Below are 230,686 nucleotides of genomic sequence, written 5' to 3' on the forward strand. Positions count from 1 at the left end.
CCGAAAGCGGACACGCCCGGCAGCGGTGCCGTGCCGTGCGACTCGGCCGACCCGTAGGGCGGCTGTGCCGCGCCGTACGGCTGCTCGGCGCTGTGGGAGGGCGCGGCGCCGTACGGCTGCTCGGGAGCGTGGGGCGGCACCGGGCCGTAGGGATGGCCGCCGCCGGACTGTGCTTGGCCGGAGGCCGGTGCCGGGCCGGCGGGCTGGGCGGGGCCGGGGTACGGCGCCTGCTGCCCCGGATACGGTGCGCCGGCCGCGGGCCCCTGGTCCGCAGGCGCCGGGCCCTGGCCCGGGAACCTCGCCTCGGCGGGATGATCCGCGCTGCCCGGTCCGGGGTCGGCGGGCTGGTCAGCAGGTCGCTGCTGGGGATCGTCGGTCATGGTGTCTGTCTCCTCACGCTTGCTGTCCAGCTTCGTGACGGGTACTGAGAGGCGGCTGAGATCGCCCCGTCAGTTCGCCGAGACTCCGCGGCCGATCACACCGAGCCGGGCTCGGCTTCGTCCGGGATCGCGGGGGCCTCACCGGGCAACACGATCCGGACCAGGGCGCCGCCGCGGTCGGAGGTGTCGATCGCGATCGTGCCACCGTGCTTGGTGACCACCTGCTTGACGATCGCCAGGCCCAGCCCGGATCCCGGCATCGAGCGCGAGGCCGTGGTCCGGTAGAAGCGCTCGAACACCAGCTCGCGTTCGCCGCTGGGGATGCCGGGACCGGCGTCGGCGACGGCCAGTTCGAGCAGCCCGGGTCCGGCCGGGCGCATGGTGATCCTGACCTCGGCGTCGCCGGGACTCCACTTGGCCGCGTTGTCGAGCACGTTGAGCACGGCGCGTTCCAGGCCCGCCTCGTGCCCGTAGACGAACCACGGGCGCAGTTCGGCGGTGAAGGTGATGCCGGTGCGCCTGCGCCGCGCACGCTCGAGCGCGCGCTCGGCCACCTCGCCGAGATCCACCCGCTCGTAGACGGTTTCGGGCGCGTCCTCGCGGGCCAGGTCGACCAGGTCGCCGACCAGCGTCGAGAGCTCCTCGATCTGGGCGACCACGTCCGCGCGCAGCTCGGCCATGTCCTCGTCGGGCAGCCGGGGCGCGCCCGGCCTGCCCGAGGCGATGAGCAGCTCCATATTGGTGCGCAGCGAGGTGAGCGGAGTGCGCAATTCGTGGCCGGCGTCGGCGACGAGCCTGCGCTGACGATCCCGGGATTCGGCCAGCGCCCGCAGCATCGTGTTGAAACTCTCGGTGAGCCTGGCCAGTTCGTCGTCACCGGTGACCGGGATCGGGGTGAGGTCGTCGGTGCGGGCGACCCGCTCGGTCGCGGCGGTCAGCCGGGCGATCGGGCGCAGGCCGGTGCGGCCCACCGCGGTGCCCGCCGCGGCGGCGAGCACGACGCCGCAGGCGCCGACGACGAACAGCAGCCACGCCAGCCGGTCGAGCACCTCCCGGGTGCGGTAGAGCTTCTGGGAGATGATCAGCGTCGCGCCGCTGTGCGTGCGCGCGGCGAGTACGCGCTGGTCACCGACGGTGCGCAGCGACGAGTTGATCTTGCCGTCGGCGACCGCGAGCTCCTGCGCGCCGACCGGCGGGATCGTCTGCTGCGGCGGCATGTACGGCTTGTGGTCGGCGTAGATCAGCGCGACGCCGACGTCATTGGAGAACAACCCGGCCAGCACGATCGACTGGAAGCCCAGCGTCTCGAAGTTGTTGTTGATCATCGTGGCCGCGCGGGCCTCGAGCTGGGCGTCGACGTCGGCGTAGAGCGCGCGCGCCACCATCGCGTAGGCCGCGATGGAGGTGACCGCGACGGCGATCAGCACCACCGAGGCGGCCAGCAGCGTCACCCGCCAGCGCAGCGACACCGAGCGGGTGAGCGGCATGGGTGGGCGCATCTCCCCCGCGTCCGGCGGGAGTCGCAGGACGGCGACAGCGGGTTCCTTGGGTGCCATGGCGGCCGCCTACGGAGGGGTCTCGCGCAGCACGTACCCGACGCCGCGCACCGTGTGGATCAAGCGTTCCTCGCCGTCGGCCTCGGTCTTGCGCCGCAAATAGCCGATGTAGACCTCCAGCGCATTTCCCGAGGTGGGAAAGTCGTAGCCCCAGACCTCTTCGAGGATGCGGCCGCGGGTGAGCACGCGACGGGGATTGGCCATCAACATCTCGAGCAAGGAGAACTCGGTGCGGGTGAGGCTGATGGCGCGTTCGCCGCGCGAGACCTCTCTGGTCACCGGATCCAGCGACAGATCAGCGAACACCATCGCTTCCGATGCCTCGCCCGGGTCGGGTGCGCGCCTGCGCAGCAACGCGCGTAAACGCGCCAGCAATTCCTCCAACGCGAAAGGCTTCGGCAAATAATCGTCGGCGCCCGCGTCGAGGCCCGCCACCCGTTCGGAGACCGAATCGCGGGCGGTCAATACCAGAATCGGCAGATCGTCGCCGGTGCTGCGCAGCCGGCGGCACACTTCGAGCCCGTCCAGTCTGGGCATCATCACATCGAGAACCAGGGCATCGGGCCTGGCCGCGGTGACTTTCTCCAACGCGTCCATGCCGTCCACCGCCAGGTCGACGGTGTAGCCGTTGAAGCTCAGCGACCGACGCAGTGATTCCCGCACGGCGCGATCGTCGTCGACTACCAGAATGCGCATGTGCTCAGTTTGCCGTGATCGACTGAGAACGTACTGAGAGGGGCACGCCCCCGCGTGGCGGTCGCGATGTGCCAGCGCATATTCGGCGAATTGCAGACCGTGTGGTCCGGATTGCCGTTGACCACCCAGCCGGGTATCTTTCCTGCGGTAAAAGAAGACCTCCAGTTGGTTCTGCGCTCGCATCGCTCCGCGACCTCCCCGCGCGGGCCGGGGTCTCACGTGGAAGCAGAGGCAACGCACGCGGATGGAACCTGCATCGCGCTCCTGGCAATTCAGCCTGTCGAACTGGTCGGTTACGCGCAAGGTCGGTGTGGTGCTGGTGCTGCCGGTGATGCTGGCGACCACGTTCGCCGTGCTCCGGATCAACAACGAGCTGCAAATGATGACGCAGCTCAGTGCCGCCACCGAACAAGCCACCGTCATCCGCCCCGTCGTCAAATTCGCCACCGCCACCGAACAACTCGCGGTCGCGGCGACGGCCAACTGGGGTGCGATCGCCGACCCACAGACCGACGCGGCGCTCACCACCTACGACCAGGCGCTGGCCGAGGTACAGAGCGCCATGCGCTCGGCCCGGCTCTCGCCGACCATTCAGACCGAGCTCACCGCGGCCACCGCGACCGGCGCCACCCTGCGCAACACCGTGCGCGGCGGCTCCCCGGCGATGGTCGGTGAGCAGTCCGACGAGATCGCCGAGCGAATCGCCAACGCGCTCGCCCAGACCCCCAACGTCGAGGACTTCGTCGTCCAGCGCTACTTCCTGCAGCTGACCGCGCTGCACCAGGCGCGCCGGATCCTCACCCACCAGCGCCTGCTGGTCGTCTCCCCCGACGCGGGCCGCAGCCAGAGCGCCCGGGCGCGGATGCTGGTCGAGCTCGGCTCCGAGATGACCACGATCATGACCTACGCCATGATCATGCCGGAGAAGGCGGGCAGCAGGGCCGCGATGATGGACGCCGTCCAGACCAGGATGAGCGTGCTCAGCCAGAACAGCGGCGACCCGACCAGCAACGCCGCGGTCCTCAACACCCTGCAGGTCAGCGCCGACACCTACGCGTCGAGCCTGGCCACCCTGCTCGACAACATCGATCACACACTCGAGACGAACACCGCCAACGCCCAGACCGGCGCGCTGCGCGAGACCACCCTGGTGCTCGGCATGCTGCTGGCCGGCCTGGCGCTGGCCCTCGCGGTGGCCCGCACGCTGGTCGTCCCGGTGCGCAGGCTGCGGCGGGACGCGCTCGAGGTCGCGCACGTGAAGCTGCCCGACGAGCTCGCGGTCGTCCGCAGCGGTGGCGCGACCCCGGAGATCGCGCCGGTGGGCGTGCATTCCACCGACGAGATCGGCCAGCTCGCACGCGCCGTCGACGAGATCCACGAGCAGGCGCTGAATCTGGCCGCCGATCAGGCCCGGCTGCGGCTGCAGATCGGCAACATGTTCGAGACGCTGTCGCGGCGCAGCCAGTCGCTGGTCGAGCAGCAGCTCGCGCTCATCGAGGAACTCGAGCACGACGAGGACAACCCCTCGCGCCTGCAGACGCTGTTCCGGCTCGACCACCTCGCCACCCGCATGCGCCGCAACGGCGACAACCTGCTCGTGCTCGCCGGTACCGTGCTGCGCCGCGGTCACCTGCCGCCGGTGCCGCTGTCGGACATGCTCTGGAGCGCGGTCTCCCAGGTGGAGGACTACCAGCGGGTCGAGATCGGCAACGTGCCCGACGGTGTCGTCGCCGGTGAGTCCGCGGTCGACATCGAGCATCTGCTCGCCGAGCTCATCGACAACGCGCTGCGCTACTCCCCGCCGAGTACGTCGGTGGCGGTCATCGTCGGCCGCGCGGTCGACGGCGGCTACCTGATCGAGATCACCGACCGTGGTCTCGGCATGTCCGCCGACGACCTGCAGACGACCAACGACCGGCTCGCCTCCGGTGGTGAGGTCACCATCGAGACCGCCCGCCGGATGGGTCTTTTCGTCGTCGGCAGGCTCGCCAAGCGGCACACCATCACCGTCAGCCTGCGGCGCACCTCCACCCAGGCGCCGCAGCCGGGCATCACCGCGAGCGTGCACCTGCCCAGCGCGCTGGTCTCGCCGCCGCCCGCGGTGTCGGGTCCGCCGACCGGCCCCAACCCGATCGTGTCGACCGGCTCGCACGCCCTGGCACCCTCGGCCATCGGCCCGCACGCGCTGACCCCCGCCGACATCACCGGCCCCAACCCGATCCTGTCGCCGACCGGCCCGCAGCCGCTCGTGGTGCCGGTGCCGGCCGGCCCGAATCCGCTGGTGCCGACCGGCCCGAATCCGCTCGTGCCGACCGGCTTCGGTCCCGGCGCGGACGCCGAGCCGCCGTCGGTGCCGCTGACCGGTGCCGGACTGCCGCAGCGTCGTCCGCTCAACGGCCAGCCGCCCGAACCCGTCGAGCCCGAGCCCCAGGAGCCGACCGGGCTGTGGGCCGAGCACGAGCACGACACCGACGATCTGCCGGTCCCGGCGCCCGCCCCGGCGAGCGACTCGGCGACCAGGGCGATCGGACTACCGCAACGTGTTCCCGCCTCCGCGCTCAGCGAACTCACCGAGACGCGGCAGGTGCCCCGTCTGCCCGAGCCGGAACGAACGCCCGAGCCCGCGCCCGCGCCGGTCGCCGAGGCGGACCCGATGCCGACCACGAGTACCCGGCTGCAGCCGGTGCCCGGTGAGGCTCCGACCCCCATCTATCAGCGGATGGTCTCGGAATGGCTCGTCGAACCCGCTTCCGCCACTGCCGAATCCGGCGGCAACGGCGCATCATGGAGTTCCCCCGGAGACGCGGGCTGGTCGGCAGCGGCCAGCGCGGGCAATCCACCGACATCGTCGCGCACCGTCGGTGGCCTGCCGATCCGTAAACCGGGCGCTCAGTTGGTCCCCGGCGGTCTCGCCCCCGCCGAGGAGGCGGGTGCTCGCGATCCCGAGGAGATCCGCAACAACTTGACCAGACATCTCAGCGGCGTCCGCAGTGGCCGTGCCGAGATCCAGTACAACGACGGAGGCCTCGAATGAGCAACGCGCACCCCACGGACGAGAATCTGAATTGGCTGGTCGCCCGCTTCACCCGGGATGTGCCCGGCGTCTCGCACGCGGTGCTGGTGTCGGCGGACGGCCTGCTGCAGGCGACCAGCCCGCACCTGCCGTCGGATCGGGCCGAGCAGCTGGCCGCCGTGACGGCGGGGTTGGCGAGTCTATCGATGGGTGCGGCGCATCTGTTCGACGGCGGCAAGGTGATGCAATCGATCGTCGAGATGCAGCGCGGGTACCTGCTGGTGATGAGTGTCGGAAACGGCTCGCACCTGGCGGTTCTGGCCAACAAGAGCCACGACATCGGCCGCATCGGCTACGAGATGGCGTTGCTCGTCGACCGGGTGGGCTCGGCGGTCACCGCCACCGCCCGCTCCGCCGGCTGAGGTGAGATGTCGAGCCCGTACGGATCAGAAAACCGGCCGACGACCCGGGTCAGGCCCTACGCTCTGACCTCAGGCCGGACCGAGCCCGCGATCTCGCTGCCGCTGGAGGCAGTGGTGGAAACGGTCTCCTACACCGCACATATGGAATGGCCCGCAGGGGATCTGCGCACCGAAATCATGCGACTGGGCACACATCGGCTCTCGGTCGCGGAAATAGCTGCATACCTCGGACGCCCACTGGGTATGGTCCGGGTGATGATCGGCGATCTCGTAGTCGGCGGGATTCTTCGAGTGCATTCGACGCTGACCGAGCAGGCGAGCTATGACGAACGCCGATCACTGATGGAGAGGACTTTGCGTGGACTCCGTGGCCTCTGAGGGCATGCGCCCCCCGAACCCCGATCAGCGGGTCGCGTCGACCAAGATCGTCGTGGCCGGTGGATTCGGGGCGGGTAAGACGACTTTCGTCGGTGCGGTATCGGAGATCGTTCCGCTGCGCACCGAGGCGATGGTGACCCACTTCTCCGACGGGATCGACGATCTCGCCGAGACGCCGGAGAAGGAGACGACCACCGTCGCCATGGACTTCGGCCGCATCGTGCTGCCGGGCAACCTGGTGCTGTACCTGTTCGGCACCCCGGGCCAGAAGCGGTTCTGGTTCATGTGGGACGACCTGATCCGCGGCGCCATCGGCGCGGTGGTGCTGATCGACACCCGCAGGCTGGAGGACAGTTTCGCCGCGGTCGACTTCTTCGAGGCGCGCGGCCTGCCGTTCCTGATCGCGGTGAACCGCTTCCCGAATGCCCCGCGCTTCCCGATCGCCGAACTGCGCGAAGCGCTCTCGGTGCGCGAGGGCATCCCGATCGTCGACATCGACGCGCGCAACGCGGTCGAGGTCAGGCAGGCGCTGGCCGCGGTCACCGAGTACGCCATCGCGCAGCTCGAGCCGCAGCAGTTCGAGGAGGCCGGCCGGCGTGGTTGAGGTGCTCGCCGCGACCGGTGCGGAAACGTTCGGCCGCGGCACCGGCATCGCCTGGCTCGCGTTCGATCTGTCGATCCTGGGCGCGCTGGTGGCGTTCGCCTGTGTGCGGCACGCGAAGTACTCCCTGCGGTTCCGCCTGCTCTGGCTGACGATGGCGGCGGTCTCGCTCGGCGGAGTCGGACTGTGGCTGGCCAATTCGGTGGCGCTGCTCGGCATCACGGTGCACGACACCACGTTGCGGTACAACGCCGCGCTCGGCGCGGCGGCGGCGGCCACCGCGGTCGTCGGCGTGCTGGCCGGTCTGCTGATCGCGGGCCGGACCCCGCAGTTGCCGCGGCTGATCGTCGGCGGGCTGACGATGGGCCTCAGTGTCGGCCTGTCGACCTACCTGACCCTGGACGCGCTCGCGGTGCAGGGCACCGTGGACGAGTCGCTGGGCCTGATCGGCGTCGCCGTGCTGGCGTCGATGGCGCTGTGCATCGCGACCCTGTGGGCCTTCCAGGTCGTGCGGCTGGTCCTGGTGCGGGTCGCGGCCTCGACACTGTTCGCGCTCGGGGTCGCCGCGGTGTACTACACCGCGGTCGCCGCACTGGAGTTCACGATCGATCCGGGCAGCCGGACGCCGGGCGGCCTCACGCCGTTCGACCTGGTGTTCCCGATGTTCGTGCTCGGCGCGCTCGGTCTGACGGTGCCCATCACCGCGGTGCTGATCGCGCCGGATCGGCGAGACGCGGCCGAACGTCAGCGCGAGGCGCGCACCGTCACCGCACGGTGACCAGCTAACGTCCGGTTTGTCGGAAAATTTGTGGACCGGCGCCCCGCTCGCGAAATCCCTCGCGGCGAGCCACATCCGGCCCGAAAACCGCCCCTGAAGTGGCGATGAGCGGGTTCTCCTTAACCGGAGAACCCGCCCTCCCGCACGAGAGTACATACCCGCCAAGGACTCCGCATCAGTCGCTGGGGAATTTTCCTGTGCCACAAAACAAACCAAGAGTCGGTTATGTGCCTGTCAGCAATCGCCGGGCAAGCCGTTAGCCCTGCTCACGCCAAGTGGCATGCGTCACATCATTAACCGAGCGATTGCCCCGAACCCGCCCATAGGGCGCTGAACAGGCATAACGACCTCGCGGAAAGCCCCCTGGACAGCACCGGTCGAAGAACCGGTCGCGGACGGCGCGTTCGGCCCCCACCAGCGCCTTCAGCGGGTTATCGTCGGCCAGGGCGCATTCGTCTCGCCCAGCACATCCAAGGTTCGTTCGAAGGAGTTCGCATGGCCGTCAACGTGGTGCTCGACAAAGTTCTCGACAAGGCATACGAGAACAAGACGCTGAAGGAAATCCTCGCCGCGCCGCCGTCGGCCCTGGCCGGCCTGACCGAGGCGCACGACAAGCAGCTGCTCGAGGCCCTGAAGATCAAGACCATCGCCGATCTCGGCAGCAACAAGTTCTTCCAGCTCGCCGCGGCCCTGGCCGAACTGGCCGAGCGCGAGGGCTGAATCCTCGGCGGCCGACAACGGCCTGTCGGGATATTTCCCGGCAGGCCGTTGCTGTTGTCCGATCCCCGATCCGGGTTGTCCCCTCCGAACCAGCTCTCGAACTCCCCGTGCGGGCGGATCTAGATCCGCGACGGGTCGATCAGACCCTTCCGCACCGCCCCTACGATACGACGCGGCACCCGGTACTCGACACCCCCGACGGTGACCGGAACCAGCTGCGGAACGGCGGCTTTCCACTGCGAACGCCTGCTGCGGGTGTTGGACCGCGACATCCTGCGCTTCGGTACGGCCACGGCTCAGCCCTCCTTGCCCGCGCGCGAGCGCTTTCCGTACTTGCGCTCGAATTTCTCCACCCGGCCCTGGGTGTCGAGGTTGCGATGGGTGCCGGTCCAGAACGGATGCGAATCCGAGGTGACGTCGACCATCAGCAGCGGATAGGTGTTGCCGTCGGTCCACTCGACGGTGCGATCGCTGGTCGAGGTCGACCGGGTCAGGAACCGCTTGCCGGTGCTCGAATCCTCGAAGACCACCGGGTGGTAGTCGGGGTGGATACCCGCTTTCATGACGTTTCTCCTCTCTCGGTGCGCTCGCCCGCCGTGGCCGCGGCCTCGGACGGATCGGCGCAGGGGTCTTCGTGCCAGTCGCCGAAGGGGTCCTCCCACAACGCGACTCGTTCCGGCGCCCGGTCGACCAGCAGCAGCTCGTCGTCCTCGACCAGCGCCCAGTGCAGCGCGTGCCGGATCTCGGCCGGGTCGGCGTCGTGGGCCAGGATCACCAGCGACACATCGCGATCGCCGAACCGCTCGTCCCAGCGCAGCGCGGCCATCGCCCGGCGGTCGGGGTCGGCCGCGGCCTGTTCCTCGGCGTCCATCGCCGCGAGCCAGCGACCGGCGCCGCCCACGCGCAGACCACCACCCGCCGATTCCAGCCACACCACCTGGTCGGGCTGGGTGGCCAGCCAGACCCGGCCGCGCGCGGTGACCACGCCGTCGAACAGCACGTCCAGCGCGTCGTGCAGGCGGCCCGGATGGAACGGCCTGCGCGCGGCGAACTCGATGAGCGAGACGCCGCAGTCGGTGGTCAGCGGCGGCTGACCGCGCAGCAGCGGCGCGTGAGCGTCGAAGATCCGGCCGCGGCGCGCGTCGGCCGGGATTCGGGTCAGCAGCGCGCCGATCTCGACCGCGTCGAAGGCCGGGAGTTCGTCGAGCCAGGCGACCGGCGCGGCGGGCGCCAGCCTGCCGAGGACGGCGCCGAGCCGTTCGCGCTCGAGCGCGTCGACCTCGGTGGCCAGCACCACCAGCGCGTCGGCGAAGTCGACCTGACCGACGGCCACCTGCGCGACGGTGCGCTCGTCGTCGGCCGCGGCGAGCCCGCGGTCGGCCAGCACCTCGTCGCCGGTGGCGTCGGCGAGCCACTGCTGTCCGTCCAGGCAGGTCAGGGTGGCCTCGATCCGCACGTTGCGGCTCGCGGGACCGTCGACCCGGTCCGCCACTCCGGTCACCTCGACCGTGTCGATCGCGTGGCACAGCGCCTCGGCCTCGATGGCCGGGTCGAGCGCGAGCACGATGCGACGCACGTGCGCGCGGGCGGCGAGCGTGCACAGCATCGGCAGCAGATCGGCGCGCAGCGTGCACGAGACGCAGCCGTGCGCGAGTTCCAGCACGGTGGTCGTGACGGTGCCCGCGGTGCGCACCGTGCGCCGCACGACGCCTTCGCGCAGCTCGGCGAGGTCGTGGTGCACCACCACGGTGCCCGCGTCCGCGCTCAGTGTCGCCGCGATGTGCTCGACGCCGGTCATGGCAGGTCCGGAGAAGCCGGCCAACAGCACGACGGGCGTTCTCCGGTCGGACTGGTCCAGCACCCGATACCCCTTTCGATAATGATTTTCATTTACGTTACCCCAACGGTACAGTGCGGAATAACTGTTGTCGAAAATGGTTGTCATCTCCATGGAGGGAGGTCGCATGTCGGCCCACTGCCAGGTCACCGGACGCAAGCCCGGCTTCGGAAAAGCCGTCTCGCATTCACACCGGCGCACCAACCGGCGCTGGAACCCCAACATCCAGCGCAAGACCTACTACCTGCCCAGCGAGGGCCGCCGCATCACGCTGACGGTCTCCGCCAAGGGCATCAAGACCATCGACCGGGACGGGATCGAGGCCGTGGTGGCCCGCATCCGTGCCCGGGGCGACAAGATCTAGGAGCACCCATGGCCTCGAAGTCGACCGATATCCGGCCCATCGTCAAACTCAAGTCCACCGCGGGTACCGGCTTCACCTACGTCACCCGCAAGAACCGCCGCAACGACCCCGACCGGCTGGTCCTGCGCAAATACGACCCCGTCGTGCGCAAGCACGTCGACTTCCGCGAGGAGCGCTGACGCTCCCCTGAGCTCAGGGGCCGGAAGCGGCAGCGCAGCGTAACCAGGTAGGCCCAGGGAAGGGAGCCGATAGATATGGCGAAGAAGTCCAAGATCGCCCGCAACGAGCAGCGCCGCGCGATCGTCGAGCGCTACGCCGCCCGGCGCGCCGAGCTCAAGGAGCTCATCCGCAAGCCGGGAACCGGCGACGCCGAGCGCGCCGCCGCGCAGGCCGAACTGCGCAACCAGCCCCGCGATGCCAGTCCGGTACGATTGCGCAATCGGGATGCAGCCGATGGCCGGCCACGCGGCCATCTCCGGAAGTTCGGCCTCTCCCGTGTTCGTGTGCGCGAGATGGCCCACCGGGGCGAGCTCCCTGGGGTCCACAAATCGAGCTGGTAGACACCCACTGATCTCGTGAGAAGGAACATCGCATGGCAGTGAAGCGAGCACCGTCCAAGAAGGCACGCGCCGAGCAGGGCCGTAAGCCGAAGAAGAACCCGTTGATCGCCGCGGGCATCGAAGTCGTCGACTACAAAGACGTCAACCTGCTGCGCACCTTCATCTCCGATCGCGGCAAGATCCGCAGCCGCCGGGTGACCGGCCTGACCCCGCAGCAGCAGCGTCAGGTCGCCGTCGCGGTGAAGAACGCGCGCGAGATGGCGCTGCTGCCCTTCACCACCACCAAGTAGGTCCACGCGCGAGAGTGGCCCCGAAGCTGTTGCCTCGGGGCCACTGTCGTTGTGCGGGGCGAAGAACGCCGCGACTAGATCATCACGGGATGGTGAGGACCTGGCCCGCGTTGATCAGATCCGGGTTGTCGATGCCGGAGGCGGCGGCGATCTCCTGGTAGCGGTTGCCGTCACCGTAGAAGCGCTCGGAGATGGCCCACAGGGTGTCGCCCGGCTCGACCGTGTAGGTCTGCGCGGCCGGCGGCGGCGGGACCTCTTCGGCGATCGGGGCGGCGGCGACCGGCTCGGGAGCCGGGGCGGGCAGCGGGTTGTCGGTGTTGGTGGCGGTGGCCCACGCGACCGAGTCGTCGGTGCCGTAGAGCACGACGTTGCGGTCGGGCTGCACGACCAGACGCTCGACGTTCTTGCCACTGGTGTCGGTGGCCCAGACGCGCGAGCCGTCACCCTTGTAGATGACGAAATCGCCGTCGTGCTGCAGGGCCGCGCGCTGCACGTCCTGCCCATGAGTCTGTGCGGCCCACACGACGTTGCCGTCGGGCTCGGTCAGCACGAGGTTGCCGTCCGGCTGCAGGGCCAGGGTGTACGCACCGCCGGTCAGGGACTGTCCCAGTCCCAGTTCTTCGCCTACGCGCAGCGTGTCGCCCACGTTCGTCCTTTCGAAGATCCAGTTGCAGAGCATCCAACAGAAGATGCTCGCCGTATGCCACGGCGTCGCATCGCAAGCGAATGTAGTCCCCACCGAGCCGAAATGGGTGAGTTACGCGCAGGGTTCGCGGAAAGTTCACTGTGAGGAGTACCGCATCTAGAATGCCGCACCGACCCGCTCGAGCCCGCGCGCCACGCCGACTAGGCTCGCGTCATGCGAACGACCTCGCGTTTCACCGCCGCCGCGGCCGCCCTGGCCGTGCTGCTGAGCCCGCTCACCGCCTGCTCGGACTCCGATGACGCTGCGCCCCAATCTCATTCGACGACCACGAGCGTCCGGCCGGAGGACGGCAACGCGAGCCTCGGCCATCGCTTCACCCCCGACCCCACCATCGTCAACCCCCACCCGCTGCCCTTCACCTCGTGGACGCGCCTGAGCGACAACACGATCGGCGTCAACTTCCAGACCGGCAACCCCGAGTGCTACGGCGTCGACGTCACCGTCACCGAGTCGGCCACCGCCGTGACGGTCGCCCTGCGCGCGGGAACCCGCGCCGACGCGGTCGGCAAGATGTGCACCATGAACGCCGTCTTCGGCACCGTGGAGATCGTCCTGGCCGCGCCGCTGGGCAGCCGCCAGGTGGTCGACGCCGGATAGCGAAAACGGGTGCCGCACCGAGGGATTCGGTACGGCACCCGTTCGGGTCCGGCGGTGACTCAGTGCGCGAAGTGGCGCGCTCCGGTCAGGTACAGGGTCACACCGGCTTCCTTGCAGAGCTCGACGGTGTCCTTGTCGCGGATCGAACCACCCGGGTGCACGATCGCGCGCACGCCCGCGGCCACCAGGATCTGCGGGCCGTCGGAGAACGGGAAGAACGCGTCGGAGGCGGCGACCGAACCCTTGGCCCGCTCACCGGCCCGCTCGACGGCCAGTTTGCACGAGTCGACCCGGTTGACCTGCCCCATGCCGACACCGACGGCGGCACCGTCGTCGGCCAGCAGGATCGCGTTCGACTTCACGGCCCGGCAAGCGCGCCAAGCGAATTCGAGGTCGGCCAGGGTGGTGGCGTCGGCCGGGTCGCCCGCGGCCAGGGTCCAGTTGGCCGGGTCGTCGCCCGCGGCGTCGAGAATGTCGCGGTCCTGCAGCAGGGCGCCGCCGCTGATCGGACGCAGCTCCACGCCCTTGCGCCGCGGCGGCTCGGCCACCAGCACGCGCACGTTCTTCTTGCGCTGCAGCACCTCGACCGCGCCGGGCGCGTAACCGGGGGCCACGATCACCTCGGTGAAGATCTCGGCGACCTGCTCGGCCATCTCCACGCTGACCTCGCGGTTGGCCGCGATCACGCCGCCGTAGGCGCTGACCGGGTCGGTGGCGTGGGCCTTGCGGTGCGCCTCGGCGATGTCGGCGCCCACGGCGATGCCGCACGGGTTGGCGTGCTTGATCACCGCGACGGCGGGCTCGTCGAAGTCGTAGGCGGCGCGCCAGGCGGCGTCACCGTCGGTGTAGTTGTTGTACGACATCTCCTTGCCGTGCAGCTGCTCGGCCTGGGCGATGCCGACCGTGCCGTCGTTGCTGGTGTACAGCGCGGCGGCCTGGTGCGGGTTCTCGCCGTAGCGCAGCACCGCGGCGCGCTCCCACGAGCCGGCGACCCAGCCCGGGAACTGCTCGGTCTCGGGCTGCACGGCGGGCACGGCGACCGAGCCCATCCAGCTCGCGACGGCCACGTCGTAGCTCGCGGTGTGCTGGAAGGCCTTGGCGGCCAGTCCGGTCCGCTCGGCGAGGGTGAAGCCGCCCGACTTCACGGCGGCGAGCACGTCGTCGTAGTCGTTGACGTCGACGACCACGCCGACCGACGGGTGGTTCTTGGCGGCGGCACGCACCATCGACGGCCCGCCGATGTCGATCTGCTCGACGCACTCGTCGATGCTCGCGCCGCTGGCCACGGTCTGGGTGAACGGGTAGAGGTTCACCACCACCAGCTGGAAGGCCTCCACGCCCAGCTCGGCGAGCTGGTCGACGTGCTCCGCGCGGCGGGTGTCGGCCAGGATGCCCGCGTGCACCCGGGGGTGCAGCGTCTTGACCCGGCCGTCGAGGGTCTCCGGGAAACCGGTCAGGTCCTCGACCTTGGTGACCGGAATGCCCGCCTCGGCGATCTTGCCCGCGGTCGAACCGGTCGACACCAGCTCCACGCCCGCGGCGTGCAGTCCGGTGGCCAGCTCGATGAGCCCGGTCTTGTCGTAGACGCTCACCAGCGCCCTGCGGATCGCCTTACGTTCACTCACCGGCGTGCTCGCTCATCTGGAATTTCTGCCTTTCGTCCGTCGGAGACAATGCCTCGGGTCGCGACAGCGGCGATGACCTCCGCCAGCAACCGTCGCTCGACAACCTTGATGCGCTCGTGCAGGGCGGCCTCGTCGTCGCCGGGCAGCACGTCGACCGCCTCCTGCGCGAGGATCGGGCCGGTGTCGACGCCACCGTCGACCAGGTGCACCGTGCAGCCGGTGACCTTGGCGCCGTAGGCGAGCGCGTCACGCACCCCGTGCGCGCCGGGGAACGACGGCAGCAGCGCGGGGTGGGTGTTGATGAACCGGCCGCCGAAACGTTCGAGGAACGCGGGACCGACGATCTTCATGAAGCCGGCGGAGACGACCAGGTCGGGCTGGAAGGCGTCGACGGCGTCGGTCAGCGCGCGATCCCAGGCGGCCCGGTCGTCGAAATCCCGCACCGCGACCCGGAAGTGCTCGATCCCCGCGGTCTCGGCGTGTTCGGTGGCCTGGCACACCCGGTCGACGCCGACCGCGACGATCTCGGCGGGATAGCCGGGCTCGCGCGCGGCGGCCAGCAGCGCGTTGAGCAGCGAGCCGGTGCCCGAGGCGAGGACGACGACGGTGGCCGGTGTCCCTGCGGGCTTCCACTGGGCAAACGAGGACGTCAGCGCTCTACTCCTGCGTGTGTCGGGTGGCGGCGATCGGCGATACCGCCGGGTCGAGCTTAACGACCGGTGCTCTTGTCACCTTCCGGCAGGTCCGACTCGACGACCTCCGCGTCGACGATGTCGTCGGTCGGCGCGGCCGTCGAGCCGGGCGCGGCGATGCTCACCTCGACGTCGTCGTCGAAGTCGGTGACCAGTTCGGCGTCGACCTCGACGGCGGAATCGTCGTCGTCGTAGTCGTCCTCGTGGTCGTCGTCGTCCTCGTCGTCGTAGTAGTAGTCGTCCTCGTCGTCGTAATCATCGTCGTAGTCGTCGTGCTCGTCGAAGTCGTCGTGGTCGTCGTCGTAGTCGTGGACCGGGGCGGCGGGGGCGAGGAAGCGGCGGGCGAAGAACATGCCGACGAAACCGCCGAAGCCGAACCAGGTGACCATCAGCACGACCAGCATCAGCAGGTCGAGCCCGACCCGGCCGACGGCGCCGAGCTGTCCGCCGCCCAGGATCGCGAGCATCAGGAAGGTCAGCGTGGACAGCGCGGCGGAGGTGAGCGTCGCCCAGGGCGCGCCCGGCCGGTCGTCGCTGGTGCGGCCGAGCTCGATGCCGCCCAGCACACCCACCGCGATCGGCACCAGCAGCAGCACCGGCCACCAGCCCGCCGACGGCCCCTCCGGCAGCGGGATCAGCGCGGGCAGCACGGGCACCCGCCCGGCGGTGACGTCGAACAGCCCGACCGACCCGGCACCGAACTGGACCGCGGCCCCGCACAGCATCCCGGCCGCGGCGATCACCACATTCGGCAGGTAGAGCAGCGACAACAGCGTCATGCCGAGCACGTCGGTGACGTTGTGCGCCTGGTCGTACGCGCCGTCGAGCCGGTCCAGATGCAGGAAGAACGACACCGCGGTGGCCAGTGCGGCGCAGCCGAGCATGCGCAGCACGGTGCGCCGCGCGGCGCGGGCGCCGAGCACGGCCCACTCCGGGATCTCCACCGGCAGCAGCGCGTACACCGACGGCCACGCGCGACTCACGATGCCGCCGGCGGCCGCGCCGAGGTAGAGCACGAGGACCCAGCCGAACGCGGTCACCGGGCCCGGCGGTTCGAGCGGGGTGACCCCCGCGGCGTCCCCGGTGACGGCCAGGCAGACCGCGGTCATCAGCAGCGGGCCCGCGAGCACGGCGCCGGTGAGCCAGCCGAGTTCGATGGGGGTGGGGCGGCGGGGAACCGCACGCGCGCATTCGCGGGCGGCCACCCAGACCAGGACCGCGGTCGGGACGAGCGGCAACACGCCCAGCGTCGTCCGGCCGACGGTCAGCGGAACCTGATGGGCGGCCAGCCAGGTCGCCGCGACCGCGCCGGGCGCGCTGGTCAGATCGGTGCCGGTGGTCACCATGACCACCAGGACGAGCAGGACCGTCGCCGCCAGCCCGCAGATCGTCGGCCGGGCGGCGACCAGCAGCAGGGTGCGCGCCCGCTCGGGCGACAGCGACCACCAGGGCGGCTCGTGACCGTGCCCGGACGGCGGTGCGGTGGCCTCCCCGTCACCGCGTGACCCGGAGGTCCGGCGCACGAGGGCGTTACGGGAGCTCATGACAATTCAGCGTGGCAGCTTCCCCGGCGGGCGCGGGTCAGGCGCGCCGCGAGCCCACAGGCGCACCTGTGGGCTCGCGACCGAACCTGTGCCACGCGCGGCGGCCGTCGGTTACTTGTTGTCCTCGTTCGGGCGGAACGCCGTGGTCGCGTCGGCCGCCGGATCGGCGGTCTGCTCACCACCGAACGGCTGACCCTGCTGCGGCGCGGCCGCGCCGGGCTGCTGCCCGCCACCGTAGGTCGGCGCGCCGAAGGGCTGACCCTGGCCGGGCTGCTGCCCGCCGAAGTGCTGGGTCGCGCTCTCGTCCGGACGCGGCTGCGCCTGCGGCGCGGCACCGTAGGGCGACTGCTGCTGCGGCGCACCGTACTGCTGGCCGTACGGCGACTGCTGCGGCTGCCCGTAGGACGGCTGCTGGGCCTGCTGACCCGGCTGACCATAGGTCGGCTGCGGCACCGACGGCTGGCTCTGCTGGCCGTACGGCGACTGGGTCGGGTACTGGCCGCCGGTCTGGCCCTGGCCGTAACCGGCCTGACCGTAGGGCTGCTGGCCGGTGCCCTGGCCGTAGCCCTGCTGGCCGTAGCCCTGCTGCTGGCCGTACTGGCCGTACTGACCCGGCTGCTGCTGCGGCTGGGCGGGCTTGGGCGCGGGCGGCTTGATGATGCCCAGTTCGAACAGCACGGCGACGATCGCGGCGGCCGCGGTGAGCAGCGCGAACACGATCACGATGTAGGCACCGAACTCCAGCTCGGCGCCCTCGGGCACCGAGAAGGTCAGCGCGAGCACGCCGAACAGGCCCGCGACCGCGGCCGCGGCCGCGGCGCCGAGCAGCTTCTGCTTGGGCAGCAGCGACACACCGGCCAGCAGACCGGCCAGCAGCACGATGGACAGCGTGGCCGAGCCGCCGAAGTAGGCGAAGAAGCTGTCGGTCTCGTCGCTGCTCACGGTGGTGCCACCGATGGTCACCGGCTTGGTGCCGACGAACGGCAGGAAGCCGAGCAGGAAGGTCAGCACACCGAGACCGGCGGTCGCGGCGGTCAGAATGAACGGCAGCCCTTTGCCTTCCGAACCGTCCGCGGTCGATGGCGCAGCCGCGGCGGCTCCGGTGCTCGGGCCCTGGCTGGGCGCGGCGGGTGTCGCGGGTGCGTTGTACCCGGAGCCCCCGGTCGGGTATGACATGTCGTCGTCTCCTTGTCGAGTCGTGCGCATCGGTCGCGTCGAACTGACTGGTGCTGATCCGGTTACTGACGCTACTGCACGTCCCGTCCCCGGTCACCACCTACCGATCGGGCTGTGGACAACCACGGCCCTGTGGAGAATCGACGAAGGCCGCCTCCGTCAAACCTGGAGGCGGCCTTCGTCGGTGTTGCGAGGGATCAGGCGGAGGCGATCGACGCCTTCTCCAGGATCTCGCGCGCGAGGGCGGCGGTCGCGGACGGCGTCTTGCCGACCTTGACGCCCGCGGCCTCGAGCGCTTCCTGCTTGGCCTGCGCGGTACCGCCGCCGCTGGAGACGATGGCGCCGGCGTGGCCCATGGTCTTGCCCTCGGGCGCGGTGAAGCCGGCGACGTAGCCGACGACCGGCTTGGTCACGTTGGCCTTGATGTAGGCCGCGGCGCGCTCTTCGGCGTCGCCACCGATCTCGCCGATCATGACGATGATCTTGGTCTCGGGGTCCTTCTCGAACGCCTCGATGGCGTCGATGTGGGTGGTGCCGATGACCGGGTCGCCGCCGATGCCGATCGCGGTGGAGAAACCGAAATCGCGCAGCTCGTACATCATCTGGTAGGTCAGGGTGCCCGACTTCGACACCAGGCCGATCGGGCCCTTGCCGGTGATGTTGTTCGGGGTGATGCCGACCAGCGCCTCGCCGGGGGTGATGATGCCGGGGCAGTTCGGGCCGATGATGCGGGTCTTCTCGCCCTTCTCCACGTTGTAGGCCCACGCGTAGGCGGAGTCCTGCACCGGGATGCCCTCGGTGATGACCACGAGCAGCGGGATCTCCGCGTCGATGGCCTCGATGATGGCGTCCTTGGAGAAGGCCGGCGGCACGAACGCGATGGAGGTGTCGGCGCCGGTCTTCTCGATCGCCTCGGCGACGGAGGCGAACACGGGCAGCTCGATCTCGTATGCCGTCTTTGTCGGTGTGGGTGACCGTGGTGCCGGCCTTGCGCGCGTTCACGCCGCCGACGACGTTGGTGCCCGCCTTCAGCATCAGCGCGGTGTGCTTGGTGCCCTCGCCGCCGGTGATGCCCTGGACGATGACCTTGTTGTCCTTGTTCAGGAAGATGGACATGTTCGTGTTCCTTACTTGGCTGCGGCCAGTTCGGCAGCCTTGTCGGCGCCTTCGTCCATGGTCTGGGCCAGCGTCACCAGCGGGTGGTTGGCCTCGGCGAGGATCTTGCGGCCCTCGTCGACGTTGTTGCCGTCGAGACGGACGACCAGCGGCTTGGTGGCCGCGTCGCCGAGGATCTCCAGCGCCTTCACGATGCCGTTGGCGACCGCGTCGCACGCGGTGATGCCACCGAAGACGTTGACGAACACGCTCTTGACCTGCGAGTCGCCCAGGATGACGTCCAGGCCGGCGGCCATCACGGAAGCCGAAGCGCCACCGCCGATGTCGAGGAAGTTGGCCGGCTTCACGCCGCCGTGGTTCTCGCCGGCGTAGGCGACGACGTCCAGGGTCGACATGACCAGGCCGGCGCCGTTGCCGATGATGCCGACCTCGCCGTCGAGCTTGACGTAGTTGAGGTCGTTCTCCTTGGCCTTGAGCTCGAGCGGGTCGGTCGCGTCGACGTCGGCGAACTCGAGGTGGCCGGGCTGACGGAACTCGGCGTTCTCGTCCAGGGTGACCTTGCCGTCCAGGGCGAGGATCTCGTCGCCGGGAGTACGCACCAGCGGGTTGACCTCGACCAGGGTGGTGTCTTCCTTGGTGAAGACCTCCCACAACTTCTGGATGGTCACGGCCGCGGCGTCGAGCACCTCGGCGGGCAGGTGGCCCTTCTCGGCGATCTCACGGGCGAAGGCCAGGTCGACACCCTTGACGGCGTCCACCGGGATCTTGGCCAGGCGCTCGGGGGTCTTCTCGGCGACCTCTTCGATCTCCATGCCGCCCTCGACCGAACACATGGCCAGGTAGGTGCGGTTGGAACGATCGAGCAGGAAGGAGATGTAGTACTCCTCCGCGATGTCCTTGGCTTCGGCGACAAGGAGCTTCTTGACGATGTGGCCCTTGATGTCCAGGCCGAGAATGTTCTGCGCGTGCGTGAACGCGTCCTCCGGGGTGGCGGCGTACTTGACGCCACCCGCCTTACCACGGCCGCCCACCTTGACCTGCGCCTTGACCATCACCGGCTTGCCGATTTCCTCGGCAATCGCGCGAGCTTCTTCGGCCGTGTCGCAAACACGACCCTCGGACGAAGGCACTCCGTGCTTAACGAAGAGCTCCTTCGCCTGATATTCGAAGAGATCCATGTACTCACCGTCTCGTCTGCGTTGCTATGACAACGTCTTTGTTGGCGGCCCGACGTCGGTAGCGGGTCGGGTCGGACTCTAACCAGTCACATGGAGGGCCAAACGGCCACATTCATCCTAAGTGGCGCAGGTCACGACGTGTTACGGGAGGTCGGCAAAACCGCTGGCCAAGGCTACTGGCGAGTAGTTTTTCGGGTTTTTCCGGCACCGTGGCAGGTCGGGACACGTAAAGCCGCGACCCCTCACGATCTACTACGTTATGTCGTCGACGAACCTCACCCGAGACGCCGGAAAACAGTGAGATATTCCGCCGCGTTACGGTGACGAATCTCACACACTACGCTAGGTTTTCGACCAGCGCTTGCCACTCTGCAATCGCTTCGTTACCGTCAATGCGGTCGAAGTCACAACCAGGTCACGACAACCAGGTCACGACTGGCAAGTCAGGACTGAGGAGGACGACAAGCTTGAGGCACGTCAGCACTCGCTTGGAACAGCCGTCGGCGATTCGGCGCAGCCGATGAACCACCGCTCCACCTTCACAGTCGAAAATCGCACCAACTCCGGTCATCGTTACCGGTACACCGACGAGTACACCTCGCATCCGCAGGGCCGTCGCGCGCCCGCCGCTGCGCCCGAAACCGCCTGGCCGCAGCAGAACACCTGGCAGGACCAGAACGCCTGGAACGCCGACAGCGCGTGGACGCCCGCCGAGGACGAGTGGACCGCGGACGAGTCCGACACCTATGACTCCGGCGCCTACGCCGCCTCGTGGGAACCCACCCGCGCCGCCGAGACCGCGGAGCCCGCACCGCGCCGCGCCGAACGTCGTGGTGGCGCGCACCGCGTGCCCGCCCCCCCCGCCGCGCTGAAGGGCCGCGCCGCGGTCATCGCCGTCGCCGCCGGTGCTGTCGTCGCCGCCGGGCAGGCCGCGATGGCCGATCCGGGCCAGCCCGCGCACGGCGTCGACTACGAGGCCGCGGGCCAGATCCACGAGATCGCCGCCCAGTCGATGAGCACCGCCGACATCGACGAGAACAGCACCGGCGCTTCGGTACTCGAAGCCTCCGCCATCGCCGACAAGAGCCACTTCGACGACATCCTCGCCAAGGGCCAGAAGTTCGCCGAAGACCTCGCCGCGCAGGAATCGGCCAAGCTGCGTCCGCTGTTCGCGAAGTTCACCTCGGGCAACTACACCTCCGGTTTCGGCGCCCGCTGGGGTGTGCAGCACCTCGGCATCGACGTCGCCGGTCCGATCGGCACCCCGATCTACTCGGTCGCCGACGGCACCGTCATCGAAGCGGGTCCGGCCTCCGGCTTCGGCATGTGGGTGCGCGTTCTGCACGACGACGGCACCGTCACCATCTACGGCCACATCGACACCGCGACCGTCTCCCAGGGCCAGCGCGTCCTCGCCGGCGACCAGATCGCCACCATGGGCAATCGCGGCTTCTCCACCGGCCCGCACTGCCATTTCGAGGTGTGGCTCAACGGCACCGACAAGATCGACCCGGTTCCGTGGCTGGCCACCCGCGGCATCAGCCTGGGCGCCCAGCGCGACTGAGGTGAGGTGACCAGCGGCACCCTTCCCAGTGCCGCTGCACCCGATTAGCGTGCCAGTCATGGCTGGTACGACGAAGTACACGCAGTTCCTCGCCCTCCCACCGGAATCCGTGTGGAGTGTTCTGGGGGATCCCGAGCAGTGGCCGGAGTGGAATCCGGGCGTGCGGTCGGTGCGGATGCACGGGCCGGTCGCCGTCGGCGCCACCGGTGACTACCTGCCCAACAGCCAGACCGCCGCGCGCGTACACGGGCGATTCGGCGGCCCGTTCACCGTCACCGCCGTGGTACCGAATCGCGAACTGACCATCGAGCAGCCCGAGCCCGCCGGGACCATGCATCTCACCTGGCGGCTCACCCCGCGCGACGGCGGCACCGAGATCACCCAGGAACTGCGGTTCACCGGGCCGTCCGCCGCGGCGGCCCGCGCGGTGGTGCGGCCCTTCATCGAAACCGATGCGCGCGTGAACTTCTCGCGGCTGGCCCGGCTGGCCGGGCTCGTGCCCGCCGCCGACGCGCTCACCGTGGTCATCGCGGGTGGCACCGGGGCGCTCGGCACCCAGGTCGCCGCCGACCTCACCTGTCGCGGTCAGCGCGTCACCCTGCTGACCCGCAAGCGCAACCCGGCCCTGCCGTTCCGGCAGACCGAATGGGACGGCCGCTCGATCGGCGCCTGGGCGGCCGAACTGCGCGAGCCGGGCAAGCTCGCGGTGATCAATCTGGCGGGCAAGCTGGTCGACTGCCGGCCCACCGAACGCAATATCGCCGAACTGCGCACCAGCCGAGTCGATTCCACCGCGGCCCTGGTCGCCGCCGCCGGCCTGCGAGAGACGCCCGTCGACTACTGGGTGCAGGCCAGCACCACCGCGATCTGGTCGGACGCGGGCGAAACCCGGTGCACCGAGACCACTCCCCTGCCCGTCGGCCTGCCGCAGATGACCGGCGTGGCCCAGCCGTGGGAGGAGGCGTTCGATCCGGCCCGCGCCGCGCACTGGACGATCCTGCGCACCTCCATCGTGCTCGACCCCGACGCCCCCGCGCTCAAACGCCTCACCCAGCTCACCAAAGCCGGGCTCGGTGGCCGCGTCGGCCCCGGTGACCAGTGGTTCAGCTGGATCCATATCGAGGACTGGCTGGCCGTGGTCCGCGCCGGCCTCGGCCTCGATCCCGACCTCACCCTCCCCGACGGCATCCTCGTCGCCGCCACCGAATTCCCGGTCCGCAACGCCGAACTCATGGCGACGCTGCGCCGCCTGCTGCACCGCCCACCGTCACCCCCGACCCCGGCGGCGATCCTGAAGGTCGGCGCGGTCGTGCTGCGCACCGACCCGGCGCTGGGCCTCACCGGCCGCCACGCCACCTCGGAAGTCCTGCGCAAGGCAGGCTTCCAGTTCCGCTACCCCACCCTCGACGAGGCCCTGACCGACCTACTCCCGCACTGAGCCCCGCCCACGCCCGACCCCTGGGGAGCGCACGCCGGCACACAAGAACCCGCCGACACGAGCGCACCAGCGCTCCAACAAACCCAGCCACCACGCCCGACCCCTAGGGAGGGCAGGCCGACACAGTCGGCCGTCGGCGGCCGTCCCGCCGGTCAGGCGCCGTGGCGCAAGCGACGAAGGAGCAAGCCACGGTGCCTGACCGGCGGGACCCAAGGGGCCGCCGACCTCGAGCGCGCCAGCGCTCCAACAAACCCAGCCACCACGCCCGACCCCTAGGGAGGACAGGCCGACACAGTCGGCCGTCAGCGGCCGTCCCGCCGGTCAGGCGCCGTGGCATACGCGACGAAGGAGCAAGCCACGGCGCCTGACCCGCGGCACGCAAGAAGCCGCCGACACGAGCGCACCAGCGCTCCAACAAACCCAGCCACCCACGCCCGACCCCTAGGGAGGGCAGGCCGACACAGTCGGCCGTCGGCGGCCGTCCCGCCGGTCAGGCGCTGTGGCGTACGCGACGAAGGAGCAAGCCACGGTGCCTGACCGGCGGGACCTAAGGGGCCGCCGACCTCGAGCGCGCCAGCGCTCCAAATACACAGCTAGAGCTTCACGATGGTCCGGCTGAACTGAGGGATCAGCCGGATCTTCCCGGCCGTGCCGAAGTCGATGGTGACCGTCGCCAGCGGGCCGACGCCGTCGGCGGCGACCACGCGGCCCAGGCCGTACTTGTCGTCGCTGACCCGATCACCCACGGCGAGTACGAGATCGGTGTTGTTCCGCTTGACCGCGCCACCACCGGGGGCGGGCCTGCGCTGGCCGGTTCCGCCGCGCACACCCGGACGCTGATCCCAGCCGTCGCCCCTGGTCCAGTCGCGTTCGAAGCCGCCCTCCTCGCGCCTGCGGCCGCGCTGCACCGGCGAAACCACCGGCTCCAGCCGACGCCAGTCCAGCAGGTGCTGCGGGATCTCCTGCAGGAAGCGCGATTCCGGGTTCGACACCGGCTGGCCCCAGCCCGAGCGCACGACGGCGCGGGACAAGTACAGGCGCTGCCGTGCCCTGGTGATGCCGACGTAGGCGAGCCTGCGCTCCTCGGCCAGCTCGGTCGGGTCGCCCAGCGCGCGCATGTGCGGGAACTGGCCGTCCTCCCAGCCGGTCACGAAGACCACCGGGAACTCCAGGCCCTTCGCGGTGTGCAGCGTCATCATGGTGACCACGCCGGACCCCTCGTCGGGGATCTGGTCGGTGTCGGCCACCAGCGACACGCGCTCGAGGAACGCCGCCAGCGAGCCGGGTTCGGGTTCGCCGTCGCCCACCTCCGGCAACAGCCCTTCCTCGCGCGCGGCCTCGGCGTTGTTGAACGCCTCGGAACTGAATTCGCGGGCCACGCTGACCAGTTCGTTGAGGTTGTCCAGGCGCGCGCCGTCCTGCGGATCGTCGGAGGCTTCCAGTTCGGCCCGGTAGCCGGTGCGGTCGAGCACCGCGTCGACGACATTGCCCACGTCGGGATACTCGCTGTCGGCGCGCTTTCCGGCGGCGCGGATCTCGTCGAGCAGGTCGAGGAAGCCGGCGATGGCCCGCACCGCCCTGGTGTTCAGCAGCGCGACCTTGCCGTCGGCGGCGTCGCGCAGCGCGGCGGCGAAGCCGATGTCGCGCTGTTCGGCGTGCACCGCCACGCACGCCTCGGCGCGATCGCCGATGCCGCGGCGCGGGGTGTTGAGGATGCGGCGCAGGCTCACCGCGTCATCGGGGTTCTCCAGGACACGCAGGTAGGCCACGACATCGCGGACTTCCTTGCGCTCGTAGAACCGGACGCCGCCGACCACCTTGTACGGCAGGCCCATCCGGATGAAGATCTCCTCCAGCGCCCGCGAATTGTTGTTGGTGCGGTAGAAGACCGCGACGTCGCCGTAGTTCGCCTCGCCCGCGTCGACCAGCTTGTCGATCTCCTTGGCGACGAACGCCGCCTCGTCGTGCTCGTTGTCGGCGACGTAGCCGGTGATCAGCTCGCCCTCGCCGGAGTCGGTCCACAGCTTCTTCTCGCGCCTGCCCTCGTTACGCGAGATCACCGCGTTGGCGGCGGAGAGGATGTGCTGGGTGGAGCGGTAGTTCTGTTCCAGCAGAATGGTTTCCGCGTCCGGGAAATCGCGCTCGAATTCCTCGATGTTGCGGATCGTCGCGCCGCGGAAGGCGTAGATGGACTGGTCGGCGTCGCCCACCACGCACAACTCGCTCGGCTCGACGCCCGCTTCCTCGTCGGTCTGCGGGCTGTGGTGGCCGACGAGTTCGCGCACCAGCACGTATTGCGCGTGGTTGGTGTCCTGGTACTCGTCGACGAGGACGTGCCGGAAGCGGCGCCGGTAGTACTCGGCGACCTGCGGGTGGTTCTGCAGCAGCGCGACCGTCTCGCCGATCAGGTCGTCGAAGTCCATGGCGTTGGCCGCGCGCAGCCGCTTCTGGTACTCGGCATAGACCCGGGCGACCAGCGCGGGCAGCTCGGTCTCGTCGGCCTCGGCGTCGGCGGCGGCCTGCTCGGGGCCGATCAGTTCGTTCTTCAAGTTGGAAATTGCGGTCGCCAGCAACCGCGCCGAATACTTCTTCGTGTCGATGTCGAAATCGCGGCTGATCATCGTCAGCAAACGGCGTGAATCGTCGGCGTCGTAGATGGAGAAATTCGAATTCAGACCCGGCAGCAGGGCCGCCTGCATCCGCAGAATCCGCACACAGCTGGAATGGAACGTCGAGACCCACATGCTGGCCGCGCGCGGGCCGACCAGCCCGGCGACCCGCTCGCGCATCTCGGCGGCGGCCTTGTTGGTGAAGGTGATCGCCAGGATCTGCCCGGTGTGCACGCCACGCGCGGCCAGCAGGTAGGCGATGCGCCGGGTGAGCACCGCGGTCTTGCCCGAGCCGGCGCCCGCGACGATCAGCAGCGGTGAGCCCGCGTGCACCACGGCCGCGCGCTGCTGCGGATTCAGTCCGTCGAGCAGGCGTTCGGTCTCCTCGACCCGGCGCTGCTCGCGTTCCCTGCGGCGCTGTTCCTGCTCGGCGCTGTGCCGCGCCGCCGCCTCGGCCAGCCCGCCACCGGACGCGCCGGAACCACCACCGTCCCGGCGCGATAGCTCCGCGGGCGCGGAAGCGGGTTCACTGGGATCGGCGGCTGAGGCGTGGGGAGCGACCGTGATATCCATCGTCTGTCCACGCTACCGGCGGGCACCGACAGGCGGCGAACCGCAGGCTTCTCAGCAGATTCACAAACACAACTGTTTTGCATGACTGGGGGCCCGTGGCACACTGGGCCTCATGGCCAGTGCTTCTCCGCATGCCCGGATCGGCAAACGATCCGATATCGTGGCGGTGAGTGTGGCTTTTTGCGCACTCCCGGGGGGATCACGTACCGCCCATCGGGAAAGTTTCAGGGTGAAGGAACAGATCGGGTAACAGGCCGCGCGGCCAGTCCGATCCAAGTTCTGACACGAGGAGATGAATGATGAGCACCCCTGCTACGACCACCGGGTCCGATTCGGCTCTGCCGCAATCCGAGGCGGAGATCGAGAAGCTCCGCCTCGAGATCGACCAGCTCGACGCCACGATCCTCGCCGCGATCAAACGTCGGAGCGAGATCTCGCGGATCATCGGCCGCACCCGGATGGCCTCCGGGGGTCCGCGCCTGGTCCACAGCCGTGAGATGAAGGTGCTCGAGCGCTTCAGCGAGCTCGGTCAGGAGGGGCACACCCTCGCCATGCTCCTGCTCCGCCTCGGCCGAGGGCGCCTCGGCCGCTAGGCCCCACACAGCCACGCGGCGGACCACCAGTTCGCCGCTTCCACAAAGCCGCCCCGGGTGCGACACCATCCCCGGGGCGGTTTCGTGTCTCAGGTCAGGGCGATGTACTTCGTGTTCAGGTATTCCTCGATGCCCTCGATGCCGCCCTCGCGCCCGAAGCCCGATTCCTTGACGCCGCCGAACGGGGCGGCCGGGTCGGAGATGACGCCGCGATTGACGCCGACCATGCCCGTCTCCAGCGCCTCCGAGACGCGCAGCGCCCGGTCCAGGTCCCGCGTGTACACGTAGCTGACCAGGCCGTATTCGGTGTCGTTGGCGGCGGCGACGCCCTCGTCCTCGGTATCGAACGCGACGATCGGAGCGACCGGCCCGAACACCTCCTCGCGCAGGATGCGCGCCGTCGCGGGCACCTCACCCAGGACGGTGGCCGGGTAGAACCAGCCCGCCCCGCCGGGGGCCTTGCCACCCAGCAGCAACTGCGCGCCCTGGTCGACGGCGTCGTCGACCAGCTCCGCGACGATCTCGCGCTGCTCCTCGCTGACCAGCGGACCGAGGGTGCTGGCCGGATCGGTGCCTGGCCCGAGCACCACGGTGTCGGTCATCGCCGCGACCAGTTTCTCGGTGAACTCGGCGACTACCCCGCGCTGGACGTGGAAGCGGTTGGCCGCGGTGCACGCCTCGCCGCCGTTGCGCAGTTTCGCCTGCATCGCGCCGGCCACCGCGGCGTCGATGTCGGCGTCGTCGAACACGACGAACGGCGCGTTGCCGCCCAGTTCCATCGAGGTGCGCAGCAGGCGGTTCGCCGACGCCGAGACGAGCTTCTTACCGACTTCGGTCGACCCGGTGAAGGTGAGCTTGCGCAGCCGCGGATCGTCGATCAGCGGGCCGGTGACGGCCCCGGAACGCTGGGTCGTGACCACCGACAGCACCCCGTCGGGCAGCCCGGCCTCGCTGCACAGCTTGGCCAGCGCCAGCATGGTCAGCGGCGTCGCCGAGGCGGGCTTGACGATCATCGTGCAGCCGGCGGCCAGGGCGGGCCCGATCTTGCGGGTGCCCATGGCGAGCGGGAAGTTCCACGGCGTGATCGCCAGACACGGACCGACCGGTTGCTTGGCCACCATGATCCGCCCGGTCCCCGACGGCGCGTGCAGGTAGCGGCCGTGCACCCGCACTGCCTCCTCGCTGAACCAGCGGAAGAACTCGGCGCCGTAGCGCACCTCGTTGCGGCTCTCGGCCAGGGCCTTGCCCATCTCGAGCGTCATCAGCAGCGCGAACTCCTCGGCCCGCGCCGTCAGCTGCTCGAACACCGCGCGCAGGATCTCGCCCCGCTCGCGCGACGGGGTCGCCGCCCACGCCTGCGACGCCGCGACAGCGGCGTCCAGCGCGCGCATCGCGTCGTCCGGGGTGGCATCGGCGACCTGCGCGATCACCGAGCCGTCGGCGGGATTGCGCACCGCGAAGGTGCCACCGCCCGTCGCCTCGACCGGCCCGGAGCCGATCCACAAACCCTTCGGTACGAATTCGAGTACGTCACGTTCGGACACCATGGGAGCCAGCGTAGGCGGCGGGCCCTCGGCGCACATCGAACTGCGGCGCCGGACTTCATCGAACGCTGTAATGTCGGCTGACGTGAGCAGCGACATCACCGCGTCGGCGGCTTGGCAGGCACTGTCGGACAACCACCGCAGCGTCGCACCCCTACACCTGCGCAAACTGTTCGCCGACGATCCGGCGCGCGGCAAAGACCTGACCGTGCAGGTGGCCGACCTGCACATCGACTACAGCAAGCATCGCGTGACGCGCGAAACTCTCTCCCTTCTGGTCGATCTCGCCCGCACCGCGGGCGTGCCCGAGCGGCGCGACGCGATGTATTCCGGCGCCCACATCAACACCTCGGAGGACCGTGCGGTCGGGCACATCGCTCTGCGTCTGCCCGCCGGCGATCAGCTCGATATCGACGGCACCGACGCCGACGCCGAGGTGCACGACGTGCTGCGCCGGATGGGCGAATTCGCCGATTCGGTGCGTTCGGGCGACTGGCGCGGCGCGACCGGCGAGCGGATCACCGCGGTGGTGAACATCGGCATCGGCGGCTCGGATCTCGGACCCGACATGGTCCATCGCGCGCTGCGCCACTACACCGATCCCGGCATCGAGGCCAGGTTCGTCTCGAATGTCGACCCGTGCGATCTGGTGGCCAAGCTCACCGGACTCGACCCGGCGACCACCCTGTTCATCGTCGCCTCCAAGACCTTCTCCACGCTCGAGACCCTGACCAACGCGACCGCCGCCCGGCGCTGGCTCGTCGGCGCGCTCGGCGAGGACGCCGTCGCCAAGCACTTCGTCGCGGTGTCGACCAACGCGGAGCGGGTGGCCGCCTTCGGCATCGACCCCGCGCACATGTTCGGCTTCTGGGACTGGGTCGGCGGCCGCTATTCGGTCGACTCCGCCATCGGCCTGTCGGTGATGGTGACCATCGGCAAGGAGCAGTTCGCCGAGTTCCTGAGCGGAATGCACGCCGTGGACCGGCATTTCGCGACGGCGCCGCTGGAGCAGAACGGGCCGGTCCTGCTGGCCATGCTCGGGGTCTGGTACACGAACTTCTTCGGCGCGGAATCGCGGGCGGTCCTGCCGTATTCGAACGATCTGGCCCGCTTCCCGGCGTATCTGCAACAGCTGACGATGGAGTCCAACGGCAAGTCGGTGCGCGCCGACGGCACCCCGGTGACCACCTCGACCGGCGAGATCTTCTGGGGCGAGCCGGGAACCAACGGCCAGCACGCCTTCTACCAGCTGCTGCACCAGGGCACCCGGCTGATCCCGGCCGACTTCCTCGGCTTCGCGCGGTCCACCGACGACCTGCCGACCCGCGACGGCACCGGCAGCATGCACGACATCCTGATGAGCAACCTGTTCGCGCAGAGCAAGGTGCTGGCCTTCGGCAAGACCGCCGAGGAGATCGCCGCCGAGGGCACCGATCCGAAGCTGGTGCCGCACAAGGTGATGCCGGGCAATCGGCCGAGCACCACGATCCTGGCGCCGGAGCTCACGCCGTCGACGGTGGGTCAGCTGATCGCGCTCTACGAGCATCAGGTGTTCGTCGAGGGCACGATCTGGGGCATCGACAGTTTCGACCAGTGGGGCGTCGAGCTGGGCAAGCAGCAGGCGCTGGAGCTGATGCCGCTGCTCAGCGAGCCGGCGCAGCCGGTGACACAGGGCGATTCGTCGACCGACGAGCTCATCGGGTGGTATCGGGCCCATCGTCGCTGACCTCGGTGACCGCCGGGGGTGGCGGGCGGAACGCGGCGAGGCGGCGGGTGACACTGCTCGTCACGATGGTCGCCAGGGTGCCGATCACCACCAGGTCGAACGCGATCTGCACCATCGCCGCGATCCGGGCGACCTGGCCGACGGCGTGGACGTCGCCGTAGCCGACGGTGCCGAGGGTGGACATCGTGTAGTACAGCGCGTCGGTGCGGGTGACCAGGCCGTCGAACTGATCCGGTTGGCGTTGTTGCAGCCGGTAGTAGAACAGCGAGAACACCACGCACACGATGCACACGACGAGCAGCACCCCGTCGACGCGCCCGCCCGCCGAGTCCGGCGCGTTCAGGAAGTGCTGGATCCGCCGCCAGACCAGCCAGGCCAGTCCGATGACACCGGCGATGAAGCTGATGATCCCGAACACCTCGCCCGGCCAGGCGTCGAGCTCGAACGGGCCGCTCAACGGCACGCTGTAGTAGAGCAACAGCGCGCACACCGCCGCGGCCCCGTTGCGCAACGCATGCCCGGGCACACCGACTCGCAGACCTCGCGTCATCGCTCCATGATTGCCCGCCGATCGCCGGTTCGGCGGCGCACGCGCCGACGCGGACCGAGAACAGCCGCCCCTGTCGAGTGAACTAGCCGATCCGATAGCCGTCGCCGCACGCCGACAACACCGTGTCGGCCCGCTGCTTGCTCGCGGCGACGAGGTCGGCGTTGCGCAGATCGCTGTCGGTGACCTTCGCGCTCGCCTCGGCCGCTGTTCGGCCGCCGAGGGTGTGGCGTCGCAGGAGTCGCTCGGTGAGGACAGCGCGGGGCGCGTCGAGATACCAGCAGGTGTCGAGCAGCCCGCGGACCGGCGCCCAGCCGGGCGCCTCGGCATCGGTGAGCAGCAGGTAGTTGCCCTCGACGACGACGATGCGCTCATCGCGCACGATCAGCCCGCCCTCGGTGGGTTCGTCGATCGCCCGGTCGAACAGCGGCCACGGCACCGGCTCCCCGATCGCGGCCGCCCGCAGCGAGCGCAGGTCGGCGACGAAGCCCGCCGCGTCGAAGGTGTCGGGTTCGCCCTTGCGGGCCACCGCGCCGCGGGCCCGCAGCACCTCGTTGCGCAGGTGGTAGCCGTCCATCGGCGCGACCACCGCTGGTCGCCCCGACCCGGCGAGCTCGGCGCACAGCCGCTGGGCCAGCGTCGATTTGCCCGCACCGGGCGGCCCGGCGATTCCGAGCAGGAAACGCCCACCGGTCGCGCCCGCCGGAATCCGCCGAGCCAGCTCACTCACCGACAGCATGCGCTCGTCCAGGTCACCGCCTCACCCTAGCGACGGTGCGCCGGAGTGGGCGGCGTCGAGCGGTTCGCGGCGAGGCCGTTGGCCGCGGGCCGGTGCCCGGGGCGACCGCCCGGTCGTCACCGCACGTCGACGAAGGCCCGTTCGATGATCGCGCCCGTGTCCACCCCGACCGGCAGCGTGCCGAAGGCGATGCCCCAGTCGTCGCCGAGCCGGGTCGCGCAGAAGGCGTCGGCGACGGCCGGGTGACCGTGGCGCACCAGCTGCGCGCCCTGCAGGACCAGCGCCATCAGTTCCACGACCCGGCGGGCCCGGTACTCGATGTCGGACAGGTCGCCGAGTTCCTTGCCGACGCGGTCGATCGCGTCGTCCAGGCGCGGGTCGGCGCCGCGGGCGAGGCCGACCTCGGCGAAGTACGCCTCGACGGTCTCGGGCTGACGGCCCATGGCGCGCAACGCGTCCAGCGCGGCCACATTGCCCGACCCCTCCCAGATCGACATGAGCGGCGCCTCCCGGTACAGCCGCGGCATGCCGGATTCCTCGGCATAGCCGTTGCCGCCCAGGCATTCCAGCGCCTCGGCCGCGTGCGCGGGCGCCCGCTTGCACACCCAGTACTTGGTGATGGCCAGCGCGATCCGGCGCAGCGCGGCCTCGGCCGGGTCGCTGCCCGCGCGGTCGGTGGCACCGGCCAGGCGCATCATCACCGTGGTCGCGGCATCGGACTCGATCACCAGATCGGCCAGCACATTGCGCATGGCGGGCTGGTCGATCAGCTTGGCGCCGAACGCTTCCCGGTGCCTGGCGTGCTGCACGGCGGCGACGGCGCCCATCCGCATCCCGGTGGCCGAGCCGATCACGCAGTCGAGCCGGGTCATGTTGACCATCTCGATGATCGTCTTCACGCCCGCGCCCTCGGCGCCGACGAGCCAGCCGGTGGCGTTCTCGTACTCGATCTCGGAAGACGCGTTGGACTTGTTGCCCAGCTTGTCCTTGAGCCGCTGGATGCGGATCGGGTTGCGGGTGCCGTCGGGCAGCACCCGCGGCAGCAGGAAGCACGACAGCCCGCCCGGCGCCTGGGCCAGCGTCAGGAACATGTCCGACATCGGCGCGGAGGTGAACCACTTGTGCCCGACGATCCGGTAGGCACCGTCCGGCTGCGGGGTGGCGGTGGTGGTGTTGGCCCGCACGTCCGAGCCGCCCTGCTTCTCCGTCATCGACATACCCGCGATGAGCCCGGCCTTGGTCGACGGCTCGCGCAGGCCGAAATCGTAGGTGCGCGAACCGAGCAGCGGCTCGTACTTCGCGGCCAGCTCGGGATTGTGGCGCAGCGCGGGCACCACGGCGTAGGTCATCGAGATCGGACACATGTGCCCGGCGTCGGCGATGCCCCAGGTGTAGAACTTGGCGGCGCGGGCGGTGTGCGCGCCGGGACGCTCGTCGAGCCACGGCGAACCGTGCAGGCCGTGCGAGACGGCGACGGCCATCAGGTCGTGCCAGTGCGGGTGGAACTCCACCTCGTCGACGCGATGGCCCCAGCGGTCGTGCGTGTGCAGCACCGGCGGATACTCGTTGGCGAGCCTGCCCCAGTCCTGTGCGGCGACATCGCCGGCGAGCCTGCCGAGTTCGCGCACCTCGGCCTCGGCCCAGCCCGCGCCCTCCCGGTGCAGGCCCTCGATCAGCGCGGGGTTGCGCGCGGCGTCGAAGGGGACCAGCGGGGGTACCTGGTTGAACACTTCATGGGTCGGCATGGCCGGAACTCCTTCGACTACGACATTTCCGGGCGCGCACCCAGGGCGCGCACGGCGAAAGCAACCAATTCGGGGATGACGGTCTCGGCGTGCGGCGCGGCGGCCAGCGGACCGACCAGCACCTCGCCGATCGCGCCGACGAGCGCCGCCGCGCCGAGGGCGGTGTCCTGGGCGGGCAGGCGGCCCTCGGCGACGCCGTGCGCGATCGCGGCCTCGAACGAGGCGGCGAACGCGCGCCGGAACTCCAGCCGCTGCGCGTCGACGGCCGCGTCGACCGGCTCGGCCAGCAGCACGTAGGCCAGCTTCGGGTTCTTGAGCGCGCGCCCGGCGAAGGTCTCCACCGCCGCGCTCACCCGCTGCAGGACATCGCCCTGGGCGACCGCGGCGCGCACGGCCTCGACCTCGCGGGCGACCACGGTCTCGAACACCGCGGCGACCAGTTCGGCCTTGTTCTCGAACTGCTTGTAGACCGTGCCGGTGGCGATGCCCGCCTCCGCGGCGACCGCGGCCATCGACAGTCCGGCGAACCCGTCGCGCGAGAGCACGCGCGTGGCGCCCTGCACGATCAGCGCCCGTTGCGCGTCGAGCCGGGCCTGCACGGCCGGGGTCCTGCGGTACACCATACGAAGAAGTGAACCACTGATTCACCTCTTCACACAAGGGGTGATCCGCCGTATGGTCGAACGATGTCAGTACGTGTCGAACACGCGGGACCGGTCACCACCGTGATCCTGGACCGACCGCAGGCCCGCAACGCCGTCGACGGCCCGACCGCCCGCGCCCTGGCCGATGCCTTCCGGGCGTTCGACGCCGACCCGAATGCCTCGGTGGCGGTGCTGTGGGGCGAGCACGGCACCTTCTGCGCGGGCGCCGACCTCAAGTCGCTGGGCACCGAGAACAGCAACCAGGCCACCGTCGAGGGCGACGGCCCGATGGGCCCGACCCGGATGCGCCTGTCCAAGCCGGTGATCGCGGCGGTCTCCGGCTACGCCGTGGCGGGCGGACTGGAACTGGCGCTGTGGTGCGATCTGCGGATCGCCGAGCAGGACGCCACCTTCGGCGTCTTCTGCCGACGCTGGGGTGTGCCGCTCATCGACGGCGGCACCGTGCGATTGCCCCGGATCATCGGCGAGGGCCGGGCGCTGGACCTGATCCTCACCGGCCGACCCGTGAGCGCGCCCGAGGCACTACAGATGGGCCTGGTCACCCGCGTCGTCCCGACCGGCGACGCCCGCCGGGTCGCCGAGGAACTGGCCGCTCAACTGGCCGCCCTTCCGCAGACCTGTCTGCGCTCGGATCGCGCCGCGCTCTACGAGCAGCACGGCCACCCCGAGGACGAGGCGCTGCGGATCGAGTTCCAGCACGGCCTGACCGCGCTCACCGACGGCGCGCTCGACGGCGCCGCCCGCTTCGCCGCGGGCGCGGGCCGCCACGGTAGCGCCGACCAGCGGTAGTGGACCGGCTCACGGTCGTCGACGAGATCTTCCTGCGCACCCATCGCGGGATGGGCACACCCATCGCGTTGCAGGGCCTGTGGCGTATTCCGGAGGCGATGGAACCCACCCTGCTGCGGGCGATCCACGATCGACTGCGGGTCGGCGACCTCGGCCGCCGGGTGGTCCGCGCGCGCGTGCCCGGCGCACGGCGCGGCTGGCGGCCGAACACTCGATCGCATCCGCTCGACCACACCGCCGGCCCGCTGTCCGAGGACGCCGTCCTGCCCTGGGCCGACACCCTCGGTACCGGCCTCGACCCAGAATTCGGCCCCGGCTGGCGGCTGTCCAGCGCGGCGCTGCACGACACCGGAACCGTTGTCGCCCTGACCTGTTCCCACGCCTTGGCAGACGCCCGCGGTCTCATCCACGCTGTCGCCACCGCCCTCGGCGACCTCGGTGTCGACGACCGACCCGAGGCCCACGTCGACGCCCTGCACACACCGGCTCGGACCGGGACCAGCGCCCCTTCCGTCCTGCGCCGGGGTACGGCGGTATCGGACTGGGGCGATGCCCGAGCGCAGTGGTCCACCATCGTCAACGGCACGACACGCGCCCTGCGTCGGGGAATCCCCACGCCTCCCGCCACCGTCGCCGCCGAATCATCGCTCGGCCGGACGGTCCACAGCACGCTGCTGACCTTCGACGCCGCCGAGTGGGACACCACCGCCGCCGCGACCGGCGCGACCCCCAACAGCCTGTTCATCCACCTGGTGGCGAACATCCTGTGGGAGACCGGCTTCCAGCACCCGCGGATCGCGGCGAGCCTGCCCGTCGACACCCGCGACGAACCCCGCGTCGACAACGACCTCGCCATGACCGAGATCGCGATCGATCGCGCCGACACCCCCGCCACCGTCCGCGACAAGGCCCGCACCGCCTACCTGCGCCGCATGTCCAGCCCGGCGGGCCTGCCCGAGCAGATCCTCCAGGTCCTCCCCGACCGCTGGGCCTACGCACTCAGCAGGGGCGCCGGGGAGCGAGACATCCTGTGCTCCAACATCGGAACGCTGCCCGATGTCCTGCGCACCGTCGGCGGGCACCACTGCGACCGGGTGGCGGCCCGGGCGATCCACCCCGGCCTGACCGAGTTCCCCCGCACCCGGCTCTCGGGTTACTTCTCCCGGCTCGGCGACACCTACACGCTGGCCCTGGTCAGCCTGGCCTGCGACCGCGAAACCCTCGATGCCGCGATAGCGCGCGCCTGCGCCACAGCGGGACTCGACGCCGCGCCGTGGTGATCCGTATGCCCCTACCGGGCACTCAGGCCGCCGTCATCCCGGTGAGCAACGCCCGCAGTCCCCACACGAACTGATCCACCGAGTTCCAGGCGGCGATCTCGTCGAGGTGCGCCGCGGTGCGCGGCCACCGGGTGGCGTCGACCTCGTCCAGCGCGGCCCTGCGCTGCGCGATGCGCTCGGATTCCGGTGGCAGCGGCGGCTTTCCGTCGGTTTCGGCGACCTCGAGCGCGACCGCGCCGAGTACCTGCACGATCACCGCGTACACCCCGTGCGCCCGCGTCTGGGCGGGCAGACCGCCGCGCGCCAGGCAACCGAACATCGCCTCGCCGACATCACGGGCCGCGACGCCGTCCATCGGGCCGGACATCATCAGCGTGGCCACCGCCGGATGGGCGAGCAGTTGGTCGCGCAGGCCGAGGGCGAACTGGATCACCGCGGCGGTCCACTCCACGCCGGGATCCGACAGCGGACCGAGCGGCACCGCGGCGAGCACCCGTTCGATCACCGCGCGCTCGAGGTCCGCGCGACTGGCGACGTAGGTATAGACCGCGTTCGGGTTGACGCCGAGCCGCCCGGCCACGGCCCGGATCGACAGGGCGCTCGGCCCTCCGTCATCGAGCAGGTCGAGCGCGGTGTCGACGACCTGCTCCTCGGTGAACGACCGCCGCGTCGGCCGCGGCGCACCGGTCGCGGCGCGCCGACCTGTTGACTTCTCCTCCGACATGCGATGGACTGTACCCCGTACAGCTACCTGTACTCCGTACAGCCAGAATGGACATCTCATGCGCACCAGGCCGTGGCCCGCCATCACGCTGCTGATCGCGGCGCCGATCCTCATGAACCTGGCCTTCACCGGTTTGGGTGTGTCGTTCGACTACCCCGACGTCCTGACCCGGCCCGCCACCGAGGCGCTCGCGCAGTTCCGCGCCGAGCGGCGCACCGTCGTCGCGCTGTTCACCCTGCTCGCCGCCACCGCCTGCGCCTTCGGTCCGCTGGCTGTCCTGGTCGGCAGGCTCGACGAGTCGTCGATCATGCGGTGGGCCGTGCGCGCCGGCGTCGCCGCCGCGATCGTGCAGACCGTCGGCCTGCTGCGCTGGCCGCTGCTCGTGCCCGGCCTCGCCGACCGCGTCGCCACCGAGGGCCCCGACTCCCCCGCGATCCACACCTTCGAGACCGCCGATACCGTCCTGGGCACGGTCATCGGCGAGACCGCGGGCTACGCCCTCACCGCGCTGTGGACAGCCTTGGTCGTGTCCGCGCTGCGCGACCGCGTCCCCCGCTGGTTCGCCGTGCTCGGCTACGCCGGTGCCGCCGCCGTCGCGACCGGCGTCCTGGTTCCGCTCGGCGTCGAGGCCGCCGGGCTGACCAATTTCCTCGGCTACCTGCTGTGGAGCTGCTGGCTGCTCGCCTTCGCCGCGCTGCTGGCCGGTTACCCGGTGATGCCGAGCCGGTTTGCCAGCCAAGGGAGTTGATCGCGTAGCCCGGCGGACCACAGCGCGAAGCTGTGACCGCCGGGCAGCACCCGCAAGTGGACATCCATCCCGGCGTCTTCGGCCGCCTGATACATCCGCTCCACCTGCGGGCGATAGATCTCGTCGTCGGCGCCGACCACGAACGCGCCTGCGGAGTCCGGGTAGGTCCGGCCGCGCAGCAGGTCGAGCGGGTTGACCCGCAGCAGCGCGGCGGTATCGCCGCCGAAGGCCGCCTCGACCGTGCGCTGCCGGTCGCCGAGCGTCGGCTCGTCCTCCCCGGACAGGTCCAGGAACGTGGGATAGACCTGCGGATAGTTGGTCGCCAGTTGCAGCGCGCACGTCCCGCCGTAGGACAGACCACCCACCGCCCACGCGCGCGGATCCGGATCGACCTGGAGGTTCGCCCGCACCCAGGCGGGCACGTCGACGGCCAGATACGTGGCGACCTTGCCCAGCCGCGAGTCCAGGCACAGCGGGTTCGCCAGCTGACTACCGGTGCCGTCGGCGACCACCACGATCGGCGCCAGACCATGGTGGGCGCGGGCGAAGGCGTCCATCGTCTCGACCATTCGCCCGCCGACGATCCAGTCGTCGGGCGCGCCCGGCTGTCCGGCGAGCAGCACCAGCACCGGCAGCAGCGGGCGCGGGTCGGCGAAATAGGCAGGCGGCAGGTAGATCTCGGCGGCGCGGGCGGTGAACCCGGATTCGGTCGGCGGCACCGTCGCGGTCAGCACCTTGCCGCCGTGCGGCAGTCCGGCGGGCTCGGTCCACACCGACTCCAGCGGCCGCCCGCCGACCACCCGCGCGCTGCGGGTCAGCTCGCTCGCGCCGACCCGCTGGATCTCGTCGATACCCAGCGCCGAGCCGACGGTCGGATACGCGGCGTAGACCAGATTGATCCGGACGCCGACCGCCGCCAGCACCGCGAGCGCGGCGAGCAGGGTGACGATCGCGCTCCGCACCCTCCGGCGCACCAGGATTCGCGGCACGATCAGCAGGACCGCCGCCACCGCGACCCCCACCAGCACGTAGACCGACACCGCGATCGGGTCGGGGAACGGCCGCCAGACCTCCTCGACGAACAGATACAGCGCGACGGTCAGCACGGTCGCGGCCAGCAGCACGATCGGCATCGTCGTGGTGACATAGCGCCGAGATCGCGCGAACAGCAACCACACCGCACCCAGCACGCCGAGCAGGGTCAGCACCACCGGGAGCCCACCGGCGAGCAACGACAGATCGGTGATCCTCGACATCGCTGACCTCCACAGATGCCACCTCGACGCGCGGAGCCGGGTCCGCGCGCGGCCACGATGACATACGGTACACAGACGACTTCACCGCGTCCGCGTGGCGCACTCGCAGCAAAGGGTGGATCGATGGACGACAACGCAGCTGCCACCGCGCCGGCTCCATCGGGCGCCCTCGTCACCGCGGGCGTCGTGATCCGGCGGGTGCCGTTCACGATCGGTTTCCTCGCCCTGGTGCTCGTCCTCGGTCTCGCCGGCGGTGGCCTCTGGCGGCGGCTCGACGCCAGGGCCTGGTTCCCCGACATCGCCTACGGTTGGCCGCCGCTCACGGAGGGCAAGTGGTGGACTCCGCTGTCCGGCTGGGTCTTCGGGCTCACGCCGTTCCAGTACGCCGTCATGACAGTGCTTTTCGCGCTGGCGGTGGGCTGGGCCGAGTGGCGGCTCGGTACCGCGCGCACCGCGCTGGTCTGCCTCAGCGCGCAGCTGATCGGCGTGCTCGTCGCGTCGGTCCTCGTCGGGTTGCTCCAGCACACCCATCTCGGCTGGGCCGACCGGCTGGCCGAGGTTCGCGACGTCGGGTTCACCACCTCGGCCCTCGCCGCGATCGCCGCGGCCTCGGCGACGCTGCGCTCGCCCTGGCGGCTGCGGGTGCGCGCCGTACTGGCGGCGCACGTGTCGATCACGTTCCTGTTCGAGTCGACCTTCGCCGATCTCATGCACCTGATCGCGGTCGCGGTGTGGTTCCCGCTGGGCGAGAAGCTGTTCAGCACCACCGAGCACGGCTTCTGGCCGCGTACCCGGCGCGAGGTTCGGATGCTCGCCTACCTCGGGCTGCTGCTGATCGCCGCGGTCTCGGTGCTGGTGTACTTCTTCCCGACCGACAGCCTGCTCGGGCCGACCGGGGAGGAACGCGGCTCACCGGGGAGCACGATCCTGACCGTCGCGGTGATCGCGGTGATCGCCGACCAGCTACGCAAGGGCAGGCGCTGGGCCTGGTGGATCGCCGTCGGCTACGGCACCGTGCACGTGGTGCTCACCCTGGTGCTGCTCGGCGTGGCGATCGGCACCGACTACGCCACGACCGGCGCGGTGACCGTCGGCACCGCGCTGCTGTGGGCGGGCGAGGTGGCGCTGCTCTACGGCGGCCGCGGCGCGTTCCGGGTGGCCAACCGGCGCAGGATCACCGGCGGCGCGCTGTCGGGCACCGACCCGGGCACCGCGGTGCGGGCGCTGCTCGCCCGCTACGGCGGCAGCACCATGTCGTGGATGATCACCTGGCCGGAGAACAAGTACTGGTTCGCCGACGACGGCGAACGCTGCGTCGCCTATCAGCGGCACGCGGGCACCGTCATCGTGCTGACCGACCCGGTCGGCCCGCCGGACCTGTTGCCCGACACCCTCGCCCGCTTCACCGACCGATGCGAGGCCGACGGCCTGGTGCCGTGCCTGTTCTCCACCACGGGCGCCGTCGCCGAGCTGGCGGGCGAACTCGGTTGGCGCAGTGCGCAGATCGCCGAGGACACCATCGTCGACCTGCCGCAGCTCGAGTTCAAGGGCAAGCCGTGGCAGGACATCCGGTCGGCGATCAACAAGGCGAACAAGGAGGGCATCGCGTTCCGGATGGTCCATCTCGCCGAAGAACCGTTCGCGGTGCTGGCGCAGGTGCGCGCGATCTCCGAGGAATGGGTCGGCGAGAAGGGGCTGCCGGAAATGGGATTCACGCTCGGCGGGGTCGAGGAGGCGCTCGATCCCGAGGTGCGGGTCGGCCTGGCGATCGACGCCGACGGCAGCGTGCACGGCGTCACCTCGTGGCTGCCGGTGTACGCCCCCGGCGGGGAGATCCGCGGCTGGACCCTCGATGTCATGCGCAGGCGGCCCGACGGCTTCCGGCCGGTGGTGGAGTTCCTCATCGCCTCGGCCTGTCAGCTGTTCAAAGAGGAAGGCGCCGAGATCGTTTCACTATCCGGCGCCCCACTGGCCCGCAGCGCCGGGACCGACGACGCCGAGCCGATCGATCGACTGCTCGAAGGGCTCGGCGCCGCCATGGAGCCGTACTACGGATTCCGGTCGCTGCACTCGTTCAAGGCGAAGTTCCAGCCCCGCCACGAACCGGTGTACCTGTGCTATCGCGACGAAGCCGACCTGCCGCGGATCGGCATCGCGCTGACGAAGGCGTACCTGCCGGAGGTGTCGGCCAAGGACCTGATGGCCCTGGGCACGGCGCCGCGCTAGACCGCCTCAGCCGACGGTCACCGAGCCCGGCGTCACCCGGGCCGCGACATCGGCGGGCACGTCGACGCCGGGTTCCAGGTCGGCGGCGTCGATCGGCTCGCCCCAGACCTGCCGCAGCGGCAGCACTCCCGCCCAGACGCCGCCGGTCTCGATGTCGGCCGCGTCGTCGTTCGGGCCGCCGGTGCGGACCTTCACCGAGGCTTCGGTGAGATCGAGCGCGAGCACCATGGTGGCCGCCATCTCCCTGCGGTTGGGCGGGCGCACCCGATCCCAGGCGCCCGGCGCGGCGTGTTCGACGATCACCCGCAGCGCGTTGGCGCGCTCGGCCTCGTCGGTGACCAGCACCGCGCGACCACGGATCACCGCGGAGCGGTAGTTCATCGAGAAGTGCATGGCCGAGCGGGAGTACACCAGGCCGTCGACGTGGGTCACCGCGACCGAGATGTCGGTCCCGACGGCGGCGCGCATATTGCCGGCGCCGGTGGAACCGTGCAGGTAGAGCGTGTCGCCCGCGCGGCCGTAGACGGTCGGCAGCACCACCGGGGAGCCGCCGAGCAGCACGCCGAGGTGGCAGACCAGGCCGGCGTCGAGCACCGCGTCGAGGTCGGCGCGGTCCGCGCGGCCCCGTTCCTTGGACCGCGTCAGGGTGGTGCGCGGGGTCGGTGACAAGGGGGCGCGGGTGGTGTCGTGCGTGGTCATAAGATGAGCTTCGCCGAGAAAATGGACCGAAAACAGGTCCACTTCGGGCGAAGATCTACAGGCCAATTCGAGGTGAGCGATGCTCGACGATCTGCCGATTCCGCTCGACCGCACCGCGCCCGAACCGCTGTCGGTGCAGGTAGCCGATGCCCTGCGCGCCGCGGCGACCGGCGGCGTGCTGCGCGTCGGTGAGCGGCTGCCCGCCTCGCGCGCCCTCGCCCAGCGCCTCGGGGTGAGCCGGGCCGTGGTGTCGACCGCCTACGACCAGCTGCACGCGGAGGGCTGGATCGCCGGTCGCCAGGGGTCGGGCACCTACCTGCGCACCGCCCCCGCCGCCGCGCCGCCGACCACCGACCCCGGTGCCGACGCCGATCCCGACGCGCGCCTGCTGGATCTGGGCCCCGGAGCGCCGTGCGCGGAGGCCGTCGACCCGGCCGCCTGGCGACGCGCCTGGCGCGCGGCGGGCGATCACCCCGCCGACACCCGCAAGGACCGCGCTGGTGAGCCCGCCTTCCGAGCCGCCGTCGCCGAACACCTGCTGCGGCACCGCGGTCTGGCCGCGGGAGCCGCCTCGGTGGTGCTCGCCACGGCCGGGACCAGCGCCGGGGTCGGCGAATTGGCGTCGGCGCTGCTGCGGCCGGGCGACACCGTCGCGATCGAGGACCCCGGCTACCAGCGAGCCGTCGGCGCGTTGCGGGCCGCGGGCATCCGGGTGCTGCCCGTCCCGATCGACGCCGACGGACTGCGGGTCGAGCTGATCCCGCCCGGGGTGCGCGCGGTCTATTGCACACCGGCGCACCAGTTTCCGCTCGGCGCGCGCATGCAGGCCGCCCGCCGGGTCGAGCTGATCGAATTCGCCAGGGCGAACGGCGTCTTCGTCATCGAGGACGACTACGACGGCGAATTGCGCTACGACACCGCGCCGCTGCCCCTGCTGGCCGCGATGGCACCCGATGTCGTCGTGCATCTCGGCACCACCAGCAAGATCATCGCCACCACGCTCGGCGTCGGCTGGCTGGTCGCCAGGCCCGACATCGCCGACGCGGTGCTGGCCTGGCGCGCCGAGACCGGCACCGCGCCGAGCCCGGCGGGTCAGCGGGTGCTCAGCGAGTTCGCCCGGCACGGCGACCTGGCCCGCCACCTGCGTCGGCTGCGCCGGGTGGTGCCACCGCGACGTGCCCTGGTGGTCGACGCGCTCGCCCGCCGCGGCCTGCCGGTGGTCGGTGACGACGCGGGCTCCCACGTCGTCGTCGAGCTCCCCGACGCGGCCGCCGAACAGCGCGCGATCGCCGCCGCGCGCGACCGTGGCGTCCTGCTCGACGGCCTCGCGCGGCATCATCTGGCCGCGGCGTACCGGTTCGGCGTCGCCATCGGCTACACCGCCCCGAGCACGGCCGACCTGGTCGCCGCGGTGCCGATCGCGGCCGACTGCCTCGCCGCCGCGCGCCACGATCTCCCCCGGTAGCGCGCCTGATCGCCGCGCCCCCGCCCGGCACGGTCGTAGCATGGACCCCGACCCCGTGCGGGTCGCTGTTCGGGCACTACCCCTCCGACCATCGAAGTGGTGAGCACATGAACGATCAGGACATCCTGGCGCGGATCAAGCAACTGGTCGACGACGAGCACGCGCTGCGCGCCAAGGCCACCGCGGGCGAGATCGACCCGGTCGCCGAACGCCAGCAGCTGGCCCAGCTGGAGGTGATGCTCGATCAGGCGTGGGATCTGTTGCGGCAGCGCCGCGCCCGCTCCGGCGCCGCCGAATCCCCCGACGACACCGGGATGCGTTCCCCGCGTGAGGTCGAGGGCTATCTGCAGTGACCGACGCCGAATACGACGTCATCGTCCTCGGCGCGGGCCCGGCCGGTGAGAACGCCGCCGCCTACGCCATCGCAGGCAGCGACCGCACCGCCGCGCTGGTCGAACGGGAACTGTTCGGCGGCGAGTGCAGCTACTGGGCGTGCATTCCGAGCAAGGCGCTGCTGCGCTCCGGTGCCGTCCTCGGCCTGGGCCGGGCGATGCCGGGGGTGACCGCGAGCGGGCCACAGGTGGCCGACGTGCTCGCCCGGCGCGACTCCTTCACCCACGATCGCGACGACACCTCCCAGGTCGACTGGGCGAAGTCGGCCCGCATCGACCCGGTGCGCGGCTCCGGCAGGCTGGTGGGCGAACGCCTCGTCGAGGTGGTCACCGACGACGGCGTCCGCGTCCTGCGCGCCCGGCACGCGGTCGTGCTCGCCACCGGCACCACCGCCACCATTCCCCGTATTCCCGGCCTCGCCGAGGCCCTGCCGTGGATCTCCCGCGACGTCACCAATCTGACGGTGGTGCCGCGCCGGGTCGCCGTCATCGGCGGCGGTGTCGTCGCCTGCGAGGCGGCGACCTGGCTGGCCGAGCTCGGCGCCGAGGAGGTGACGCTGCTGGTCCGCGGTGACCGCTTGCTGCCGCGCGCCGAACCGTTCGCCGCGGAGCTGGTGCTGCGCGGCCTGCGCGAGACCGGCGTCGTCACGGTGCGGCTGCACACCGAACCGTCGCTGATCTCCCGGCGCGACCCCGCCGACACCGGCGTCGGCCGCATCCACGGCGGACCGGTCACCCTCGTTCTCGACGACGGGGAACTCGAGGTCGACGAACTCGTCGTCGCCACCGGCCGCACCCCCGCCACCGACGGGCTCGGGCTCGACGCCGTCGGCCTGCCCGCCGGCTACGTCGAGGTCGACGACCAGCTGACCGTGCGCGGTGTCCCCGGCGACTGGCTCTACGCCGTCGGCGACGTGAATCATCGTGCGGCGCTGACGCATATGGGCAAGTACCAGGCCAGGGTGTGTGGTGACGTCATCGCCGCCCGCGCCGAGGGCAGGCCGCTGGACCGGCCCCGGTTCACCGCGAGCGCCGACCACCAGCAGGTGCCCCAGGTCGTCTACACCGCACCGGAACTCGCCTCCGTCGGCCTCACCGAACACGAGGCGCGGAAGGCCGGGCACGCCGTCGACACCGTCGAGATCGATATCGCCGTGGCCGGTTCGTCGCTGTCGCGCGACGATTTCCGTGGCCGCGCGAAGCTCGTCGTCGACACCGCGTCCGACCGGCTGCTCGGCGCGACCTTCGTCGGCCCCGACATGGGCGAGCAACTGCACGCGGCCACCATCGCCGTGGTCGGCCGGGTTCCGCTGGAGACGCTGTGGCACGCGGTGCCGGCATTCCCCGCCGTCAGCGAGTTCTGGCTGCGCCTGCTGGAGGCGTGGCGCGACCGCTGAGCCTTACTTGAGCAGCCGCGACATCCGCCGGTCGGCGAGCACCTTGCCGCCGGTCTGGCAGGTGGCGCAGTACTGGAACGAACGCTCCGCGTAGGACACCTCGCGCACGGTGTCACCGCAGACCGGGCACTTCAGCCCGGTGCGCGCGTGCACCCGCATGCCCGAACGCTTCTCGCCCTTCAACCTGGCCGCGTCCTGCCCGACCGAGCGCCGCACCGCGTCGAGCAGCACCTCGCGCATGGCGGTGTAGAGCTGCGACACCTTGTCGGCCGGGATCGTCTTCGTGTTCGCGAACGGGGAGATCTTGGCGGTATGCAGGATCTCGTCGGAGTAGGCGTTGCCGATCCCCGCGATCAGCGTCTGATCGACCAGGGCGGTCTTGATCCGCTGCGAGGTTCCCTTCAGCAGCGCCGCGAACTCGTCCTCGGTGACCGCCAGGGCGTCCGGACCGAGCCGCGCGATGCCGGGCACCGCCTTCGGATCGTCGACCACATAGACCGCCAGCCGCTTCTTCGTCCCCGCCTCGGTCAGGTCGATCGACGGTGTCGCGCCCGCCGGCGTGAAGAAATGCACCCGCAGGGCCAGCGGCGACTTGCCGCCCGGCTTGGGCGGCAACGGATTCGGTTCGTCCACCCAGCGCAGCCAGCCACCGCGCGAGAGATGGGTGATCAGCCACAGCCCGCCGCAGTCCATTCCGAGGAACTTGCCCCAGCGCCCCGCCCCGGTGACATCCCGTCCGGACAGCGCCGTCACCGGCGGGTCGAACGTCTTCACCGCGCTCAACGCGGCCACGTCGACTCGCCCCACCACCGCGCCGACCGCATGATCCCGCAGGAACTGCGCCAGCGCCTCCACCTCGGGTAGCTCGGGCACAGCGCCAGTTTAGCGGCTGGTGCGGCGCGTTCGCGGCCGTCCCGCCTCGGGGTCGGGGTGCGTGGCCGCGTCGGGACTCAACGTCCCCGCAGGAGGTACACGTCCATGATCCAGCCCTTGGCGGCGCGCAGCTCCGCGCGGCGGGCCACGATCCGCTGCTCGACCTCGCGCAGCGGTCCCTCGATCAGGGTCTCGTCGGGCATGCCGAGGTAGGCGCCCCACCAGATGTGCACGTCGTCGCCGGGGATCTCGGTGAACGAGCAGTCGCCGTCGAGCATCACCACGGTGGACCCGGCGCCGAGACCCTCCTCGCGGAGCCTGCGACCGGTGGTGACGTGGACCGGTTCGCCGATGCGGTGCAGGACCGTGCGGTGGCGGGCGGCCAGCGCGGCCACGCTGGTGACGCCGGGGATCACCTCGTAGTCGAACGTCGCGCGGCCGCCGGCCAGCACGTGTTCGACCATGCGCAGGGTGCTGTCGTAGAGGGCCGGGTCGCCCCACACCAGGATCGCGCCGACCCCGTCGACCTCGGCGAAGGCGGCCGCGAGCAGTTCGGCGCGGCGTTCGTGCCAGTCCCGCACGACGCCTGCGTAGTCGTCGGGGGTGCGGTCGCGGGGTGGATCGGTGATCTCGATGATCCGGTGCGGACCCTCGACGTGCTCGGCCAGGATCGCGGTGCGCACGTCGACGAGCTCCTGCTTCTCGGCGCCCTTGCCGATGACGAAGAAGGCGTCGGCGTGTCGCATGGCCTTGACCGCCTGCATCGTCACCTGGTCGGGGTCACCGGCACCGATGCCGATCACGTAGAGCTTGCGCATACGCGGAGAGCTTGCCAGGTGCCGTGCACCGTAGAATCGCCAGGCGTGGCCACTCCTGATACGCAGTACGAGGATCTGCTCCGGCACGTGCTGGCGGACGGCACCCCCAAAGCCGATCGCACCGGCACCGGAACTCGCAGCATCTTCGGTCATCAGCTGCGCTACGACCTGGCCGAGAGCTTCCCGCTGATCACCACCAAGCGGGTGCACCTCAAGTCGATCGCCTACGAACTGCTGTGGTTCCTGCGCGGCGACTCCAACGTGTCCTGGCTGCGGGAGCACGGCGTGACCATCTGGGACGAGTGGGCCGACGACAAGGGCGAGCTCGGCCCGGTCTACGGCGTGCAGTGGCGCTCCTGGCCCACGCCCGACGGCACCCACATCGACCAGATCGCCCAGGTGCTGCACACCCTGCGCACCGACCCGGACTCGCGCCGGATGATCGTCTCGGCCTGGAACGTCGCCGACCTGGACAAGATGGCCCTGGCGCCGTGCCACGCCTTCTTCCAGTTCTACGTCGCCGACGGCAAGCTGTCGTGCCAGCTGTACCAGCGCAGCGCCGACCTGTTCCTCGGCGTGCCGTTCAATATCGCCAGCTACGCACTGCTGACCCTGATGGTGGCCCAGCAGACCGAGCTCGAGCCGGGCGAGTTCATCTGGACCGGCGGCGACGTGCACATCTACGACAACCACGTCGACCAGGCGCGCGAGCAGCTCAGCCGCGAGCCCTACCCGTTCCCGACCCTGCACCTGCGCCCGGCGACCAGCCTGTTCGACTACACCTACGACGACATCGAGCTCACCGGCTACCAGCACCACCCGGCCATCAAGGCGCCGGTGGCGGTGTGAGCGGTCAGATCGGCCTCATCTGGGCGCAGGCCGCCGACGGCGTGATCGGGGTGGACAACACCATCCCGTGGCGCCTCCCCGAGGACATGGCCAATTTCCGGGACACCACCATGGGCCATCCGGTCATCATGGGCAGGCGTACCTGGGACTCGCTGCCCGAGGCCTACCGCCCGCTGGCGGGCCGTCGCAACATCGTGGTCACCCGGCAGACCGATTGGGCGGGCGAAGGCGCCGAACGCGCCGCCTCGCTGCCCGACGCGCTGGCCCTGGCCGGACCGGGCGATGTCTGGGTGGCCGGCGGCGGCGAGATCTATCGCGCCGCGCTCCCGCTGGCGACGACGCTGCTGGTCACCGAGGTCGACACGCGAGTGACCGGCGACGCGTTCGCCCCGGTCATCGGCCCCGAGTGGCAGGCGCCGGAAACGCCGTGGCAGGAGTCGAAAACCGGTCTCCGCTACCGCATTCGCCGCTACACCCGGCGCTGACAACACCTGGCTAACGGTCTGGCAAAACGCCCGACCGCGGGCGCGGTCTCGGGCATACTCCCAGATACCAAGCCCCGCGAGAGCCTGCGAAAGGCGCTATGCCATGGACAAGAAATCGCTGACCGCGGTGGCCCGCCAACAGCTGAAGCTGGCGGCCACCTCGACGAGTGGCCGAAGTTCGCAAACCGTCATCGGCGGCCACACCCATGTGCTGCGCCAGACCGTCGTCGCCCTGACCGAGGGCCAGAGCCTGGCCGAGCACGACAACGCGGGCGACGCCACCATCCAGGTCCTCAGCGGCACGCTCGTGCTGATCGCGGGCACCGACGAGTGGAAGGGTTCGGCGGGCGATCTCATCGTCGTCCCGCGCGCCCGGCACAGCGTCAAAGCCATCGATAACGTGGCGTTTCTGCTGACCGTCGCCAAATAAGGGTTGCCTGCGGGTCGCTGACACGCGAGGGCGTGCCGCCAACCTGTCCGCGCCGCGCTCTACTCTGGACGGCATGGGTGAGCCACAGCCGATCCTCGAACCGCTCACGCCGGCCGCCATCTTCCTCGTCGCCACCATCGACGAGGGCGGCGAGTCGGCGGTCCGCGACCTCTTGTCGAACATCACCGGTTTGCGCCGTTCGGTCGGTTTCCGGGTGCCCGGCGAGGGCCTGACCTGCGTCACCTCGATCGGCTCCACGGCCTGGGACCGCCTGTTCGCCGGCCCCAAACCCGTTGAGCTGCACGAATTCCCCGGCTACAACGGGCCGATCCACAGCGCGCCGACCACCCCGGGCGACCTGCTGTTCCATATCAGGGGCGAGACCCAGGGCGCGTGCTTCGAACTGGCCATGGCGATCGGCGAGCGCCTGCGCGGCGCGGCCACGATCGTCGACGAGACCGTCGGTTTCCGCTACTTCGAACAGCGTGACCTGCTCGGCTTCGTCGACGGCACCGAGAACCCCGAGGGCAGCGCCGCGTACTCGGCGGCCCTGATCGGCGACGAGGACCCGGATTTCGCCGGCGGTAGCTACGTCATCGTGCAGAAATACACCCACCCGCTCGACCAGTGGAACGCGCTGTCGATCGAGGAGCAGGAGCGGGTGATCGGGCGGACCAAGCTCGGCGACTACGAACTGCCCGACGACATCAAGCCCGCCGACTCCCATGTCGCGGTGAACACCCTGGTCGACCCCGACGGCACCGAACGCCAGATCGTGCGCGCCAACATGCCGTTCGGCACGATCGGCCAGGGCGAGTTCGGCACCTACTACATCGCCTACGCCGCCACCCCGAGCGTCACCGAGCGCATGCTGGAGCGGATGTTCCTCGGCACCGAGGAGGCGGCCTACGACCGCATCCTCGACTTCTCGTTCGCGGTCACCGGCACGCTGTTCTTCACACCCACCGTCGATTTCCTCGACGATCCGCCAGACGCCCCCGAGTCCGTTGCCACCGAAGAAATTTCCGATTCGCTGCCCGTGTTCACCCCGGTGGAACGGGCCGACGCCGTCGCTTCCGATTCGGACGGCTCGCTCGCCATCGGCTCGATGAAAAGGAGTATCTGAATGAACAACCTGCATCGCGAACTCGCGCCGATCACCGCCGAGGCCTGGGCACAGATCGAGGAGGAAGCCACCCGCACGTTCAAGCGCAATATCGCCGGACGCCGGGTCGTCGACGTCTCGGGTCCGCACGGCGTGGCCTACTCGGCGCGCAACCGGGGCAGGTTGACCGCGATCTCCTCGCCCGACGACGGTGTCGTCGCCCACCAGCGCGTGGTGCAGCCGCTGGTGGAACTCCGGGTGCCGTTCACCCTGAAGCGCGGCGAACTCGACGACATCGAGCGTGGCGCGGGTGACGCCGACTTCGACAATCTCAAGACCGCCGCCCAGAAGATCGCCTTCGCCGAGGACCGCGCGATCTTCGAGAGCTACGCCGCGGCGGGCATCACCGGCATCCGCGACGCCGCCTCCAACGCCGCGGTGGCGCTGCCGAGCAATGTCGTCGACATTCCCGACGCGATCTCGCGCGCGCTGACCGGGCTGCGGCTGGCCGGTGTGCAGGGGCCGTACTCGGTCGTCCTCAGCGCCGAGCTGTACACGCAGGTCAGCGAGACCTCCGATCACGGTCACCCGATCCGCACCCACATCGAGCGGCTGATCGACGGCGAGATCATCTGGGCGCCCGCGATCACCGGCGGTTTCGCGCTCACCACCCGCGGCGGCGACTTCGAGCTGGCGCTGGGCCAGGATCTGTCGATCGGCTACCTCAGCCACGACGCCGAGACCGTGCAGCTGTACTTCCAGGAGACGTTCACCTTCCTCGTGGAGACCTCCGAAGCGGCGGTATCGCTCGGGTCGTGAGCCCGGCGCGGCCCACCCGCTAGGGTGGGCCGCGAGTTCGTGAGAGGGAGGTCTCGCATGGCGGTCGTGCGTGCCGGTGTCGTGCCCGCGGGGCGGAGCCTGCTCTACTGCCTGATCGGGGTGCTGGTCACCACCGGCGTCGTCGGGCTGTTCGTGGCGATGTTCGGGGTCAACCGAGTGATCACCGGCCTGCTCGTCGGCGCGATCGCCGGAGTGGCGGCGGGCGTGGCGCTGTTCGTGCGCGATGTCGTCGAGCTCACCGAGCACGCCATCTACGCCAGGACTCCGTTCCGCTCGTCGACCGTGCCGTGGGATCGCGTCGTCGCGGGCCGCTTCACCCTCGACGAGCGATCCCGCTGGGCACTGGCCCTTGACCTCAATGGCGGAACCAGCGACGAACTGGTCCTGCTGTCTATCCCGCCGGTGGTGCGCCCGGTCGCGGGCGCCTACGACATGCGCAAACGCGAGCAGGTCACCGAGATCCGGGAGATACTGCGCGCCAAGCGAATTCCGGTCACCGTCCTCCCCGAGATCGCGGGCGCGCTCAACCAGCACTGGCAGATCGCCCCGCCCACCTCCCGCTGAGGCCCTACGCGCTGAGCCCGGACTCGAATCCGCGTCGGTAGTCCGAGGGCGACACCCCGAGCCGCGCGACGAAGGTGCGGCGCAACGCCTCGGCACTGGTGAATCCCGCCTCGGACGCCGCCCGGCTCACCGAGCTACCCGCCTCGAGCCGGGCCCTGGCGAGATCGAATCGCACGTTCGCCGCGTACTCGGCCGGGCTGAGCCCGGTCTCCTCGGTGAAGAGCCGGGTGAGGTGGCGGGGGCTCACATTCACGTGCCGGGCGAGGTCACGCACGCTGTGGCGCCTGGTCGGATCGCGGGCGATGAGATCGGTCACCGCGCGCACCGGCCCCGGCGGCAGCGCCGCGGCGCGCAGCGGCGTCGAGAACTGGGTCTGTCCGCCGGACCGCTGCAGATAGACCAGCAGACCCCGCGCGACCTGACGCGCGATCGAGCTGCCCAGATCCTCGGCGACCAAGGCCAGCGCCAGGTCGATGCCTGCGGCGACCCCGGCCGAGGTCGCGATGTCGTCATCGCGCACGAAGATTCGATCCGCCCGCACGTCGATCCGCGGGTACCGGCGGGCGAGTTCGGCGGCGAACTTCCAGTGCGTGGTGGCGCCGCGACCGTTGAGCAGCCCCAGTTCGGCGAGCACGAAGGCACCGCTGCAGATCGAGACGACCCGGCGGCTGCGCGCCGCGAGAACGCGCGCCGCCTCGACGAGTTCGGGGCCGACGAACTCGACGGGACGGACCTCACTGCCCGGCACCACGAGCGTGTCCAGGGCGGGCGCGTCGGCCGCGGCCGCCGTCACCGCAACCCCGCCGCCGACCGAACTGCGCACCGGCTCGCCGGTGGGTGAGAACAACATCACCTCATAGGCATCGGCGAACTGATTCGCCTCGATGAAGACCTCGGCCGGACCGACGTAGTCGAGCGATTTCACCCCGTCGAACAGCAGAAATCCGACGCGCCGCGGCCCGGTCGGCACAGTGAAGCGAGCACGTTCCGGGGCGACAGACATGCCGATGAATCTACTGCCTGTCCGAAAGTGCGGGATCCGCGGCCGTTCCGGCAGGCGACAGCGGCGGCCCGCCCGACAACGATGGGCAACCTAGTCATCCACCTCTCCGACGGGAGCGCAATGCCCTACTTCACCACGTCCGACGGCACCGAGATCTACTTCTCCGACTGGGGCACCGGACGACCCGTCGTCTTCAGCCACGGCTGGCCGCTGAGCTCCGACGCGTGGGCGCTGGAACGCAAGACCCTGGCCGACGCGGGCTACCGCGTCATCGCGCACGACCGTCGCGGACACGGCCGCTCGTCGCAGCCGTGGCAGGGCAACGACATGGACACCTACGCGCGTGACCTCGCCGAGCTCGTCGAATTCCTCGACCTGCGCGATGTCGTCGTCATCGGGCATTCGACCGGTGGTGGCGAGGTCGTGCGCTACGCGGCCCAGCACGGGCGCGACCGCGTCGCCAAGGTGGTCACCATCGGCGCGGTGCCGCCGATCATGGTCGCGACCGAGGCCTATCCCGACGGTCTGCCGATGGAGGTGTTCGACGGCATCCGCGCCGGCGTGCTCGCCGACCGCTCCACCTTCTATCAGGAGCTCGCGCCCTCGTTCTTCGGCTTCAACCGCGAGGGGGCGACGGTGTCGAAGGGCGCGCAGGACGACTTCTGGCGCCAGGGCATGCTGGCAGGCATCCAGGCCGCCTACGAGTGTGTCGCGGCGTTCTCGGCGACCGATTTCACCGAGGATCTGCGGGCGCTCGAGGTGCCGATCTTCATCGCCCACGGCGACGACGACCAGATCGTGCCGATCGCCGGTGCCGCGCTGAAGTCGATCGAGCTCGTGAAGAACGGCACGCTGAAGGTGTATCCGGGTGCGCCGCACGGCATCTTCGGCGCCTACCAGCAGGAACTGATCGCCGATATCCTCGCGTTCATCGCCGACTGATCGCGGGCTTCGGCACCGCTCAGGCCGACTCGACGGCCTGAGCGGCCAGCCGGGCGAGCAGCGCTTCGGCGGCCGTGCGCACGGGTGCGGTGTCGGCGGTGTGGCCGACGATGCGCAAGATCGCGTCCGGGATCACCCGCTCGGTGTCCTCGCTCGCCGCCCCGGCGTCGGAGCGGATGCCGATCACCGTTTCGACCAACCGGAACGGCAGGATGCGCGCGTCGTCGGGTTGCCCGGTCGCCGCGGCGGATTCGGCCGCGAGCCGTTCGTAGTGCTCGCGCAGTTCGTCGCGGCGGCGCCGGAACGTGGCGAAGCGTTCGGTGCGCAGCTCCGGCAGCAGATATAACGCGCCGAGATTCCAGCGCGCGGTGCGTAATTGGCGCACGTCGAACAGGGCGAGCGCGTAGAGCTGGGTCGCGGCGTCGGCGGGTTCGGCGGCCATCCGCTGTGCCAGCTCGACCGGGCCCGCGACGGTTTCGGCGAGCAGCGCGTCGAGGATGTCGTCCTTGGCGGCGAAGTGGTGATACAGCGAGGCCTGCCTGATCCCGACCGCGTCGGCTACCGCCCGGGTGGAGGTGTTGGCGTAGCCCTTGGTGGTGAACAGCTCCGCCGCCGCGTCGAGGATCTCCGCGCGCGGCGTCGTCCCCTGCCTACGCCGCTGTTCCAGCCGGGGACGCCCGGGACCGAGGTTTGCCACGTCCAAGATTCTGTCATCGGGCGCCGACCTGGGCGGCAGCGGGCACCTCACCAGCGAGGATGCCGGTCGGTCGAATTCCTGTCACTCGATAGAAACGTGGGCAACGCAGAAGTTACCGCGGGCCCCACAGCCGATACACGCACGACACCGTTCGAGCGATCGCGCGCGCAAAACTATCGACTGATAGATATTTGGCCGCACCGCCGAAGGACACCGACATGGCCACGACTCTCGATACCGCCGCTGTTCCCCCCGATACCGGCCGCGACAGCGCCGACCTCGCCACATTCGGCTACGAACCGGTCCTGCACCGCAAGCTCGGGCGCTACGCGTCCTTCGCGGCAGGGTTCTCGTTCGTCTCCATCCTCACCACGATCTTCCAGTTCTTCGGCTTCGGCTATTCGTTCGGCGGCGCCGCGTTCTTCTGGACCTGGCCGCTGGTCTTCGCCGGCCAGTTCCTGGTGGCGCTGAACTTCGCCGAGCTGGCCGCCCGGTACCCGATCTCCGGTTGCATCTATCAGTGGTCGCGCCGCCTCGCGGGCGGGCTGATCGGCTGGTTCGCCGGCTGGATGATGGTGATCGCACAGGTCGTCACGGCCGCCGCGGCCGCCATCGCCCTGCAGGTGGTACTGCCGACGATCTGGAGCGGCTTCCAGTTCATCGGCACCGACACCGCGCTGACCTCCCGCGACGGCGCGATGAACGCGGTTCTGCTCGGCAGCGTGCTGCTGGTGGTCACCACCACGATCAATGTCATCGGCATCGACCTGATGTCGAGGATCAACTCGATCGGCGTCACCGTCGAGATCGTCGGCGTGCTGGCGATCATCGCGCTGTTCTTCACCGGCACCGAGCGCGGTCCCGGCGTCGTCCTGCAGACCGACCAGGCCGCGCCCGGCCCGTACTGGGCGGCGTTCCTGGTCTCCGGCCTGATGGCCGCCTACGTGATGGTCGGCTTCGACTCCGCCGGGGAACTGTCCGAGGAGACCAAGAACCCGCGCCGGGTCGCCCCGCGCACGATTCTGCTGGCCCTGTCGGTGTCGGCACTGGGCGGCGGGCTCATGCTGCTCGGCGCGCTGATGGCCGCGCCCAGCCTGTCCGACGGCGAATTGGCGTCGGGCGGACTGGCTTACGTCATCACCTCCAAGCTCGACAGCCCCGCCGGTTCGGTACTGCTCGGCTGCGTCGCGGTCGCGGTCATCGTGTGCACCCTGGCGATCCAGACGGCGGGCTCGCGCCTGATGTTCTCGATGGCGCGCGACGGCAAACTGCCGTTCGCCAAGGCCCTGTCGACCGTGCACCCGCGCTTCGGCACCCCGGTGTGGCCCGCCGTGGTGATCGGCGCGCTCGGCATCGGCCTGCTGGTGCTCAACCTGGGCAACCCGGCCATCTTCGCCACCCTGGCCAGCGTCTGCATCGTCAGCCTGTACCTGGCGTACCTGCTGGTCACCGTGCCGCTGCTGGTGCGCAGGATCAAGGGCCTGCCCGCCGTGGACGACCCGAGCCTGTTCACCCTCGGCCGCTGGGGCGTGCCGATCAACGCGCTCGCCGTGGTCTGGGGCATCGCGATGGTGATCAACCTGGCCTGGCCGCGTCCGGAGGTCTACACCCCGGCGGGCGGCAGCTGGTGGCAGCTGTGGGCGGGCCCGCTGTCGGTGGCGGTGATCCTCACCGCGGGCGCCGTCGTCTACCGCTTCGCAGTGGCCGCCAGGGACGAATTCCCCCACACCGAAACCGTCCCCGCCACGGCCTGATTCACCAACACCTGAATCGCCGCTACCACCCACCCACTCAGCCCCGCACGCTCCGACCTCGAGGAGGAGCAGGCCGACGAGTCGGCCGTCGCGGCCGTCCCGCCGATCAGGTGCCGTTGCGTACGCGACGAAGGAGCAAGCACCGGTGCCTGCTCGGCGGGACAGGAGGGGTCGCGACCTCGAGCGCGCCGGCGCTCCGAAACCACAGGAGATCACGATGACGAGTACTCGATCCACCGACGGGGCTCGCGCCCACGCGCGCGCTCAGGCCGCCGCGGCCACGATCGACCGGCCCGACACCCCCGACGGTGTCGATCCAGCGGCAGTCGTTCTCGCGCAACGCATCCCCACCGGCGGCTACGCGAACGTGGTGCTGGGCCGGGGCACTCGGGTCCGGCTGGCCGACCCCGCGGGTACCACCTGCGCGCACCTGTTCCTGCTCCGCGCCGAGGCACCGTGGGAGCGGCTCAATGTCGCCGACACCGTGAAGGTGCCGTGGCAGGCCTACCTGAGCACCGGCCATCCGCTGCTCTCCGACCAGGGCCGGGTACTCGCCACCGTCGTCGCCGATTCGTCCGGCCACCACGACACCCTGTGCGGGCCCGGCGCCGCAGGCCGTCACCAGCTGCACCTGGCCGGCGCCAAGCAGGGCCTGGCGCCGCGCGACATCGGACCGTCGGTCTCGCTGTTCCGCGGCGTCCGGGTCGAGGCCGACGGTGGTCTCGTCCCGACCGGCAACGCCGCCGCCGGGACCGCGGTCGACCTGCTGATCCACCTCCCGGTGACGCTGCTGGTCGCCAATGCCGCCCATCCCCTCGACGATCGGCCCACCGGCGACCTCGACGTGCTCGCCTGGGCGGCGCCCACCGAGCGCGCGACGAACGACGACCCCGAATACCGCCGGGCCGTCGACAACACCGAAGCCGCCTGGGCGGCCGCACTCAACTCGGAGGTTCTGGCATGACCACGGCGACCATCCGCACCGTCGTCCTCGACGAGACCGTCCCCGCTCAGGCGCCGTGGTCGGCGATCGTGCGCGCGGGCGATCAGCTCGAGATCATCGACCTGCACGGCAACCAGGCCGTCGACTGCCTGCTCTACTCCGCCGCCGACCGCACCGATCGCTACAGCGCCCAGGCCACCGTCGCCGCGCAGCGCAATATCTTCCTGACCACCGGCAGCGTCCTGCTGACCGAGGCGGGCACCCCGCTGATGACCGTGGTCGCCGACGAGGTCGGCAACCACGACACCATCGCCGGCGCGTGCTCGCAGGAATCCAACACCCTGCGTTACGGCCACCACACCCGCCACCAGCACGCCTGCGTGGAGAACTTCCTCAGCGCCGCGCTCGAATGGGGTCTGGGCAAGCGGGATCTGGTGTCCAACATCAACTGGTTCATGAATGTCCCGGTCGAGGCCGACGGCACGCTCGGCATCGTCGACGGACTGTCGGCGCCGGGCAAGAAGGTCACCCTGCGCGCCGAGATCGACACCCTCGTGCTGGTCTCCAACTGCCCGCAGATCAACAACCCCTGCAACGGTTTCGACCCGACGCCGGTCCGCATGGTGGTGACCCGATGAGTCTCACCGGAACCCGTTCCGCCGTCGTCGATACCGCGCTCCCCTCGGTCAGCCCGGAGCACCGCACTTCCGCGGCCGCCGCTACCGGCACGCGCACCGCCGGAGTCGTCGGCGCACCCGAGTCCGCCATGGTGGCGGGCACCCCGGTCGCGCTGCCCGCAGGCACCCGGTCCGTGCAGGTCCTCCGCCCCGGCATGCAGACCACGGTGCAGGACTGGCCCGGGCGAATCGGGTACTGGCACATCGGCGTTCCGCCCTCCGGCCCGATGGACGACCTCTCGTTCCGGCTCGGCAATCGCGTGCTCGGCAACCCGGAGGGCGCGGCGGGGCTCGAATGCACGCTGGGTGGCCCCGCGCTGCGCTTCAGCGAGGCGACGTGGGTGTGTGTCACCGGCGCGGTCGCCGACGTGCGAGTCGACGGCAGGCCGGTCGAGCAGTGGCGCACCGTCGAAGTCCCGGCCGGCGGCGTCCTCGAGGTCGGCGCGATCCGCGGGCCCGGCATGCGGACCTACATCCTGGTCGCCGGTGGCATCGAGGTCGAGCAATTCCTCGGCAGCGCCGCCACATTCACCCTGGGCAAGTTCGGCGGCGGCACCGGCGCGGCCCTGCGCGCCGAGGACGTGCTGCCCCTCGGCGCACCGGCGACCCGCCTGGCCCCCGCCGTCCCGATGACCGACATCCCCGCCTTCGGGCACCGCTGGGAACTGGCCGTCACCGAGGGCCCGCACGGCGCGCCGGAGTTCTTCACCCGCGGCGACTTCGACACCATCGTCGGCACCGACTACGAGGTGCACTTCAATTCCGACCGCACCGGCGTGCGCCTGCTCGGCCCGAAGCCGGAGTGGGCCCGCACCGACGGCGGCGAGGCGGGCCTGCACCCGTCGAACATCCACGACAACGCCTACTCGATCGGCGCGCTCGATTTCACCGGCGACACCCCGATCCTGCTCGGCCCCGACGGCCCGAGCCTGGGCGGCTTCGTCTGTCCGGTGACGGTGGTCGCGGCCGATCGCTGGAAGCTCGGCCAGCTCGCCCCGGGCGATACGGTGCGCTTCGTCCCCGTCCGCGCCGAACATGCCGCGCCCACAAGCGAACTCGGCGCGCGCCGACGCGCATCGTTCGGCACCGTGCTCTCGGCGGGCCGCGACGGCGACGACGGCATCCTGCGCCGCACCGAGGTCGACGACGAGACCGGCGTGACCTACCGCCGCCAAGGCGACGACGGCGTCCTGGTCGAATACGGCACGCTCACTTTGGATCTCGGTCTGCGCGCCCGCGTGCACGCACTGCATCAGCATCTGATCGCGGCCGGGCCGCGCGGGGTCGTCGAACTCACCCCCGGCATCCGCTCCCTGCAGATCCGCGTCGACCCGGCCGTGCTGCCGATCGCCCGTCTGCTCGACCTGCTCGCCGAAGCCGAAGCGCAGCTGCCGAATTCCGATCAGCTCGTCGTGCCGAGCCGCACCGTGCACCTCCCGCTGTCCTGGGACGACCCCGCCACCCGCGAGGCGATCACCCGCTACATGCACGGCGTCCGCGCCGACGCTCCGTGGTGCCCCTGGAATATCGAGTTCATCCGTCGCATGAACGGCCTGGACTCGGTCGAGGACGTCTATCGCACCGTCTTCGACGCCGAGTACCTGGTTCTCGGCCTGGGTGACGTCTATCTGGGCGCCCCCGTCGCCACTCCCACCGACCCCCGGCACCGCCTGGTCACCACCAAATACAACCCCGCCCGCACCTGGACCCCCGAGAACGCCGTCGGCATCGGCGGCGCCTACCTGTGCATCTACGGCATGGAGGGCCCCGGCGGCTACCAGTTCGTCGGCCGCACCACCCAGGTCTGGAACCACCGCGCCCGGCCCACCGGCACCACGGGCCCCGGCGTCGACCGCTTCGCCACCGACCCCGAAACTCCTTGGCTGCTACGCTATTTCGACCGCATCCGCTGGCATCCCGTCGAGCCCGGCGAACTGCTGGACCTGCGGGCCGACTTCGCCGCCGGAAAGGTCGACGTCCCCACCGAGGACGGCGAATTCCGCCTCGCCGACTACCGCGCCTTCCTCGCCGACAACGCCGCGGCCATCACCGATTTCCGCGCCGTGCAGGCCGAGGCCTTCGCCGCCGAACGCCAGTCCTGGCGTTCGGCCGGAGAACTCACCGACTGAGACCCCCGCGCCGGGCCGTCGGCGCCCGCGGCTCGGCAGGTCACGGCGACGCCTGGCTCACGACCGAGGTGGCGGGTCGGCGACGGCCGTCGCCGAGGGATTGGTGACGTCGCGGATGATGCGCAGGCCGGTGACCAGGCCGTCGAGCTGGTCCGGGGTGAGCAGGCCGGTGAGCCAAGTCTCCAGCGCGTCGAGGTAGTCCGGGAGGACCGCTTCGAGGCGGCTGATGCCCGCCGGGGTCAGCGCCGCGTAGGCGCTGCGGCGGTCGGTGGGATCGAGCTGACGTTCGACCAGGCCCGCCTTGGCGAGCCGGTCGACCAGCCGGGTGACGCCGCTGGTGGACAGCTCGGTCTGGGTGGCCAGGTCCGACATCCGCAGCCGATGCTTCGGCGAGCGGCTCAGCCGCATGAGGGCATTGAGGTCCAGGCCCGAGAGGCCGTGCGCGTGCCACGTGGGTTCGACCTTGGCGATCAACCCGCTGGTGGCCTCGAAGAGCAGGCCGGAGATGGTCAGGCGGGGGTCGTCGAACAGTTCGTGCATGAGACCACCCTAGCCGATGCTTGCCATGCGGATAGTTGACACGAGGAATACTTCGGGGTAGATCTATGCCTACGCAATATTCCTCGCAGCAACTAATGGAGTGGTCATGCAGCAGACGTGGGTCGCCGGATTCCGGTCGGGTGTCATCAGCCCGGACGAGCAGATCAAGCTCGCCGAATCGCGATCGTTCACCGACGAAACGGTGCGGCAGGTGCTGCGCCTGGCGGGCGGCGGTGACGCGGTGCGGGTGCGGCTGACCAACAGGTACGGGTCCGCGCCGCTGATGATCGGCGCCGCCCGCCTGGCCGTGCGCAAGGAAGGCTCGGCGATCACCACCGATGCCGAGGTCCGCTTCGACGGCGCGCCGATCGCGGTCATCGAGCCCGGCGCGGAGCTGGTGAGCGACCCGCTGGACCTGGCCGTCGCCGCCGGCGAGGACCTGCTGCTCAGCCTGTACCTCCCCGGCCCAACCGGCCTGGCGACGTTCTCCCACCAACCCGGTGAGATCGCCTACCTCGCGGCGGGCGATCGCACCGCCGACGCGGAACTGCCCGGCGCGCAGGAGCTTCCGTTCCGCTTCTTCGTCACCGGTGTCGACGTGCTCACCGGGGCGCGGCCCCCGATCGCGGTAGCGTTCGGCGATTCCTGGTTCGAGGGTGTCGGCACCACCCTCAGCGCCAACCGTCGTTCCGTCGACGTCATCAACTCACGTCTCACCCGGGGGTGGGTGGTGAACAACGGCATCGCCGGTAACCGCCTCACCGCCCGTGAGATCGGCGAATCCGGGCTGGCCCGCCTCGATGCCGATGCCCTCGCGGTTCCCGGCGTCACCGACATCCTGGTGAACTTCGGCATCAACGACCTGATCCTCGGCGCCATGGGCGGACAGCCCTCCGCCACCACCGAGGAACTGATCGCCGGTTTCACCGCTCTCGCCGAGCGCGCGCACGCGGCCGGCCTGCGGATTCACGTCGCGACCATCGGCCCCTACGCCGGCTGCGTCTACCCGGGCATGCCGCTGCTGGAAACCCAGCCGACCCGTCACGCGGTCAACGAATGGATCCGTGGCACCGACATCTTCGACTCGATCTTCGACGTCGACCAGGCGGTGGCCGACCCGCAGCGCCCGGACTTCATCCGCCCCGAGTTCGACAGCGGCGACGGCATGCACCTCAACGACGCGGGCGCCGCCGCCATGGCCCACACCCTCGACCTGACCGCACTGTTCACCGCGAGGTGACGGCAAAGGGGGCGCTGCACGGCGCGCCCCCTTCGGCCGGAGACGGGGTGGGACAGTCGCCGCGGCCGGGTCCTCACGGGGCGGTGAGCACCGTCTTCCCCGAGGCGTGCCCGCGCGCGAAGATCTCGATGGCGGACGCCGCGTCGGACAGGGGGACACGGCGCTCGATCACCGGGCGCAGGGCACCGTCGGCGGCCAGTCCGGCCAGGTAGTCCAGGTCGGCGGCCGCGGGGCGCATGAGCAGCGCTTTCAGCGTCTGACCGACGAACAGGTCGGTGAGCACCACCTGGCCGAGCCAGCGGACCGGACCGAACCAGTCGTCGCCGGGTGCGGCGGCGGAGGAGATGAACACTCCCTCCGCCGTCAGCACTCGGCGACAGTCGCGCAGGCGGTGATTGCCCGCCAGATCGAAGAGCACGTCGTAGCGCTCGTCGGACTTCGTGAAATCCTCGGCGGTGTAGTCGATCACGACATCCGCGCCGATTCCGCGCACCATCTCGATGTGTCGGGTACTACACACCGCGGTCACGTGCGCGCCGAGCGCCTTCGCGATCTGCACCGCGAAGCTACCGACGCCGCCGGACGCGCCGTTGATCAGAACCCGGTGGCCCGGTCCGACGTCGCCGATGTCACGCAGGCCCTGTAGCGCGGTCATCCCCGAATCCGGTATCGCCGCGGCCTCTTCCATGTTCAGCGCGGCGGGCACCAGCGCGAAGGAACCAGCGTCGGCGCACACGAACTCGGCGAAGGCGCCGCTGGGCACCGCACCGAAAACCCGGTCGCCGAGCTGGAATTCGGTGACCGTGGCACCGACCGCGACCACCTCGCCCGCGAGATTCTGCCCGATCATCCGGCGCTTGGGCCCGCGCAGCCCGAACCCCAGCCGCAGCAGATACGGGGTCCCGGTGAGCAGATGCAGATCGCCGCTGCACAGCGAGGCCGCTCGCACCCGGACCACCACCTCCCGCTCCCCCGGGTCGGGGCGCGGCACGGTCTCGGTCCGCAACACCTCGCTCCCGCCGTAGCGAGGAGCCACCCACGCGGTCATCGAAGCCGTGTCCACACCGGTCATGACATCCCTCATCTCGCACTTACAGCGTAAGTCTGTTGCCCAGACGGTACGCTTACGCCGTAAGTAGGTCAAGGAATCAGTCAGGAGCCGCATGCCACGCACCCCGCTGACCAGGGAACGCGTCCTGCGCGCGGCGATCGATCTCGCCGATCGGGAGGGTCTGGACGCGCTGTCGATGCGCAAACTCGCCAAGGCAGTCGGCGTGGAGGCGATGTCGCTGTACAACCACGTCGCCAACAAGGACGACCTTCTCGACGGCATCATCGACTTGGTCGTCGCCGAGATCTACGTCCCCGGCGCGGACGGCGACTGGCGGACCGAGCTACGCCGCCGCGCCGTCTCCGCCCACGAGGTCCTGCTCCGCCACCGCTGGGCCACCGGCCTGCTCGGTTCCCGGGTGAACGTCGGGCCCGCCATGCTCCGCTACATCGACGCCACGCTCGCCTGCCTGATCACCGCGGGCTTCACCTACGAACAGGCCGACCGTGCCTGGAACGCGCTGGACAGCCACATCTACGGCTTCACCCTCCAGGCCATCAACTTCCCCCTCGACCCCTCGGAGTACGCCTCGGCGGCACAGCGATTCCTGCCCCTCATCCCCACCGAGACCCACCCGCACATGCACGCCCTGGCCGCCCTGGTCATCGCCGGAACGCATTCCGGTACCGCGGATTTCACCTTCGGCCTCGATCTGCTCCTCGACGGCCTCGCTCGCCTGCTCCCCTAGTCAGCCCGCGACCAGATCCGCGCTCCGACGACTCTGGTCCTCGCGCCGACCGGTGACCTCCATGACCGCTTCCGCCACCGCCAGACAGGCGCCGAGTCGCGGCGGGAACCGCAATCCCGAATCCCGTTCCAGCAGCAGCCGCACCGCAGCCCACGGCAGATTCACATCGGCGAAAGCTGTATGGAACAGCCCGGCCGAGGGGCGCGGATTTGCCTCGAGCAGCACCGGTTCCCCACCGCGATAGCGCAATTGGACGTTGGTCAGATAGGCGAGTTCGAAATGCCGGACCAGGCTGCGCGCGATGTCGACCACCGCCGGGTCGTCCAGCAGGATACGGAAGCGACCCTGCTTGGCCCGCGGAATACCCACCAGCAGTTCACCTCCCGGAGCCGACAGACAGTCGATGCTGATCTCCGGATCGTCGAGGAACGGCATGACGAGCAGCGGGGGCACCGACTCCCCGTCCGCCGCCGCCCGGCGCAATGCCCCGGCAACCGCGTCGACCGAGGCCACCGGCCGGGGCGCGACCCGCAGGCTCGCCATCGTCAGCGGACGGTCGTCCAGGATGCGGAAGCCGAAGGCCGAGTACTCACCGCTCGGCTTGATGCACAGCGTCTCCCCGTCCCGGGACAATTCCTCGACGGCGGCGTAGAACTCGCCGACGTCGGTGGCCTCACGCCACGGGGGCACGGGAATGCCCGCCGCGCCGGCGATCTCGTAGGTGCGGACCTTGCTGGTCAGCGCCCGCACCGCCGCCAGTGGCGAGCACATGAGACTGGTGCCGACCGCGGCGAAGTCCGCGGCCCGGCCCGCGAGCGCGTCGAGACGCCGGGGCGGGATGAGGACATCGATGCGATGGGTCCGGCAGAACTCGAGCGCGAACTGCGCGTACTCCTCGTTGCCGACATACCGAGGCTCGATCGCCGAGACATCGCACGCCGAGAGAGCGGCCGCACCCGGATCCACATTGCTGGCGTAGATGGTGACGTCCACACCGTCCGGGTTCTCCCGTAGCAACCGCATGACCTGAACGGTCGCCGCACCTGCACTGCTCAGCCAAATCCGAAGCGTTATGGCAACCGCTCCCTTCCTGTTTTTCCCGGTGAGAACCGGACCTTATCCCGGTTCCGCGTTCCGCACATTTCGGAACGCAAGACCGCAGGTCACACCCTGGATATCGCAGGCGCGTGAGGTCCGCGGCGGGTCGGACAGAGGGAAATGGTGCGGCTGCTCGCCTACCAGGGAAACGTGGTAGGCGAGCAGCCGCGCAGCGCTACTCGGCGACGATCACCGTGACTTCGCCGTCGGCCGCCTCGGTCGGGTCGCCGGAGGCGACGAACCAGTGGGTGACCTCGCCGTCGGCCAGGTCGTCGGCGACCGGGCCGTCGGGGAGGACCGACAGGGCGCCCGCCGTGACGGCGGCCAGGAATTCCTGGATGGCCGCCGGGCCGGAGGCGTGGGTGGTGAAGGTGGTGCACTCGTAGTCGATGCCGTGGGTCTCGCGCAGGGTGTCGGCGAGGGCGAGCGCGGCGCTCTGGGTGAGCGTCGACATCGCCTCGGCCGCGGGCAGCACGAAGGCCGGGTGGTCTTCGGACAGCGGGCGGACCCGGTCGGCGTAGGAGACCGGATGCGCCGCGGCGGCGGCGATCTCGGCGTCCACGTCGGGCAGGATCAGCCACTCGCCCGCGACACCGGCGACGGGGGCGTCGCTGATGCCGTAGGCCGCGCCGGTCGCGGCGATCTCGACACCGGACAGTTCGCCGGCGAACAGGACTGCGGCGCCCGCCTTCTGGATCGCCCAGGCGGCGAGCACGGAGTCCACGCTGCGCGGCAGCGAGATCGCGACGATGTCGCCGGGGCCCGCACCGCGCGCGATGAGCACGCGGGCCAGCTGCGAGGACTTGCGATCCAATGCGCTGTAGGCGATTTCGCTGTCGCCGCGGAGCAGGGCGGGGGCCTGCGGATCCGCCTCGACGACCTCGGCGAGCACCTTGGCCACCGTCTGCGCGCCGACACCCGTGGTGGCGACCGGAGCCGACACCGCCGCGGTCACCCCGGATTCGGCGAGCAACTGCGCGCGTTCGCCCGCGTCGAGGATGTCGATGTCGCCGACCAGGCCGGTCGGGTTGTCGAGCAGCTCGTCGAGCACCCGCAGCAGTCGGGCGGACAGGGTGCGGACCTCGTCCTCGGTGTAGGTGCTGCGCAGGTAGCGCATGGTGATCTCGATGGTGGCCTCGGCCATCACCACCAGCGTGAGCGGGTAGTGGGTGGCGTCGTCCAGGCCGACACCGGTGACCTGCATGCCGTCGATCGAGCTCGCCGCGGTGACTGCGTCCTTGTCCATCGGGTACGACTCGAACACCAGCAGCGTGTCGAAGGCCGCGCCAGCGCCCGCCACCCGCTGGATGTCGGACAGACCGACGAAGTGGTGGCTGAGCAGGTCGGCCTGCTCGGCCTGGACCCGCTTGGTCAACTCCTCCGCGCTGATCCGGTCGTCGATCTGGATTCGCACCGGCAGGGTGTTGATGAACAGGCCGACCATCGACTCGACGCCGGGCAGTTCGGCCGGGCGGCCGGACACGGTCGCGCCGAACACCACGTCGTCGCGCCCGGTGAGGCGGCCGACGACGATGCCCCACGCGGTCTGCAGCAGCGTGTTCACGGTGACACCGAGTTCACCGGCGAACTTGCCGAGTGCCCTGGTGCGATCGGCGTCGATCTCGACGATGACCTTGCCGAGCTCGTAGCGTTCCTCGGTGCGCGGCGCGGGCGCCAGCTGGGTGGGGCCTTCGACCCCCGCCAGCGCCTCGGCCCAGACCTGCAACGACACTTCGCGATCCCAGCCCGAGAGGAAGGACAGGAAGTTGCGGTAGGAGGCCACGCGCGGCAGCGCGGTGAGGTCACCGTGCACCGCGTAGAGGACCAGCAGGTCGCGCATGAGCAGCGGCATGGACCAGCCGTCGATCAGGATGTGGTGCACCGTGATCGCCAGGTGGGACTTGCCCTCGTCGGTCTTGTAGAGGCCGAAGCGGATCAGCGGGGCCGTGGCCATGTCGAACTGGTCGGCGCGGTCGGCGACCAGCAGCTGCTGCATGCGCGGCAGCCGCTCGTCGGCGGGCAGGTCGGTCAGGTCGACCTCGCGCCACGGCACCTCGAGCTCCGACATCACGACCTGCACCGGCTGCCCGGCCGAGTCGGTGACGAAGGCGGTCCGCAGGTTCGGGTACCGGTCGAGCACGGCCTGGGCCGCGCGCCGCAGCCGCTCGGTGTCGAGCGTGCCGGTCAGGTCGAGGACGGCCTGCACCGTGTACACGTCGACGGTCGCCGAGCTGAGCATGGCGTGGAACATCAGGCCCGCCTGTAGCGGCGAGAGCGGCCAGATCTCCGACAGCGCCGGGTAATGGCCTTCCCACAGCTCGATATCGGACTGCTCCACCCGCACCAGCGGCATATCGGACGGGGTGAAACCGCCCGCGTCCACCCGCTGTGCGTGGGTGGCCAGCGCGGTGAGCGCGGCCACGAACAGATCCGCGAACTCCTGGGCCTGGTCGACGGTCAGCAGCCCGGTCGGGAACGCGATGTTCGCGCCCAGCTGCGGGCCCTCGTCGCCGTCGTTGACGATGGCGTTGATGTCCAGCGTCGCGTTGGCGGGCATGTCCAGGTCCATCTCGGCGTCGAGCTGGCCCAGGTCGGCCACCGGCACCCAGCCGAGTTCGGCGAGTTCGGCGGGGATCTCGCCCGCCGTCGCGCGACCGAGGTAGTTGAAGCTGATCTGGCCGACGGACGGCAGATCGGCACCCTCACCGGTCAGGTACTTGAGCATGCCGTAGCCGATGCCCTTGTCGGGCACGGCCAGCATCTGCTCCTTGACCGACTTGATCACGGCACCGAGCGCGGCGCCGCCGGCGAAGGCGTCGTCGAGGTCGGCACCGGCCAGGTCGAGGCGGACCGGGAAGGCGGTGGTGAACCAGCCGACAGTGCGCGACAGGTCGGCACCGGCGACGATCTCCTCCTGGCGGCCGTGGCCCTCCAGCTTGATCAGCGCCGCGGTACCGGATTCGTCACCGCGCCACCGCGAGACGGCCAGGGCCAGCGCGGTGAGCAGACCGTCGTTGACCCCACCGTGGTACAGGCCGGGGATGGCCGTGAGCACCGCGTCGGTGACCTCCGGCGACAGGGTGACCTGCACCCGGTCGACGGTGGCGAAGGTATCGACCCGCGGGTCGAACGCCCGTGCGCCCAGCTGCGGATCGGCGGTGGCCGAGACCTCGCGCCAGAACGGCAGTTCCGCGCGGCGCTCGGTCGACTGCTCGACCAGGCTGTGCGCCCAGCGCCGCATCGAGGTGCCGTTGGCGGGCAGCGTCACCGGCTGACCGGCCGCGATCTGGCCCCAGGCCATGCCGAGGTCCGGGATCAGGATGCGCCAGGAGACGCCGTCGATCACGAAGTGGTGGCCGACGATGAGCAGCGCGTCGCGACGGCGCGGGCCGTCGGCGTTCTCACCGAAGGCGAACCAGACGAACTGCACCATGGCGGCGTTCGCCGGATCGAGTCGGCCCATGGCCTCGTCGTATTCGACGCTGGCCAGCTTGGACAGCTGCTCGTCGGTGACCTCGCCGGCCACCTCGACGCGCCGCACCAGCGCGGTCACGTCGACCTCGCCGGGCGCCAATGCCTCGAAGACCCAGCCGTTCTCGGCAGCGGTGTCGGATTGCTCCGCTCCCGAGTGCCCTGCGTGGTGACGCCCCGCTGCCCCCTCCGGGCCCGCCGGTCGCTCCGCGCGGGCGACCCGCGAACGCAGCACATCGTGGTGGTCGAAGACCGCGCCGATGGTGGCGTGCAGGACTTCCTCGGTGATGTTCTCCGGCAGGCGCAGCACCATCGACTGGGAGAACCGGTCGTAGGTGGAGCCGCTGCTCAGGATCTGGCGCATGATCGGCAGCATCGGGATGTCACCGACACCGCCGCCCGGCAGTTCCTCGAGCACGATCTGCTCGGAATCGCCCGCGAGCACGGCGATCTCGGCCAGGCCGGCCACGCTGCGCTTCTCGAACACGTCGCGCGGCTTGAACAGCACGCCGCGATCCTTGGCGCGGGAGACCAGCTGGATGGACAGGATCGAGTCACCGCCGAGGGCGAAGAACGAATCGTCCAGGCCGACGGCGTCGACGCCGAGCACCTCGGCGAAGACGGTGGCGATGATCGCCTCGACTTCGCTGGTGGGCGTGCGGAACTCGCGCGGAGCGAGGACCGGCTCGGGCAGGGCGCGACGATCCAGCTTGCCCGCGGGGGTCAGCGGGATCTCGTCGAGCACCATCACGGCGGCGGGCACCATGTGCGCGGGCAGCTGCTGTGCCGCGTACTCGACCAGCGCGGCCGGGTCGGCGGCCGCACCGGGGGTCGCCCGCACGTAGGACACCAGGATGGTGGCGCCCGCGTCGGTGGTGCGGCCGATGGTGGCGGCGAACTCGACGTCGTCGTGCGCGGTCAGGACCGCGTCGATCTCGCCCAGTTCGATACGGAAGCCACGGATCTTCACCTGGAAGTCGTTGCGGCCCACGTACTCCACGACGGACCGGCCGTTGACGGTGCGCCAGGCGACGACGTCACCGGTGCGGTACAGGCGCTCGCCGTCGGACCCGGCGTACGGGCTGGCCACGAAGCGCTCGGCGGTGAGGCCGGGGCGCGCGTGGTAGCCGCGAGCCAGGGCGACGCCGCCCAGGTACAGCTCACCGGCCACGCCCTCCGGGACCGGGCGCAGGCGGTTGTCGAGCACGAACACCGTCGCGCCCGCGATCGGCCCACCGATGTTCATGGTGTCGCCGGGCAGCAGCGGGTCGGACAGGTTGGTCGCGATGGTCGCCTCGGTCGGGCCGTAGGCGTTGTAGAACCGGTGGTGCGCCGGGTCGGTGCCCGCGCTGTGCCAGTTCGCCACCAGGTCGACGGGGGCCTTGTCGCCACCGACGATCAGCGCTTCCAGTCCGGCCAGTGCCGCGGGTTCCATCGACGCCGCGACCAGCGGGGTGAGGAACACGTGGGTCAGCTGCTGGCCCACGATGATCTCGGCCAGTTCCTCGCCGCCGACCACGCCGACCGGCGTGATGACCAGCGTGCCCGCCGAGCCGACCGCGAGCAGGAACTCGAGGATCGACGCGTCGAACGACGGCGACGCGAACGCCAGGGTGCGCGCCTCGGAGCCGAGCCCGAACTGCGCCACCTGGGCGGCGGCGAAGTTGGCCACACCGGTGTGGCTGACCACGACGCCCTTGGGCAGGCCGGTCGAGCCGGAGGTGTAGATCATGTAGGCCGTGTTGCCGGAGCGAACGGCGCCCCGACGGTCCGCGTCGGTGATCGGCGCGGCGGACTGCCTGCCGGCCTCGGCCCGCAGCACCGCGTCGTCGAGGACCAGCCACTCGTCCAGCGCGGGCGCGGGCAGATGGTCGACCTCGGCCGACACGGTGATGCCCAGTGCCGCACCGGAGTCCGACATCATGTGCGCGATGCGCTCGGCCGGGTATTTCGGGTCGACCGGCAGGAACGCGGCACCCGACTTGATCACGGCCCAGATGGCCAGGGTCGTGTCCAGCGAACGCTGCATAGCGATGGCGACGACCGTCTCCGGTGCCGCGCCCCGGGCGATGAGCACCCGGGCCAGGCGCGAGGACGCCGCGTCGAGCTCGGCGTAGGTCAGCGCGGACCCCGCCGTCCCGGCCAGCGCGTCCTCGCCGCCGGAGCTGCCCATGGCGAGCGCGCGGGCGAACCCGGCATCGACCGGCTCGCCGGGCGCGACGATCGCCTGCCCGTCCGGGTTGGTCGCGACGGCCTGGGCCAGCAGCTCGGGCAGGGTGCTCGTCGACGCGGCGGGACCGCCGGTGCGGGTGAGCAGTTCGGTCCGCTCGACCGCGTCGAGGAGTTCGAGATCGCCGACCGGGGTGGTGGTGTCGGCGACGACCTCGGCGAGCAGGCGCTGGAAGCGCTGCGCGAACTTCTCGACCGTGGACTGGTCGAACAGATCGCTGGCGTAGGAGAACTCGGCGTAGGCGCCGGCCGCGCCGGTGTCGCCTGCCTGCGCCTCACGCACGGTGAGCAGCAGGTCGAACTTGGCGGTGTCGACGTCGAAGTCGACGGCCGAGACCGACAGGCCGGGCAGCTCGAAGCCGGCGTCGGGCAGGTTCTCGAACGACAGCGCCACCTGGAACAGCGGGTGCCGCGCGGTGGAGCGCTCGGGGTTGAGCAGTTCCACCAGGCGCTCGAACGGGATGTCGGCGTGCGCGAACGCGGCCAGGTCGGCTTCCTTGGCCTGGGCCAGCAGCTCGGCGAAACCGAGCTGGCCGCCGACCTGCGTGCGCAGGGCCAGGGTGTTGACGAACATGCCGATGACGTCGTCGAGTTCGGCCTCACCACGACCGGCGATCGGCGTACCGATGACGATGTCCTCGGTGCCCGACATGCGCGCCAGGAACACCGCCAGCGCGGTGTGCACGACCATGAACAGCGTCGCGTTCTGCTCGCGGGCGATGGCCGAGAGTCCGGCGTGGATCTCGGTGTCGATCGGGAACAGCACCCGGCCACCGGCGAAGGACTGCGTGCTCGGACGCGGCCGGTCCAGCGGCAGGTTCAGCTCGTCGGGGACGCCGGCGAGGGCGCGCTTCCAGTAGTCGGCCTGCTGGGAGATCAGGCTCGTCGCGTCGGCTTCGGAGCCGAGCACCTCGCGCTGCCAGACGCTGAAGTCGGCGTACTGCACCGGCAGCGGCGCCCAGCCCGGGCGTTCGCCTGTGGCGCGGGCGGCATAGGCCACCATGACGTCGCGGGTCAGCGGGCCCATGGACCAGCCGTCGGCGCTGATGTGGTGGGCGACGAAGACAAGGATGAACTCGTCATCGGCGACCTGCATCAGCTCGGCGCGCAACGGAACTTCGTCGAGCACGTCGAAGCCGGCGGAGATCAGCGCGGCGATCTTGTCGCGAACCTGTTCGGGTGCAACGGTTTCCGGCGTCAGATCCGGGACATTGCCCTCGACCGGCAGGATCACCTGGTGCGGGGTGCCGTCGGTCGACGGGTACACCGTGCGCAGGGTCTCGTGCCTGGCCAGCACGTCGGCGACCGCGAGCTGCAGCGCCTCGACATCCAGCGCGCCCGTCAGGCGGACGGCGACCGGGATGTTGTTCACCGCGGAGCTGGTGTCGAACTGGTTCAGGAACCACATGCGCTGCTGCGCGAGCGACAGCGGCACCTGCGCCGGACGCGGTCCGGCGACCAGCGCGCGTCGCCCACCGGCGCCCGCGCCCTGCTCCACCTTCACCGCGAGACCGGCGACAGTCGACGCCTCGAACAGCAGGCGCACGGGCACCCGGCTGTCCAGGGCGGCGCCGAGGCGGGCCGCCACCTGGGTGGCCAGCAGCGAGTTGCCGCCGAGGGCGAAGAAGTCGTCGTCGGCGCCGACGCGATCGACGCCGAGCACGTCCGCGAACACGCCGGCCACGATCTCCTCGATCGGGGTGGACGGCGCGCGGAACGCCTGGGCCTCGAACTCCGGCTCCGGCAGCGCCTTGCGGTCGAGCTTGCCGTTGACGTTGAGCGGCAGCGCGTCCATGACCACGAACGCGGCGGGCACCATGTACGACGGCAGCCCGGCGGCCAGCGTCGACTTCACCTGTGCGACATCAATTTCCGTACCCACCAGGTACGCCACCAGGCGATCACCGGTGCGGGGGTCGGACTTGGCGATGACGGCGGCCTGGGCGATCTCGGGCAGCGCCAGCAGCGCGGCCTCGATCTCGCCGAGCTCGATACGGAAGCCGCGGATCTTCACCTGGAAGTCGGTGCGGCCGCGGTAGTCGAGCTCGCCGTTGTGCCAGGCCACCAGGTCACCGGTGCGGTACATGCGGGTACCGGGGGTGAACGGGTTGGCCACGAAGCGGTCGGCGGTCAGATCGGGGCGGCCGAAGTAGCCGCGGGCCAGCTGCGCGCCCGCGAGGTACAGCTCACCCGCGACGCCGTCCGGCACCGGGCGCAGCCGCGCGTCGAGCACGTACACCTGGCTGTTCCACTCGGGTCCACCGATGGAGACCGAGCCCTGGTCGGCGGCGTTCACCCGATGCGAGGTGATCGAGACCGCGGCCTCGGTGGGGCCGTACAGGTTGAACAGCTCGGTGCGCGGGAACGCGGTGCGGAACCGCTGCGCGAGCGAACCCGGCAGCGCCTCACCGATGGCCAGCACCCGCCACAGCGAATCGGGCATGCCCGAAGCAAGCAGCGCGTCGAGCATCGACGGCACCACGTGCAGGGTGGTGACCCACTCGCGCGACATCAGCTCGTTCAGGTACGCCGGATCGCGGTGGCCGTCGGCCGAGGCGATCACCAGGCGGCCACCGCAGACGGCGGCCGACCAGAACTCCCAGACCGAGAGGTCGAAGGTGGCGGCGGTCTTGAGCAGCACCGCGTCGGCGGCGTCCATGCCGAACTCGATCAGCTTCCACTGGAGCTGGTTGGCGATGGCGCCGTGCGGCACCGCGACACCCTTCGGGCGACCGGTCGAGCCGGACGTGAAGATCACATACGCGGTGTGCTCCGGCCGCAGTGGTGCGATGCGCTCGGCGTCGGAAACCGGTGCGGCGCCGACCTCGTCGAGTTCGAGCTCGTCGATCCGCACCAGCGGCGCGACCGCGGTGTCGAACTCGGCCTCGGCGTTGGTCAGCACGCAGACCGGTGCCGCCGTCTCGAGGATGTAGTTCGTGCGCTCGGCCGCCTGATCGGGGTCGACCGGCACGTACGCGCCACCGGACTTGGCGACGGCGTACATGGCGACGATCAGATCCACCGAGCGGCGCAGCGCCAGCGCGACGCGGGCCCCGGGACCGACGCCGAGCGAGATCAGATGCCGCGCCAGGCGGTTCACCTTCGCGTCGAGTTCGGCGTAGGTCAGCTGGGCGCCGTCGTCGGTGACCAGGGCGGTCGACTTCGGATCGGCGGCCACCGACGCGTCGAGCAGCGAGACCAGGGTGGCCTCGGAGTCGACCCGGTAGGCGGTCGCGTTGCGGGCGTCCAGGATCTGGGCGCGTTCGGCCGGTGCGAGCAGTTCGATGTCGCCGACCGTGGTGCGCGGAGTGGCGACGATCGCGCCGAGCAGCCGGACGAACCGCTCGACGAAGCCCTCGACCGTGGCGTGATCGAACAGATCGGTGGCGTAGGTGAAGATGCCCGAAATACCCTCGGGCTCACCGGCGTCGCCGTAACGGTCGGTGGCGATCAGGTGCAGGTCGAACTGCGACAGCTGGGAGTCGATGTCCAGGCCGGACACCGTCAGGCCCGGCAGTTCCAGGGTGGCGCGGGTCAGGTTCTGGAACGACAGACCGACCTGGAACAGCGGGTGGCGCGCGGTGGAGCGGACCGGGTTGAGGACCTCGACCAGACGCTCGAACGGCACATCGGCATTGGCGAACGCCGCGATGTCGTCCTCGCGCTGGCGAGCCAGCAACTCGGTGAACGCCTCGCCGCCGTCCACCTTGGTGCGGAAGACCAGGGTGTTGACGAACATGCCGATCATGTCGTCGAGGGCGGCCTCGCCACGACCGGCCATCGGGGTGCCGATGGCGATGTCGTCGGTGCCGGACAGACGAGCCAGCAGCACCGCGAGGGCGGTGTGCACGACCATGAACAGCGTCGCGCCCTCGGCGCGGGCCAGCTCGACCAGCGCGCGGTGGGTGTCGGCGTCGATCTGGACGTCGACCTTGCTGCCGGCGAAGGTCTGCACGGCCGGTCGCGGACGGTCGGCGGGCAGGTCGAGCTGATCGGGCAGGTCCGCGAGGGCCTGCTTCCAGTGCGCGACCTGCTTGGCCGCCATCGAGTCCGGATCGTCCTCGCTGCCGAGCAGTTCACGCTGCCAGATGCTGTAGTCCGCGTACTGCACGGCCAGTGGTGCCCAGCCGGGCTCCTGACCGGTGGAGCGGGCCGCGTAGGCAGTCATCAGGTCGCGGGTCAGCGGGGCGACCGAGGAGCCGTCACCGGAGATGTGGTGCACGACCATGGCGAGCACGAAGTCGCCGGAGACGGTGCGGGCGGGCCCGAAGACCGCGCCCGGCGCGGCCGGTTCCGCGTCGGTGCTCTCGGCGCGGAACAGCGCGACCTTCAGCGGCACCTCGACGGTGACGTCGAAGATGGTCGACATCAGTTCCGCGACGGCCGATTCCATCTCGTCGGCCGCCACGGTGCGCTCGATCAGCTCCGGCGCGGCCTGTGCGGGCGACAGGATCACCTGTGCCGCACCGGCTTCGGTCTGCGGGTAAACCGTGCGCAGGATCTCGTGGCGCGACACCAGGTCGGTGATCGCGGCGCGCAGCGCGGCCACGTCGAGGTCGCCGGTGAGGCGGACCGCGACCGGCACGTTGTAGGCCGCCGACTGGGTGTCGAAGCGGTTGAGGAACCACATGCGCTGCTGGGCCAGCGAGAGCGGGATGTGCTCGGGGCGCGGACCGGCGGTGAGCGCCTTGCGATCACCCGTCTCGGCGTGCTGCTCGATCCGCTGCGCCAGCGCCGACACCGTGGACGCCTCGAACAGCAGGCGCACGGGGATACGGGTGTCGAGTGCTTCGCCCAGGCGCGCGGCGACCTGCGTCGCCAGCAGCGAGTTACCGCCCCAGGCGAAGAAGTCGTCGTCGAGGCCGAAGCGCTTGACTGTGCCGGATTCAGCCGTGCCCGAGTGCCCTGCGTGGTCACGCTTCGCTACCGCGTCCTGGCCCGCCGGTCGCGGCTGGTCGCCCAGGCGCAGGACCTCGGCGAAGGTGGCGGCCACGAGCTGCTCGCTCGGGCTGACCGGCGCGCGGAACACGGCCTTCTCGACCTCGGGCTCCGGCAGGGCCTTGCGGTCCAGCTTGCCGTTGGCGTTCAGCGGCAGCGCGTCCAGGCGCAGGAACACGGTCGGGACCATGTACGAGGGCAGCTCGGCGGCCAGCGCGGTGCGCAGGGCCAGCTTGTCGAACTCCCCCCCACCGGCCACGACATAGGCCACCAGGCGGTCGCCGACGACCGGATCGGTGTGGGCCAGCACCGCGGCCGAGGTGATGCCGTCCTGGCGCAGCAGCGCGGCCTCGATCTCGCCGAGCTCGATGCGGAAGCCGCGGATCTTCACCTGGAAGTCGGTGCGGCCCCGGTAGTCCAGTTCGCCGTCGGCGTTCCAGGCCACCAGGTCACCGGTGCGGTACATGCGCTCGCCGAGCGCGGAGAACGGATCGGCGACGAAACGGTCGGCGGTCAGGTCCGCGCGGCCGTAGTAGCCGCGGGCCAGCTGCGCACCGGCGAGGTAGAGCTCGCCGGAGACACCCACCGGGACCGGCCGCAGGCGGGAATCCAGCACGTAGACCCGGCTGTTCCACTCCGGCGCGCCGATCGACACCGACACCTGGTCGGCGTCGGTCACCGCGTGGCTGGTGATCGAGACCGCGGCCTCGGTCGGGCCGTACAGGTTGAACAGCTCGGCGGCGTTGGCGGTGCGGAAGCGCTGCGCGGTGGACGCGGGCAGCGCCTCACCGATCGCCAGCACCCGGCGCAGCGTGCGCGGCAGCGCCGCACCGGATTCGGTGAGCAGCGCGTCGAGCATCGACGGCACCACATGCAGCGTGGTGACGGCGGTGGCCCGCATCAGGTCGTTGAGGTAGGCCGGGTCACGGTGACCGTCGGCGGTGGCGACCACCAGGCGGCCACCGGCGACGGCGGCGGTCCAGAACTCCCACACCGAGAGGTCGAAGGTCGCGGCCGTCTTCAGCAGGATCGCGTCGTCGGCGCCGATACCGAATTCGGCTGTCTCCCATAGCAGCTGGTTGACGATCGCGCCGTGCGAGACCGCCACACCCTTGGGCTTGCCGGTCGAGCCGGAGGTGAAGATCACGTACGCGGTGTTCGCGGGCACCAGGGCGCCACGGCGCTCGGTGATCGCGGCCGCGCTGACGTTGCTCAGATCGAGCTCGTCGAGGACGAGCACGTCGGCCGCCGCCGTGCTGAATTCGGCGTTCGCCGTGGTCAGCACGATCGCGGGCGCGGCCGTCTCGAGGATGTAATCGGTGCGCTCGGCGGGCTGATCGGGGTCGATCGGCACGTAGGCGGCACCGGTACGGGTCACCGCGTACATCGCGATGATCAGCTCCGCGGAACGGCGGATGGCCAGCGCCACCCGGTCCTCGGTGCCGATACCCAGCGAGATCAGGTGCCGGGCAAGGCGGTTGACCTCGGCGTCGAGTTCGGCATAGGTCAGCTCGCGACGTCCACCGGCGACGCGGGTGCCCGCCACGCCGGCGGCGCCCGCTGCGGAGTCGGCGCCCTCGGCGCTCACGTCGGACTCCGGCTCGTCCACGACCAGCGCGACGGCGTCCGGCGTCGCCGCCACGGTCGCGTCGAGCAACGACACCAGGGTGGCGTCGGTATCGATCGCGTGCGCGGTGTCGTTCCACGCGGTGACGATCTGCGCGGCTTCCTGCTCGGTGAGCAGGTCGATGTCGCCGACCGGCACGGACGCGTCGGCGGCGACGGCGTCGAGCACCAGCACGAAGCGGTCGGCGAAGCTCTGGACCGTGGCCTCGTCGAACAGGTCGATGGCGTAACCGAATTCGGTGACCAGCTGGGCGGGTGCGCCGTCGTCGGTGTAGCGGTCGTAGAGGGTGACGTGCAGGTCGGTCTTGGCCAGCTGCGAGTCGTAGTCGACGGCGCTGACGGTCAGGCCGGGCAGTTCGAAGGTGGTGTCGGCCAGGTTCTGGAACGACAGGCCCACCTGGAACAGCGGGTTGCGCGCGGTCGAGCGCACCGGGTTGAGCACCTCGACCAGGCGCTCGAACGGCACGTCGGCGTTGGCGAAGGCCTCCAGATCGCGTTCGCGCACGTCGGCGAGGAGCTCGGCGAAGGTGGCGCCGGGGTCGACGGCCGTGCGGAACACCAGGGTGTTGACGAACATGCCGATCAGGTCGTCGAGTTCGCGCTCACCACGGCCCGCGATCGGGGTGCCGACGGCGATGTCGTCGGTGCCCGACAGTCGCGCGAGCAGTACCGCGAGGGCGGCGTGCACGACCATGAACAGCGAGGCGTTGTTGGCCCTGGCCAGCTCGTGCAGCGCGGCGTGGCGCACGGGGTCGATCTCGAAGCGGATCGCCTTGCCCTGGAACGACTGCGCGGGCGGGCGCGGCCGGTCGGCGGGCAGCTCGAGCTGGTCGGGCAGGTCGGCCAGGGCCTTGCTCCAGTACGCGACCTGCTTGGCGGCCAGCGATTCCGGGTCGGTCTCGTCGCCGAGGACCTCGCGCTGCCACAGCGCGTAGTCGGCGTACTGCACCGGCAGCGGCGCCCACTGCGGGGCCTCGCCCTGCACGCGCGCCACATAGGCGGCCATGATGTCGCGGGCCAGCGGGCCCATCGACGAGCCGTCGGCGGAGACGTGGTGCACGGTGAACGCGAGCACGTGGTCGGTCTCGTTGAGCCGGAACAGCGCGACCTTGAGCGGCACCTCTTCGGTGACGTCGAAGGTGGTCATCGCGAATTCGATGACGGTGCCGAGCAGATCGGCTTCGTCGACCTCGATGTGGTGGACGACGGCGCGGCTCTGCGCGATCGGCAGGATCACCTGGTGCGGGCCGTCGGCCGAGCGCGGGTAGGTGGTGCGCAGCATCTCGTGCCGGGCGAACACGTCGCCGATGGCCTGCTCGAGCGCGGGCACGTCGAGCTCGCCGGTGAGGCGCACGGCCAGCGGGATGTTGTCCACGGCCGAGGTCGAGGTATCGAACTGGTTGAGGAACCAGTAGCGCTGCTGGGCAGGCGAGAGCGGGATGATCGCGGGCCGCTCCCCCGCCGTCAGGCGCGGGCGGGTCCGGCCGGAGCCGGCGTTGTGCTCGGCGCGGGCCGCGAGCGCGGACACCGTGGACGCCTCGAACAGGTCGCGCACCGAGAGCTGGGTGTCCAGGGCCGCGCCGATGCGGGCGGTGACCTGGGTGGCCAGCAGCGAGTTGCCGCCGAGTTCGAAGAAGTCGTCGTCGGCGCCGACCCGGGTCACCCCGAGCACGTCGCCGAAGGTGCCTGCCACGATCTCCTCGATCGGGGTCGATGGCGCGCGGAACACCTTGGCCTCGAACACCGGCGCGGGCAGCGCCTTGCGGTCGAGCTTGCCGGAAGCGTTGAGCGGGAAGGCCTCCAGGATCACGAACGCGGTGGGCACCATGTACGTCGGCAGCGCGCCGCCGAGCTCGGTGCGCACGGCATCGAGATCGATGCTCGCACCTTCCGCGGCGTGACCGCTAGGCCCGGAGGCGGTAGCGGAGCGTGACCCCGCAGGGTCAAGGGAACGCCGCCGATCCGACACAGCCGGAATCAGATACCCGACCAGCTGGTCGCCCAGACGATCGTCGGAGCGCACGACCACGACCGACTGCGCGATCGACGGCAGCGCGGTGAGCGCCGACTCGATCTCACCCAGCTCGATGCGCAGACCACGCAGCTTCACCTGGAAGTCGGTGCGGCCCAGGTACTCCAGCTCGCCGTGCTCGGTCCAGGCGACGAGGTCGCCGGTGCGGTACATGCGGGCGCCGTCGGCACCGAACGGGTCGGCGACGAAGCGGTCGGCGGTCAGGTCCGGACGCGCGACATAGCCGCGCGCCAGCTGGACACCGGCCAGATACAGCTCACCGGGGACGCCGACCGGCACCGGGTGCAGGCGCGAATCCAGCACGTAGACCTGGGTGTTGAAGACCGGGGCGCCGATCGGCACCGAGGTGGTGTCGGCGTCGGTGACCTCGTGGAAGGTGACGTCGACCGCGGCCTCGGTGGGGCCGTACAGGTTGTGCAGGGCCGCACCGGTGAGCGCGCGCAGCCGCTGGGCGGTCGGCGCGGGCAGCGCCTCACCCGAGGCGAAGACCAGGCGCAGGCTGCTCGCGGCGGCGGAGCCGTCGGCGAGCGCCACGGTGGCGGACTCGGCCAGCTCGGCCACGAACACCGACATCATCGACGGCACGAAGTGCGCGGTGGTGACGCCCTCGGCAGCGATGATCTCGGCCAGGTACGCCGGATCACGATGACCATCCGGCTTCGCGACGACCAAACGCGCACCGATCTGCAAGGGCCAGAAGAACTCCCACACCGACACGTCGAACGTGGCCGGAGTCTTCTGCAACACCACATCGTCGCCGGTCAGACCGTAAGCCGCCTGCATCCACACCAGACGGTTGACGATCGCGCCGTGGCTGACCGCGACACCCTTCGGACGACCCGTCGAACCCGACGTGAAGATCACATACGCGGTATTGGACGGACGCAGCGGGGCGAGGCGCTCGGCATCGGTGACCGGCGCCGCGGAGTACCCCGACAGGTCCAGGCTCTCGATCCGCAGCGCGACCGTCGAGCCCGCGTCGACGTCGTCCGCGGCCGTGGTCAACACGCAGATCGGCGCGGCGGTCTCGAGCACGTAGTGGGTGCGCTCGGCCGGGTGGTCGGGGTCCAGCGGCACGTACGCGCCACCGGCCACGCTCACCGCGTACATGCCGATCACCAGGTCGAGCGAGCGGCGCATGCCGAGCGCGACCATGGTGTCCGGGCCGACGCCCTGGGCGATGAGATGCCGGGCCAGGCGGTTCACCTTCGCGGCGAACTCGCCGTAGGACAGACTCGTCCCCTCGAAGGTGAGGGCGGTCGCGTTCGGGCTGGTCAGCGCCTGGGCCTCGAACATCGACACCAGCGTGGCGGCCGGGTCGATCGGGTGCGCGGTGGCGTTCCAGTCGGTGACGACCTGGCGGTATTCGGCCGGAGCCAGCAGCTCGACCTCGCCGATGGCGCGATCCGGCGTCGCGACGACGGCGGTCAGCATCCGCACCAGGCGCTGCGCGAGCGCGGCGATGGTGTCGGCGTCGAACATGTCGGTGGCGTAGGCGAATTCGGCGGTCATGCCGTCGGCGGAACCGTCTTCGCGATGCCGGTCGGCCAGGTTCAGGTGCAGATCGAACTTGGCGGTGACCACGTCCAGCGGCACCCCGGCGACCTCGAGGCCGGGCAGCTCGAAGGCCGCCTCGCCGGTGTTCTGGAACGACAGCATCACCTGGAACAGCGGGTGCCGGGCCTGCGAGCGGGCCGGGTTGAGGATCTCCACCAGGCGCTCGAACGGCAGGTCGGCGTGGCCGAAGGCGGCCAGGTCGCTCTCCCTGGTCTGCGCGAGCAGGGCGGTGAACGGCTGGGCCGGGTCGACCGCGCTGCGCAGGACCAGCGTGTTGACGAACATGCCGATCGCGTCGTCGAGGACCGCTTCACCACGGCCCGCGACGGCGGTGCCGATGGCGATGTCGTCACTGCCGGACAGGCGGGCCAGCAGCGCCGCGAAGGCGGCGTGCACGACCATGAAGAGGCTGGCGCCGTGCTCGCGGGCCAGCGCGTTCAGGCTCGCCGCCAGTGCCGGGTCGATCGAGAACTCGTGCACGCCACCGCGGTTGGACGCCACGGCCGGACGCGGCCGGTCGGCGGGCAGGTCGAGCTGATCGGGCAGGCCGGCCAGGTGCTCGGACCAGTAGGCGACCTGCTGCGCGATCATCGACGTCGCGTCGTCCTCGGCGCCGAGGGTCTCGCGCTGCCACAGCGCGAAGTCGGCGTACTGCACCGGCAGCGGCGCCCAGCCCGGCGCCTCACCGCGCGAGCGCGCGGCGTAGGCGATCATCACGTCGCGGGCCAGCGGGCGCACCGACCAGCCGTCACCGGAGATGTGGTGCACGACGAACACGAGCACGTGGGTGTCGGGATGCGAACCGTCCATCGAACCGGCGACGCGCAGCAGCGCGGCACGCACCGGCACCTCGGCGGTCACATCGAACCCGGCGAGCACCAGTTCGCTGATCCGGTCGCGGATCTCGTCCTCGCCGACCGTGATCGGGCTCAGCGAGATCGGCACCTGGCCCGCGGGCAGCACGACCTGCACGCCCTGGCCCTCGGCGGTCTCGGGGTAGACGGTGCGCAGCACCTCGTGCCGGTCGACCACGTCGGCGACGGCCTGGCGCAGGGCGTCGATGTCGAGGTCGCCGGTCAGGCGGACGGCGAGCGGGATGTTGTTGACCCCGGTCGCGTTGTCGAAGCGGTTGAGGAACCACATGCGCTGCTGGGCCAGCGAGAGCGGGATCTGCTCCGGGCGCGCTCCGGCGACGAGCTCGCGGCGACTGCCGCTACCCGCGTGCGATTCCACCTTGGCGGCCAGCGCGGCGACCGACGGCGCCTCGAACAGCACGCGCACGGGAACGCGGGTGTCGAGGGCGGCGCCGAGGCGGGCGACCACCTGGGTGGCGATCAGCGAGTTGCCGCCCAGGTCGAAGAAGTCGTCGTCGAGGCCGACGGCGCGGTCCCCGGACAGGCCGAGCACCTCGGCGAAGGTCGCGGCGACGATCTCCTCGATCGGCGTACTCGGCGCACGGAATTCCCGCGCCTCGAACACCGGGTCAGGCAGGGCGCGCCGGTCCAGCTTGCCGTTGGCGCTCAGCGGCATCTCGTCGAGCGCGACGAACGCGGCGGGGACCATGTAGGACGGCAGCTGCGCGGCCAGCTGCGTACGCAGCGTGTCGATCTCGACGGCCGCGCCCGCGGAAGGCACCACGTAGCCGACGAGCTGGTCGCCGGTGCGGGCGTCCGAGCGCACGACCACGACGGCCTGCGCGACGGTCTCGTGCGCGGTGAGCGCGGCCTCGATCTCGCCGAGCTCGATGCGCAGACCGCGCAGCTTGACCTGGAAGTCGGTGCGGCCGAGGTAGGTGATGACACCGTGCTCGTCGCGCCGCACGAGGTCACCGGTGCGGTACATGCGGGCGCCGTCCTCGCCGAACGGGTCGGCGACGAAGCGGTCGGCGGTCAGATCGGCGCGACCGAAGTAGCCGCGCGCCAGCTGCGCGCCGGCCAGGTACAGCTCACCGGCGACCCCGGCAGCGACCGGGTGCAGACGGGAATCCAGCACGTAGGCCCGCGAATTCCAGACCGGTGCGCCGATCGGGACGGCACCGTCGACCTGGTCGGCGACCGGGCCGTGCGTCGCGTGGACGGTGAACTCGGTCGGACCGTACAGGTTGAACAGGGCCGCGTCGCTCACCTTGCGCAGCGCGGCGACCGCGTCGCCGGTGAAGGCCTCACCGGCGATCAGCAGGGCGCGCAGCGAGGACAGAGCTCCGCCCTCGGCATCGATGCTGCCCGCGAAAACAGTCAGCATCGACGGCACGAACGATGTCATCGTGACGCGCTGCGCCGCGATGACATCGGCGAGGTACTGCGGGTCGCGGTGGCCGTCGGGGCTCGCCACGACGATCCGGCCGCCGGTGCTGAGCGGGCCGAACAGCTCCCACACCGAGACGTCGAAGGTAGCCGGGGTCTTGAACAGCACCACGTCGTCGGCGCCGATGCCGTATTCGCCGGTGATCCAGCGGATCTGGTTGACGACGGCGGCGTGCGGCACGGCGACGCCCTTCGGGCGACCGGTCGACCCGGAGGTGAAGATGACGTAGGCCGGGTGCTGAGGACGCAGCGGCGCGATCCGCTCGGCGTCGGTGACCGGAGCGTCGGAGTAGGCCGCCACCTCGAGGGTGTCGACGGCCAGCGTCGGCAGCTCACCCGCGTCGAAACCGTCGCGCGCCGTGGTGAGGACGACCACCGGGGCGGCGGTCTCCAGCACGTAGGCGATGCGGTCGGCGGGCTGGTCGAGGTCGAGCGGCACGTAGCCACCGCCGGCTTCCTGCACGGCGTAGGCCGCGACGACCAGGTCGATGCTGCGGCGCAGGCCGAGCGCGACCAGGGTCTCCGGGCCGACGCCCGCCTCGATCAGGCGATGCGCCAAACGGTGCACGCGCGCGGCGAATTCGGCGTAGGTCAGCGTCGCACCGGAGGCCGGGTCGACGATCGCGACCGCGTCCGGGGTGGCGGCGGCCTGGCGGGCGAACTCGTCGACCAGGGTGCCCGCGCCGGGCAGCGCGCGCTCGGTGTCGTTCCAGCCGAGCACGGCCAGCGCGTTCTCGGTGTCGTCGAGCAGTTCGAGATCGCCGACGGCCCGGTCCGGCGCCGCCGCGATCGCGGCCAGCAGGCGGGCGAAGCGGGTGCCGAAGCGATCCATGGTGGCCGCGTCGAACAGGTCGGTGGCGTAGATCAGCTCGGCGACGATGCCCGCGGGCGAGTCGGCGGGCTTCGCGGCGTTGGACCGCTCCGCTCCCGAGGACCCTGCGTGGTCACGCTTCGCTACCGCCTCCGGGCCCGCCGGTCGCTTCTCGGTGAGCACCACGTTCAGGTCGAACTTGGCCACGTCGATCGGCAGCTCGACGCCGCTGACGGTCAGGCCGGGCAGTTCCAGGCTGGTCTGGCCGGTGTTCTGGAAGGCCAGCATGACCTGGAACAGCGGGTGGCGGGCCTGCGAGCGGGCCGGGTTGATGATCTCGACCAGCCGCTCGAACGGCAGGTCGGCGTGGCCGAAGGCGGCGATGTCGGCCGCGCGGACCTCGCCGAGCAGGTCGGTGAAGCTCGCGTCGCCGTCGACCTCGGTGCGCAGCACCAGGGTGTTGACGAACATGCCGATCAGGTCGTCGAGGGCACGCTCGCCACGACCGGCGATCGGGGTGCCGATGGCGATGTCGTTCTCGCCGGACAGGCGCGAGAGCAGCAGCGCCAGCGCCGCGTGGGCGACCATGAACAGCGTCGCGCCACGGCTGCGGGCCAGCTCGGCCAGTGCCGCATGGGTGTCGGCGTCGATCTCGAAGGTGTGGGTGGCGCCACGACCGCTGGCGACCGCGGGACGCGGCCGGTCGGCGGGCAGGTCCAGCTGCTCGGGCAGGCCGCGCAACCGCTGACCCCAGAACGAGATCTGCTGGGAGATCACGGACTTGGCGTCGTCCTCGTCGCCGAGCACGGCGCGCTGCCACAGGGCGAAGTCGGCGTACTGGACCTCGAGCGGACGCCAGGCGGGCTCGGCGCCTTCGACGCGGGCGCTGTAGGCGGTCATCACGTCGCGAGTCAGCGGGCCCATGGAGAAGCCGTCGGCCGAGATGTGGTGCACGACCAGGGCGAGCACGTGTTCGGTCGGGCTGATCTCGAACAGGGCGGCCCGGAACGGCACCTCGGCGGTGACGTCGAACGCGGTGAGCACCAGCTCCGAGAGGCGCTGCGGCAGTTCGGCACCGGTGGTCTCGATCGGCGCGAGGTCGGGGATGACCTTGCCGGTCGGCACGATCACCTGGTGGGCCGCGCCGGCGACCTCCGGGTAGTAGGTGCGCAGCGACTCGTGACGGGCGAGCACGTCGGCCACGGCCACCTGCAGCGCCTGCCGGTCGAGCAGGCCCGACAGCCGCACGGCGGCCGGGATGTTGTCGACCGCGGACTCGGGGTCGAAGCGGTTGAGGAACCACATGCGCTGCTGGGCCAGCGACAGCGGCACCCGCTCGGGGCGCAGCTGCGGGACCAGCGCGGCGCGACGGTCCGTACCGGAGTGCGTCTCGGCGCGCGCGGCCAACCCGGCGACGGTGGAGGCCTCGAACAGTTCGCGCACGCCGATGTCGGTCTCCAGCGCGGCCGAGAGGCGAGCGGCGACCTGGGTCGCGGTCAGCGAGTTGCCGCCGAGGGCGAAGAAGTCGTCGTCGAGGCCGACCCGCTCCAGGCCCAGCACATCGGCGAAGGTGGCGGCGACGATCTCCTCGACCGGCGTGGTCGGGGCGCGGAACACCGCGGCCTCGAACACCGGCGCGGGCAGCGCCTTGCGGTCGAGCTTGCCGGAGGCGTTGAGCGGGAACTCGTCGAGGACGATGATGACCGCGGGCACCATGTAGGCGGGCAGGTTGGTGCCCAGTTCCTCGCGGGCGTCCTCGATGTCGACGGTGCGGCCCGGCGCGGCGATGACGTAGGCCACCAGCTGATCGCCGGTGTGCTGATCGCCGCGGACCACGACCACCGACTGGGCGACCTCGTCGAGCGCGGTCAGCGCCGACTCGATCTCACCCAGCTCGATGCGCAGACCACGCAGCTTCACCTGGAAGTCGGTGCGGCCCAGGTACTCCAGCTCGCCGTGCTCGGTCCAGGCGACGAGGTCGCCGGTGCGGTACATGCGAGCGCCGCCCGCGGGGCTGCCGGCGGGCCCGGAGGAGGTAGCGGAGCGTGACCCCGCAGGGCCCTCGGCTGCCACGCCATCGGACACAGCGGAGAAGGGGTTCGCGACGAAGCGGTCGGCGGTCAGGTCCGGCCGCGCGACATAGCCGCGCGCCAGCTGGGTGCCCGCCAGGTACAGCTCACCCGCGACACCGACCGGGACCGGGCGCAGGCGCGCGTCCAGCACGTAGACCTCGGTGTTGAACACCGGCGCGCCGATCGGCACGGTGTCGGTATCGGTGTCGACGACCTCGTGGAAGGTGACGTCGACCGCGGCCTCGGTGGGGCCGTACAGGTTGTGCAGGGCCGCACCGGTGAGCTCGCGCAGACGATGCGCGGGCTTGGGCGGCAGCGCCTCGCCGGAGGCGAACACCATCCGCAGCGACGCGCAGCGCGCGGCCGCGGCGTCGGCGACGAAGACCGCGAGCATCGACGGCACGAAGTGGGTGACCGTCACACCCTCGGCAGCGATGATCTCGGCCAGGTACGCCGGATCACGATGACCGTCGGGCTTGGCGACGACCAGACGCGCGCCGATCTGCAAGGGCCAGAAGAACTCCCACACCGACACGTCGAACGTGGCGGGGGTCTTCTGCAACACCACATCGTCCGCGGTGAGGCCGTAGGCGGCCTGCATCCACACCAGACGGTTGACGATCGCGCCGTGGCTGACCGCCACACCCTTCGGACGACCGGTCGAACCGGACGTGAAGATCACATACGCGGTGTTCGACGGACGCAGCGGCGCCGTGCGCTCGGCATTCGTGATGCGGGTGTCGGCGTAGCCGACCAGGTCGAGCAGGTCGATGCGGACCTGCGCGGTGTCGATCTCCAGATCGGTGCCCGAGGTGAGCACACACACCGGATCCGCCGTCGCCAGAATGTATTCCGTGCGCTCGGCCGGGTGATCGGGATCGAGCGGCACGTACGCGCCACCGGCCACGCTCACCGCGTACATGCCGACCACCAGGTCGATCGAGCGGCGCATACCCAGGGCCACATAGGTTTCCGGGCCGACACCGCGATCGATCAGCCAGCGCGCCAGGCGGTAGACCCGCTGGGCGAACTCGGCGTAGGACAGGTTCTCGCCTTCGAAGCTGAGGGCGGTGGCCTGCGGGGTGCGCGCCACCTGCGCCTCGAACATCGAGACGAGGGTGGCCGTGGTGTCGACCTCGTGCGCGGTGGCGTTCCAGTCGCGCACGACCAGTTCGCGTTCGGCGGCGTCGAGCAGCTCGATATCGCCCACGGCCACACCGGGTTCGGTGGTGATCGCGGTGAGCACCCGGATCAGGCGCTCGGCGATGCGGTGCACGGTGGCGGCGTCGAACAGATCGCTCAGGTAGCCGGCCCGGATACGGAGCTGCGTGTCCAGCTGGGCGATCAGCGACAGCGGGTAGTGGGTCGCGTCGGCGGCGTCCAGACCGGTGACGGCCATGCCGTCGATGTCGGCGGCCTGGGCCTTGATGCCCTCGGCGTCGACCGGGTAGGACTCGAAGACCACCAGCGAGTCGAACAGGGCGCCGATGCCCGCGGCCGACTGGATGTCGGCCAGGCCGATGTAGTGGTGGTCGAGCAGGTCGGCCTGCTCGCCCTGGGTACGGGTCAGCACCTCGCGCACCGATTCGGCGGCGTCGAAGCGCACGCGCACCGGGACGGTGTTGATGAACAGGCCGACCATGGATTCCACGCCCGACAGCTGTGCCGGGCGGCCCGAGACGGTGGTGCCGAACAGCACGTCGTCGCGGCCGGTCATCCGGCCGAGCACGATCGACCAGGCGACCTGCAGCACGGTGTTCGGGGTGACCCCGAGGTCGGCGGCCAGCGCGACCAGGCGGGCCGTGGTCGGCTCGTCCAGGTCGAACAGGTACTCCTCCGACAGCGCCGCGATCTCGCGGCTGGCGTCGGGGCGGGCCAGCAGAGTCGGCTCGGTGACGCCGCGCAGCGCGGCGGACCATGCCGCGACCGACACCGAGTGATCCTGCTGGGCAACCCATTCCAGGAAGTGGCGGTAGGAGCGGACCGCGGGCAGCGCGCTCGTGTCGCCGTGCAGGGCGTAGAGCGCGAGCAGGTCGCGCATGACCAGCGGCGTCGACCAGCCGTCGAGCAGGATGTGGTGGTTGGACACCACGAAGCGCCACTCGTTCTCGGCGATGCGGATCAGGGTGAACCGGATCAGCGGCGGCGCGGCCAGGTCGAAGCGGGCATGGCGGTCGGCCTCGACGAGGTCGGCGAACTCGCCCGTTTCGGTGCGGTCGTGTTCGGTCCAGGCCACCTCGGCGTGCTCGAGGACGATCTGGACGGCATTGCCGTCGTGGTCGGTGACGAACGCCGTGCGCAGGGTCTCGTGCCGGTCCAGCAGAGCCTGGGCGGCAGCGCGCAGACGGGTGGCGTCGACGCGACCGGTGAGCGTCAGGACCGCCTGCGCGGTGTAGACGTCGACCGAGCTGGCGGCCAGACGGGCGTGGAAGAACAGACCGGCCTGCAGCGCGGCCAGCGGCCACACCTGGGTCAGCTCGGGGTAGCGCTTCTCCCAGACGTCGATATCGCCCTGGGTGGAGCGCACCAGCGCGAAATCGGACGGCGTGTGGCCACCCGCGTCGGCCGAGTTGGCGTGCCGGGCGACGGCTTCCAGCGCGGTGACCCACAAGTCGGCGAACTCGCGCACCTCGGCGGCGGCGAGCAGGGTGCTCGGGTAGCCGATATTGGCGCTGAGCTTGTCGCCGACGACGATCGCGTTGACGTCCAACGGCGCCATGGCGGGCATGTCGGCGTCGTAGGCGCCGCCGAGGGCGGCCAGCTCGGGCGCGGGAATCCAGCCGAAGCCGCGCAGCGCGTCGGGCACGTCGCTGTCGGCGACGCGGCCCAGGTAGTTGAAGCTGATCTGGCCGGGCAGCTGGGTGGGCAGTTCCGCCGCGGTCTCGGCGTTCATGTACCGCAGCAGGCCGTAGCCGATGCCCTTGTCGGGCACGGCGAGCAGCTGCTCCTTGACCGCCTTGACGGCCTGACCGAGCGCGGGACCACCGGCGAGCGCGGCGTCGATGTCGATACCGGCCAGGTCCAGGCGGACCGGGAAAATAGCGGTGAACCAGCCGACGGTGCGCGACAGGTCGGCGCCGGGCGCGACCTCTTCCTCGCGGCCATGGCCTTCGAGCCGGACCAGCAGTGCGTCGTTGTCGGCGCGGTGGCCGTCACCGGCAGCGGATCCGTCGCCCAGGGCCGCACGGGTGGTCGAGCCCGTGGCGCCGACGCGAGTCGAGCGCCACTTGGCCGCGGCCAGTGCGAGGGCGGTGAGCAGACCGTCGTTGACGCCACCATGGAACAACGCCGGGACGGTGGTCAGCAGGGCCTTGGTGACCTCGGCCGACACCTCGACCGGCAGCTTCTCGATGACGCCGGAGACGTCGACGGCCGGGTTCATCGGCCGCTCGGTGAGCAGCGGATCCGGGGTGGCGACGACCTCGCGCCAGAAGTCGAGTTCGGCGGCGCGTTCGGGGCTGCGCGCCTCGTCGGCGAGCGCGTGCGCCCAGGCCCGCATGGAGGTGGCCGGGGCGACCAGTTCCGGCTGCTGGCCGGCGGAGAGCTGGCCCCAGGCAGCGACGAAGTCGGGCACCAGGATGCGCCAGGACACGCCGTCGACCACGAGGTGGTGGGCGACGACGATCAGGCGACCTGCCCGCGCGACGGACCGGGATCCGGCGGACGACGCCGCGGCGTCGGTGGCGGTCGCCGAGGTCGTGTCGCCGGAAACGCTCGCGGCGGTGTCGCCGGTCGGGGCGGCATCACCGGGCAGCGAGATAGCCGGGGCGGTCGCGGCGGACGGCTCCAGCCAGACGAACCGAACGACGACGCCCGCGGCGGGATCGAGCCGGTCCAGGCTGGCATCCAGTGCGGCGGAGGCGATCTCGATCAGCTGGTCGTCGGTGGCATCGGCCGGGAAGGTGCTGTGGTCGATCAGCGCGTCGGCGTCGACCGCGCCGGCGGGCGCGGTGTCGACGACCCAGCGGCCGTCGACCTGGTGCAGGCGCGAACGCAGCATGTCGTGGCGGTCGATGACCGCGCCGACAGTGGCGGCGATGCCCGCGCGGTCGATGCCGACCGGCAGTTCCAGCGCCATGGTCTGGTTGAACCGGTCGAACGAGCCGGACCGCTCGGCCATGAACCGGACGACCGGGGTCAGCGGCATCTCGCCGACGCCACCGCCGGGCAGCTCGGCCAGCGTGACGGCGGCGGCCGAACCGACCTCGGCGGTCTCGGCGACCGAGGCCAGCCCGGCGACGGTGCGCTGTTCGAAGACGTGGCGCGGAGTGAACAGCACGCCGCGGGCCTTGGCCCGGGAGACGAGCTGAATGGAGACGATCGAGTCACCGCCCAGGGCGAAGAACGAGTCGTCCACGCCGACGCGCTCGACCCCGAGCACCTCGGCGAAGACCTCGGCGATGGTCTGCTCGATCGAGGTGCGCGCGGCCCGGAAGGTGACCTCGGTGGCGAACACCGGCTCCGGCAGCGCCTTACGGTCGAGCTTGCCGACCGGAGTCAGCGGCACGTGGTCGATCACCATGATCGACGACGGCACCATGTAGGCGGGCAGGCGGTCCTCGACGTGCGCGGTCAGCGCCGCGACGTCGATCGAATGGCCCGGCGCGGCAACCACATACGCGACCAGCGAGACCGCGCCCGCCGTGCTCTTGTGGCCGATGGTGGTCGCGAAGTCGACGGTCTCGTGCGAGGCGAGCGCGGAGTCGATCTCGCCCAGTTCGATACGGAAACCGCGGATCTTGACCTGGAAGTCGGAGCGGCCGACGTATTCGACGGTGCCGTCGGCGGTCCAGCGCACGACGTCACCGGTGCGGTACATCCGCTCCCCCGGCACGAACGGATCGGCGACGAATCGGTCGGCGGTCAGCCCGGCGCGGGCGTGGTAGCCGCGCGCCAGCTGGATGCCCGACAGATACAGCTCACCCGCGACACCCACCGGAACGGGCTGGAGCTGGGCGTCCAGGATCAGCGAGCGCATGCCGCGCGTCGGGCCACCGATGGTGACCAGCTCGCCCGGGGTCAGCGCGGCGCTGATGTTGGTCATGATCGTGGTCTCGGTGGGACCGTAACCGTTATGGAAGGCGCGAGTCGTGCCGTCCGCCAACGGAACCGCCCACTTGCTCACCAGATCGGCGGGCACCGCCTCACCACCGGCGACCAGCACCCGCAGCGAATCCAGGCCGCTCGGGTCGAAGGTCGCCAGCGCTGCGGGGGTGATGAAGGCGTGGGTGACCCGCTCGGCGCGGATCAGCTCGGACAGTTCGTCACCGCCGTAGACACCCGGCGGGACGACGACCAGCGCGCCGCCGCGGGCCAGCGCCAGCAGCAGTTCCAGGATCGAGGCGTCGAACGAGGGCGAGGCGAAATGCAGTGCGCGGGTATCGGTATCGAGGGCGTAGCGCTGGGCCTGCTCCTCGCCGAAGTTGGCCAGGCCGGCGTGGGTGACCACGACGCCCTTGGGCACACCGGTCGAGCCGGAGGTGTAGATGACGTAGGCGGGCTGCTCGGGCGTGGTCGCGCGGACCAGTTCCGAATCCGCGATCGGGCCGCCGTCGAAGGCGTCCAGGTCCAGCTCGTCGAGCACCAGCCACCGTGCCGATTCCGGCAGGCCCGCGCGCACGGAGGCGACGGTGAGGCCCAGCGGTGAACCCGAGTCGGTGACCATGTGGGCGATGCGGTCGGCCGGGTAGGTCGGGTCGACCGGCACGAAGGCGGCGCCGGTCTTGGCGACGGCCCAGGCGGCCAGCACCGAGTCGGCCGAGCGCGGCACGCCGACGGCGACGAGGTCCTCGGCGCCGATCCCCTCGGCGATCAGCAAGCGCGCCAAGCGGTTCGAGCGCTCATCCAGCTCGGCGTAGGACAGAGCCGTCCCCTGGAACACGACGGCGTCGCCGGTCGGGTTCAGCGCGACGGCCTCGGCCAGCAGGCTGCGCAGGGTGCGCGCGGGCACCGGCGGCTCGCCGACGCGCGACACCAGATCGGCCCGCTCGGCGGCATCGAGGACATCGATGGCGCCGACGGTGACCGTGGCGTCGGCGGCGACGGCTTCGAGCACGCGCTCCCAGCGGGTCGCGATGGTGTCGACGGTGGCCTCGTCGAACAGTTCGGTGGCGTAGTTCAGGGCCAGCGCCATGCCGCCGCTGCCCGGCTCACCGAGTTCGGACAGGGTGAACTGCAGGTCGAAGCGCGCGACGCTCTCGTCGAGATCGAGCGCCGAGACGGCCAGGCCGGGCAGTTCCAGGGTGGTGCGGTCCAGGTTCTGGAAGGCCAGCATCACCTGGAACAGCGGGTTGCGCGACTGCGAGCGCTCCGGCGCCAGCAGTTCCACCAGGCGCTCGAACGGCACGTCGGCGTTGCCGTAGGCGTCGAGGTCGGCCTTGCGGGCCTGCTCGAGCAGGTCGGTGAACGACTCGGCCGGGCGCACGCCGGTGCGCAACACCAGGGTGTTGACGAACATGCCGACCAGGTCGTCGAGGGCCTGTTCACCACGGCCCGCGATGGGCGTGCCGATGGCGATGTCGTCGGAGCCCGACAGGCGCGAGAGCAGCACCGCCAGCGCGGTGTGCATGACCATGAACAGCGACGCGCCTTGGCGGCGGGCCACCTCGTCGAGCTTGGCGATGAGCTCGGGCGCCAGCTCGCGGTGCACGGTGGCGCCGCGATGCGAGGCGATGGCCGGGCGGGCACGGTCGAACGGCAGGGTCAGCTCGTCGGGGACACCGGCGAGCTGGCGCTGCCAGTACCCGACCTGGCGCGACATCAGCGAGTCGGCGTCGTCCTCGGTGCCGAGCACCGCGCGCTGCCAGATCGCGAAATCGGCGTACTGCACCGGCAGCGGCGCCCAGCCGGGCGCGGTGCCCTGGGCGCGAGCGGTGTAGGCCAGCATCACGTCGCGGGTCAGCGGCGCGATGGAGAAACCGTCAGCCGCGATGTGGTGCACGACCACGACCAGCACATGCTCGGCGTCGGCGCGCCCGGAGGGAGCACCGCCAGCGGACTCGGGGGTGACCTTGAACAGGCGCGCACGCAACGGAACCTGTTCGGCCACATCGAAACCGGTGGACACGAACTCGGTCACGGTGCCGAACAGCTGCTCCTGGGCGACCGTGACCGGGCGCAGATCCAGCGAGATGCGTTCGGCCGCGACGATCTGCTGCACCGGGGTGCCGCCGTGCTCGGGGTAGCGGGTGCGCAGCGATTCGTGCCTGCGCACCAGGTCGGCCAGCGCCAGCGCCAGCGCTTCGGTGTCGAGCGCGCCGGTGAGGCGGATCGCGACGGGCAGGTTGTAGGCCGCCGAGGTGGTGTCGTACTTGTTGAGGAACCACATGCGCTGCTGCGCGAACGACAGCGGCACCAGTTCACCCTCGGTGCGCTCACGGGCGACCAGCGCCGCGCGGGCGGTGCCGCCGGTGTGCGATTCCACCCGCGCCGCAAGGGCTTCCACGGTGGAGGCCTCGAACAGCGCGCGCACCGGCACGGTGGCGCCGAGCGCCGCGCCGATGCGGGCGACCACGCGGGTGGCGATGAGCGAGTTGCCGCCGAGGTCGAAGAAGTCGTCGTCGACGCCGACCCGGTCCAGGCCGAGCACGTCGGCGAAGACCGCCGCGACGGTCTCCTGTACCGGGGTGACCGGCGCGCGGAAGGCCCTGGCCTGCACCGCGGGAGCGGGCAGGGCGCGACGGTCCAGCTTGCCGTTGACGGTCAGCGGGATCCACTCGAGGCGGACCAGCGCGGCCGGAACCATGTAGGCGGGCAGCTGTTCGGCGGCACCGCTGCGCACGACGTCGAGGTCGGGCTGGGCGTCGCCGTCGGCGACCACGTAGGCGACGATGCGCTGGTCGCCCGGCTGATCCTCGCGCACGATGACCGCGGCCTGGGCGATGCCGGGCTGGGCCAGCACGGCGGCTTCGATCTCACCGAGCTCGATGCGGAAGCCGCGGACCTTCACCTGATCGTCGGCGCGGCCGAGGTATTCGAGCTCGCCGAAGCGGTTCCAGCGCGCGAGGTCGCCGGAGCGGTACAGGCGCGAGCCCGCCTGGCTCGGGCCCGCGAGCGGGTTGGCGACGAAACGGGTCGCGGTCAGGTCGGGGCGACCGAGGTAGCCGCGCGCCAACTGCGGTCCGGCCACATACATCTCACCGGCGACACCCACCGGCACCGGCCGCAGCCGGTTGTCCAGCACGTACACGCCCAGGCCGGCGATGGCCCGGCCGACGACCGAACCCGCCGCGGCGGCAATGGTCTTCGCGTCCAGCGCGCGGAACGACACGTGCACCGTGGTCTCGGTGATGCCGTACATGTTGACCAGCGTCGGCGAGCTGTCGCCGTGGCGGGCAACCCAATCCGACAGGCGGCGCAGTTCCAGCGCCTCACCGCCGAAGACGACGTAGCGCAGGGCCAGCGGCGCCAGGCCGGGTCCGGCGATCCGGTCGGCCTCGGCGAGCTGGTAGAACGCCGACGGCGTCTGGTTGAGCACCGTCACCTGCTCGACACGCAGCAGTTCCAGGAACTGCTCGGGCGAACGCGAGGTGTAGTAGTCGACGACGATCAGCGAGCCGCCGAACAGCAGCGGACCCCACAGCTCCCACACCGAGAAGTCGAAGGCGTAGGAGTGGAACAGCGTCCACACATCGCGCGGGCCGAAGCCGAAGTCGCGGTCGGTGTTGGCGAACAGCCGCACCACGTTCCGGTGCGCGACCGCGACGCCCTTGGGGCGACCGGTCGAGCCGGAGGTGTAGATGACGTAGGCGACGTTGTCCGGCGACAGCGGCGCGATCCGGTCGGCGTCGGTGATCGGCAGATCGTCGGCGTCCTCGATATTGCCGGTCTCCACGGCGAACCCGTCGAGCACCACCGAGGGCAGGTGCGCGGGCACCGTCACCTGCACGGTGGAGTCGAGGACCACGCTGGTGGGACGGGAGTCCTCGAGCACGTAAGCGATGCGCTCGGCCGGGTAGGTCGGGTCGACCGGCACGTAGCCCGCGCCGGTCTTGACCACGGCCAGCAGCGCGACGACGAGATCGAGCGAGCGCGGCAGGATCACCGCGACCAGCGACTCGGGGCCGGCGCCGTCGTCGATCAGCCTGCGCGCCAGCACATTCGCGCGCCGATCGAGCTCGGCGTAGGTCAGCGACTCGACGCCGAACTTGGCGGCGATGCGATCGGGGTAGGCCGCGGCCGCCGCGTCGAACAGGTCGACCAGCGTCGTGTGCTTGTTGCCGAACAGCCCGCGACGGTGACCCGCCGGGGTGCTGGCGTCGTGGATCACCGGCAGGGCGATGGCGTCGGCGCCGGAGGACACCCAGCGCTGCGCGACATCGCGCTGTTCGGCCTCGCCGAGCAGGTCGATGTCGCCGACGATCACGTCGGGGTTGTCCGCGACGGTGCGCAGGATGCGCACCAGGCGATCGCCGAAGGCGGCGACGGTCTCGGCGTCGAACAGATCGGTGGCGTAGTTCCAGGACATCGCCAGCGAGCCGTCGGCGGCCTCGCCCACGGTCAGCTGCACGTCGAACTTCGCGGTGCCCGGGTCGAAGTCGACGACGTCGAGGTCGAGGCCCGGCAGGGCGACGGTGCCGGTATCGGCGGCGGTGGCCGCCTCGAAGGTCAGCGCCACCTGGAACAGCGGGTGGTGGGCCTGCGAGCGGGTGGGGCTGAGGACGTCGACGAGGCGCTCGAACGGCACGTCGGCATTGGCGAAGGCCGACAGGTCGACCTTGCGGACCTGGTCGAGCAGGTCGCCGAAGCGGCCGCCGAGGTCGACCTCGCTGCGCAGCACCAGGGTGTTGACGAACATGCCGACGAGGTCGTCGAGGGTGCGCTCGCCGCGGCCCGCGATCGGGGTGCCGATGGCGATGTCGGTGCTGTTGGACAGGCGCGCGGCCCAGGTGGCCAGTGCCGCGTGCATCACCATGAACAGGGTGACGCCGTGCGCGCGGGCGATCTCGGTCAGCGCGCGGTGCAGGTCGGCGTCGACCGAGAAGCGGTACAGGTCACCGGCGTTGGTGGCGATCTCGGGGCGCGGGCGGTCGGCGGGCAGCTCGATCTGGTCGGGCAGGTCGCGCAGTTGCTCGGTCCAGTAGGCGATCTGGCTCGCGGCGACCGACTCGGGATCGGACTCCTCGCCGAGCACCTCCCGCTGCCACAGCGTGTAGTCGGCGTACTGCACCTCGAGCGGAGCCCACGCGGGGACCTCGCCGCGGACACGCTCGGTGTAGGCCACGACGACGTCGCGCAGCAGCGGTCGCAGCGAGAACCCGTCACCGCTGATGTGGTGCATGACCAGCACGGCGACGTGGTTCCGGTCGTCGACGCGCAGCAGGCTCGCGCGGAACGGCACCTCGCGGGTGACGTCGAAGTGCACGCTCGCCAGCTCCACCACGCGGGCGACGACCTCGTTGGCGGTGACCGGCTGGGCGGGCAGCGCGAAACGTACCTCGTCGGCGGGCAGGACCTGCTGGTAACCGGCGCCCTCCACCTCCGGGTAGAAGGTGCGCAGCGACTCGTGCCGCGCGGTCACATCGGCGATGGCCGCTTCCAGCGCGGCGACATCGAGGTCGCCGGTGAGCCGGATCGCGACCGGGATGTTGTTGACGGCGGTGCGGTTGTCGAAGCGGTTGAGGAACCACATCCGCTGCTGGGCCTGCGACAGCGGCACCAGCTCGGGCCGCGGCTGCGGCACCAGCGGGATACGCCCGCCGCGACCGGTGGCGGTCTCCACCCGCGCGGCCAGCGAGGCCACGGTCGAGGCCTCGAACAGCGCGCGCAGCGGCACCTGGGTGTCGAGCGCCTCGGACAGGCGAGCGGCGACCCGGGTGGCCACCAGGGAGTTGCCGCCGAGCTCGAAGAAGTCGTCGTCGAGGCCGACCTGACCCGCGCCGAGGACCTCGGCGAAGGTGGCGGCGACGATCTGCTGCACCGGGGTGACCGGCGCCTGGAAGGTGCGCGCGGCGAACACCGGCGCGGGCAGCGCCTTGCGGTCGAGCTTGCCGGAAGCGTTGAGCGGGAAGGCGTTCAGCACCACGTACGCGGCGGGCACCATGTAGACGGGCAGTTCGGCGCCGAGGGCGTCCTTGACCGCGTCGGTGTCGACGGTCGAGCCCTGCTGCGGGATGACGTAGGCGACCAGCTGATCGCCGGTGCGCTCGTCGGCACGGACCACGACCACCGCCTGGGCGATCTGCGGCAGCGCGGTGAGCGCAGACTCGATCTCGCCGAGCTCGATGCGCAGACCACGCAGCTTGACCTGGAAATCGGTGCGGCCCAGGTATTCCAGCTCGCCGTCCGGCGTCCAGGTGACGAGGTCACCGGTGCGGTACATACGCTCGCCGGGAGCGAACGGGTCGGCGACGAAGCGGTCCATGGTGAGGTCGGGCCGACCCACATAGCCGTGCGCCAGCTGCACGCCCGCGAGATAGAGCTCACCCGCGACACCCACCGGAACGGGCCGCAGACGCGAATCCAGCACGTACAGACGGGTGTTGAACACCGGCGCGCCGATCGGCACGGTGTCGGCGTCGGCGTCGGTGACCTCGTGATAGGTCACGTCGACCGCAGCCTCGGTGGGGCCGTACAGGTTGTGCAGCGCGGCACCGGTCAGCTCGCGCAGGCGCTGCGCGGTCGGCGCGGGCAGCGCCTCACCGGAGGCGAACACATTACGCAGCGAGACACATTCCGCGGCAAGGGGTTCGGTGACGAACACGGCCATCATCGACGGCACGAAGTGCACCGTGGTGACCTGCTCGGCGGCGATCAGGCGGGCCAGGTAGGCCGGGTCGCGATGCCCGTCCGGCTTGGCGACGACCAGGCGCGCGCCGACCTGCAAGGGCCAGAAGAACTCCCAGACCGACACGTCGAAGGTGGCGGGGGTCTTCTGCAGCACCACGTCGTCGGCGGCCAGGCCGTAGGCGGCGTGCATCCACACCAGCCGGTTGACGATCGCGGCATGGCTGACCGCGACGCCCTTGGGGCGACCGGTCGAGCCGGAGGTGAAGATGACGTAGGCGGTGTTGTCCGAGCGCAGCGGACGATGCCGGTCGGCATCGGTGACCGGCTCGGCCGACTGGCCGGACAGGTCGAGCTGATCGATGCGCACCTCGCGCCCGGCCACGCCGGGCAGGCTCTCGCCGGAGGTCAGCACACACACCGGCTGCGCGGTGTCGAGGATGTGCTCGATGCGTTCGGCCGGGTGGTCGGGGTCCAGCGGCACATAGGCGCCACCGGCCGCGGACACGGCGTACATGCCGACCAGCAGGTCGATCGAGCGCCGCATGCCCAGGGCCACATACGATTCCGGGCCGACGCCGGCGTCCTTGAGCCAGCGCGCGAGCCGGCGCACGCGGATCGCGAACTCGGCGTAGGACAGACTCGTCCCCTCGAACGTGAGCGCGGTCGCGTCGGGCGTGCGCGCGACCTGCGCCTCGAACAGGGCGTTGAGGGTCGCCGGGTCGTCGTCGCTGGGGGTGCTCAGCGCGGCGTCGACGGCGAACTCGGTGTCGTTCCAGCGGTCGAGCACCAGGGTGCGCTCGGCGTCGTCGAGCAGTTCGATGTCACCGACCGCGACCGACGGATCGGCCACGATGCCGGTGAGCACACGCAGCAGACGCGCGCCGAAGGTGGTGGCGAAGCCCGCGTCGAACAGATCGGTGGCGTAGACGAGTTCGGCGTCCATGTGGCTGTCGTCGTCGGCGGGCACCTCGCTGAGCGCCAGCTGCAGATCGAACTTGGCCACGTGCTGGTCGATGCCCAGCTCGGAGACGGTGAGGCCGGGCAGTTCCAGGGTGGTGCGGCCCAGGTTCTGGAACGAGAGCATCACCTGGAACAGCGGGTGGCGCGCCTGCGAGCGAGCCGGGTTGAGCACCTCGACCAGGCGCTCGAACGGCACGTCGGCGTGCGCGAAGGCGGCCAGGTCGTGCTCGCGGACCCGCGCCAGCAGCTCGGTGAACGAGGCCGCCGGATCGACCTGGGCGCGCAGCACCAGGGTGTTGACGAACATGCCGACCAGGTCGTCGAGAGCCTGCTCGCCACGACCGGCGACGGGGATGCCGACGGCGATGTCCTCGGTGCCCGACAGGCGCGACAGCAGCACCGCGAAGGCGCTGTGCACCACCATGAACAGCGTGGTGCCGTGCTCGTGGGCGACCCGGTTCAGCGCGTCGACGAGCTCGCCCGGCACCTCGAAGCGGTGGGTCCCCGCCTGGTAGGTGGCCTGCGCGGGCCGCGACTTGTGGCCGAGGCGCAGCTCGTCGGGCAGATCGGCGAGCGCGCCGCGCCAGTAGTCGAGCTGCTCGGAGATCAGCGAGGTGGGATCGGTCTCCTCGCCGAGGGTTTCGCGCTGCCACAGCGCGTAGTCGACGTACTGCACCGCCAGCGGCGGCCAGCCCGGCTCCGCGTTGGCGGTGCGCGCCACGTAGGCGGTCATCAGGTCGCGCACCAGCGGGCGCAGCGAGAAGCCGTCGGAGGCGATGTGATGGACCACCATCACCAGCACGTGCTCGCGCTCGCCCAGCTCGTAGACCCGCAGGCGGACCGGGGCCTGCGCGGTGACATCGAAACCGCGGCGGGCGAACTCGTAGAGCGAGATCGCCATGTCGGTCTCGTCGGCCTCGACCAGTTCCAGCTCGGGGATGGAAACGGCGGCGGCCAGCACCTTCTGGTAGGCGGTGCCGTCGTGCGAGGGGTAGACGGTGCGCAGCGACTCGTGCCGCGCGATGACGTCGGCGACCGCGCCACGCAGCGCGGGCAGGTCCAGCAGGCCCTGCAGACGGACCGCGACCGGGATGTTGTAGGTGCCCGCGCCGCCGGAGTCGCCCAGGTCGAAGCGGTTGAGGAACCACATGCGCTGCTGTGCGAGCGACAGCGGCGGGTGCTCGGGCCGCGCACGCGCGGTGAGCTCGGCGCGCACGCCGGTGCCCGCGTGCGATTCCACCCGGGCCGCGAGCGCGCCGACGGTCGGCGCCTCGAACAGGGTGCGCACGCCCACCTCGGCGTCGAGAGCCTTGCTCAGGCGGGCCGCGACCTGGGTCGCGACCAGCGAGTTGCCGCCGAGAGCGAAGAAGTCGTCGTCGACGCCGACGCGCTCGGCACCGAGCAGGTCGGCGAAGATCTCCGCGACGATCTCCTCGATCGGGGTCGAGGGCGCGCGGAACACCTTGGCCTCGAACACCGGCGCGGGCAGCGCCTTGCGGTCGAGCTTGCCGGAAGCGTTGAGCGGGAACTCCGCGAGCACGACGAGCGCGGCGGGGACCATGTACGCGGGCAGCTCGGCGGTGATGCCCGCCTTCACCGCCGCCACGTCGATGCTCGAATCCGCTTCGGGCACCACATAACCCACGAGCTGATCGCCCGCGTGCGCGTCGGCGCGCACGACGACGACCGACTGCGCGACGCCCGGCTGGGCGAGCAGGGTCGCCTCGATCTCGCCGAGCTCGATGCGCAGACCGCGCAGCTTCACCTGGAAGTCGGTGCGGCCCAGGTAGTTCAGTTCCCCGTCGCGGGTCCAGGTGACGAGGTCGCCGGTGCGGTACATCCGCGAACCGGCCGCGCCGTACGGGTTGGCGACGAAGCGGTCGGCGGTGAGGTCGGCCCGGTTGAGGTAGCCGACGGCGAGCTGATCGCCCGCCAGATACAGCTCACCCGCGACACCGGGGGCCACCGGATGCAGACGCGAATCCAGCACGAACACCTTGGTGTTCCACACCGGACGACCGATCGGCACCGACTCCACGTCGGTGTCGACCACCTCGTGATAGGTGACGTCGACCGCGGCCTCGGTGGGGCCGTACAGGTTGTGCAGGCGGGCCCCGGTCAGCTCGCGCAGGCGCTGCGCGGTGGGCGCGGGCAGCGCCTCACCGGAGGCGAACACCTGACGCAGCCGCACCGCGTCGCCGTTGCCGTTGCTGCCCAGGGTGGAGACGAACACCGACAGCATCGACGGCACGAAATGCGCGGTGGTGATGCCGTGTTCGGCGATGATCTGGGCCAGGTACACCGGATCGCGGTGGCCGTCGGGCTTGGCGACGACCAGGCGAGCGCCGGTCTGCAAGGGCCAGAAGAACTCCCACACCGACACGTCGAAGGTGGCGGGGGTCTTCTGCAGCACCGCGTCGGCGCCGTCGATCGGGTACTCGTGCTGCATCCACAGCAGGCGGTTGACGATCGCGGCATGGTCGACCGCGACGCCCTTGGGGCGGCCGGTGGAACCCGACGTGAAGATCACGTAGGCGGTGTTGGTGGCGCGCAGCGGCTGCGTGCGCTCGGCGTCGGTGATCGGCGCCGAGCCGAAATCGGCGGGCGAGGCGATGTTCTCGACCGCCCGCACGGTGACGCCGTCGGCCTCGAACGCGTCGCGGCGGCTGGTGAGCACCAGTTCCGGCCGCGCGGTCTCGAGGATGTGGCCGATGCGGTCGGCGGGCTGGTCCGGGTCGAGCGGCACGTAGGCCGCGCCTGCCTGCAGCACCGCGTACATGGCGACGACCAGTTCGGTGGAACGCCGAATGGCCAGAGCCACATGCGCACCGGGGCCGATGCCGTCCGCGATCAGCCTGCGGGCGATGCGGTTGGCGCGCTCCTGCAGCTCGCGGTAGGTCAGCCGCTCGTTCTCGAAGACCAGCGCGACCTCGTCGGGGGTCCGCTCGACCTGCGCGTCGAACAGCGAGACCAGCGTGCCGGCGGGCACCGGGCGCGCGGTGTCGTTCCAGTCGACGAGGACCTGCGCGTGCTCCTCGGGCGCCAGCAGATCGATGTCACCGACGGCGACCTCGGGATCGGCCACGATCGCGGCGAAGATGTTGTCGAGCCTGCGCGCGAACGCGGCGACCGTCGACTCCTCGAAAAGATCGAGGGCGTAGGAGAACTCGGCCGACATGCCGCCGGCCTCACCGTCGGTGTCCTGCACCTCGGTCAGGGTCAGCTGCAGGTCGAACTTGGCCAGCTGGGAGTCGTAGTCGATGCCGCTGACCGACAGGCCGGGCAGTTGCAGCGAGGCCTGCTTGTTGTTCTGGAACGACAGCATCACCTGGAACAGCGGATGGCGCGCCTGCGACCGCGGCGGGTTGAGCACCTCGACGAGCCGCTCGAACGGCACGTCGGCGTGCGCGAACGCCTGCAGGTCGGTCTCGCGGGCCTGGTCGAGCAGGGCCGCGAACGGGGTCGCGCCCTCGACCTGGCTGCGCAGCACCAGGGTGTTGACGAACATGCCGACCAGGTCGTCGAGGGCCTGGTCGCCACGGCCGGCCACCGGGGTGCCGATGGCGATGTCGCTGGTGCCGCTGGCGCGGGCCAGCAGCACGGCGAGCGCGCTGTGCATGACCATGAACAGCGAGGCGTTGTAGCGGCGGCCCAGATCGACCAGGGCGCGCTGGGTCTCGCCGGAGATGACGAAGCTGTAGGTGCCGCCACGGTAGGTGGCCACCGGCGGACGCGGGTGGTCGGCCGGGAGCACCAGCTCGTCGGGCAGATCGGCGAGTTCGCGGGTCCAGTAGTCGATCTCGGAGGAGATCAGCGACTGCGCGTCGTCCTCGGAGCCGAGCACCTCGCGCTGCCAGAGCGCGTAATCGGCGTACTGGACCGGCAATTCGGCCCAGGTCGGCGCCTCCCAGGAGGTGCGCGCCGCGTAGGCGACGATGACATCGCGCGACAGCGGCGCCATCGACCAGCCGTCGGCGGAGATGTGGTGCACCACCATGCCGAGCACGTACTCGGTCTCGCTGATCTCGAAGAGCCGCGCGTGCAGCGGCACTTCGCTGGTCACGTCGAAGGCCATCGAGGCCAGGTCGATCAGATGATCGATGAGGTTGTCCTCGGTGACCCGGTACGGGGTCAGGTCGGGGACGATCTGCGCGGCGTCGAGCACCACCTGCACCGGGCCGTTGCCCGACTCGGGGAACACGGTGCGCAGCGACTCGTGCCGGTCGATCACGTCGATGACGGCGACCTGCAGCGCGGCCACGTCCAGGTCACCGGAGAGCCGGATCGCGACCGGGATGTTGTTGACCGCCGAGGCGGTGTCGAAGCGGTTCAGGAACCACATGCGCTGCTGGGCCAGCGACAGCGGCACCAGCTCGGGCCGCTCACGCGCGACCAGTGCCTTGCGGGCACCGTCACCGGCCTGCGACTCCACCCGCGCGGCCAGCGCCGCGACGGTGGGCGCCTCGAACAGCATGCGCACCGGGACCCGGGTGTCCAGGGCGATGCCGATGCGGGAGGCGACCTGGGTGGCGATCAGCGAGTTGCCGCCGAGTTCGAAGAAGTCGTCCTCGACACCGACACGCGAGAGCTCGAGCACGTCGGCGAAGACCTGCGCGACGATCTGCTCGATCGGGGTGGTCGGGGCACGGAACTCGCGCACCTCGAACACCGGCGCGGGCAGCGCCCGGCGGTCGAGCTTGCCGTTGACCGTCAGCGGGATCGCGGCGAGCACCATGATCGACGACGGCACCATGTAGGCGGGCAGGCGCTGGGCGACATGCTCGGTCAGCGCGGGCACATCGATGGAGCTGCCCGGCACCGCGACGACATAGGACACCAGCGAGGTGCTGCCACCCTTGTTCTTGTGGCCGATGCTGATCGCGAAGTCGACGGTCTCGTGCGAGGCCAGCGCGGAGTCGATCTCGCCCAGTTCGATACGGAAACCGCGGACCTTCACCTGGAAGTCGGAGCGGCCGACGTATTCGACATTGCGGTCGGCGGTCCAGCGCACCACGTCACCGGTGCGGTACATCCGCAGGCCGGGCGCGTAGGGGTTGGCGACGAAGCGGTCGGCGGTCAGCGCGGCGCGCGCGTGGTAGCCACGTGCCATGCCGACGCCGCCGATGTAGAGCTCACCGGCCACGCCGACGGGCACCGGGCGCAGCCGGTCGTCGAGGATCAGGGTGTGGACACCGCGGATGGGTCCACCGATGACGACCCGCTCCCCCGGGATCAGGCCCTCGGACAGATTGGAGGCGATGGTGGTCTCGGTCGGGCCGTAGACATTGCCCAGCATGCGGCGCGCGCCGTCGGGCAGGCGCACCGCCCACTTGGTGACCAGCTCCGGCGGGACCGCCTCGCCACCGGCGGCCAGGACCCGCAGGTGGTCGAGGCCGCGCGCGTCGAAGGTGGCCAGCGCGGCCGGGGTGACGAAGGCGTGGGTGACTTCCTCGGTGATGAGGATGTCGCGCAGTTCCTCACCGCCGTAGACACCCGGCGGGACCACCACGAGCGTGCCGCCGCGACCCAGCGCCAGCAGCAGTTCCAGCACCGACGCGTCGAACGACGGCGAGGCGAAATGCAGTGCGCGGGTGTCGGAGTCGAGCGAGTACAGGTCGATCTGCTCGGCGCAGAAGTTGGCGACGCTGGCATGGGTGACCACCACGCCCTTGGGCACACCGGTGGAACCGGAGGTGTAGATCAGGTAGGCGGGCTGGGCCGGATCGGTCGGGCGCACCAGCTCACGCGGAGCCAGCGGCGCGTCGGAGATGTCGTCGAGATCGATGTCGTCGACTTCGAGCCAGCGCACCGAGGTGGGCAGCTCCTCGGCCTCGGAGGTGACCGTGATGCCCACGGAGACACCGGCATCGGTGATCATGTGCGCGATGCGGTCGGCCGGGTAATTCGGGTCGACGGGCACGAACGCGGCACCGGTCTTGGCGACCGACCACACCGCGAGCACCGACTCCAGCGAGCGCGGCACGGCGACGGCGACGAAGTCCTCGGCACCCAGGCCCTGCTGGATCAGCAAGCGCGCCAGCTGGTTCGAGCGGCGATCCAGCTCGCCGTAGGACACGGTGGTCCCCTCGAACACCACGGCGGTCGCCTCGGTGTCGCGGGCGGCCTGCGCCATCAGCTGCGGCAGGGTGCGCGCGACCGCGGCCGGCGCGCCGTAGCGGGTGACCAGGTCGGTGCGCTCGGCGTCGTCGAGCACGTCGATCGCGCCGACGGTGACGGCGGGGTCGGCCAGGATCGCGTCGAGCACGCGCCGCCAGCGCAGCAGCAGTTCCTCGACGGTCGACTGGTCGAACAGGTCGACGGCGTAGGTGAGCACGCCGGTCATGCCCGACAGCGAGCCGGTGCTGGTGTGCTCCTCGGTCAGCGTCCACTGCAGGTCGAACTTGGCCATATCGACCTCGACCTCGTCGGCGTCGACCGACAGGCCGGGCAGTTCCAGGGTGCCGTGCGACATCTCCTGGAACGACAGCACCACCTGGAACAGCGGGTGCCGCGCCTGCGAGCGCGACGGGTTGAGCACGTCGACGAGCCGCTCGAACGGCACGTCGGCGTTGGCGAACGCGCTCAGATCCGTTTCCCGTGTGCGGGCGAGGAATTCACTGAACGGCTGGGTGGGGTCGACATCGGACCGCAGCACCAGGGTGTTGACGAACATGCCGATCAGGTCGTCGAGCGCCTGCTCGCCGCGGCCCGCGATCGGGGTGCCGACGGCGATGTCGGTGGTGCCGGACAGACGCGCGAGCAGCACCGCCAGCGAGGCGTGCATCACCATGAACAGGGTGACGCCGTTGGCGCGGGCCAGCGCGGCCAGCTGCTCGTGGGTCTCGGTGTCGATCTCGAAACCGACGCGGGCGCCGCGGAAGCTCTGCTGCTGCGGACGCGGGCGGTCGCTGGGCAGGTCGAGCTGATCGGGCAGGCCGTCCAGCGCGCGCTGCCAGTAGTCGAGCTGGCGCGCGGCCATCGACGTCGGATCGCTTTCGGCGCCGAGCAGTTCGCGCTGCCACAGGGTGTAGTCGCGGTACTGCACCGGCAGCGGCGCCCAGCCGGGCGCCTCACCCGCGGAGCGGGCCAGGTAGGCGGTGGCGACGTCGCGGGCCAGCGGGCCGAAGGAGAAACCGTCGGCGGCGATGTGGTGGACGACGAAGGCGACCGCGAATTCCGGTGTGCCATTGGTCGTTCCGCCGGTCACCTGGTAGATCCGCACGCGGATCGGCAGTTCCAAGGTGACGTCGAAACCGGTGGAGGCGAACAGGATCAGCTCGTCGTGCAGCAGCGACTGATCGATCGGGGTCACCGTGATGCCCAGATCGAACTCGTCGGCGGGCAGCACCTGCTGGAAGCCGCCGTCGGCGTCGGGGAAGATGGTGCGCAGCGATTCCTGGCGCACCACCACGTCGTTGAGCGCGGCGATCAGCGCGTCGACATCGACGCGACCCTTCATCCGCACCACGAAGGGCAGGTTGTAGGTCGGCGCGGCGGGGTCGAACTGGTTGATGAACCACATCCGCTGCTGAGCCAGCGACAGCGGCACCTGCTCGGGATGCGGCAGCGCCACCAGCGGCGGGCGAGCGGCGGAAACATCGGCGGGAGTGACGGATTCGGCCCGCGCGGCCAACCCGGCCACGGTCGGGGTCTCGAACAGCGCGCGCACCCCCAGCTGGATGCCGAAGGCCGCGCCGATGCGGGCCACGACCTGGGTCGCGACCAGCGAGTTACCGCCGAGCTCGAAGAAGTTGTCGTCGGCGCCGACTCGCTCCTGGGACAGCACATCGGCGAAGATGCCGGCCACGATCTGCTCGGACGGCGTGCGCGGAGCACGGAAATCGCCCGCGGCGGCGGTGAACACGGGCTCGGGCAGGGCCTTGCGGTCCAGCTTGCCGGAGGTGTTGAGCGGGAACGCGTCGAGCACCATGATCGACGCGGGCACCATGTAGCTGGGCAGCTTCTCGGCGACGAAACGGGTCAGCGTCGCCGGATCGGCGGACTGGCCCGGCGCGGGCACCACATAGGCCACCAGCTGCTGGCCGGTGGCGGTGTCGACCACCAGCACCGCGGCCTGGCTGACGCTGGGATGCGCGAGCAGATCGGTCTCGATCTCGCCGAGCTCGATGCGCTGACCACGGAACTTCACCTGGAAGTCGGTGCGGCCGATGTACTCCAGGACGCCGTCGGCGTTCCAGCGCACCAGGTCACCGGTGCGGTACATGCGCTCACCCGGCGCGCCGACCGGGTTGGCGACGAAGCGATCCGAGGTCAGATCCGGGCGGCCGCGGTAGCAGCGGGCCAGCTGACGGCCCGCCAGATACAGCTCACCCGGTGCGCCGATCGCGGCCGGGCGCAGCCGCGAATCCAGCACGTACACTTCGACATTCCACTCGGGGATACCGATCGGCACCGTCACGGTGTCGGCCTCGGTGGCCTCCCAGTAGGTGACCGAGACCGCGGCCTCGGTCGGGCCGTACAGGTTGTGCAGGCCCGCGGTGGAGATCGCGCGCAGACCGGCGGCCGTCTCCGGCGGCAGCGCCTCGCCGATCACGAAAACCGCACGCAGCGTTTCACATTGGGCCTGCGTGGCATGGGAGACGAAGACCGTCAGCATCGACGGCACGAAGTCGGTCACGGTGACGCCGTGGCGTTCGATCATGTCCGCGACATACAGCGGATCACGGTGGCCGTCGGGCGAGGCGATGACCAGCTTGGCGCCGACCATCAGCGGCAGGAAGTAACCCCACAGCGACACGTCGAAGGTGGTCGCGGTCTTCTGCAGGTAGACATCGTCGGCGGTCAACCGGTACTCGTCGAGCATCCACAGCTCTTGGTTGACGATCGCGTGATGGGTGACCGCGACGCCCTTGGGTCGACCGGTCGAACCCGAGGTGTAGATGACGTAGGCCGTGTTGTCCGGGCGCAGCGGCGCCAGCCGGTCGTCGTCGGTGATCGGGGTATCGGCGAACGCGGAGGTATCGAGGGTGTCGATCTCCACCCGGGCCACCGTGCCCGGTAGGTCCAGGTCATCACCGGTGGTGGTCAGCACGCAGACCGGTGCCGCGGACTCGAGGATGTAGGCGGTGCGGTCGGCCGGGTGATCCGGGTCGATCGGCACGTACGCGCCACCGGCGCGCAGCACCGCGTGCATACCGATCACCAGGTCCAGCGAACGGCGCATGCCCAGCGCCACCAGCGACTCCGGGCCGACGCCGTCGGCGATCAGGAACCGGGCCAGGCGGTTGACCCGCGCGCCGAACTCGGCGTAGGTCAGGGTCGCGCCCTCGAAGTCCAGGGCGATGTTGTCCGGGGTGCGCGGGATCTGCGCGTCCAGCAGCGCGGGCAGCGTGGTCGCGGGGACCTCGTGCGCCGAGTCGTTCCACTCGGTCAGCGAGCGCTCCAGCTCGGCGGCGCCGGTGACCGGCAGCGACCACACCGGCAGCGCGGCGTCGGCGGCCAGGAAACGATCGAAGAACTCCAGGAAGCGGGCGTGGTGGGTGGCCGCGTCGGCCGCCGAGTACAGGTTCGGGTTGGTCTCGAAGTCGATGTGGGAGCGGGTGCCGCCGTGCGACTGATAGAAGTTGACGCCCAGGTCCTCGATCGAACCGGTGGAGAGCACGTTGAGGGTGCCGTCCATGTCGCCGAAGCGCAGCTCGTTGTCGAACAGCATGATGTTGACCCACGGGCCGAAGAACTCCGTGGCGACCATGCCGTCGCCCGCCGAATCACGGCGGATGTCCTCGTGCCGGTAGCGCTGGTGCCGCAGCGCGCCCGAGACCTCGGTGGTGACCGAGCGCAGCAGCTCGGCGACGGTGGTGTCGTGGCCCACGCGCAGGCGCAGCGGCACGATGTTGGAGGTCACACCGCCGGAACGCCGCATGATCGCGGTGGTACGGCCGGTCACCGGAAGACTCAGGATGACGTCGGAGGTACCGGTGATCTGCGCCAGATACGCCGCGAAACCGGCGATCAGCAGGGGCGCCGAGGTGGTGTCGTGGCGGGCGATGGCCTCGCTGAACAGCTCGTCCTGGGCGGGGCTCAGGGCGGCGCTGGTGACATCGTTGACCGGCGACGGCGGCGCCGACCGGCCGGTGAGGCTGCTGCCCTCTTCCAGCCCGGCGACGCGCTGGGCCCAGTGCGCCTTGTCGGACTCGAAGCGCGAGCTGTCGCGGTAGGCGATCTCCGACTCGTAGAGCGCGCGCAGGTCGGTGGCCTTGTTCTCCGGCGCCTCGGTGCCGGTGACGGCCGCGGTGTAGAGCTGTGCCGTGCGGGTGACGAAGTTGTTGGCGCCGAAACCGTCGAGCACGATGTGGTGGACGCGGGCATACCAGTACCAGCGCTCGTCCTCGAGCTGCAGCGCCGCGGCCTGCACGAGACGGTCGTCGACGATGTCGAGCGGGCGGCTGTACTCGGCGCGCATCCACGCCGCGGCGGCCGCCTCGGGATCGGCTTCGCCACGCAGGTCGACGTAGATCAGCGTGTCGTCGAGGGTGAGGTCGACGGTCTGCATCGGTTCGCCGTCGATCTCGACGATGCGCAGGAAGCCCGACTGCTGCTCCGCGGCGGCCTGGGAGCTGACCCGCTCGAGCACCGGGACATCGAGCCGGCCACGCAGGTCGACGAACTGGGCGATATTGATCGGCACCTGTGGGTCGACATGCTGCGCGTACCAGATACCCAGCTGTGCGGGCGAGAGCGGGAAGTACTCCGCAGAGTCTCCACGTCCGTCACCAGTTTCGCCGTTTCCGCCGAAATCCAGCCGGTCCAACCCAAACCTCGCTTCCGGAACACCTGGGCAGGCGCTCCCCGACGACACCGGAACGCAGGCGCCTCAGCTGTAGAACTAGCGTGGCGCCTGCGTCTCGGGTTCAGTTCTCGAAATCAATCAGGCAAAAAATGTCCATTGGCACTATCTGTCAGGCCGTCCGGTCTTGTTACATGGCCGAGACCATGCCCACGTCCGTCGGACCGGCAGCGCCGGTGTGCTCGTCGCAAACCATCGCACCAATCTACCGGTGCGCTCGCCCGGCAACCAACCACGTCCATAGCTGCGCGGCATAGGCCCAGGTAGGCCGTCGCCACCCCGTTAGCTGACGCTTGTCTGCGCCCTCACATCGTCGCGAGAGGACCGCCGCGCCACGGGGAATGAGGCGTGGCTCACACCGACCGGTCTGTCCCAGCGGGCTCGCGCACGCGGGCCGGGTCGTAGAGGTGGGACTGGGCGCAGTCGATCGAGGGGGTCAGGGCGCGGCCGACCAGGATCACGGCGGCTCGGCGCAGGTCGGCGGCTTCGACCTGGTCGGCGATATCGGTGAGGGTGCCGCGCAGGATCAGCTGTTCGGGCTGGCTGGCCCGGTAGACGACGGCGACCGGGCAGTCGGGGCCGTACTCGTCGATCAGTTCCGCCGCGAGGACCCGGAGGCGGGTGATGGCGAGGTGCAGGATCAGAGTGGCGCCGGTGGCGGCGAAGGCGGCCAGGGCCTCGCCCGCGGGCATCGCGGTCGAGCGAGCCCGGGTACGGGTGAGCACGACCGACTGGACGACCTCGGGGACGGTCAATTCGGCGCCCAGGGCAGCCGCTGCGGCCGCGTAGGCGGGGACACCGGGGGTGATGTCCCACGGGACGCCGTTGGCGTCCAGGCGGCGAGTCTGCTCGGTCAGCGCCGAGTAGATCGAAGGGTCGCCCGAACAGAGCCGGGCGACGTCGTGGCCCGCCCGATGCGCGCGGACGAGGCGGTCGGTGATCTGGTCCAGGTCGAGATGCTGGGTGTCGATCAGTTCGGTGCCGGGCGCGCAGTGGGCCAGCACCTCGGGGTCGAGGTAGGTGCCCGCGTACAGGCAGACCGGGCTCTCGCGCAGCAGCGTCACCGCGCGCACCGTCAGCAGGTCGGCCGCGCCGGGGCCGGCCCCGATGAAATGCACCGTCATGCCAGCAGCCTAGATCGCGCGTGCCGCATGTTCCCGACCGCTACCGGCGCTGGTCCGGCCCGCGTGCGAGTCGCTGGCCGGGCCGGACCCAGCCGCCGCGGGATCGGTCTCAGCTCGCCCCTGCTCGCACGAAGGTCGACGCGAGATGCAGGTTGTTCACCGGGTTCGCGTCGGTGCTGGTGCTGGACGCGTGCAGGAACGCGGTGATCAGCGCCAGGCGCGGCGGCGCTTCGAGGACGACGGTGTAGGTCCTGGTCTCGCCCGCCGCCAGCGTGGGGAGCCGGAAGCGCACGTGCGTCGGCCGCACCTCGCCGCCGCCGGGATCGACCACCCGGCTCCAGCCCTGGGTCGACAGCCTGGCCTCGACCTCCGTCGCCTGCCGACCGCCGACATTGGTGACGGTGACCGTCGCCGTCACCCGATCGCCCGGGTCGGCGGTGCGTGGCAGGTCGAGGTGCACGCCCACGTCAGCGGGGTGGTCGCCGGGCGACTGACCGACCTTCAGCACCCAGAGCGTCATGGTGCCGCGACTCGGCGCGACGCCGGTCTCCGCGTCGCCGGAGTAGTCGGCGGTGATCAGGTGCGTGCCGAAGCCGAGGTGGGACACGTCGACATCGCGGGCGATCGCGAGACCGTCGTCGACGGGAACCGGCGCGCCGAGCGGTTTTCCGTCGGCGGCGAACCGGACGGTGCCGGTGTCGATCTCGCCCGCGGGAGCACGGGTGATCGTCGCGGTGAGGTCCAGTTGTTCGAAATAGGTGACCGGGTTGTGGTTGGCGGCGACCGTGGTCGTCGAGGTCGCGGTGTAGACGGTGAGCTCGGCCTCGACCCGCGACTGCTCGTAGACCTCGTCGCCGAGATAGTGCGCCTCGATCGTCCCCGAGCCTGCGCGCAGCGGCGGCGAACTCGCCGTGCCGTCGGCGGCGATGGTCACCGGATCACCGAGCGGGGACCCGTTCTGACCGAACTGGATCGCACCGGTGGGTTTCGGCGCGTCCGGCTGCGGCGTCGGCACGGTGACCGTGGCGCCGACGACCGCGCCGGCGAGGACGGGCGACGGCGGCAGCGTCAGACGCACCTCGGTGGGCAGTTTCACCGATTGCACCAGCAGGCCGACACTGCCGAAGACGGGGGCGAAGACGCGGGCCGGGTCGTCGGCGAGATACGTCGCCAGCACGTGGTGGGTGCCCGGCCGCAACCCGCTGATCGCGGGCAGGGTCGCCACCCCGTCGACCAGCTCGATCGGACCCGGCGTCGCGACACCGTCGATCTCGAAGCGCACATGCCCGGCCGGCGTGCCGAATGCCGGTGTGGTGCCCGGCTGCTGGGCGACCTTCGCGCTGAAGCTCACCGGCTGACCGACCTGCGAGATCTGGTCCGGCGCGCTGGTGGTCACCTCGATCTCGGTCGGCACCCGGTCGTCGTGCAGCCGGAACACCGCGCCGCCGATCAGGTGGGCCGGGTCGTCGGAGGCGGCGGCCCGGACCAGGAATCCGCCGGTCAGCTCGCCCTGCTGCGCGGCGGGCAGCGCGGTCAGGTTCACCTGGGCGAAGCCGTCGGCGTCGGTGGTCACCCGGGTGCTGTCACCGCCGTCGGCGAAGACCGCGGCGCGCGGCTGTCCGGCGGGCATCGAGAAGGTGATCGATTTGCCCGCCTGTGGTCCGTGGATCGCGTCGACGAAACGCACCCGCAGCGGCTGGGCGAACGGCTGGCCCGAGTAGGCGCTCTGACTGTTGCCCGAGATCAGTTCCACCCGGCTGCGTTTCGAGGGGATCGGGACGATCAGCTCTACCTTGCCGTCGTTGAGGCGATCACGGTTGCCGTAGCTGCCGTCGGGGCCGTTGTAGAAATGCGGGCGCTGCCCGGCGACGGGGACGACCATCGACTGGCCGCCACCGCCACCACCGCCGCCACCGTCGTTCCCGTCCTGCGCGCCGTGGCCCTTGCCGCCGCCGTGGCTGCCGCCACCACCGCCGCCGCCACCGCCACCGGTGGAGCTACCGGTCGCGTGGCCGCCGTCGACGCCGCGCTCGCTGCCGCCCTCCCCACCGAAGCCGCCGCCGAAGCCGCCGCTGGTGCCGTCGCCGGGACGCGGGCCGCCGCTGCCACCGTCACCGCCGTCGGCGCTGAATCCGTTACCGCCGCCACCACCGCCGCCGCCCGCGACGACGAGGGGCACGCTGTCGCGGGACGGCCGGGTGCCGCAATCGGCCGCGTCCTGGCTCACCGCCGACGCGCCGCCGCCGCCGGCGCCGCTGTAGGAGGCGCCGGAATCGGCGGTGCCGCGCGCGCCGCCCTTGCCGTAGCCCCAGCCGCCGCCCGGTCCGCCGTAGCGACCGACGTCGATCTTCAGCTGTGTGCGTTCCCGCACGGCGATGACGGCCTGCACGCCGCCGCCCGCGCCGCCGGTGCCGACATCGCCGAAGTCGTGGCCGCCGCCCGCGCCCGCCGCGCCGAGCACGTCGGCGAAGATCTCGTCGACGCCGTCGCCGACGCAGTAGTACTGCGCGGCGTCGCCGTGCACGCCGAAGGTCGTCGTCCGGACGCCGTCGGCGGAGGTGAGGAACAGGACGTAGCCGTCGCCGGAGACCGAGGCGGTGGTGACGCTCGCCTTCGACAGACTCGGTGAGGCGTAGGAGGTCCCGCCACCGCCGCCCGCGCCACCAGCGCCCGGCGCCGCGTGCGGGCCGTGCGAGATCGGAGTCTCCGGCCCCGCGGCGCCACCACAGCCGCCGCCCTGGCCCTCGCCGCCCTGATAGCCGCCGCCACCACCACCGCCCCCACCGCCACCGCCGGTCGTGTCGAAGGTGTGGCCTGCCCCGCCCGCGCGCGGACCACCGCACGTGAGGCCGCTCGGCGTGGTGCCCGCCGGATTGTTCTCGCCCGCACCGCCGGTCCACGGCGGGCCTTCCTGCCAGCCGACCGCCGCGCTACCGTCGCCCCCGTTCCCGCCGTCGCGCCGGGAGCCGCCGCCGCAGTAGAAGAACGTCGAATCCTGCACCGGCGACACCGAATAGCAGTCCGGCGCGTTGCCGCCCGCGCCACCACCGCCACCCGCGACCAGCACCGGCGCGTTGTCGGGCCCGAGCACGGCCGAGGCCCCGCCGCCACCGCCGCCGTCCCAACCGCTCGAGTACACCGTCCCGAAATTCGTGACCTGATCGACCGCTTCGCCCCTGGCCCCACCCGGGGCATACGGCGAGAACCCGCCGTTCGCGCCGCCCGCGCACCCGACCTGGACCTGGAACTGCTGCTCCGGCGTCACCCGCAAACCGCCGCTGACCTGACCGCCGAGCCCACCGATCCCGGTGAAGTTCGGATTCGGCGTCTGCCCCTGGCCGCCCACGGCCTCGATGTAGAGGCTCGTCGTCCCGGCGGGCACCGTGTAGGTCTGCGTCCCCGAGCTGCAATAGAACACGTCGATCGCGAGCCCCGACTCCGGGTCCTCGAAATGCTCGGACGCGTGCTCGGCGGGCGGGCCCGGCGGCTGGGACTGCGCGAGTGCCGCGGTGCCGACGACCAGTACCGCGCCCAGGGACGCGGCGAGCCACACCCGCGTCGCAGTTCGTCCGGCCATGCCAGAACTCCGTTCGCCAGCGCCGTTGCCGAGGAAACTTGACGAAACGGTAGCCGTGGTTGTCGCCTCGGCCCCGCAGCGACGCGCGCTTTCGCGCAGGTCATCGGGGTTGTCGACCGGGAGATCCGAGGTGAACCGGGTGGCGCGGGCGGCGGGCAAGTAAGTTCGGACCCGACGGCGGTAGCCGCCACGACGACAGGGGACCGCGGTGCGGAATTCGGACACGACCAGCGGCGCGCGACGCGCCCGCACGGCCGCGGCGGGAATCGCGGTCGCCACACTCCTCACCGCGGGTTGCGCGACCGACGGCAAAGTCGACGGCACCGCCATCGCGTCGACGGATGCGTTCGTGCCGACCGCGGACAACCAGGACCCCTCCCGCGAGATCCCCGGCGTCGAGATCACCGAGTTCCCGCCGGGCCTGCACGTGACCAGCACGCAGCGGGTCGCCTATCCGGTGATCCCACCGCTGGGCGGACCGCACGACAGCAGGTGGGCGGCCTGCGACGGCGTCGTCTACGCCACCGGCGTCCGCACCGAGAACGTGGTGCACTCCCTGGAACACGGCGCGGTGTGGATCGCCTACAACCCGGACAAGGTGAGCGCGGCGGATCAGGCCGCGCTCGCCGCGCGGGTGACGAACAAGCCGTACACCCTGATGTCGCCGATTCCCGGCATGGCCCACCCGATCTCGCTGCAATCGTGGGGCCACCAGCTGAAACCCGACAGCGCCGCCGACCCCCGGATCGATCAGTTCATCCTCGCCCTGCGCGAGAACCCTTACACCACACCGGAACCGGGCGCGACCTGCTCCTCGCCGCTGTTCGACCGCACCAACCCGCCCCCGTTCGACCCCACGGCCCCCGGCCCCGACGCCGTCGACCCGAACAGCGACGGCAGCGCTACCCCCGGCCTGCCTACGCCGTCACCTGGAAGTGGGCGATGACCTTGGTCGGGCGCACCCGCACGACCAGCTCCCCCGCCACCCCGTTCCGCTTGCCGAACTCCTCGGCCTTGTCCGCCCCCATGTAGCGCGCCGCGATCTCGGTGGCCGTCCGCACCAGCTCGTCGAGATCCTCCGACAGCGTCACCGTGCCCTGCACCTCCACCAGCGCGTACGGCGGCTCCTCCAGATCCACGCACAGCGCGACCCGGGGATCCCGCGCGAACGCCCGCCCCTTGGCGGTGTTCTTCCCGGTGTTGAAGACCAGCTCGTCGCCCTCGACGATGAACCACACCGGCGTCACCAAGGGCCGCCCATCGGCACCGGTGAACGCCACCTTGCCGGTTCGTGTTCCATGGGAAAGGAATTCGCGCACCTGGGGATCAGCGAGTGAGGCCATGCGATCAGGGTAGGCGCCGGGCCGTGGGAACCGGCGGCAGCGGCCTCGCGTGTCAGATCGCGCCCTGCTCGCGGGCGGTGGCGACCGCCGAGGTGCGGGATTTGACGCCGAGTTTGGCGTAGATGTGGACCAGGTGGGATTTGACGGTGGTCTCGCTGAGGAACAGTCGCTTGGCGATGTCGCGGTTGGACAGGCCGGCCGCGACCAGGCGCAGGACCTCGACTTCGCGGGGGCTCAACGTGGTGTCGGCGCGCCGGACGCGGGTCATCAGACGGGAGGCGACCGTCGGGGACAGCACGCTCTCGCCCGCGGCGGCGGCGCGGACCGCGGCGAGGAGTTCGGCGGGCGGGGTGTCCTTGAGCAGGTAGCCGACGGCGCCCGCTTCGATGGCGCCGAGGATGTCGGCGTCGGTGTCGTAGTTGGTGACCACCAGGACGTTCGGCGGGGTGGGCAGGGCGCGCAGGTCGGCGGTGGCGGCGGCCCCGGAGCGGCCGTCACCGAAGCGCAGGTCCATCAGGACCAGGTCGACGGGGTTGGCGGCACAGAACGCCACGGCCGCGTCGGCGTCGGCCACGTCACCGACGACGGTGATGTCGGCGGACGCCTCGAGCAGCGCGCGCAGCCCGGCCCGCACGATCGCGTGGTCGTCGGCGAGCAGCAGCCGGATCATTCGACCGCTCCCAGCGGGAAGGACACGGTGACGGCGGTGTGGCCGGGTTCGGATTCGATCGTCATCCGGCCACCCTGCTGCTCGACGCGGCTGCGCATGGCCGCCAGGCCGAACGCGCCCGCGCGCGGCCCGCGCAGCACGGCGGGGTCGATGCCGATGCCGTCGTCGACGATGTCGAGGTGCACGTCGGTGTCGTCGTAGGTGAGGGTGACCCGCATGCGCGCCGCCCCGGCATGCTGGACCACATTGGCGACCGCGCTCTGCGCGATCCGCACCAGCGCGGCCTCCACCGGCATCGGCAGCCGCTCCGGCTCGCCCTCGACCAGCAGCTGGGTCGACAGCGCCGCCGACCGCGCCCGATCACAGATCCGTGCCAGCGCTTCGGCGAGGGACTGCCCGTCCAGCGCGGCGGGCGACAATTCGTCGATGAGTCTGCGGGTTTCGGCCAGATCCTCGGCCGCCGTCTCGCGGGCGAGCCGAATCCGGTCCAGTGCGGGATGATCCGGCGCCGCCTGCTCGGCCGCGTGCAGCAGCAACTGGATACTGCTGAGTCCCTGCGCGACGGTGTCGTGGATCTCCTTGGCCAGTCGTTCGCGTTCGGCCAGCTTGCCCGCTGTCCGTTCCCGCTCGGCGAGAATCGCTCTGGTGCCGAGCAATTCGTCGATCAGCCGCTCCCGTTCCACCGCTTCGCGGTACAGCGCCTGATAGCCGAGCCCGATGCCGATGGCGACCAGGGCGCCGAGCACGGGCCCGACCACCGCGCCCACCGACCAGCCGCGGTGCGCCGCGAAGCCGATGACGCCGACGGCCGTCGCCAGCACCACCGCGACCAGGTTCCACGGCCGCGGCAGCAAGTGCAGGTAGAGGAAGAACAATCCGAAGGCGAGATACACCGCGTCCGGGGTCAGCCCGAGCAGCGCCAGCCACAGCACGGTCAGCGTGGCCAGCCACAGCCCGGCCCTGCGCGCGTCCCACGCGGCGCCCGGCACCGCCCGCGACCGCGCCGCCCCGGCCGGGGCGCCCGAGGCGACCCGGCGCGGCAGTTCGGTGCCCGCGAAGTAGACGGCCAGCCAGATTCCCGTCAGGACGACCACCCCGACACCGTGCCCACCGCCGCCGGGCAACAGCGCTCGCACCGCGACCACCGCGCCCAGCACCGTCACCAGCACGTGCAGACCGAGCCGCAGCGTGGTGACCACCGGAGTCAGGGGGGACGAGTGCACCCGACCAGCTTATGTGCGGCAACCGGACCGGCATCCATCGAAAGGTGTAAACACGGGCAGTCCTTGGATGGAGCGCGTTTCGTGCGCCGGTGCGATGGCGTGGCGGTCGTGCGCGACGAGAGTGGAGGCATGTTCGTCGCACTCCGAGATCTCCGGGCCGCCCGCGGCCGCTTCCTGCTGATCACCACCGTCGTCCTGTTGGTGGCGGTGCTGGTCAGTTTTCTGAGTGGGCTCACCGCCGGGCTGGCGCACCAGAACATCTCCGCGGTCCAGGGCCTGCGCGCCGACCAGGTGGTGTTCGCCGAGACCGGCGCCGATCCGTCCTTCGACTCGTCGGTGCTCACCGAGGAGCAGATCGCGCGGTGGCGGTCGACGGGCGGAATCGAGGTCACCCCGGTCGGCATCTCCCGGACCCGCGCCGAACACGTGGGCGCGAGCCCCGAGCAGGTCGCGCTGTTCGGCGGCGACCCCGCAGCGTTCAGCAATCACCCTGCTACCGCACCGGGAGCGGTGGTGCTGAGCTCGGGCGCGGCCCGCGCACTGGCCGCGGGCACCGGCGACACCGTGGTGCTGGCAGGCCACGAGTTCACCGTCGCCGACGTCGCCGGCGACGAGTGGTACAGCCACACCCCGGTGATCTGGACGAGCCTGGCGGACTGGCAGGCGGCCAGCCCTCGCGCGGGCGCGGCCACCGTGCTCGCCGTGCTCGGCGACGCCCCGCGCGACGATCTCGACGCCGAAGCCGGAACGCGCACGCTGCCCGCCGCGAACGCCGTCGAGGCGATCGGCTCCTACCAGGCCGAGAACAGCTCGCTGACCCTGATGACGGTGCTGCTGTTCGCCATCTCCGCGCTGGTGATCGGGGCCTTCTTCACCGTGTGGACGGTGCAGCGCCAACCCGACATCGCCACCTTGAAGGCGCTCGGCGCGACCACCGGTTCGCTGGCGCTCGACGCGCTGGCGCAGGCGGCGATCGTGCTGGTCACCGGTGTCGCGATCGGGCTCGGCAGCACCGCGGTGGCCTCCCTGTTCCTCGGTGACGCCATGCCGTTCGTGCTGTCGTTGTCGACGACCCTGGTGCCCGCGCTGGCCCTGATCGCGCTCGGCCTCGTCGGCGCCGCGGTCGCGCTGCGCTTCCTGTTCACCACCGATCCCCTGACCGCGCTCGGCGCGACCCGCTGAAGGACCCACCATGGCACTGACCCTCACCGACGTCACTCTCACCTACCCCGACGGCACGGGCAGGCTCACCGCGCTCGACCGGGTGAACCTGCACGTCCCCGGCGGCACCATCGCCGCCGTCACCGGCCCGTCCGGCTCGGGCAAGTCCAGCCTGCTCGCGGTGGCGGCGACGCTGATCCGGCCCGACACGGGCACCGTCGTCCTCGCGACCGACACCGGCAGTACCGATCTCGCGACGCTGAGCAGGCGAGCCGCGTCCACCGTCCGCCGCACCGCGATGGGCATCGTCTTCCAGCAGCCCAATCTCATCCCCGCGCTGACCGCCCTGGAACAGCTGGAGGTCACCGCGCATCTCGGCGGCAAGCGGCGCAGCGGCCGGGGTGAAACCAGGTCCCGCGCACGGGACCTGCTCGCCGCGGTCGGCCTGGCCGAGCACGCGGACAAGCGGCCCGCGCAGCTCTCCGGCGGCCAGCGCCAGCGCGTCAATATCGCCCGCGCCCTGATGAACGACCCGGCCCTGCTCGTCGTCGACGAGCCGACCAGCGCCCTGGACACCGAACGCGGCGCCGCCGTGCTCGACCTGATCACCACCATCGCCCGCGAGCACCGCGCGGCGACGATCCTGGTCACCCACGACCCGACCCACCTGCACCGGATGGACGCGGTCTACCGGATGACCGACGGCCGCCTCAGCCCGGTCGAGGTGCCCGCCGTCGCCTGATCCGGCGCGCCCGCCGAGCGCCGGGCGCGCGCCGGGGGGGAGACTGGACCGATGAGCGATCCGACCCAGCTGATCGTGGTCGACGCGGCCAATGTCATCGGCGCCAAGGCCGACGGCTGGTGGCGCGACCGCGCGGGCGCCGCCCGGCGGCTGCTGGCGAACATCGCGGACCTGACGACCCGCCTGCCTGCGTCGACGGCGGTGACCGTCGTCCTCGAGGGCGCCGCCAAGGCCGCGGCCGACGACGCCGCACCGACCGCCCCGCGCCTGACCGTCGTGCTGGCCGACCGCTCCGGCGACGACAAGATCGTCGACGTGGTCGCCGAGGCCACCGGCTACGACCAGCTCACCGTCGTCACCGCCGACCGGGAGCTCCGCCGCCGGGTCGACGCTCTCGGTGCCGACGCGGTCGGCCCCAGTTGGCTCCTGCGCCAACTGGATTGATCTCCCCGGAGCCGGGCCGCGGCAGCGTTCCCACGCGGCCGATCAGGCCTGCTCGGCCGACAACGCCGCCAGCGCCATCTGCCGCAACACCGGCCGCGCCTTGCTCGCCCGCGCCGGGGCGGCGCTGTGCGGAGTGGAGTTGATCAGCCCGAAGGCCGCGTGGGCCTGGACGCGGGCGGTGTCCTCGGCCAGACCGGGATGCACCTCGCGCAGCACCTGCACCCAGACCTCGACGTATTGGCGCTGCGTGCGGCGCAGGGTGCGACGGTCGGCGGCGGGCACGTTGTCCAGATCGCGGTCCTGGATGCGGATGAGCTCGGGGTCGTCGAAGGCGAAGTCGAGGTGGAAGTCCACCAGGCCGACCAGGGCTTCCGCGGGCGATTGCGCCGCCGCGACGACCGCGCGCCCACCGGCGAGCAATCGCTCACTGACCCCGACCAGCAGCTCGACCAGCAGCGCCTCCTTGTTCGCGAAGTGCCGGTAGACGGCGGGTCCGCTGATCCCGACGGCCGCGCCGAGGTCGTCGAGGCGCACGCCGAAGAACCCGCGATCGGCGATCAACCGGGCGCCCGCGTCGAGCAACTGCTCGCGACGCTGGGCTTTCATCAGCTCGCGCCGGGTCGCCGGAGCGGGTTCGACCGTGGCCAATCTCGACTCCCTTCCGCCGGGTCTGGACAACTTGGTTAGTCAAGATTAACCTGAATTTCAGTTATTGGCGATTAACCGGATGGCAGGATGGCGTGATGACGGTTACGCACGACCTCGACAACGGCACCACAGCCGCGACGAGCAACCGGGACGCGCACCGCGCCCTGGTCGACGAGCTGCGCCAGCGGCTGGCGACGACGGCGCTGGGCGGCCCGCAGAAGTCGCGCGAGCGGCACGCGGCCCGAGGCAAGCTGCTGCCCCGCGAGCGGGTCGACCAGCTGCTCGACCCCGGCAGCCCGTTCCTGGAACTGTCCCCGCTGGCGGGCAACGGCATGTACGGCGACGAGTGCCCCGGCGCGGGCGTGATCGCCGGCATCGGCCGCATCGCCGGCCGCGAGTGCCTGGTCCTGGCGAACGACGCGACGGTCAAGGGCGGCACCTACTACCCGATCTCGGTGAAGAAGCACCTGCGCGCGCAGGAGGTCGCCGCGCAGAACAACCTCCCGTGCGTGTACCTGGTGGACTCCGGCGGCGCCTTCCTGCCGCACCAGGACGAGGTGTTCCCCGACCGCGAGCACTTCGGCCGCATCTTCTACAACCAGGCCAACATGAGCGCCAAGGGCATCGCCCAGATCGCGGCGGTGATGGGATCGTGCACCGCCGGTGGCGCCTACGTGCCCGCGATGGCCGACGAGGCCGTCATCGTGCGCGACCAGGGCACCATCTTCCTCGGCGGCCCGCCGCTGGTGAAGGCGGCGACCGGTGAGGTCGTCACGGCCGAGGAACTCGGCGGCGGCCTGCTGCACTCGCGTACCTCCGGCGTCACCGACCATCTCGCCGAGGACGACCGCGACGCGTTGCGCATCGTCCGCAAGATCGTCGGCACCCTGGGCCCGAAGCCCGAGGCGCCCTGGGAGGTGCTGGCGACCACTGCGCCCGCCAAGGACGAGGACGAGCTCTACGACGTGGTCCCGGTCGACCCGCGCACCCCCTACGACGTGCGCGAGGTGATCGACCGGATCGTCGACGGCGAGGCGGGCTTCCACGAGTTCAAGGCCGAATACGGCAAGACCCTGGTCACCGGCTTCGCCCGCATCCACGGTCACCCGGTCGGCATCGTCGCCAACAACGGCGTGCTGTTCGCCGAATCCGCCATGAAGGGCGCGCATTTCATCGAACTGTGCGACAAGCGCAAGATCCCGCTGGTGTTCCTGCAGAACATCACCGGCTTCATGGTCGGACGCGACTACGAGGCGGGCGGCATCGCCAAGCACGGCGCGAAGATGGTCACCGCCGTGGCCTGCGCGCGGGTGCCGAAGCTGACCGTGGTGATCGGCGGCTCCTACGGCGCGGGCAACTACTCCATGTGCGGACGCGCGTATTCGCCGCGCTTCCTGTGGATGTGGCCGAACTCGCGGATCTCGGTGATGGGCGGCGAGCAGGCCGCCTCGGTGCTGGCGACCGTGCGCGGCGACCAGCTCGACAGCGCGGGCAAGCCGTGGTCGGCGGAGGATCAGGAGGCGTTCAAGGCGCCGATCCGGGAGCAGTACGAGACCCAGGGCAACCCCTACTACGCGACCGCACGGATCTGGGACGACGGCGTCATCGCGCCCACCGACACCAGAACCGTGCTCGGACTTGCCCTCTCGGTCTGCGCGCAAGCGCCGCTCGACCCCGTTTCCTACGGCGTCTTCCGGATGTGAAGGAGCGTCAGCGAGTGAACCAGAAACATAGCGCGCCGTCGCGCACGACGGAGCCGAGCGCCGGCGAGGCGAAGGAGTGAGCGACATGCTGAACAAATCCCACCCCGTCGAGTTCGACACCGTCCTGGTCGCCAATCGCGGCGAGATCGCGGTACGCGTCATCAAGACCTTGCGCGCCATGGGCATTCGCTCGGTCGCGGTGTACAGCGACGCCGACGCGGGCGCCCGCCACGTGCGCGAGGCCGATGTCGCGGTGCGCCTCGGGCCCGCCCCGGCTCGCGAGAGCTACCTGTCGATCGAGAAGGTCGTCGACGCCGCGATCCGCTCCGGCGCCCAGGCCGTGCACCCCGGATACGGCTTCCTGTCGGAGAATTCGGCGTTCGCCGCGGCGCTGGCCGACGCGGACATCGTCTTCCTCGGTCCGCCCGCCAAGGCGATCGAGGTGATGGGCGACAAGATCACCGCCAAGAACACCGTCACCGCGTTCGGCGTCCCGGTGGTACCCGGCATCGCCGAGCCCGGCCTCACCGACGAGCAGTTGATCACCGCCGCCGCCGAGGTCGGCTACCCGGTGCTGGTGAAGCCGTCCGCCGGTGGCGGCGGCAAGGGCATGCGGAGGGTCGAGCGGCCCGAGGATCTGCCCGCGGCGCTGGTCAGCGCGCGACGCGAGGCGGGCGCGGCTTTCGGTGACGACACCCTGTTCCTGGAGCGGTTCGTCACCCGGCCCCGCCACATCGAGGTGCAGGTCCTGGCCGACAAGTTCGGCAATGTGGTGCACCTGGGCGAACGCGAGTGCAGCTTGCAGCGCAGGCACCAGAAGGTGATCGAGGAAGCGCCCTCGCCGCTGCTGGACGCCACGACCAGGGCCCGGATCGGCGCCGCGGCCTGCAATACCGCGCGCAGTGTCGACTACGTCGGCGCGGGCACCGTGGAGTTCATCGTCTCCGCCGACCGGCCCGACGAGTTCTTCTTCATGGAGATGAACACGCGCCTGCAGGTCGAGCACCCGGTGACCGAGCTGGTCACCGGTGTCGACCTGGTGGAATGCCAGGTCCGGGTGGCCGCGGGGCAGCAGCTGAGCAAGAGCCAGGACGAGATCCGCCTGGTCGGGCACGCGATCGAGGCGCGGGTCTACGCCGAGGATCCGGGTCGCGGCTTCCTGCCCACCGGTGGCACCGTGCTCGCGCTCAGCGAACCGAGCGGCCCCGGCGTGCGCGTGGATTCGGGCCTGTCCGAGGGCACCGTGGTCGGCAGCGACTACGACCCGATGTTGTCGAAGGTGATCGCGCGCGGCGACACCCGCGCCGACGCCCTCGCGGCGCTGGACCGCGCGCTGGAACAGACCGTGCTGCTCGGCGTGACGAGCAATATCGAGTTCCTGCGCTTCCTGCTCGCCGACGCGGATGTCCAGGCGGGCCGTCTGGACACCGCGTTGCTGGACCGCCGGGTCGGCGACTTCCGGCCCGCCGAGGTGACCGACGACGAATTCGTCGCCGCCGCCGCCCATCACTGGCTGCGCCGCTGGCCGGCCCCCGGCGGCGACCCGTGGTCGACCCCGTCGGGCTGGCGGCTCGGCGCGCAGGCTCCGACCGCGATCCGGCTCGCCGCCGGTGACCAGGTGCGCCATGTCTTCCTCACCGGCACACCGGAATCGGCGACCGTCCGGATCGACGACGGTGCGCCGCAGTCGCTCTCGGCCGCCACCAGCCGCGACGGCCTCGTCCTCACCCTCGACGGGCTGCGTCGAGAGTTCCGCGTCGCCGAGGATGCCGACCAGCTGTGGGTCGGCCACGCGGGCAGCGTCGCGGTGCTGCGCGAGGTCGCCGAGGCGAGCGTGCGCGGCGACGCCGCCCACGTCGGTGACGCCGAGATCCGCAGTCCCATGCCGGGTTCGGTGATCGCCGCCCCGGTCGCCGACGGCGCGACCGTCGAGGTCGGCGATCCGGTGATCGTCATCGAGGCCATGAAGATGGAGCACACCCTCACCGCCCCCGTCGCGGGCACCGTCGAGGTGCTGGTGCGGCCGGGCGCCCAGGTGAAGCTGGACCAGGTGCTGGTCCGCGTCGTCGCCCATCCCGTCGAAACCGCAGTCGTAGAGACCGAGCGCGAAGGAACCAACGCATGACCGACTACCTGTCCACCGGCTCGCTGCCGGACGAATACCGCCAGCTCGCCCTGACCGTGCGCGACTTCGCCCAGCAGGTCGTGGCGCCCGTCTCGGCGAAACACGATGCCGAGCACAGCTTCCCGTACGAGGTCGTCGCCGGGATGGCCGACATGGGCCTGTTCGGCCTGCCGTTCCCCGAGGAGTTCGGCGGCATGGGCGGCGACTACTTCGCCCTGTGCCTGGCGCTCGAGGAGCTCGGCAAGGTCGACCAGAGCGTGGCCATCACCCTCGAGGCCGGTGTCTCGCTGGGCGCGATGCCGATCTACCGCTTCGGCGACGACAAGCAGAAGAACGAGTGGCTGCCCCAGCTCACCAGCGGGCGCGCCCTGGCCGGTTTCGGCCTCACCGAGCCCGACGCGGGCAGCGACGCCGGCGGCACCCGCACCACCGCGGTCGCCGACGGCGAGAGCTGGGTGATCAACGGCGCCAAGCAGTTCATCACCAACTCCGGTACCGACATCACCCGGCTGGTCACCGTCACCGCGGTGACCGGGCAGACCGGCGGCAAGAAGGAGATCTCCACCATCCTGGTGCCGACCTCCACCCCCGGTTTCGTCGCCGAACCGGCCTACAACAAGGTCGGCTGGAACGCCTCCGACACCCACCCGCTCAGCTTCACCGACGTGCGGGTGCCGCAGGAGAACCTGCTCGGCGAGCGCGGCCGCGGCTACGCCAACTTCCTGCGCATCCTCGACGAGGGCCGCATCGCCATCGCCGCGCTCGCGGTGGGCGCCGCGCAGGGCTGTGTGGACGAGAGCGTGCGCTACGCCGGTGAGCGGCAGGCGTTCGGGCAGGCCATCGGCCGCAATCAGGCCATCGCGTTCAAGATCGCCCGGATGGAGGCGCGCGCCCACGTCGCGCGCACCGCCTACTACGACGCGGCCGCGCTGATGCTGGCGGGCAAGCCGTTCAAGAAGGCCGCCTCGATCGCCAAGATGGTCGCCAGCGAGGCCGCGATGGACAATGCGCGCGACGCCACCCAGATCTTCGGCGGCAACGGCTTCATGAACGAATACCCCGTGTCCAGGCACTACCGTGACAGCAAGATCCTGGAAATCGGTGAGGGCACGACGGAGGTGCAGCTGATGCTGATCGCACGGGAGCTGGGTCTGTGAGCGCGCCTGATCACGGCGGCCCGGCGGCGGCAGCGCAGGCGCCGTCGAGCACCGAGACACGACGCGTCGTCCAGCGCGGCCTGTGGTTCGAGGAGTTCGAGATCGGGACAATCTACGAGCACCGGCCCGGCCGCACCATCACCGAGGCCGACAACGTCTTGTTCACCACGCTGACCATGAACACCCAGGCGTTGCACCTGGACGCGAACTTCGCCGACGCGCAGCCGCCGTTCAACCAGCGGCTGGTGAACTCGATGTTCACCCTGTCGACGCTGGTCGGCCTCTCGGTCGCCCAGCTCACCCAGGGCACCCTGGTGGCCAACCTCGGCTTCTCCGAGATGTCGCTGCCCGCGCCGCTGTTCCACGGCGACACGATGTACGCCGAGACGCTGGTGACCGACAAGCGGGAATCCAAGAGCCGTCCGGGTGAGGGCATCGTCGGCCTCACCCACACCGCGCGCAACCAGGACGGTGTGATCGTGGCGAAAGCCGTGCGGCAGACGCTGGTCCGGAAGGCCCCCGCATGACGATGACGGGAGACAACGTGCGCGCCTGGGAGCCCAGCGGACCGGCCTGGCTGTTCTGCCCGGCCGACCGTCCCGAACGTTTCGCCAAGGCCGCGGCGGTGGCCGATGTGGTGATCCTCGACCTCGAGGACGGCGTCGCCGCGGGTGACAAGGTCGCGGCCAGGAAGGCGCTGATCGAGACCCCGCTCGACCCGCGGCACACCGTGGTCCGCGTCAACGCGGTCGAGACCGACGAGTACGCGGCCGACCTGGCCGCCCTCGCGCAGACCGCCTACCGGCGCGTCATGCTGCCCAAATGTGAATCGGCCGAACAGGTCAGGAGCCTGGCGGGCTACGAGGTGATCGTGCTGATCGAGTCGCCGCTGGGCGCGGTGCGGGTGGCCGAGTCGGTCGCCGCCGAGAACGCCGTCGGCGTGATGTGGGGCGCCGAGGACCTGGTCGCCGGGCTGGGCGGCAATGCCAGCAGGCACGCCGACGGCAGCTACCGCGATGTCGCCCGGCACGTGCGCTCGACGAGCCTGCTGGCGGCCAAGGCCTTCGGCCGGTTCGCCCTGGATTCGGTGTTCCTCGACATCGAGAACCTGGAAGGGCTGGCGGTGGAGACGCTGGACGCGGTGGCCGTCGGCTTCGACGCCAAGGTCGCTATCCATCCCCGCCAGGTGGCGGTGATCCGGGAGGGCTACGCGCCCGACCCCGACGAGATCGACTGGGCGCGCCGAGTGCTCGCCGAGGTGCCGAACCATCGGGGCGTCTTCGCGTTCGAGGGACGCATGGTCGACGCACCGGTGCTCCGACACGCGGAGCGGATCGTCCGCCGGGCCGAACTGCCCAGCTGAGCACTACCCGGCGCGCGGGGGCGACTACCGGCCGCGCGCCGGGGTAATCATCGGCCGGGCAGTTCCGGCCCGCGCAACCCAGTACGAGGAGGACATCCGGTGCAACCGCAATGGGAACCGACCGCCGAGGACATCGCGTCGGCACGGATCACCGACTTCGCCGCCTTCGTCAGCGGCCGGACCGGCGAGCAGTACCCCGACTACCAGGCCCTGTGGCAATGGTCGGTCGACGACATCGCCGGCTTCTGGCAGGCGCTGTGGGACTACTTCGAGCTCGGTCCGATCGCCGACGGCGTGCTCGGCACGCGGGAGATGCCCGGCGCGCAGTGGTTCCCTGGGACGCGGCTGAACTACGTCGACCAGATCATCCGGCAGGCGCGGCCCGACCGGCCCGCCGTGCTCGCCCTGCACGAGGACGCCGAGCCGCGCGAGATCTCGTGGGCGGAGCTGATCGAGCAGGTCACCGCGTTCGCGGGCGCCCTGCGGGCGCGCGACGTCGGACCGGGCGACCGGGTGATCGGCTACCTGCCGAACATCCCGGAGGCCATCGTCGCTTTCCTCGCCACCGCGAGCATCGGCGCGGTGTGGAGCGCGTGCGGGCAGGACTACTCGGCCAAGGCGGCGCTGGACCGGCTCGGCCAGCTGGAGCCGACCGTGCTCGTCACGGCCGACGGTTACCGGTTCGGCGGCAAGCAGCACGACAAGCGCGCCGACATCGCCGCCCTGCAGGAGGGCCTGCCCGAGCTGCGCGCGACCGTCGTGGTCTCGCAGCTGGGCCTCGAGGTGCCCGACGCGGTGGCGTGGTCGGACGCGATCGCCGATCCGGGGCTCGGGGTGATCGAGACCGCCGCCGTCGCCTTCGATCATCCGCTGTGGATCGTGTTCTCCTCCGGCACCACCGGTCTGCCGAAGGGCATCGTGCACGGCCACGGCGGCGTGCTGCTCGAGCATCTGAAAGCCGTTGCCCTGCAATCCGACATCGGGCCCGAGGACACCTTCTTCTGGTACACCAGCCCCAGCTGGATGATGTGGAACTTCCAGATCGCCGGCCTGCTGACCGGCGCCACCGTGGTGACCTACGACGGCAGCCCGACAGCCGGCGGCCCGGACGCCCTGTGGCGCCTCGCCGCCCAGGTCCGCGCCACCGTGCTCGGCACCAGCCCCGGCTACGTGCTCGGATGCATCAAGGCGGGCGCGGTGCCGCGGGCCGAGCACGATCTGTCGGCGCTGCGCAGCGTCGGGATCACCGGGTCGGCGCTGCCGGTGTCGAGCGCGCTGTGGCTCGACGCGAACGCGGGCGAGCACGTGCAGGTGAACTCGATCAGCGGTGGCACCGACGTGGTGTCGGCGTTCATCGGCGGCGTGCCCACGGTGCCGGTGTGGCCGGGCGAGCTGTCGGCACCGTATCTCGGCGTGGCGCTGGACTCCTTCGACGAGCTGGGCGCGCCGGTGCGCGGTGAGGTCGGCGAACTGGTGGTGACCCAGCCGATGCCGTCGATGCCGGTGCGCTTCTGGCGCGACGAGGACGGAAAGCGCTACCACGACGCCTATTTCGACACCTACCCCGGCGTGTGGCGGCACGGTGACTGGATCACGCTGACCGAGCACGGCAGCGTCGTCGTGCACGGCCGCTCCGACTCCACTCTCAACCGGCACGGCATCCGGATGGGCAGCGCCGACATCTACCAGGTCGTCGAACAGTTCCCGGAGATCGCCGAGGCGCTGGTGATCGGCGCCGAGCAGCCCGACGGCGGCTACTGGATGCCGCTGTTCGTCGTCCTCGCGCCCGGCGCCGCCCTCACCGACGATCTGAAAGCCAGGATCGGCAGCGCGATTCGCTCCGAGGTCTCGCCCCGGCACGTCCCCGACGAGATCCGCGAGGCCCCCGGTATCCCGCACACCCGGACCGGCAAGAAGCTGGAAGTGCCGATCAAGAAGCTCTTCCAGGGCGCGGACGCGACCCGTGTGGTCGAACGCAGCGCCGTGGACGACCCGGCCCTGCTCGACTGGTATGCCCGGATCACCCCGCCCCACAAGCCCTAATACACTTCTGGCATGAATGTCGGCGAGTCTCGTGGTGCGCGTGGATCGGTAGTCGGCGGAGCGAAGGACGGTGTGCGGCGGCGTCCGAAGAATCGGCGCGCGCAGATCGCGGCGACCTCGGCGGTGGCATTCGGCGCGGCCGGGTATCACGGGGTGAGCATGGAGGACATCGCCGCCGGATTGGGCATCAGTTCGGCGGCGCTGTACCGGCACTACCCGAGCAAGTACGCGCTGTTCCGGGAGGAACTGCTGCGGGTCGGGCAGGCCTTCACCGCCTCGATCGCGGCGTCCGGTGACGGGTCATCGACCGCGGCGGAACGGTTGCGGCACATGCTGACCGGGCTCCTCGGCGCGACGGTGGAGAACCGGGGAACGGTCACGCTGGTGCGCTGGGAGGGCCGCTACCTCGAGCCCGCCGACCGGCTGGTGCTCGACGAGCAGCGGGCCTCGGTGCTGGTCGCCCTCGACGAGCAGCTGGCCGTCCTGCGGCCGGAGCTGACCGCGCCGGACCTGCGAATGCTGTCCACCGCGATGTTCGGGGTGATCACCAGCATCGCCGACCATCACGCCGCCCTGCCTGCCCGCACCCTGAACCGGCTGCTGACCACGGCCTGTCTCGCGCTGGTCGAGAGCGGATTGCCGCCCGCGGCAACGATTTCGGAGAAGGCCACCCAGGTCGAGATCCCGGAGTCGTTCAAACACGAACTGCTGCTGCGCAAAGCGGTCGAGCTGTTCCACGAGCGCGGGTATCCGAACGTCAGCGTCGAGGACATCGCCTCGGCGGCCGGGCTGTCCGCGGCCTCGGCGGTGTACCGGTTCTACCGCGGCAAGAGCGACATCCTCGCCGCCGCGTTCCGCCGCGCGGCCGACCGGGTCTCGGGTGCGATCGGCCCCGCCGTCGCGGGCACCCCCGACAGCGGCGCGGCCCTGGACGTGCTGATCGCCCAGTTCGTCGCCGACACCTTCGACGAACGCGCGCTGGCCGTCGTCTACTACGCCGAGTTCGGCCACGTCCCCGCCGAGGAACGCGCGGTCCTGCGCAACATCCAGCGCCTCAGCGTCCAGGAATGGGCCCGCCTGGTCCGCGAGGTCCGCCCCGAACTCTCGGCCGCCGAAGCCCGCTTCCTGGTCCACGCGGCCTTCGCCCTGGTCATCGACCTCAGCCAGATCTACGGCCCCGACCCCATCGCCTGCCGAGCCCGCGTCGCCTACCTCATGCACCGAACCCTCCTCGGCTGACCTGCGGATTTCACCCGTTGTGTGTGAGGGCGGGGGGACGGTGGGGCGTTTACGGTGGGCGTTCGCGGTGTCGGACGGAGAGCGCATGGGCGGTCGGGCAGGTGGCGAGGGTGGGCTGAGTCGGCGGCGCCTGCTCGAGTTGGGGGCGGCTGCGGGGGTGGGGGTGGTGGTGTCCGGGTGCGGGGGTGGGGAGCCGGTGCCGTCGGTGGTGTCCTCGACGGGGGCGCCGGATGTGCTGGGGCTGGCGACCGAGGCGTATGTGTTCGGCTATCCGATGATCTTGCTGGACATGATGCGGGCGGCGAGTGGGCCGACGAACACGTTCGATCACAGCGTGCTGCCCGATCCGCTGGATCGCGGGGTGGCCCGGCTCAGCCACGACATGGTCTATTCCCAGGCGTGGCTGAACCTGGCCGACGAGCCGCTGGTGTTGCAGATCCCCGGGATGGAACCGGATCGGTACTGGCTGTTCCAGCTGCTCGACGGGTGGGGCAACACCGTGCACGACCTGAGCAGCAAGCAGCCGCGGACGACGGTCGACGCCGACGGGCCGCCGTTCACCTACGTCATCGCGGGCCCGAAGTGGACCGGGTCGCTGCCGCCGCACACCACCCTGCTGCACATGCCGTCGGCGATGGCGACGATCGTCGGCCGGATCCAGATCAACGGTGTCGCGGACGCGGCGCAGGTCAACCGGTGGCAGGAGAAGATCCGGCTGGTCCCGGCCGGCGCCTGGCAGCGCCGCGAATACGACGTCACGGTCAGCAGGGTGCACCCGATCGACCGCGGACCGGAGCCGCCGGTCAAGCGGATCGCCGCGCTGGACGGCCGCACCTACCTCAACCGGCTGTGCAGGTTGATGGTGGCCGATCCGCCCGCGGCCGCCGACGCACCGCTGATGGAACAGCTGGCCACCATCGGCGTCGTCCCCGGCGGCACCGTCGACAACGAGCCCGTCGAACTGCTCGACGAGGCGGTCCGCCAGGCCCAGCGCCGGATCGCCGGATGGACCGACCCGAACGCGCGCCGCGTCAACGGGTGGGAGATCCCGGTCGACCTCGGCAGGTTCGGCACTGATTACCTGCGACGCGCGGCGACGACCATGCGCTCACCTGGCAAGGCCCCGATCCGCGACGTGCTCTACGCCGAACTCTGGGCCCCCACGACCGACGACGCGGGACAGCCGCGCCGCTACCGTATCCGCTTCGAGCCCGGCCGCTGGCCGCCGGTGGACGCCTTCGCCTCGATCACCGCCTACGACCCCCAGGGCTTCCTCGTCCCCAACCCCGCCGAGATCTACGCGGTCGGCCACGCCCCACCGGTGGTGGCGGGCCCCGACGGCGCGGTGGAGATCGCCGTCCAGCACGACGACCCGCGCCCGGGCGTCCCCACCGGCAACTGGCTCCCGATCCCGGACTCCGGCGAGTTCTCCCTGACGCTGCGTCTGTACGCACCTCGCGAGGCGGCGATCGAGGGCGACTGGGAGCCGCCGCCGATGACCCCGGTGCCATGACCCCCGGTCTCAGCCGATGACGGCCTCGATCGGGACGGAGACGGCCGGGGTGGTGAACACCGCGACGTAGTAGTCCGGGACGACGCAGGCGACCGGCTCGGTCGCGGTCAGCACCGGACGCAGCCGTTCCCGCGAGATCGCGAGATAGGCGCCGTCGTCGTGACAGCCGGTGGCGACGAAGGCGAACGCCCGATCACCGGCGGCGCGCCCCGACACCGCCGAACGCACCCGAGCGGCCGTCACGGTGTCGAGCCCGGCGGCGAAGGCGGCGAGCTGATCCGGCTGGGAGACCTCGGCGCCGCGCGGGGCGGTGCCGACTGCGATGCGCTCGAAATGGGCAAGGATCGCCGGACCCGGCGGGTCGGGGCGGTACCCGCCGAGCCGAGTGGTCGCCGGCACGTCCGCCGCGGGCAGCGCGAACACCGCCAGGATCTCCCACGGCGCGACGCATTCCGGCGGCGGATCGTCCGCGCCGGTCAGCCGGACGGAGTAGTCGGCGTCGCCCTCGCTGGTCAGCTTCGCGCCGTCACCGGGCGAACAGCCCGCGCCCCAGGAGAAGGCGATCAGCGCCTCGGTGTCGAAGTCGCGGCGCGAGAGCGTGTCCGTGAGCCGACCGGCCGCGCGTTCGTCGCCAGGGAATCGCCCGGCGAACTGGGCGACGTCGGCGGTCGATCGCAGTACGGTCCGGACGTCGGGCAGCCCCCGGGTGGACTCGAACAGCACCAGCTCGGCGTGCTCGACATCGTGTCCCGTGGCCTGCCGCCGCGGCGGATCGGAGTCGGTCGACGACGCGAACAGCGCCCCCAGGTACGCGCCCGCCAGCAGTCCCGCCAGCAGCGCCACCACGATCCCGAACCGAGCGCTCCGCATACCCCACTGTACGTAGGGCGAGGTCAGCCCTCGTTGGCCATCGCGGCGATCAGGGAGTTGGGACGCATGTCGAGCCAATGGGATTCGACGTACTGAAGACAGGAGGTGCGGGTGGCGGCGCCGAAGGCGACGGTCCAGCCACCGGGGACGGCGGCGAAGGTGGGCCAGAGGGAGTGTTCCCCCTCGGCGTTGACCAAGACGTAGAACTGGGCGTTCTCATCGTCGAACGGATTGCTCATCGGATTGCCTTCCTGAGGGGGTGGGGGTCAGCTCGCGGCGCGCTCGGCGGGGGTGCGCAGGTCGAACGAGTCGCTCGGGGCATCGGGGTCGCCGGTGAGCAGCCCCAGGGCGCGGGAGAAGCGGCGCAGCAGGGCAGCCGCGGCGTGATCGTCGAAACGGTCTGTGCTGTATTCCAGTTCGAGGCCGAGATTGCCGTCGGGGTCGGCGTGCGTGGAGACGATGAAGTGCACGCCGTCGGCCACCGTCGATCCGTCGAAACGCAGGGCGGTGAGTTCGAGGCCGGGAACGCCGAACGCCTCGGCGCCGGTGTCGAGATAGCTCAGCGTCACCGCGCCGAGCGGCCCGGACAGCGCGCACGACTCACTGGTCGCCGCGGTGGCCGAGGACACCACGGGATCGGGTTCGGCGCACAGGATCTCGGACAGGGTGGTCGCGCCCGCGACGGCCGTGCCCGCCTGCCAGGCCAGCAGCACCGTCATCGCGGCCCGGACCACCGCGAACGGCGGAACCGCGTGTCTGCGCGAGAGTTCGGTGATCCGCGCGCCGATCCCGGCGCCGATCCTGGCCCGCATGCTCGCCCCGCGCCCGAGCAGCGATTCCAGCGCGCCCACGGTCGCCGCGCCCACGGTGCCGAGACGAACGAGCGCGGCGCTGGTGCCGTCGATCTCCCAGCGCGCCAGCTCCCCGGTGCGGAACATCCGCTCCCCCGGGATGCCGAACGGGTTGGCGACGAACCGGTCCGAGGTGCCGCGCGGATCGTCGCGATAGCCGCGGGCCAGTTGCGCGCCGGACAGGTACAGCTCGCCGGCCACACCGGGGCTGGCCGGGCGCAGCCGCGCGTCGAGCACATAGACCCGGCGGTTCCATTCCCGCACCCGCACGGCCTGCGGTTCGGGGGTGTCCGCGCCGGGCGCGGCGGGATAGGTGAGGGTGACGGTGGCCTCGGCCCTGCCGTAATCATGGTGCAGCCGGGCGCTGGTCACCGCGCCGAAAGCCCGCACCTGCGCCGCGCTGAGCGGCGCGCCGAGGACGACAACGCTGCGCAGCGAGCCGATCTGCGCGCGCAGGCCGGCGCGGTGGACGTGGTCGGTGAACGCGGCCAGCCGCGGCGGGGTGAAATCGGCGGCGGTGACGCCGTAGTCGGCGACCAGACGCGCTAACCGCACCGGATCGGGCGGTTCGGTGAGGACGACGGTGGCGCCGACCCGCAACGGCAGCACGCAGCCGTGCCACTCGGTCACCTCGCCGATGGCGGCCTGATGCAGGTAGACGTCACGACCGGTGAAGCCGTGCCTGCCCTGCATGCCGGTCAACCGGTGCACGGCCGCGATGTGGCTGATGGTGATGCCCTGCGTAGCCCCCGGCGGGTACAGCACGAACGCCGGGTGCTCCGGCAGTACGGGGGTCCGGCGCTCGGCGCGGGCGATCGGCTCGTCGGAGTAGTCGGCGAGCGGCACGTCGTCGATGACGACGGCCGGAATGTCGTACACCGCACCGTGATCGCGCGAGCGCACGGTCAGCACCAGCGCGGGACTCGCGACCGGCGGCAGCACGGCGGGACTGGTCGCGGTGTCGACGGGCACCACGGCACCGCCCGCCTTGAGCACGGCGTACATCGCCACCACCAGCTCGACCGAGCGCGGGACATCCACCAGCACCGCCGATTCCGGGCCGATGCCGAGCGCGGTCAAGTGCCGGGCCAGCTGGTTGGTGCGCCGGTCCAGGTCACCGTAGGTGATGATCGAGGCCGCGCCGCCCGTGCTCGGGGCGTGCACGACCGCGGGGTCGAAAGGGGTGGCGGCGGCCTGCGCTTCGAACTCGTCGAGCAGCAGTTCCCCGGGCAGTCCGCCCTGCGGCGCCGTGCTCACCTCCTCGGCGTCGACGCGGCCGACGAATTCGAGTTCGGCCGTCCAGCCGTCGCCGGGCGGCCTGCGCCGCACGAGGTCGCCGGTGGCGAACATGCGGTCGTCGACCGGGCCGATCGGGTTGGCCAGGAAGGTGGCGGCGGTGGCCTGCCTGCCGAGGTAGCCGCGCGCCAATTGCACACCGGAGACATAGAGTTCGCCGACTTCACCGTCGGGCACCGGGCACAGGTGCTCGTCGAGGATCAGCAGCTCGACGTCGTCGGCGGCCGAGCCGAGCGGGACCGATTCGAGGTCGGCGCCGGTCACCTCGTGCGCGACGACCTCGCCCGCGGTCTCCGGCCTGCCGTAGACGTGCCACAGCGTCGCGCCGCTCACCGCGCGCAGGGCGGCCGCGGTCTTGGCGGGCAGTGGTGCGCCGCAGCTCAGGACGATCCGCAGCGAGTCGAGGCGTGCCTCGGCGTCGGGCAGCGCGGCCAGCGCGGCGAGCTGGTCGGGGTCGAAGCACGCCGCGGTGGCGCCGGTGTCGGCGATCGAACGCGCCAGGGAGTCGCTGGTCGGGAGCACCAGGGTGGCGCCGGTCTGCAGGGCCAGCAGCAGCTCCCCCACCGTGGCCTGCGTGCCCAGCGGCGCGTGCCAGAGCACCGCGTCGCCGGCGCCGAGACCGCACAGCCGCTGCCGCCAGACCGAATTCGCTTGTGCGGCCCGGTGTCCGACGACGACCGCGCTCGCGCCCGCCACGTCGACGACCAGGTAGGCCGGGTTGTCCGCACCCGGACCGGGTAGGTCGTCGGCGACGAGATCGACGGTGGGTTCGGCGTCGATGCCCAGGACCGGGACACCGGTCGGGTGGGGCACCTGCGGCGCGGTGATCACCAGCACGGGCGCGGCGAGGGCGACCGTGCGCTGCCGCACGTCGGCGGGGGCGTCCGGGTCGAGCAGGACGAACGCGCCGCCCGCGGCGATCACCGCGTGCACCGCGACGACCAGGTCGACCGATCGCGGCAACGACACCGCGACCGTGGTCTCCGGCCCGACACCGCGGGCGGCCAGGCAGACCGCCAGCGCGTCGACCCGTGCGCCGAGCTCGCCGTAGCTGAGCTCGGTCACGCCGTCACGCACCGCGACGGCGTCGGGATCCTGGCGGATCTGGGTGGTGAAGGCGGCGAGCAACGTGGCGGGATCACGCCTGCGCTCGTCCGCCTGGTCACGCAGCAGCGCGTCGAGCGAGACAGCCGCCGTGACCGAATCCGTGTGCGACATCAGAGTTGTCCTTCCGAGTCGTCAGCCGACCCCGACCCGGCGATCACCGCGGCGGCATCGGTCACCAGTGTTTGCAAAGTGGTGGTGAGTCCGGACGCGCCGAGTGCGGCGAGCACGCCGGGCACCAGCCCGGCCAGCGCGACGTTCACCAGCGCTTCGGGTTTCATCGCGGCGCCCATCGCCTTGCGCACCGCGGTGAGCTTGGCGTCGAGCGCTTCGAACGAGATGGCGTGCTCGCCGTGGGCGAATGCCACGGTCGCCGGCGCGAGCCGGGCCGCCGAGCCGACGAGGCCCGGCAGATCGGCAATGGTGTAGGTACGCGGACGCGGGGTCTTCTCCGCGTCGGTGCGCACGTCGATCGCCCGCACGGGTACGGCCGGGTCGGCCGCGACGGCCGCGAGGACCTTGCGGAACCGCTCGGCCAGTATCCGGACGGTCGAAGCGTCGAAAAGGTCGGTGGCGTAACCGAAGTGCACGTCGAGCCCGTCGAGCGCACCGGCCGCGTCGTAGCGCTGCAGGGCGGTCAGGTGCAGGTCGAACTTGGCCTCGCCGAGCCCGGGGTCCAGGATCCGCACGTGCAGGCCGGGCAGTTCGATGCCACCGGGCGGCATGTTCTGGAAGGTGAGCATCACCTGGAACAGCGGGGTGTAGGCGCCCGAACGGGTCCGGCCCAGGGCATCGACGACCTGCTCGAACGGCACGTCGGCGTGGGCGAGGGCGGCGAGGTCGCGCCGCCTGGCCTGGGCCAGCAGCTCGGTGAACGGCGCCCGCGAGTCGACCTCGGTGCGCAGCACGACGGTGTTGACGAACATGCCGACCAGATCGTCGAGCTCGCGGGCACCGCGACCGGCCACCGGGGCGCCGATGGTGATGTCGGCGCTGCCGGACTGCTTGGCCAGCAGCACCGCCAGCGCGCTGTGCACCAGCGTGAACAGCGTCGTGCCGTGCTCGCGGGCGATCTCGTCGAGGCGCCGGGTCAGCGCCGCGTCGATCTCGAACCGCTCTGCCGCGCCGCGCATCTCGCGCCGGGTGGCGCGGGGGCGGTCGGTGGGCAGGGCGAGCAGTTCGGGCGCGCCGGACAGTTCCCTGGTCCAGTAGGTCAGCTGCTGGGTGAGCACGCTGTCCGGGTCGGCTTCGGTGCCGAGCAGCTCGTGCTGCCAGGCGCTGAAATCGCCGTACTGGATCTCCAGTGGTGCCCAGCCGGGCGCGCGGCCTTCGCTGCGATCGACATAGGCGCGCACCAGATCCCGGGTGAGCGGAGCTATCGAGTAGCCGTCGGCGCTGATGTGATGCACCACGACGACGAGCACGTGATCGTCCGGGCCGAGACCGTAGAGCGCCACCCGCACCGGCGGCGCGGCGGTGATGTCGAACGGCTGGGCCACCAGGGCGGTGATCCGGGCCTCGACGTCCTCGGCGGCGACCGGGATCGGGGTCAGTTCGACCGCGGCCGACCAGGCGGGCATCACCTGCTGGACCGGACCCGCCGCCGTGTCGGGGTAGCGGGTGCGCAGGGTGTCGTGCCGCGACAGCAGGTCGCCGACCGCCGATTGCAGGGCGGGCAGGTCGAGCCGGCCGGTGAGCCGGATGGCGGCCGGGATGTGATAGGCCGCCGACTGCGGCGCCAGCTGGTGCAGGACCCACATGCGTTGCTGCGCGGGCGAGAGCACGGCGGGTCCGTCGCCGGCGCGCCGGGTCAGCGGCGGACGGGCGGCCGAGCGATCCAGGCCGCCGAGCCGCTCGGCCAACGCGGCCACGGTCGGGGCGTCGAACACCTCGGCCACCGGCACCTGGGCGCCGAGCGCGGCGCCGAGCCGGGCGGCCAGCCTGGTCGCCATCAGCGAGTTGCCGCCGAGGGCGAAGAAGTCGTCGTCCAGGCCGGCGCTCGCGCAGCCGATCACCTCGGCGAAGGTCCGCGCGACCAGTTGCTCGGTCGCGGTGACCGGCGCGCGGAAGACCGCCTCACCGAACTCCGGCTCCGGCAGTCGGGACCGGTCGACCTTGCCATTGGCGTTGAGCGGCAACGACTCCAGCACGACCAGGGCCGCGGGCACCATGTAGGCGGGCAGTTCGGCGGCGAGCTCGCCGCGCAGTTCGGCCGCCACGGCCTGCTCGTCGCCGGGGGTGAGGTCGGCGACCGCGGCGTAGGCGATCAACCGTGCCCCGGCCCGTTCGTCGGTCCTGGCGACAGCCACCGCCGCGCGCACTCCGGCGCACCGCAGCAGCGCGGTCTCGACCTCGCCGAGCTCGATCCGGAAGCCACCGATCTTTACCTGGAAGTCGGCGCGCTCGAGGTACTCGAGGGTGCCGTCCGCGCGCCACCGGACGATGTCACCGGTGCGGTACATCCGGGCACCCCCGGCGGCTCCGGCCTGGGTCGGCACGCCACGGCCAGTCGTCTCGGCGGCCGGCGGAGCGAAGGGGTTGGCGACGAAACGGTCGGCGGTCAGTGCCCGGCGGCCGTGGTAGCCGCGGGCGAGTTGGTCACCGGCCAGGTACAGCTCGCCCGCGACCCCGACGGGAACGGGGCGCAGCCGGGCGTCGAGCACGTAGAGCGCGCTGTTCCAGGCGGGCGTCCCGATCGGCACGACATGCGAGAGGTCCTGGGCCACCGCGTATTCGGTGATGGACACCGCCGCCTCGGTCGGCCCGTAAAGGTTGTGCAGACGTGCGCCGGTGCCGCAGGCCAGGAACTGGGCGGCCGTGGCGGCGGGCAGCGCCTCGCCGATGGCCAGGACCGCGCGCAGCGACTCCGGCAGCGCGGGTGTGGCCTCGGCGGCCAGCAGCATGCCGACCAGTGACGGCACCGCGTGCAGCACAGTGACGCCGTACCGGGTCATGGTGTCGCGCAGGCGATCCGGATCGCGTTCGTGGCCGGGGCGAGTGACGATCAGCGCGCCGCCGCAGGTCAGCGGTGACCAGAACTCCCAGACCGACAGGTCGAAGGTGGCAGGCGTCTTGAGCAGCACCCGGTCGGCGCCGGTCATGGCGAAGCGGTCGTGCAGCCAGGCCAGCTGGTTGACGATCGCCGCGTGCGGCACGGCGACGCCCTTGGGCTGACCGGTCGAGCCGGAGGTGAAGATGAGGTAGGCGGGATGGGCGGGACGCAGGGGGGCGATGCGCTCGGCATCAGCCACCGGTGCGCCGGAAAGCTCTTCCAGCGCTTGGTGATCCAGCTCGAAGACGGGCACGTCCACGGCGATCGGCAGGCCGTCGGCGGCCGTGGTGAGCACGCACAGCGGCGCGGCGGTCGCCACGATGTAGGCGATCCGGTCGACCGGATGATCGGGGTCGATCGGAACGTACGCGCCACCCGCCCGCACCACGGCGTGCATGGCGATCACGAGGTCGAGCCCGCGCCGCATGGCCAGCACCACCGTGCGCTCCGGGCCGACGCCCTCGGCGATCAGCAGCCGGGCGATCCGGTTGACCCTGGCGTCGAAGGCCGCGTAGTCCAGCGAGGTGCCGGTCTCGGCGTCGACCAGGGCAGGCGCGCCGGGGGTGGCGGCCGCCTGGCGCGCGCCGAGCTCGGCCAGGGTGACCGCCGCCACCGGATGCGCGGTGGCATTCCAGGTGTCGAGCAGCAGGCCGCGGTCGGCGCCGAGCAGGTCGAGGTCGCCGACCACGGTGTCCGGTGCGACGGTGACGGATTCGAGGATGCGGCGCAGCTGGGTGGCGAACCGCTCGGCCGTGCCCGCGTCGAACAGGTCGCTCGCGTAGCCGAGCGCCATCTCGATGCCCGCGGGCGCGCCGTCGGCCGTGTAGTGGTCGAGGGCGAACAGGTGCAGGTCGAATTGGGCGACACCGGAATCGAATTCGAGGTCCGAGACGGTCAGGCCGGGCAGCTCGAGCTGTCCGCGCTCATGGTTCTGGAACGAGTAGCCGACCTGGAACAGCGGGTGCCGGGCGGTGGAGCGGGCCGGGTTGAGCACCTCGACCAGGCGCTCGAACGGGACGTCGGCGTGCGAGAACGCGGCGATGTCGGCGGCACGGGCGGCGGCGAGCAGGTCGGTGAACGGCGAGTCGCCCGCGACCGGGGTGCGCAGCACCAGCGTGTTGACGAACATGCCGATGACCTCGTCGAGTTCGGCCTCGCCACGGCCCGCGTTCGGGGTGCCGACGGCGATGTCGGCGGTCCCGGAGAGCCGGGCCAGCAGGGCGGCGAAGGCCGCGTGCACCACCATGAACAGCGTGGCGCCGTTCCCCCGGCCGAGGGCGACCAGGGCGGCGTGCAGGTCGGCGTCGACGGTGAAGCTCACCTTGTCGCCGCGCAGGCTCTGCCGGGCCGGGCGGGGCCGGTCGGTCGGCAGGGTCAGCTGGTCGGGCAGTCCGGCCAGCTGGGTACGCCAGTAGCCGACCTGCTGGGCCGCGACCGACTCCGGGTCGGCCTCGTCGCCGAGCAGTTCCCGCTGCCACAGCGCGTAGTCGGCGAACTGCACCGCAAGTGGCGCCCAGCAGGGCGCGGTGTCGGCCAGGCGCGCGGTGTAGGCGCGCATCAGGTCGGCGACGAACGGTGCGATCGAGGAACCGTCGGCCGCGATGTGGTGCAGGACGGCGGCGAGCACGAATTCACCCGAGGCCGGTCCGGCGGACGCGGCGGACGCGGCGGCGCCCACCTGGAACAGCCGCAGCCGCACCGGGATCTCGGCGGTGACGTCGAAGGTGGTAGCGGCCAGGTCGGCGATCGCGCCGGGCAGGTCGGCCTCGGTCACCACGATCGGGTCGAGTTCCGGAATCGCCCGCGCGGCGGGGGTGATCGACTGCACCGGCGCGCCGTCGACCTCCGGGTACACCGTGCGCAGCGATTCGTGGCGGGCGACCAGGTCGGCCACCGCCGCGCGCAGCGCGGCGACATCGAGGTCACCGGACAGCCGCAGCGCGAACGGGATGTTGTACGCCACCGAGGCGCGGTCGAAGCGGTTGAGGAACCACATCCGCTGCTGAGCGGGCGAGAGCGGCAGCTGCTCGGGGCGGGCCCGGCCGACCAGGGCGGGCCGGTCGACCTTCGCCTGGGCGTCCACCGCCGCGGCCAGCTCGCCGACGCGCGGCGTCTCGAACAGCGCGCGCACGCCGACCCGGCGATCCAGCGCGGAGCCGATCCGGGCGACCGCCTTGGCGGCGAGCAGCGAGCTGCCACCGAGGGCGAAGAAGTCGTCGTCGGCGCCGACCGGCTGATCGTCGGCGCGGGTGCGGCCGAGCACCTCGGCGTACACCGCGGCGATGATCTCCTCGGTGACCGTGGCCGGCTTGCGGTAGACGGTGGTCTCGAAGACCGGCGCGGGCAACGCGGCCCGGTCCAGCTTGCCGTTGACGGTCAGCGGAATCCGCTCGACCGCGACGACCGCCGCCGGGAGCATGTGTTCGGGCAGCGTGCGGGCCAGTTCCTGGCGGATGGCGGCCGCGTCCACCCGGCCGGTCTCCGGCCCGGCGACCAGGTAGGCCACGATGCGCGGCTCGTCGACCAGGTCGGTGCGCACCAGCACCGCGACCTCGCGCGGCGCGACCGAGCTGGCGAGCAGCGCGGCCTCGATCTCACCGAGCTCGACCCGGAACCCACGCAGGTTGACCTGCTGATCGGCCCGGCCCAGGTACTCCAGCTCGCCGTCGGCGGTCCAGCGGGCCAGGTCGCCCGAGCGGTAGGCGAGGCTGCCGGGAGCGCCGTAGGCGTCGGCGACGAACCGGCTCGCGGTCAGGTCGGGCCTGGCCAGGTAGCCGCGCGCCAATTGCGCTCCGGAGACGTAGATCTCGCCGGGCACCCCAACCGGCACCGGCCGCAGGCGCGAATCCAGCACGCGCACGGTCAGTCCCGCGAGGGCACCGCCGATGACGCTGGCCGAACCGGTCTCCGGGGTGATCTCCCGGTAGGAGGCGTGCACCGTGGTCTCGGTGATGCCGTACATGTTCACCAGCCGGGGCGAGCGCGGGTAGCGAGCGAACCAACCGGCCAGCCGCTGCGGTTCCAGCGCCTCACCACCGAAGATCACCGTGCGCAGGGCGTAGTCGCCGGGCGCGACGGCCAGATCGGCGGCGACGAGCTGGTAGAACGCCGACGGCGTCTGGTTGAGCACGGTGACCCGCTCGGCCAGCAGCAGCTCCCGGAACTGCTCGGGCGAGCGCGAGGTGAAGTAGTCGACCAGCACGATCGAGCCGCCGGTCAGCAGCGCGCCCCACAGCTCCCACACCGAGAAGTCGAAGGCGTAGGAGTGGAACATCGTCCACACGTCCGACGGGCCGAAGCCGAAGTGGCGCTCGCTGTTGTCCAGCAGCGCGAGCACGTTCGCGTGCGGGATCACCACGCCCTTGGGGCGGCCGGTGGAGCCGGAGGTGTAGATGACGTACGCGGTGTTCGCGGGCACCAGTGGCGCGCGCCGGTCCGCCGCCGTCAGCGGCGTGGCCGCGAAGCCGGTGAGGTTCTCGGCGGCGGGGTCGATCACCGGTCCGCCGAACCAGTCGCGGGCCAGCCCGGTGTCCGCGTTCGCGATCGCGCACAGCGGGCGGGCGTCGTCGAGGACGTACTCGATGCGGTCGGCCGGGTAGTTGGGGTCGATCGGCAGGTAGCCGCCACCCGCCTTGAGCACCGCCAGCAGCGCGACGGCCAGTTCCACCGACCGCGGAAGGGCCACGGCCACCAGGGTTTCCGGGCCGACGCCGGCGCCGACGAGACGCCGCGCCAGCCGGTTGGACCAGGCGTCGAGCTCGCCGTAGGTGAGCGTGGCGCCCTCGGCCTTGACCGCGACGGCGTGCGGGTGCCGCGCCGCGACGGCGGCGAACCGGTCGAGCATGGTCTCGGCGCCGGTGGCGACCGCGTCGCCGGTGGTGGCCCAGTCGTGCAGCATGCGCTGCTGCTCCTCGGCGCTGAGCAGCTGGATGTCCCCGACGACCACGGTCGGATCGGCGACCACCGCGGCCAGCACCTGGGTGAACCGGCGCGCCAGCACGGCGATGCTGCCCGCGTCGAACAGGTCGGTGGCGTAGGCGATTTCGATGGCCATGCCGTCGGCGCGGCCGTCGACATCCCCGGATTCGGTGACGGTGAACTGCAGGTCGAACTTCGCCACGGCGGCGTCGAAGTCGATCGGTGCGACGCGCAGCCCGGCCGCGGTCAGCGCGGGCACGGTGAAGTTCTGCAGGACCAGCGCCACCTGGAACAGCGGGTGGCGGTTGCGCGCCCGCGCCGGGTCGACGGCGTCGACGACCTGCTCGAACGGGATGTCCGCGTGGGAGAGGGCGTCGAGGTCACCGGCGCGGACGGCGTCGAGGGTGGACTCGAACTCCGCGCGCGGGTCGATCTGGCTGCGCAGCACCAGGGTGTTGACGAACATGCCGATCAGCCCGTCCAGGGCGGCCTCACCGCGCCCGGCGACCGGGGTGCCGATGGCGATGTCGCTACCGCCGGAGAGGCGGGCCAGCAGCACGGCCAGCGCGGCGTGCACGGTGCTGAACAGGGTGGCCTCGTGCTTGCGGGCCAGCTCGCGCAGTTCGCTGTGCAGATCGGAGTCGATCTGGAAGCGGTGCACCCCGCCACGGAAGCTGGATTCGGCCGGACGCTGCCGGTCGGTCGGCAGCTCGAGCTGCTCGGGCAGACCGGCCAGGCCGCGCCGCCAGAACGCCAGTTGCGCGTGCGCGAGCGAGTCGGGATCGCTCGCGTCGCCGAGGTTCTCGTCCTGCCAGAGCGCGTAGTCCGCGTACTGGACCGGCAGCGGCGCCCAGTCGGGAGCGGTGCCGTCGCGGCGGGCGGCGTAGGCGGTCATCAGGTCGGCGGCCAGCGGCCCTAGGGAGAAGCCGTCGGCGGCGATGTGGTGCACCACCAGCACGAGCACGTGCTCCTCGGCGACCACGAACAGCGTGGCGCGCAGCGGGATCTCGGTAGTGAGGTCGAACCGCACCGCCGCGCAGGACAGCAGGCGCGCGGGCAGCTCGCCCGCGCCGATCGGCTCGGCGCGCAGCGTGAGATGCGCGGCGTCGGCGACCAGTTGTTCGGCGCCGTCGGGGCCGTCCGGGTAGCTGGTGCGCAGGGTTTCGTGCCGATCGATCACATCGGCGAGGGCCGCTTCGAGCGCGACGATATCGAGCTCGCCGGTCAGCCGCAGAGCGACCGGGATGTTGTTCACAGCGTCGCCGGAGCCGTCGGCGTCGGCCAGGTAGCGGTTGAGGAACCACATCCGGCGCTGCGCGGCGGAGAGCGGAATACGCCGCGGCCGTTCACGAGTGGTGAGCTCGACGCGCCTGCCGGTGCCGCGCAGCGCGGCGCAGCGGGCGGCCAGCTCGAGCACGGTCGGCGCGTCGAAGAGCAGTCGCACCGGGACCTGGGTGTCGAGCGCGGCGCCGAGGCGGGCCGCCACCTGGGTGGCGTTGAGCGAGTTCCCGCCGAGGGCGAAGAAGTCGTCGTCCAGGCCGACTTCCCGGTCGGCGGGGAAGCCGAGTACCGCGGCGAAGGTGGCCGCCACGATCTGCTCCACCTCGGTGACCGGGGCGCGGAAGACCGCGGCCTCGAACACCGGCGCGGGCAGCGCCTTGCGGTCGAGCTTGCCGGAGGCGTTGAGCGGGAACTCGGCCAGCTCGACGAAGGCCGCCGGGACCATGTAGGCCGGGAGCGTGCGGGTCAGCGCCGCGCGCACCCCGTCGACGTCGAGCTCGGCGGCCGGCACGAGATAGGCCACCAGCAGCTCGTCGCGGACGACGACCGCCGCCTGTCCGACCTCGGTCAGAGCGCCCAGCGCGGCCTCGATCTCGCCGAGCTCGATCCGCAGACCACGCAGCTTCACCTGGAAGTCGGTGCGGCCCAGGTACTCCAGCTCGCCACGCACGACGCGGTCGGAACCGGTAGCGGAATGGGACCACGCACGGCCCTCGGCCGCGTCGTTCTCGCACACCGCGGTCCAGGCGACCAGGTCACCGGTGCGGTACATGCGCTCGCCCGTGGCGAACGGGTCGGCGACGAAACGGTCGGCGGTCAGGTCGACCCGGCCCGCGTAGCCCCGCGCCAGTTGAGCGCCGGCCAGGTACAGCTCGCCGGGGACGCCGACCGGCACCGGTCGCAGCCTGCTGTCGAGGACGTAGACGCGCGTGTTGTGGACGGGCTCGCCGATCGGCACCGAGACGACATCGGCGGCGGTCACCTCGTGGAAGGTGACGTCGACGGCGGCTTCGGTAGGACCGTAGAGGTTGTGCACCGTGGCGCCGGTCAGGGCGTGCAACCGGTGCGCGGGCGCGGGCGGCAGGGCCTCGCCGGAGGCGAACACCATGCGCAGCGAGGCGCACCGCCGCGCACCCGCCGGTGCCGAGTCGAGGGCCGCGACGAAGACCGACAGCATCGACGGCACGAAGTGGGCGACGGTGACCGACTCGGCCTCGATCAGCTCGGCCAGGTACGCCGGGTCGCGATGCCCGTCGGGCCGGGCGAGCACCAGGCGGGCGCCGATCTGCAAGGGCCAGAAGAACTCCCACACCGACACGTCGAACGTCGCCGGGGTCTTCTGCAGGACCGTGTCGGCCGCGGTGAGCCGGTAGGCGTCCTGCATCCACACCAGACGGTTGACGATCGCGGCGTGCGAGACGACGACGCCCTTGGGCTTGCCGGTCGAGCCGGAGGTGAAGATCAAGTAGGCGGCATGGGCCGGGGTGAGGGTGCCCAGCCGGTCGGCGTCGGTGATCGGTTCGGCCGGGTAGTCGGTGGTGTCGAGCTGCTCGAGGTCGAGCACCGCGACCGACGTCGTCGCGGGGAGATCCAGTTCGTCGGCGGCGCGGGTGAGCACGCACACCGGCGCGGCGGCGTCGATGACGTGCGCCAGGCGCTCGGCCGGGTGCTCGGGGTCCAGCGGCACGTAGGCGCCGCCGGCGGCGAGCACGGCGTACATGGCCACGATCAGGTCGGTCGAGCGGCGCATCCCGAGGGCCACGGTGCGGTCGGGCCGCACGCCGATCGAGATCAGCAGGCGGGCGAGGCGGTTCACCCGCTCGGTGAACTCGCCGTAGGTGAGCGATTCGTCCGCGCAGGTCACCGCGGTCGCACCCGGGGTACGCGCCGCCTGCGCCGCGAACAGCGACACCAGCGTCATCGTCTCGTCGACCGGGTACGCCGTGGCGTTCCAGGTCTCGAGGATCCGGGTGCGCTCCGCGGCGCCGAGCAGGTCGATGTCGCCGATCACGACGCTGGGATCGGCGCTCACCGTTTCCAGCACCCGCAGCAGGCGGGTACCGAAATCTGTGATGGTCTGCGCGTCGAACAGGTCGGTGGCGTACTCGAAGCGGGCGAGCAGGCCGTCGGTGGTCTCGCGCAGCGTCAGCTGCAGGTCGAATTTGGCGGTGCGGGTGTCGATCTCGATCTCCGCGGCGGTCAGCCCGGCCAGTTCGAGTTCGGTCCTGGAGTTGTTCTGGAAGTCGAGCATCACCTGGAACAACGGGTGCCGGGCGGTGGAGCGCTCGGGGTTGAGCGTCTCGACCAGCCGGTCGAAGGTGACGTCGGTGTTGGCCAGCGCGCGCAGATCGCCCTCGCGCACCGTGCCGACCAGGTCGGCGAAGGTAGCGGCGAGGTCGATCCGGGTACGCAGCACCAGGGTGTTGACGAACATGCCGACGAGCTCGTCGAGCGCCCGGTCGCCACGACCGGCCACCGGGGTGCCGATCGAGATGTCTTGCTGCCCGGACAGTTTCGCCAAGGTGGCGGCGAACGCGGCGTGCAGCACCATGAACAGCGAGGCCTGGGCATCGGTGGCGAGGGCGCGCAGCCGCTCGGTGAGCGCGGCGGGCACCGCGAAGGTGTGCCGGGCGCCGCGGCCCGAGGCGACGGCAGGGCGGGGGCGGTCGGCGGGCAGCGCGAGCACATCGGGCAGTCCGGCGAGTTCGGTTGTCCAGAAATCGATCTGCCGCGCCATCGGCGAGTCAGGGTCGTCCTCGGCGCCGAGGGCTTCGCGCTGCCACAGCGCGAAGTCGGCGTACTGCACGGGCAGCGGCGTCCATCGCGGCGCGGCACCGGCCAGGTGGGCGGCGTAGGCCACCATCACGTCGCGGGTCAGCGGCGCGACCGACCAGCCGTCGGCGGCGATGTGGTGCAGCACCAGCACGAGCACGTGCTGGTCGGCGCCGATGCGCAGCAGGCGCAGACGCACCGGCGGTTCCTGGTCCACCGCGAACGGCACCCCGGCCAGCGCGCGCACGCGGTCGTCGAGCGTGGCCGGGTCGATGGTCTCGGGCTCGAGCGTGATGGTCAGCTGGTCGGCGCCGAGGATCTGCTGGAAGGGGATGCCGTCGACCGCCGGGTAGCGGGTGCGCAGCGCCTCGTGCCGAGCGAAGACCGCGGCGACCGCGGCGGTCATGGCGGCATGGTCGATAGTGCCGGTCAGCCGGATCGCGGCGGCGATATTGTCGGCGACCGAGTCGGCGTCGAACTGGTTGAGGAACCACATGCGCTGCTGCGCGTAGGACAGCGGAATGCGCTGCGGCCGTTCGCCCGCCACCAGCGGCGGCCGGGTCGCGGTGGTCTCGGCCGTGCCGAGCGCGGCCGCGAGGGCGGTAACGGTCGGCGCCTCGAACAGCGTCTTCAGCGAGACCGTGACGCCGAGCGCGGCACCCAGGCGAGAAGCCACCTGGGTGGCGACCAGCGAATTGCCGCCGAGGGCGAAGAAGTCGTCGTCGGCGCCGACCCGCGCGAGACCGAGCACCTCGCCGAACACCTCGGCCACCACGGTCTCGGTGCCCTCGGCCGGCGCGCGGAAGGCGCGGGCGGCGAAGACGGGTGCGGGCAGCGCGCGGCGGTCGAGCTTGCCGTTCGGGGTCAGCGGCAGCGCGTCGAGCACGACGAACGCCGAGGGGACCATGTGCGCGGCAAGGGTGGCGCGCAGCGTCGCGGTGAGTTCGGCGCCCAGATCCGGCACGGCCGGTTCGGGGTTCGGCACCACGTAGGCCACCAGCTGATCACCGCGATGCGCGTCGGCTCGCACCAGGACCACGGCCCGGCGCACCGACGGCTGGGCGAGCAGCGCCGCCTCGATCTCGCCGAGCTCGATCCGGAAGCCGCGCAGCTTCACCTGATCGTCGTTGCGGCCCAGGTACTCCAGAGTGCCGTCGGCCGTCCAGCGCACCAGGTCACCGGTGCGGTACATGCGCGCACCCGGCTCCCACGGGCAGGCGACGAAGCGGCCCGCGGTGAGCGCGGCCCGGCTACGGTAGCCGCGCGCCACCTGGGCCCCGGCGACGTACAGCTCACCGGCGACCCCGGCGGGCACCGGCCGCAACCGGTCGTCGAGCACCCACTGCGCGATGCCGCGCAGCGGCGTACCCAGCGTCAGCGGCGAATCCGCCGTGAGCGGTGCGCTGATATTGGTCGCGACGGTCGTCTCGGACGGGCCGTAGGCGTTCACGAACGCCCGGGACACCGAGCCCTCGGTCCAGCGCGCGACCAGGTCCGGCGGGCAGGCTTCGCCGCCGACCATCACCATGCGCAGGTCGTCGAGCTGTTCGGGATCGAGCACGGCCAGACCCGAGGGGGTCATCAGCGCGTGGGTGACCTTCTCCTCGGCCAGCAGCTGCGCCAGTTCGGCGCCGACGTGACGGCCCGTCGGCGCGATCACCAGGGTGGCGGCCGAGTTCACCGCGAGCAGCAGCTCCATCACCGAGATGTCGAACGAGGGCGACCCGACCTGCAGCACCCGTGCGTCGGCGGTACCGAACATCCGCTCGGATTCCTCGGCGGCGAAACCGGCGATGCCCGCCTGAGTCACCAGCACGCCCTTGGGCAGGCCGGTGGAGCCGGAGGTGTAGATGACGTAGGCCAGGTGCGCGGGGCGCAGCGGCCGCACCCGGTCGGCGTCGGTGATCGGATCGCTGGAACGCGCCGCGCACTCGGCCATCAGCTTCAGCTCGTCGAGCACCAGCCAGTCGGTCGGGCCGGGCAGCGTGGACTGCGCCTCGGACACCGTAAGACCCACTCGCGCGCCGGAATCGGTCACCATATGGGTGATCCGATCGAGCGGGTAGCTCGGATCGACGGGCAGCCAGGCCGCGCCGGCCTTGGCGATCGCCCACACGGCGAGCACCGATTCGACGGAGCGCGGAATCCCGACCGCGACGATGTCGTCGGGGCCGACCCCCCCGTCCACCAGCACCCTGGCCAGGCGCGAGGACGCGCGGTCGAGCTCGCGGTAGGTGAGGGCACGATCGCCGTCGGTGACCGCGATCCGGTCCTGACCGGCCGCGACGGCGGCGGCGAACAGGTCGGGGAGCAGACCGGTGGCGGTGACGGGCGCACCGCGCATGCCGGTGAAGCGGGCGTGCTCGGCTGGCGACAGCAGCGGCAGGTCACCGACCGCGGTGGCGGGGGCGGCGACGGCCGCGGCGAGTAGTCGCACGAACCGCGCGCCCAGCGCGACGATCTCGGCGTCGTCGAACAGGTCGGTGGCGTAGAGGGCGACGGCGTCGATGCCCGCGGGTTCGCCCGCGGCGCCGCGACGTTCGTCGAGGGTGAGCTGCAAGTCGAACTTGGTGATGTCGAGTTCGATCTCGTGCACCGATACCGGCGTGCCGCCCAGCTCGAAGCGGGTGTCCAGCCCGGCCTGGAAGTTCAGCGCCACCTGGAACAGCGGATGGCGGGCCTGCGAGCGCGCCGGGTTGACCACGTCGACGAGCCGGTCGAACGGGACGGTGGCGTGCGCGAACGCGGCCAGATCGGTTTCGCGGGTGTGCTCGAGCGCGGCGGTGAAGCTCGCGGCGGGGTCGATCTCGGTGCGCAGCACGAGCGTGTTGACGAACATGCCGATCAGATCGTCGATCGCCCGGTCACCACGGCCGGCGACGCCGGTGCCGATGGCGATGTCGCTGGTGCCGCTGAGCCGGGCCAGCAGCACGGCCAGCGCGGTGTGCAGCACCATGAACAGCGACGCGCCCGCCTCGTTGGCCAGCTCGGTCAGCTGCCGGTGCAGGCCGGCGCCGATGGTGAAGCCGGTCCGGGCGCCGCGCATGCTCGGCGTCACCGGTCGCGGCCGGGCCGAGGGCAGCTCCAGCTGATCCGGCAGGCCCGCCAGTGTCCGCTCCCAGAAGGCGATCTCGCGCGAGGCCAGCGACTGCGGATCGGTCTCCGAGCCGAGCAGTTCGCGCTGCCACAGGGCGTAGTCGGCGTACTGCACGCTCAGCGGCGCCCAGCCGGGCGTGAGCCGCGCGGTCGCGGCCTGGTAGGCGGTGAGCACGTCGCGCACCAGGACCTGCAGCGACACACCGTCCGCCGCGATGTGATGCAGCACGACGGCCAGCGCGCACTCACCCGCCGCATCGCCCGCGACGACGAAGATCCGCGCCCGGAACGGCGCCTCGTGTTCCAGATCGAAACCGGCGGCGGCGAATCGGGCGAGTTCGGCGTCGAGCTCGGCCACGTCGACCGTGGTCGGCTCGTCGATGCGGACGATCCCGGCGTCGCGCACGACCTGCTCGGCCACCTCCCCGCCGGGCACATCGACCGCGGGGAACACGGTGCGCAGCGCCTCGTGCCGTTCGACGACGGCGGTCAGCGCGGTGACCAGCGCGGACAGATTCGCGGCGCCGCGCATCCGGACCACGAACGGCATGTTGTAGCCGGGCGCGGACGGATCGAAGCGGTTGAGGAACCAGATCCGCTGCTGCGCGGGCGAAAGCGGGATCAGCGCGGGGCGCGGTCCGGCCGCGAGCACCGGCAGCTGGGCCGTGACGCCGGCGTCGGCGCGCTCGGCGACCGCGGCGGCCAACCGGGCCGGGGTGGTCGCGCCGAACAGATCGCGCACCCCCAGCCGGATCCCGAGATCGGCGCCGAGCCGGGCCGCCACCTGGGTAGCCACCAGGCTGTTGCCGCCCAGGGCGAAGAAGTCGTCGTCCCGGCCGATCCGCTCGATCCCGAGCACCTCGCCGAACACCCTGGCCACCGTCTGTTCCACCGGTCCGGCGGGCTCGGCGTAGGCGACGACGGTGCGGGCGGGCGCGGGCAGCGCCTTGCGGTCGAGTTTGCCGGAGGCGTTCACCGGCAGGGCATCGAGCAGTACGAACGCGGCGGGCACCATGTACGCGGGCAGCGCGCGCAGCGCGGCCTCGCGCAGCAGTTCCACCGCGACCGCGCCCGGCTCGGCCTCCACCACATAGGCGACCAGCTGTTCGCCGACGCCCGCGTCGCCACGCACGACGACGACGGCGCGCACCGCGCCCTCGACGCCTTCGAGCACGGCCTCGATCTCGCCGAGCTCGATCCGCAGACCGCGCAGCTTCACCTGGAAGTCGGTGCGGCCCAGGTATTCCAGTTCACCGTTGGTGGTCCAGCGGACCAGGTCGCCGGTGCGGTACATCCGCTCGCCCGGCGCGTCCAGGTCGGCGACGAACCGCCCGGACGTCAGCTCGGGCCTGCCGACATAACCCCGGGCGAGCTGTACCCCCGACAGATACAGCTCACCCGGAGCCCCGACCGGTACCGGCCGCAGCCGCGAGTCGAGAACATGGAGCCGGGTGTTGAACACCGGCGCGCCGATCGGCACCGTGGTCCGGTCCGCGTCGTTCACCTCGTGGAAGGTGACGTCGACGGCGGCCTCGGTCGGACCGTACAGGTTGTGCAGCCGCGCTCCGGTGAGCAGCCGCAGCCGCTGCGCCAGGGCGGCGGGCAGTGCCTCACCCGAGGCGAAGACCAGTCGCAGCGAGGAGTGCTCGGCGATCTCCTGCTGGGCGAGAAAGGCTTCCAGCATCGATGGCACGAAATGCGCGACCGTGACGCCGTATTCGGCGATCACGCCGCGCAAGTAGCCGGGATCCCGGTGCCCGTCGGGCTCCGCGAGCAGCAACGTCGCGCCGATCTGCAAGGGCCAGAAGAACTCCCACACCGAGACGTCGAAGGTCATCGGGGTCTTCTGCAGCACCACGTCGACGCCGTGCAGCCGGTAGGCCTGCTGCATCCACACCAGCCGGTTGACGATCGCGGCGTGCTCGACCGCGACGCCCTTGGGCAGACCGGTCGAACCGGAGGTGAAGATGACGTAGGCGGGATGGCCGGGGCGCAGCGGCGCGGTGCGGTCGGCGTCGGTCAGCGGGGTGTCGGCGTAGTCGGTCAGCTCGAGCGCGTCCACGGCCAGCACCGGCAGCGCGTCGGCGCCGGGCGCGCCGTCGCGGGAGGTGGTCAGGACGGCGGCCGGGGCGGCGGTGGCCAGGATGTGGGCGATCCGCTCAGCGGGGTGATCGGGGTCGATCGGCACGTAGGCCGCACCGGCGGCGAGCACCGCGTACATGGCGACGACCAGCTCCGGCGAGCGCCGAATGCTCAGCGCCACCAGCGATTCAGGGCCGATGCCGTCGGCGCGCAGACGCCGGGCCAGCCGGTTCACCCGCTGGGCCAGCTCGCGGTAGGTCAGGGTGGCGGCGTCCTCGCCCGCCATCCGCACGGCGACGTCGTCGGGGGTGCGGGCGACCTGGGCCTCGAACAGCGCGGGCAGCGTCGCCGACGCCACCGCGCGCTCGGCCAGGGCGGCCGCGACGTCGAAACCGGTCGCGTTCCAGATCTTGGTGCTGACCTGGAGTTCCAGCTCGGTCGCCACTTCGATCGCGCCGATCGCGGTGTCCAGGTCGGCGGCGGCGAGGCGCTCGAGGAAACCGAGGAATCGGGAATGATGCCGGGCCAGGGTATCGGCGTCGTAGAGGTGCGGGTTGGCCTCGAAGTCGACGTGTACGCGATCGCGATCGCCGTAGTAGACGTTGAGGCTCAGGTCCTCGATGGGGCCGGTGGACAGCACCCGGTAGCGGCCGGTGGTGGTGCCGAGGGTGAGGTCGCTGCGGAAGAGCATGAAGTTGGCGAGCGGGCCGAACAGCGCGCGCCGGGCGGGGCGGCCGTCGTCCTCGGCGTCGCGGCGGATGTCCTCGGCGCGGTAGCGCTGATGCCGCAGCGCGCCGGCCACCTCGACGCGGGCCGCGCGCAGCAGCTCGCCCCAGGTGGTGGGGGCCCCGGCGGCGCCGGTGGGCAGGCGCAGCGGCACGATATTGGACAGCATGCCCGCCGAGCGGCGCATCACCGCGGTGGTGCGCGCGGTGACGGGCAGGCTGAGCACCGCGTCCGGGCGGTCGGTGAGCCGGCCGAGGTAGGCGGCGAAGGCGGCCAGCAGCACCGCCGAGATGGTCGAATCATCGCTGGCGGCAATGGTTTCCAGCCGATCGACCAGCTTCTCGGAGAGCCTGCCGCCGGTCACCAGGTTGATCGCGGCGCGCGGCGCGGTACGGCTGTCGAGGCTGGTCGGGCTGTCCAGGCCGGCGATGCGCTGGGCCCAGTGCTCGCGGTCGTTGGCGAAGCGGGTGCTCTCGCGGTAGCGCTGTTCGCCGTCGACGAGGTCGGCCAGGTCGCCCGGGGCCGCCGCCTTGACCTCGGTGCCGAGCACGCGGGCGGTGTAGAGCTCGGCGATGCGCTGGGAATTGGTGAAGGCGCCGTAGCCGTCGAGCACGATGTGGTGTCCGCGCAGGTACCAGAACCAGCGGTCCTCGCCGACGCGCAGCACCGCGCCCGCCACCAGCCGGTCGGTGAGCAGGTCCAGCGGCGCGCCGAACTCCGCGCGCATCCACTCGTGGGCGGCGGCGACGGGGTCGTCGTGGTGGCGCAGATCGATCAGCGGCAGCTCGTTCTCGACCGGGATGGTGTGGTCGACGACCTGGTAAGGGACACCGTCGGATTCGCCGATGCGCACCAGCGGGGAACCGTAGGTGTGCGCCGCCTCGGCCGTGACCTGTTGCAGCACAGCCGCATCCAGCTCACCGGTGATGTCGACGTACTGGGCGATGGTGATCGGGACCTCGGGGTCGAGCAGCTGCGCGTACCAGACTCCCAGCTGGGCCGGTGTCAGCGGGAACGGTGCCGACGCCGTGGCGGCGACCTCCGCTTCCTGCGGTCGCGCGCTGAACCCACCCAACTCCGTACCGTGCACCAGAGCCTCCTCGAATCGCGAAAAAAAGCAGAGGCGAACCGTTTTCGGGCAGCACGAAGACACCTGAGGTACTCCGTGGAGCGAGAAATTCGCCTGTGAGCGCAGTGGGCGTAACCGCCACACTCGCGCAGGATCCCCGACAGATCATGTGGACGAGATCGACGGCCCGGTGGACCGCCGGCGCGACGAACCACTGTGTCCGTCGCGGGGTGCCTAGCTGTTGATCGTTCCTCCAACATCGCGGCCGCGGCCCGAACCTCGCGCCCCGGCTATGTCACTTACATCACATGGCTGCCTGTCCATGCATTGCAGACACTAGGCGGTCAGTTAATAAAAAGAAACTTTTTCCGCTAAAAAAATCGGACGAACGTCCAGTCTCTCCGGGGAGGTTGCCGCGACCTGGGCATCAGTGTGTGCCACACCACATCTGCGCCAGATGTGTGAGCTACCACACTTTCAGAACGGGAGACTATGAGCCGAAACGTTGCATCTGCGTTGCATCGGCACCGAGGCGCCGATCGAGCACCCGGATCTTGGCCTCGATCTGCGCATACAGTGGCGAATCGCGGTCGACGGTGGACCGGTACGCGGCCCACGCGGCGGCGTCGTCGCGACCTTCCGGGCCCGCGGTCCACCGGCGCAGCACGCCGGGATCGGCGGACGCGAGCACGGCGGTGCGCAACCGCACCCGAAGCTCGTCTCGGATGTCGCAGATGCCCGGAGCCGACGATCTGGGGAGCACCGGACCGGCATACAAGCGCAATGCGGATTCGATATCACCGGAGTCGAGCGCGGCCCGCAGGGCCTCCACATCGGTTGCGACATGGACGCGCAGACGGTATGGGCGCGATCCGACGACCGTCGCGCCGATCACCGACCGCAGGCGCGACATCGCCGCGCGGATGGTGCCGTTGTCGAGATCGGTGTCGTCGAGCAGCAGCGCCAGATGATCGGCGCCGAGCCCCTCGGGATGCTCGGTGAGCAACAGCAGGATCTCGGCATGGCGTTGCGACAGCGATACCCGCTCCCCCGCCACACTCAGTTGCGGCTGGCCGAGCCCGAGGACCTCGAGCCCGAGCCGGGCCGGTTCCGCGTCGGCGGCTTGCTCGCCCGGGCGGTTCGGCTCGGCCGCGGGGACCCCGCGGCCGGCGCGCATCGCCCGCAGCACCAGATCCATCTCGGCGGCCGTCGCCGCGGCTTTGACCAGAGCGAGGATTTCAGGCTTGGCCACCCGCATCCCGCCGGCAATCATCAGCACGCCGATCAATCGGCCGTCCGGCTCGTGCACGGGGGCCGCCGCGCCGGTGATCTGATGCATCCGATGGAGGAAATGCTCGGGTCCGTGGATCCATGTCGCGCGACCGGTGCGCACGACGAGACCGACCGCGTTCGTGCCGATCCGGCGCTCGCTCAGATCGTCGCCTTCGCGCACGCCGATCTCGGCGGCGGCGGCGACCTGCTCCGGATGGCCGTGCACCGACAGCACACGACCGAACTGGTCGGCGACCGTCACGATCAGTCCAGCCCGCGCCGCGTCCTGGACCAGCAGTTTGTCGATGAGTGGCATCAGTGCGGCGATGGGATGGGCATCCCGATAACGCACCAGATCGGCACCACGAAGACCGCGACCGTCGAGTATGTCCGTCGGATCGATTCCGCCACGCGTACTGCGCAACCAGGACTCGAGAACGAGCGGACGCAACAGGCCGGCCAGCTGGGTCAGCTGGTCACCACCGGCACTGAGAAAACCATGGGCCTGTGCGGCATAGGCTTCCAGAGCTCCGAGCTGTGCGCCCGACTCCGCCGCCTGCCGTGGGGGCCGCCCACCTGCGAGATTGCTGACCATTTGCCTTTCTTTCCCGCTACAAACTGTACCGGTGAGTTATCGGCAGCCTCGCCAGAAGTGTGGGTTTGTCCCGCAGGTCACATTGTGGTAGCAGATGTCACTTCGTCACACCCGGTGTCGACGCGCTATCACTGTGGCGAGCAGCACCGTCGCGGCCTGCGGACCGCGGCGCAAGGGGACCGGCACGATCGACAGATCGGCCACCGTCAGACCCTCGATGCCGTGCACCCGGCCGCGATCGTCGACGACGGCGCGCGAGTCGTCGGCGGGGCCCATCCGGCAGGTGCCCGAAAGGTGCTGGGACGTCCCCAGATGCGAGCGTAGCCAGGCATCGTCGACGGTGCCCGGCGGCCGCCCGAGAATCCGCCCGGCGAGTTCGACCCCCGCGCGCAGGCGATCCCGATCGACGGCGGCGCGCAGATAGCCCTGGTCGATCCGGGCGGGAACGGCCGGGTCGGCGGAGACGAGGCCGAGCGTGCCGGATGACTCCGGCAGCATCAGCGCGACGCCGAGCCTGCGCAGGCCGGGCGTGAACATCGGGGTATACGGGCGCAGTTCGAGGTCGCCGAGTTCCAGGACGTATTCGAGGGCGACCGTGCTCGCCGTCGGCGGCGGCCCCGGGTACTCGACACCGATCTCGGGATGGTCGGTGCACCACTGCCCCACCGGCGCGGGCCGCACCACCGGGATGCCGAGCGAGCGCAGGAGCGGTTCCGGGCCGATCCCCGAGCGGATCAGCAGTGCGGCCGATTCCACCGCGCCCGCGCACAGGATCACCCGGTCGGCGTAGACCGTGCCGCGTTCGCGACCGCGCGCCCACTCGACGCCGACCACCCTGGCGCCGCGCGACACCAGGCGGGTCACCATCGTCGCGGCGGCGATCGTGAGGTTTGGGCGGGCGAGCGCGGGATAGAGATGAGTGATCGCGGTGCCCGCTCGGCGGCCGTCCGCGATCGCCAGTGGCACGCGTCCGAAGCCGACCGTCTCCCCCGGGTGGACCGCGGCGGCGCCGTGTTCTCGGCCGGGCGGAAGTGCTTCGGGGTGTGGCGCGTTCAGATCGGCGATCTCGGCGAAGCCCGCCGCCGCGCATCGGGTGGCGAAATCCACGCTGACCGGGGTCGGCTCGGTCGTGCGGCGGATCGGGATCGGGCCGGTGGTGCCGTGACCGGGCGCGGTGCCGAAATCGTGGTCGGTCTCCAGCCCGCGCAGGAACGGCAGCACCGCGTCGAACGACCACAGCGCACTGTCCGCCGCCGCGCTCCAGGCCGCGAAGTCGGCGGCGGGCGGGCGGACGAAATAGCTGCCGTTGATCGCACCCGAGCCGCCGATCAGCTTGCCCCGCACGATGTTCCCCGGATACCGCCACACCACGGCGGATTCCGGGCCGACCGGCAGGCGCCCCGGATCGAGCAGTGCGGCGGGCAGTGCGGCGGCCGAGGGCCAGACCGGACCCGCCTCGAACACGTTGACCGTGTGCGCCGGGTCGGCGCTGAGCTCGGCCGCGACCACGCAGCCGGCCGAGCCGGCGCCGACGACGAGTGTGTTCGTCACGCGGCCGAACTCAGCGCGGCGGCACGCTCGGCTTGAGCGCCTCGAAGCTGCGCGCCCTGATCACGCCGAGCCACAGGCCACTGCCGTAGGCCACGTCGTCGAGACGCTTGTAGGCGACATAGCGCACCGGATCGAGCCCGCCGGCGTCGCGGTGGGTGAACCAGTCGGCCAGCCCGTCGGCCAGGGCCATGGTGATCGCGATCTTGCGAATCCGCCGGGAAGCGAGCACCGCGATCAGCGTCACCGGCCAATAGTCCCGGCACATCGCCGAAGCCAGCCGCCACATTCCGGCGAAATAGCCGCGCGCCAGATACACCGCCGCGATGCGCGTGGGGTTGTCCAGTTCGGTGAACACCCGCCGCATCCGCACCAGCGCGGTGGCCAACGTGACCAGCCCACCGAGCAGGCCCCATTTGGACAGGGTCGCGAACAGGATGCTCGCCAGCACGGTCCAGGTCGGCACCGACAGCGGCGAGACCATGCCCGCGTGCCGCTTGCCCAGCGGCGCGGCGCCGGTGCCGTAGAACAGCCTTCGGCCGAACCACGCGCGGAAGGCCACCCGATGGTCGTGGGCGACGTGCGCGGCGGGCTCGTAGCGCAGCCGCCAGCCCGCCCGTTCCAGCCGCCAGCACAGGTCGACGTCCTCGGCCACCTGCATCGACTCGTCGAAGCCGCCCTCGTTGAGCAGCGCCGCGCGCCGGGTCAGCAGGGCCGCGCTCGGCACGTACGACACGACTCCGCGCGCGTGCACCGCCGCCTCGCGTCTGCCCAGATCCAGCGAGGACCGGGTGTGCTCGTAGCGGGCCAGCGCGTTGGACTCCTTGTCCAGCGCGACGATCCGCGGCGCGACCAGCGCCACCTGCGGATCGCTGAAGTGCCCGAGCATCACCTCGAGCCAGCCGCTGCGCGGCACCACGTCGGAGTCCAGGAACGCGACGAAGCCCGTTGTGGCCGCCCGTAATCCGGCGTTGCGCGCGGCGGCCGGGCCGAGCGGGGACTCGTGCCGCAGCACCGTCACCTGCCCACGGCCCTGCCGGGGCGGGATCCGCACCGGCTCGTCGGAACCGTCGTCGACGACGATCACGTTGTGCCCACGCAGCGTGGCCAGCAGCCGCATCAACCCGTCGGCGTTGTTGTACAGCGGGATGACGACGGTGATGTCGTCGAGCGAGGGCAGCAGCCGCGGCCGCGGGTTCGCCACACCGGAATCGAGCAGCCGGCGGGCGACGATCGCGGACTTGGTATCGGTCACCTCCAGGTACCCGTCGCCGATCAGCTCGGCGGCCTCCGGGGCCAGGCGCAGCATCCGCGCGGGCGATCCACCGATCAGGATCCGACCCCCGGAAAATGCGCGTACCCGTGGATCGATCCGTACCCCGAAGCCGTCGGGCAGACGATCATGGCGCATTCCTCGCATGCTATGCGCACTCGAGCTCGCAGACATCATCACCCCACAAAAAAGGAGGAAAGTCCGCCAGAAATGCCGCCGTGACCGATATCCGGGCGCGTCAACAAGATCGGCAGCGCACTTTCGGCAACCGACCCGTCTATCCGAGTGGACTCTCGTTGCACGCCTTGGCAGGAGCGCGCTTGACCGTCAACGGCAGCGAGACCCGACCACGGGTACGAACCGGGCGCGAATGATCGACCGCGGGTCGCGGAATCGTGCGGCCCGGCATCGACAGTGCCGCTTCGCCATAGCCCTGCACGCATTCCGGGTCGGGACCGTTCGCGGGCAGGCCGGTGAAGAACTTCGCCGCCATGCAGCCGCCGCGGCACGCGTCGTAGTGCGAGCACTTGGTGCAGGCGCCGCCGTCGACCGGCTCGCGCAGTTCGGCGAACAGCTCCGAGGTGGTCCACACCGCGTCGAAACCGCCGTCGGCGACGATGTTTCCGGCCTTGAACCGGTCGTGGATGGCGAACGGGCAGGCGTAGACGTCACCGACCGGATCGACCAGGCACACCACCCGGCCCGCGCCGCACATGTTCAGGCCCGGCAGCGCGGAACCGAAGGCCGACAGGTGGAAGAACGAGTCGCCGGTCAACACGCCCTCGCCGTTGGCGACGAGCCAGTCGTAGAGCTCGCGCTGCTGTTCGGGCAGCGGGTGCAGCTCGTCCCAGACGTCGGCGCCGCGGCCGGACGGACGCAGGCGGGTCAGCCGCAGGGTCGCGCCGTAACGGTCGGCGATGGCCTTGAATTCGTCGAGCTGGGCGATGTTGTGCCGGGTCGCGACGACCGAGAGCTTGGCGTCCTTGAACCCCGCGTTGTGCAGGTTCTCCAGGGCGCGGATCGCGGTGTCGTAGGAGCCGGGGCCGCGCACGGCGTCGTTGACCGCGGCGTCGGCGCCGTCGAGGGAGATCTGCACGTCGACGTAGTCGCTGGCGGCCAGCCGCGCGGCGACCTCCTCGTTGATGCGAACGCCGTTGGTGGAGAACTTGACCCCGACATGATGGGCGGTCGCGTAGTCGACCAGCTCCCAGAAGTCGGGTCGCACCGTCGGCTCACCGCCGCCGATGTTGACGTAGAAGATCTGCATGCGCTCGAACTCGTCGATGAGCGCCTTGCACTGCTCGGTCGTCAACTCGTTCGGGTCGCGGCGACCCGACGAGGACAGGCAGTGCACGCAGGACAGGTTGCACGCGTAGGTGAGTTCCCAGGTCAGGCAGATCGGCGCCGCCAGGCCGGATTCGAACCGGTCGATCAGCTTGCCGCCCTGGGTGGTGTCCGTGGAGGCAGGCAGGCTCACCGGTGTCACCGGCGTGACCGGGCCCGGCGCGGGCACGATCATGTCGGTGTCGGCCAGCTGCGCCAGCGCCTTGATGTGGGCGTCGGACGCGCCGACGCCCTTGGCTCGCAGCGCGTCCCGCACCGAGGCGTGAGCAGGCAGCGACTGCACCACGTCGACCAGATCGCGGCTCTTGAGGAACGAGAGCTTGCGAGTGCCGAAGTGGTACAGCAGCGCACCGAAGGACTCCGGGCGCAGCGAGACGCGCGGATGCAGCGCCCAGCGGGTGTCGAGATCGAGCACGCCTGCCTCCATGGTCAGTACACGCCGCACATGCCGTCGATGCTGACCTCTTCGATCAGCGTCTCGGTGACCAGGTCTTCGTCGGATTCGACGGTCGCAGGCGTTGCGTTCTCGGGCATGACTACCTCCATTGTGTTGCCGGTCACCGCCGACTTTAACGTCAGTCACTGCCATAAAGGGGCGGAATTCGAAAATCTCGATGGCCGCGAGCACCTCGGCGCACCCCTCTAGACTTCCGGGAGCAGGACGGGAACGCCGCCGGTGGGTCCGGTGGCAGTAGAGGTGAGGCGGAAGCTTGCGTAACCACGGAGGGGCAGGGAGCGGCGCGCATTCCACACTCTCGGAGTCGGAGATCGTCGAGGCGGCACTGCGAGTCGTGCGCGAGGACGGCGTGGAGAAACTGTCGATGCGCAGGCTCTCCCGCGAGCTCGGCGTCTCGCCGATGGCGCCGTACTACTACGTCGCCGACAAGCGGGAACTGCTCGATCTGGTGGCCAGCGCGGCCCTGCTCGGGGTCCGCAAGCCCACCCGGGAGTCGGGGCCGTGGCAGGAGCGCCTGCGCGACCTCATCGATCAGATAGACGATAAACTGCGCAGGCATCCCGGCCTGGGCGACATCCTGCTCGAGCAGATGCTCGGCAAGCAGCTCGACCTGATCGACGCCGTGATGGAGATCCTGTTCGACGCGGGCTTCAGCGACCGCAACGTGCTGGCCGCGTATGCGACCATCCACACCTACCTGTTCGGCCGCAGCCGGGTGAATCCGCGGGACCGCTCCGCCCCGGCGGACGTGCTGTTGCCCGAGGCGGTGGCACGGGCCACGAAGTACATGGCGGACCTGCGCGGCAAGTACTCCTACGACTTCGGGATGGAGGTGCTGGTCGCCGGTCTCGAGGCGCAGCTTGCCCTGCAGGCGCGTCCCGACCTAGCATGAAACTGAAACACGTTCTAGTTTTGTTCGAGAGGACGACATGACCACAGTCGAGGTTCCGCACGGTTCGCGGTCGGTGGTGCTGCGGGTGGCCGCGGTGATCGCCGAAACGGCCGACACCCACTCCGTGGTCTTCGAGGTGCCCGCCGACCTCCGCGAACGCATGGCCTACACCCCGGGCCAGTTCCTGACCCTGCGCATCCCCAGCGACCAGACCGGCTCGGTCGCCCGCTGCTACTCGCTGGCCAGCTCGCCGTTCACCGACGATCTGCCCAAGGTGACGGTCAAGCGCACCGAGGGTGGCTACGGCTCGAACTGGCTGTGCGACAACATCTCCGCGGGCGACGAGCTCGAGGTGCTGCCGCCCTCGGGCGTGTTCACCCCCAAGAACCTCGACGAGGACCTGCTGCTGTTCGGCGCGGGCAGCGGCATCACCCCGGTGATGTCGATCCTGAAGTCGGCGTTGTCGCAGGGCAGCGGCAAGATCGTGCTCGTCTACGCCAACCGCGACGCCGACTCGGTGATCTTCGCCGACGAACTGCGCGACCTGGTGGGCAAGCATTCCCAGCGCCTGTCGGTCATCCACTGGCTCGAGCCGCTGCTCGGCCTGCCGACCGCCGACATGCTGGCCACCCTGGTCGCGCCCTACACCGCCTACGAGGCGTTCATGTGCGGACCCAAGCCGTTCATGGACCTGGTCCACGACGCGCTGGCCACCCTCGAGGTGCCGCGCAACCGCACCCACGCCGAGATCTTCAACTCGCTGGCGGGCGATCCGTTCGCCGACCACGCTCCCGTCGAGCTCAGCGAGGAAGAGGCGGCCGACGCCGCGACCGTCGAGGTGGAGCTCGACGGCCAGGTGCACGAGCTGTCCTGGCCGCGCAAGCAGACGCTCGTCGACATCATGCTCGACAAGGGCCTGGACGTGCCGTACTCCTGCCAGGAGGGCGAGTGCGGCTCCTGCGCCTGCACCGTGCTCGAGGGCAAGGTCGAGATGGCCAACGCCGAGATCCTCGACCCCGAGGACATCGAGAACGGCTACATCCTCGGCTGCCAGGCCCGGCCGGTCACCGACCACCTGAAGATCCAGTTCTGAGCGGGGCCGCGCCGCCTCAGCGAAGCGCGCGGTAGGCGGCGCGTTCCTCGGGCGTCAGGTGCTCGACGGCGTAGCTCAGCGCGGTCCGGCCCATCCCGGCCGCGTTGGCGTCGAGGAAGCCGGTGAGCACCGCCGGATCGACGCGTTTGCCGATCTCGCGCAGCATCCAGCCCAGCGCCTTCTGGATGAGATCGCGGCGGTCGTCGAGCAGCTCGCTCGCCAGTTCCAGCGTGGTGCTCGGATCGCCCGCCTTGATGAAGGCGAAGGTCGACAGCAACGCCACCCGCCGCTCCCACAGCGAATCCCGCCGCGCCAGGTCGAACAGCAGGCCGCGGTCCTTGTCGAGCAGCCACGGGCCGACGATGTTCTCGGCGGAGGCGTCGACCAGATCCCAGTTGTTCACCCGGCCCCGGCGCACCGCGTCCAGGTAGAACTCGACCATCTCCGCGCGCGCCGCGTCGTCGCGGGTGCGCGGTTTCGACGCCGCCGCGAAGCGGGCGTTCAGGATGAGCAGCGCGGCCAGCCGTTCCTCGTGGACCGGGCTGTCGAGCAGGTCGCCGATCTGCTTCAGCGGCAGGGTGGCGAACTGTTTGGCGACCTTGCGCGTGGCGGGGACGCGAACGCCGAGGAAGACATCGCCCTCACCGTATTCACCGGCGCCCGTCTTGAAGAAGCGCTGGAGGTGGATGGCATCGGCGGGATCGGCTTGCTCGGCGAGCGCCGCCCGCACCTGCGCGGCGGTGGGGAGCTCGGACACAGGGCACCTCCGGCGTCGGGGGAATTCCCTCGCATTCAACACCGGCGGACCGACAGATTCGCGTCGGCCGCCGACGGGCGTGTCCGCCGACCGATCGGCTCGGCGACCTCAGCCGGGCAGCGCGCCGACGACCCGGCCGGACTCGAAAGTGGCGGCACTGCTGGGCAATTCCCCCGGCCTGCCGCTGTTGCGGACGGTGACGGTGCCGGTGCCGGCGGTCGGGCGGCCGAGTTCGTCCATCTTGCGGATCGTCTGCGCGGCGACGGCCTGAGCGCTGTCGAACAGGCGAACGCCGTCCGGCAGCGCCCCGATGATGGCATCGATGACCAGCGGATAGTGTGTGCAGCCCAGGACGACGCCCTCCACATCGGCGGGCGTGCGAGCGGCCGCGTCGGCGATGGACTCGCCGATGGCGGACAGGTCGCCGCGGTCGATCGCGTCGGCCAGGCCGTGGCAGGCCACCCCGACGACTTTGGCGTCTCCGGCGAACTGGGCGATCAGGTCGGCCTGGTAGCGGCTGGCGGTGGTCGCCGCGGTCGCCCACACGGCCACCGAACGGCACTGCGCCGCCGCCGGCTTGATGGCGGGCACGGTCCCGATCACCGGCACCGACTCCCCCACCTCGGCCCGCACGTGCGCCAGCGCGGTCACGCTCGCCGTATTGCACGGCAGCACGATCACTTCGGCGCCGAGTTCCAGCGCCTGCCGCGCCGCACCGAGCACCCGCTCGACCACCCAGTCCTCCGGCTTGGGCCCCCAGGGCGCGCCCTCGGGGTCGAGCAGCAGCAGCAGATCCGCATCGGGACGCATTGTGCGCAACCACGCCGCCGTCGGCAGCAGGCCGAGGCCGGAATCGATAAGCGCGACGATCACGGGTCCACCGTATTACAGGCCCGCGAATCGACCTGCCGCGACCGTATCCCCGCGCGCTACACCAGTTCGATCTCGTCGAAGCCCGCCGTCAGCGTGTGCCGCCGTTCCCGCAGCACACCGCCTTCGCGGTGCACGCTCCCCTCCGCGAATTCCAGCCGCACCGTGGCGCGGCGCACGTCGACCTCCCTGACCACACCGCAGACACCGCTGAACGGGCCTTCCGGGAAATAGACGACATCACCGGCCGAGTACTCGGTAAACCCCACGGCGCCACAGTAATCCAGGCCGGTGACGAGGTCCCGGCGTCGGCCGGTTCTCAGCCGCCGTCCCGATCGATCGGCGCGGCGGCTGTGAACCTTTCCGGATCAACCCGCGGCGGCGAGCAGGTCGGCCACCGGGGTGGCGGTGGCCAGCTTGGCGCGCAGCTTCATCACCTGACCGGTCAGACCGGCGCCGAGAACGGCGGTGAGGATGCCGTCGCGGGAGTAGTAGGCCAGGAACTTGCGGCCGTCGTCACTGACCACGGTGACGTCGTCGGCGGGCGACGGGGTGCCCAGCGCCTGGATCTTGACGTCGTACTGGTCGCTCCAGAAGTACGGCACCCGGGCCGCGGTCGGGGCCGCACCGCCGAGCAGCGCGGTGACCAGCAGCTTGGCCTGCTCGCCCGCGCTGGTCCAGTGCTCCACCCGCTTGCGGACACCGGTGTCGTGCTGCCAGGCGGCCACGTCGCCGACCGCCCAGACGGCCTCCGCGGAGGTGCGGCCGACCTCGTCGGCGAGCACGCCGCCCCCGGCGGAAGCCTCGGCCAGTTCGATGCCGGAACCGGCCAGCCAGTCGGTCACCGGCACCGATCCGACACCGACCACCACCAGGTCCGCATCGACCTCGGTGCCGTCGGTGAGCAGCGCGCCGCGCACCCGGCCGGATTCGTCGGACCGCAGGGTGTCGACGCCGACGCCGCAGCGCAGGTCGACGCCCTCGTCGCGGTGCATGCGGGCCACCAGCCCGCCGATCCGCTCGCCGAGCACCGAGGCCAGCGGAGTCGGCTGCGGCTCGACCAGAGTCACCGCGACATCCGCGGCCCGGAAGCTCGCGGCCAGTTCGCAGCCGATGAAACCGGCGCCGATGATCAGCGCCCGATTCGCGCCGTCCAGTTCGGCGCGCAGCGTCTCGGCGTCCTCGTGGGCGCGCAGCACGTGCACGCCCGCCACCTCGGGCAGCCCGGGCAGCCTGCGCGGGCGCAGCCCGGTCGCGATGATCAGCTGGTCGTAGCCGAGGTCGCTGCCGTCGGCGAGGGTGATCGTGCGCGCGGCGGTGTCGACGCCGGTGACGGCGGTGCCGAGGCGCAGCTCGATATCCTTCTCCGCGAAGAACTCCGGCGGCCGCAGGGTGGTGTCGTCGGTCTCGCCGCGGACGAACTGCTTCGACAGCGGCGGGCGGTCGTAGGGCGGACGCGACTCGTCGCCGAGCAGCAGCACCCCGCCCTCGTACCCGGCCCGGCGTAGTTCCTCCGCCGTGCGCAGGCCTGCCAGACCCGCTCCGACGATCACGATGGGCGCGCTCATACCTGTGTCCTCTCGGCCTGTGCGGCGCCCTGCCTGCTCGCGCGAGCCACCGCCGCCGGGAGCTGACCGCTCATGCTCTCTCGATTCGGCATGCTCGGGCGCCCTACGTGGTTACGCAGACTGCCGCCTTCGGGCGCTGACCGCTCATGCCATGTTCTTGTGTTGCGGGCCACTACGGCCCCGAAGATGTTTGTACCAGTGCGACCCGCCACAGGTGACACCCACGTCGCAACGCAACCGTGCCGCTTCCGATGTCGACCGGGCGGTCAATCAGGAGTAGACCGAGGTCAGAAGTATTTTTCGTCTCATCGAGGAGGCATTCCCCATGTTCACCGACAGCCGCGCACAGGATCTTCTCGCCGTCGTGCTCGGCGCATTCACCGCGCTGTCGCCCCTGTGGGTCGACACCAACGACAACGCCCGCTGGACGCTCATCGTGCTCGGCGTACTCATCGCCGCGACCGGGCTGATCCAGATGGCCCGGGCGAGCATGTCCAGCGCCGACTACGCGATGGGCCTGTTCGGCGTCCTGCTGTTCATCTCGCCGTGGGCGATGGACTTCACCGCGTTCCGCGGCGCCTCCTGGACCGCATGGGTGGTCGGGGTAGTGACGGCGGTAGTCGCGGTCGCCGCGCTGCCCGCGATGAACGAACGCCTGCACAAGATGGCTCCGCATCACTGATGCCGGGCCGACGCGTCGGGCGCCGCAACGCGAAACGCGATGGCGACGCCCGGCAACTCATTCTGGATGCCGCCGAGAACCTGTTCGCCGCACAGGGATTCGACGCCACCCCGACCGCGGCCCTGGCCGCGGCCGCCGGGGTACCCAAGGGCCTGGTCTTCTACTACTTCCCCACCAAGAACGCGATCCTGTCCGCGCTGATGCGCGAACGGGTCCCCGAACACCCGATCGACGATCTCGGAGCCGTGGTCGCCCCCGGTGATCCGGCCGCCAGCCTGATCAACCTCGACTCCGCCATCAACCTGCGCGACCACCATTCCTCGGTCCTGCGGGTGATCATGTGGCGCGAGGCCGACACCCACCCCGACGTGCGGCGTACCCTGCGCAACCTGCGCGACCAGCTTCTCGACGCCACCGCCCGCGTCCTGCAGGCCAGCGTCCCCACGCCCGTCCGTCCGAGCACTCTGCACGCGTGCGCGTCGGCCTGGGTCTCGGCCATGTTCGCCATCGCCAGCACCGACCGCCTGCACGCCCTGGACGGCGTCCCGGTGCCGACCCCCGACGACCTGCTCGATGTCGCCCAGGTGGTGGCGGCGGGGATGACCCAGCTCGGCTGAGGACCGCCCGCCCTCACCCCGGCGCGGAGGCGCGGTCGTCGCCGGTCACGGCGTCCGGCGTACCGACCACGGCCGCGCGGGGACGGAGGACCCGCACCGCCACCCCGCCCAGCACGAGGTGCAGGACCGCGGCGACCGACGCGACCGCGTGCAGTCCCGTGACGAACGCGCCGCGCGCGGCGTCGAGCGTCGCGGGAGCCGCCCCGGGCAGCCGCAACGTCTCGCCGAGGGTCGGCGCGAGATCGGGTCCGGCCAGCCGGAAGACCAGCGCGGCCAGCGAACCGAAGACCGCGATCCCGATCGCGTTACCGAGTTCGTTGCCGGTCTCGGCGAGCGCGGCCGCCGATCCCGCCCGCGCGGGCGGCACCGCCGCGACGGCGATATCGGCGACCACACTGAACGAGATCCCGTACCCGATCCCGGCGACGGCGGTCGAGGCGATGTACCAGCCGATGCCCGCCGCGTCGTCGGCGAGCAGCAACAGCAGCAGTCCCGCCGCGATGCCGAAGTGCGCGCTGATCAGCGCGTTCGACCGGCCGATCCGGGCGACCACGGCCGGGGTCAGCACCGCCGCCACGGTGAGGACGACGGCGCCGGGCACCGCGAGCCACGCGGCGCGGGCGACCGTGAGCCCCAGCACGGATTGCAGATAGGTACTCGCGAGATAGGCCGTCGCCGACCACGCCGCCAGCGGCAGGAACCCGGTGACGATCGCGATCGCGAACACCGGATTGCCGAACAGCCCGAATTCGACCAGCGGGTGCGCGATCCGGAACTGCCTGCGCACGAACCACGCCAGCAGGGCGACGCCCACCAGCCCAGCCACCGAGCCGGTCGCCGACGGACCGTCGGCCGCCGCGTGCTTCAGCGCGTACATGGTGAGCAGCAATCCGGCGGCCGAGGCGAGCACACTCGCCACGTCGACCCGGCCGGTGCCCGGCGCGCGCACCTCGCGCAGCAGCACCGGCGCCAGCAGCAGGAACACCAGCAGCACCGGCAGATTGAGCAACAGCACCGATCCCCACCAGAACCTGGTGAGCAGCTGTCCCGCCACGATCGGCCCGATCGCGAAGCCCGCGGCGAAGGTGGCGGCGAAGATGCCGATGGCCTGGGCCCGCGTACGCGGATCGGGGAACAGGGTGCTCAGGATCGCCAGCGCCGACGGCAGCAACGTCGCCCCGGCGACGCCCATCAGCACCCGCAATCCGATCAGGATCGCCGCGTTCGGCGCGAAAGCCGCTGCCGCCGAGGCGATACCGAAGACCGCGGCGCCGATCAGCAACAGCCGCAACTGCCCGTACCGGTCACCGATGGCGCCGAACGCGATCAGCAGCGAGCCGACCGCGAAGCCGTAACTGTCCAGGATCCACAGGGATTGGTCGGCGCTCGGGGTGAGGGCCTCGGTGAGCGCGGGCATGGCCAGGAACAGCACCGAGCCGTCCATGGCGACCAGCAGCACCGGGCCAAGGATCACCAGCAGGCCGAGCCAGGCCCGCACCGGCGTGGGTGGGGCGTCGTGTCGAGTCATGTCCCGAATCTGCGGCGGTCCGCGCCCGGCAGCCAGACCCGGCGATGGGTACACCTCGCAGGGACACCCGCCGCCCGGCCGCCGTGCCTACGATCGGAAGGCATGGAACGGGAAACCCTCGGCGCCTTCCTCAAGTCCCGCCGCGGCCGGGTCACGCCCGAGTCCATCGGGTTACGGACCTACGGCGTGACCCGCCGGGTTCCCGGTCTGCGCCGCGAGGAGCTGGCCCAGCTGGCCGGGGTCAGCGCCGGGTACTACACGCGGCTCGAACAGGACCAGGCGGGAACGGCGTCGGCGCAGGTCATCGATGCCATCGCGCGGGTGCTGCGGCTGGACGTCGCCGAGACCGCCCACCTGCACAACCTGGCCGAATCGCCCGCCGCGCCCCGGCTGACGCGGTCCGGGCCCGAACGCGCGCACCCGCGAGTCCTCGCCCTGCTCGACGCGCTCGGCGACAGCATGCCCGCGCTCGTCCTCGGCCGCCGTGGGGACGTCCTGGCCTGGAACCCCACCGGGCACGCCCTGTTCGCCGCACACCTCGATGCCGCCGCGCCGGCCGATCCGGCGGTGCGGCCGTCGATCCCGCGCATGTTCTTCCTCGATCCGCTCAGCCGGGAACTGCACCGCAACTGGTCCGAACTGGCCCGCGTCCACGTCGCCTACCTGCGCCTCACCGCGGGCCGCTACCCCACCGACGCGCACCTGGCCGAGCTGATCGGCGAACTCGCTATGCGCAGCACCGAGTTCGCGACCCGGTGGGCCGAAGGGGAAGTCGCCGACTGCACCGTCGGCGCGATGCACCTGCACCATCCCACCGTCGGCGACGTCGATGTCGACTACCAGGTGTGGTTGCAGCCGGACAGCCCCGATCATCGGCTCGAGGTCTACACCCCGCGCGACGCGAGCACCGCCGACGCGCTGCGGCTGCTCGCCCGGGCGGCAGCGGAGAGTGCGAACCGCCAGGATCGGGTCGTCACCCCCGAATGAGCGGCTAGCTCGGCATCAACGGGCGGACAGCACCGACTTTCCATCGCGGCGCCCGCGGCCACGTTCGACCGCAAGCAGTCCGAGCAGGTGGCGCCGTATCCGTGGATACGACGCCACCTGCGCCTCGTCAGCCGGCGATGATCGACTCCGCGACGCCGGCCGGAACCGGCGCGTAGGAGTCGAACACCATGGAGTAGGTCGCTCGGCCGCGGGTCTTCGAACGAAGATCCCCGATGTAGCCGAACATCTCCTGCAGCGGAGTCAGGGCCCGCACGACGCGCGCGCCCGCCCGCTCGGTGAGCTCGGTGACCCGCCCGCGCCGGGCGTTCAGATCACCGATCACCTCGCCGAGATACTCCTCCGGGGTGACGACCTCCACGGCCATCACCGGTTCGAGCAGCACCGGCTTCGCCCGCGCGACCGCCGCGCGCACCGCCGCCGCACCCGCCAGCCGGAACGCCAGATCCGACGAATCCTGCACGTGGGCGGCGCCGTCGAGCAGCGTCACCCGCACGTTCACCAGGGGGAACCCGGCGAGCGCGCCGACCCGCAGCGCGTCCTGCGCGCCCGCGTCGACCGCGGGCAGGTACTCCCGCGGCACGCGCCCACCGGCCACCCGGCTCTCGAATTCGTAGACCGCGCCGTCCTCGGCCACGTGCGGCCGCACCGCGATCACCACCTTGGCGAACTGCCCGCGCCCGCCCACCTGCTTGCGATGGGTGTACTCGAACTGCTCGACGGCGGCGGTGATGGTCTCGCGATAGGCCACCCGGGGCGCGCCGATCTCGGCCTCGACCCGGAACTCCCGGCGCATCCGGTCGACCAGGATCTCCAGATGCAGCTCGCCCATGCCGCCGATGACCGTCTGACCGGTCTCGGCGTCGACCTGCACGGTGAACGTCGGATCCTCCTCGGCCAGGCGCGTCAGGGCGGTGCCCAGTTTGTCCTGATCCGCGCGGGTCCGCGGTTCGATCGAGACCGCCAGGACGGGTTCGGGGAAGGCCATCGACTCCAGCACGACCGGATGGTTCCGATCGCACAGGGTGTCGCCGGTGCGCGTCTCCTTCAGGCCGATGACGGCACAGATCTGCCCGGCCCGCACCCGATCGACGGCGATCTCGGTGCTCGACTGCATCTGGAACAGCTTGCCCAGGCGCTCCTTTCGTCCCGTGGTCGAATTCAGTACGGCCGCACCGGGTTCGACATGTCCCGAGTAGACCCGCAGGTACACGAGCTTGCCGAAGAACGGATGCAGCGCCACCTTGAACGCCAGCGCCGCGAACGGCTCGGCGACATCGGGTGCGCGCTCGAGGTACTCACCCTCCGGCGAGAACCCTTGTACGGCAACGACATCCAGCGGCGAGGGCAGGTAGTCGACGACCGCGTCCAGCAGCGGCTGCACGCCGATATTGGCCAGCGCCGAACCGCACAGAACCGGGTAGGCGCGCGCGTCGATCGTCATCGTGCGGATGGCGGCCTTGAGCACGTCGACCGGAATCGGCGCGCCGGACAGGTACGGCAGCAGCACCGCCTCGTCGGCCTCGGCGACCGCGGCCACCAGCGCCTCGCGGTGCTGTTCGGCCGTGACGCGCAGGTCGTCCGGGATCTCGACGATCTCGAACCGCGCGCCACGGTCGGTGTCCCCACGCCACACCTTCGCCGTCATCTCGACCAGGTCGACGATGCCCTCGAACTCGCGCTCGGCGCCGATCGGCAGCTGGATCACCAACGGCCGCACGCCGAGTCGCTCCGCGATGGTCCGCACGGTGAACGCGAAGTCCGCGCCGAGCTTGTCCATCTTGTTCACGAAACAGAGGCGGGGCACGCCGTAGCGGTCGGCCTGCCGCCACACCTGCTCGGACTGCGGCTCGACGCCCTCCTTGGCATCGAACACGGCGACCGCGCCGTCGAGCACCCGCAGCGATCGCTCCACCTCGACGGTGAAGTCGACGTGGCCGGGGGTGTCGAGGATGGTGATCTCGTGCTCGTTCCACCGGCAGGTGGTGGCCGCGGCGGCGATGGTGATGCCGTGCTCGCGCTCCTGGATCATCCGGTCCATGGCGGCGGTGCCGTCGTGGACCTCACCCAGGGTGCGGGTGACGCCGGTATAGAACAGGATGCGTTCGGTGGTGGTCGTCTTGCCCGCGTCGATATGGGCCGCGATGCCGATATTGCGCATGCGGGCGAGGTCGGGCCGTCTCGTGGTCATGGGAATCCCCCAGTACGTCAACTAGTTCGGTCGAAGAAGTCGACGCTCGCCAGTTGTGCGTTCCACCGGACGGCACGGGCATCGAATCACGCGGCGCCACACCGGCGCCCGAGGACCCGATGCGAACTAGCGCCGCGAATGCGGACGTACCGTAACCATGCCCCCAGTTCTACGCGCTCGGACCCCGCGCTGTCGACGGGTTTTCCCGGCCGATGTCCTCGGGGCCCGGCGGGCATAAATCGGCCGTCACGGCAGTTCGTCTCACCGAGGGGACATCGCCGTCGATCGCGGTGGCCTCGTCCAGCGAGTCAGCCCACCCAGAGGAGACCCACCGATGACAGCGGCATTCGACCCGCACGATCTGCTCGCGACAGCGAAGCTCGGCGTGCTCGCCACCATCAAGGCGGACGGACGGCCCCAGCTGTCGCCCGTCACCCCGTACTACGACCGCGAAGCCGGCGTCATCTACGTCTCGATGACCGAAGGCCGCGCCAAGACCACCAACCTGCGCCGCGACCCCAGGGCCGCCGTCGAGGTGACCGCGCCCGACGGCTGGTCCTGGGCCACCGCCGAAGGCAGCGTCACCCTGACCGGTCCCGGCACCGATCCCGACGGCCCCGAGGTCGCCGCCCTCGTCGACTACTACCGCGCCGCCGCCGGCGAGCACCCGGACTGGAACGAGTACCGCGAGGTCATGGTCGCCGACCGCCGCGTCCTCATGGCGCTGAGCGTCGAACACGTCTACGGCGCCAAGATCCGCTGAACGCCGGAACCGTTTCGGCCCCAAGAACTCTCAGGGCTCTGCCAAAGAACCTCGGTACCGTGGGCGCAACGAGCCCGTTCTTCATCCTCAGGCAGGAGAAGCCGTTGAGTCAGGAATCAGTGTTGCGCCGAGTCGTGCACGGCATGAACGCGGGCGTGGTCGCGCTGACCGAAGCCCCGGTCGTCGGCAAGTTCCTCGGTAAGGCGTTCGCGCAGGTCAGCTACGTCGGCCGGCGCTCGGGACGCACCTTCAGCACCCCGGTCAGCTACCGCCGCTCCGGGGACGAGTACGTCATCGGCGTGGCCATGCCCGACAAGAAGCAGTGGTGGCGCAACTTCCTCGGCGAGGGCGGCCCGATCACCTTGCGCATCGACGGCGTCGACAAGGCCGGTCACGCGGTGACCCACCGCGACGACCGTGGCCGGGTCACCGTCCGCGTCCGCCTGCTCGCCCCGGCCTGATTCCCGCCGCTCAGATTCCCGGCGCCGTCAGGAACGCGGTGACGTCGGCAGCGAAGCGCTCGTGCTTGATCGCGCCGAGGTGGCTGGTGTCCGGGTAGACCACGAGGCGGGCGTCGGGGATGCCGTCGGCGGTGCGCCGGAAGGTCTCGACGGAGTAGTACTCGTCCCGGTCACCGCCGACCACCAGGGTCGGGGCGGTGATATCGGCGAGCCTGCCGTCGAGGTCGAACGCGTCCTCGGCGCGCACGAACGCGAGCGTGTCGGCCGGGTTCTTCGGCCGCACCAGGGGATCTGCGAGCCAGGCGACCGCGCCGACCAGCCGTGCCTTGACCCGCGACTCGATCCCCTGCGTCGCCAGATGATGCAGCGCCCGCTTGCCCGCGGCGGCCGCCGTCGCGTACTTCATCTGCGATTCCCTGGCAGCGTCCTCGAGCCGATACCCCGACGACGCGACCACCAGCCGCCGCACCGCCGACGGATGATCCGCGGCGAGCTGCAAGGCCAGCGACCCACCCGACGAAATCCCGAGCACGTCGACCGCAGCACCGAACTCGCCCAACAGCGCCTCCGCATGCTCGCGCGCGATATCGGCCATCGTCGTCCCCACCGCCATCCCCGGCGCCCGATTCACCGCGTACACCCGGAAGTTCCTGGCCAGCGGCGCCATCGTCTTGATCTCCGAGCTCCGCATCCACCCCCGCGGATTCGCGTGATCGGGCGTGAACCACCGGAGAAACACCAGCGGCGGCCCGTCCCCGAACGCCAGATAGGGCATCCCGTGCTCGAGCACACCCTCGGTGACCTCGAACCCCTGCACCACAGACACGCCTGCCTCCGATCCGCCGGATATCTCCCTCCCGAACGCTACCCAGCGTGGTGCCGCCCCGCGATGACCCCGGAGGTCATGGCGATCTCGTCACTGGCCGCCGCGCTGGATCACTGGTGCTGTGGCCACGCGACAGCCCCGGGAAACGCCGAACGGCGCCGCTCCCGGGGGAGCGACGCCGTTGCGGTGTCAGTGGGTCTACAGACTCACTTGATGATCTTCGTGACGCGACCGGCGCCGACGGTGCGGCCACCCTCACGGATCGCGAAACGCAGGCCCTCGTCCATGGCGACCGGCTGGATCAGCTTGACGGACATCTCGGTGTTGTCACCGGGCATGACCATCTCGGTGCCCTCGGGCAGGGTCACAACGCCCGTCACGTCAGTCGTACGGAAGTAGAACTGCGGACGGTAGTTGTTGAAGAACGGGGTGTGGCGGCCGCCCTCGTCCTTCGACAGGATGTACGCCTGGCCCTCGAACTCGGTGTGCGGGGTGGTGGTGCCCGGCTTCACGACGACCTGGCCGCGCTCCACGTCCTCGCGCTTGATGCCACGAACCAGCAGACCGACGTTGTCGCCCGCCTGGCCCTGGTCGAGCAGCTTGCGGAACATCTCGATACCGGTGACCGTGGTCTTGGTCTTGTCCGGACGGATGCCGACGATCTCGACTTCCTCGTTCACGTTGATGATGCCGCGCTCGACGCGACCGGTGACGACGGTGCCACGACCGGTGATCGTGAAGACGTCCTCGACCGGCATCAGGAAGGGGAGCTCGGTCTCACGGACCGGGTCCGGGATCGACTCGTCGACGGCAGCCATGAGCTCGACGATGGACTCGGCCCACTTCTCGTCGCCCTCGAGGGCCTTCAGGCCGGAGACGCGCACGACGGGGGCATCCTCGTCGAATTCCTGCGACGCCAGCAGCTCGCGGACCTCCATCTCGACGAGCTCGAGGATTTCCTCGTCGTCGACCATGTCCGACTTGTTCAGCGCGACCAGGATGTAGGGCACGCCGACCTGACGGGCGAGCAGCACGTGCTCACGGGTCTGCGGCATCGGGCCGTCGGTGGCGGCCACGACCAGGATCGCGCCGTCCATCTGGGCGGCACCGGTGATCATGTTCTTGATGTAGTCGGCGTGGCCCGGGGCGTCGACGTGCGCGTAGTGGCGCTTCTCGGTCTGGTACTCGACGTGGGAGATGTTGATCGTGATACCACGAGCCTTCTCCTCCGGCGCCTTGTCGATCTGGTCGAAAGCGAAGCTCTCGTTCAGATCCGGGTACTTGTCAGCCAGCACCTTGGTGATCGCCGCAGTCAGCGTGGTCTTGCCGTGGTCGACGTGACCGATGGTGCCGATGTTGACGTGGGGCTTCGTCCGCTCGAACTTCGCCTTCGCCACTGTTGTCCTCCTGGACTAGTTAGTGCGTGCTTTTTTGCAGCAGTGCGGTTATTAAGGGGGGTCGTGCTGACGCCCGGTTGCCGGGGCCAAGCGTACTTGGCCCCGGCAAGCGAATTACTCGCCGGTCGCCTTGGCGATGATCTCCTTGGACACGTTGGCCGGAACCTCCGCGTACTGGGCGAACACCATGGAGTAGTTCGCGCGGCCCTGGGTCTTCGACCGCAGGTCACCGATGTAACCGAACATCTCCGAGAGCGGAACCAGCGCCTTGACGACACGGGCACCACTGCGTTCCTCCATGGCCTGGATCTGGCCACGGCGGGAGTTGAGGTCGCCGATCACGTCGCCCATGTAATCCTCGGGCGTGATGACCTCGACCGCCATGAGCGGCTCGAGGATCACCGGACCGGCCTTACGGGCCGCTTCCTTGAGGGCCTGCGAGCCCGCGATCTTGAACGCCATTTCCGAGGAGTCGACGTCGTGGTACGCGCCGTCGAGCAGGGTGACCTTCAGGTTCACCAGCGGGTAGCCGGCGAGCACGCCGTACTGCATGGCGTCCTGGGCACCCGCGTCGACCGACGGGATGTACTCACGGGGCACGCGACCGCCGGAGACCTTGTTCTCGAACTCGTAGTGCGCGCCGTCCTCGCCGACGAAGGGCTCGACCGCGATGATGACCTTCGCGAACTGGCCGGAGCCACCCGTCTGCTTCTTGTGCGTGAACTCGAGCTTCTCGACCGGCTTGGTGATCGTCTCGCGGTAGGCCACCTGCGGCTTACCGACGTTCGCCTCGACCTTGAACTCGCGCTTCATGCGGTCGACGAGGATGTCGAGGTGGAGCTCGCCCATGCCGCCGATGACGGTCTGGCCGGTCTCGGCATCCAGCTTGACCGAGAACGTCGGATCCTCGCGCGCCAGCTTCTGGATCGCGGTGCCGAGCTTCTCCTGGTCGGACTTGGTCTTGGGCTCGATCGAGACCTCGATGACCGGGTCCGGGAACGTCATCGACTCGAGGACGACCTGGTTCTGCGGGTCCGAGAGGGTGTCACCGGTGGTGGTGTCCTTCAGACCGATCACGGCGTAGATGTGGCCGGCCGACGCGGTGGTGACCGGGTTCTCCTTGTTGGAGTGCATCTGGAACAGCTTGCCCAGACGCTCCTTCTTGCCCTTGGTCGAGTTGACGACCTGCGAGCCGGAGTCGACCTTGCCCGAGTACACGCGGACGTAGGTGAGCTCACCGAAGAACGGGTGCACCGCGATCTTGAACGCCAGGGCCGCGAACGGCTCGTCGACGTTCGGCTTGCGGGTGACCAGCTCGTCTTCCTTGCCGGGCACGTGGCCGGTGGTGGCCTCGACGTCCAGCGGGGAGGGCAGGTAGTCGATGACCGCGTCGAGCATGGGCTGCACGCCCTTGTTCTTGAACGCGGAACCACACAGCACCGGGTACAGCTCGGAGTTGACCGTCATCTTGCGGATGGCGCCCTTGATCTCCTCGACCGAGAGCTCCTCGCCGCCGAAGAACTTCTCCAGCAGGGACTCGTCGGACTCGGCGACGGTCTCGAGCAGCTCCTGACGGTACTGCTCGGCCTTGTCCTTGAGATCGGCCGGGATCTCGACGACCTCGTACTCTTCGCCGAGCTTGGTCTCGCCCTTCCAGACCTTGGCGTTGTTCTCGACCAGGTCGACGATGCCCTCGAAGTCGTTCTCCGCGCCGATCGGCAGCTGGATGACCAGCGGCTTGGCACCGAGACGATCCTTGATGGTCTGCACCGTGAAGTAGAAGTCGGCGCCGAGCTTGTCCATCTTGTTCACGAAGCAGATACGCGGCACGTCGTACTTGTCGGCCTGACGCCACACCTGCTCGGACTGCGGCTCGACACCCTCTTTGCCGTCGAACACGGCGACCGCACCATCGAGCACGCGCAGCGACCGCTCCACCTCGACGGTGAAGTCGACGTGCCCGGGGGTGTCGATGATGTTGATCTGGTTGTCTTTCCAGAAGCAGGTGGTAGCGGCGGAGGTGATGGTGATACCACGCTCCTGCTCCTGCTCCATCCAGTCCATGGTGGCCGCGCCGTCGTGGACCTCACCGATCTTGTACGTGATACCGGTGTAGAAGAGGATGCGTTCGGTAGTGGTGGTCTTGCCCGCATCGATGTGGGCCATGATGCCGATGTTGCGGACCTTGTTCAGGTCGGTGAGCACGTCCTGTGCCACGGAAATCTTCCCCGCTCGTTAGCTAGTTGGGATTCTCGGGAACGACCCTGGTTCGGGTCGTCACAATGTCAACGCCGGGGGCGGCACCGAAGTGCCGCGTCCCGACTGAAAGCCTTCCGGCGCCGACACTAGCGACGGGCCGGGCGGCAATCACCAGCGGTAGTGCGCGAAGGCCCGGTTCGACTCGGCCATCTTGTGGGTGTCCTCGCGACGCTTCACCGAAGCGCCGAGGCCGTTGCTGGCATCGAGGAGCTCGTTGGCGAGACGCTCGACCATGGTCTTCTCGCGACGAGCGCGGGAGTAGCTGACCAGCCAGCGCAGCGCCAGGGTGTTGGCGCGGCCCGGACGGACCTCGACCGGCACCTGGTAGGTGGCGCCACCGACGCGGCGGGGCTTCACCTCGAGGGCGGGCTTGACGTTGTCCAGCGCACGCTTGAGGGTGACGACCGGATCGGTGCCGGTCTTCTCACGCGCCTGCTCGAGAGCACCGTAGACGATGCGCTCGGCGGTGGACTTCTTACCGTCCAGCAGGATCTTGTTGACCAGCTGAGTGACCAGCGGCGACCCGTAGACCGGGTCGTTGATCAGCGGACGCTTGGGTGCGGGGCCCTTGCGTGGCATATCAGCTCTTCTCCTTCTTGGCGCCGTAGCGGCTGCGGGCCTGCTTGCGGTTCTTCACACCCTGGGTGTCCAGCGAGCCACGGATGATCTTGTAGCGGACACCGGGGAGGTCCTTCACACGACCGCCACGGACGAGCACCATCGAGTGCTCCTGCAGGTTGTGACCCTCGCCGGGGATGTACGCCGTGACCTCGACTGCGCTGGTCAGGCGAACACGCGCGACCTTACGCAGCGCGGAGTTCGGCTTCTTGGGGGTGGTGGTGTACACGCGAGTGCACACGCCACGACGCTGCGGGCTCCCCTTCAGGGCCGCAGTCTTGGTCTTGGAGACCTTGTCGCGGCGACCCTTGCGGACCAGCTGGTTGATGGTTGGCATAGACCGGCTTTCCTTATTGGTAATTGCGGCTTGTATTGCGGTGGGCAGAACACATGTCTTCAGTTCATCGAGCTTTCACTCGCACGTCCGACCGTGTTTTCCTCTACCCGCGGTCGGGCGTGTCGCGCGCAGCTCAGGGCCCTTTTTCTGGGCACGCTGGAACGTACCGGCCGCTCTCGCTGGCCTACGTTCACGCACGAACTTGCCCGTAGCAATCCGGGCACAGGGATCCACGATACCCGTGTGTCCCGCAGAGGGTCAAAGCGGGGCACCTGGTCAGGAGTCTAGCGGGCTCGGTTCAAGGTGAGTTCGACCAGCTTGGCCGCCACCGGGCACGGATCGGGATGGGCGGACCCCGCCCGATAGTTGATCCACCAGCCGACCACACCCGCGTCGGCGGCTTTGGCGCTGACACCACAGGAGTCGGGATCACCCGGACGACGGATCTCGACCGCGGACGCCCCTTGGATCGTGGTGATCGCCGAGTTGTAGCCGAGCTTCTGATACGTCTGCCGCTCGACGTTGAGCGAGCCGTGCTCGTACCAGTTCAAAGTCAGCTTGGCGCCGCCGCCCGGCGCACCGACGACATCCCACATGCACACGGCTCCGACGAAGGAGTCGTTGAATTGCGCGTCGCCGCCGACGGCTTCGGCCATCTGTTCCTCGGTGAGAACCTCACACTCACGCAGCAACTTGTCGAAATCGACGTTGACCGCGCTCCCCCCGCCGCCTTCACCGACCGCGGCGGGCGCCCCCGGCACCGTCCGGCCGCAGCCGGCCAGCGCGGTGCCCGCGGCGGCGATGATGACGGCGATCGCCGCGAGGCGCGCGGCCGGCCGAGGTGAGCGCGTCCCGGTCACTGCAATCTCCCCAACGTCAGTTCGGCCAGTTGCCGGGCGGCGTCACACGGGCCACGCCCGGGGGCCGTGTACCCGTAGGTCGACCACTCGAAGAAATCGTCGCCGAGCCCGATGGCGAAATCGCACGTGGTGGCGCCGTAGCTGGTTCCGTACGACTGAAACCCGGTGCGCCCCTGGACCGTGACCGACTCGACGACGCGGTCCTTGGACTGCACCCAGGCCCGCTCTCGATCTATCGGACTACCTCGGTAGGAGGCGAAGGTGACCACGGAAGAATCGATGCCCGCCGACTGCCAGTTACACCCGACCGCGTTGCGGAACACCGCCGAGACCTGCGGGAGACCGGCGATCGACCGCACCTCGTCGTCACCGACATGTCCGCACTCCCCGACGAACGGCCCCAGCGCGGCGACCTTGGGTGGCGTCCGCGACGAACCCGAGGAGTCGTCGGAGCCGCCCGACCCGCAGGCAGCCAGTGCCACGCACGCCAGCCCGATCGCCACCGCAGGTTTGAACCGCATAGCCGAAACTCTACCCAGTGGGGCGGGCTGGAGACCGTATCCGATGGTGCGACCTCGCCCACGCGCAACCGATCTCGCCCGCTCCGCCGCACTCATCGATCGGCGGGCGACATTCATCGATGAGCGCGACGACGCGTTCTTCTGTCAGCAACGGCACTCACAGATTGCCGCGGGCCTCCTGTTCGCGTTCGATGGCCTGGAAAAGGGCCTTGAAATTGCCCTTTCCGAAGCCGAGTGAACCGTGCCGCTCGATGAGTTCGAAGAAGACGGTGGGGCGGTCGGCCAGGGGTCGGGTGAAGATCTGCAGGAGGTAGCCGTCCTCGTCGCGGTCGACGAGGATGCCGCGGCGCTGCAGCTCCGCCACCGGGACGCGCACGTGCCCGATGCGGGCGCGCAGTTCGGGGTCCTCGTAGTAGGTGTCGGGGGTGGGCAGGAATTCGACGCCCTCGGCGCGCATGGCGTCGACGGTGGCGATGATGTCGCCGGTGGCCAGGGCGATGTGCTGGACGCCGGGGCCGCGATAGAACTCGAGATACTCGTCGATCTGGGATCGCTTGCGGCCCACGGCCGGTTCGTTGAGCGGGAACTTGACCCGGTGGTTGCCGTTGGCGACGACCTTGCTCATCAGCGCGGAGTACTCGGTGGCGATGTCGTCGCCGACGAACTCGGCCATGTTCGTGAATCCCATGACGCTGCGGTAGAAGTCGACCCAGCGGTCCATCATGCCCAGCTCCACATTGCCGACCACATGGTCGATCGCCTGGAACAGCCGGGCGGTGCGCCGCTGATGGGTGGACGTGCGCGCGACATAGCCGGGCAGATACGGCCCGTAGTACCGCGACCGGTCGACCAGGGTGTGCCTGGTCTCGCCGTAGGTGGCCAGGGCCGCGGAGCGGACGGTGCCGAATTCGTCGGTCGCGTCGTGTGGTTCGACCAGGATGCGCGCGCCGTGGTCGCGGGCCCAGGCGATGCAGCGGTCCACGTCGGGCACCTCGAGCGCGATGTCGACGACGCCGTCGCCGTGCCGGTCGTGGTGGGCGACGAGCGGACTGTCCGGGTCGACCGCGCCCTGCACGACGAAGCGCGCTCCCCCGCTGCGCAACACGAACGCCTTGTGGTCGCGATTGCCGGTCTCGGGACCGGAGTAGGCCTCCAGCCGCATCCCGAACGCCGACTGCAGGAAGTGCGCGCTCTGGGTCGCGTTACCCACGACCCACACCAGCGCGTCCCACCCGATCACCGGAAACGGATCGACGCTGTCGTCGTGCTCGATCAGCCCGACGAGCTGCTGCTCAATGGTCATGACCAAGGAAATCTCGCCCCGGCCGACCTAGGCAACAACACCGGAGAACCCTGAACAGGCTGACACGAGAAGCTACCGATTCACCCCCGATGGTGGACAATTTGAATAGCACTCGACCGCGCACGGCACGGAGGTCTCTCGATGCGGACGCCAGCGAAACTGGACGAACTCGATCTCGCGATCCTGACCGCGATGCACACGTATCAGAAGGCCGGCATCCTCGAACTCTCGCGCCGCACGAAGGTCGCGCGGGCCACCGTGCAGGCCCGGATCAACCGGATGGAGGAGTCGGGGGTGATCGCCTCCTACGACCCGCAGATCGACGTCACCGCGGCCGGATTCGAGGTGCAGGCCTTCGTGACGCTGGAGATCGCGCAGGGCGCGCTCGACACCGTCAGCGCCGAGCTCGAGGCCATTCCCGGCGTGCTCGAGGCCTACGCGACCACCGGGTCCGGTGACGTACTGTGCCGGATCGGCGCCGACTCACACGCCGGCCTGCAAGCCGTGCTGCTCAGCATCGACCGGACCGGTTCGGTGGTGCGGTCGCACAGCGTGATCGTGCTGTCGACGGTGATCGCGCGCCGCACCATGCCGCTGCTGCGCACGCTGACCCCGGCGGGCACCGCGAAGGCGCCCGCCTACCGCGAGCCGCGCTGAGCGCTCACCGCCTGCCCAGGCTGACCGCTCACTGCCTGCCCAGGCGGGTCAGCAGGCCGTGCACGTGCGCCTCGGCGGCCGTGCGCGCCGACTCGGGATGCCCGGATTCGAGTGCTTCGACGATGCGCCGGTGTTCGCGGAGGGCGACACGGCGGTTGCGGGCCGAGCACCACAGGTCGCCGCGGTAGAGGTGGGCCTTGGCCTCCAGCCGGGCCAGCTCGTCGACGACGCAGCTGTTGCCGGAGGCGTCGCGGATGAAAGTGTGGAACTCCAGGTCGAGCTGGGCGTCGCGGGCCGCGTCGGTGGCGTCGTCGAGGTTGGCCTCCTGGGCGGCGATGATGCTCGCCAGCTTGTCCAGGTCCGCTTCGGTGAGCCGGGTGGCCGCCGCGGCGGCGGCGAGCCCGTCGAGGGCGGCGCGCACCGCGAGGACATCGCGGATCTGCGCCGCGTCGACGGCGGCCACCTTGGCGCCCGCGTGCGGCGCGCTGACGGCCAGCCCCTCGTAGATCAGCTGCTGCACCGCCTCGCGGACGGGGCTGCGGCTGACCCCGAGCTGGGTCGCCAGCGCGGGCACGCTGAGCGATCGGCCCGGGGCCAGCTCGCCGGAGAGGACCATCTGCCTGATCTGCCGGTGCACTGACTGGCCGAGCAGCGCGGAGCTCTCGTCGGTCATCGCCGTGGTCCTTTCCGTGTCGGTGCTCGATTATCCCTGGGGCCGGTAGTTCGCCTGCACCCGCTGCGCCAGGAAATCGGCGGCGGTGACAGGCGGGTATTTGCCCGCCGGGCCCTGGATGATCGCGTCGCGGTCGGCCTGGGCGAAGTAGGCGATGCTGTAGCGCTCACCCTGGTACTCCCCCTCGCCCGGACTGCGGACGCGGTGGAAGTTCGACGGCAGCAGGTCGTCGCTCCAACGGGTCAGCATGTCACCGATATTGCAGGTGATCAGGCTCGACGACGGGGTGATGGAGGTCCATTCCTGCTCCTGCATCTCCTTGCCGGGGCACACCTGCAGGCCGCCCTGACCGTCGCGCTGGAACAGCAGGGTCAGGCAGTCGAAGTCGGTGTGCGCACCGGCCCGCCAGCGCCCGGGGACACCGCGCAACTCCTCGGGCACCGCGAAGTAGTGCAGCAGCCGCAGCGCGCTCTGGTAGTTCGGCGAGGACGGATCGTGGGCGGCGGTGAAGTGCTCGCGCGGCAGGCCGAGCCGGTCGGCGAAGCAGGACAGCACGCGCATCGCCACCGCCCACGCCCGTTCCTCGAAATCGAGGACACGGGCCCGGAATCCGGCGAGTTCGGTCTCGCTGGGCCAGAGCTGGTCCATGTGCGGACGGGTGATCTGGTAGGACTCCTTCTGGTCGGGCACCCCGATGGACGGACGCACCTGGCTCAGGCTCTCCCAGCCCGCGTTGTTCTGCTTGACCAGCGGATACTGCCCCTTCACGTCCTCGGGCAGCGCGAAGAAATCGGCTGTCGCGCCGAACATCTCGTCGATCAGGTCCTGCGGGATGCCGTGGCCGGAGAGCTGGAAGAAGCCGATCTCGGTGGCAGCGGCCCACAGCTCCTCGGTGATCTCGGCGCGGCGGTGCTCGAAGTCGGTGAGGTCGACGACGCGGATCTCGCGGGCATCGGTTTCCTTACCGAGGCCGCCCATCTGCTTCTCGCGCGAGACTTCGGACAGGTCGTAACTGGTGGTCATGGATGGCTCCTTAGCCGGTGACGGAGATGGCGGGATCGAGGAATTCCTTGGTGACCAGGTCCTTGGCGGTCAGCCCGGTCGGCACGTTCGCGCCGCCCTTGCGCAGGATGGGTCCGAATTCGTCGATGATGCGCTGGACGCGGGCCTCGTCGAAACTGCCGAGGACGCCGTCGGTGTCGTTGCCGATCAGACCGCCGTCGATGAGGGCCTTGGACCCGAAGGCGGCCAGCTCGGCGCTGTACGGGGTGAGCTTGGGGTTCTTCGACACCACGTCGACGACCACGTCGTTCACCGGTGCCGGATCGGCTTCGAACCGCGCCGTCGCCCGCTGGATCATCGGCACGAGCTTCTGCAGGCAGGGCCGCAGTTCGGCCAGCTTGTCGGCGCGCACGTTCACGGTGCGGGCGTAGCCCTCGTAGCCGACGTCCTTGAGCAGCTGATAGGCGACGGGCTTGTTCCAGGCCCGCACCTCGTGCTCGTAGGTGAAGGGCTCGGCGTTGGCGAAGCCCTGCTGGGCGAAGGACGGATCGGAAACGAACCGCGACGGGGAGTTGTCGTAGGAGGCGTCGACCTGACCCTGCTGCACCAGCCCGCGGGCGACCAGCCAGTCCGGGTACAGCTGTCCTTTCGACACCACGATCGGCTTGCCCGACTTGCCGATATCGGCGATCCCCCGCCACTCGGAATGGGTCTCGGGATCCCACATCAGCATCTGCGGGCTGTTGCGCAGCAGCGTGGTGACCGCGACGATCGGCTGCTGGCCGGCGGCCGCGATGGCGTGCTCGGAGTGGGCCAGGCCGAGGGTGATGCTCTGGTCGACATACATCTGCGACGGCACCGTCTGGAAGCCGATCGCCGGACCACCGGCCCGGATCTCCAGCTTCACCCCGGTGTCCTTGCCGTCGGTGACGAGCGGACCAGTGATCTTGTTGTTGTCGGCGTCGACCTTGTACCCGGGACCGAGCAGGCCGAAGATCGGCCCGGAGTCGGTCTCGGGCGCCCACTGCAACTGCACGACGACGGTGCTCGGGCAGGCGCCGGCCAGCTGCTGTTCGGCGGGCGCCGGTTCCAGCGCGACGGCGGGACCGTCGGTGGCGTCGTCGGAACAGGCGGTCGCGGCGCCGGCCAGCAGCACGGCGAGCGCGGCGATGCCGATGCGGCGCAAGGGAAGTGTCTTCATGGTTGATCCTCTGTGCAGGGGGACGAGCTAGTGCGCGGAGTTGTGCCAGCGGCCGACGCTGACCTTCTGCACCACGGTGAAAACGGTGAACACGAGCACGCCGAACAGCGCGGCCAGCAGCAGCGCGCCGATCAGGTCCTCCGATTGCAGGCGGGCGCGGTAGGTGTCGAGCAGGGTGCCGATTCCGGGTTTGCCCTGTGCGAAGAACATGTCGCCGATGATCGCGCCGGTGACCGAAAGCCCGGCGGCGGTGCGCAATCCGGTCAGCGTCGAGGGCAGCGCGGCGGGCAGTTGCAGCGACCAGAGCCTGCGCAGCCTGCCCGCCCGGCCGAGGGTGAACAGTTCCTGCAGGTTGGCGTCGACGGATTTGATGCCGAACAGGGTCATCGCGATGATGGGGTGGATGGCGATGAGCACGCAGACGGTGGTGCGGGCGGCGAAGCCGTAGCCGAGCCACAGCCCGATCAGCGGGACCACCGCGAGCACCGGAATGGCTTGCAGGACCACGGCGTACGGGTAGACGACCTGCTCGATCGGCTTGGCCTGGCTCATCAGCACCGCGATGGCGACGCCGAGGACCGCCGAGATCAGCAGACCGGTGAGCGCCACCCGGGCGGTGACCGCCAGCGCTTCGGCCATCACCGCCAGCTTGGCCGGATCGGCGAGCGATTCGCTGAACACGACGTGCGGCGGCGGCAGCAGGAAGCGGCGCCCCTCGCTGAGCACCAGCATCGACACCGCGTACCAGGCGGCCAGCGCCAGCGCGATGGACACCGTCGGCGCGACGAGGGCGCGGGCGAGCTTGCGGACCTGCGACACCGGCAGTGCCGGGCGCGGACGGGCGGGGGCGACGGCTCGGGCCGCGATACTGACCATCAGGCAGCCTCTTTCAGCGAGCGCGAGATGCGCGAGACGAGTTCGGTGAAGGCGGGATCGAAGCGCAGCTCCCGATCGCGCGGGTAGGGCAGGTCGACGTCGATCACCTCGTGGACGCGGCCCGGCCGGGCCGACATCACCACCACACGCGAGGCGAGGAACACCGCCTCGGAGACCGAGTGGGTGATGAACAACGCGGTGAAGGCGTTGTCGCGGTAGAGGCGCAGCAGCTCCTCCTGCATATTCAGCCTGGTCATCTCGTCGAGCGCGCCGAACGGCTCGTCGAGCAGCATCAGCCGTGGCTCCAGCGAGAGCGCCCTGGCCAGCGAGACGCGCATACGCATGCCGCCCGAGAGCTGGTGGGGCAGTTTGTTCGCGAAGTCGGCCAGGCCGACCGCCGCGATCGCCCGTTCGACGCGTTCGCGGCGCACGGTCCGGTCGACACCGGCTAGTTCGGCCGAGAGCTCGACATTGCGGCGGACCTTGCGCCACGGCAGCAGGGTGGCCTCCTGGAAGATGAAGCCGATCGAGTCCGTGCGGACCGCGACGGCGCCCTCGCTCACCGGTTCGAGTCCGGCGGCCAGGCGCAGCAGCGTCGACTTGCCGCAACCGGACGGGCCGACCACCGCGACGAATTCGCCCTCGCGGATGTCGAGGTCGATCTCGGTCAGGGCGAGCGTGCCCTCCTCGCCGCCGAAGCGCTTGCCGACGCCGGCGAAGGAGACCTCCAGGCCGGACAGCAGCGTCCTCGCGTCGGCGTCGTTCACCGTGTCGTAGAGCGTCACCGTGATCACCTTCTCCTGCGGGTTGTCGATGTTGCGTGCAACTTGAGATCTATATCAGTGTGAATTGACTGGATTACATGCAATGTGTGGTTCGTTTCTGGCTTATTAACAATCAGCGCATGCGAACCAGGCGCGCGGCCAGGTCCTGCGCGTCGACCCGGGTACTGACGCCGTCGCGGATCACGGCCTCGCCGTCGACCCAGACGGTGTCGATCACCCGCGACGACGCGGCAGTGAGCAGGCTGGCGCCGGGGTCGAGGACCGGCAGGCAGGCGAAGTCGCGATCGAAGCGGACCAGGGTGAGGTCGGCGCGGTCGCCGACGGCGACGCCGGTGCGGGTGGGCCTGCCGAGGACGCGGCCCGCCGCGCCGGTGGCCATGTGCAGCATGTCGGCGAAGCCGAGCAGGTCGGCCTGCTTGTTGGCCGCACGCTGCAGGAACGCGCCGAGACGGAGCGCCAGCAGCATGTCCTGGGTGTCGTTGCTGGCGGCGCCGTCGACGCCGAGCGTCACCTCGATGCCTGCGGCCAGCATCTCCGGCACCGGGGCGACGCCGCTGCCGAGGCGCATGTTGGAGACCGGGTTGTAGGACACCGCCACCCCGCGCTCGGCGAAGAGTGCGCGGCCGTGGGCGTCGAGGTTGACGCAGTGCACCGCCAACGTGCGATCCCAGAGGAAACCGCTCGCGTCGAGGTAGTCGACGGCACCGGCGCCTGCATGCAATCGGCACATCTCCTCGTCGGTGGTGGTCTCCAGAACATGTATCGACACCGTCTTGCCCGTCGCCTGGGCGTACTCGCGGGTGGCCGCCATCCCCTCCGGGGTCAGGCAGCGGGGGTTGGGCACGGCCAGCGCGGTGCTGATGCGGGTGCCGAGCAGTTGCTTGTCGAGGGCGTCGACGTGGGCCAACGCCTCGTCCAGCGGCTGCATCAGGCGCGGATCCAGGCCCCACTTACGAGTGCTGTCGGCCCGATCGGCGAGGCCGCGCCCGAGGACGACGCGGATTCCGAGCTCGTCGAGCGCCCGGATCATCGCCTGGTGGATCTCGTCCGACGGGCTCGGCCACATGTGCTCGACCACCGTGGTGACCCCGCTGCGCAGCAGCTCCAGGCCGCCGGCCAGCGCCGAGAGATAGGTCCGCTCGGGGGTGGCCGCGACCGTGAATTCGCCGACGCAGCGCAGCCATTCGAGCAGAGGCAGGCCCTCGCCGACTCCGCGCAGCACGGCTTGCTGCAGGTGGGTGTGGGTATTGACGAAGCCGGGCAGCAGGTAGCCGGAACCACCGTCGAAGCGCGGCAGGTCGGCGTGTTCGGGACTCGCCCGCAGGGCGACGACGACGCCGTCGCGGACGACGACCTCGCCGGGCGCCCAGCCCTGTTCGGTGTAGACGGTGACATCGGTGATGACGACGGACGCGGGGGAACCCATGCGCGCACCTCTTCTGGGATGCGGCTGGTTCGCCCGCCCGGTTCAGCGGAGCACGTCGTCCGTTGCAGCCATGAACGTCGTGGCACCGACCCTAGGAAGCCGGTGTTGCCACGGCGTTAAACCCGTGTCACGGGCGGACGTCCGCACCGGGCGCCAGGATCTCCACGGCCGGGGCAGATTCCGGTTCGAGGAAGGCGAGCAGCCCGGCCGCCTCCGATTCCACCTGCGCGACTTCGGCTTTCGTCCAGGGCCGGATCGGGCTGATCCGCAGGCGCGCGGTGCCGGACTTGACGAAGATCTTGTACAGACCGGCCAGGAAGCCGTCGATCAGGACCGGCGAGACGTTGGCGGCGAAGGCCCGCAACGGCGGCGCGGAGCTGTCACCGACGATCCGCGAACGATCCTGGTGCGAGAGCAGGGCGTTGTCGTACCAGCCGAGCAGCCGCACCGGCGCGGGCAGATCGGGGTCGGCGAGCGTGAGGTCGGCGGCGTCGTAGAGGGTGCGCCCGCGCTCGTCGGTGTAGGTGCGGACCCGATCGCCCAGCGCGGCCACGGCCTGCTTCATCGCGGGCAGACGCGACCACGCCTGCATGTCCATGGTGCTCGCCGGGCCGAACGCGCGCAGATACCGCAGGATCAGTTCGGCCACCGGATAGCTCGGGTCGAGGGGTGCGTCGAGCCAGGGTTGCACCCGCGACCACACCGGCCTGCTGTTGTCGCGCCAGCGCCCGCGCGGCGGTGTTTGCAGCACGGGTAGTTGATAGAGCCAGGTCTGGACGATCGCGCCCGGGTCGCGATCCGGATAGATCCTGGCCGCTTCGTCGCGCAGCGCGGTGGCCGACATCGGCTCGGCACCGAGCACCGCTTCGCCGTGGGCGCGCACCTCGTCGGGCTCGAGGCCGACCATCGCGCCGTAGTTGAAGCCCTTGCGGAACGGCACCTTCTCCAGCTCCGGCTGGATGTGCGGCGCGATGCGCAGCGCGTCGGGCGGGGTGACCAGGTGAATCGTGCCGCGCATCAGGGTGATCCGCACCAGCGAGCGATCCTCGAGCCCCGCCGAGACCACGGCGGGATCGAAATCGGCGATCCGCCCCCACAATCCGACGAACGGCGGCGGGACATCCTGGGCTTGCAGACCGACGAGGTGATCGCACATCTGCGCGGCGGTCAGCGTCGAGCGCTCCAGCAGGTGCTGGCGGGCGAGCAGCGTCCGGTTGAGTACCCGATTGGACAGCTGCATGCGGCTCCTTCGACGACCCGGCGAACGACATGGACAGTACCGCCCGCCACCGACCGCCGCCGGGACGAGCGGGCACCGTCCGCTCAGCGCAGCCGCACGACGACCTTGCCGGTGGCGGTCCGGTTATCCAGCGCCGCAACGGCTTCGGCCGTCTTCTCCAGCGGGTACAGCACCGGCTCGGGCGCGGGGATGGCGCCGGAGGCCAGCAGCGGCTCGACCTCGGCCCACTGTTCGGCCAGGTAGGTCGGGTGGCTCATCACCCATTCGCCCCACGCGGCCCCGACCACCTCGACGTTCTTGAGCAGCAGCCGGTTCACCTTCACCGTCGGGATCTCGCCCGCGGTGAAACCGACGACCAGCAGCCTGCCGCCACCGGCCAGCGAGCGGACGCTGTCGGTGAAGCGGTCGCCGCCCACCGGGTCGAGCACGATGTCGACGCCACGGCCCTCGGTGAGCTCCTTCACCGCGGCGAGCCAGCCCTCGGCCAGCACCACGTCGGTCGCGCCGTTGGCCTTGGCCACCTGCGCCTTCGACTCGGTACTCACCACCGCGATCACCCGGCCCGCGCCCAGCGCCCTGGCCATGCGCAGGGTGGAGGTGCCGATGCCGCCCGCCGCGCCGTGCACCAGCACGGTCTCGCCCTGGGCGATCCGGCCACGCTTGGTCAGGCAGAAGTGGACGGTGAGGTCGTTGAACAGAATGCCCGCGCCCGCGTCGAGCGAGACGTTGTCCGGCAGCTTGAACACGGCGTGCTCGGGCGAGACGGCCACCTCGGCGACACCGTTGCCGAGCATGGTCAGCGCGGCGACACGATCACCCGGGCGCAGGGCCGAGCCCTCCGGCGCCTCGCGCACCACCCCCGCCACCTCGCCGCCGACGACGAACGGCAGGCCCGGCTTCATCTGGTACAGGCCGCGCGTCATCAGCACGTCCGGGAAGGCGATGCCCGCCGAGTGCACGTCGATCAGGACCCCACCGGGATAGGCCACCGGCTCGGGCAGTTCGACGATCTCGATCGCCGACGGACCATCCAGCTTGCCGACCTGGGCTGCGCGCATTTTCCAGAACCTCTCTCGGTGACACCCTCTACCGCGAACATATCCCGGCGGACCGATCAGCGATGGGCGAATTCCGTCACCGACTCGCTGGCCAGCACCGAGCCGCCCTTGACGATGGTGAGTCCGGCCGAACTGAGCTGATACTGCGTGCCGTCGGTCGGATTGGTCGCGGTGAAACCACCACCGCCGGTCGGCACCGGGTCGTCGAGTTCGATCCCGAGGCCGTCGCTGGCGCGCGCGCCCTTGTAGTAGTAGCGGTTGTCGCCGGTGTGGCAGATGACGACACGGGAGCCGGTGGTGCGCGCGATCGTCATCGCGGCGTCGTTGTCGTTGCAGCGCGGGCTGGTCAGGAAGCCCTGGCCGTCGGCGCCGGAGACGCTCGATTGCAGCGGCGGCACCGTCGTCGGGGTCGGGGTCGGCGCGATCCGGGTGGTCGGCACGGTCTGGCTGACCGTCTCGATCACCGGCGGCGGGACCACGTCGCCGGTGGTCGTGATCGGCGGATCGGCGATGGTCCGCTGCTTGTCGTCGCCGACGCTGAGCATGATCCACACCGCCGCGCCGACCACCGCGACCACGATCAGCGCGCCCAGCGCACCGGCCAGGATCGGCGTCGACGACCCGCGCTGCGGCGGCAGCGGCAGCGGCGCGGAGGGGTGGGTGTATCCGCCGGGCCGGGTGGGCTGCGGACCGTTCATCCGATAGCCCGGCGGCGGCGTCCACTGCGGCTGCGGGCCGGCGGCCTGCGGCACCACCACCTGGGGACCGGACACCGTCGGCGGTGGCGGCTCACCGGTGTCGTAAGACCGGGGCCCGGTCAGCGGGCCGACCACGGTCGCCGCCGCCACTTGCGGGCCCGGCGCGGTGCGCGGCGCCGCGCGCTCGCCCTGCACCAGCGCGGCGCGGGCCGCGCGAGCCAGGTCACCGGGAGTGGCGTAGCGCTGTCCCGGCCGCTTGGCCATGCCCCGATCGATCACCGGATCGAAGAATTCCAGGGCCGGGTCCACGGCGCTGGGCCGTGGCGGCGGCGCCATCTGATGCGAGCCGATCGCGCCTGCGAGGCTGTTCACCGGGTACGGGACCCGCCCGACCAGGGCCTCGTAGAGCACGCAGGTCAGCGCGTAGGTGTCGACGGCGGCGGTCAGCGGCGCGTCCTCGAAGCGTTCCGGCGCCATGTAGGCCATCGAGCCGACGGCGCTGCCGGTGCTGGTGAGCTGCGGATCGGAGTCGGTGTGCGCGATGCCGAAGTCGACCAGGTAGGCGAACATGCTGCTGGTGAGCAGGATGTTGGCGGGCTTCACGTCGCGATGGATCAGGCCGATCTCGTGGGCGGCGTCGAGCGCGGCGGCGATCTGTTCGACCACCTGCACCGCCTCACCGGGCGTCAGCCTGCCGTGCCGCTGCAGGCGGTCCTTGAGATCGGTGCCCTTGACCAGCCGCATGTCGATGTAGAGGACACCGTCGACCTCACCCCAGTCGTGCACCGGGATGACGTGCGGCTCCTGCACACTCGCCATCGCGTGCGACTCCCGGCGGAATCGCTGCACGTAGACGGGGTCTCTGGCCAGATCGCGGTTGAGCACCTTGACGGCGACAGTGCGATTCTTGGAGGTGTCGTAGGCCTCGTAGACCTCCCCCATACCGCCGACTCCGAGGAGTCTGCGCAATTCATAGCGCCCGAACATCGAGCCCGCCATCGCCCCGCCGGCCATTCCTGCAGGCTACCGGGAGCCGGTGGAATTCGATACCGCTTGCCCCGGCTCCGCGCGAGGGTGTGATCTGCGCCCCGTAAAGTCGTCAGCAGAACTACGCAAGAAGTCGCGGCACACCTGGTGCGCCGTGCAAGGAGCACACGTGTCACTCGATCAGCCACTGGCCCCGCTTCCCCAGGAGGGCATGGGTTTCGCCGCGGCGTGGCCCGTCCGGGCTGGCGATGTGGATCCCTATCACCGGCTGCGCTTCGATGCCGTGGCGCGCTATCTGCAGGACATCTCCTGGGACGAACTGCATCAGACGGCCCTGCATCGGACCGACCCCACCTGGATCGTGCGCCGCACCGTCATCGACGTCATCCGGCCGGTCACCTGGCCCGACCAGGTGCACCTGACCCGCTGGTGTTCGAGCATGTCGACCCGGTGGACGAACATGCGCACGCGGATCACCAGCGACGGCGGCGGGCTGATCGAGACCGAGGGCTTCTGGATCAACCTCAGCGAGTCCAGCAATCTGCCCGCCCGGATCAGCGACGAGGGCCTGGCCTACCTGGCCCGATCCACCGACGAGCACCGGTTGCGCTGGCGGCCCTACCTGACCGATCCGGCCCCGCGCGAGTCCGACACCGATCTGCCGTTCCCGGTCCGCGCGACCGATATCGACCAGTACAACCACGTCAACCACACCTGCTACTGGCAGGCGGTCGAGCAGTTCCTGGTCGACTACCCCAAGCTGGTCGCCGGACCGCACCGCGCGGTCATCGAATACGTGGCCCCGGTGCTGGCCCGTGAGCACATCACGGTGCGCGGCCGCTACGAATCGGGCGACCGGACCGGCCGCCCGGTACTGCGGCTGTGGTTCGTGGTCGGCGGGATCACCACGACCGTCGTCCGGATCATGCCCCTGCCGGAGTAGCCCCGGCCCGCCGCGCGGACCGGGGCTGCCTCGGCTAGCCCTTGGCCGCTTTGAGCAGATCGGCGCGGGTGGTGAACTTGACCCGCGGCCTGCCCGCCGCCTTGCCCGCGGCCTTCTCGGCCTGGTCGATGGTCTTCCAGCCCTTCCGGTCGACCAGCTCCGGCTGCCGCTGCGCGAGCAGCGCCTGCAGCGCCGCCCGGTCACCGGTCGGCGCGGTGAGCTTGCCCGCGATGAAGTCGGCGATCAGCGCCTCCACCGTTTCCTCCGCGTCGACCCGATTGGAGCCGATCACGCCGCGCGGGCCGCGCTTGATCCAGCCGGAGACGTACACGCCCGGCACCGGCTCGGTCGCCTCGATGACCCGGCCGTGCTCGCTGGGCACGGTGCCGCGCCGCTCGTCGAAGGGCAGACCCGCGATCGGCACGCCGCGGTAACCGATCGAACGCAGCACCAGACCGGTGTCGAGCGACTCGGTGCGATCGGTGGCGGTCGCCACGAGCTGACCGTTCTCCTCGGTCAGCTCGTTGTGCGCGAACTCGATCGAGGTTGCCTTGTCCTCGCCGTGCACCGCGGTCGGCGTGGTCAGGTAGCGGAAGACGATCCGCTTGTGCGCGGGATCGTGCTCGGCGGTGGAGTACTCCTGCGCGAGGGTGTACTTCAGCCGCAGCGACGGCTCGATGTTCGGGTCGTCGAGCAGCGCCTGGCTGTGCGGGTCCAGCGCCAGATCGGCCGGATCGACGACGACGTCGACGCCCTTCAGGTGCGTCAGCGACAGGAACTCCGGGGTGCTGTAGGCGGCTTGCAGCGGGCCGCGCCTGCCCAGGATCACCACCTCGCGGATGTTGCTGTTGCGCAGCGCGTCCAGGGCGTGGTCGGCGATGTCGGTCTTGGCGAGCTCGTCCGGGTCGACAGTGAGCACGCGAGCGACGTCGAGCGCGACATTGCCGTTACCGACGATCACCGCGCGCTCGCCCGACAGGTCGAACTCGCGATCGGCGAAGTCGGGGTGGCCGTTGTACCAGGCGACGAACTCGGTGGCCGAGTGACTGCCGGGCAGGTCCTCGCCGGGCACGCCGAGCTTGCGATCGCTGGACGCGCCGACCGCGTAGATCACCGCGTGGTGGTGATCGAGCAGTTCCTGATGGTCGATGTGCTGACCGACCTCGACGTTGAGGTAGTACTGCAGCGTCTCGCGGCGGAAGGCCGAGTCGAACATGTTCGCCACGTTCTTGGTGCCCGCATGGTCGGGCGCGACGCCCGCCCGGACCAGACCCCACGGGGTCGGCAGCCGGTCGAACATCTCGACCTCGACGTCGCTGCGGCGCAGCAGTTCGTCGGCGGCGTAGCAGGCGGCCGGGCCGGCGCCGACGATCGCGACGCGCAGCGTGCCCAGGTCCTTGGGCGGACGGGTCGGGGTCGCCAGCGGATCGAAGTTCGACTCCAGCGGGTGGCGCTGGAAGTAGGCGGCGTTGATCTCGCGGTACCTGGCCAGCGAGGCGAGCAGGTCGTCCTCGGAGAAGATGGCGTCCACCGGGCACGCGTCGACACAGGCTCCGCAGTCGATGCAGGTGTCGGGGTCGATGTACAGCATCTCCGCCGTGGCGAATTCCGGCTGATCCGGGGTCGGACGGATGCAGTCGACCGGGCACTCGGTGACGCAGCTGGCGTCGTTGCAACAACGCTGCGTGATGACGTAGGCCATAGTGTGCAGATCCTCGAAATGTGTGGTCGGTGGCTCGAGACGTCGTCCGTGGCGGGCCCGCGGCGGGTGTGCCACGAACACATCTACGGTGACGCAGCTTTCAGTGTGCCTCGAGTGTGACCGCTACCTCACCGGCGGTCGGGATTACGGTGGTTCCCATGGTGGCGACCCTGATCCTCATGCGGCACGGAAAATCGGCATACCCCGACGGTGTCGGCGATCACGCCCGCCCGCTGGCGCCGCGTGGGCAGCGGGAGGCGGCCCTGGCTGGTGACTGGCTGCGGGCCACCCAGCCGCCGATCGACGCCGTGCGCTGCTCGACCGCCACCAGGACCAGGCAGACGCTCGCCGCGACCGGGATCGATGCGCCGGTGGAGTACACCGACGACATCTACGAGGCGAACCCGCACACCCTGATCGAGCTGGTCCAGCTCACCGACGATGCCGTCGGCACGCTGCTCGTCGTCGGGCACGTGCCCGGAATCCCGTGGACCGCTTGGGAACTCGCGGCCAATCGCGACTCCGATCAGGCGACCGAGCTCAGCCGCAAATTTCCCACCTCGGCGCTGGCCGTGCTCGAGTTCGACCGGCCGTGGGCACAGCTGGACCCGGGTTCGGGTGAACTCACGTACTTCCACGTGCCCCGCTGAGGGCGGACGCGGCTACTTGAGCAGCTTGCCGCCGACGACGATGCCGACCCCCAGCAGGGCGAGCAGCACGAAGGCGACGAAACCGTTCGTCAGCCACCACACCACGCCGAGCACCAGCACCACCGGCGCCACCGCGATCGCGGTGATCACCGGGCTCTCCTTGACCGTCTCCCAGGCCGATCGGGCCCTGACGCGGTCGATGTCCTTACCTGCCATGTGATCCACACTACGTTTCTGTCGGCCTCTGGTGCCATGCTGAACGGCATGGATTGGAAAATCGAACTCGTTGCCATCCCGGTCACCGATGTCGATCGGGCCAAGGACTTCTACACCAGCATCGGTTTCAACGCCGATCACGACCACACCCCGAGCCCGGACATCCGCTTCGTCCAGCTCACCCCGCCCGGCTCCGGCTGCTCGATCTGCATCGGCCGCGGCCTGACCAGTGCGGCCCCCGGCAGCGTCGAGGGCATGCAGATGGTCGTCCCCAGCGCCCAGCAGGCCTACGAGCAGCTCGTGGCCGCGGGCGTGGAGGCCAGCCCGGTGCAGGACATGGGCTGGGGCCTGTTCACCTTCTTCGCCGACCCCGACGGCAACCGGTGGGCCGTGCAGGAACTGCCGAAGTACAACTGAATTCGCTCGTCCCGCGAGAATAAGTCTTGCTTGGAGCGCACTCCAGGTGGATAGCGTCGGTGGGGTTCCACGAGAAAGGGACGAGCACGATGGATCAGGACGCGGCCCTGCGCAGCACCGCCGGGGACGACGATCGCGAACGCCCGCGATACTCGATCGGCCAGGTCGCCGAGCGATCGGGCCTCAGTCGCGACACCCTGCGCTGGTACGAGCGGATCGGGCTGATGAGCTACGTCGGCCGCGACCACACCGGCAACCGGCGCTTCAGCGACCGCGACCTGGAATGGCTGACGCTGATCAAGCGGTTGCGGATGACCGGCATGCCGGTGGCCGACATGATCCGCTACGCCGAACTGGTCAAGGCGGGTGAGCAGACCTACCCGGAGCGGCTCGCGATGTTCCGCCAGACCAGGTCCGACGTGCTCGACAAGATCGCGGAACTCCAGCAGACCGTGGCCGTCCTCGACTACAAGATCGCCATCTACGAGGGCAGATCCGAGGCCGACCGGCCGGCCACGCGCACCGCGTCCACGAGCGAAGGAACCGATACATGAGCACCACCGCGATGCTGCCCACCACCACCCTCGGCACCGACGGCCCGCTGGTCGGCGTGCAGGGCCTGGGCTGCATGGGCATCAGCGAGTTCTACGGCGAGACCGATCCGGCCGAATCGCGCGCCACCCTCGAGCACGCGCTCGAACTCGGCGTCACCCTGTTCGACACCGCCGACATCTACGGCTCGGGCCACAACGAGGAGTTCCTGTCCGAGTTCGTCCGCGCCCATCGCGACGAGCTGGTGATCGCGACCAAGTTCGGCATCGTGCGCAAGGCCGACGATCCCGCCTACCGCGGCTTCGACAACTCCCCCGGCTACATCCGCGCCGCGGTCGACGCGAGCCTGCGCAGGCTCGGCATCGACACGATCGACCTGTACTACATGCACCGGCGCGATCCGCGGGTGCCGATCGAGGAGACCGTCGGCACGCTGGCCGAACTCGTCGCGGCGGGCAAGGTGCGCGCGCTGGGGCTCTCGGAGGTGACCGGCGACGAACTGCGCGCCGCGCACGCGGTGCACCCGATCGCGGCCGTGCAGTCGGAGTGGTCGCTGTTCTCCCGCGACGTCGAGCGCACCGCGGTGCCCGCCGCCGCCGAACTCGGCGTGGCGTTCGTGCCGTACTCGCCGCTGGGTCGTGGCTTCCTCACCGGCGCGTTCCGCACCGCGAAGGACCTCGGCGACAAGGACTTCCGCCGGTTCCAGCCCCGCTTCACCGGCGACAACGCCGAGCACAACGCCGAGCTGCTCGCCCCGCTGGCCGCGATCGCCGCGGCGCACGGGATCACCCAGGCCCAGGCGGCGCTGGCGTGGGTGCACGCGCGCGCCGAGGCGCACGGCCTGCCGGTGGTGCCGATCCCCGGCACCCGCAAGCGCGTCCGGCTGGCCGAGAACGTCGCGGCGGCCACGGTGCGGCTCACCGCCGAGGAGCTCGCCACGCTGGAGCCGATCGCCGGGCAAGTGGCGGGCAACCGCTACGCCGACATGTCCTTCACCTCCGCAGGTCGGGAATAGCCGTCGGCGCGCCGCGGTCCGACGGGCCGCGGCGCGCGGCGCTAGCATCGCGAGAGTGACCGAACGCCACGACCGCGTGTGGATCGACAAGCAGCACCCCGCGATCTTCAAAGCGCTCAGCGCGACCGCCGCCGAGATCCGCGCCGCCGCGGCGGCCGCGGGGATCGAGCGGCGGCTGATCGAGCTGATCAATCTGCGGGTCTCCCAGATCAACGGCTGCCCGTACTGCCTCGACGTGCACGAGCACGCGGGCCTCGGCGCCGGCTTGTCGGCACAGGAGATCGCGGTGCTGCCCGCGTGGCGGCGCGGCGGCACGTACTCGGCCGCCGACCGGGCCGCGCTGGGGCTGGCCGAGGCCGTCACCACCCTGCCCGACGAGGAGCGCACCGATCGGGAATACGAGATCGCACGCGAGCATTGGTCCGAGGAACAGATCTCGGTGATCATCTGGATCGCCGTCGCGATCGGCGCGTTCAACCGCGTGTCGATCCTGAGCGCGCACCCTGTTCCGGTGCGGAAGGAGCGCAAGAAGATGTCCGAGACCACCCCCGCCGCGCAGCCCGCGTCGACCGAGCCCGAGCGCCGGGTCGTGCGCAACCCGGAGAAGAACCGCTACGACGTGTTCTACGACGGCGCACTGGCCGGCTTCGCCGAGTACATCGAGCGCGACAACGACACCGATTTCATCCACACCGAGATCGACGGCGCCTTCGCGGGCAAGGGCCTGGGCAGCGTGCTCGCCCGCCAGGCCGTCGAGGACGTGATCGCGCGCGGGCGCACCATCACCGCGCACTGCCCGTTCATCCGCGGCTGGCTCGACAAGCACCCCGAGTACGACGCGCACGTCGTCGGCAAGGGCATCGCCAAGTGAGCGATCTGGAGCTCGATCCCACGGAGGCGGTGTGCGAGCCGTCGCCGAGTCCGGGACCGATCACCGAGCTGTACCCCGCCAGGGAGGTACCCCTCGGTGGCGTGCGCGGTGTGTACGTCGAACGCACCCTGCCGCAACGGGATCTGCCGACCGTCGGCGCGTGGTGTTTCCTGGACCGGTTCGGTTCGCCGACCGTCACCCGGACCGGCGCGTCGCCCGATATCCTGCCGCACCCGCACATCGGCCTGCAGACGGTGACGTGGCCGTTCGACGGCCGGATCCGGCACCGGGATTCGGTGGGCTCCGACGTCGAGATCGAGCCGGGCCAGCTGAACCTGATGACCTCGGGCCGCGGTATCGCCCATTCGGAGTTCGGCGTCCCCGGCGCCCACGCGGGCAACGGGCTGCAGCTGTGGATCGCGCTGCCCGGCACCGCGACCGGGATCGAACCGCATTTCGAGCAGCATCGCGAGCTGCCCGTGTACGAGGAACCGGGGCTGCGGGCCACCGTGCTGATCGGCACGCTGGGCGGCGTCACCTCACCGGCACGGGCCTACACACCGATCGTCGGGGCGGATATCGTGCTCGACTCCGGCGCCGAGGTGCGGCTGCCGCTGGAACGCGCCTTCGAGCACGCGGTGCTGGTCGTCGAGGGCACCGTGGTGGTGGACGGGACCGAACTCTCGCCCGGCCCCCTGCTGTATCTGGGCACCGATCGGGCCGAGGTGCGCCTGACCAGCACCGAGGGCGCGCACTTCGCGCTGATCGGCGGTGAACCATTCGCCGAGGAACTGGTGATGTGGTGGAACTTCGTCGGCCGCAGTCACGACGAGATCGTCGCGGCCCGCAATGCCTGGGAAGCCCACGACACCAGCCGTTTCGCCGAGGTGGTCGGCCACGCGCCGGACGAGCGGATTCCCGCCCCGCCGCTGCCGCCGCTGCGTTTGAAGCCACGCAAGCGGGCGACCGGCTGCGCCCACCGCTGATCCGGCGCCGCCTCCCGCGGCGCCGGATCCGACGGCCGCTAGCGGCCGTCGGCCAGCAGGGCGTCGAGGGCGCGGTAGCTGTCGTTGAGGCCGCCTTCCATACCCGAGGCGAGCATGCCCGCGCATTCCTCGGCGGTGTGGAAGATGCTGTCGGTGACGACCCTGGTGCGGCCGTTGCCGAGGTCGACGAAGGTGGTCGAGTCGATCGAGATGTGGGCGGGCATGCCGTCCCACTCGAAGGACTGCACGATGCGCTCCTTCGGGGTGATCTCGCGGAAGCGGCCCTCGAAGCCGTAGGACTCGTCGCCGTCGTGTTCGACGAAGCGCCAGTGGCCGCCCTTGCGGAACTCCCAGCGCTCGACGTCGACGACATGGCCGCGGCCCCACCACCGCGAGAGCTGTTCGATCCGGCTGTAGGCGTTCCACACCCGGTCCAGCGGTGCGTCGAAATCGCGTTCGATGTGGACTTCGCGGTCCGAAGTCGAGGTGATGACCGCGTCGTTGGTCGTTGTGCTCATTGCTCTGGCTCCGTTCGTTCGAGGAATTCACCGAGACGGTCCATCCGGGCTTCGAGCATCTGCCGATAACCCTGCATCCAGGCCACCTCTCGATCGAAGACGTGCTCGCCGATCCGGCAGTACCGGACCCGGCCACGCTTCTCGGTGACCACCATGCCCGCGTTCTCGAGCAGGCCGATGTGCTTCTTGATGCCGGTCAGGGTCATCTCGAACCGCTCGGCCAACTCGCTGATGCTGGCGGGCCCACGCCCGAGTTGCTCGAGGATGCCCCGCCGGGTGGGGTCCGCGAGCGCCCCGAACGAGGCATCCAGGAAGTCATACTGAACCATCTAGTTCAGTATTGCGCGGCCATGCCTCCTCGTCAAGGGCGGTCGAAGATTTCCGAAAACCCTGGACCTGCCCCCGGATTGACTACTACGCTCCGTCGTAGACATCGGTGTTCGAGGGGGAGACATGGACAAGACGACATGCTGCATCGTCGGCGGCGGACCGGCGGGCACGATGGCGGGCCTGCTGCTGGCCAGGGCGGGCGTCGAGGTGACGGTGCTGGAGAAGCACCCCGACTTCCTGCGCGATTTCCGCGGCGACACCGTGCACCCGTCGACCGTGCGACTGCTCGACGAACTCGGCCTCGGCGTGGACTTCGCCCGGCTCCCGCAGTCCACGCTGACCAGGATGTGCATGTACGCCGGCGATCGGATGGTCGTCGCCGCCGACCTCAGCCGGATTCCCGGCCGGTACCGCCACATCGCGATGGTCCCGCAGTGGGACTTCCTCGACCTGCTGGTCCGCGCCGCCGCCACCGAGCCGACCTTCACGCTCCGCATGCGCTCGACCGTCACCGGGCTCATCCACCAGGCCGATACCGTCACCGGGGTGCGATACCGCGACGCCCACGGCACCGAGCACACCCTGCGCGCCGACCTCGTGATCGCCTGCGACGGACGCGATTCCGTAGCGCGCGAGGCCGCCGGACTCCGCCAGCGCAGCGAGGACGTGCCGATGGACATGTGGTTCTTCCGCGTCCCGAAGGGCGCCGACGACACCGATGGTGGCGCGGTGCAAGCCCGCTTCACCAGCGGGAACTCGGCGGTGGCGATCGACCGCGGCGACTACTACCAGACCGGTTACATCATCGAGAAGGGTCGCGACGCGGCCCTGCGGGCCGCCCACGACGTGGCATGGCTCCGCGAACGCGTCACCGAGCTGTTCGGCTGGCCCACCGAGGCGACCGCGGCGATCGGGTCCTGGGACGACGTGAAACTGCTCGAGGTGACCGTCGGGATGCTGGATCGCTGGTACGTGCCCGGCCTGCTGTGCATCGGCGACGCCGCGCACACGATGTCGCCGGTCGGCGGTGTCGGCGTGAACCTGGCTGTCCAGGACGCCGTCGCGGCCGCGCGCCTGCTCGCGCGGCCGTTGCTGGACGGGACGGTGCGCACCGCCGACCTGGAGAAGGTGCAGCGCAGGCGGATGCTGCCCGCGAGCTTCACCCAGCGCTCCCAGCGCGGCGAGCACGACCTGCTGATCGCGCCCGCCCTGCGCGGTGAGCTGACCACTGCCCCACTGCCGCTGCGGGTCGTCGACGCCGTGCCGATGCTGGCCGGGCTCGCCGCGTACCTCGGCGGTATCGGCCTCCGCCCCGAGCACGCGCCGGACTTCGCGCGCAGGCCGAATGCCGATGCGGGACGGTCGGCCGCGTCGCGCTGACCGCCCGACAACTTTCCGAAAAGCCGCTCAGCGGTTAGGTTTGCCGCGACGAACGGGACGATTCGGTCCCGGTGGATCAGCGGGAGGCTTGGCGGGATGAGGATCGGCACTGTGATCGGCGCGGCGCTGCTGGCGGTGGGGGTCACCCTGGCGGGCACGGGAGTCGGGACCGCCGAGCCCGAACCGGCCGGCACCGAGCCCGGCGTCCAGCTGCGCGGCGTCGACAAGGACGTGAACTACCAGGTCGGCGTGTCCGAGGATCGGCGTGCCGTGGTGACCACGCTCGACGCGGGCCGGTTCCAGCTGGTGCACGACGCGAAGGTCGTCACCGTGACCGATGCCGCGGGCACGGTGATCGCCGCGCTGCCGATGGTCGTCCGCCTCGGCGAGCGCGAGGTGCCGCTGACGCCGGCCATCGACGCGGCGGGCACCAGCCTCACCCTCACTCCGGTCGGCGAGTCCGATACCCCGGTGCGCGATATCAGCGCGCAGGAACGCTTCTTCGCCGAGACCCAGCGACTGCAGCCGCAGATCATCCAGGGCGCCGTGATCGGGGCGGCGATCGGCTTCGTCCTCGGGTTCCCGCTCGGGCTGTTCGTCCTGGACTTCATCACCGTGCCGGTGGCGACGGTGGCAGGCGCGGCGATCGGCGCGCTGGCCGGGTACGCGCTGGCCGGCGGGCAACCGGCCGTCGACACCGCGCTCGCCTACGTCACCGGGGCGCCCTGACGGTCACGCCGGACTCAGGCGCTGGGTACCGATCACGCGCAGCAACGCCATCTTCTCGGCGGCGTCGGTCCCGGGCCTGGGCAGGTAGACGAGCAACCGCTGCGCCGCGTTCCTGGTGACCAGGACCTCGCAGATCGTGTCGATCAGCCCGACCTCGGGATGCGCGAACCGCTTGCTGTCGGTGACCCGCACGGCCACCTCGTGTTCGTTCCACAGCGCCTCGAATTCGGGACTGGTGCTGCGTAATTCGGCGATGTAGTGGGCGACTTCGGCGTCGCCTGCCCGGCGTGCCGCGGTGGCGCGCAGGTCGGCGACATGGCTGCGGCTGAGCCGATCCCAATCCGCTTCCGGGAACACCGCCCTGGCGGCGGGATCGGTGAACCACCGCCAGGCGTAGTAGCGGTCGAGACCGTTGCGCTCGCCGTGATCGCCCGCCAGCAGGGTGTGCATGCGGTTCTGGACGAGCACTTCGCCGAGCTCGGTGATCACGGCGGCCGGGGTGTCGTCGAGTTTGGACAGCATGTGCAGCAGACCCGGCCCGACGTGCTTGTCCCGCAGCTCCCGATCCGGGGACTGGTGACCGCACAGATGGAACAGGTGGTCGCGTTCGTCGGCGCTCAGCCGCAGCGCCCGGGCCAGCGCGGCCAGCACCTGGGTCGACGGGCGCGGTCCGCGCGCCTGCTCCAGCCGGGTGTAGTAGTCGGTCGACATGCCGGTGAGCAGGGCGACCTCGTCGCGGCGCAGCCCGGGAGTTCGCCGGCGCACCCCGGGCGGCAGGCCGACGTCGGCGGGCGTCAGCTGTTCGCGGTGCCTGCGCAGGAAGTCGGCGAGCTCGGAGCGGTCCATCCCTCCATGGTGCGCGACCGCGCGCGGCCCAGCCAGGGACCGGCGATCCCCCGATGAACGCTCTCTGCCGCGTCCGGCACACCCCACGCAGGCTGAGGTCATGACGAATTTCCGACACTCCCCCTCGACCTCCCTCGGCGACACCGGTCCCCGGGTCAGCCGCATCGGCCTCGGCGCGATGGGCATGTCCGGTATGTACGGCGCCGCCGACGACCGCGAATCCACCGCCACCCTGCACGCCGCGATCGACGCTGGTATCAACCTCGTCGACACCGGCGACTTCTACGGCGCCGGCCACAACGAACTGCTGATCGGCAATGCCATCGCCGAACGGGCCCGCGAGGACGTGGTGCTGAGCGTGAAGTTCGGCGCGCTGCGTGGCCCGGACGGCTCCTTCGCCGGCTTCGACGGCAGGCCCGCCGCCGTCCGCAATTCGCTCACCTACAGCCTCACCCGGCTCGGTGTCGACCACATCGACATCTACCGCCCGGCCCGACTCGATCCCGAGGTGCCGATCGAGGACACCGTCGGCGCCATCGCCGACCTGGTCGAAGCCGGCTATGTCCGCCACATCGGCCTGTCCGAAGTCGGTGCCGACACGCTGCGCCGGGCCGCCGCTGTGCACCCGATCGTCGATCTGCAGATCGAGTACTCGCTGCTCTCGCGCGGCATCGAGGACGAGATCCTGCCGGCGGCAAGGGAACTCGGTGTCGGGATCACCGCCTACGGCGTGCTCTCGCGCGGCCTGCTCAGCGACACCTTCCGCGCGGGCGCGCCCACCGACGCCACCGACTTCCGCACCCACAGCCCGCGCTTCCAGGGCGAGAACCTCACCCGCAATCTGCGCCTGGTCGAGGCGCTCGCGGAAATCGCTGCTGCCAAGGGCGTTTCGGTCGCCCAGCTCGCGATCGCGTGGGCCCTGCATCGTGGCGAGGACATCGTCCCGGTGATCGGCGCGCGCAGCCGCACCCGCCTGACCGAGACCCTGGACGCACTGCGGATAGCGCTGACCGAGCGGGAACTGACCGCGATCGAGGCCGCCACCCCGGCCACGGCGGTGGCGGGCGAGCGGTACGCGCCCGCGCAGATGGCAGCCCTCGACAGCGAGCGCTGAGGGGCCGTGTGGACTCTCCGCTACCGTTGACGGAAGGAGAGTTCGCACGTTGTGAGTGGGTGGTGAGAGACGTGTTCGACCCGCTGGCCGACATCGATCGGGCCCTGGCCGAGCAGGCGGGCTGGACCTGGTTCGACGACTACCTGCTGTACACGTGCGGCGTGGCCGAACTGCTCGCTTCGGGCCGGGGCGAGCGGATACCGTCCACCGCGACCAGGGTTCGGCTCGACCCCGGCGAGACCTGCTTCGCCGACGGCGGCGTCCAGTGGTTCACCTGGCGCGGACCGGGGAACGGCAAGTGGGTGCGCGGCCAGGTGCGCGCCGACGGGCGGACGCCCCTCGGCGCCGTCGCCCACCTGGGCAACGCGGTGCGCAACGAGTCGCGGCGGCTGCGGGCCGAGGCCGCGACGCAACCGCGCTGGGTGGCCGAACGTCCGGGATCGGCGATGATCTCCCAGCACCGGATTCACCTGGCCAACCCGGAGCGATCGTTCTCGCTGTACTGGTCGGCATTGGAGAGCGTCGACCTGACCGCGCCCGACCTGGTCGGCTGCCGGTTCCCCGACCGCGCCGGGACCCTCCAGCAACTGCAGATCCGCAGCGCCTGGGCGCCCCTGATCTTCGTCACCGCGGCCCTGCGACATTTCCCGCACCATCCGCTGCTGCGCAACGGGACGTGGCTGCCCGCCGGGTTCGAGGACAAGTGTCACCTGGCGGGCAAGAAATGCCCGAAGGTGCGCTCGCTCTAGCGCTGCCTGGCCCGGTAGGCCGCGACGGCGTTGCGATTGCCGCAGGCAGTGCTGCAGTAGCGGCGGGAACGGTTGCGGGACAGGTCAAGTACCAGGCCGTCGCAGGTGTCGTCGGCGCAGATCGACAGGCGGCTCAGGTCGTCGGCACGGATCAGATCGATCATGGCCATCGCGGTCTCGACGGCGATGCGGACCGGCAGCGGGGCCTCGGCCGGGACGGCGTGTACGTGATAGTCGACCTCACCGTGCCGGACCAGCTGCGGCACCGCGCGATGCTCGGCCAGGGTCTCGTTCACCAGGACCACCGCGCGGTCCCGGTCGCTGGTGAGCATCCGGCGCAGCGGCGCGCGCAGGGCCCGCACCGCGGCCAGTTCCGCGGCGTCGCCGGTGTGCACACCCGTGTAGACGTGCCGCACGAAGAACTCGTCGAGCTGGTCGGTGCAGGTGAGGGTGTCGGGGTCCTCCGCGGAATTGACCAGCTCGACCGCCGCCAGCAGCGCCGCCTCGGTGTCATGAGCGAAAACCACGTTGACATATTACCGCAGCCTGCTTACCGTCATTAGTCATGGCGACTTTGACTCATGACGGACTGGCGAGCAGCCGGATCCGCACCGGCCTGCTCTTCGCGCTGGCCTCCGCCACCGCGTTCGGCCTGTCCGGCCCACTCGCGCGCGGGCTGATGAACGCGGGCTGGAGCGCGGCCGCCGTCGTCGCCGCGCGCGTACTGCTCGCCGGGGTCGTCCTCTTGCCCGTCGCCCTCCCCCAGCTCCGGGGGAACTGGAACCTGTTGCGCGCCAACGCGACCCTGATCGTGCTGTACGGGCTACTCGCCGTAGCCGGCACCCAGCTGGCCTACTTCAACGCGGTCGCCCACATGGAAGTCGGCGCGGCGTTGCTGATCGAATACACCGCGCCGATCGCCGTCGTCGGCTGGATGTGGGCACGGCACCGCCAGCGCCCCGGCGCGGCCACCCTGGCCGGTGCCGCGCTCGGCATCACCGGACTGCTGCTGGTGCTCGACATCCTCGCCGGGGTGTCGACCGATCCGATCGGCATCACCTGGGCACTGGCCGCGATGATCGGCGCCGCCGCGTATTTCGTGCTCTCCGCCCAGGGCGGCGAGCTGCCCGGCACGGTCCTGGCCGCGGGCGGCCTGCTGGTCGGCGGGGTCACGCTGGTGCTGGCCGGCCTGGTCGGCATCGTGCCGCTGCACGCCACCACCGCGACAGTCGTGTTCGACGATTTCAGCACGCCGTGGTGGGTCCCGATCCTGCTGATCGGCATCGTCACCGCCGCGATCGCCTACGTCACCGGCATCGCCGCCACCCGCCGCCTGGGTTCCCGGCTGGCCTCGTTCGTCGCCCTCACCGAGGTGCTGGCCGCCCTGCTGTTCGCCTGGGCCCTGCTCGGCGAGGCCCCCCGTCCGATCCAATTACTCGGCGGCGCGCTGATTCTCCTCGGCGTGATCATCGTCCGTCTCGGCGAACCCGAACCCCTGCCGGTCGGCGATCCTGAGGCGCGGGCGGTCGCCGCGGCCCCGACACGCCCGGAGGCCTGACCTACCAGCGATGGTCGAGGGCCGCGCCGGCGATGACGACGCGGTCACCGCGCGACTCGGCGAACCCCGCGTCCGACTACCTCGATTCGGCTCTCCGGTGACCATCGATCCGGCAAGCTCTACCGGTGCCCAACACACAGGAAAACGCACCGCGCTGCCCGGAATGCGATGGCCCGATGCTCCGGATCCTCTACGGCTACCCCACCTTCGAGTCGTTCCAGGCCGCCGAGCGGGGCGAGTACATCCTGGGCGGATGCTGCGTCACCAACGTCTCGCCGCAGTGGGGTTGCCGACCGTGTCAGGACCGGCAGGCCGAGGAAGATCAGCGCGCGGTCTTCGACCGGATCAGGAACCGCGACCGAGATCGCGGGTGACGGGATGCGCGCGGACCGCGATCACCAACGGTAGTCGAGGAACTTGCCGTCGAGGGTGATGACCACGCGGTCGCCGTCGGGGTGGGGGCGGCGGGCGATGTCGATGTTGAAGTTGATGGCGCTCATGATGCCGTCGCCGAATTCCTCGTGGATGAGAGCCTTGAGCGCCGGGCCGTAGACCGAGACCGCCTCGACCAGGCGATAGATGGTGGGATCGGCCAGTTGCGCCGGGTCGGCGCCGCGCGAGGGCTGCAGACGCAGGCTCTCGGCGACGGTCTCGTCCAGGTCGAGGAGCGCGCAGGCCGCGGCCGCCTGCTCCTCGGTCATCGGGTGCTGACCGAGCAGGGCCGCTGTCGTCCAGACCAGCGGCGCGCCCAGCGATTCCGCGATGGCAGCCCAGGTCAGGCCTTTGCGGATGCGGGCGGCGACGACGAGATCGGCGGCGGCGGACTTGCTCATGATCGGTTGCATACGGGCTCCTCGGTCGGGGACTTCGTCAGCCTGCCATCCGCCCGCACCCGCCCGCCATAGTGGAATACCACTATTTACCGAGTGGCAACTTCCGGTGATCGCGAGGCAACCTCGGCGGCGAAAACTACTGTGCTGGAAGCACTACGAAGGGGTCACATGTCGTATCTCAAACCAGCGGACTTCGTCGAGAAGATGATCGACGCGGGCGAAGCCAAGGCATTCATGTCCACCAGGGACACCGTGATCCGCGCCTACATGGCGGGCGCGATCCTCGCCCTCGCCGCGGCGTTCGCGGTCACCATCACCGTCAACACCGGCCAGCCGCTGCTGGGCGCCGTCCTCTTCCCGGTCGGCTTCTGCATGCTGTACCTGCTCGGATTCGACCTGCTCACCGGCGTTTTCACGCTGGTCCCGCTGGCCCTGCTCGACAAGCGCCGCGGCGTCACCGTGCGCTCGATGCTGCGCAACTGGGGCCTGGTCTTCGTCGGCAACTTCGCCGGCGCGTTCACCGTCGCCGTCATGATGGCGATCATCCTGACCATGGGCTTCTCCGTCGACCCCAGCGCCGTCGGCCAGAAACTCGGCGAGATCGGCGAGGCCCGCACCCTCGGCTACGCCGAATACGGCGCCGCGGGCATGCTCACCCTCTTCATCCGCGCCGTCCTGTGCAACTGGATGGTCTCCACCGGCGTGGTCGCCGCCATGATGTCCACCTCGGTCTCCGGCAAGGTGATCGCCATGTGGATGCCCATCATGCTCTTCTTCTACATGGGCTTCGAACACTCCATCGTCAACATGTTCCTGTTCCCGTCCGGCCTCCTCCTCGGCGGCGACTTCTCCCTCGGCGACTACCTCATCTGGAACGAAATCCCCACAGTCATAGGCAACCTCGTAGGCGGCCTCACCTTCGTCGGCCTCACCCTCTACGCCACCCACGCCCGCACCGCCCCCTCCCGCCGCCCCGAATCCTCCGAAGCGTGACCATCCCCGCCAGGTGTGATCATTTATCGAATAAATGATGATAAGATGGCAGGATGTCGTCAGATGCCGTGTGGCCGTCTGTCACCTGGGAGTCTCACGATTGGACTCCGACAATTCCGGCCGAGTTGCTCTCACGCCGAGTGCGTGCACGGCACACGGGGCCGTACCGGGCCGCAGTGGTGCCGACGATCGCCGAACAGTCCGTCTGCCTGCCCTCGGACGTCTTGGCCGCCGCCGACGCCGCCACCGTGGAGATCACCCGGTTCGACACCCTGGTCGGTGCCGACCTCACGCCGTTCGGCGCGATCCTGCTGCGGACCGAATCCGCGTCCTCCTCCCAGATCGAACACCTGACCTCGGGAGCCAAGGCGATCGCGCTGGCCGAGATCGGCGGCACCGACCAGCGCAACGCGGTCGAGATCGTGGGCAATGTCCGTGCGATGCGGACCGCGATGAACCTGGTCGGCGAGGTCGACGAGCGTCTGCTCCTGGAGATGCATGCCGCGCTGATGGTGCACGAGCCGGAGTCGGCCGGGCGGTGGCGGGCCCAGCAGGTGTGGATCGGTGGCGACAATGTGGGCCCACATGGTGCGGCCTTCGTCGCTCCACATCACGCCCGCGTACCGGATTCGATCGACGATCTGCTCCGGTTCATCCGGCGCGACGACATTCCGGCGCTGGCTCATACCGCCCTCGCACACGCGCACTTCGAGACGATTCACCCGTTCATCGACGGCAATGGACGGACCGGGCGGGCGATGCTGCACGCGATGCTGCGGTCGAAGGGCGTCACCGAACAGGCGACGGTCCCGATCGCCGCCGGACTGCTGACCCGCGTCGACGACTATTTCGCCGCGCTCACCGCCTATCGGGCCGGCGACCCGGCACCGATCGTGCACCAGGTCGCCGAAGCCACCTTCATCGCACTCGGCAACGCGCGCCTGCTGGTCGCCGATATCCACCGAATCCGCGAACGGTGGGAATCGGCGGTCCGCGCCCGGCGCGGATCCACCCCATGGCGCCTGATCGACGTCGCCCTGCGCCAGCCGGTCTTCGACGCCGCCACCGCAGCGGACGCACTCGGCATCGCCGACTCCAACGCGGTACGCGCCATCAACGCCTTGGTCGAAGTCGGCGTACTCACCGAATTCACCGGCATGCGCCGCAACCGCCTCTGGCAGGCAAGAGAAGTCCTCGACGCCCTCGACGACTTCGCCCGCCGAGCAGGCAAACGCACCCCCGCAACCTGACAGCATCGCTATTCTGAATGGCCCAGTGTGGCATAACTCAGGTGGTGAAAGTGCACGATCCGATGGCGGATGTCGAACGGGCGCTGGCCGCCCAGGTCGGCTGGAATTGGGTTGACGACCATCTGGTCTATGCCTGCGAAATGCTAACGCGGCTGCGGGCGGGTGGGATGGCAGCGCTCGCGCCGCACACGACATCGATTCTGATGGACGAGCAGGAGACCTGTTTCGGGGAAGGGCAGGGTATGTGGGCGGCGTTTCGCAGCCCCGAGCTGCCGCCTCCGCCGCCGACTGTCGCCACGCCGGTGATCGCGGCTGTCGTCCCGCATGCCCCGGTCGTCGTGCCGCCGCGCGGCAGCTCGAGCCGCGATATGCAACGGGCACGTACGGCAGCAAATGCCGCAGCCTTCAATGCCAGACGGCGAAACGAACATATGGCGGTCCATATGGTTCGGGCGGCCGCCGAGGCGGCGCAGGCCGCGAATGCCGCGGCGGCAGCGGCCCGCACTCAGGCGATGCAACCACGCTGGTTCTCCGAGCCGAGCGGCAGCATCACCCTCACGAATCTCCGAATTCACCTCACCAATCAACACCGCTCATCTCGAATCCCGCTGGCGGCGTTGGAGCACCTCGAATTGACGCAACCCGACCGGCTGCGAATCCGATTCACGGAAGCGAACACATCGCACTACCTCGAATTGGCGACTCCGTGGGCGACGCCGGCGTTCCTCCTTGCCAGCCATGCGAGATTCCCCCATCACCCCCAACTGATCAGCGGCTCCTGGCTCCCCCACGGCTTCGAGGAACGCTGCCACATCGCGGGCAAAACCTGCCCGCGAGTCCGCTGACCCGGAAACGACGAACGCCCCGTTCCAATCAGGAACGGGGCGTTCGGGTTACTGCTTAGCGGTAGTCGCTGAAGCCGTAGTCGTCCAGCGGCACCGCGGCACCGGTGGAGGAGCCGAAGCTGTCCGGCGAGTAGTAGGTGTCGTCGTAGGACGGCACCGCGTACGCGGCGGCACGGGCTTCTTCGGTCGGCTGCACCTGGATGTTGCGGTAACGGTTGATACCGGTACCGGCCGGGATGAGCTTACCGATGATCACGTTCTCCTTCAGGCCGATCAGCTTGTCGGAGCGGCAGTTGATGGCCGCGTCCGTCAGCACTCGGGTGGTCTCCTGGAAGGAGGCCGCCGACAGCCACGAATCGGTGGCCAGCGACGCCTTGGTGATACCCATCAGCACCGGACGACCGGAGGCGGGCTCGCCGCCCTCGGCCACCACGCGACGGTTCGAGGCCTCGAACTCGGCACGCTCGGTGAGCGAACCGGGCAGGAACTCGGTCGCACCCGAATCGATGATCGTCACGCGACGCAGCATCTGGCGCACGATGACCTCGATGTGCTTGTCGTGGATCGACACACCCTGCGAGCGGTAGACCTCCTGGACCTCGTGGACCAGGTGGACCTGCACCTGACGGGGACCCATCACGCGCAGCACCTCGTGCGGATCGGCAGCGCCCTCGAGCAGCTGCTGACCCACCTCCACGTGGTCACCGTCGGCCAGCAGGCGCTCGGTGCCGTCGTCGTGCTTGAACACACGCAGACGCTGACGCTTCGAGAGCTTGTCGTAGACGACTTCGTCCGACCCGTCATCAGGGATGATCGTGATCTTGTAGAAGCGGTCGTCGTCCTCGAGGCGCACCCGGCCCGAGACCTCCGCGATCGGCGCCTTGCCCTTGGGGACACGGGCCTCGAAGAGCTCCTGGACACGCGGCAGACCACCGGTGATGTCGTCACCCGCGACACCACCCTGGTGGAAGGTACGCATGGTCAGCTGGGTACCCGGCTCACCGATGGACTGGGCGGCGACGATGCCGACGGCCTCGCCGATGTCGACCAGCTTGCCGGTGGCCATCGAGCGGCCGTAGCAGGTGGCGCAGACGCCGGTGCCGGTGGTGCAGGTCAGCACGGAGCGGACCTTCACCTCGGTGATACCGGCCTCGAGCAGCGCCTCCAGGGCCGGGTCGCCGAGATCGGCGCCCTTGGCCACGACGACGTTGCCGCTCGCGTCGACCGCGTCGGTCGCCAGGGTGCGGGCGTAGGTCGAGGTCTCGACGTGCGCGTCCCGGATGAGCGAGCCGTCGGCCTGCTTCTCCGCGATCGGCACGACGATGCCGCGCTCGGTGCCACAGTCGTGCTCGCGCACGATGACGTCCTGCGAGACGTCCACCAGACGACGGGTCAGGTAACCCGAGTCGGCGGTACGCAGCGCGGTGTCGGCCAGACCCTTACGAGCACCGTGGGTGTTGATGAAGTACTCGAGCACGGTCAGGCCCTCACGGAACGAGGACTTGATCGGGCGCGGGATGAACTCACCCTTGGGGTTCGTCACCAGACCCTTCATACCGGCGAGGGTACGAGTCTGGGTGAAGTTACCGGTCGCACCCGAGTCGACGATCGTGATGATCGGGTTGTCGGCCGGGTAGTGCGAACGCAGGGCCGTACCGACCTCTTCGGTCGCTTCCTGCCAGATCTTGACCAGGGCGTTGTTGCGCTCCTGGTGATCGAGCGCACCACGCTGGTACTTCTTCTCGATCTGATCCGCCATGGCCTCGTACCGCTCCATGATCTCCGCCTTCTCCGGCGGAACGAGCACGTCCGACATGGAGACGGTGACACCCGAACGCGTGGCCCAGTAGAAGCCCGCGTCCTTGAGCTTGTCGACGGTCTGCGCGACGACGATCATCGGGTAGCGCTCGGCCAGATCGTTGATGATCGTGGCCTGCCGCTTCTTCGGCATCGGCTCGTTGATGAACGCGTAGTCCGCCGGGAGCAGATCGTTGAACAGCACGCGACCCAGGGTGGTCTCGGCCAGCCACGCGTCACCGCGGTGCCAGCCCTCCGGGAAGAGCTCCGCCTCGATCTCGCGCGGCGGGCGCTGCTCGGTGAGCCGGACCTTGATCATCGAACGCACGGTGAGCTCACCGCGGTCGACGGCCATCTGGGCCTCGGCGGGCGAGGAGTACACGCCCGACTCCGGGGTGTCCTTGCCGCCGGCCTGGTAGGTGCCGACACCCTTCTCGTCGAGACGAGTCAGGTAGAACAGGCCGGTCACCATGTCCAGACGCGGCATCGCCAGCGGGCGACCCGACGCCGGGGACAGGATGTTGTTCGACGACAGCATCAGGATGCGCGCCTCGGCCTGCGCCTCCGCCGACAGCGGCAGGTGCACGGCCATCTGGTCACCGTCGAAGTCGGCGTTGAACGCCTCACACACGAGCGGGTGCAGCTGGATGGCCTTACCTTCGACCAGCTGGGGCTCGAAGGCCTGGATACCCAGGCGGTGCAGGGTGGGCGCGCGGTTCAGCAGCACCGGGTGCTCGGCGATGACCTCTTCGAGGACATCCCACACCTGGGGACGCTGACGCTCGACCATCCGCTTGGCGGACTTGATGTTCTGCGCGTGGTTCAGGTCGACCAGACGCTTCATGACGAACGGCTTGAACAGCTCGAGCGCCATCAGCTTCGGCAGACCACACTGGTGCAGCTTCAGCTGCGGACCGACCACGATGACCGAACGGCCCGAGTAGTCGACACGCTTGCCGAGCAGGTTCTGACGGAAACGACCCTGCTTGCCCTTGAGCAGATCGCTCAGCGACTTCAGCGGGCGGTTACCCGGTCCGGTGACCGGACGGCCACGACGGCCGTTGTCGAACAGCGCGTCGACGGACTCCTGCAGCATCCGCTTCTCGTTGTTGACGATGATCTCGGGCGCACCCAGATCGATCAGTCGCTTGAGGCGGTTGTTGCGGTTGATCACGCGGCGGTACAGGTCGTTCAGGTCGGAGGTGGCGAAACGGCCACCGTCGAGCTGAACCATCGGGCGCAGCTCCGGCGGGATCACCGGAACGGCGTCGAGCACCATGCCCATGGGCGAGTTGCCGTTGGCCTGGAAGGCCGCGACGACCTTGAGCCGCTTGAGCGCGCGCAGCTTCTTCTGGCCCTTGCCCGAGCGAATGGTCTCGCGCAGGTTCTCGGCCTCGGCGTCGATGTCGAAGTTCTCCATCAGCTTCTGGATGGACTCCGCACCCATGGCACCGGTGAAGTACTCGCCGTAGCGGTCGACGAGCTCGCGGTAGAGCACCTCGTCGACGATGAGCTGCTTGACCGACAGCTTGGTGAAGGTCGTCCAGATCTCGTCGAGACGGTCCAGCTCACGCTGGGCGCGGTCGCGCAGCTGACGCATCTCGCGCTCGCCGCCGTCCTTGACCTTGCGACGCACGTCGGACTTGGCGCCCTCGGCCTCCAGCTCGGCCAGGTCGGCCTCGAGCTTCTGCGCGCGGGCCTCGAGATCGGCGTCGCGCTGATCGGCGACGGCCTTCTTCTCGACCTCCATCTCGGCCTCGAGGGTGCTGAGCTCGTTGTGGCGCAGCTCCTCGTCGACACCGACGATGACGTAGGCGGCGAAGTAGATGATCTTCTCGAGATCCTTCGGCGCCAGATCCAGCAGGTAGCCCAAGCGCGACGGAACGCCCTTGAAGTACCAGATGTGGGTGACGGGTGCGGCCAGTTCGATGTGGCCCATCCGCTCGCGGCGCACCTTGGCGCGAGTCACCTCGACGCCACAGCGCTCACAGATGATGCCCTTGAAGCGGACGCGCTTGTACTTGCCGCAGTAGCACTCCCAGTCCCGGGTGGGGCCGAAGATCTTCTCGCAGAAGAGCCCGTCCTTCTCCGGCTTGAGCGTGCGGTAGTTGATGGTCTCCGGCTTCTTGACCTCGCCATAGCTCCACTGGCGGATGTCTTCAGCGGTGGCCAGGCCGATCCGGAGTTCATCGAAGAAGTTGACGTCTAGCACGTAACTTCCTTTCCCCTGTTCGGGTCGAATTCGAGCAAAAAGTTCACTAGTTACCGATCGCGGGTCCGCGGGTGGCTGCCGGAGCAGCCACCCGCGTCACCACCTAGTTCGCCAAATCGTCGACGGTGGCCGCTTCGTTCCTGGACAGGTTGATGCCCAGGTTCGCCGCGGCGCGCTCCAGATCCTCGTCGTCGCCATCACGCATCTCGATCGCGGCGCCGTCCGAGGACAGCACTTCCACGTTGAGGCACAGCGACTGGAGTTCCTTGAGGAGCACCTTGAACGACTCCGGAATGCCCGGCTCCGGAATGTTCTCGCCCTTGACGATCGCCTCGTAGACCTTCACGCGGCCGACCACGTCGTCGGACTTGATGGTCAGGAGCTCCTGCAGCGTGTACGCCGCGCCGTAGGCCTGCATGGCCCAGCACTCCATCTCACCGAAACGCTGACCACCGAACTGCGCCTTACCACCCAGCGGCTGCTGCGTGATCATCGAGTACGGACCGGTCGAACGGGCGTGGATCTTGTCGTCGACCAGGTGGTGCAGCTTCAGGATGTACATGTAACCGACCGCGACCGGGTACGGGAACGGCTCGCCGGAGCGGCCGTCGAACAGGGTCGCCTTGCCGTTCTCGTCGACCATGCGCTCACCGTCACGGTTCGGCAGGGTCGAGCCGAGCAGACCGGTCAGCTCGTCATCCTTGGCGCCGTCGAACACCGGGGTCGCGATGTTCGAGTCGGCCGGGGCACCCAGCATCTCCTCGGGCAGCGAGGCCGCCCAGTCCGGACGGGTGCCGTCGGAGGCCACGTCGACATTCCAGCCGGCCTTGCCGATCCAGCCCAGGTGGGTCTCGAGGATCTGGCCGATGTTCATACGACGCGGAACACCGTGGGTGTTCAGGATGATGTCGATCGGGGTGCCGTCGGGCATGAACGGCATGTCCTCCACGGGGAGGATCTTGCCGATGACGCCCTTGTTGCCGTGGCGGCCGGCGAGCTTGTCGCCGTCCTGGATCTTGCGCTTCTGGGCCACGTACACGCGGACCAGCTCGTTGACGCCCGGAGGCAGATCGTCGTCGTCCTCGCGCGAGAACACGCGGATGCCGATGACCTTGCCGGACTCACCGTGGGGCACCTTCAGCGAGGTGTCGCGCACCTCGCGCGCCTTCTCACCGAAGATCGCGCGGAGCAGGCGCTCCTCGGGGGTCAGCTCGGTCTCGCCCTTCGGGGTGACCTTGCCGACCAGGATGTCGCCGTCGCGAACCTCGGCGCCGATGCGGATGATGCCGCGCTCGTCCAGGTCGGCCAGCACCTCGTCGGAGACGTTCGGGATGTCCCGGGTGATCTCCTCGGCGCCCAGCTTGGTGTCGCGGGCGTCGATCTCGTGCTCTTCGATGTGGATCGAGGTGAGAACGTCCTCTTCCACGAGGCGCTGCGACAGGATGATCGCGTCCTCGTAGTTGTGGCCTTCCCACGGCATGACGGCGACAAGAAGGTTCTTGCCGAGCGCCATCTCACCGTTCTCGGTGCAGGGGCCGTCCGCGAGGACCTGCCCCTTCTCCACCCGCTGGCCCTCGTCCACGATCGGACGCTGGTTGGAGCAGGTGCCCTGGTTCGAGCGGTTGAACTTGCGCATCCGGTAGGACTTGCGGCTGCCGTCGTCGGCCATCACGGTGACGTAGTCGGCCGAGACCTCCTCGACCACACCCGGCTTCTCGTTCACCACGACATCGCCGGCGTCCACCGCGGCGCGCAGCTCCATACCGGTGCCCACGATCGGGGACTCGGAACGGATCAGCGGCACGGCCTGACGCTGCATGTTCGCGCCCATGAGGGCACGGTTGGCGTCGTCGTGCTCGAGGAACGGGATCATGGCCGTCGCGACCGACACCATCTGGCGCGGCGAGATGTCCATGTAGTCGACCTGAGCCGGCGTCACGAACTCGACCTCTTCGCCCGCACGGCGGACGAGGACCTTCTCCTCGAGGAAGCGGCCCTCGGCGTCGACCGGGGAGTTGGCCTGCGCGCGAACGTAGCGGTCTTCCTCGTCGGCGGTCAGGTACTTGACCTCGTCGGTCACCTTGCCGTCGATGACCCGGCGGTACGGGGTCTCGATGAAGCCGAACGGGTTGACCCGCGCGTACACCGACAGCGAACCGATCAGGCCGATGTTCGGGCCTTCCGGGGTCTCGATCGGGCACATGCGGCCGTAGTGCGACGGGTGGACGTCTCGGACTTCCAGGCCGGCGCGCTCACGGGACAGACCACCCGGGCCCAGCGCCGACAGGCGGCGCTTGTGGGTCAGACCCGACAGCGGGTTGTTCTGGTCCATGAACTGCGACAGCTGGGAGGTTCCGAAGAACTCCTTGATCGCGGCCACGACGGGACGGATGTTGATCAGGGTCTGCGGCGTGATCGCCTCGACGTCCTGAGTCGTCATCCGCTCGCGGACCACGCGCTCCATGCGGGACAGGCCCACCCGGATCTGGTTCTGGATCAGCTCGCCGACGGTGCGCAGACGACGGTTACCGAAGTGGTCGATGTCGTCGATCTCGACGGGGACCTCTTCACCACCGGGGGCGGTCATCGAGCGGTCACCGGCGTGCAGACGCACCAGGTACTCGATGGTGGTGACGATGTCTTCCTTGGTGAGCACCGAGGAGGTCACCGGCTCGTGCACGTGGATGCCGAGCTTCTTGTTGATCTTGTAGCGACCGACGCGCGCCAGGTCGTAGCGCTTCTCCTTGAAGAACAGGTTCTCCAGCAGGGTCTGCGCGGACTCCTTGGTCGGCGGCTCGCCCGGACGCAGCTTGCGGTAGATGTCGAGCAGCGCCTCGTCCTGGCCGGGCGTGCTGTCCTTCTCCAGGGTGGACATCATGATCTCGGAGAAGCCGAAACGCTCGACGATCTCCTCGGTGGTCCAACCCAGCGCCTTGAGCAGCACGGTGACCGGCTGACGGCGCTTGCGGTCGATGCGGACACCGACGGTGTCGCGCTTGTCGACGTCGAACTCCAGCCACGCGCCGCGCGACGGGATGACGCGCACGCTGTGCAGGTCCTTCTCGGTGCCCTTGTCGATGCTGTGATCGAAGTAGACGCCCGGGGAGCGGACCAGCTGCGAGACGACGACGCGCTCGGTGCCGTTGATGATGAAGGTGCCCTTGTCGGTCATCATCGGGAAGTCACCCATGAAGACCGTCTGGCTCTTGATCTCGCCGGTGTTGTTGTTGATGAACTCCGCGGTGACGAACAGGGGCGCCGCGTAGGTCATGTCCTTCTCTTTGCACTCTTCGATGGAGGCCTTGACCTCTTCGAAGCGCGGATCGGAGAACGACAGGGACATCGAACCGGAGAAGTCCTCGATCGGCGAGAGCTCCTCGAGCACCTCCTCCAAGCCGCCTGCGAGACCGACGTCGCCGCGTGCGGCCGCCTTCTCACGCCAGTCGGGGGTACCGACCAACCAGGCGAACGAGTCCGTTTGTAGGTCGAGAAGTCCGGGCACCTCCAAGGGCTCTCGGATCTTCGCGAACGAAACCCTCAACGGGGCTCCGGGGATTCCAGCCTTGGTCTGGGTGGAGACTGCCAAGATGCGTCCTTCCAGCACCTCACGCGCGTCGCGTGGTGGTCCGCGACCGTCGCTTGTCTGCTACGAATTCCGCTGGTTACAACCCGAACGAAACCCGAACAGGCAGCAGCGGAAGTAACACCGGAAGGTGGAACTTACGTGTGCGAATCAAGGTGTGGACAGGAGGCAGCCAGCGCAACGTCCAAACTTACACCCACATATAGAGGGGTGTCAACATACCATCCGTGCGACCGCTCACACGGCAAACGCGCCGAACTCCGCCGAACTCCCGTGACGCTGGCCGCGTCGGTCGTTCTGGGCGCTGGAGCCCCTGCGCAGCTGACACTGCTGTGAATAGGGTGACGGTTCGCGCGCGCCTCGTCAAGTGGCGCGGCGGGGTCTGTCCGAGAAGTGAGATCGCCTGGCGCGCTGGACATCCCCGGCCGGAACCGCGGCTATTTTACCCGCGACACGCCGAAGACGCCAACCCGCGAAACACCCGTTCAGAGCCTGTTTTCCGGCCGTGAACGCAGCGAGCCCCGGCCGTGACGGCCGGGGCTCGCTGGTGTCGCCGGGTGCGCTCAGCCGTTGATCTGGCCGTGCGGAATCGTCTTGGTGTCGAAGGCCGCGGTGGGGTGCTCGCTGCCGTAGGCGGCCATCACCTGGGTGTCGTCGGACTGGTCGAGCGACTCCCGGATCGCCACCTGAGCCGCGTGCGGCAGGGTGTGCATGATCTCGCGCACACGCGCCTGACGACGGAAGACGGCCTGGCGGACCGGCATGCCCGGCTCCGCCTTCATCTGCGGGATGATGCCCTCGATCTCCTCGGCGCCACCGTGGTGGTGACCGGCGTCGACGAGCGCCTGCTCGCGCGCCATCTGCGCCTCGTCCTTCTCCTCGGACATACCGATCGGGCCGATCATGCGGCCGTTGAGGAACTGCTTGACCACCGGCTCGTCACTGGTCAGCAGCACCTCGCGGGGGCCGAACATGACCAGCTGGCGGCGGAACAGCATGCCGATGTTGTCCGGCACGGTACGGGCCAGGTTGATGTTGTGCGTCACGATCAGGATCGTGGCGTCGATCTGCGCGTTGATATTGAGCAGCAGCTGCGCCAGGTACGACGTACGCACCGGGTCCAGACCGGAGTCGGGCTCGTCGACGAGGATGATCTGCGGGTCGAGCACCAGGGCACGGGCCAGGCCGGCGCGCTTGCGCATACCGCCGGAGATCTCGCCGGGCAGTTTGCCCTCGGCGCCGAGCAGACCGGTCAGCTCGAGCTTCTCCATGACGATGCGCTTGATCTCGGTTTCCGACTTCTTCGTGTGCTCACGAAGCGGGAAAGCGATGTTGTCGAACAGATTCATCGAGCCGAAGAGCGCGCCGTCCTGGAAAAGGACGCCGAACAGCTTCCGGATCTCGTAGAGCTCCTTGTTGGAGCAGGTGGTGATATCGGTGCCATCGATGAAGATGGAGCCGCGCTCGGGCCGCAACAGACCGATCAGCGACTTCAGGAACACCGACTTACCCGTACCAGAAGGGCCGAGCAGGGCGCTCACCTCACCCGAAGGGAGCGTGATCGACACATCCTGCCAAATTCGCTGCGAACCGAAGGATTTTGTTACACCCTCGGTCCTGACCTCGACGCCCACGCCTACCTCCATTGTTCCCTGCGAGCACCCCACCCCGCTGACCGCGCGCTCACATCACGGCGGTGCGTCACGACACTGTGGGTCCGGTCACTGTAACCCATCAGTGAGACGGGGCACACCCCTACATGACTGAAGAGTAACCCCGACCGGAACTCACGACTGAGATCACTTTCGCATGTCTGGGTAAATAACAAACGGGCGGCCCCGAGTGGGACCGCCCGTTCGCAACGGCTGGTGCCGAATTACTTGACGGCAACCTTGGCGCCGGCCTCTTCCAGCTTCGCCTTGGCGGCCTCGGCGGCCTCCTTGGTGACCTTCTCCAGGATCGGCTTCGGGGCACCCTCGACCAGGTCCTTGGCTTCCTTCAGGCCCAGGCCGGAGACGATCTCACGGACCACCTTGATGACCTGGATCTTCTTGTCGCCCGCACCCTCGAGGATGACGTCGAACTCGTCCTGCTCCTCGGCGGCGTCAGCGGCGGCCGGGGCGGCACCCGCGGCGGCAACGGCGACGGGGGCAGCGGCGGTGACCTCGAACTTCTCCTCGAACGCCTTCACGAAGCCCGACAGCTCCAGCAGGGTCATCTCCGAGAAAACCTCGAGCAGCTCTTCGGTGGACAGCTTGGCCATGATTGTTCCTTTCGGTAGTGAATGTCTGTTCGCGCGGGCGGTAACACCCACACGGGGGTATTACTCGGCAGCGCCTTCGGCCTGCTTCTTCTCCTGCAGCGCGGCGGCCAGACGGGCCACCTGACCGGCAGGAGCCGAGAACAGCCCGGCAGCCTTGGACATGTTGCCCTTCATCGCACCGGCCAGCTTGGCCAGCAGGACCTCGCGGGTCTCCAGGTCGGCGATCTTCTCGACCTCGGACACGGACAGCGCAGCGCCGTCCATGTAGCCGCCCTTGATGATGAGCGCCTTGTTGTCCTTGGCGAAGGTCTTGAGGGCCTTCGCGGCGTTGACCGGCTCACCCTGGATGAAGGTGATGGCGGTCGGTCCGACGAACAAGTCGTCCAGGCCCTCGACGCCCGCTTCCGCGGCCGCGAGCTTGACCAGGGTGTTCTTGGCGACGGAGTACGTGGCCTCGGCGCCGAGCGCGCGACGCAGCTCGGTGAGCTTGCCGACCGAAAGACCACGGTATTCCGTGACAACAGTGGCCGTGGAGTTCTTGAACTGCTCCGCGATCTCCGCGACAGCGGTGACCTTTTCAGGCTTCGCCATACTTCGCCTCCTCTCTGATGTCGGTTCGTGAACGCGCACTACCGAATTCAGGGGCCGGCGACAAAACTAACGCCCCGGACGCAAGGCGTACCGGGGCGCGAAAATATCGGCCTCAGCTCTCCCTGCGTGGGCCGCCGGCAATGTCGCCGGACCTTCGATCGACACCACGCAAGCGGCATCGACGACCAACGGTCTTCGGTAGAACGAATGGGTAGCCATCGAACATGTCGATGACCGGAGTCCACTGTACCGGCACCTGCCCCGATCTGCCAAAACGCCCCCGGCAGCGCTGAATTCGCCGGTACCGAATTGTGGCTCAGCTCACATTTCATGGGTCGAAGTGGCAGCAATCTCACCGGAAAGGTGTTACGTTCGGTGACAGTAACCTGCTTCACTTCTCAACTATGGCAACCTCCATAGTCGCTCCATCAGTGCTGCTGGACCGGCGTCCGCAGCGATTCCTCGCACTCGTCGTCATCTGCCTGGCCGAACTGCTGGTCGTCCTCGACAACACCATCGTCAACGTCGCCCTCCCCTCCATCGGCGTCCAACTACAGACCGGAGTCTCCGGCCTGCAGTGGGTCGTCGACGCCTACACGCTCACCTTCGCCGGATTGCTGCTCGCCGCAGGCAATCTCGGTGACCGCTACGGTCGCCGCCGGATCATGATCGTGGGTCTCATCGGCATCGCGGTGATGTCGGTCGGCGGCGCGCTCGCCGAGTCGATGACGCAGGTCATCGCGGCCCGCGCGGCGATGGGTGTCTTCGCCGCCGCCGTCTTCCCGGCCACCCTGGCCCTGATCATCAACATCTTCACCGACAAGCGCGAACGCGCGCTGGCCATCGCCGCCTGGACCGCGATGGCGGGCTTCGCCATCGCCATCGGCCCGATCTCGGGCGGCTGGCTGCTCGAACACTTCAGCTGGCACTCGGTGTTCTGGATCAATGTGCCGGTGGCGCTGGTCGCACTGGTCGCGACGCTGATCTGGGTGCCGGAATCACGCGCCGAACAGGTCGGCAGGCTGGATCTGCCCGGCATCCTGCTGTCCGTCGCGGGCATCACGCTGGTGGTGTGGGCCATCATCGAGGCACCGCACAACGGCTGGCTCTCGCTCACCACCCTGTGCACCGCGGCGCTCGGTGTCGTTCTGCTCGCCGCTTTCGTCACGTGGGAATTGCGCACCGCGGCACCGATTCTCGATATGCGACTGTTCCGCAACCGCCGATTCTCATTGCCCGCCTTGGCCATTGCCATCGCGTACTTCTCGATGTTCGGATTCCTGTTTCTGATCACCCAGTATTTCCAGGGCGTGCGGGAATACACCCCGCTCGAATTCGGTATCGCGTCATTGCCGTTCGCGTTCTCGGTCGCGATCGGCGCACCGGTGGCGACGCTGCTCGCCCAGCGGGTCGGCACCACCGCGGTGCTGGTGATCGGGCTGTTGCTCACCGGACTCGGCCTCTATCTGGGCGGCCAGGTCACCGTCGACAGCACGTATCTGATCGGCGTGCTGCCATCGATGGTGTCGATGGCGCTGGGGTTGGGCATCGTGCAGGGCCCGGCCACGGAGTCGATCATGTCGGCGCTGCCGCTCGACGAGGCGGGCGCGGGCTCGGCCGTCAACGACACCACCCGCGAGATCGGCGGCACCCTCGGCGTCGCGGTACTCGGCTCGATCGTGGCCTCGTACTACAGCAGCCGCATCGGCGCCCGGGTCGACGCCATCCCGCTCGCGATCATGAACGCCAATGAGAAGAGCCTGGTCAAGGCCAGTCCACTCAGCGTGCTGGAGCTGCGTAAGCGTGAACTGACGCCGTTCCTGGAAACCCAGCGCGAGAACCTCATCGTCGCCATGAAGACCGCGACGCTACAGGGTGCGCACACCGCGTCCCTGGTGGCGGCGGGCGCGGTCGCCGTCTGCGCGGTGATCGTCGCGATCTTCCTGCCGTGGAAGCCGCAGGACGGCGAATCGGTCCTGCTCGGCTGGCGCAAGAAGGACTGACCGGAAAGACCGCGAGGGTGGGAACGCAGTGCGTTCCCACCCTCGTGGTCGATCAGGAGCTACCTGTCAGTCGAAGCTCACGCATCCTCGTCGAGGAGGTTGCGGGTGCGGTTCGGGTCCACCGGGATGCCCGGTCCGGTGTTGGTCGAAACCGTGATCTTCTTGACGTAGCGACCCTTGGCGGTCGACGGCTTCACACGCAGGATCTCGTCCAGCGCGGCGCCGTAGTTCTCCACCAGCTTGGCGTCGTCGAACGACGCCTTGCCGATGACGAAGTGCAGGTTGGCCTGCTTGTCGACGCGGAAGTTGATCTTGCCGCCCTTGATGTCGTTGACGGCCTTGGTCACATCGTTGGTGACGGTGCCCGTCTTCGGGTTCGGCATCAGACCGCGCGGGCCCAGGACACGCGCGATGCGGCCGACCTTGGCCATCTGGTCCGGGGTGGCGATCGCGGCGTCGAAGTCCAGCCAGCCGCCCTGGATCCGCTCGATCAGGTCCTCGGCGCCCACGGCGTCGGCACCGGCGGCCTCGGCCTCGGCGGCCTTCTCGCCGGCGGCGAACACGATGACGCGGGCGGTCTTACCGGTGCCGTGCGGCAGGTTGACGGTGCCGCGGACCATCTGGTCGGCCTTACGGGGGTCGACGCCGAGACGAACGGCGACCTCGACGGTCGCGTCGGTCTTGGTGGTCGCGGTCTCCTTGGCCAGGCGCGCAGCGGCCAGCGGGGAGTACAGCTTGTCGCGATCGACCTTCTCAGCAGCGGCGAGATACGCCTTGCTTCGCTTTGCCATGTTTCTCTGTCCTTAATGTTCGAGTTCAGATGTGGTGTTACGGGCCTGGCCGGCCCTCCCACAGTGAGCGAGTAGTCGCTCAGCCTTCGACGGTGATACCCATCGAACGCGCGGTACCGGCGATGATCTTCGCGGCCTGATCGAGATCGGTGGCGTTGAGATCCTCGGCCTTGGTCTTGGCGATCTCCCGGACCTGGTCCATGGTGACCTTGGCGACCTTGGTCTTGTGCGGCTCGGCCGAGCCCTTCTGCACACCGGCGGCCTTGAGCAGCAGACGCGCGGCGGGCGGGGTCTTCAGCTTGAAGTCGAACGTCCGGTCCTCGTACACCGAGATCTCGACCGGGATGACGTTGCCACGCTGCGACTCGGTCGCGGCGTTGTACGCCTTGCAGAACTCCATGATGTTGACGCCGTGCTGACCGAGCGCGGGGCCGACCGGAGGAGCCGGGTTCGCGGCACCGGCCTGGATCTGCAGCTTGATGATCCCGGCGAGCTTCTTCTTCTTGGGGGGCATCTTTCTTCCTTGGGTTTCGGTTCCTTACGGTTGCCGTAAGCCTGTTGCGGGATCGCTCCCACGCCGGGTCCAAGCCCGGCATTCGCGCACGACCGTCACACCGGGCGGAAAACGCCTGGAGCGGGTCTACACACGAACTGTCACACTCTACCGAACCCCACCGTGGCGGCCGCAGGCGGGGAGGTCGTACAACGACAACGGCACCGCCGAGGCGGTGCCGTTGCGAAGCTGGTTCGAGCTAGATCTTGGAGACCTGGGTGAAGTTCAGCTCGACCGGGGTCTCACGACCGAAGATCGAGACGAGCACCTTGAGCTTCTGCTGCTCGGCGTTGACCTCGCTGATGCTGGCGGGCAGCGTCGCGAACGGGCCGTCCATCACGGTCACCGACTCGCCGACCTCGAAGTCGACCTCGATGATCGGCTTGGCCGACACCTCGCCGGTGGACTCGGCGCCGGTCGAGGAGGCTGCCGCCGCGGCCGCCTTCTTCTGCTGCGCACCGGCCGGAACCAGGAACTTCACGACCTCGTTGATGGTCAGCGGGGTCGGCTTGGCGCCGGGGCCACCGCCGGTCATACCGACGAAACCGGTGACGCCGGGAGTGTTGCGGACCGCACCCCACGACTCGTTGTTCAGTTCCATCCGGACCAGGATGTAGCCCGGCAGCACCTTGCGGTTGACGTGCTTGCGCTGGCCGTTCTTGATCTCGGTGACTTCTTCGGTCGGCACCTCGACCTGGAAGATGTAGTCCTCGAGGCCGAGGTTCTGCACGCGGGTCTCGAGGTTGGTCTTGACCTTGTTCTCGTAGCCGGCGTAGGAGTGCACGACGTACCAATCACCGGGGACGCGGCGCAGCTTGGCCTTCATCGACTCGACCGGGTCGGCTTCGGGGTCTTCCTCGGTGGCGACGTCCTCGACGACGGTCTCGTCGGCGTCAGCGACCTCGGTGGTGGCATCGACCTCGTCGGTGGCGGTCTCCGCCACGGCGTCGTCGACCGGGAACTCGTCGTTTGTTTCGTTCTCCGGGGTGCTCACTGAGGCACTCGCTTCCTGTGTCGTCACTACATCCTCTGGGCCGGGTCGGGGGCGCGGAGCGCACACTCCGCCGTTCCGGCCCGGGATCGGCTACCGGCGTTGGTGTCGGCGATCAGCCGAACAGCCAGTCGACACCCTTGATGAACGCCGTATCCAGCCCAAATATGAACGCGACCATGAAGACCACGAACACCAGAACGACGGTCGTATAGGTGACCATCTGCTTCCGGTTGGGCCAGATCACCTTGCGCAGTTCCGCGATAACTTCTCGCAGGAACCTGAGCAGCCGCTTGAACGGGTTGCCCGACGTGGCCTTCCCAGCAGTCTTGTCTGCCTTGCGCGAGGAGGACCGGTCGAGCGTCGCCACCGAACCGGTGTCCGCCGGAGCATCCGACGTGCGCGCACGACGAGCTGTCCGCTTGCCGCTCGGCCGAGTGGCAGCGGCGGTGTCGTCGCCGTCTTCGGCGCGAGTATCCCGCTCGTCGCTCACGTCGTCTCCTCGCTTCGCTCGGATCCGCCGTGCGCGAAGCGCGCTGGCCTGATGGCTCGCTCGCTCCGCTCGCTCACGTCGATCCTTCCTCGTCGCTGGCATTCAGGGCAGGGGCGACAGGACTTGAACCTGCAACCTGCGGTTTTGGAGACCGCTGCTCTGCCAATTGAGCTACGCCCCTTCGGTTGGACCAGCCTGAGCTGTAGTGCCCAACCACAGTCGATATTCGATTATCGAGCTCTGGTGCCACACAACATGCGCGCCGCTTCCATGGGGATCATGTCCCCGGGAAGATCAGCGCGCAGCAGCCGGTGACCCCAGAGTCCCGAGTGTACGTTACCGCGTGCGGTATTTGCCAATCCGGGACAGCCGACCAGGTCAGGACAGCTGAACGGTAGCCGTGGCCCGCCCGAAGATCTTCTTGCCCGCCGACTTCGCCGTGATGGCGACGACCGCGGTCCTGGTCTCCGGATCGACCGACTTCACCTTACCGGTGAACTCGACCTCGGCCGGTGCGTCGGACCCGACGTAGACCGGGCTGGTGAAGCGCACGTTGTACTCCTCGACGGCGCCGGGATCGCCGAGCCAGGAGGTGACGAAACCGCCGCCGAGACCCATCGTCAGCATGCCGTGCGCGACCACGTCGTCGAGGCCGACGAGCTTGACGATCTCGTCGCTCCAGTGGATCGGGTTGGCGTCGCCGGACACGCCCGCGTAGTTCACCAGATCGCCACGGGTGAGCCGGACGGTGCGCGGCGGGAGTTCATCACCGGCCGACACGCTGTCGAAGGACAGGGCGCGCGTGCTGAAGAACGGGGCCGGCTGCTTGGTGACCGGATCGGGGGTGATCCCGGTGTGCGCGTCGACGGGCGCGTGATGAGCGGGCTCCTCGAGGCCGTGCATCAGGATGTTGCGCACCGCGTCCGACATCGTGGGATCGATGTCACCGCCGCTGCGGCCGATGAGCGTGGTGTAGGTGGTGAGCACCAGCTCGTCGTCCTGGGCGGTGACGATGTTCTTCGTCACGATGATGTCGCCGCCGAAAGCCTGCCGGAAGGAATGCAGGTACACATCACAGGTCAGCTGGTCGCCCACCCGGATAGGGCGGTGGAACTCCAGGATCTGATCGGTCTGCATGATCTGGCTCAGGTCGTAGCCCGTGACGATCTGCTCGAACAGCTTGCGCTGGGCGAGGATGCCCACCAGCGAGATGAAGGTGAGCGGGGCGAGCAGGCCGTCGTGGCCGTACTCACGTGCGACGTCTTCCTCCCAGTGCACCGGGTGGTAGTCCTGCACGGCACGGGCGTATTCGCGCACCTTCTCGCGGCCGACCTCGTAGTAGTCGTCGACACGGTAGTGGTGGCCGACCATCGCCGCGGCGTGCGCGGCGGGATCGACCGGTGCGGCGGCTGCGGCGGTGACCGCTTCGTCGGTTCCGGTGTTCACTGTCACACCGTGGACCTTACTCACACGTAGCCGGGTCACAACGTCGAGCGGGGTGTATTCACCCACTCGGGCGGGTACCGTACCGACCCCGGAAACGCACGAAAGGCCGGACTCTCGTCCGGCCTTTCGGCAAAGCTTGGTGAATCAGCGCGACTCGCGGTGCGCCCGGTGGGTTCCGCAGTTCGGGCAGAACTTCTTCAGCTCGAGGCGGTCCGGGTCGTTGCGCCGGTTCTTCTTGGTGATGTAGTTGCGGTGCTTGCACTCTTCGCAGGCCAAGGTGATCTTTGGCCGGACATCGGTGGACTTCGCGGCCACGATTTGCCTTCTTTCCGGTCTGGGCTGAGTCGTTATTGGTAGCGATGGCCGGACTTGAACCGGCGACACAACGATTATGAGTCGTTTGCTCTACCGACTGAGCTACACCGCCACGGCGGACCTGTTACGGTGGGCCGGCGGGAAAGTCGGTCACCACCGGCAATCCGGCGAGCCCCCTAACGGAATCGAACCGTTGACCTTTTCCTTACCATGGAAACGCTCTGCCGACTGAGCTAAGGGGGCATGACTACGTGGCACAAGGTCTTGGTCGGCGAACCGATCCGAGCGACCCCGTGCTCCGGCGTCCTGAAAGAGATTACACACTTCCACCGAAGAGCACCAAATCGCCTGGTGAGACCCCATATTTACCGACCCGCAACCCACTGATCACGCAGGTGCATGGGTAACTCCCCCGGCCACCTCGACGCCGTGCCAGAACGACGCGAGCCCGAGAACGCACAGTCGAGCTCCCGGACGGGACGCAGAATCGCGGAGAGGCGGACGAGGCCACGAACCAAAGAACCCCGCCGATCGTGATGATCGACGGGGTTCGATGTGGCAGATGTAGGATTCGAACCTACGTAGGCTTTCACCGACAGATTTACAGTCTGCTCCCATTGGCCGCTCGGGCAATCTGCCTTGTGCGCCGTTTCCGGTGCGCTGAGCAGCTTACAACGAACCCACACCCCCAATGCAAACCGCCTGCACAACGACCCTGCGAGCACGGTCGACGGGGGCATACGGGTACAACTGTCTCGGTGGCCGGCACACCTGTCGGCCCACCCGTTGGCAGACCGTGAGGGACAGGAGCGCAGTGTGGCTGATTCGTCATTCGACGTGGTGAGCAAGGTCGATCGGCAGGAGGTCGACAATGCGCTGCACCAGGCGGAGAAGGAGCTGAACTCCCGCTACGACTTCAAGGGCACCGATGCGGCGATCGCGTGGTCGGGCGAGGAAGCCATCGTGCTGACCGCGAACGCCGAGGAGCGGGTCAAGGCCGCGCTCGAGGTGTTCAAGGAGAAGCTGATCCGGCGCGACATCTCGCTCAAGGCGTTCGATGCCGGCGAGCCGCAGGCCTCGGGCAAGGTGTTCAAGATCACCGGCACGCTGGTGCAGGGCATCGACACCGAGAAGGCGAAGAAGATCTCCAAGAAGATCCGCGACGAGGGCCCCAAGGGCGTGAAGGCGCAGATCCAGGGCGAGGAACTGCGGGTCAGCAGCAAGAAGCGCGACGATCTGCAGGCCGTGATCTCGCTGCTCAAGGGCGAGGACTTCGGTATCGCCCTGCAGTTCGTGAATTATCGCTAGCGGCTGGCGCCGCGGGTTTTCGGCCTCGTGACCTCGCCGCCGAGCAGCGATACTGCGCCTTCGGCGTTCCGTCTCGCTGCTCGGCGGCGAGGCGGCCGAAAACGTGGTGGTGACGTCAGCAGCGGTGCTCGCCGCCCGCCAGCTCCTCCAGCCGCTTGATGCGTTCCTCCATCGGCGGGTGCGTGGAGTACCAGCGGGCGATGCGATCGCCCGCGCGGAACGGGTTGGCGATCATCAGGTGCGATTCGCTGGTGAGTTGGGGATCCGGCGGCAGCGGGGCCACCTGGACGCCGCGTTCGATCTTGCGCAGGGCCGAGGCCAGCGCCAGCGGGTCACCGGTGAGTTCGGCGCCGGACTGATCGGCTTGGTACTCCCGGGACCGTGAGACGGCCATCTTGATCAGGCCCGCCGCGATCGGGCCGAGCAGCGAGACCAGCAGCACGGCGATGATGTTCGGGCCCTGCCCGTCCCTGCTGCCGAACGAGCTCGCGAAGAACGCCATATTGGCGAGGCCGGTGATGATCGAGGCCATCGCGCCGGCCACCGACGAGATCAGGATGTCGCGGTTGTAGACGTGCGACAGCTCGTGTCCGAGCACCGCGCGCAGTTCCCGCTCGTCGAGCAACTGCAGGATGCCGCTGGTACAGCACACCGCGGCGTGGCGGGGATTACGCCCGGTCGCGAACGCGTTGGGCGCGTTGGTCGGGCTGATGTAGAGCCGCGGCATGGGCTGGCGGGCCGTGGTCGCGAGCTCGCGCACGATCCGGTACATGACCGGCGCTTCCAGTTCGCTGACCGGTTGCGCGTGCATCGCCTTCAGCGCCAGTTTGTCGCTGTTGAAGTAGGCGTAGGCGTTCATGCCGACGGCCAGCACGATCGAGATGATCAGGATCGTCGGGCTGCGGAACATCGCCCCGATGGCGACGATCAGCGCCGACAGCCCGACCATCAAACCGAATGTTCTGATCCCATTGGGCATTTCCGCCTCCCCGCGCCTCTTGCCGGTCGTCAGGCGCTTGGTTCGTCAGGCGTCGGGCCTGCGGTCGACCACGTGAACAGTTCTGGGCGTACCCGGCGAGTCACCCATGTTCGCGCGAAATCCGATGTTGCTTCGCGTTTGGTCAACGACTGCGTGGCGGCGATAGTTCCTGGTCAGCCCACCCGCTCGATGGTGTAGCGGACGAGGCGGCTGAGGGCGTCGTTGGCCGGGCCCGCCGGGAGCGCGGCCAGTTCGGTGTCGGCGAGGTCGGCGTATTCCTGCAGCTTCTCCTTGGCCTGGGCCATGCCGGGCGAACGGCGCAGCAGCTCCAGCGCCTCCTCGACCTCGGCGTCGGTTTCCAGGGGGCGTGCCAGCAGGGTGCGCAGGCGGTCACCGTCGGCGCCGGACTCGCGCAGCGCGTAGAGGACGGGCAGGGTGTGCACGCCCTCGCGCAGGTCGGTGCCCGGCGTCTTGCCGGACTGCTCGGCCGAGGACGAGATGTCGATGATGTCGTCGGAGATCTGGAAGGCGGTGCCGACGGCGTCGCCGAGGCGGGCCAGCCGTTCGACGTGCTCGGGGCCCGCGCCGGAGAAGGTGCCGCCGAAGCGGCCCGCGGCGGCGATGAGCGAGCCGGTCTTCTCCCAGACCACGCGCAGGTAGTGCTCGACCGGGTCCTGGGTCTGCTTGGCGCCCATGGTTTCCCGCATCTGGCCGGTGACCAGCTCGGCGAAGGTCTCGGCGATGATGCGGACCGCGTCGGGGCCCAGCGTCGAGGTCAGGCGGGAGGCGTGGGCGAACAGGTAGTCGCCCGCCAGGATCGCGATGTTGTTGCCCCACCGCGCGTTGACGCTGACGGCGCCGCGCCGCTGGGGCGCCTCGTCCATCACGTCGTCGTGGTACAGCGTGGCCAGATGCACCAGCTCCACCACGGTACCCGCGGTGACCAGGGCCGGATCGGTGGGATTGGGACCGAGCTGACCGGTGAGCACGGTGAACAACGGCCGGAAGCGCTTGCCGCCCGCGCGGGCGAGATGCAGCGCCGCTTCCTGCAGGAATTCCTCACCGTCGGAGAGTTCGTCGACGAGCAATTTCTCGACCGCGGCCAGGCCGTCGCGCACGGTGGCGGCGAGTTCGGGATCGACGAGATCTACCCCGGCAACCACGGTGCTCTCGTCGCTCACAGCCGATGTGCTCATTATCTTCTCCCAGCGATGCGTCCGACCCCGACGGGTAGCAACCTAGCGTGTTCCGGCGCCAGGGCCGATGAACACGGTCACACAGTGACTATTCCCGGTGTACCCGACACTCTCGCACAGCGGCCGGGGGTGCCAGTATTGAGCCATGGGTTCACCGGATCTCACCCCCGCCGACCGCGGTGCCCCTGGCGCCCGCCCTCGCGGGCCTGCGTGGTCACACTCCGCTGCCGCCGCCGGCCCGCCGTGGGCAGGCGCGCCGCTGCCTGCCCACGTCGAGGTGCTGGTGGTCGGGGCCGGACCCGCGGGATCGGCGTCGGCGGCCTGGGCCGCGCGGGCCGGTCGCGACGTGCTGCTGCTCGATTCCGCGGTGTTCCCGCGCGACAAGACCTGTGGTGACGGCTTGACGCCGCGGGCCACCGCCGAGCTGGAACACCTGGGTCTGGGCGAGTGGCTGCGCGCGCATACGGTGAATCACGGCCTGCGGATGGCCGGCTTCGGCCGGGAGGCGCTGCTGCCGTGGCCGGGCGGGTCGTTCCCGACCTACGGAAGCGCGGTTCCCCGAACCGAACTCGACGACAAGCTGCGCGAGACGGCGATCAAGTCGGGCGCGCTGATGGTCGACGGGGCCAAGGTCACCGAGGTGCTGCGCGAGGGCGAGCGGGTCACCGGGGTGACGGTGCGCATCGGCGAGGCCACCCACACCGTGCGCTGCCGGGTGCTCGTGGTGGCCGACGGGGTGCGCTCCCCCATCGGAAAACAGCTGGGTCGTACCTGGCATCGGCGCTTCGCCTACGGCACCGCGGCGCGCGCCTACATCAAGTCGGGGCGCAGCGACGATCAGTGGATCTCCTCGCACCTGGAACTGCGCAACGCCGCCGACGAGCTGGTCCCCGGCTACGGCTGGATCTTCCCGCTGGGCAACGGCGAGGTGAATATCGGCGTCGGCTCGCTGGCCACCGAGCAGCGGCCCTCGCACATCGCGCTCAAGCCGCTGATCGAGCACTACACCCGGCTGCGTCGCGAGGAATGGGAGCTCGAGGGCGAGCTGCGCGCGGTGGCGTCGGCGCTGCTGCCGATGGGCGGCGCGGTCTCGAACGTGGCCGGGGTGAACTGGGTCCTGGTCGGCGATGCGGCGGGCTGCGTGAACCCACTCAACGGCGAGGGCATCGACTACGGCCTCGAGGGCGGGCACCTGCTGTCCGGCCTGCTCGACGAGCCCGACCTGAGCCGGGTGTGGCCGCAGCTGCTGCGCGAGCGCTACGGCCGGACCTTCTCGGTCGCGCGCAGGCTGGCCGGCTTGGCCACCCACCCGAAGATGGTCCCGCTCGGCGGCCCGCCGGTGATGCGCTCGAAGTACCTGCAGCGCACGGCCGTTCGGGTGATGGGCAACCTGGTGACCGACGAGGACGTCGACCTCACCGCCCGCGCCTGGCGAGCCGCCGGCCGCGCCTCCCTGCGCGCCGACGACCTGCGGCCGTTCAGCTGACGTCGTGAGCGCGACGGCGCGTCGCCCGGTCCTGGCTCTGCTGCCGCACCTGCGCAGGGCCCGCGATCTGATCGATCGGCACT

The 230,686-nt window shown here is 70.2% G+C and carries 162 protein-coding genes, 4 tRNA genes and 2 pseudogenes (2 of these 168 only partly in view); 76 read left to right on the plus strand and 92 right to left on the minus strand.

Annotated features, from left to right (window positions below; translation table 11 throughout):
* From Q7X29_RS30465 to Q7X29_RS30475, 3 genes are all read right to left on the minus strand, one after another.
* Nucleotides 1-380, minus strand: the 5' portion of a protein-coding gene (locus Q7X29_RS30465) for a S1C family serine protease (RefSeq protein ID WP_316576097.1). Its footprint begins 1,195 nt before the window's first position; the window shows 380 of its 1,575 coding nt (coding positions 1-380); it begins with the start codon at nt 378-380; its stop codon lies off the left edge, out of view.
* Nucleotides 381-475: 95 nt separating this feature from the next.
* Nucleotides 476-1,936: a sensor histidine kinase gene (locus Q7X29_RS30470; RefSeq protein WP_218717090.1), complete on the minus strand. Its 1,461-nt coding sequence runs from the start codon at nt 1,934-1,936 to the stop codon at nt 476-478.
* Between the two features lie 9 nt (nt 1,937-1,945).
* Nucleotides 1,946-2,632, minus strand: a complete 687-nt coding sequence (locus Q7X29_RS30475) for a response regulator transcription factor (RefSeq protein ID WP_189025881.1) — start codon at nt 2,630-2,632, stop codon at nt 1,946-1,948.
* A gap of 244 nt (nt 2,633-2,876) precedes the next feature.
* Here Q7X29_RS30475 and Q7X29_RS30480 point away from each other — a divergent pair, with 244 nt between their 5' ends.
* The 6 genes from Q7X29_RS30480 (at nt 2,877) to Q7X29_RS30505 (ending at nt 8,544) form a co-directional block, all read left to right on the plus strand.
* Nucleotides 2,877-5,666 (plus strand): sensor histidine kinase, encoded by a 2,790-nt coding sequence (locus Q7X29_RS30480; RefSeq protein WP_316576098.1) that lies wholly within the window; start codon nt 2,877-2,879, stop codon nt 5,664-5,666.
* Nucleotides 5,663-6,067 carry a roadblock/LC7 domain-containing protein gene (locus tag Q7X29_RS30485; RefSeq protein WP_019049250.1) on the plus strand — a complete coding sequence of 135 codons (405 nt, stop codon included), beginning with the start codon at nt 5,663-5,665 and terminating at the stop codon, nt 6,065-6,067. The genes Q7X29_RS30480 and Q7X29_RS30485 overlap by 4 nt, the downstream gene beginning before the upstream one ends.
* A gap of 6 nt (nt 6,068-6,073) precedes the next feature.
* Nucleotides 6,074-6,445 carry a DUF742 domain-containing protein gene (locus tag Q7X29_RS30490; RefSeq protein ID WP_218717092.1) on the plus strand — a complete coding sequence of 124 codons (372 nt, stop codon included), beginning with the start codon at nt 6,074-6,076 and terminating at the stop codon, nt 6,443-6,445.
* 4 nt (nt 6,446-6,449) lie between these two features.
* Nucleotides 6,450-7,049 carry a GTP-binding protein gene (locus Q7X29_RS30495; protein WP_218717093.1) on the plus strand — a complete coding sequence of 200 codons (600 nt, stop codon included), beginning with the start codon at nt 6,450-6,452 and terminating at the stop codon, nt 7,047-7,049.
* Nucleotides 7,042-7,824 carry an MHYT domain-containing protein gene (locus Q7X29_RS30500; protein WP_316576099.1) on the plus strand — a complete coding sequence of 261 codons (783 nt, stop codon included), beginning with the start codon at nt 7,042-7,044 and terminating at the stop codon, nt 7,822-7,824. The genes Q7X29_RS30495 and Q7X29_RS30500 overlap by 8 nt, the downstream gene beginning before the upstream one ends.
* Nucleotides 7,825-8,319: 495 nt before the next feature.
* A complete protein-coding gene (locus Q7X29_RS30505; protein ID WP_218717095.1) occupies nt 8,320-8,544 on the plus strand; it encodes a hypothetical protein in 225 nt (74 codons plus the stop codon).
* 119 nt (nt 8,545-8,663) lie between these two features.
* On the opposite strand, the gene rpmF is transcribed toward Q7X29_RS30505, so the two are convergent.
* From rpmF to mrf, 3 genes are read right to left on the minus strand one after another with little or no spacing between them, the layout of a single operon-like run.
* Nucleotides 8,664-8,837: a 50S ribosomal protein L32 gene (gene rpmF, locus Q7X29_RS30510; protein WP_316576100.1), complete on the minus strand. Its 174-nt coding sequence runs from the start codon at nt 8,835-8,837 to the stop codon at nt 8,664-8,666.
* Between the two features lie 3 nt (nt 8,838-8,840).
* On the minus strand, nt 8,841-9,107 hold the full coding sequence (locus Q7X29_RS30515) for a type B 50S ribosomal protein L31 (RefSeq protein WP_218717097.1): 267 nt from the start codon (nt 9,105-9,107) through the stop codon (nt 8,841-8,843).
* On the minus strand, nt 9,104-10,405 hold the full coding sequence (gene mrf, locus Q7X29_RS30520; protein WP_218717098.1) for a ribosome hibernation factor-recruiting GTPase MRF: 1,302 nt from the start codon (nt 10,403-10,405) through the stop codon (nt 9,104-9,106). The genes Q7X29_RS30515 and mrf overlap by 4 nt, the downstream gene beginning before the upstream one ends.
* 103 nt (nt 10,406-10,508) lie before the next feature.
* Between mrf and rpmB the strand changes: the two genes are divergently transcribed.
* The 4 genes from rpmB (at nt 10,509) to rpsR (ending at nt 11,595) form a co-directional block, all read left to right on the plus strand.
* On the plus strand, nt 10,509-10,745 hold the full coding sequence (gene rpmB, locus Q7X29_RS30525) for a 50S ribosomal protein L28 (protein ID WP_019049258.1): 237 nt from the start codon (nt 10,509-10,511) through the stop codon (nt 10,743-10,745).
* Nucleotides 10,746-10,753: 8 nt separating this feature from the next.
* Nucleotides 10,754-10,924: a 50S ribosomal protein L33 gene (gene rpmG, locus Q7X29_RS30530; protein WP_068914580.1), complete on the plus strand. Its 171-nt coding sequence runs from the start codon at nt 10,754-10,756 to the stop codon at nt 10,922-10,924.
* Between the two features lie 75 nt (nt 10,925-10,999).
* On the plus strand, nt 11,000-11,305 hold the full coding sequence (rpsN, locus tag Q7X29_RS30535) for a 30S ribosomal protein S14 (RefSeq protein ID WP_189025864.1): 306 nt from the start codon (nt 11,000-11,002) through the stop codon (nt 11,303-11,305).
* Between the two features lie 32 nt (nt 11,306-11,337).
* Nucleotides 11,338-11,595: a 30S ribosomal protein S18 gene (rpsR, locus tag Q7X29_RS30540; protein WP_189025862.1), complete on the plus strand. Its 258-nt coding sequence runs from the start codon at nt 11,338-11,340 to the stop codon at nt 11,593-11,595.
* A gap of 82 nt (nt 11,596-11,677) precedes the next feature.
* On the opposite strand, the gene Q7X29_RS30545 is transcribed toward rpsR, so the two are convergent.
* A complete protein-coding gene (locus Q7X29_RS30545) occupies nt 11,678-12,241 on the minus strand; it encodes a LysM peptidoglycan-binding domain-containing protein (RefSeq protein ID WP_316576101.1) in 564 nt (187 codons plus the stop codon).
* 213 nt (nt 12,242-12,454) lie between these two features.
* Between Q7X29_RS30545 and Q7X29_RS30550 the strand changes: the two genes are divergently transcribed.
* Entirely contained in the window at nt 12,455-12,898 is a 444-nt protein-coding gene (locus tag Q7X29_RS30550; protein ID WP_316576102.1) for a hypothetical protein, read from the plus strand.
* 59 nt (nt 12,899-12,957) lie between these two features.
* On the opposite strand, the gene purH is transcribed toward Q7X29_RS30550, so the two are convergent.
* From purH to sucC, 6 genes and pseudogenes are all read right to left on the minus strand, one after another.
* On the minus strand, nt 12,958-14,523 hold the full coding sequence (purH, locus tag Q7X29_RS30555; RefSeq protein WP_218717101.1) for a bifunctional phosphoribosylaminoimidazolecarboxamide formyltransferase/IMP cyclohydrolase: 1,566 nt from the start codon (nt 14,521-14,523) through the stop codon (nt 12,958-12,960).
* Nucleotides 14,520-15,176, minus strand: a complete 657-nt coding sequence (purN, locus tag Q7X29_RS30560; RefSeq protein ID WP_218717119.1) for a phosphoribosylglycinamide formyltransferase — start codon at nt 15,174-15,176, stop codon at nt 14,520-14,522. Before purN ends, purH begins: the two co-directional genes overlap by 4 nt.
* A gap of 56 nt (nt 15,177-15,232) precedes the next feature.
* The gene (locus Q7X29_RS30565; protein WP_218717102.1) at nt 15,233-16,759 is read right to left on the minus strand and encodes a cell division protein PerM; all 1,527 of its coding nucleotides are present in this window, start codon (nt 16,757-16,759) and stop codon (nt 15,233-15,235) included.
* A 111-nt stretch (nt 16,760-16,870) separates the two neighbouring features.
* Complete coding sequence (locus tag Q7X29_RS30570; RefSeq protein ID WP_316576103.1) at nt 16,871-17,935, minus strand: DUF5336 domain-containing protein; 1,065 nt, start codon at nt 17,933-17,935, stop codon at nt 16,871-16,873.
* Between the two features lie 197 nt (nt 17,936-18,132).
* A pseudogene (sucD, locus tag Q7X29_RS30575) lies at nt 18,133-19,051 on the minus strand (succinate--CoA ligase subunit alpha).
* A gap of 11 nt (nt 19,052-19,062) precedes the next feature.
* Complete coding sequence (gene sucC / locus Q7X29_RS30580) at nt 19,063-20,229, minus strand: ADP-forming succinate--CoA ligase subunit beta (RefSeq protein ID WP_218717104.1); 1,167 nt, start codon at nt 20,227-20,229, stop codon at nt 19,063-19,065.
* Nucleotides 20,230-20,749: 520 nt separating this feature from the next.
* On the opposite strand from sucC, the gene Q7X29_RS30585 reads away from it, so the two are divergent.
* Nucleotides 20,750-21,793: a M23 family metallopeptidase gene (locus Q7X29_RS30585; RefSeq protein ID WP_218717105.1), complete on the plus strand. Its 1,044-nt coding sequence runs from the start codon at nt 20,750-20,752 to the stop codon at nt 21,791-21,793.
* 58 nt (nt 21,794-21,851) lie between these two features.
* Nucleotides 21,852-23,231 carry a DUF1731 domain-containing protein gene (locus Q7X29_RS30590; RefSeq protein ID WP_316576104.1) on the plus strand — a complete coding sequence of 460 codons (1,380 nt, stop codon included), beginning with the start codon at nt 21,852-21,854 and terminating at the stop codon, nt 23,229-23,231.
* 593 nt (nt 23,232-23,824) lie between these two features.
* On the opposite strand, the gene pcrA is transcribed toward Q7X29_RS30590, so the two are convergent.
* Entirely contained in the window at nt 23,825-26,413 is a 2,589-nt protein-coding gene (gene pcrA, locus Q7X29_RS30595) for a DNA helicase PcrA (protein ID WP_316576105.1), read from the minus strand.
* 299 nt (nt 26,414-26,712) lie between these two features.
* Here pcrA and Q7X29_RS30600 point away from each other — a divergent pair, with 299 nt between their 5' ends.
* Nucleotides 26,713-27,006, plus strand: a complete 294-nt coding sequence (locus tag Q7X29_RS30600) for a chorismate mutase (RefSeq protein ID WP_022566231.1) — start codon at nt 26,713-26,715, stop codon at nt 27,004-27,006.
* Nucleotides 27,007-27,095: 89 nt separating this feature from the next.
* On the opposite strand, the gene Q7X29_RS30605 is transcribed toward Q7X29_RS30600, so the two are convergent.
* The gene (locus tag Q7X29_RS30605) at nt 27,096-28,553 is read right to left on the minus strand and encodes an NAD-dependent succinate-semialdehyde dehydrogenase (protein ID WP_316576106.1); all 1,458 of its coding nucleotides are present in this window, start codon (nt 28,551-28,553) and stop codon (nt 27,096-27,098) included.
* A gap of 82 nt (nt 28,554-28,635) precedes the next feature.
* Here Q7X29_RS30605 and pgi point away from each other — a divergent pair, with 82 nt between their 5' ends.
* Nucleotides 28,636-30,276, plus strand: coding sequence for a glucose-6-phosphate isomerase (gene pgi, locus Q7X29_RS30610; protein WP_316576107.1), 1,641 nt, complete (start codon nt 28,636-28,638; stop codon nt 30,274-30,276).
* Here the strand turns inward: pgi and Q7X29_RS30615 are convergent.
* The 4 genes from Q7X29_RS30615 to Q7X29_RS30630 all read right to left on the minus strand — a co-directional run bounded on the left by Q7X29_RS30615 (nt 30,245) and on the right by Q7X29_RS30630 (nt 33,930).
* Nucleotides 30,245-30,826: a potassium channel family protein gene (locus Q7X29_RS30615; RefSeq protein ID WP_316576108.1), complete on the minus strand. Its 582-nt coding sequence runs from the start codon at nt 30,824-30,826 to the stop codon at nt 30,245-30,247. The two genes, pgi and Q7X29_RS30615, sit on opposite strands and share 32 nt — an antisense overlap.
* Nucleotides 30,827-30,908: 82 nt before the next feature.
* The gene (locus tag Q7X29_RS30620; RefSeq protein ID WP_316576109.1) at nt 30,909-31,562 is read right to left on the minus strand and encodes a nucleoside/nucleotide kinase family protein; all 654 of its coding nucleotides are present in this window, start codon (nt 31,560-31,562) and stop codon (nt 30,909-30,911) included.
* Between the two features lie 116 nt (nt 31,563-31,678).
* Entirely contained in the window at nt 31,679-33,307 is a 1,629-nt protein-coding gene (locus tag Q7X29_RS30625; protein ID WP_316576110.1) for an acyl-CoA dehydrogenase family protein, read from the minus strand.
* A gap of 17 nt (nt 33,308-33,324) precedes the next feature.
* Entirely contained in the window at nt 33,325-33,930 is a 606-nt protein-coding gene (locus tag Q7X29_RS30630; protein ID WP_218717112.1) for a TetR/AcrR family transcriptional regulator, read from the minus strand.
* Between the two features lie 63 nt (nt 33,931-33,993).
* On the opposite strand from Q7X29_RS30630, the gene Q7X29_RS30635 reads away from it, so the two are divergent.
* Nucleotides 33,994-34,761, plus strand: a complete 768-nt coding sequence (locus Q7X29_RS30635; protein ID WP_316576111.1) for a crotonase/enoyl-CoA hydratase family protein — start codon at nt 33,994-33,996, stop codon at nt 34,759-34,761.
* A complete protein-coding gene (locus Q7X29_RS30640; protein WP_316576112.1) occupies nt 34,761-36,041 on the plus strand; it encodes a hypothetical protein in 1,281 nt (426 codons plus the stop codon). The genes Q7X29_RS30635 and Q7X29_RS30640 overlap by 1 nt, the downstream gene beginning before the upstream one ends.
* A 22-nt stretch (nt 36,042-36,063) precedes the next feature.
* Here the strand turns inward: Q7X29_RS30640 and Q7X29_RS30645 are convergent, their stop codons facing one another.
* Nucleotides 36,064-36,765 carry a TetR/AcrR family transcriptional regulator gene (locus tag Q7X29_RS30645; protein WP_316576113.1) on the minus strand — a complete coding sequence of 234 codons (702 nt, stop codon included), beginning with the start codon at nt 36,763-36,765 and terminating at the stop codon, nt 36,064-36,066.
* A gap of 58 nt (nt 36,766-36,823) precedes the next feature.
* On the opposite strand from Q7X29_RS30645, the gene Q7X29_RS30650 reads away from it, so the two are divergent.
* Nucleotides 36,824-37,513 (plus strand): DUF4386 family protein, encoded by a 690-nt coding sequence (locus Q7X29_RS30650; RefSeq protein ID WP_316576114.1) that lies wholly within the window; start codon nt 36,824-36,826, stop codon nt 37,511-37,513.
* Here the strand turns inward: Q7X29_RS30650 and Q7X29_RS30655 are convergent.
* A complete protein-coding gene (locus tag Q7X29_RS30655) occupies nt 37,471-38,769 on the minus strand; it encodes an alpha/beta hydrolase (protein WP_316576115.1) in 1,299 nt (432 codons plus the stop codon). The genes Q7X29_RS30650 and Q7X29_RS30655 overlap by 43 nt on opposite strands.
* A gap of 123 nt (nt 38,770-38,892) precedes the next feature.
* Here Q7X29_RS30655 and Q7X29_RS30660 point away from each other — a divergent pair, with 123 nt between their 5' ends.
* Entirely contained in the window at nt 38,893-40,995 is a 2,103-nt protein-coding gene (locus tag Q7X29_RS30660) for a bifunctional lysylphosphatidylglycerol flippase/synthetase MprF (protein WP_316576116.1), read from the plus strand.
* Nucleotides 40,996-41,001: 6 nt separating this feature from the next.
* On the opposite strand, the gene Q7X29_RS30665 is transcribed toward Q7X29_RS30660, so the two are convergent.
* Nucleotides 41,002-41,694 (minus strand): pyridoxamine 5'-phosphate oxidase family protein, encoded by a 693-nt coding sequence (locus tag Q7X29_RS30665; protein WP_218717117.1) that lies wholly within the window; start codon nt 41,692-41,694, stop codon nt 41,002-41,004.
* A 79-nt stretch (nt 41,695-41,773) separates the two neighbouring features.
* Between Q7X29_RS30665 and pdxR the strand changes: the two genes are divergently transcribed.
* The 3 genes from pdxR (at nt 41,774) to Q7X29_RS30680 (ending at nt 44,948) form a co-directional block, all read left to right on the plus strand.
* Complete coding sequence (pdxR, locus tag Q7X29_RS30670; RefSeq protein WP_316576117.1) at nt 41,774-43,159, plus strand: MocR-like pyridoxine biosynthesis transcription factor PdxR; 1,386 nt, start codon at nt 41,774-41,776, stop codon at nt 43,157-43,159.
* A gap of 107 nt (nt 43,160-43,266) precedes the next feature.
* Nucleotides 43,267-43,512 carry a DUF2630 family protein gene (locus Q7X29_RS30675; RefSeq protein WP_218716755.1) on the plus strand — a complete coding sequence of 82 codons (246 nt, stop codon included), beginning with the start codon at nt 43,267-43,269 and terminating at the stop codon, nt 43,510-43,512.
* Nucleotides 43,509-44,948, plus strand: a complete 1,440-nt coding sequence (locus Q7X29_RS30680; RefSeq protein WP_316576118.1) for a dihydrolipoyl dehydrogenase family protein — start codon at nt 43,509-43,511, stop codon at nt 44,946-44,948. Before Q7X29_RS30675 ends, Q7X29_RS30680 begins: the two co-directional genes overlap by 4 nt.
* Nucleotides 44,949-44,951: 3 nt before the next feature.
* Here Q7X29_RS30680 and Q7X29_RS30685 read toward each other — a convergent pair whose 3' ends face one another.
* Both Q7X29_RS30685 and cobF read right to left on the minus strand, forming a co-directional pair.
* Complete coding sequence (locus tag Q7X29_RS30685; RefSeq protein WP_316576119.1) at nt 44,952-45,821, minus strand: Fpg/Nei family DNA glycosylase; 870 nt, start codon at nt 45,819-45,821, stop codon at nt 44,952-44,954.
* 77 nt (nt 45,822-45,898) lie between these two features.
* Entirely contained in the window at nt 45,899-46,639 is a 741-nt protein-coding gene (gene cobF / locus Q7X29_RS30690) for a precorrin-6A synthase (deacetylating) (RefSeq protein WP_316576120.1), read from the minus strand.
* A 45-nt stretch (nt 46,640-46,684) separates the two neighbouring features.
* Here cobF and Q7X29_RS30695 point away from each other — a divergent pair, with 45 nt between their 5' ends.
* The 6 genes from Q7X29_RS30695 (at nt 46,685) to Q7X29_RS30720 (ending at nt 50,912) form a co-directional block, all read left to right on the plus strand.
* Complete coding sequence (locus Q7X29_RS30695) at nt 46,685-47,488, plus strand: thymidylate synthase (RefSeq protein WP_218716759.1); 804 nt, start codon at nt 46,685-46,687, stop codon at nt 47,486-47,488.
* Nucleotides 47,485-47,973 (plus strand): dihydrofolate reductase, encoded by a 489-nt coding sequence (locus tag Q7X29_RS30700; protein WP_218716760.1) that lies wholly within the window; start codon nt 47,485-47,487, stop codon nt 47,971-47,973. The genes Q7X29_RS30695 and Q7X29_RS30700 overlap by 4 nt, the downstream gene beginning before the upstream one ends.
* A gap of 103 nt (nt 47,974-48,076) precedes the next feature.
* Complete coding sequence (locus Q7X29_RS30705; protein WP_218716761.1) at nt 48,077-48,403, plus strand: cupin domain-containing protein; 327 nt, start codon at nt 48,077-48,079, stop codon at nt 48,401-48,403.
* A 73-nt stretch (nt 48,404-48,476) separates the two neighbouring features.
* Nucleotides 48,477-49,529, plus strand: a complete 1,053-nt coding sequence (locus Q7X29_RS30710) for a Dyp-type peroxidase (RefSeq protein WP_218716762.1) — start codon at nt 48,477-48,479, stop codon at nt 49,527-49,529.
* A complete protein-coding gene (locus Q7X29_RS30715) occupies nt 49,530-50,327 on the plus strand; it encodes a family 1 encapsulin nanocompartment shell protein (protein WP_218716763.1) in 798 nt (265 codons plus the stop codon).
* Between the two features lie 57 nt (nt 50,328-50,384).
* The gene (locus tag Q7X29_RS30720; protein ID WP_316576121.1) at nt 50,385-50,912 is read left to right on the plus strand and encodes a hypothetical protein; all 528 of its coding nucleotides are present in this window, start codon (nt 50,385-50,387) and stop codon (nt 50,910-50,912) included.
* Between the two features lie 4 nt (nt 50,913-50,916).
* On the opposite strand, the gene Q7X29_RS30725 is transcribed toward Q7X29_RS30720, so the two are convergent.
* Nucleotides 50,917-51,915, minus strand: a complete 999-nt coding sequence (locus Q7X29_RS30725; protein WP_316576122.1) for a GlxA family transcriptional regulator — start codon at nt 51,913-51,915, stop codon at nt 50,917-50,919.
* Between the two features lie 120 nt (nt 51,916-52,035).
* On the opposite strand from Q7X29_RS30725, the gene Q7X29_RS30730 reads away from it, so the two are divergent.
* Nucleotides 52,036-52,857 (plus strand): alpha/beta fold hydrolase, encoded by an 822-nt coding sequence (locus Q7X29_RS30730; RefSeq protein ID WP_316576123.1) that lies wholly within the window; start codon nt 52,036-52,038, stop codon nt 52,855-52,857.
* Between the two features lie 19 nt (nt 52,858-52,876).
* Here the strand turns inward: Q7X29_RS30730 and Q7X29_RS30735 are convergent, their stop codons facing one another.
* On the minus strand, nt 52,877-53,554 hold the full coding sequence (locus tag Q7X29_RS30735) for a TetR/AcrR family transcriptional regulator (RefSeq protein ID WP_316576124.1): 678 nt from the start codon (nt 53,552-53,554) through the stop codon (nt 52,877-52,879).
* A 218-nt stretch (nt 53,555-53,772) separates the two neighbouring features.
* On the opposite strand from Q7X29_RS30735, the gene Q7X29_RS30740 reads away from it, so the two are divergent.
* The 4 genes from Q7X29_RS30740 to Q7X29_RS30755 all read left to right on the plus strand — a co-directional run bounded on the left by Q7X29_RS30740 (nt 53,773) and on the right by Q7X29_RS30755 (nt 59,057).
* Nucleotides 53,773-55,308 (plus strand): amino acid permease, encoded by a 1,536-nt coding sequence (locus tag Q7X29_RS30740; protein ID WP_218716768.1) that lies wholly within the window; start codon nt 53,773-53,775, stop codon nt 55,306-55,308.
* Between the two features lie 217 nt (nt 55,309-55,525).
* The gene (locus tag Q7X29_RS30745) at nt 55,526-56,272 is read left to right on the plus strand and encodes a DUF1989 domain-containing protein (RefSeq protein WP_316576125.1); all 747 of its coding nucleotides are present in this window, start codon (nt 55,526-55,528) and stop codon (nt 56,270-56,272) included.
* Nucleotides 56,269-56,889, plus strand: coding sequence for an urea amidolyase associated protein UAAP2 (locus tag Q7X29_RS30750; protein ID WP_316576126.1), 621 nt, complete (start codon nt 56,269-56,271; stop codon nt 56,887-56,889). Before Q7X29_RS30745 ends, Q7X29_RS30750 begins: the two co-directional genes overlap by 4 nt.
* Nucleotides 56,886-59,057, plus strand: a complete 2,172-nt coding sequence (locus Q7X29_RS30755; protein WP_394358752.1) for a 5-oxoprolinase/urea amidolyase family protein — start codon at nt 56,886-56,888, stop codon at nt 59,055-59,057. The genes Q7X29_RS30750 and Q7X29_RS30755 overlap by 4 nt, the downstream gene beginning before the upstream one ends.
* A gap of 57 nt (nt 59,058-59,114) precedes the next feature.
* On the opposite strand, the gene Q7X29_RS30760 is transcribed toward Q7X29_RS30755, so the two are convergent.
* On the minus strand, nt 59,115-59,597 hold the full coding sequence (locus tag Q7X29_RS30760; protein ID WP_218716771.1) for a MarR family winged helix-turn-helix transcriptional regulator: 483 nt from the start codon (nt 59,595-59,597) through the stop codon (nt 59,115-59,117).
* A 106-nt stretch (nt 59,598-59,703) separates the two neighbouring features.
* Here Q7X29_RS30760 and Q7X29_RS30765 point away from each other — a divergent pair, with 106 nt between their 5' ends.
* Nucleotides 59,704-60,837, plus strand: coding sequence for a GDSL-type esterase/lipase family protein (locus Q7X29_RS30765; RefSeq protein ID WP_316576127.1), 1,134 nt, complete (start codon nt 59,704-59,706; stop codon nt 60,835-60,837).
* A gap of 73 nt (nt 60,838-60,910) precedes the next feature.
* On the opposite strand, the gene Q7X29_RS30770 is transcribed toward Q7X29_RS30765, so the two are convergent.
* On the minus strand, nt 60,911-61,909 hold the full coding sequence (locus tag Q7X29_RS30770) for an NAD(P)-dependent alcohol dehydrogenase (protein ID WP_316576128.1): 999 nt from the start codon (nt 61,907-61,909) through the stop codon (nt 60,911-60,913).
* Nucleotides 61,910-62,000: 91 nt separating this feature from the next.
* Between Q7X29_RS30770 and Q7X29_RS30775 the strand changes: the two genes are divergently transcribed.
* Entirely contained in the window at nt 62,001-62,636 is a 636-nt protein-coding gene (locus Q7X29_RS30775) for a TetR/AcrR family transcriptional regulator C-terminal domain-containing protein (protein ID WP_316576129.1), read from the plus strand.
* Here the strand turns inward: Q7X29_RS30775 and Q7X29_RS30780 are convergent, their stop codons facing one another.
* From Q7X29_RS30780 to Q7X29_RS30795, 4 genes are all read right to left on the minus strand, one after another.
* Nucleotides 62,637-63,659, minus strand: coding sequence for an ATP-grasp domain-containing protein (locus Q7X29_RS30780; RefSeq protein WP_316576130.1), 1,023 nt, complete (start codon nt 63,657-63,659; stop codon nt 62,637-62,639).
* Nucleotides 63,660-63,909: 250 nt separating this feature from the next.
* The gene (locus Q7X29_RS30785; protein WP_316576131.1) at nt 63,910-108,231 is read right to left on the minus strand and encodes a non-ribosomal peptide synthase/polyketide synthase; all 44,322 of its coding nucleotides are present in this window, start codon (nt 108,229-108,231) and stop codon (nt 63,910-63,912) included.
* 389 nt (nt 108,232-108,620) lie between these two features.
* The gene (gene cobM, locus Q7X29_RS30790; RefSeq protein WP_316576132.1) at nt 108,621-109,391 is read right to left on the minus strand and encodes a precorrin-4 C(11)-methyltransferase; all 771 of its coding nucleotides are present in this window, start codon (nt 109,389-109,391) and stop codon (nt 108,621-108,623) included.
* Nucleotides 109,392-109,500: 109 nt separating this feature from the next.
* Entirely contained in the window at nt 109,501-112,968 is a 3,468-nt protein-coding gene (locus Q7X29_RS30795) for an Ig-like domain-containing protein (RefSeq protein ID WP_316576133.1), read from the minus strand.
* A gap of 208 nt (nt 112,969-113,176) precedes the next feature.
* Between Q7X29_RS30795 and Q7X29_RS30800 the strand changes: the two genes are divergently transcribed.
* Nucleotides 113,177-113,914, plus strand: coding sequence for a DUF3105 domain-containing protein (locus Q7X29_RS30800; RefSeq protein ID WP_316576134.1), 738 nt, complete (start codon nt 113,177-113,179; stop codon nt 113,912-113,914).
* On the opposite strand, the gene Q7X29_RS30805 is transcribed toward Q7X29_RS30800, so the two are convergent.
* Genes Q7X29_RS30805 through Q7X29_RS30815 form a run of 3 tightly spaced genes read right to left on the minus strand, consistent with a single transcriptional unit; the run spans nt 113,886 to nt 116,204 of the window.
* A complete protein-coding gene (locus Q7X29_RS30805) occupies nt 113,886-114,311 on the minus strand; it encodes a PPOX class F420-dependent oxidoreductase (RefSeq protein ID WP_218719680.1) in 426 nt (141 codons plus the stop codon). The genes Q7X29_RS30800 and Q7X29_RS30805 overlap by 29 nt on opposite strands.
* 52 nt (nt 114,312-114,363) lie before the next feature.
* The gene (locus Q7X29_RS30810) at nt 114,364-114,981 is read right to left on the minus strand and encodes a response regulator transcription factor (protein WP_316576135.1); all 618 of its coding nucleotides are present in this window, start codon (nt 114,979-114,981) and stop codon (nt 114,364-114,366) included.
* Complete coding sequence (locus Q7X29_RS30815) at nt 114,978-116,204, minus strand: sensor histidine kinase (RefSeq protein WP_218719678.1); 1,227 nt, start codon at nt 116,202-116,204, stop codon at nt 114,978-114,980. The genes Q7X29_RS30810 and Q7X29_RS30815 overlap by 4 nt, the downstream gene beginning before the upstream one ends.
* A gap of 129 nt (nt 116,205-116,333) precedes the next feature.
* Here Q7X29_RS30815 and Q7X29_RS30820 point away from each other — a divergent pair, with 129 nt between their 5' ends.
* From Q7X29_RS30820 to Q7X29_RS30830, 3 genes are read left to right on the plus strand one after another with little or no spacing between them, the layout of a single operon-like run.
* Nucleotides 116,334-117,386: an ABC transporter permease gene (locus tag Q7X29_RS30820; protein WP_218719677.1), complete on the plus strand. Its 1,053-nt coding sequence runs from the start codon at nt 116,334-116,336 to the stop codon at nt 117,384-117,386.
* Between the two features lie 10 nt (nt 117,387-117,396).
* Complete coding sequence (locus tag Q7X29_RS30825; RefSeq protein WP_316576136.1) at nt 117,397-118,107, plus strand: ABC transporter ATP-binding protein; 711 nt, start codon at nt 117,397-117,399, stop codon at nt 118,105-118,107.
* Nucleotides 118,108-118,158: 51 nt separating this feature from the next.
* Nucleotides 118,159-118,551, plus strand: a complete 393-nt coding sequence (locus Q7X29_RS30830) for a PIN domain-containing protein (protein WP_218719675.1) — start codon at nt 118,159-118,161, stop codon at nt 118,549-118,551.
* A gap of 42 nt (nt 118,552-118,593) precedes the next feature.
* Here Q7X29_RS30830 and Q7X29_RS30835 read toward each other — a convergent pair whose 3' ends face one another.
* Nucleotides 118,594-119,157 carry an SACE_7040 family transcriptional regulator gene (locus Q7X29_RS30835; protein ID WP_218719695.1) on the minus strand — a complete coding sequence of 188 codons (564 nt, stop codon included), beginning with the start codon at nt 119,155-119,157 and terminating at the stop codon, nt 118,594-118,596.
* Nucleotides 119,158-119,294: 137 nt separating this feature from the next.
* On the opposite strand from Q7X29_RS30835, the gene Q7X29_RS30840 reads away from it, so the two are divergent.
* From Q7X29_RS30840 to Q7X29_RS30875, 8 genes are all read left to right on the plus strand, one after another.
* Entirely contained in the window at nt 119,295-120,902 is a 1,608-nt protein-coding gene (locus Q7X29_RS30840) for a carboxyl transferase domain-containing protein (protein WP_255588116.1), read from the plus strand.
* Between the two features lie 85 nt (nt 120,903-120,987).
* Nucleotides 120,988-123,027 (plus strand): acetyl/propionyl/methylcrotonyl-CoA carboxylase subunit alpha, encoded by a 2,040-nt coding sequence (locus Q7X29_RS30845; protein WP_316576137.1) that lies wholly within the window; start codon nt 120,988-120,990, stop codon nt 123,025-123,027.
* The gene (locus tag Q7X29_RS30850) at nt 123,024-124,184 is read left to right on the plus strand and encodes an acyl-CoA dehydrogenase family protein (RefSeq protein ID WP_218719673.1); all 1,161 of its coding nucleotides are present in this window, start codon (nt 123,024-123,026) and stop codon (nt 124,182-124,184) included. Before Q7X29_RS30845 ends, Q7X29_RS30850 begins: the two co-directional genes overlap by 4 nt.
* Complete coding sequence (locus Q7X29_RS30855) at nt 124,181-124,711, plus strand: MaoC family dehydratase (RefSeq protein ID WP_316576138.1); 531 nt, start codon at nt 124,181-124,183, stop codon at nt 124,709-124,711. The genes Q7X29_RS30850 and Q7X29_RS30855 overlap by 4 nt, the downstream gene beginning before the upstream one ends.
* Nucleotides 124,708-125,547, plus strand: a complete 840-nt coding sequence (locus tag Q7X29_RS30860; protein ID WP_316576139.1) for an HpcH/HpaI aldolase/citrate lyase family protein — start codon at nt 124,708-124,710, stop codon at nt 125,545-125,547. Before Q7X29_RS30855 ends, Q7X29_RS30860 begins: the two co-directional genes overlap by 4 nt.
* 99 nt (nt 125,548-125,646) lie before the next feature.
* A complete protein-coding gene (locus Q7X29_RS30865; protein ID WP_316576140.1) occupies nt 125,647-127,590 on the plus strand; it encodes an acetoacetate--CoA ligase in 1,944 nt (647 codons plus the stop codon).
* Nucleotides 127,591-127,602: 12 nt separating this feature from the next.
* The gene (locus Q7X29_RS30870) at nt 127,603-128,829 is read left to right on the plus strand and encodes a TetR/AcrR family transcriptional regulator (RefSeq protein ID WP_316576141.1); all 1,227 of its coding nucleotides are present in this window, start codon (nt 127,603-127,605) and stop codon (nt 128,827-128,829) included.
* 85 nt (nt 128,830-128,914) lie between these two features.
* The gene (locus Q7X29_RS30875; RefSeq protein WP_316576142.1) at nt 128,915-130,342 is read left to right on the plus strand and encodes a DUF1254 domain-containing protein; all 1,428 of its coding nucleotides are present in this window, start codon (nt 128,915-128,917) and stop codon (nt 130,340-130,342) included.
* Between the two features lie 9 nt (nt 130,343-130,351).
* On the opposite strand, the gene Q7X29_RS30880 is transcribed toward Q7X29_RS30875, so the two are convergent.
* From Q7X29_RS30880 to mftA, 9 genes are all read right to left on the minus strand, one after another.
* Nucleotides 130,352-131,212, minus strand: a complete 861-nt coding sequence (locus Q7X29_RS30880; protein WP_316576143.1) for a hypothetical protein — start codon at nt 131,210-131,212, stop codon at nt 130,352-130,354.
* Between the two features lie 23 nt (nt 131,213-131,235).
* Nucleotides 131,236-131,451 (minus strand): MbtH family protein, encoded by a 216-nt coding sequence (locus Q7X29_RS30885; protein WP_218719668.1) that lies wholly within the window; start codon nt 131,449-131,451, stop codon nt 131,236-131,238.
* Between the two features lie 27 nt (nt 131,452-131,478).
* Nucleotides 131,479-134,577: an AMP-binding protein gene (locus Q7X29_RS30890; protein ID WP_316576144.1), complete on the minus strand. Its 3,099-nt coding sequence runs from the start codon at nt 134,575-134,577 to the stop codon at nt 131,479-131,481.
* A complete protein-coding gene (locus Q7X29_RS30895; RefSeq protein ID WP_316576145.1) occupies nt 134,577-152,480 on the minus strand; it encodes a non-ribosomal peptide synthase/polyketide synthase in 17,904 nt (5,967 codons plus the stop codon). Before Q7X29_RS30895 ends, Q7X29_RS30890 begins: the two co-directional genes overlap by 1 nt.
* Before the next feature lie 469 nt (nt 152,481-152,949).
* Nucleotides 152,950-154,326 carry a GAF domain-containing protein gene (locus tag Q7X29_RS30900; RefSeq protein ID WP_218719666.1) on the minus strand — a complete coding sequence of 459 codons (1,377 nt, stop codon included), beginning with the start codon at nt 154,324-154,326 and terminating at the stop codon, nt 152,950-152,952.
* A gap of 105 nt (nt 154,327-154,431) precedes the next feature.
* Complete coding sequence (mftG, locus tag Q7X29_RS30905) at nt 154,432-155,877, minus strand: mycofactocin dehydrogenase MftG (protein ID WP_316576146.1); 1,446 nt, start codon at nt 155,875-155,877, stop codon at nt 154,432-154,434.
* Between the two features lie 10 nt (nt 155,878-155,887).
* Entirely contained in the window at nt 155,888-157,285 is a 1,398-nt protein-coding gene (gene mftF, locus Q7X29_RS30910) for a mycofactocin biosynthesis glycosyltransferase MftF (protein ID WP_218719664.1), read from the minus strand.
* A 139-nt stretch (nt 157,286-157,424) separates the two neighbouring features.
* Entirely contained in the window at nt 157,425-158,918 is a 1,494-nt protein-coding gene (gene mftC / locus Q7X29_RS30915; protein WP_218719690.1) for a mycofactocin radical SAM maturase, read from the minus strand.
* A gap of 2 nt (nt 158,919-158,920) precedes the next feature.
* Nucleotides 158,921-159,025, minus strand: a complete 105-nt coding sequence (gene mftA / locus Q7X29_RS30920) for a mycofactocin precursor MftA (RefSeq protein WP_218719663.1) — start codon at nt 159,023-159,025, stop codon at nt 158,921-158,923.
* 176 nt (nt 159,026-159,201) lie between these two features.
* Between mftA and mftR2 the strand changes: the two genes are divergently transcribed.
* Together mftR2 and Q7X29_RS30930 are read left to right on the plus strand one after the other, a co-directional pair.
* Nucleotides 159,202-159,840, plus strand: a complete 639-nt coding sequence (gene mftR2, locus Q7X29_RS30925; RefSeq protein ID WP_218719662.1) for a mycofactocin system transcriptional regulator MftR2 — start codon at nt 159,202-159,204, stop codon at nt 159,838-159,840.
* Nucleotides 159,841-159,877: 37 nt separating this feature from the next.
* A complete protein-coding gene (locus Q7X29_RS30930) occupies nt 159,878-160,933 on the plus strand; it encodes a ferredoxin--NADP reductase (RefSeq protein ID WP_316576147.1) in 1,056 nt (351 codons plus the stop codon).
* A gap of 16 nt (nt 160,934-160,949) precedes the next feature.
* On the opposite strand, the gene Q7X29_RS30935 is transcribed toward Q7X29_RS30930, so the two are convergent.
* The 4 genes from Q7X29_RS30935 to Q7X29_RS30950 all read right to left on the minus strand — a co-directional run bounded on the left by Q7X29_RS30935 (nt 160,950) and on the right by Q7X29_RS30950 (nt 164,128).
* Complete coding sequence (locus Q7X29_RS30935; RefSeq protein ID WP_316576148.1) at nt 160,950-161,690, minus strand: DNA alkylation repair protein; 741 nt, start codon at nt 161,688-161,690, stop codon at nt 160,950-160,952.
* A 108-nt stretch (nt 161,691-161,798) separates the two neighbouring features.
* The gene (locus Q7X29_RS30940) at nt 161,799-162,563 is read right to left on the minus strand and encodes a glutamate racemase (RefSeq protein WP_316576149.1); all 765 of its coding nucleotides are present in this window, start codon (nt 162,561-162,563) and stop codon (nt 161,799-161,801) included.
* 56 nt (nt 162,564-162,619) lie between these two features.
* Entirely contained in the window at nt 162,620-162,829 is a 210-nt protein-coding gene (locus tag Q7X29_RS30945) for a hypothetical protein (protein WP_316576150.1), read from the minus strand.
* A gap of 99 nt (nt 162,830-162,928) precedes the next feature.
* Complete coding sequence (locus Q7X29_RS30950; RefSeq protein ID WP_316576151.1) at nt 162,929-164,128, minus strand: NAD(P)/FAD-dependent oxidoreductase; 1,200 nt, start codon at nt 164,126-164,128, stop codon at nt 162,929-162,931.
* A gap of 325 nt (nt 164,129-164,453) precedes the next feature.
* Between Q7X29_RS30950 and Q7X29_RS30955 the strand changes: the two genes are divergently transcribed.
* Together Q7X29_RS30955 and Q7X29_RS30960 are read left to right on the plus strand one after the other, a co-directional pair.
* The gene (locus tag Q7X29_RS30955) at nt 164,454-164,810 is read left to right on the plus strand and encodes an SPW repeat domain-containing protein (protein WP_316576152.1); all 357 of its coding nucleotides are present in this window, start codon (nt 164,454-164,456) and stop codon (nt 164,808-164,810) included.
* Entirely contained in the window at nt 164,810-165,427 is a 618-nt protein-coding gene (locus Q7X29_RS30960) for a TetR/AcrR family transcriptional regulator (RefSeq protein ID WP_218719655.1), read from the plus strand. The genes Q7X29_RS30955 and Q7X29_RS30960 overlap by 1 nt, the downstream gene beginning before the upstream one ends.
* A gap of 13 nt (nt 165,428-165,440) precedes the next feature.
* On the opposite strand, the gene Q7X29_RS30965 is transcribed toward Q7X29_RS30960, so the two are convergent.
* Complete coding sequence (locus Q7X29_RS30965; protein ID WP_316576153.1) at nt 165,441-166,955, minus strand: MFS transporter; 1,515 nt, start codon at nt 166,953-166,955, stop codon at nt 165,441-165,443.
* Between the two features lie 102 nt (nt 166,956-167,057).
* On the opposite strand from Q7X29_RS30965, the gene Q7X29_RS30970 reads away from it, so the two are divergent.
* Nucleotides 167,058-167,942: a helix-turn-helix transcriptional regulator gene (locus Q7X29_RS30970; RefSeq protein WP_316576154.1), complete on the plus strand. Its 885-nt coding sequence runs from the start codon at nt 167,058-167,060 to the stop codon at nt 167,940-167,942.
* A gap of 127 nt (nt 167,943-168,069) precedes the next feature.
* Here the strand turns inward: Q7X29_RS30970 and fusA (Q7X29_RS30975) are convergent, their stop codons facing one another.
* Nucleotides 168,070-170,151 (minus strand): elongation factor G, encoded by a 2,082-nt coding sequence (gene fusA / locus Q7X29_RS30975; RefSeq protein WP_316576155.1) that lies wholly within the window; start codon nt 170,149-170,151, stop codon nt 168,070-168,072.
* A gap of 334 nt (nt 170,152-170,485) precedes the next feature.
* Here fusA (Q7X29_RS30975) and Q7X29_RS30980 point away from each other — a divergent pair, with 334 nt between their 5' ends.
* Together Q7X29_RS30980 and Q7X29_RS30985 are read left to right on the plus strand one after the other, a co-directional pair.
* Nucleotides 170,486-170,914, plus strand: a complete 429-nt coding sequence (locus Q7X29_RS30980; RefSeq protein ID WP_218719651.1) for a PPOX class F420-dependent oxidoreductase — start codon at nt 170,486-170,488, stop codon at nt 170,912-170,914.
* A 104-nt stretch (nt 170,915-171,018) separates the two neighbouring features.
* Nucleotides 171,019-171,375 carry a nitroreductase/quinone reductase family protein gene (locus tag Q7X29_RS30985; protein ID WP_394358753.1) on the plus strand — a complete coding sequence of 119 codons (357 nt, stop codon included), beginning with the start codon at nt 171,019-171,021 and terminating at the stop codon, nt 171,373-171,375.
* Nucleotides 171,376-171,385: 10 nt separating this feature from the next.
* Here the strand turns inward: Q7X29_RS30985 and Q7X29_RS30990 are convergent, their stop codons facing one another.
* From Q7X29_RS30990 to hppD, 8 genes are all read right to left on the minus strand, one after another.
* On the minus strand, nt 171,386-172,201 hold the full coding sequence (locus tag Q7X29_RS30990) for an alpha/beta fold hydrolase (RefSeq protein WP_316576156.1): 816 nt from the start codon (nt 172,199-172,201) through the stop codon (nt 171,386-171,388).
* Nucleotides 172,202-172,407: 206 nt separating this feature from the next.
* Nucleotides 172,408-173,598 carry an elongation factor Tu gene (tuf, locus tag Q7X29_RS30995; RefSeq protein WP_218719650.1) on the minus strand — a complete coding sequence of 397 codons (1,191 nt, stop codon included), beginning with the start codon at nt 173,596-173,598 and terminating at the stop codon, nt 172,408-172,410.
* A 114-nt stretch (nt 173,599-173,712) separates the two neighbouring features.
* A complete protein-coding gene (fusA, locus tag Q7X29_RS31000) occupies nt 173,713-175,815 on the minus strand; it encodes an elongation factor G (protein WP_218719649.1) in 2,103 nt (700 codons plus the stop codon).
* A 150-nt stretch (nt 175,816-175,965) separates the two neighbouring features.
* A complete protein-coding gene (gene rpsG / locus Q7X29_RS31005) occupies nt 175,966-176,436 on the minus strand; it encodes a 30S ribosomal protein S7 (protein ID WP_019049358.1) in 471 nt (156 codons plus the stop codon).
* Between the two features lies 1 nt (nt 176,437).
* Nucleotides 176,438-176,812, minus strand: coding sequence for a 30S ribosomal protein S12 (gene rpsL / locus Q7X29_RS31010; protein ID WP_019049359.1), 375 nt, complete (start codon nt 176,810-176,812; stop codon nt 176,438-176,440).
* A 284-nt stretch (nt 176,813-177,096) separates the two neighbouring features.
* On the minus strand, nt 177,097-177,672 hold the full coding sequence (locus Q7X29_RS31015; protein ID WP_308248558.1) for a DUF3558 domain-containing protein: 576 nt from the start codon (nt 177,670-177,672) through the stop codon (nt 177,097-177,099).
* Nucleotides 177,669-178,193 (minus strand): DUF3558 domain-containing protein, encoded by a 525-nt coding sequence (locus Q7X29_RS31020; protein ID WP_218719648.1) that lies wholly within the window; start codon nt 178,191-178,193, stop codon nt 177,669-177,671. The genes Q7X29_RS31015 and Q7X29_RS31020 overlap by 4 nt, the downstream gene beginning before the upstream one ends.
* Before the next feature lie 157 nt (nt 178,194-178,350).
* A complete protein-coding gene (gene hppD, locus Q7X29_RS31025; RefSeq protein ID WP_218719647.1) occupies nt 178,351-179,496 on the minus strand; it encodes a 4-hydroxyphenylpyruvate dioxygenase in 1,146 nt (381 codons plus the stop codon).
* A gap of 141 nt (nt 179,497-179,637) precedes the next feature.
* On the opposite strand from hppD, the gene Q7X29_RS31030 reads away from it, so the two are divergent.
* On the plus strand, nt 179,638-180,153 hold the full coding sequence (locus Q7X29_RS31030) for an Lrp/AsnC family transcriptional regulator (protein ID WP_218719646.1): 516 nt from the start codon (nt 179,638-179,640) through the stop codon (nt 180,151-180,153).
* A 28-nt stretch (nt 180,154-180,181) separates the two neighbouring features.
* Here the strand turns inward: Q7X29_RS31030 and Q7X29_RS31035 are convergent, their stop codons facing one another.
* The 9 genes from Q7X29_RS31035 to Q7X29_RS31075 all read right to left on the minus strand — a co-directional run bounded on the left by Q7X29_RS31035 (nt 180,182) and on the right by Q7X29_RS31075 (nt 190,126).
* Nucleotides 180,182-180,826 (minus strand): GntR family transcriptional regulator, encoded by a 645-nt coding sequence (locus Q7X29_RS31035; RefSeq protein WP_316576157.1) that lies wholly within the window; start codon nt 180,824-180,826, stop codon nt 180,182-180,184.
* Between the two features lie 30 nt (nt 180,827-180,856).
* A complete protein-coding gene (locus tag Q7X29_RS31040; protein ID WP_316576158.1) occupies nt 180,857-181,849 on the minus strand; it encodes an isopenicillin N synthase family dioxygenase in 993 nt (330 codons plus the stop codon).
* A gap of 10 nt (nt 181,850-181,859) precedes the next feature.
* Complete coding sequence (locus Q7X29_RS31045; protein ID WP_316576159.1) at nt 181,860-183,029, minus strand: nitrate ABC transporter substrate-binding protein; 1,170 nt, start codon at nt 183,027-183,029, stop codon at nt 181,860-181,862.
* A gap of 27 nt (nt 183,030-183,056) precedes the next feature.
* Nucleotides 183,057-183,905, minus strand: coding sequence for an ABC transporter permease (locus Q7X29_RS31050; RefSeq protein ID WP_218719642.1), 849 nt, complete (start codon nt 183,903-183,905; stop codon nt 183,057-183,059).
* Complete coding sequence (locus Q7X29_RS31055; protein ID WP_316576160.1) at nt 183,905-184,690, minus strand: ABC transporter ATP-binding protein; 786 nt, start codon at nt 184,688-184,690, stop codon at nt 183,905-183,907. Before Q7X29_RS31055 ends, Q7X29_RS31050 begins: the two co-directional genes overlap by 1 nt.
* A gap of 112 nt (nt 184,691-184,802) precedes the next feature.
* The gene (locus Q7X29_RS31060; protein ID WP_316576161.1) at nt 184,803-186,116 is read right to left on the minus strand and encodes an amidohydrolase family protein; all 1,314 of its coding nucleotides are present in this window, start codon (nt 186,114-186,116) and stop codon (nt 184,803-184,805) included.
* Between the two features lie 127 nt (nt 186,117-186,243).
* A complete protein-coding gene (locus Q7X29_RS31065) occupies nt 186,244-187,356 on the minus strand; it encodes a winged helix DNA-binding domain-containing protein (protein ID WP_218719639.1) in 1,113 nt (370 codons plus the stop codon).
* An 83-nt stretch (nt 187,357-187,439) separates the two neighbouring features.
* On the minus strand, nt 187,440-188,414 hold the full coding sequence (locus Q7X29_RS31070) for an NADPH:quinone oxidoreductase family protein (RefSeq protein WP_316576162.1): 975 nt from the start codon (nt 188,412-188,414) through the stop codon (nt 187,440-187,442).
* A 56-nt stretch (nt 188,415-188,470) separates the two neighbouring features.
* Nucleotides 188,471-190,126: a serine/threonine-protein kinase gene (locus tag Q7X29_RS31075; protein ID WP_316576163.1), complete on the minus strand. Its 1,656-nt coding sequence runs from the start codon at nt 190,124-190,126 to the stop codon at nt 188,471-188,473.
* A 142-nt stretch (nt 190,127-190,268) separates the two neighbouring features.
* Between Q7X29_RS31075 and Q7X29_RS31080 the strand changes: the two genes are divergently transcribed.
* On the plus strand, nt 190,269-191,042 hold the full coding sequence (locus tag Q7X29_RS31080; RefSeq protein WP_218719636.1) for an acyl-[acyl-carrier-protein] thioesterase: 774 nt from the start codon (nt 190,269-190,271) through the stop codon (nt 191,040-191,042).
* 34 nt (nt 191,043-191,076) lie between these two features.
* On the opposite strand, the gene Q7X29_RS31085 is transcribed toward Q7X29_RS31080, so the two are convergent.
* On the minus strand, nt 191,077-192,744 hold the full coding sequence (locus tag Q7X29_RS31085; RefSeq protein WP_218719635.1) for an FAD-dependent oxidoreductase: 1,668 nt from the start codon (nt 192,742-192,744) through the stop codon (nt 191,077-191,079).
* A gap of 158 nt (nt 192,745-192,902) precedes the next feature.
* Between Q7X29_RS31085 and Q7X29_RS31090 the strand changes: the two genes are divergently transcribed.
* Complete coding sequence (locus Q7X29_RS31090; RefSeq protein WP_316576164.1) at nt 192,903-193,394, plus strand: SixA phosphatase family protein; 492 nt, start codon at nt 192,903-192,905, stop codon at nt 193,392-193,394.
* A gap of 12 nt (nt 193,395-193,406) precedes the next feature.
* Here Q7X29_RS31090 and Q7X29_RS31095 read toward each other — a convergent pair whose 3' ends face one another.
* Nucleotides 193,407-193,610, minus strand: coding sequence for a hypothetical protein (locus Q7X29_RS31095; protein WP_218719633.1), 204 nt, complete (start codon nt 193,608-193,610; stop codon nt 193,407-193,409).
* 48 nt (nt 193,611-193,658) lie between these two features.
* Between Q7X29_RS31095 and Q7X29_RS31100 the strand changes: the two genes are divergently transcribed.
* From Q7X29_RS31100 to Q7X29_RS31125, 6 genes and pseudogenes are all read left to right on the plus strand, one after another.
* Nucleotides 193,659-194,027, plus strand: a complete 369-nt coding sequence (locus tag Q7X29_RS31100) for a VOC family protein (RefSeq protein WP_218719632.1) — start codon at nt 193,659-193,661, stop codon at nt 194,025-194,027.
* A gap of 89 nt (nt 194,028-194,116) precedes the next feature.
* Nucleotides 194,117-194,581, plus strand: coding sequence for a MerR family transcriptional regulator (locus Q7X29_RS31105; RefSeq protein WP_218719631.1), 465 nt, complete (start codon nt 194,117-194,119; stop codon nt 194,579-194,581).
* On the plus strand, nt 194,578-195,594 hold the full coding sequence (locus Q7X29_RS31110; RefSeq protein ID WP_316576165.1) for an aldo/keto reductase: 1,017 nt from the start codon (nt 194,578-194,580) through the stop codon (nt 195,592-195,594). The genes Q7X29_RS31105 and Q7X29_RS31110 overlap by 4 nt, the downstream gene beginning before the upstream one ends.
* A gap of 55 nt (nt 195,595-195,649) precedes the next feature.
* A pseudogene (locus Q7X29_RS31115) lies at nt 195,650-196,111 on the plus strand (carboxymuconolactone decarboxylase family protein); the annotation flags it as partial.
* 15 nt (nt 196,112-196,126) lie between these two features.
* Entirely contained in the window at nt 196,127-196,465 is a 339-nt protein-coding gene (locus tag Q7X29_RS31120; protein ID WP_255588125.1) for a GNAT family N-acetyltransferase, read from the plus strand.
* On the plus strand, nt 196,462-197,451 hold the full coding sequence (locus Q7X29_RS31125; RefSeq protein ID WP_316576166.1) for a pirin family protein: 990 nt from the start codon (nt 196,462-196,464) through the stop codon (nt 197,449-197,451). Before Q7X29_RS31120 ends, Q7X29_RS31125 begins: the two co-directional genes overlap by 4 nt.
* A gap of 38 nt (nt 197,452-197,489) precedes the next feature.
* Here the strand turns inward: Q7X29_RS31125 and Q7X29_RS31130 are convergent, their stop codons facing one another.
* Complete coding sequence (locus Q7X29_RS31130) at nt 197,490-197,969, minus strand: SRPBCC family protein (RefSeq protein WP_218719627.1); 480 nt, start codon at nt 197,967-197,969, stop codon at nt 197,490-197,492.
* On the minus strand, nt 197,966-198,298 hold the full coding sequence (locus Q7X29_RS31135; protein ID WP_218719626.1) for an ArsR/SmtB family transcription factor: 333 nt from the start codon (nt 198,296-198,298) through the stop codon (nt 197,966-197,968). The genes Q7X29_RS31130 and Q7X29_RS31135 overlap by 4 nt, the downstream gene beginning before the upstream one ends.
* Before the next feature lie 124 nt (nt 198,299-198,422).
* Between Q7X29_RS31135 and Q7X29_RS31140 the strand changes: the two genes are divergently transcribed.
* Both Q7X29_RS31140 and Q7X29_RS31145 read left to right on the plus strand, forming a co-directional pair.
* A complete protein-coding gene (locus Q7X29_RS31140; protein WP_316576167.1) occupies nt 198,423-199,679 on the plus strand; it encodes an FAD-dependent oxidoreductase in 1,257 nt (418 codons plus the stop codon).
* 96 nt (nt 199,680-199,775) lie between these two features.
* Nucleotides 199,776-200,408, plus strand: a complete 633-nt coding sequence (locus Q7X29_RS31145; protein WP_218719624.1) for a hypothetical protein — start codon at nt 199,776-199,778, stop codon at nt 200,406-200,408.
* Between the two features lie 3 nt (nt 200,409-200,411).
* On the opposite strand, the gene Q7X29_RS31150 is transcribed toward Q7X29_RS31145, so the two are convergent.
* On the minus strand, nt 200,412-201,254 hold the full coding sequence (locus tag Q7X29_RS31150; protein WP_316576168.1) for a helix-turn-helix transcriptional regulator: 843 nt from the start codon (nt 201,252-201,254) through the stop codon (nt 200,412-200,414).
* 100 nt (nt 201,255-201,354) lie between these two features.
* Between Q7X29_RS31150 and Q7X29_RS31155 the strand changes: the two genes are divergently transcribed.
* A complete protein-coding gene (locus Q7X29_RS31155; protein WP_316576169.1) occupies nt 201,355-202,368 on the plus strand; it encodes an aldo/keto reductase in 1,014 nt (337 codons plus the stop codon).
* 62 nt (nt 202,369-202,430) lie between these two features.
* A complete protein-coding gene (locus Q7X29_RS31160; RefSeq protein WP_316576170.1) occupies nt 202,431-203,117 on the plus strand; it encodes a hypothetical protein in 687 nt (228 codons plus the stop codon).
* On the opposite strand, the gene Q7X29_RS31165 is transcribed toward Q7X29_RS31160, so the two are convergent.
* Nucleotides 203,114-203,644, minus strand: a complete 531-nt coding sequence (locus tag Q7X29_RS31165; protein ID WP_316576171.1) for a CGNR zinc finger domain-containing protein — start codon at nt 203,642-203,644, stop codon at nt 203,114-203,116. The two genes, Q7X29_RS31160 and Q7X29_RS31165, sit on opposite strands and share 4 nt — an antisense overlap.
* 38 nt (nt 203,645-203,682) lie before the next feature.
* On the opposite strand from Q7X29_RS31165, the gene Q7X29_RS31170 reads away from it, so the two are divergent.
* Both Q7X29_RS31170 and Q7X29_RS31175 read left to right on the plus strand, forming a co-directional pair.
* Nucleotides 203,683-204,675, plus strand: coding sequence for a DMT family transporter (locus Q7X29_RS31170; RefSeq protein WP_316576172.1), 993 nt, complete (start codon nt 203,683-203,685; stop codon nt 204,673-204,675).
* Nucleotides 204,676-204,851: 176 nt separating this feature from the next.
* Nucleotides 204,852-205,049: a hypothetical protein gene (locus Q7X29_RS31175; protein WP_218719618.1), complete on the plus strand. Its 198-nt coding sequence runs from the start codon at nt 204,852-204,854 to the stop codon at nt 205,047-205,049.
* A 21-nt stretch (nt 205,050-205,070) separates the two neighbouring features.
* On the opposite strand, the gene cynS is transcribed toward Q7X29_RS31175, so the two are convergent.
* Complete coding sequence (cynS, locus tag Q7X29_RS31180) at nt 205,071-205,520, minus strand: cyanase (RefSeq protein WP_218719617.1); 450 nt, start codon at nt 205,518-205,520, stop codon at nt 205,071-205,073.
* A 156-nt stretch (nt 205,521-205,676) separates the two neighbouring features.
* Between cynS and Q7X29_RS31185 the strand changes: the two genes are divergently transcribed.
* The 3 genes from Q7X29_RS31185 to Q7X29_RS31195 all read left to right on the plus strand — a co-directional run bounded on the left by Q7X29_RS31185 (nt 205,677) and on the right by Q7X29_RS31195 (nt 208,596).
* Nucleotides 205,677-206,501 carry a formate/nitrite transporter family protein gene (locus Q7X29_RS31185; RefSeq protein WP_316576173.1) on the plus strand — a complete coding sequence of 275 codons (825 nt, stop codon included), beginning with the start codon at nt 205,677-205,679 and terminating at the stop codon, nt 206,499-206,501.
* Between the two features lie 140 nt (nt 206,502-206,641).
* Complete coding sequence (locus tag Q7X29_RS31190; protein ID WP_316576174.1) at nt 206,642-207,751, plus strand: Fic family protein; 1,110 nt, start codon at nt 206,642-206,644, stop codon at nt 207,749-207,751.
* 41 nt (nt 207,752-207,792) lie between these two features.
* A complete protein-coding gene (locus tag Q7X29_RS31195; protein WP_316576175.1) occupies nt 207,793-208,596 on the plus strand; it encodes a hypothetical protein in 804 nt (267 codons plus the stop codon).
* A 55-nt stretch (nt 208,597-208,651) separates the two neighbouring features.
* On the opposite strand, the gene Q7X29_RS31200 is transcribed toward Q7X29_RS31195, so the two are convergent.
* From Q7X29_RS31200 to rplJ, 5 genes are all read right to left on the minus strand, one after another.
* Entirely contained in the window at nt 208,652-212,605 is a 3,954-nt protein-coding gene (locus tag Q7X29_RS31200) for a DNA-directed RNA polymerase subunit beta' (RefSeq protein WP_218719615.1), read from the minus strand.
* Between the two features lie 103 nt (nt 212,606-212,708).
* Entirely contained in the window at nt 212,709-216,209 is a 3,501-nt protein-coding gene (rpoB, locus tag Q7X29_RS31205) for a DNA-directed RNA polymerase subunit beta (RefSeq protein ID WP_218719614.1), read from the minus strand.
* A 542-nt stretch (nt 216,210-216,751) separates the two neighbouring features.
* Nucleotides 216,752-217,834 carry an ABC transporter ATP-binding protein gene (locus Q7X29_RS31210; RefSeq protein ID WP_255588111.1) on the minus strand — a complete coding sequence of 361 codons (1,083 nt, stop codon included), beginning with the start codon at nt 217,832-217,834 and terminating at the stop codon, nt 216,752-216,754.
* Nucleotides 217,835-218,064: 230 nt separating this feature from the next.
* The gene (gene rplL, locus Q7X29_RS31215; protein ID WP_218719612.1) at nt 218,065-218,451 is read right to left on the minus strand and encodes a 50S ribosomal protein L7/L12; all 387 of its coding nucleotides are present in this window, start codon (nt 218,449-218,451) and stop codon (nt 218,065-218,067) included.
* Between the two features lie 60 nt (nt 218,452-218,511).
* Nucleotides 218,512-219,042: a 50S ribosomal protein L10 gene (gene rplJ / locus Q7X29_RS31220; RefSeq protein WP_218719611.1), complete on the minus strand. Its 531-nt coding sequence runs from the start codon at nt 219,040-219,042 to the stop codon at nt 218,512-218,514.
* A 404-nt stretch (nt 219,043-219,446) separates the two neighbouring features.
* Between rplJ and Q7X29_RS31225 the strand changes: the two genes are divergently transcribed.
* Complete coding sequence (locus Q7X29_RS31225) at nt 219,447-221,045, plus strand: MFS transporter (protein WP_218719610.1); 1,599 nt, start codon at nt 219,447-219,449, stop codon at nt 221,043-221,045.
* Between the two features lie 77 nt (nt 221,046-221,122).
* On the opposite strand, the gene rplA is transcribed toward Q7X29_RS31225, so the two are convergent.
* From rplA to Q7X29_RS31275, 10 genes are all read right to left on the minus strand, one after another.
* Nucleotides 221,123-221,836, minus strand: a complete 714-nt coding sequence (rplA, locus tag Q7X29_RS31230) for a 50S ribosomal protein L1 (RefSeq protein WP_067641870.1) — start codon at nt 221,834-221,836, stop codon at nt 221,123-221,125.
* A 79-nt stretch (nt 221,837-221,915) separates the two neighbouring features.
* Entirely contained in the window at nt 221,916-222,350 is a 435-nt protein-coding gene (gene rplK / locus Q7X29_RS31235) for a 50S ribosomal protein L11 (protein ID WP_019049397.1), read from the minus strand.
* A gap of 238 nt (nt 222,351-222,588) precedes the next feature.
* A complete protein-coding gene (nusG, locus tag Q7X29_RS31240; protein ID WP_316576176.1) occupies nt 222,589-223,383 on the minus strand; it encodes a transcription termination/antitermination protein NusG in 795 nt (264 codons plus the stop codon).
* 112 nt (nt 223,384-223,495) lie between these two features.
* Nucleotides 223,496-223,873 (minus strand): preprotein translocase subunit SecE, encoded by a 378-nt coding sequence (gene secE / locus Q7X29_RS31245; protein WP_218719608.1) that lies wholly within the window; start codon nt 223,871-223,873, stop codon nt 223,496-223,498.
* Nucleotides 223,874-223,981: 108 nt separating this feature from the next.
* Nucleotides 223,982-224,054: transfer RNA gene (locus Q7X29_RS31250), tRNA-Trp, on the minus strand.
* 197 nt (nt 224,055-224,251) lie between these two features.
* A complete protein-coding gene (locus Q7X29_RS31255; protein ID WP_316576177.1) occupies nt 224,252-225,319 on the minus strand; it encodes a fused (3R)-hydroxyacyl-ACP dehydratase subunits HadA/HadB in 1,068 nt (355 codons plus the stop codon).
* Nucleotides 225,320-225,463: 144 nt separating this feature from the next.
* Nucleotides 225,464-225,634, minus strand: a complete 171-nt coding sequence (rpmG, locus tag Q7X29_RS31260; RefSeq protein ID WP_019049401.1) for a 50S ribosomal protein L33 — start codon at nt 225,632-225,634, stop codon at nt 225,464-225,466.
* Between the two features lie 36 nt (nt 225,635-225,670).
* Nucleotides 225,671-225,746, minus strand: a tRNA-Met gene (locus Q7X29_RS31265).
* Between the two features lie 58 nt (nt 225,747-225,804).
* Nucleotides 225,805-225,877: transfer RNA gene (locus tag Q7X29_RS31270), tRNA-Thr, on the minus strand.
* Between the two features lie 313 nt (nt 225,878-226,190).
* A tRNA-Tyr gene (locus tag Q7X29_RS31275) sits at nt 226,191-226,273 on the minus strand.
* A 177-nt stretch (nt 226,274-226,450) separates the two neighbouring features.
* On the opposite strand from Q7X29_RS31275, the gene Q7X29_RS31280 reads away from it, so the two are divergent.
* Complete coding sequence (locus Q7X29_RS31280; RefSeq protein WP_316576178.1) at nt 226,451-226,942, plus strand: YajQ family cyclic di-GMP-binding protein; 492 nt, start codon at nt 226,451-226,453, stop codon at nt 226,940-226,942.
* Nucleotides 226,943-227,057: 115 nt separating this feature from the next.
* On the opposite strand, the gene htpX is transcribed toward Q7X29_RS31280, so the two are convergent.
* Together htpX and Q7X29_RS31290 are read right to left on the minus strand one after the other, a co-directional pair.
* Complete coding sequence (gene htpX / locus Q7X29_RS31285) at nt 227,058-227,921, minus strand: zinc metalloprotease HtpX (protein WP_218719606.1); 864 nt, start codon at nt 227,919-227,921, stop codon at nt 227,058-227,060.
* 173 nt (nt 227,922-228,094) lie between these two features.
* Nucleotides 228,095-229,117: a polyprenyl synthetase family protein gene (locus Q7X29_RS31290; protein ID WP_255588106.1), complete on the minus strand. Its 1,023-nt coding sequence runs from the start codon at nt 229,115-229,117 to the stop codon at nt 228,095-228,097.
* A gap of 145 nt (nt 229,118-229,262) precedes the next feature.
* On the opposite strand from Q7X29_RS31290, the gene Q7X29_RS31295 reads away from it, so the two are divergent.
* On the plus strand, nt 229,263-230,603 hold the full coding sequence (locus Q7X29_RS31295) for a geranylgeranyl reductase family protein (protein ID WP_316576179.1): 1,341 nt from the start codon (nt 229,263-229,265) through the stop codon (nt 230,601-230,603).
* Nucleotides 230,604-230,607: 4 nt separating this feature from the next.
* Nucleotides 230,608-230,686, plus strand: partial view of a helix-turn-helix transcriptional regulator gene (locus Q7X29_RS31300; RefSeq protein ID WP_218719605.1) — the 5' portion only. The gene runs 383 nt beyond the window's last position; 79 of the gene's 462 nt are visible here — the first part of the coding sequence; it begins with the start codon at nt 230,608-230,610; its stop codon lies beyond the right edge, outside the window.

Origin of the sequence: Nocardia canadensis (assembly GCF_032656385.1) — a bacterium.
Taxonomy (GTDB): Bacteria; Actinomycetota; Actinomycetes; order Mycobacteriales; family Mycobacteriaceae; genus Nocardia; species Nocardia canadensis.

Coding starts and splice junctions, on each gene's coding strand:
- Q7X29_RS30470 (WP_218717090.1), bottom strand. CDS start 1,936: ATGGCACCCAAGGAACCCGCTGTCGCCGTCCTGCGACTCCCGCCGGAC.
- Q7X29_RS30475 (WP_189025881.1), bottom strand. CDS start 2,632: ATGCGCATTCTGGTAGTCGACGACGATCGCGCCGTGCGGGAATCACTG.
- Q7X29_RS30480 (WP_316576098.1), top strand. CDS start 2,877: ATGGAACCTGCATCGCGCTCCTGGCAATTCAGCCTGTCGAACTGGTCG.
- Q7X29_RS30485 (WP_019049250.1), top strand. CDS start 5,663: ATGAGCAACGCGCACCCCACGGACGAGAATCTGAATTGGCTGGTCGCC.
- Q7X29_RS30490 (WP_218717092.1), top strand. CDS start 6,074: ATGTCGAGCCCGTACGGATCAGAAAACCGGCCGACGACCCGGGTCAGG.
- Q7X29_RS30495 (WP_218717093.1), top strand. CDS start 6,450: ATGCGCCCCCCGAACCCCGATCAGCGGGTCGCGTCGACCAAGATCGTC.
- Q7X29_RS30505 (WP_218717095.1), top strand. CDS start 8,320: ATGGCCGTCAACGTGGTGCTCGACAAAGTTCTCGACAAGGCATACGAG.
- Q7X29_RS30515 (WP_218717097.1), bottom strand. CDS start 9,107: ATGAAAGCGGGTATCCACCCCGACTACCACCCGGTGGTCTTCGAGGAT.
- rpmB (WP_019049258.1), top strand. CDS start 10,509: ATGTCGGCCCACTGCCAGGTCACCGGACGCAAGCCCGGCTTCGGAAAA.
- rpmG (WP_068914580.1), top strand. CDS start 10,754: ATGGCCTCGAAGTCGACCGATATCCGGCCCATCGTCAAACTCAAGTCC.
- rpsN (WP_189025864.1), top strand. CDS start 11,000: ATGGCGAAGAAGTCCAAGATCGCCCGCAACGAGCAGCGCCGCGCGATC.
- rpsR (WP_189025862.1), top strand. CDS start 11,338: ATGGCAGTGAAGCGAGCACCGTCCAAGAAGGCACGCGCCGAGCAGGGC.
- Q7X29_RS30550 (WP_316576102.1), top strand. CDS start 12,455: ATGCGAACGACCTCGCGTTTCACCGCCGCCGCGGCCGCCCTGGCCGTG.
- Q7X29_RS30565 (WP_218717102.1), bottom strand. CDS start 16,759: ATGAGCTCCCGTAACGCCCTCGTGCGCCGGACCTCCGGGTCACGCGGT.
- Q7X29_RS30570 (WP_316576103.1), bottom strand. CDS start 17,935: ATGTCATACCCGACCGGGGGCTCCGGGTACAACGCACCCGCGACACCC.
- sucC (WP_218717104.1), bottom strand. CDS start 20,229: ATGGATCTCTTCGAATATCAGGCGAAGGAGCTCTTCGTTAAGCACGGA.
- Q7X29_RS30585 (WP_218717105.1), top strand. CDS start 20,750: ATGAACCACCGCTCCACCTTCACAGTCGAAAATCGCACCAACTCCGGT.
- Q7X29_RS30590 (WP_316576104.1), top strand. CDS start 21,852: ATGGCTGGTACGACGAAGTACACGCAGTTCCTCGCCCTCCCACCGGAA.
- pcrA (WP_316576105.1), bottom strand. CDS start 26,413: ATGGATATCACGGTCGCTCCCCACGCCTCAGCCGCCGATCCCAGTGAA.
- Q7X29_RS30600 (WP_022566231.1), top strand. CDS start 26,713: ATGAGCACCCCTGCTACGACCACCGGGTCCGATTCGGCTCTGCCGCAA.
- Q7X29_RS30605 (WP_316576106.1), bottom strand. CDS start 28,553: ATGGTGTCCGAACGTGACGTACTCGAATTCGTACCGAAGGGTTTGTGG.
- Q7X29_RS30615 (WP_316576108.1), bottom strand. CDS start 30,826: ATGACGCGAGGTCTGCGAGTCGGTGTGCCCGGGCATGCGTTGCGCAAC.
- Q7X29_RS30620 (WP_316576109.1), bottom strand. CDS start 31,562: ATGCTGTCGGTGAGTGAGCTGGCTCGGCGGATTCCGGCGGGCGCGACC.
- Q7X29_RS30625 (WP_316576110.1), bottom strand. CDS start 33,307: ATGCCGACCCATGAAGTGTTCAACCAGGTACCCCCGCTGGTCCCCTTC.
- Q7X29_RS30630 (WP_218717112.1), bottom strand. CDS start 33,930: ATGGTGTACCGCAGGACCCCGGCCGTGCAGGCCCGGCTCGACGCGCAA.
- Q7X29_RS30635 (WP_316576111.1), top strand. CDS start 33,994: ATGTCAGTACGTGTCGAACACGCGGGACCGGTCACCACCGTGATCCTG.
- Q7X29_RS30645 (WP_316576113.1), bottom strand. CDS start 36,765: ATGTCGGAGGAGAAGTCAACAGGTCGGCGCGCCGCGACCGGTGCGCCG.
- Q7X29_RS30650 (WP_316576114.1), top strand. CDS start 36,824: ATGCGCACCAGGCCGTGGCCCGCCATCACGCTGCTGATCGCGGCGCCG.
- Q7X29_RS30655 (WP_316576115.1), bottom strand. CDS start 38,769: ATGTCGAGGATCACCGATCTGTCGTTGCTCGCCGGTGGGCTCCCGGTG.
- Q7X29_RS30660 (WP_316576116.1), top strand. CDS start 38,893: ATGGACGACAACGCAGCTGCCACCGCGCCGGCTCCATCGGGCGCCCTC.
- Q7X29_RS30665 (WP_218717117.1), bottom strand. CDS start 41,694: ATGACCACGCACGACACCACCCGCGCCCCCTTGTCACCGACCCCGCGC.
- pdxR (WP_316576117.1), top strand. CDS start 41,774: ATGCTCGACGATCTGCCGATTCCGCTCGACCGCACCGCGCCCGAACCG.
- Q7X29_RS30675 (WP_218716755.1), top strand. CDS start 43,267: ATGAACGATCAGGACATCCTGGCGCGGATCAAGCAACTGGTCGACGAC.
- cobF (WP_316576120.1), bottom strand. CDS start 46,639: ATGCGCAAGCTCTACGTGATCGGCATCGGTGCCGGTGACCCCGACCAG.
- Q7X29_RS30705 (WP_218716761.1), top strand. CDS start 48,077: ATGGACAAGAAATCGCTGACCGCGGTGGCCCGCCAACAGCTGAAGCTG.
- Q7X29_RS30710 (WP_218716762.1), top strand. CDS start 48,477: ATGGGTGAGCCACAGCCGATCCTCGAACCGCTCACGCCGGCCGCCATC.
- Q7X29_RS30715 (WP_218716763.1), top strand. CDS start 49,530: ATGAACAACCTGCATCGCGAACTCGCGCCGATCACCGCCGAGGCCTGG.
- Q7X29_RS30720 (WP_316576121.1), top strand. CDS start 50,385: ATGGCGGTCGTGCGTGCCGGTGTCGTGCCCGCGGGGCGGAGCCTGCTC.
- Q7X29_RS30725 (WP_316576122.1), bottom strand. CDS start 51,915: ATGTCTGTCGCCCCGGAACGTGCTCGCTTCACTGTGCCGACCGGGCCG.
- Q7X29_RS30730 (WP_316576123.1), top strand. CDS start 52,036: ATGCCCTACTTCACCACGTCCGACGGCACCGAGATCTACTTCTCCGAC.
- Q7X29_RS30740 (WP_218716768.1), top strand. CDS start 53,773: ATGGCCACGACTCTCGATACCGCCGCTGTTCCCCCCGATACCGGCCGC.
- Q7X29_RS30745 (WP_316576125.1), top strand. CDS start 55,526: ATGACGAGTACTCGATCCACCGACGGGGCTCGCGCCCACGCGCGCGCT.
- Q7X29_RS30750 (WP_316576126.1), top strand. CDS start 56,269: ATGACCACGGCGACCATCCGCACCGTCGTCCTCGACGAGACCGTCCCC.
- Q7X29_RS30755 (WP_394358752.1), top strand. CDS start 56,886: ATGAGTCTCACCGGAACCCGTTCCGCCGTCGTCGATACCGCGCTCCCC.
- Q7X29_RS30760 (WP_218716771.1), bottom strand. CDS start 59,597: ATGCACGAACTGTTCGACGACCCCCGCCTGACCATCTCCGGCCTGCTC.
- Q7X29_RS30765 (WP_316576127.1), top strand. CDS start 59,704: ATGCAGCAGACGTGGGTCGCCGGATTCCGGTCGGGTGTCATCAGCCCG.
- Q7X29_RS30770 (WP_316576128.1), bottom strand. CDS start 61,909: ATGACCGGTGTGGACACGGCTTCGATGACCGCGTGGGTGGCTCCTCGC.
- Q7X29_RS30775 (WP_316576129.1), top strand. CDS start 62,001: ATGCCACGCACCCCGCTGACCAGGGAACGCGTCCTGCGCGCGGCGATC.
- Q7X29_RS30780 (WP_316576130.1), bottom strand. CDS start 63,659: ATGCGGTTGCTACGGGAGAACCCGGACGGTGTGGACGTCACCATCTAC.
- cobM (WP_316576132.1), bottom strand. CDS start 109,391: ATGACGGTGCATTTCATCGGGGCCGGCCCCGGCGCGGCCGACCTGCTG.
- Q7X29_RS30795 (WP_316576133.1), bottom strand. CDS start 112,968: ATGGCCGGACGAACTGCGACGCGGGTGTGGCTCGCCGCGTCCCTGGGC.
- Q7X29_RS30805 (WP_218719680.1), bottom strand. CDS start 114,311: ATGGCCTCACTCGCTGATCCCCAGGTGCGCGAATTCCTTTCCCATGGA.
- Q7X29_RS30810 (WP_316576135.1), bottom strand. CDS start 114,981: ATGATCCGGCTGCTGCTCGCCGACGACCACGCGATCGTGCGGGCCGGG.
- Q7X29_RS30820 (WP_218719677.1), top strand. CDS start 116,334: ATGTTCGTCGCACTCCGAGATCTCCGGGCCGCCCGCGGCCGCTTCCTG.
- Q7X29_RS30825 (WP_316576136.1), top strand. CDS start 117,397: ATGGCACTGACCCTCACCGACGTCACTCTCACCTACCCCGACGGCACG.
- Q7X29_RS30830 (WP_218719675.1), top strand. CDS start 118,159: ATGAGCGATCCGACCCAGCTGATCGTGGTCGACGCGGCCAATGTCATC.
- Q7X29_RS30835 (WP_218719695.1), bottom strand. CDS start 119,157: ATGAAAGCCCAGCGTCGCGAGCAGTTGCTCGACGCGGGCGCCCGGTTG.
- Q7X29_RS30840 (WP_255588116.1), top strand. CDS start 119,295: ATGACGGTTACGCACGACCTCGACAACGGCACCACAGCCGCGACGAGC.
- Q7X29_RS30845 (WP_316576137.1), top strand. CDS start 120,988: ATGCTGAACAAATCCCACCCCGTCGAGTTCGACACCGTCCTGGTCGCC.
- Q7X29_RS30850 (WP_218719673.1), top strand. CDS start 123,024: ATGACCGACTACCTGTCCACCGGCTCGCTGCCGGACGAATACCGCCAG.
- Q7X29_RS30860 (WP_316576139.1), top strand. CDS start 124,708: ATGACGATGACGGGAGACAACGTGCGCGCCTGGGAGCCCAGCGGACCG.
- Q7X29_RS30870 (WP_316576141.1), top strand. CDS start 127,603: ATGAATGTCGGCGAGTCTCGTGGTGCGCGTGGATCGGTAGTCGGCGGA.
- Q7X29_RS30875 (WP_316576142.1), top strand. CDS start 128,915: ATGGGCGGTCGGGCAGGTGGCGAGGGTGGGCTGAGTCGGCGGCGCCTG.
- Q7X29_RS30880 (WP_316576143.1), bottom strand. CDS start 131,212: ATGCGGAGCGCTCGGTTCGGGATCGTGGTGGCGCTGCTGGCGGGACTG.
- Q7X29_RS30885 (WP_218719668.1), bottom strand. CDS start 131,451: ATGAGCAATCCGTTCGACGATGAGAACGCCCAGTTCTACGTCTTGGTC.
- Q7X29_RS30890 (WP_316576144.1), bottom strand. CDS start 134,577: ATGTCGCACACGGATTCGGTCACGGCGGCTGTCTCGCTCGACGCGCTG.
- Q7X29_RS30900 (WP_218719666.1), bottom strand. CDS start 154,326: ATGGTCAGCAATCTCGCAGGTGGGCGGCCCCCACGGCAGGCGGCGGAG.
- mftF (WP_218719664.1), bottom strand. CDS start 157,285: ATGCGCCATGATCGTCTGCCCGACGGCTTCGGGGTACGGATCGATCCA.
- mftC (WP_218719690.1), bottom strand. CDS start 158,918: ATGGAGGCAGGCGTGCTCGATCTCGACACCCGCTGGGCGCTGCATCCG.
- mftA (WP_218719663.1), bottom strand. CDS start 159,025: ATGCCCGAGAACGCAACGCCTGCGACCGTCGAATCCGACGAAGACCTG.
- Q7X29_RS30930 (WP_316576147.1), top strand. CDS start 159,878: ATGACCACAGTCGAGGTTCCGCACGGTTCGCGGTCGGTGGTGCTGCGG.
- Q7X29_RS30950 (WP_316576151.1), bottom strand. CDS start 164,128: ATGAGCGCGCCCATCGTGATCGTCGGAGCGGGTCTGGCAGGCCTGCGC.
- Q7X29_RS30955 (WP_316576152.1), top strand. CDS start 164,454: ATGTTCACCGACAGCCGCGCACAGGATCTTCTCGCCGTCGTGCTCGGC.
- Q7X29_RS30960 (WP_218719655.1), top strand. CDS start 164,810: ATGCCGGGCCGACGCGTCGGGCGCCGCAACGCGAAACGCGATGGCGAC.
- Q7X29_RS30965 (WP_316576153.1), bottom strand. CDS start 166,955: ATGACTCGACACGACGCCCCACCCACGCCGGTGCGGGCCTGGCTCGGC.
- Q7X29_RS30970 (WP_316576154.1), top strand. CDS start 167,058: ATGGAACGGGAAACCCTCGGCGCCTTCCTCAAGTCCCGCCGCGGCCGG.
- fusA (WP_316576155.1), bottom strand. CDS start 170,151: ATGACCACGAGACGGCCCGACCTCGCCCGCATGCGCAATATCGGCATC.
- Q7X29_RS30980 (WP_218719651.1), top strand. CDS start 170,486: ATGACAGCGGCATTCGACCCGCACGATCTGCTCGCGACAGCGAAGCTC.
- rpsG (WP_019049358.1), bottom strand. CDS start 176,436: ATGCCACGCAAGGGCCCCGCACCCAAGCGTCCGCTGATCAACGACCCG.
- rpsL (WP_019049359.1), bottom strand. CDS start 176,812: ATGCCAACCATCAACCAGCTGGTCCGCAAGGGTCGCCGCGACAAGGTC.
- Q7X29_RS31020 (WP_218719648.1), bottom strand. CDS start 178,193: ATGCGGTTCAAACCTGCGGTGGCGATCGGGCTGGCGTGCGTGGCACTG.
- hppD (WP_218719647.1), bottom strand. CDS start 179,496: ATGACCATTGAGCAGCAGCTCGTCGGGCTGATCGAGCACGACGACAGC.
- Q7X29_RS31030 (WP_218719646.1), top strand. CDS start 179,638: ATGCGGACGCCAGCGAAACTGGACGAACTCGATCTCGCGATCCTGACC.
- Q7X29_RS31035 (WP_316576157.1), bottom strand. CDS start 180,826: ATGACCGACGAGAGCTCCGCGCTGCTCGGCCAGTCAGTGCACCGGCAG.
- Q7X29_RS31040 (WP_316576158.1), bottom strand. CDS start 181,849: ATGACCACCAGTTACGACCTGTCCGAAGTCTCGCGCGAGAAGCAGATG.
- Q7X29_RS31045 (WP_316576159.1), bottom strand. CDS start 183,029: ATGAAGACACTTCCCTTGCGCCGCATCGGCATCGCCGCGCTCGCCGTG.
- Q7X29_RS31050 (WP_218719642.1), bottom strand. CDS start 183,905: ATGGTCAGTATCGCGGCCCGAGCCGTCGCCCCCGCCCGTCCGCGCCCG.
- Q7X29_RS31060 (WP_316576161.1), bottom strand. CDS start 186,116: ATGGGTTCCCCCGCGTCCGTCGTCATCACCGATGTCACCGTCTACACC.
- Q7X29_RS31065 (WP_218719639.1), bottom strand. CDS start 187,356: ATGCAGCTGTCCAATCGGGTACTCAACCGGACGCTGCTCGCCCGCCAG.
- Q7X29_RS31070 (WP_316576162.1), bottom strand. CDS start 188,414: ATGCGCGCAGCCCAGGTCGGCAAGCTGGATGGTCCGTCGGCGATCGAG.
- Q7X29_RS31075 (WP_316576163.1), bottom strand. CDS start 190,126: ATGGCCGGCGGGGCGATGGCGGGCTCGATGTTCGGGCGCTATGAATTG.
- Q7X29_RS31085 (WP_218719635.1), bottom strand. CDS start 192,744: ATGGCCTACGTCATCACGCAGCGTTGTTGCAACGACGCCAGCTGCGTC.
- Q7X29_RS31090 (WP_316576164.1), top strand. CDS start 192,903: ATGGTGGCGACCCTGATCCTCATGCGGCACGGAAAATCGGCATACCCC.
- Q7X29_RS31095 (WP_218719633.1), bottom strand. CDS start 193,610: ATGGCAGGTAAGGACATCGACCGCGTCAGGGCCCGATCGGCCTGGGAG.
- Q7X29_RS31100 (WP_218719632.1), top strand. CDS start 193,659: ATGGATTGGAAAATCGAACTCGTTGCCATCCCGGTCACCGATGTCGAT.
- Q7X29_RS31105 (WP_218719631.1), top strand. CDS start 194,117: ATGGATCAGGACGCGGCCCTGCGCAGCACCGCCGGGGACGACGATCGC.
- Q7X29_RS31110 (WP_316576165.1), top strand. CDS start 194,578: ATGAGCACCACCGCGATGCTGCCCACCACCACCCTCGGCACCGACGGC.
- Q7X29_RS31120 (WP_255588125.1), top strand. CDS start 196,127: ATGTCCGAGACCACCCCCGCCGCGCAGCCCGCGTCGACCGAGCCCGAG.
- Q7X29_RS31130 (WP_218719627.1), bottom strand. CDS start 197,969: ATGAGCACAACGACCAACGACGCGGTCATCACCTCGACTTCGGACCGC.
- Q7X29_RS31135 (WP_218719626.1), bottom strand. CDS start 198,298: ATGGTTCAGTATGACTTCCTGGATGCCTCGTTCGGGGCGCTCGCGGAC.
- Q7X29_RS31140 (WP_316576167.1), top strand. CDS start 198,423: ATGGACAAGACGACATGCTGCATCGTCGGCGGCGGACCGGCGGGCACG.
- Q7X29_RS31145 (WP_218719624.1), top strand. CDS start 199,776: ATGAGGATCGGCACTGTGATCGGCGCGGCGCTGCTGGCGGTGGGGGTC.
- Q7X29_RS31150 (WP_316576168.1), bottom strand. CDS start 201,254: ATGGACCGCTCCGAGCTCGCCGACTTCCTGCGCAGGCACCGCGAACAG.
- Q7X29_RS31155 (WP_316576169.1), top strand. CDS start 201,355: ATGACGAATTTCCGACACTCCCCCTCGACCTCCCTCGGCGACACCGGT.
- Q7X29_RS31170 (WP_316576172.1), top strand. CDS start 203,683: ATGGCGACTTTGACTCATGACGGACTGGCGAGCAGCCGGATCCGCACC.
- Q7X29_RS31175 (WP_218719618.1), top strand. CDS start 204,852: ATGCTCCGGATCCTCTACGGCTACCCCACCTTCGAGTCGTTCCAGGCC.
- cynS (WP_218719617.1), bottom strand. CDS start 205,520: ATGCAACCGATCATGAGCAAGTCCGCCGCCGCCGATCTCGTCGTCGCC.
- Q7X29_RS31185 (WP_316576173.1), top strand. CDS start 205,677: ATGTCGTATCTCAAACCAGCGGACTTCGTCGAGAAGATGATCGACGCG.
- Q7X29_RS31210 (WP_255588111.1), bottom strand. CDS start 217,834: ATGGAGGTAGGCGTGGGCGTCGAGGTCAGGACCGAGGGTGTAACAAAA.
- rplL (WP_218719612.1), bottom strand. CDS start 218,451: ATGGCCAAGCTGTCCACCGAAGAGCTGCTCGAGGTTTTCTCGGAGATG.
- rplJ (WP_218719611.1), bottom strand. CDS start 219,042: ATGGCGAAGCCTGAAAAGGTCACCGCTGTCGCGGAGATCGCGGAGCAG.
- Q7X29_RS31225 (WP_218719610.1), top strand. CDS start 219,447: ATGGCAACCTCCATAGTCGCTCCATCAGTGCTGCTGGACCGGCGTCCG.
- rplA (WP_067641870.1), bottom strand. CDS start 221,836: ATGGCAAAGCGAAGCAAGGCGTATCTCGCCGCTGCTGAGAAGGTCGAT.
- rplK (WP_019049397.1), bottom strand. CDS start 222,350: ATGCCCCCCAAGAAGAAGAAGCTCGCCGGGATCATCAAGCTGCAGATC.
- htpX (WP_218719606.1), bottom strand. CDS start 227,921: ATGCCCAATGGGATCAGAACATTCGGTTTGATGGTCGGGCTGTCGGCG.
- Q7X29_RS31290 (WP_255588106.1), bottom strand. CDS start 229,117: ATGAGCACATCGGCTGTGAGCGACGAGAGCACCGTGGTTGCCGGGGTA.
- Q7X29_RS31295 (WP_316576179.1), top strand. CDS start 229,263: ATGGGTTCACCGGATCTCACCCCCGCCGACCGCGGTGCCCCTGGCGCC.